Origin of the sequence: Anaerococcus sp. AH8042_DFU013_CI05, assembly GCF_047936775.1 — a bacterium.
GTDB lineage: Bacteria > Bacillota > Clostridia > Tissierellales > Peptoniphilaceae > Anaerococcus.
Genome location: NZ_CP175954.1, coordinates 1,281,029 through 1,511,714, shown reverse-complemented (window position 1 = coordinate 1,511,714; position 230,686 = coordinate 1,281,029). Strand labels below are relative to the sequence as shown.

The following is a 230,686-nucleotide window of genomic DNA, read 5'->3' as shown; positions in this document are numbered from 1 at the left end:
AAAAAGTCCCATATTTACTCCTCTTTTTAATCAAAAATAAATACTTGCTTGATATCTTTATCCAAAACTTTGCATATTTTGTAAGCTGTCTCTAAAGTTGGGCTTATAGTTTTATTTTCATAGGCCATAATCGATCTTCTTTTTAGACCAACAGCCTTGGCCAAGCTATGTTGAGATAGGCCTTTTTCCTTTCTAAATTCGGCAATTCTATTTTCTATTTTCTATTTTTACTTCAACTTGTTTTTGCAATACTAGCTCCATTATGGTTACATTTATAGTACTAAATTTGTTACATTTATAGTACCATTTTATATTTCTCTTGTCAAAAAAAGACTCCAACGTATATGGAGTCTTTGTCTTTATAAAAATATGGTCAGCATCAGCAAAGGACCTACTACCAAAAGTAACCCTGGTAAAAATACCTTCATTGCTGCTAGAAACATTGCTAATTTATCATCTTTTTCTAGATTATTTTCATCTAACAAGTTTTCTTTTTCATAGATTTCATCGGCGTTTTTGCCGCTAAATCTATCTATAGGCTTTTTCATAGAGCGCTCATTTCTTCTAGGTCGTGCTCTTCTTTATTTTTTAAAGCTTGATTTTTCTCATATGCTCTTTGTTTTTCTTCTTCGCTTACTTCCATCAAGTGACAAGCTACATAGTGGCCCTTGCCATAATCTTTTAGTTGTGGTTGGTAAGTTTTACATATATCCATAGCATATTGACATCTGGTGTGGAAACGGCATCCTGATGGTGGATTTACTGCTGAAGGAATGTCTCCCTCAATTGTTTGCAGTTCTTGACCTTGGTCCACATCTGTTCTAGGAATTGCTTGTAAAAGAGCTTTTGTATATGGATGCATTGGATTATCAAATATTTGCTCTGTGTTTGCAAGTTCTACCAAAACTCCTAGATACATTACCCCGATACGGTCAGAAATGTATTTTACAACTGAAAGGTCGTGGGTTATAAATAGGTAGGTCAAATTGTTTTGATCTTTTAAGTCTTGAAGTAGGTTTATAATTTGTGATTGGATTGAAACGTCAAGGGCAGATACTGCCTCATCGCAAACTATAAAGCTTGGTTTTAGGGCTAGGGCTCTTGCAATACCGATTCTTTGTCTTTGTCCACCTGAAAATTGGTGAGGATATCTGTGTAAGAAATATGGTGCAAGTCCACATTTTTCCATAGTTTCTTGGATGTATTCGTTATATCCTTCATCTTTTCTTGATTTGAATAAATCATGGCCTAGGACACCTTCACCTATGATATTTCCAACTGTCATCTTTGTATCTAGCGATCCATAGGGGTCTTGGAAAATCATTTGTAGGTCTTTTCTCATCTCACGCATTTCTTCATCGTTTAGCTTTGAAAGATCGATACCATTGTCTTTTTGGCTTTCAAGCTCTTCAAAGCCTTCTTTGCCTTTTAGGGTATCTCTATATGCTTCGATATTATTATATTTTTCACCAACTACTTTTGATAATTCAGATCTTTTTGCAATTAACTCTTTATATCTTGGGTCATTATCACGTTTATTGTAATATTCGTCCCATTCTCTAGATCTCATTTGGAGTTTTTGCTCAAATACATCTATATCAGCAATAATTTTTGCACGTTCACGAAGGCTTGTGTAGTAGTCATTTAACAGACTTTGGACCTTATCTAGGTCATCGGATACTAAAAGTCCACCAGCAATTCTTATCATATTTAGATATTTTTCTTCGATATCGCGGCGTTTAAACATTGCCTTTTCATTGGCTGCTGCACGAGCTTCATCGTCAGCTGCATTTTCAAGCTCAGCATAGATATCATTTAGCTCATCATTTGCATTTTTGTAGCTTGGAAACTGGCTAGATATATTTTTTATCATGGTGCCCATATATTCTGGGGCAACATCTTCTAAAGTTTTTCCGTAATATAGGGTTGTTCCCTCTGTTTGGTCATAAATTTGTAAAAGTGTTCTACCAAATGTTGATTTACCACATCCGGATTCTCCTACTAGACCTAATGTTTCACCTTCATAGATGTCAATAGAAATTGATTCATTGGCATGAACATAGGAACTAGGTCCTTTGTTAAATAGACCTTTTTTCTTAAGAGGGAAATATTTTTTAAGATGTCTTATCTTAAATAGGACCTTTTTTTCGTTAGTATTTTCCATCTTCTCTTTCCTTTCTATTTGGATAGTGACATCTGATTCTTTGGTGTTCATTAACTGCGACTAATTCTGGCATTTGGTTTACACATTTTTCTGTGGCATATTTACATCTATCTGCAAATTTGCAACCCTTTGGTAGATTTAATGGGTGTGGCACAGATCCAGGAATTATATCTAATCTTTGATTTTTATCACTTGTAATTGATGGAATAGAATTTAGTAATGCTACTGTGTAAGGATGGTTGTAGTCTGTAATATCTCTTTTAAAAATATATTCTACTGGAGATTGTTCTACAATTTGTCCTGAGTACATTACCGCAACTTCATCTGCCATTTGGTTAATAACACCAAGGTCGTGGGTGATAAATAGGATTGATGTATTAAGTCTGTGTTTTAAATCATTCATCAATCTTAAAATTTGCGCTTGGATAGTTACATCTAGGGCTGTTGTTGGCTCATCTGCGATTAATAATTTTGGCTCGCAAGCTAGCGCCATAGCGATCATTACCCTTTGGTTCATCCCACCTGAAAGTTCAAATGGATATTGTTTTGCTACTATGTGTGGGTTTGGGATTTTTACAGAAGCTAGTAGTTCTTCACATCTTTTAGCTGCTTGATGTTTATTCATATTTCTATGAAGCATAAGGACTTCTGAAATTTGTCTTTCTACTGTAAATACAGGATTTAGGGAGCTCATTGGCTCTTGGAAAATCATTGAGATTTCATTTCCCCTGATTTTTTCCATTTGGCTTGTCTTATATTTTACTAAATCTTCACCCTTATATATTATTTCACCATCATATATTTTTTGGTTTGGTTCAAATAATTGCAAAATACTCATAGCAGTTTGGCTTTTACCAGAACCAGACTCACCTACAAGTCCTAAAGTTTTACCCTCATCAACTGTAAATGATACACCATTTACAGCTTTGATAAGGCCTTTTCTTGTAGAAAAATATGTGTGAAGCTTGTTAATTTCTAATAAACTCATTCTTTTCCTCTATCTCTCATTTGCTCTAGGGTCTATTGCATCACGAATTGCATCCCCCATTAAGTTTACAGAAAATGATACTAAAAATACTGCAAGTGCTGGGAATACCCATCTCCACCAGTAAGTATTTAATACTTCTGAACTTTGGGCAGCAGATAGCATATTCCCCCATGATGGTGTTGGCTCTTGTACACCAAAACCTAAAAATGACAAACCTGATTCTGTTAGTAAGTTGCCTGCATAACCTAAGGTTGCGTTTACAATTACTATAGAAAGGATATTTGGCAAGATATGCTTAATCATTATTTGAGAATTTTTTACACCAAGTGCACGGGCAGCAGTGATGTAATCACGCTCACGTTCTGCAAGGATTTGTCCACGTACTAGACGAGCTAGTCCTGTCCAGCCTAGTAAACCTAAAAGCACCATCACCATAGTAATTCTTTGAGTTTGGCTTGCTCCTGGTGGCAATAATGCTGATAGTGAGATAAGCATTGGATAAAATGGGAATGATGAAATAATTTCAGATACCCTCATTAAAATATTATCCACACGACCACCTGCAAAACCTGCAATCATACCTATTATTACACCAAGTACAACTTGGATTACAGTTGAGATTAGGGAAATAAGCATGGTCATGCGACCACCATGAATTAATCTTGTAAAGATATCACGGCCTTGATCATCAGAACCAAATCTAAATCCATTTAGTCCCCAAGTTTTGATATTTCCTTCCTTATCTACTGCATATTGGTTAAAGTATGATGCATATATTTGGTCAAAATCTCCCTCTGGAGCATTTAGCTCACCGTAATTATCTTTTCCCCAAGTATAAAGTTTGCCGTTTTCATCTAAGGCAGTAAAAGTTGTATCTCCACCTTGGATATCTACAATTGGCGCTTCAAAATCTGGGACTTTGTCTCCAGAAATACCATCTCTGCTTGGACCCCAAACATAAAGTTTTCCTTTATCATCAAGAGCTGCTGCAGATGAGCTAGTAAGGGCAACTTTTTTTACAAACACAGATCCATCAGTAAGTTCTTTTGGCATAGTTGTTTGGTTTTCTGCACCAAGCACACCGATAAGTTGAACTGTACCGTCAGTTTTGGCTACTAAAATATTGATTGGAGATGTATCAAAATCCTCTACCTTACCTTGTATATCAGATGGGATTAAGTTTAATCGACTGGCCATTGTTGATCCCCAAACCACAAGATTTTTTGCTTTTGTTTGGACAACAGAGTATTGAACACCTGCACCAAGTTTTTGGATGCCTTCAGTTTTAATTTGATTTTCTTGCATTGGGGGCATTTTTGTTTGTTCAAAGGAATTATTTCCCCAGCCATAAATTTCGTTATCATCAGTTGCAAGTAGGATATGTCTATCACCTGCTGCAACATCAGTTACTTTTTTGCCTTTGATAGATTCTTTTACACTATCTGGAATAGATAGTACATGATCTTCGTTATCAGATCCCCAAACATAGACATTATCTTCATTTGTAAGACCTACTGCAAATGTGTTACCAATCGAAATTCTTCTTGTACCTTCTTTTTCCATTTCTTTTGGAAAATTCATGTATGCCCCACCAGGTGCTACATTTGTAAGGTTACCTTGAGAATAATATTGGTTAAATGGTAGAATCGCGCTACCTACAAAAACCACTAGGATAATTGCAATAAACATTACAAGTCCTAGGACTCCAAGTGGATTTCTAAAGAAGTTTCTTACAGCAACTTTTCCTGGAGAAAGGATTGCTTCTTCTTTTAAATCCTTGTTTTCGCTTGAAGGATCTGGCCCTTGACCAAAATTTGAATTTGGATTGTTAAGATTTTCTCTTATATTTTCATCTAATCTTTCATCCTCTGGAATTCTTGTTTCATTTTCTATATCTGGCGCATCATTTGCAAAGGTAAAAGCAGAACGGAAATAAGATTTTAAGAATCTTCCATAAGACTTTAATGATTTATTAAAAGTTTTATTCATGATTTCACCTCTTAAGCTTCTAATTTAACTCTTGGATCAACTAGGGCATAAGCTATATCCATTATCAAGTTGCCTAAAAGGGTCAGTATGGCATAAAACATTGATAAAGCTAAAATTACGTTATAATCTTGGGCAATAACTGCAGTTATAAGCTCATTTCCTATTCCCCTGTATGCAAATATACGTTCTGTAATAGCAGATCCAGAAAACATACCAAGTACAGCCCAAGTAAGAGCAGTAACTACTGGGATAAGGGCATTTCTAAAAGCGTGTGAGTATATAACTGTTTTTTCTTTAAGTCCCTTAGATCTTGCAGTTCTAATATAATCTTGATTGAGGGCATCAAGCATAGAGTTTCTTACATATCTAGATAAAGATGCAAGAGATCCTACAGTTAGGGCAATGGTTGGTAATGTCAAATATCTTACCCATTGGCCAAATGTGTTTTCCCTAGGCATACCATTTGGAGGCAACCATCCTAATTTAAATGCAAAGAAATAAATCAAAAGTAAGCCTATAAAGAATATAGGAATGGACATACCTATTAAAGTAAGGGTCTGGAAAGTCTTATCAAAGACCCCACCCCTATGGGTGGCCGACCTTATACCTATCAAAATAGATAATACAAATGAAATAATTGTAGATCCAATATTTAGATAAATAGTATTTTTAAGTGGTTCTCTTAAGTGGTCTTTTACTGGTTTTTTTACTCTAAGTGATTCTCCAAAATCTCCCTGTAAGGTTCTGCCTAGCCATCTTACATATTGCTCAGAATAGGATTTATCAAAACCATAACGTTCTTTTAAATTTTTATACATTTGAGCTTCCTGCTCTTTTGTCATAGCAGTACCTTGTGGCATCATAGCTTGGATAGGGTCCCCAGGCATGGCTTTAGAAAAAGCAAAAAGCATTATAGAAATGATTAAAGCTGTTGGAATCATGCTTAAAATTCTTTTTACTATATAACGAAACATAACTTTCCTTTCTATATTGTTACATAAAGAAATTTTTAAATAATTTTACATAATTTTTATTAATAATTCCTTAATAAATTCATATTTTAGGATTTTATTAAAAAGTTTGAAACTTCCAAAATAACAATTTTTATAAATAATATATTAATATAATCGCTAATTTTTGTCAACTTAAAAACACCTGTATTATCAGTAAAAATTGCCATTTTAGAGATAAAAATAATAAGTTTTTAGACTATATATTTATACAAACAAATTAATAATAATTTCAATTAAAAGATAATATTTATTTATAAATACTAAAAAAGCCCACTAGATGTGAGCTCATTTAGTTTTATAATTTATTTGACTATTTTAATTTAACAGCGTTAATTTGATCTTCGATACCCCATGATGGTGTATTTAGTTCAAATCCTTCTACCCTTGGTGTGTATCCTGTGTGGAACAAGTTTGAGTAAAGTGGGATTTGTGGTAGGTAATCATTGTACCAAAGTTGGAATTCTTCCCAGTTATCTAGGTATTGTTCTCTATCATCTGGTGGAGTTTGACGTAGTTTTACTGTCAATTCATCAGCTTTAGGGTCGTTTGTTCTAGATTTGTTGTCGTTACCTTTTGAGTTATATTGTGCCCATGGGTCATATACTTCATCGAATGTTTGTGCCATTGAGAATGCTGTGTATTCCGCATCTTCTTCTGGGAATACATAGTACTCTTGAAGTGTTGGGAATGATCCAGCTGTGATGTTATATTCCATACCTGCTTGTTTTGCATTTACTGGAAGTTGGCTATTCATTAAGCTTGTGATTGGTGATTCTTCAGAACCATATTGGTTTACTACAAGTTTTTCACCTTTGTCATTGTATCTATAGTAGTCAAAATTATCAGCGTCTTTGTTAAATGATTCATCAGCTTTTGCACGATCCCAAGGTGTTGTTCCATCTGCTTCAAATTTGTATGGTGAATTGTCAAGTAATTCGTTAGCTGTATCAATGTTTAATTGATAGTTTGTAAACTTTCCTTCTAGGTCAGCTCCTCGTTCTTGGTACATCCATTGGCTAAGACCATATGCACCATTTGTTACTACCCCATATCCACCTGCAAATGATTGAACAAATGTGTTTCTATCCATTAGATGAGCAATTGCTTGGCGTACTTCTTTGTATTGAGTTGTTCCTCTATCTGTTAAGAAGTTAAGTGAACCGTAACCATTTCTTTCAAATGAGTTTAATTTGATTTTGCCAGCTTCTTCTGCTGCCTTCATTTTATCGATTTTGCCGCCGTCAGCTTCTTGTTGCCATACGTCGATGTCCCCATTTTCTAGTAGGTCTATAGATATATTATCATTTACGTATTGAACGATGATGTGTGGAATTGTAGCTTTATCTCCTTTGAAGTTACCTTGATATTCAGGGTTTAGAGAAAGTTTAACCATATTGTTGTTATATTCATCAAATTTGTATGGTCCTGGAACTACACTTGGTGCTGTTCTGTATTCGTTATATACATTTAGCATAGCTTGTTCGATAAGTTGTTCTGTTGGGTCAACATCACCGTCAAGTTTTTCTTGAAGACCTGCTATTTGTTTTTCATGAGCAGCTTTTTCTTCTTCTGATGCTTTATCCTCTACTTCTTTGAACTCTTCGTTTGCTCTATTGATTTGTTCTTGAACTGAGTCTTTGTATTTTTTAACTTCTTCTTCACTTGGTTGATAGCCATCTTTAGCAATTAATTTTTTACCATCTTCGCTTAATGCTAGGTTTTCAGAAACTGCATGCATTGGAAAAGCTGGTCTAGCTGCTAGGTATTTTTCGTAGTAGTAAGGGAGTTGTGATGCATCAATTGTGTACTTGAAAGTATGATCATCAACTTTTTCTACTGCTTCAAATGTATCAGATTCACCTGAGTGGTAAGCTTCATTGCCCTTACCAAATAGGTCCCCTGGATTTATTGATCCTGTAAGTGGCATAAATTCTGGGTGAGTAAATAATAATGAATAGAAGATATAATCATCAGATGTTAACTCTTTACCATCTGACCATTTTAGACCTGGTTTGATTTTGAAAATATAGGTTCTTGAACCATCTTCATTATCTTTTGCTTCAGGTTCACCTTCTAGTACTGCTGAGTTTTCAATCCATTCACCATTTTCATCGATAATCATTGTGGTAAAACTGTTTGATCCTTCGATACCTAGTAATTTTCTGATTTTAACGTCATATGCTGAATTTTGCCAACCTTCAAAAAAGTCACCGGAAAATTCTGGACTACCGATAACAAGAGTGTCATCACTTGTTTGTGTTTCGAAGTTTTTTAAATCTTCTGCACTTTCTTCATCTAATTCTTCTTCAGCATTGTCTGCTGTTTTGTCATCATCTTTTTTATCTTCACTTGAGTCTTGGCCGTCTTTATTTTCTTCAGCATTTTCTTCTGCTGCTTTATCTTCTGTTTTAGCTTCGTTATCTGTAGAAGTGGTTGCTGAATCTGTACTTCCTCCACAAGCTGTTAGGGTTGTTGCTAGTCCTAAAGCCATTAGGGAAGAGAAAACTTTTTTCATTTTCACTTTGCTTTCCTCCATTAAATTGTGATATGAGTTATTTTATGCCAAAAAAATATATTTGTCAACACTCTTATTATTTTTTATTAATCATCATGTATTTTTATACATACAAAACATTGAAAAAACTAAGCCTAAATATTGCCTATGTAAATATTTCCATATTTCTTTATCTTGATAAAGCATAAAATGTTTTGAAATTTCAATCTTTGTTAAATTTATTAACTATTGCTATATCATAGAAAGAGATAGAGTCTGTCTTATAAAATTTTTAGGAAAATATAAATTTTTTATTATAAATTTTATCTCTGAAATTTCTTATAAAATGCTTTTACATAAGAGTATAAAGGCAAAATTAAATTTTATAAGGATCTTTTATTATTCTTGCCCACAAAAAAACAGCCTAAGTTTGTCTTAGACTGTTAAAATATTTTTCTTATTTTCTATTTAGATACATACCCTTAGAGTTAGCTCCTACTAGTCTGAAGTATTTTACTGGTAGGCCTCTGCTATCTCCCATGTATCCTTTTCTAGGTGTTACAGCAACACCGTTTTTGCCGTAAGTCATGTGGATGATTGTATCGTCTTTTGGATTTAGGATAAATCCTGTATGTCCTGCGGCTCCTATAGATCCACCTGGTGTACCTGCTACGAAAATATCTCCGTATTGAAGTTCATTTTCTTTTACTTCATACATTACTTTTCCTTTTGCACCCATTTGGAAAAGAGTTTCTGTATTTCCAACCCATGTTCCCTTATTTAAGAAACCACCATGGATTAGTGATCTATAAACTGCTGATGAGCAGTCAGCTTGGCTGATGGAGTTTCTTCCAGCACCCATATTATATGTCATTTTTTTATCTCTTGCGTTAAACATCCATTCCATTACCTTATCAATACTTTTCTCTCCTGGAATGTTGTTATCTTCTTTTGTTGCCACACCGTTTGCATCAACTGTGTAAACTACACCTTTTTGAGTAATAGTTTGGTTTGGTGTAAGTCCATTTTTTGTGAAATAATAATAATTTCCATCAATTTTCCAAACACCTTCTTTTACATAACCAGCCCCATTTGTGTGGTATTTTTTGCCATTTAGATTTACCCATGAGTTTTTAACAACTGTTGCTAGACCTTTGGCATTTGATTTGTAATATTTTCCAGCATAAATAGATGCTTTATTTAGGTTAAGTTTTCCGCTACCATCAAATACGTAAAGATTGTTGTTGATAGTTTGAGCACCTTTTACGATTTTTCCATTGTTATCTGATCTATATGTATTTCCAGCGATAGTAAACCATTTGTTTTTCTTATTTGTAGCTACACCATTTCTGTCAACTTCATAGTATCTTTCAGATGTAACTAGTTTTTTATTTGTTGTAAGTGTTCCCTTATTATCAAAATAGTATGATTTGTCGCCAATTTTAGCAATACCTTTTAAAAGTTTGCCGTTATTGTCATTGTAGTATTTGTTTTTGTTGATTGTAACCCAGCTATTTCTAGGCGCAGTCAAAGAACCATCATTAGCAAGTTCGTAATAAGATTGACCTGTTACAATTTTTTTGTTTCTTTGAAGTTGTCCTTCTTTGTTAAAGTAGTATTTTTTATCTTTGATTTGGGCAATACCTTTTGTTAGCTTACCCTCTTCATTCATGTAATAGATATTATTGCCAATACGTCCCCAAAGAGTTTTTGGGTTTGTAGCTTTACCTTCTTTGTCGATTTCGTAAAATTTATCTTTTACTATTACATTTGTGCCTTTTACTAGCTTATTATCTTCGTAATATTTTGTAGAATCTCCATCATGAACAAAATATCCTGTTCCCTTTGGAGCATAGTAGTTTTTTTGGTCAAGATTTGATTCTTCTTCGTCTGGGTTTGCTTGTTCTTGTTCTTGTTCTTTTTCTTTTTCTTGATTTTGAGTATCTTCTGCTTGTGCTTGACTTTGTTCTTTTTGAGCGTTTTGATCGTTTTGATCGTTTTGTTTTTCTTCTTTTACTTCAGTATTAGATGTGTTAGTTATATCTTGAGATTTTTCTTCGTTGTACTCAGTATTTAGTGCTTCATCTAAGTTTGAATCATCATAGTAGATAACTTCTTTTACATCTGCACTAGATGGGGTTTGTACTGGAGCTTCTTGTTCTACATTCTCTTCTTCATTTTTTTCAACGCTAAAATCAGCTTCTGTAATTTTAGAATCTGTATCTTGTAAGTCTGTAGTATTTTCTTGTGGTGTAAGGCTTTGGGATTGATCGATAGATTCATCAGTAGTTAAAGCTTGATTGTCGTAGTTGATAGTTTCGTTTGAATTAATTTCAGGATTTTCGTTTGTTGCTTCTAAATTTACGTCTGTTTCGGTTTCGTAATTATCTAAATTAGTCGACTTGCTCGGTTCAACATTTAGGTCATACCCCTCATCAGCATATGATTTATCGGCTGTGCTAACAGCAGTGGATACAAATAATGTTGAGGCAAGTAACAATGTTTTGTTTAATTTTTTCATTATTCTTCCTCACTCTATATTACAATATTATTACAATTTCTATTGCTATTTTTAATCACTGACCTTATTATAAACTATTTTTTCAGCAATTGCAACAAAAAGGTTACAAATTTTGTAATATTTTTAAGATTTTTCAGGATAAAAAGTTAAAAATTAGTTACAATTGTCCCTACATCTACTAAAATATAGCTATATCTGGTAAAATATAGATTGATTAGGAGGCCCTTATGAAAAATAAAAAACTTATAATTGCACTTGGACTTGTCCTTACACTTACAGCTTGTAAACAAAATGCAAGCAAAGAAAATGCAGTTTCAGAAGAAACTATCTCCCAAGCCCTAGATGGACCTGTGGAAAATCAAGACATAGCTGGCGAAGATAAAGCAGAAAATGAAAACAAAGAAGAAAAACAAACAACAGAAGAAAACTCAAATGACGCCACAGATTTAAACAAATGGCGCGATATGATTATAAATGTCGGAGAATTCTCATCAACTCTTGTAAAAAATCTAACCGATGAACAATTACAAGAACTAATCGATCAGGCAAATGAACTAAGCGAAGAAACAGGATATTGGGATGCCAAAGACTTCCTTTTCCAAGAACTTGCAAAAATGTATCCAGAATTATCAAACAAATTCCCATTAGACTCCATAGAAAATAGATACAATCAACAAGCCGCAGAAAAAGGCGATTATAAAGGAATGTTTGATCACGAAAGACAATTAATGATTGATATGGGATACCCATCATATGATGTATGGGCAGTAGATGACAAAACAGTCCAAGACGCATTTCATAAAGCCTATGAAGATGACATAGACCTATATTACGATGATTATATAGAAAATGCAGCAAAAATATTATTTGGCGAAGATGAAGAAGAAAGCCAAGAGCAAACACAGGACAGCAAAGATAATCAAGAAACAGAAAAAACAACAAACAAAAATAAAATCAGAAAATACGGATCAAACCAAACAGACTACGATGCAATCAAAACATCATTAGTCCAATACTATGAATTTAGCCCATCAAGTGTCAATCAAATGACAAATAAAGATATAGACATAGCCTACACAAGAGCAATGGCAAGACTAGAAGAAACAGGCACAGGAGATATAGGACTAATATTTGAAGAACTAGGAAAAATGTATCCAGGCTCAAGCAAAATGTATCCAGGAACAGAAACAGAAGAAAACTAGGAAAAAACCATAATCCTCTCTATATATAAATAGAGGGGATATTTTTATGGGTTAAATTAAAAAATAGTTGTAATAAAATACTCTTTATATGACGATAAAAAAAGATATCTCCATACCAAATCCAATAATCCTTCCAGATAAAATAAAAATCCAATAAATAATACAAATATAAAGGTATAGTAAAAACCAAAGCTAAATAAAGATTAAAAATTAAAATAAAAAGGATTTTTGAAATTCCAAACTTTCCCTCTTAGAACGGATAATGTGAAGCAATTCCTACTAAAACACCCCACACAGGGACCGTTTAGGGGAAAACAAGCTCGTTCGGTTAGTGGAGTGACTTCCAAAATCAAAATAGTAATTAAGCTACTGCACAAATTTAATTACTAAAATCTTTTAAACTAATGATTAAAGATTTGTTTCGGTAATCAAATGAATTATTAATTTAATTTATCACTCCGAATTCCAGGGAGCAGGGCCGTAGGGGCAGTTAGCCCGTCCGGCTTATAAAGGACAGGCCCCTTTGGACCACGAAAACTTGCTTTCTAAAAGCTTTTAATGCTATCGCATTTAGTTTTCGGCATAAAAGCCCAAAATCAATGGGCTTTTATGTCCCCGGACCCCCGACCCATTTCACCCCCTCTGCTCCTGCGGAGAGCAATGATCAGTAGAAGTTCGCTCCGCGAATTCTTTTTTATTATTTTGTAGGCTTTTTAAAAAAGCCTATATTTTCCTCTACAAACGGATATCGCAAAGCGATTCCTACCAAAAAACGCACCCCGCGCAGGGGCCGTTTAGGGGTGAAGTTTGCGGGGTGGCTTGGAGGGTGCTTTGGAGGGGGTATCGGAACCCCCTTAAAGCGGCCCTCCAATAAACGAAGTAATAAAGTAAATTATTAAATAACATTTAATTACCAAACAGAAATTGATTACCAAAATAAAATTTTAATCGATAAATATTTAGCAAAATATTTAAACCAAGGAGACCTATGACAGTGATTGTATTAGCAGGCATGATAGGAGCTGGCAAGTCCACAGTATCAGCAAAACTTGCCCAAGAATTAGGCACAGACCTTATGATAGAGCCAGTAGATGAAAATCCCATCCTACCCCTCTATTACGACAATAAAGAAAAATACGCATTTTTGCTTCAAATATATTTTTTAAACGAAAGATTCAAATTAATAAAACAAGCTCTAAAAAATAATAAAAACGTCCTAGACCGCAGCATCTACGAAGATGAATTATTTACCAGGATAAATCTAATGGAGAATAATATCACCCAGGTAGAATACGATGTTTACAAAGACCTTTTAGACAATATGCTAGAAGAAATCGAAGACATGCCCAAAAAAGCCCCAGACTTGCTGGTTTATCTAGATATAACATTTGAAAAGTTTTTATCAAATCTAGCCAAACGCGGCCGTAGTTTTGAGCAAATAGATGAAAATACAGAAAAAGGCAAAAAAGACCTAGCCTACTTTAAGATCCTCCACACAGAATATGCCAAATGGTACGAAGAGTACAACTATTCCCCAAAAATCAAAATCGATATGAACAAATACGATGTAAACAAAAAAGAAGATTGGGATGAGGTTTTCAAATTAATAATGGATGCCTTTGATGAGAGTGTTACAAAAGAACTAGTATAGTAAATAAAGTTCAAAACTTATTTATTTGATTTTTACTAACTGCGCTTATTTCTTCTTTCAAGTCACTTAAAAAAAATAAAACCCAAAAGTTGTAGCTTTTGGGTTTTATTTTACAGTCCTTGGCCTGACTTATAGGCTTGGTCGACAGATTTTTTAAGTTCTGCCTCATCATAGAGCCTTCTTTCATAAAATGTCTGGCTAAAGGTAACTAGCTTCTCTTTGCCTGCGAATTTTATATTATCATAGATTGGAAATGATATACCATCTATGCTATCCATAAATGGAATTTGCTTATCTAGTAATGTTTGCTCCAAGTCCTTATAATTTTTTTCGTTTATTTCTATGTCTTTATTTTTTACAGAGAATGGAATGTCTGGCAAAAATCCTATAGAATTTACCATATATCCCATATCTGGATTTGTTATCCAATCAGCAGGTGGATTTGAATTTTGATCTTGATGCTTAAACTCTACCAAACAATTTTTATCCCCAGCCTTTAAGACATTGTAGGCTAGGTATCTAACATTATTTATATCTATAGAGTCAGCAAAATCTGTAAAATTTTCTTCACTAATAGGTTCAAATTCTCCACCCAATTTTTCCTTAAGTTCGCCCAGGGTCATTGGAAAAGTTAGTTCGTTGCCGTCGATTTCAAAGCTTCCTTCTTCTCTTTTTTGGTCTTTATCAATATAAACTTGGGTTAAAATCTGTTGGCTAAAGGGATTAGTATCAGGAATCTTGCCAATGCTAAAGTGGCTAAGCTTACCATCATCTCCAAAGTTTAGCTCAAAAGAAGTTTTACCTGCAGCAAATTCTAAATGGCTGCCAAATTCACTAGGTGCAGTGATTTCTGCTCCATCAATTAGTTTTTTGCGTGCTGATTCAATTTTATCATCCATATCAATATCATATGGCAATTTTATATCAACATTATCAAGTGGGTCGATTATAGTAGATATGCCATCACCGCTAGTACCAATACTTATAACTTTGCCAGCTGGAGTTTTATAATCGGATACATCCCCTACTATTCCAGTACTTGCTATTTTTTCTAGTTTAAAGGTATTTTCTAGCTCATCCATACTACTAGGAGCTGGTCCAGAATTATCTTCTATTGTTATATCATCCTTGATTTCACTTATTTTCGCCTCGTATTGGCTGGCAATTTTTTCATTTTTAGCAAGTCTATCCAAATCTCCGGTCTGTATGCTAGGAAGGCCCATAGATTTTGGGTCAAAGTTACTTTGATTTTGGAAATTTTCCATCATTTTTTCTGGATTTTCGAAATCTTCAAGGCTCATGCCAGTATTTTCTAATTCTTTTTCAAAAGCAGCACGTTCTTCCTCAGTCATATTTGCCATCATATCTTCTAGGGCTCTTTTATTTTCAGCCAGTGCTTTTTCTGCCTCTTGCTGGTATTCTTTTAATTGCTGATCATTCATCTGGCTAGGGTCAAAATTATTTTCAATCTGACTAGTATTTGCAGTCTGCTTGTCATTGTCAGTATTTTTTGCTGGTTGATTAGAACATGCCACCATAAAAATCAACAAAGCAAGCAATAAAACTTTCCCTTTCATAATGTCCTCCCAAATATATTTGTTAGCATATTACCCCAAAATATTTGGAAAAAAACAGGAAGATCACATATTATTACTTTGTGATAAATCATTGAAGAATTTCATAAGTGATTCTATACTTTTCACTTAATTATCCTATGACTGTCAAGTGATATACTTTTATTAATCTAATCAAACAGAGATTGATTTAAGATAATTAAGTAAATCATTTTTTGATAAGGGTTCTGTATGACCTAAAATGCAAGTTTTACAATCTATCTTTTCAATAGTATCTATCAATGAATTTAATTTATCTATATCCATATAGTTGTTATTAAAGAAATCTTCACTTGTAGAATCTCCTAAAAACAAGATTTTTTCTTCATGAATATAAACTAAAACTGTATCTTCAGAATGAGGTGCTTGTGTGTGGAAGATTTCTGCTCTAAGACCTCCAAGATTAATTACAAGTTCATCTTCAAATTCAATATCAGATAAAGTGACAATAATATCCTTATTATTTGCATATTCTCTAGCAAGATAAATATTCTCTTTTTTTAAATTATCTAAATAAGAAGAATCTCTAAGTCTATTCTTTTCTTCTTTTAAAAATTCATTGGTTTTCTTATGGGCAATTGATAATCCATTAATATTGTGCATGCCAAAAGTATGATCCCAGTGCCAATGAGTAATCACTGTCAAGTCAGGTTTTTTTAAAGATTCTGATTCTAAAGCTTTATAAAAGTCATCCACATGGTCAGCAGAATTTCCTGCATCTATGGCAAGGGAAAATTCGTCTCCTTTTATATAAGTTAGAAGCGGTCTATCTGTATTAGGTTCATGTGGTAGATAAAATATTCTATTGTTAAATTTTATTAGTCCCATTTTCTATTCCAACTTTCTGCTAGTAAATCTTTAAATAACACTTATATTTATTATAGCATAGGTGAAAAGTCTCTCAATGCTAGTTTTAGGACTATAAGTAGGTATAATATATCCTAAATAAGGAGGCTCATGATGAAGATAGATACAAAAACTATGGTTTCTATTACAGAAGCAAACCAAAATTTTTCTAAAGTTGCTAGATTAGTAGATGAGATGGGATCTGCTGTTATTATGAAAAATAATGCTCCAAAGTATGTCTTAATAGAATATGAGGAAAATGATGATTTAGCTACCGATGATTTGAGTGAAGCTGATGATGAATTATTAAAAGAAATTTCTGATATGTTACTTAAGAAAAATGCAAAAGCTTATAAGAAGTTAGCTGAATGATTAGACTAAATAAAAGACAAATATTATGTTTGCATTCCCAACAAATTAATTTATTTGGAGGAAGTGATGGAGTCAGGGATGAAAATTTATTGGATTTATCTATAAATTCTGCCTATCAAACTTTTGATGGTAAATACTTGTATGACAATTCAATAAAGCAATCTGTTCATTTAGGATTTTCTTTAATTATGAACCACCCATTTTTAGATGGTAATAAAAGAATAGGGGCTCATGCTATGCTTACAAGTCTTTTTTTAAACGGATTTGAAATAGATTATAGGCAAGATGAGCTAATAGATGTAATAATGGGCATTGCAAGTTCTAATTTGACTGAAAATGACTTATTAGAATGGGTAGAAGATCATATAAAAAAATCAGACCTCAATTGATCTGAACCCCAAAATCCGGAATATGGATTGAGGGGTTTTTTTCATGCCAAAATATACAAAAGAATTTAAAATTAAATTAGTTCTGGAGTACTTATCAGGTCAAATAGGTGGACGACCTGAAGTAGCAAATAAATACAATATACCTGATAGCACTCTAGAAAATTGGATTAACAAATATAACTCAGGAGGCTTTGGTAACTTAGCTAAAAAACAAACTAAGAATAAATTCACTAGTGAATTTAAACTATCTGTAATACAATATAGACAAATCAATAATATCTCATACAGGCAAACCGCAGAGCACTTTGATATCACTAATGGATCAGTAATATGTAACCGGGAGAAAGCATATCGAGAACGTGGTTTATCTGGATTAGAAGATAACAGAGGAAGGCCTAAGAAAGATATGTCTAAATCAGAAAAGAAATCAAAGAACGAAAAAACAATAGTTGAGTCTGAAAGAGAAGAACTAATAAGACTTAGAGAAGAAAATAAATATCTAAAGATGCAAATACTATTCGAAAAAAAGTTTCAAGCCTTGCTACTAGAAGAGGAAGCAGAAGCAAGGAAAAAACAAAGATAATACTTCATCTTCTTAAAGAACATCCTGAAACAAAAGCAAGTGAATGGATAAAAGTAGCTAAGCTTGCTAAATCTTCATACTATGAGTGGAAAATTAAATTAGAAAATCCAGAAGACAAAGATAAAGAAATCAGAGAAGAAATTAAATTAGTAGTTAAAAAAACTAAAGGTAGGTATGGCTACAGAAGAGTAAGTACAGTTCTAAGAAACAAAGGCTTAATAGTAAATCATAAAAGAGTTCTTAGAATCATGAAACAAGAAGGACTCTTATGCACTAAATTTAAAACTAGGTCAAGAAAATACTCATCATACAAGGGTCAAGTAGGTAAAATAGCTTCTAACGTAGTTAATCGTAACTTTAAAGCCAGTAGACCTAATAGGCTATGGTTAACAGATATAACTGAATTTAGAATTAAAGGTCATGAAGATAGACTCTACCTATCACCAATACTAGATGCATACAACAGCGAGATAATTAGCTATACACTAAGTCATCACCCAACAATTAAACTGACCAACTCAATGTTAGACAAAGCAATAAAAGGTATTAGTTCTAAAGACAATTTAGCAATACACTCAGACCAAGGATTCCATTACCAACATAGTTCATGGTCTAGTAAACTAAGAAAACTAAATATAATACAAAGTATGTCAAGAAAAGGGAATTGTCTAGACAATTCTCCGATGGAAAACTTCTTTGGTATACTAAAACAAGAAATGTACTATGGTGTAGAATTTACAAGTTATGATCAATTAAGAAAAGAAATAGAATTATATATCAAATGGTACAACGAAGACAGAATAAAGACAAAATTAAACGGAATGTCACCTGTTGATTACAGATTACATTCCGCTTAAAATATTATTAAGTTATTCCGTGTTTATGGGTTCAGCTCACAATTGAGATCTGATTTTTTTTATTCATTTTCCTAAAACATACCCATTTTATCTTGTGAGCCATCGATTATAATGTTTTTAACTTGTGTGTATGCATCTAGGGCAAGTTTGTCTGTTTCACGGCCGATACCTGATTCTTTGTAGCCACCGAATGATGATCCTGCTGGGAATTGGTTGTAGGTATTTACCCAAACTCTTCCTGTTCTTACTCCATTTGCTACTTTCATGATTCTATAGATATCATTTGAGTAAATACCGCCTGCTAGACCATATCTAGAGTCATTTGCTTTTTTGATTACATCTTCTTCGTCTTTGAATTTTTCTACTACTACTACTGGTCCAAAAATTTCTTCTTGTACTGCATCATTATCTTCTGGCACGTTTGCAAGAATTGTTGGTGCAAAGAAGGCTCCTTTATCTAAGCCATTTTCTGTTAATGGTTGCCCCCCTGTTAGGACTTCACCACCTGCTGCTTTTGCTTTTTCGATAAATTCTTCTAATACTTCAAATCTTTGCTTATCTCTTAAAGCTCCCATTTGTGTTTCTGGGTCTAGTGGATCTCCTACTTTTACATTTTCAAAGGCTTTTACTAGTTTTTCTACAAATTCATCATAGATTGTTTCTTGAACAAATAATCTAGATCCTGCTGAGCAAACTTCTCCTTGGTTAAATAGGATACCTAATTGTGCTCCCTCAATTGCCTTATCCATATCGCAATCATCAAAGATTACGTGAGCTGATTTACCACCTAGCTCAAGGGTAACTGGGATTAGGGCTTCAGCTGCTGATACTGCTATGTGACGACCTACTGCTGTTGATCCTGTAAATGCAAGTTTGTCAAAGCCTGGGTGGTGTTGTAGGTATTCTCCTGTTACTGATCCTTTTCCTGTTACTAGGTTTATAACTCCTTTTGGCAATACATCTTCGATTATTCTCATTAATTCTAAGATAGAAAGTGATGTATGGCTTGATGGAGAAATTACTACTGTGTTTCCTCCTGCTATAGCTGGTGCTAGTTTCCAAGCTGCCATTAGTAGAGGGAAGTTCCAAGGAATCATTTGTCCAACAACTCCGTATGGCTCACGTTTTCTAACTGAGATAAATCTTCCGTCTAATTTACTAATTTCATCTTCATCAGCTCTTAGTACTGCTGCGAAATATTTAAAGTGATCAGAAACTAGAGGGATATCTCCATTTAGTGTTTCACGGATTGGTTTACCATTATCCATTGATTCTAGTTTTGCAAGATATTCTGTATTTTCATCAATTTTTGCTGCAATATCTAAAAGTAATTGTACTCTTTGTTCTTTGCTCCAAGAACCGTATTCTCCCTCAAAGGCTGCTCTTGCAGCATCTACTGCCTTGTCTACATCAGCATCATTTGCTGCTGCAAACTCACCAAGTTTTTCTCCTGTTGATGGACTGATGATGTCTATATATTGGCCGCTTTCTGGCTTAATCCATTCGCCATTTATAAATAGCTCATATCTTTCTAGTCTTTCCATATTTCCTCCTATATATATTTGGTCTTTTAGCTCTGATATTCATTATCAATTTTACCCCTAAAAAACATTTAATAAACGATAGTTAAATATTTGATAAGAAAATGAACATAAAAAAATCCACAGCTAGGCTATGGATTTTTAAAATTATTTTAAAAGGATGTTTTTATTAATATTTTAGGGCTTCCATTGTTTGGATTAGACCGTTTACATTCATTTTTGATGGACGAGTGTATCCTAACTCTTCTTTTGCTCTATCAATTGCTTCTGCAACTTCTCTTCTGCTATCGCCACGTCTTTTTGCTTTTTTAAGGTCAGCTAAAAGTGCTTTTAATTGGTCAATTTCGTATGGCATAGCTTTTTCATCTTCATTGCTTAAGGCTACTGCTACTGCTTGGTCTAATCTATCTGATAGTTGATAAATCTCTAAAACTGTAGCTTGTGGACGTAGTCTGCCATTTGTGATTTCTGCTACTTCTTTGTCTAATTCTTTGATAATATAAGTAGGTTTGTTTTTTAATTCATTGTATTTCATGAATCTTGCTTTGTGTAATTTAACATCTAAATCAGCTCTTACATACATGTTCGCTGTATCATTTAGGCCCATTTCTGGGTATGATAAAAGTTTTGCTTTTAACACTTCAAATTTTGCCATATAAGCTTTCATATCGTCTACTGTGTGGAATGGTGAAGCTGCTATTACTAGTCCTTCAAATACGTATTCCGCGATTTCTGCGTGAGCATCATCAACTTTGTATCTTAGTTGAGTTGTTGCAAATCTTATTGCCCTACCAACTCTACCTAAAACTAAAAGTCTTTGTGGGATAGATGATAAATCGTATACATCTGCTACTCCAAAGCCTTGGGCAGATTTGTCGATGTTTTCTTCAATTTCTAGGGAAGATTTGTTAAATTCATCTATCATTTCTTGGTCTTGATCATCTGTGATATCTATTGAGTTAACCTCATCTCTCATAGATCTGATTTGTTGTTTGTAAACTTCTGCCTCATCCATGCTTAGGCTGGTTGTTTCTTCTGGTGTGTCAACTTCAATACTTGTTGCAAAAGTTGGGGCTACATGTCCAAATGTTAATGTTACAGCTAAAACTGAAGCGAAAATTTTGTTAAGTTTCATTTATTTCTCCTTTAATTAAATGTTATTTCGATTTCTTGGCTAATATCTTTTATACTTACTGTGGCTAATGCTTGTTCTTGCCAGGTTGGTATATCAAATCCTGTGTATTTTTGAACTGCTTTACCATGTTTTAAGTAAATTCTCTTGCTTATAGTTTTGTCTCCATAAGAAAGTTTAATATCACATGGACCATTATAAGCTTTATCATTTTCTGTAGCCTCTACTCCAATAGTAAATACTCCTGCATTTCTTGGTGAAATTTCTACATTTGTGATAGCATAAGTTTTTTCTACTGGCTTGTCAGCTACATTTACTTTTATAGTTTTTTTGATACCGTTTGCGCTTGTTACACTTACTTCAGTATTACCAGGATTTAGGGCTGTTATATTTCCATTTTCATCGATACTTGCAATTTCTGGATTAGCTACTTGGTAAGTAAGACTTTTATCTACAGCTCTTTCTGGGAATACTAAAATTTTTTGGCCTAGTGGATAAGTTTCGTCTAATTTCATTTCTACAGATTTAACAGAAAAAGTTATATCTTTTACTTCATCGGAAACATTTTGAACTGGATTAGCTGGTGTAACTGGATTTGCTTTTTCACCTAGATATTGATCATTTGCTCCAGTTGGTTCTAGCATTGGTAGACTAGATGATTCGCCTGGATTTAGGATTTGTAGTTCAAAATCTTTGGTAATTCCATTATCTAAAGCCATAACAGTGATTATTACATTACCAGTTTTTAGAGGAATGATTTCATTTCCAATAACGCGAGCTACATATGGATTTGATGAGTAAATTAAGAAATCTTTATTTTTTACTTCTACTGGAAGTATTACAGGTCTAATTTTGGTTTTATTGTCTATATTGATAGCCCCAGCTTCACCTTCCATAAATTCGATTTTTTCTGCTCTTATTTTTGGACCAGCTACTTTTTCTATAGCGGCGATTAGTTTTTCTTCCTCAGCATCAAGCTCTCCACAAGTAACTGTGATTCTCCACCATAGGCTTGCTGCTTTTGAGATTTCTTTATCTAATACTTTTGCTTGGAACTTTCTACCAGTTCTGTTTGCTTCATTTCTTACTTTACGAGCCTCTCTTATTGTCCTATGATAAGCAGCCTTTTTGTAAATGGTTGCTATATCTTCTGGTGATAGGTCTGGATAAGCTAAGAGTTCTTGCTCTAGAGCCTCAAATCTATCGATATAATCCATAATTTGGCCTTCATTTGCAAATGGGTTTGCAGCGTATAAGATACCTGTTAAAATATATTCGGTTAATTTTGTATGTGCTGCTACAACCTTATTTGATAACTCAGTACTACCAAATCTTATGGCTCTACCTATCCTTATTAAAAGTTGGACTCTAACTGGAATTGTTGTTAGATCATAAATGCTACCACCAGCTACTCCTTTTTGTTGGGATAAGGACCCATTTTGTACACTTTGTTCGTAATCATCTATTTCTAGACTTACTGTTCTTACTGCCTCATCAAATTGTTTTAAGCATTCTTCATACTTTTCATCGGCAGCTTCTACTCCTTCAACTGACTTTTGTGCCTTGGTTAGTTCTCCTCTAACTTCTGCAATTTCTAGTTTTTGTTGGTCAGCGCTGACGTTTTCATCTATTTCGATATCTGGTTTTTTTTCTTTTATCAATGTATCTTCATTGACTTCAAGACCACTAGCATATGCAATAGAGTTTACGCCAGGAGCTACAGCCAAACTTGCCATCAAAATTGCAAGACTTAGGGCAAGTCTTTTGGTTCTTTTCATATTTCCCCCTTTAAATTTATTTATATTTAGTTTTACTAAATACCACAATCATTATTTGCTCATACCATAGGACACACTTGTTTCTGTGTTAATAACCTTTAGGGTAGTCGCAAAATCTTTTTTCCAGACTCCGAAATCTCCTCCAGAATATCTGATACTAGCTTGACCATCTATGAAATTAACTGTATTTATTCTTGTTGTCCCTTCAGAAGTAGTTTCTACGATACCCATACCAGTGTAAGGATTGCCATCTTCAAAGGCTTCAAAGGAAAGGGTAAAATATCCATTTTCTCTTTTGCCTACTTTTATGTCGCCTAGGTCATATTGTTTTGGATTTAGGTCTTTTACTTGGCTTGGATATTTTCTGATAAAGGCTTCTGACTTACTGTCTTTGGAAAATTCGTAGGCTATGCTATCTTCTATATCACGGAGTTTAAGATCAGTTTCAAAGTTTGTTCTCCAAACAGCAAATTCTCCGCCGTTATAGGTAATACTTGCTTCACCATTTTTAAAGTAAATGGTTGATTTTTTTTCAACTATGCCATTCTCTTCATTGCCTGCTCTAGTTGTAAGAGTTGCTGGCCCATTGTAGCCTGCTCCATTTTGGCTTGCTTTTAGATTTATAGTGAAATATCCACTTTCTCTTTGAGATACATCAAAGTTATCTAGCTCTACTGGATAATTTTCAAAATTTGGTAGGACTCTTATGTCGATAGATTTTTTTATATCGTTGGTTGTTTTTACCGTTAAAGTTGTTTTTCCTGCAGCATGGGCAGTCACGATTCCGTTTTCGTCTATACTTGCTACTTCAGGATTTTTTGACTCAAAGGTAAATTCTCTTTTGGCTGTATCTGGATATACACTTATTTTTTCATCTAAGTTTAAAGTCTCTCCCTCTTTTAAACTTGCTTGAGGAATTTTTATGGCTATATTTCTAATTGCAAATGGATCTTCATATGGTTTTGGAGGGTCTGGGAATTTTTCTCCTTCATCAGTTTCTCCATTTTCATATAATTCATTGTCCCCTACTACTGGTATTTCCTTTGATTTTTCATAACGCAAATCTGCTGGGATTATATCAAGGCTAAATCTTGTCCTTAAAATGCCTCGTGAAACCCTTGTTTCTACTAAAATATTAGCTGTTCCAGTTTTTTTAGGGGTGATAATTCCATCAGAACTTACATCCACAATATCAGTATCTAGGGTGTAGATTTTAATAGCTACATCTTTTATATCTGCTGGCTCTATTACTGGAGTTAGTTTTCCTTTTTTATTTATTCTTAAGTGTCCACCAGCCCCTTCAGCTACAGAAATATTTTTTACTTCTTTAACTGGTTCTGGTAGGTTTGGATCTTCTGGCATTTCATCGTCAGATAAAACTTCGCCTGTTGTAGTAATTGCCTTTAAGCAGACATTGGCTCCCTTTAATTCACTTGATAAATCAGACCATTTTTTACCATCACTTGATACAAAAGATTGGCCAGGTTCAGAATCTGCCTTAGATGAGAAATTATTTATTTTTGCTTCAACTGCTAGAGGATATCTGTAATTTGCCTTTGATGAGTCCAGGTAAGCCATAACTGCAAATTGTTCGCCCTCTTCTAAATCTATATGTGAAATATCAATTGTATAATATCCTGGGTATTGCAATGTACCTGAAGCTACTTCTATTTTTTCAGTGTCTAATTGGCTGGTTTTTTCTATATTTCTTACAACATATAGTTTGTAGTCGGTAAACATACTTACATTGAAAATCCCTATTTCATGGAGGGTTTCTTTGCCCTCAGCCTTAAAGATGTTTGTCATATAACCTTGCTTGTTATAACCTACAGATCTGGTTGCTCCAAGTGGGTCGTATTGGTAGATGCGGCCATTTGGATCTTTTTTCTTAGGTATAAAGCATGCATTTGATTTACCTGCGTAAACATCTTCATAGGATACATAGTAATATCCATTTTCCATGTAAGAAGATCCCCAAGAGTTTTTACAAATCCATGCCCCATCTGCCTTTGGTTTTATAGAAAATAATTCTTTTGGGAAAGTATCATCCCAACCAACTATGGTAACAGCATGGTCATCTGTTCCCCCACCTGGGTTATAGTAGGATTTGTTTTGTGCATTTTCATAATATTTGGAACTATTTATAGTTGTATAAACACCACCATATTTCATAACAGCTTGTTTAATATCTGTTGTATCTACAAAGTTATAAACATCTGGCAAATACAAAACTTTATCAATATCTAAAACCCTATCTACATCTGTTGGTGAAACAGATATTACAGGATCATACATATCATCTCTTTCATCGACAGGGCCTGACCATCTTGCCATGTAGGCTGCGGCAATATCTCTATTTCCACCATCATTTGGACCCCAATCAAAGCCGTGGGTATTTCTAAGGTGTTTTTCAGAAAAATCAAATTTACCGTATTTACTTAAAACTGATTCCATAGACCCGTATGTTGCAAAGGCCCAGCAGGACCCATTTTTACCTTGATTTTTAACAGGAGATACTCTGTTATAGTCTCTTAGGTCATATTGCTTAGGTAAATTTTGAGATTTTGATCTAGTTCTAGTTTTTATATAATCAAAATTGATATCTAAGGGCGATACCTTATTTCCAGATTTTTGTGCTGACTTAAAGTCTTTTGACAAAGGACTTATTTCTAAGTTTTGATTTTCATTAGCTGAGTCTTCATAAATATCTGTAGGGTCTGGAGCTATTTCTAATTGAGGAATTAGCTCTGCTTGTTGAGTTTCTTCGGCTGATGAGATATTTGTATCATTTTGCTCGCTAGCTAAAGCTAAATCTCCCGGAAAAATCATAGACCCGGTTATAATTAGGGCTAATAAATTTTTTATGTGTTTTTTTTTCAAATCTTCCTTCTTTCAATTAACTGTTAGGGGCTGCTAGGAGACACAGCCCACTCGTATTATTTACTTACTTTAAAGGTGTATTCCTCGTTTATGGACTTGTAGGAATCTCTACTTACACTTACTTTTAGTTTATAATCGCCTTCATTTAGCACTGATCCAGTAAAAGTTAATTTTCCTGTATAGGTTGTGGTAGCTGAACTCCTGCTTAAAACTTTTCCATTACTATCTTCTAGGCTAAAGTTAACTTTGGCATATCTTAGGTTTAAATTTTTCTCATCCTTGATATGGGCCGTAAAAGTTGGCCTAGTGCGTGCCTTGTAATTATCTTTTAAATCTATAATTTCAAGACTAAGTGGCCTATTATTTGGATCTATAAAGTCAAGATCAAATTTAGCATCAACTTTGCCAGATGATTCATCCATGGCTTTTACTTCTACTGTATAAAGACCTGGCTTCATTGTAGAATCTGGTTGTATATACATGCTGGCATTACCCTTATAATCGGTGATTTTTTCTATACCATAGACAAAATCATTTGGCCCAGTCACCCTTATATCAAGTTTTTGATTGCTCATTAAGCGGTAATCGGCATCTTTTAATGTAAATCTTATACTTGCCCTATCGCCATAGTAGTAAACTTGCCTATCAGGTGTATAGGATAGCTTTAGGCTATTGTCTTTTTCCTTAACTACAAAGCTAGTTTCTTCGCTTGTTTTGTAATTACCATTGCTAGCGCTAACTTTTACCTTGTACTCCCCTGCTGGTGCCTTGGTATCTGGTGAATAATTGTAGGTGGTAATACCGTTATATTTAGTCGTTCCAGAATTTTTATGAACTATCCCATCTGGTGTAGTAATTTCTACATCGACCCTAATATTGCCAATAGGTTCTTTATTTAAGCTTGTTATGATTTTTATAGGAATTCTCTCACCTATTTCGTATTCTTCCTTTTTAAGGATAAGTCTTAAGGCAAAATCACCCTTATCATTTTTAACATCTTCATCTGTAATTTCTACATCATAGGAACTAGTAAAATCTTCAAAGCTATCGCCCGTAACCCTTACATTTAGCTTATAGATTCCAGGGTCTTTTATATGATCTGTTGCTAGGTCTACCTTAAAATTACCATTTTGGTCTGTGTAGGCTTCTTTGCTAGATCCACCTGCAAGATCTACCTTTACCAAGGCATTTTTGAGATTTCTTTGGTATTTATCTCGTACATTCACTGTTAGTGGCAGATTTTGAGTAAGTTTTATATTTTCTTTGGGTAAACTTACATTTACATTGAAAATATTGCCTGGAATATTGTCTGCCTTGGTTACTTTTACATTGACACTTGCACTGACTCCTGACCCATCTGTTGCTGAAACGGTAATGGTAGCTGTTCCTTCTCTTAATGCTCTTACTTCACCATCTGGACTTACACTTACTATATAGCTATTAGATGAAGCGTAGGTTAAGTTTTTATTTGTAGCATCCTTTGGTAAGACATTGGATTTGATGTATTCTTTGCCTCCGATAGTAAGATTTATATAATCTTGACTAAGGTTTATATTTTGGACTTTTTTATCATTATTTATCGGTTTTTCATCTATATAAGATGATCCGCTTGCTTTTGTAAATGCCTTTACACAAACATTTGTGTTATACATTTGATTAGTAATATCTGACCAGTTGTAACCATCATAGGAAATATAAGATTGGCCGCTTGATGCAGTTGCCCTTGAAGAATAACCCCAAATTGGTTTTTCTACTGGGATTGGATAAGGATAGCCTGGAGTTGTAAATTTAATTATCGGCGCAAAATATGCTCCTCTTGGGATTTGCTGAGGTCTAAATTTTATGGTTTGATAGCCTGCAAAGTCTAAAGTTCCACTAGCAACTTTTACTCTATTATTAAAACCACTATTGCCCCCAATATTTGTATTTACATATACTTCATAGGATACATTGTTAGTTGGTACAAAAACTCCAACTTCTGAAATTTCAAGATTTTGATTGGCTGGGCCAAAAACATTTGAAAACCAACCAATATTTCCTCGTCCAATATTTGAAGTCATTCCCAGATAATCGTGGTACCAAATAGATTTATTGGCTTCTTTATTTTTTAGAACAAAGATACAATTATTTTTTCCTATATGGGCATCATAATAGGATACATAATAATATCCACCTTGGCTTCCCCAGTAAGTTCCCCAGGAGTTTTTAACTATCCAAGCTCCATTGCCTGGCGCTCCCCATTTAAAATTTGATGCGCTATAATTATCATCCCAACCTACTATAGTGACAGCATGATTAGCCCAGCCATCTCCTGGATTGTAATGACCCATGGTGTACATATTTGTATAATATTCGCTACCATTGACACTAGTATAGGCAGCACCATAATCCATTATTGCTTCTTTTAGAACTCTTTGGTCATTTATGTTTCTTACATCTGGTATGTACATTGCCTTTTCAAGTTCTTTTGCTGGTCTTAGGCCGTTTGGTGAATAAAAATCGTAGGGATGATATGGCTCATCTCTTTCAGTTATAGGACCAGACCATCTGGATAAATAAGCTGCTGATATTTGACAAGTCCCTCCATCTTTTGGACCCCAATCATAGCCGTGGGTATTTCTTAAATTTTTCTCAGAAAAATCTGTATTCTCGCGTGGTAATAAAACTGATTCGGCTGATCCATAAGAGGCAAAGGCCCAGCAAGAGCCATTTGGTCCTTGGTCTCTCATAGGAGTTACTCTTCCTTCATTACGTAAGTCGTAATAAGCTGGAATAAACGAAGCCTTTTGCCTATTTGGTAGCTGATTATTTAAAGATTCGTAATCAGTATAGATTTTTAAAGGGTCTACATTTAAACCAAATTTTTCTGCTTCTTCTTTAGTTTCTTGCCTGTTAAATTCTGGATTAATTGGTGCTTGGTCAATTTCTAAATCATCTACAAGCTGGTCCTCATCTAGGGCGAAACCGCTAGGAGAGATTTCAAGATTGCTCTGCTCACTACCAGCATCATTTTTAATAGCGAAGGCAGTAGGGCCTAAATTTACAGTCACTAGGCTAATGGCTAGGGCAAAGGATAAGATGTATTTTTTAAAATTTTTCATAGATTCCTCATCATTAGGTATATAAAAGCCTATTTATTAGAAATAATGATATAAAAATAATTTTGAAGTAAGGAGACAAATTCCTAGTAAAATAGTCTGGTATTTTCCCAAAAAGAGATAAAGACCAAAGTCTTTATCTATATAATGGCTAATTTTGTTATAAAGTTAATAAATTGAAATAGGTTCGATTTGAGAACCTGAGTTGCAAGCTGTGATTAATTCATGTGTTGGAGCCTTGCTATAAATTGAAATAGGCTCAATTTGTGGTTTGCTTGCAAAAACATCTAAATTAGCTTGGTTTGGAAATCTTACCTTTGAAAAAACAGCAATACCAAAAACTAATATGGTACAAATTTTTCTTATATTTTTTCTTTTCATATTTAACTTCCTTTCAACTACATTATATAAAAGATCCATATAAAAGTAACCCCACAGTTTTGTGGGGTTACTTTTTCTGCTAGGATACTACTTACACTTTGATTAATAATTATTTTCAATTCTGGTTTTTTTAGTAAATCACATAGGATGAGGGATTTTTCTATGTCTTCTTTGTAGGATTTTTTATTAAACTTAAACTTGCTGATACCTAGTAAATAGTAAATTAAAATTATTCTCTTATAGTTATTTGTCTTAGAGCTTAGATCTATTGCCTTTTGGCAAGTTTCTATGGCTTCATTGTAAGATTTTTGCATATAATTATACTTTGCAAGGTTATATAGGATATCTATGTAGTTATTATCATTGACATCGACATTTTCTAATAGGTAGGTTAAAATTGCCCTAGAATTTTCCTTAGCATTGCTGTAATAATAATATTCTGATAATTTTATTAAGATACGTTTTTCTATATCACAATATGTATTATTAATGTCTTCATTAAGAGACTTGCCATTAATTTCTAGGGCCTTTAATAGACAATCTCTAAATTTTAAGTAATCTTTATTGATATCTTTTTCGTAGATGCCTTGATAATAGAGGATATATTGCATGAGTTTTGTTTGATAGGATGCTGAGGTAAAGTCTTTTAAGCTTTCAAGCCTTTCGATATTAGTATGTAAATTGCTTAAGGATAAGTTTTCTAAATCATTGTCTATAGCCTTTATTTGTTCATTGATTAGATGCCAAGAAGACCCACAATCATCCATTAGGATGATTTCAAAATCTATACCTAAAACTTCTAGAATTTGCAAAAAATTATCCATCCTTGGGTTATTATGGTTATTTTCTATCCTACGCAAGCTCTCCTCAGATATGCCCACCATATTAGCCAAATCTTTTTGAGAAATATTCCTATTTTTTCTTATCCTTCTTATTTCGCTGCCTATGAAGCTGTAGTCATAAGACATGGGTCCTCCTCCTAATTTTTACAATCTAATGTCTTATATTATCCTTCTTACAATATTTAAATTATTTCACTAATAATATATCAAACTTTTTGATAAATTGTAATCCTTCGTTAATTTTTTACAATTTAAATCGTTATTTTTTAATTATTAAATATAGAGATAATATTTACCTAGGTTTAAATTTGTTTCACGTGAAACAATTTCCTTAAAAACCAGTCTAATATATTTTTAAACAAACAAAAACCACACCGTAGTATGGTGTGGTCTTACATATTTTCCATTTTTTCTAATTCTAGTGTGAATTTTTGGAGTATTTTCTTTTCTATCCTTGATACAGTCATTTGGCTGATATCTAAAGTTTCTGCAATATCTATTTGGGTGCGTCCCTCATAGTATCTTAATTGCAAAATATCTTTTTCTAAATCATTTAATCTCGCAGTTGATTTTTCTATCAAATCTGTTAGCTCTACTGAATCAAAGTTTCTATCTTCTTCGCCTATCATATCAGCAAGGTCGATAGAGTTTTCTCCTTTTTGTACTTGATATTTCATATCAAGACTTTGTGGAGAATACACCTTACTTGCTTCCATAGTCTCAAGTATTGTCTCTTCATCTTCTCCCAAATAATCTGCAATGTCTTTTACAGTTGGAGTTCTTTGAAGTTCTTGAGGTAGGGTTTTTTTGGCGTTATTTATTTTTTTATAAAGGTTTTGGATACGTCTTGGGACTCTTATAACCCAACCCTTATCTCTAAAGTAACGTTTTAGCTCTCCCATAATTGTTGGAGTTGCAAAGGAAGAAAATTCATAACCCTTTGATGGGTCAAATCTATCTACCGCATAGATAAGGCCAAGGCTTGCTACTTGATAGAGATCTTCTTTTTCTATACCCTTTCCTACGTATTTGTTTGAAAGGATATCTACTATATACATATGCTCTTCGATTAGTTCATCGCGCAGTTTTTTATCGCGAGTTTTAGCATACTCTTCAAATTTGCTTTTGATTTCTTCTTTGTATTCTTGATCATTTTTATCTGGCTGATTTTTATCTGTCATTATTACTTAGCCCTTTGTATGATTTTAATTTCTCCATCGTTTATATAAACTTCATCTGCTAGTTCTTTTAAAATCAAATCACGCATTTTTAGTGCACGTTCATCTAGAGATTTATCATTGCCTAGGACACGGATTTCAAGATTTTTTTCTGCTGGAATAAATTCGATTGTTACATCCGTATCTGATAGTTTGTAGTTTATTGCCTCACTTACAACTACTCTTAGGTCTTCTACTTCTTCAATATTAAAACCTAGGTCACTTGCAAGAGATGCTGTAAATAGTCTGATTGATTTTATATAAAGTTTTTTTGGGGGAATTGTTATGCTGATTTTCTCCATTTTCTACTCCATATCAAATAGATCTGTTAAATCAGTAATCTTAAATAGTTTTTGGATATTGTCTTTGGCATTGATGATTTTGATTTCTTTGCCATTGTCATTTACCATTTTGTAGATATTCATAAACATACCAAGACCTGTTGAATCTAGGTAGTCTAATTCATTTAAATCGATTGTTACATCTTTGTTTGGATCGATTTTTTCATCTATAAATGATTTGAATTCATCTTCTGAATATACATCTAGGTCGCCGATTAATTTTATGGTTTGAATGTCATCTATTGTTTCTAATTTTTTATCAAACATTTTCTTCCTCTACTTCTACTCCAAGACTAGCATCATATTTAGCAACTGATACGATTTTATCTGATTCATCTTTTAGATTTTTTAATGTAACTCCCATGGTATTTCTACCTGTGGTTGAAATATCTTTTGCAGTTATTCTAATCATATCACCATTTAGGGATACCATCAATACATCATCATCAAGGTCTACTGGAAGAGTATCTACTACGCAACCTGTTTTTTCTGTAACCTTATGGCATCTGATTCCTTTTCCACCTCTGTTTTGATTGTTGAAGTTATTAAAGGATGTTTTCTTACCAAAACCATTTTCTGTTACAACAAGTAGGTAGGTTTCATCACCCTTGATATTCATAGCTACTACTTCATCATCTTTGTTTAGCCTTATTGCACGAACACCACGAGCTTGACGGCCCATGCTTCTTACATCTTCTGTATTAAATTGGATAGTCATACCATTTTTTGTTGAAATTATTAATTCTTCTTCCTTGGCAATGTGGCGGGCAGATATTAGCTTATCTCCCTCTTCTAGGCCTATGGCTATGATTCCATTTCTTTGGATGGATGTAAAGTTATTTGCATCTGTCTTCTTAATTTTACCATATTTTGTTTGAAGTACTATTTGATCATCATCTTCTAGGTCAGAAAGTGGCATAATTTCTGTAATTTTTTCCCCTGAATTTAGGGATAAGATATTTATTATGGCTTGACCACGGCTAGTACGGCTTCCTTCTGGGATTTGGTATCCTTTTAGGCTATAAACCCTACCAAATGAAGTGAAAAATAGTAAATCTTCGTGGGTATTTGTAGTCATGATGCGTTTGATAAAGTCATCTTCTTTTGTGTTTGCAGCTGAGATTCCCTTGCCACCACGATTTTGCACCTTGTAGGTATCTACTGGTAGACGTTTGATGTAACCATCATTTGTAAGAGTAATTAGGATATCTTCTTCCTCAATTAATTCTTCAAGGTCGATTTCTCCCTCATCAGCTACAAGCTTAGTACGACGCTTATCACCGTATTTATCCTTAATTTCATTTAGTTCTTCTTCGATTAGTTCGATAAGTTTTTCTTCTGAGTCCAAAATACCCATCAAATAAGAAATAGTTTTTTCAAGTTCTTTGTTTTCGGCATTTAGCTTTTCAATTTCCAAACCTGATAGACGTTTTAATCTCATATCTAGGATTGCCTGAGATTGTAAGTCTGTTAGTCCAAATCTTTCTAGGAATATCCCCTTAATTTGATTATCATCATATGAAGAACGGATAATTTTAATTATTTCATCGATATTATCAATGGCAATTATCAAACCTTCTACAATATGCTTACGTGCTTTGGCACGGTCTAGGTCAAATTGGGTTCTTCTTGTAACAACTTCTTTTTGGTGGTCTATATAGTATTTAATTAATTCTTTAAGAGTTAAAATTTTTGGAATACCATCTACTAGGGCCAGGTTTATAATACCAAAAGTTGTTTCAAGTTGGGTGTATTTGTAAAGATTATTTAAAACAATATTTGCATTTGAATCGCGTTTGATTTCAATTACGATTCGCATACCCTTACGGTCTGATTCATCACGGATATCAGAAATACCATCGATTCTTTTTTCCTTTACCAAATCAGCAATTTTTTCAATTAATCTTGCCTTATTTACTTGGTAAGGAATTTCTGAGACTATAATTCTCTCACGATTTTTCTTAAATGGTTCTATTTCTGCTATACCGCGTAGTTTTACTTTTCCACGGCCTGTTTCATAGGCATCTTTGATACCTTTTTTTCCTAAAATTTTCGCACCAGTTGGAAAATCTGGTCCTTTTATGATTTGATTTAGTTCTCCAATAGAGATTTCTGGATTTTTCATGTAGGCAATGGAAGCATCTATGGCTTCACTTAAATTGTGGGGAGCCATATTTGTTGCCATACCTACAGCAATACCGCTAGATCCATTTACCAAAAGATTTGGAAATCTAGATGGCAAGATGGTTGGTTCTAGTTCTTCTTCATCGAAGTTTGGCATAAAATCTACGGTGTTTTTGTTAATATCGCGTAGCATTTCCTTGGCAATCTTACTCATACGTACTTCTGTATAACGCATTGCCGCTGGATCATCACCATCTATTGAACCAAAGTTACCTTGTCCTTGGGCAAGAGGATATCTAGTTGAAAAATCTTGAGCAAGTCTTACTAGGGCATCATAAAGGGCTGTGTCACCGTGAGGGTGATATTTACCCATTACTTCCCCAACAACTCTGGCTGATTTTCTAGTTGGTTTGTTAGGATCAAGTCCCAGACCTTCCATACCATATAGAATTCTTCTATGAACTGGTTTTAGTCCATCGCGTACATCTGGAAGAGCACGAGATACTATAACTGACATAGAATAATCTAGGTAGGCATCCTTCATCTTATCTTCTAGATTAACATTTATAATATTATTATCATTTTTAATTTCTGTCATTTTGCCTCCTATACGTCAATATTTGTTACGTATTTGGCGTTTTCTTCGATAAATTCGCGACGTGGTTCTACCTTTTCTCCCATTAGTAGGGCAAAAGTATCATCAGTGGTTGTTGATTCGACATCTTCCACAACGCGCAATAAAATCCTGTTATCTGGATTCATTGTTGTATCCCAAAGTTGTTCGGCATTCATCTCACCAAGACCCTTATATCTTTGGATTTTGTAAGATTCTCCGCCTATTTCTTTTAAGACCTTATCACGTTCTGCATCTGTATATACATAGCGTTCGCTACGGCCTTGGGAAATTTTATAAAGTGGTGGTTGGGCAACATATACGTGACCATCATCGATTAAATCCTTCATGTATCTATAAAGGAAAGTTAAAAGTAGGGTACGGATGTGGGCACCATCGACATCGGCATCTGTCATGATAATGATTTTGCCGTATCTTAGTTTTGAAATATCAAAATCTTTGCCTATCCCTGTACCAAAGGCTGTAATCATGGCCTTTATTTCCTCTGAATTTAGGATTCTATCAAGTTTTGCCTTTTCTACGTTTAAGATTTTTCCACGCAATGGCAGGATGGCTTGTGTTTTATTGTCACGTCCACCTTTTGCTGAACCACCAGCAGAGTTACCTTCGACGATAAAGATTTCATTTTCGCCAATATCTGTTGATTGGCAATCAGCAAGTTTACCTGGAAGGGTTGCGCTATCTAAAATTGATCTTTTACGGGTTAAATCTCTTGCTTTTCTTGCAGCTTCACGCGCTCTTCTTGAAGATAGGGCCTTATCTAGGATAGTTGCTGCAATTTTTGGATTTTCTTCTAAAAATGATTCTAATTTGTTAGAGAAAAATGTGTCAACAGCCCCTCTTACTTCTGAGTTACCAAGTTTGGCTTTTGTTTGCCCTTCAAATTGTGGTTCAGAAATTTTTACAGAAACTATAGCTGTCATTCCCTCGCGTACATCCTCACCTTGGAGATTGTCTTCATTTTCCTTAATGATTTTATATTTACGAGCATAATCATTTACTCCACGAGTTAGGGCTGACCTAAATCCTGATAAATGTGTACCACCTTCTGGTGTGTAAATATTATTTGCAAAGGTTAGGATATTTTCACTATATGAATCTGTATATTGGAAGGCAATTTCAATTTCAGTGTCCTCTTGGCTACCTACAAAATGGGGAATAGTTTCCATTATGGCATCTTTGCTGCGGTTTAGGTATTCTACAAATTCGCTAACTCCGCCGTCATATTTAAATGTTTGAGTGGATTCATCACGTTCATCTTCAAAAATAATTTGTACACCAGAGTTTAAAAATGCCATTTCACGGAATCTACGTTCTAAGGTTTTTTTATCAAATTCTGTTGTTTCAAATATTTCTGCATCTGGTTTGAAGGTGATAGTTGTACCAGTTTCTGATGTTTCTCCTAAAACTTCAAGATCACTTGTAGCTACGCCACGTTCAAAACTCATTCTGTAGTGGTGGCCATCTCTTTTTACATCAGCGATTAGGTATTCTGATAGGGCATTTACTACTGAAACCCCTACACCGTGAAGACCTCCTGAAAATTGGTAGGCAGATGAGTCAAATTTACCACCAGCGTGAAGCACAGTTAAAACTGTTTCTAGAGTTGATTTTTTTGTTTGTGGGTGTTCCTTTACTGGGATACCTGATCCATCGTCTTCTACACTTATAATATTATCTTCTGATACAGTTACTTTTATGTAATCACAACGACCTGCTAGGGCTTCATCTATGGAGTTGTCTACAACTTCGTAAACCAAATGGTGAAGTCCTTTTTCGCTTGTCGAACCGATATACATACCAGGTCTTAGACGGACAGGTTCAAGCCCCTCTAAAACCTTAATATTACCGGCATCATAATTAGTTTCTGTCATATTTTTCCTTTCTCATTCAAACATTTAAAATCTTGCCTGCAGCAATTTTTTTGATGTTTGACTTATCTACCATATCCAAAGACTTGGTGTTGGTAGCTGTAATAATTGTCTGATAGCCCGCTAGATTTTCCAAAAGAAAATGAGATCTTTTTTCATCTAGTTCTGAGAAAACATCATCAAACAAAATGACAGATTTTTCACCTGTCACTTCCATAATTAGTTTTACTTGGGCAAGTTTTATATTTAAAATTGCTGACCTTTGCTGGCCTTGGGAGCCAAAATTTTTGATGAGTCTATCATTGATACTAATATCAATCTCATCCTTATGGACTCCCCTTTGGGTAGTCATATATCTTAGGTCATCACTTCTTGCACTTATGAATTTTTGATAATAATCTTCCAAAGAATCAGCATTTATATCTGGATTATAGCTAAGCCTTAAATCTTCCTTAGCCGCTGAAAGTTTGCTGTGATAGTTATTTGCAAATTGGTCGATTATTTTTATAAATTTGGCCCTACGTTTATAAATCCTAAAGCCATATTTAACAATCCCCTTATCAAAGGCATCTAACTGCTGGTTAAAATAAGGAGATTTTTGGTTTTTCAAAAGTTTATTTCTTTGATAAATTAATTTTTCGTACTCTTTTTTGCTAGTTTTGTAGGCAAAATCAATAGAGATTATGATTTCATCTATCAAATCACGTCTAAGATTCGGTCCTTCTTTTATAATTAGCAAATCTTCTGGAGTAAATAAAACCAAAGAAAAAAGTGCCTTTAAATCTTTGTTCCTTTCATATTTTACTCCATTTACACAAATTTTCTTTTCCCCATCCTCAATATCGATAGAAACCTTTTTAAAATACCTACCTTTTCTGATTAAGCCATTTAAATTCATATGCTCTTTGCTAAAGCTTATGATGTCTTTATCTCTAATTTTTTTAAAGGATGTGGCGTTTGCTAGATAGTATAAGGATTCTAAGAGATTAGTTTTGCCCTGGGCATTGTCTCCTAAAAAAATATTTATACCATCATTAAAATTTACCTTATCATTTTGGTAATTTCTAAAATTTTTAAGTTCTATTTCACTTATCCACATTATATAATTGTTATGCTGATATCATCAAAGATAACCCTATCGCCTTTGTATAATTTTTTGCCAGGGATAAAGCAAGGCTTATCATTAAGAAGAACTCCTTCTTCTTTTATGATTAGCTTTGCAAGGCCTCCTGAAGGGATTATTTGACTTGCTTTTAGCAAATCTTTTAGGGTTATCATTTCTGCTTCAAATTCTAAATTTTCCATAAAATTTCTTTCTTTTTTTAGTTTGCTAGTCTAACTGGTAATACAAGGTAGGTGAATTCTTCATCTTCATATTTGCTATCTACAGGATAGATGAGACAAGGATTGAGTGAAGATTTGAAAGTTAATTTTATCTTATCAGATTCATTGGCCTTTACACCCTCTTGCATGTAGCGAGCATTAAAAGCTATGTCTAGGTCTTCACCATTTTGTTCAGTTTCTACAACTTCTTTTACATCTCCTACTTCTGAATTTGATTTGATAATCATGTGATTTTCAGCAATTTCTATCCTAATTAGATTTGCCTTACCAGGATCAGAAAGTACTTGGGCGCGGTCTAGGGCACGAGCAAGACTATCTCTACTTAAAATAACAGATGTATCCGAAATATCATTTATAATATTTCTGTAATCTATAAAGTTTTTATCTATTACTCTGCAATACATAGTAGTGGATTCGCTTTTAAATACTATGTCATTTTCATTTTTATAAATATATGTTGTATTGTCATCTGAAATTATCCTTGACCACTCCATAAGAGATCTTTTTGGTATGATAAACTCGCTATCTTCAAAGGCTGATGGATAGTCAATCTTATTTTTCTTAAGGGCAACCCTATAACCATCTAAGGCTACCATATTTAGATAATTTTCTTTTAATTCAAAAAGGATTCCTGTTAGGGCAAGCTTTGTTTCATCAAGGCTTGTTGCAAATTCTGTTTGTAGGATAGATCTTTTTAATTTGTCATTGGCAATTTCTAGAGGCTCAGAGTCTGGCAATGACAAATCTTGTTTTTCAAAATATTCAAAGGCTATTAGATTAAAGTTTGAGTTTTGGCTTTTGATATTTATCTTGCCATATTTGATTTCAATTTTTACAGTATCATTTGGAAGTTTTCTAATAATTCCTGAAAATAGATTTGCCTTTACTGCCATCTCACCCTCTTCTTTTACTAGGGCTGGGATAGAAGTTAAAATTGTTATCTCCCCATCAAAAGCAGTCAGTAAGAGTCTATCTTCTTTTGCCTCAAAGTATATTAATTCATGAATTTGAATATTGGTATTTTTGCTTACTGCCTTGCTTGCTATATTAATAGCATTCATTAGCTCATTTTGTTTTACTTCAATTTTCATAAAGTGCTCCTCATATAACTATATATATTTAGTAGTATTAGTAGTAGGGGGTGTACATATGTGGATAAGTAAACTTATTGTTTAAAATAGGCCAATTATTTTCCAAAATCGCCTAAGGATAAGTCTTGGATAACTTTAGGCTTTATCCACATATCCTTTTTAGAAGTGTTAAAAAATAAAAATTTTGACTTATCCACAATAATATCCACCAAGTTATACACATTTTACTCTGTAATTGCTTTTTTTAGAGTTTCTATCTCATCCTTAAAATCAGGATCTAGGGTCATTTCATCTTTTACTTTATCTATCCCATGCATAACTGTGGTATGATCACGTTCAAAGGCATTGGATATTGTAACTAAGCTATCATCTAGGATGTCACGGGCCAGATACATTGAAATATGTCTTGGACGGACCAAGTCTTTTTTTCTGGATTTTCCCTTTATATCAGAAACTTTTACATTGTATCTCTCGCCTACAAATCTTTGTATATCCTCTATACTAACGTGTTTTTTCTTATGGAGACTTCTGGTATTTACACCTTTTTTGGCATCATCCATATTTATGGTATTTCTATTATCACCCTTTGCATAGGCAATTGCTGTTGATAAGGCTCCTTCTAAGTCTCTGATATTTGTATCAATATTTTCTGCTATATAAGTTAAGATTTCATTATCTATATAGGCTCCTAATTCATCGGATTTTTTTTGGAGAATTGCTACACGGGTTTCAAAATCTGGTTTGCCAATATCTACGGTAATCCCCCAAGAAAATCTGGATAATAATCTATCTTCCAGGTCTTTTATTTCAAGTGGTGGACGATCAGATGATAGGACGATTTGCTTATCAGCATAATAAAGGTCATTAAAGGTGTGGAATAATTCTGTTTGTGTACCTTCCTTATTAGATAAGAATTGGATATCATCTATTAGTAATATGTCAGCTGATCTATATTTATTTCTAAATTCTTGATTTAGGTTTTGGTTTTTATTTTTGCTTGATGGTTGGATACTGGCAATTAGCTCATTTGTAAAGCGTTCACTAGAAATATACATAACATATAAGTCATCACGCTCTTCTAAAATCTTATGAGCAATGGCTTGCATCAAGTGAGTTTTCCCAAGTCCTGATTCCCCATATATAAATAGAGGGTTATAAATTTTAGTTGGATTGTCATTTATAATATTTTGAGTAACTGCACTTGCAATAGCATGGGCATATTGGTTTGACTTACCTTGGACAAAATTTTCAAAGGTATAGTTGCGATCAAGAATTGGTTTTGGAAACTTATTTACTTCCTTTAAACGCATTTGGCCATTGGCCTCATAATTCTTGCCCATTTCCATTACCCTATTGTAGCTATCACTATCTTTTGCAATAACTACAACCCTAAGATTAGAGTCATTTTCTTTATTTATCTTATCTAGGGCCTCTTGGAGGGAAGGTGTCCAAATCTTTTCGTAAACAAACATCATTTCTGACTTTGGAATCTCCAAATAAAGCGTGTTTTCATAAAGATTTAAGGGTTTTAGTATATCTATCCATGTATCATATTGCGATTGATCGGCAATATTCATTTTCATTTCATTTTTTAATTCATCTGTAATGTATTCTAAACTAATCATTACCGTGCCTTTCATAAGAAAATCTATCCACATAGTTAAAAGCCTATATTTCATGTCTTAGATAGGATTTTGATACTTATCCACCGCTGTGGATTAAATTGTGGATAAGTCTATGTTTATAACAATTTTCCTTACAATTTGGGGATTTTTCCTAAAAATATGCTCAAAAAATTTAATTATTTGAAACTTTTCCACAAATAAATTTATGGTGAAAAGAAATTTTTAGCTTTTCCCCTGGGTTTTACACCTCAAATTATACTACAAATTAGAGGGTTTGACAACTTATCCACATTCTCTTGATAAGTTTTGGGAAAACTTATAAGATATTAAAAAAGAATTCTATAAATTTTGTGCATATGTGGATAAGTCTGTGTATTTATAAAATTTACTTATATTTTTTTATGGATTATCCCTATATTTTGGGATAAGTATTTTTTAACAATCACTTTTACTAATATTTATCCAAGGATAACTAATGTTTAAAAGCTGTGCATAAAAATTATTCTTAAAAACTTATCCACAGTGTAAGTTTATTAGTTAACCAGGGGTGTTTTTGCATATTTATTAATTTTTATATACAAGACTTATTCATTCGTCTATTTTTCTATATAAAAAGACTAATTATTCTTGACAGAATGGCTCTTTATCCATATAATAGTATGAGTCTAAAATTATAAGTAGGAGGTGGAAGTATGAAAAGAACCTATCAACCAAATAGAAGAAAAAGAGCTAAAGATCACGGTTTTAGAAAAAGAATGTCTTCTCCAGGTGGAAGAAGAGTACTAAAAGCTCGCCGCAAAAAAAATAGAAAAAGATTATCTGCTTAATATAGTAGCTAGTAATCCTAGCTTTTTAAGCATACGTTATTAGAAATTTAGGACGTAGATGGAAAAGCGACTTAGTTTAAGAAAAGATACTGACTTTCAAAGAGTTTACAGAAAAAGTGATGCTTTTTATAACAGAGACTTTACTATATTAATAAAAAAAAATGGCTTAGACCATCCCAGATTTGGCTTTTCTATTAGCAAAAAAATTGGCAAGGCCAACCAACGCAATGCCTTAAAAAGAAAATTGCGTGATATAGTTAGGATCAATTACAAAAACCTCAATGGGGTTGATATTGTGATTATCCCTAAAAAACATCTTACATCTTATGACTATATAACCTTAAAAAAGACTTTTGGTCATGTTATGAGCATTGCTTTTAAAAAGAATAAGATTTTTTATGTTAAATAAAATTTTTATAAAAATTATAAATTTTTACAAGACTTACATTTCTCCACAATTAGGCTTTGGAAAATGCAAATATTATCCTTCTTGCTCAACATATGCAGTTGAGTGTTTTACAAAATATGGATTTTTTAAAGCATTTTTTATGTCTTTGTGGAGAATTTTAAGATGTAATCCTTTTTCCAAGGGTGGCTATGACCCTGTAATATAACCCAATTAGTCCTACACAAGAAATTATTAGAAAAATGGAGAATATATGTTAAACTTTTTAGCTTCTTTATTAGGCCAACTCATGAGATGGATATATGATTCTTTGGCAGCTAGCCAAGTTGAACCTAGTAATATTAGTTTTTATGCAATTTCAATTATCCTTATGACCCTGCTTGTCAACCTTCTTATTATCCCTGTTACAGTTTCCCAACAAAAGACAGCAGAAAAAACCCAAAAGATTAAACCTAAAATTGATGAAATAAAGAAAAAATATTCTTATGATCCTCAAATCATGCAACAAAAAATGCAAGAGCTAAATAAAGAGGAAAATTTAAATCCAGGTCTTTCATCATGCCTTATGATGATTTTTCAAGTTTTAATCATCTTTGCCCTATTTAGAGTGATGCAAGATACTACAAAGTACGTATTTCCTGAAGGCATTGAAGGAATTAGAAAAGACTTTTATTGGATCAGCGATCTAACCCAAAAAGATCCATATTGGTTTGGTTTACCACTAGCAACAAGTGTTTCTCAAATTTTAGTGCAATTATTTTCAATGAAAACCAATCCACAAATGAGTGAAGGCCCTATGGCAAGCATGAATAAAACATTTTTAATGATGCCAATTCTTTATTTCTTTATGTTTAGAGGCTTACCAGCAGGTCTACCACTTTATTACACAATGAGTTCTGTAATTAGACTTTTAATTATGGTTATCATGCATTTTACTATTAAAAAACCTAACCAAGTTCAAAGACAAACATATGAGGTAAAAAATGAGAAAGTCAATAATAAAACAAGCAAAAACAAAAGATGAGGCTATAAGAAAAGGCCTTTTAGAAATTGGCAAAAATAGATCTGATGTTGATATAGAAGTTATAGAAGAAGGTTCAGCTGGATTTCTAGGACTTGGAGCTAAGGATGCAGTTGTTCGTATTAGCTTTGATGAAGATATCAATGAAGCTATGATTGACTTAGAAAATGAAATCAGATACGATTCCCTACAATCAGGCGAATTTGACAAAGAATATAATATAAATGATCGCAGCAAATACTACGCAGATGAAGCTCGTGCAAATTATCAAAGTGATAATAAGGATCTATTAGAAGATGATTCTCATGAACTTATTGAAAAAGAAGGCAGAGACTTTGAAGAAAGCATCCATCAAATAACTGATGATGACGAAAATCACGGTGAATACGAAAGACTTCAAAAAATAAATTCTTATGAAGAAAATTCTAAAGGATACAAAAGCGAAAATGTAGATTTAACTAAGGAATTAGATGAAAGAATAAGTCAAATTGACTCAACTGAACATCTAGAAACAAAAGTAGTAGATCCTTGGGAAGAAAATAGCACTAAAGAAAATAGCAATAAAAAAGAAGAAATCCCTACAAAAAGATTTGAAAATGTAGAATTTGCCAAAGAAGAAAGTCATGAAGACAATACTGAAGCTAACAACTACAAGGTAATTAGTAGATCCTCAAAAATGACTTTTGAATCTACTCCAGCAGAAAATATTGAAAATCCAACAAAAGATATCGAAAATCAAGATCTTACCCAAGGCAAAGAAGAAACTAATAGTGCAGAAAACTTCAAAGTAGAAGCAAAAGCAAATATTGCCCAAGAAAAACAACAAACAGACATAGAAAAATTCTACAAGGCCAAAGAATTTTTAGAAAATATCCTAAAAGAAATGCACTTTGAAAACCCAAGTGTCTATGGCAACCTAGAAGGTTCTATTATAAAACTTGATGCAAAAGTGGCTGAAGAAGATACAGGAATAGCAATCGGTAAAGGTGGAGCAACCCTAGATGCAATCGAGCTTTTAGTTAGAAAATCTATCGATTCAAGAGCAAATAACCTAAGAGTAAATGTAGATATCAACAACTACAAAAAACGCAGGGACGAAAAAATTGTAGAACTTGCAGCAGATACAGCAAGAAAAGTTCAAAGAAGCAAAAAACCTTGGAACTTAAAATACATGAACTCATACGAAAGAAGATTAGCCCACGAAGAAATCAGCAAATATCCAAACATAACAAGCCACTCAGAAGGCATGGAACCAAAAAGATATGTAGTAGTTTCCTATGTTGGAGATGAAGAAGAATAAATTTAAAAGGAGCTGTTGATAAGATTGAAACAGCTCCTTTTTTTAATTTATAAACTTTTTTCTAGTTCTTTTATAGTTTCTTCTGCTTGTTTTTGATATTTGCTTGATTCATTAATTAATTTTTTGAGTTTATCCTTAACGCTTTTTACTGTTTTTGTTTTGGTTATTTATCTAATAACAATTTTGCAGCTTCGCATTTAACTTTGTTTTCATCTGAAGATGATTTTAAATCCTCTATAATTTTTTTGTATTTGCTTTTTTATAGTCTTTAATATCAGTTTCACTAGGTGTTCTGCCATTTACTGTATAGTCAATGAAATTAGCGCTTGCTATATCATCTATTACTTGATCTAATTCTGGATTAGTTTTTTCTTCGTGGTTTGCAAGATTAAGGTAGATATCTAAAATCTTCTCTCTATAGTTTTGGTAAGGCTCACCTAATATATTTAAATCTTTATCCATCATATAAATTTCGTAAAAACGATAGCTTGGGTCGTAATTTCCATTCTTCTCATTTATATATTTGTTGATTTCATCAGTTTGACCAAAAACTGTCCACTGTGGACCTTTAGAACCGTATAAATTTTTGATGTCATCTTTGGTGAAATTTTCGTAATCTGTAACAAGTCCAATTACACCTACATCGTAATTTTCTTGTTTCTTCAAGTATTCAACATATTTTTCCATAGCTAAAATTTTATAGTTATTAACTGATGGATTTTCTGTTTTAATAGCTTTGTATGGAAAAATGACTGTATAATCGTGCTTTTGCACTTCTTTTTTAAATTCGTCAAAGCTTGGACTAGCTATATCACTCTTATCAGAATTTAAGACAAAAACCATATTTTCATAGGTTTGATAATTATTTTCCAAAGAATAAGCTCTAAAACCTAATTTATGAACAAAATCTAGTAAATCGATGAATTTCTTTCCATCGTGTGTTTGTTTTCCTATTTTGTATGAATTTGTATCACTTGAATTCGTCTTTTTTATTTCAATTTCGTTTTCATCTTCTCCGATGATTTCAAAGCCAAAATTAGTAGCCTTAGCGGCATCTTCGAATTCATCTAGATTTACTAGGTGATAGTCATATCCAGATCCAGGAATAAGATCTGCTATTATTGTATCTAGTGTACAATCTTTTCCATCTAATTTATAAGCTATTTTATAGTTTGTATACTTCCAGTCTCTTTTACCTACATTTATTGGTTCTTCTGTTTCTGTTTTTTCTTCATTGTCGGCTTTTTCACTTTGGTCGGCAAATGAGTTGTTTATGGAAAAAAATATTCCTGCTGCTAATGCTATAGCTAGAGCTTTCTTTAAATTATTTTTCATATAAACCTCCTATTTATCCGCTCTTTTCATATAAAATTATACCCACTAATTTTAATTTGAACTTTTTTTATTAAGATTTATACTTAGTAATAATATTTGCATCATAAAAGAACTGATTAGCGGAAAGTTAGCATAAGGCCCTTTAATTATTATTCTCTTTTAGTTTTTTTAGAACAGCTCTTGCAATGGCTTCTGATACACTTGCTACTCCTTTTTTGGGGTTTTAGTAATGTTTTTCTTTGGAGTTTTTTGCTTTAACTTCATTTTTCTGGTCTTTTTTATCCTAACTAGTCATGAAAAGTTCACGATATTTTTTCTAGTAATATTAGAATTCTTCCTCGACTTTATTGCTATTTTGATTTACCCAATATCAAAAGCCCTACAAACATTGACATTTAAAGATTTTCGCTTATAATCTTTATGTTACAAACCACTAGTCAAAGTAGTGGATACAATCGTACTATGAAAGGAAAATATTATGAGTGATGCTACAATCGCAGCTATTTCCACTCCAACAGGTACTGGTGGTATATCCATTGTTAGGATGAGTGGGGATAAAGCTAAAGAAATAATTGATCAAATATTTGAGCCTATAAATGGTGGTTCAATTGATCGCAAAAAAGATAACCGTAGGATGCGTTATGGAAATATAGTCGATAATGGGGAAATTATCGATGAAGTTATGGTAAATTTTATGGCAGGTCCTGGGACTTATACTAGAGAAGATATAGTAGAGGTTAATTGCCACGGGTCTTTTATATCTGTAAAAAAGATTTTAAATCTTCTTTTAGATAAGGGAGCAATTTTGGCTGAGCCTGGAGAATTTACCAAGCGTGCTTTTTTAAATGGCCGTATAGATTTGTCTCAAGCGGAGGCTGTTTTAGATATTATTAATTCTACAAATGATCTTTCCCAAGCCCAAGGAATTAACCAATTAAATGGGTCTTTGAGAAATGAAATCGAAACAATTCGTAAATCTCTACTAGAAGCCCTATCTCGTGTGGAATATTCTATAAACTTCACAGAAGATGGCGAAGACCTATCCCCTGATGAAATTATAAAATATATGGACCAAGCTAAGGCTAGAATTGATAAACTACTTAATACTTCAAATAAAGGGAAAATTATCAGAGAAGGCATAAATACAACTATTTTGGGAAAACCAAATGTTGGTAAGTCTTCCCTACTTAATGCCCTTTTAAAAGAAAATCGCGCCATTGTTACAGACATTCCTGGTACAACTCGTGATTTGATTAGTGAATATATAAATTTAGGGTCTTTTACCCTTAAAATAAATGATACAGCGGGGATCCGCGATACTGATGATATTGTTGAAAAAATCGGTGTGGATAAGTCAATAGAAATTTCAAAATCTTCTGATTTAATCATTGCCTTATTTGATACGTCAAGAGAATTTGATAAGGAAGATCAAAAAATCCTTGACCTAATCGAGGGCAAAAATTCTATCATTATCTTAAATAAAACTGACCTAGACCAAAAATTTGATAGGGCAATATTTGATAATATTGCCCTACCTATCATAGAAACATCTATGACAGAAAATATTGGTATCGATAAATTAGAAGAAACAATTACAGAAATTTTTGATACAAGCGAAATTAATCGTGAATCCATTTTAATTACAAATACCCGCCATGAAAGATTATTAAATCAAGCTGGTAAAAAACTAGATAATTCACTTACTGATATTAAAATGGGTATCCCTCTAGATGCAGTAGAAGTAGACTTGCGTGGGTCCTATGACGATTTGGGACTTATCATTGGTGAGTCAGTTTCAGATGAAATAATGGATAAGGTCTTTAAGGAGTTTTGCGTTGGAAAATAATAAATATATACAAGATACTTATGATGTCGTAGTAATCGGTGCAGGCCATGCTGGTTGTGAAGCTGGACTTGCTGCAGCAAGACTTGGCATGAAAACTTTAATACTAACTACATCCTTGGAATCAATTGCAGATATGCCTTGCAATCCAAATATTGGTGGAACAGGAAAAGGCCACTTGGTGCGTGAATTAGATGCCTTGGGAGGAGAAATGGCAAAGGTTATTGATAAAACCTTTATCCAATCCCGTATGTTAAATACTTCCAAAGGACCAGCAGTACACTCACTTCGTGTTCAAGCGGATAAAAGAAAATACCACGAAGAAATGAAAAAAGTTTTGGAAAATGAACCAAATCTTGATATCTTTGAACAAGAAGTAGATAAGATAAATTATAAAGACGGTAAAATTGTTTCATGTGAAACAATCGAGGGAGCAATTTTTCCTTGCAAGGCTCTTATAGTTTGTACAGGTACTTACCTAAACGGAAAAATACTTATGGGAGATTTTGAAAAAAGTTCTGGTCCTCATGGTTTATCAGCAGCAACTTACCTTTCTGATTGTTTAGAAGAAATGGGATTTTTCTTACGCCGTTTCAAAACTGGTACACCTGCAAGAATTGACCGTAAGACTATTGATTTTGAAAAAACTGAAGTTCAAGCTGGGGATGCAGAAATAGTACCATTTTCTTTTGAAAACGAGGGCAAAGATTTTTCCGATCACAAGCAATATGATTGCTATCTAACTTACACCACTCTTGCAACAAAAGAAATCATAATGGCAAATATTAACCGCTCCCCTATTTATGGTGGAAAAGTTGATGGTGTCGGTCCAAGATATTGTCCATCAATTGAGGATAAGATGATTCGTTTTGAAGACCGCAATATTCACCAAGTTTTCCTAGAACCAGAATCCCTATCTACTGATGAGATTTATGTTCAAGGTGTTTCCTCTTCTCTACCTCAAGAAGTGCAAATGGATTTTTATAAGACTATTAAGGGTCTGGAAAATGTAAAAATTATGCGCCCAGCCTACGCTATTGAATACGATATGATTGATACTAGGGAATTAAATTTAACTCTAGAATCTAAAGCATATTCGGGTCTTTATTTTGCGGGACAAATAAATGGATCATCTGGCTATGAAGAGGCAGCTGGCCAAGGGCTTATAGCAGGCATAAATGCAGCCTTAAAAATAAAAGGAGAAGATCCATTTATCCTAGATAGATCTGATGCATACATTGGTGTATTGATTGATGACCTTGTTACAAAAGGTACAAATGAACCTTACAGAATGATGACTTCTAGATGTGAGTATAGACTTACAATGCGCCAAGATAATGCTGACCAAAGATTAACTGAAAAGTCCTATAAAATTGGTTTGGCAAGTGAAGAAAGATATCAAAAAATGGTTGAAAAATATAAGGCCATAACTGCTGAAAAAGAGAGACTTAAAAATATTATTCTAACCCCAACCGATGAAACCAATCAAAAGCTTTCATCAATTGGCACAAATCCTATTTTAACAGGTGTTAGTCTTTATAGCCTTATCAAGCGCCCTGAGCTTGACTATGCATCAGTAGCAATTTTTGATAAAGATAGACCAAAACTTCCAAAATTTCAACAAATACAAGTACAAACTGAAATCAAATATGAAGGATATATTGCAAAACAAATGGCTGACATTGACAAGTTTAAAAAACTTGAAAATAAAAAATTACCGGCTGATTTTGACTACAATAAAATAGAAGGTCTTAAAAAAGAAGCGGCTTCAAAGCTTAACGATATAAAACCATCTTCAGTTGGTCAAGCAAGCAGGATTTCTGGGGTTACACCAGCTGATATAAACGTACTTTTAATAAGACTAAAGACAGGAGAAGTAAGTGGACAAAAATAAAATGTATGAAGTTTATAGCGATTATCTAATCGAGATAAATTCTCACACAAATCTAACAACTATCACAGATCCAGCAGAAATAAAAATAAAACACTTCGAAGATTCACTTTCAGTTCTTCCCTATATAAAAAAAGGAAATAAGGTCTTGGATATAGGAGCAGGTGCAGGATTTCCTGGTATCCCCCTTCGTATCGAAAAAAACTTTGACCTAACCCTAGTCGATAGTGTAAATAAAAAAGTGAATTTTATGAATGAAGTTATAGAAAAATTAGAACTAGAAAATGCTCGTGCTATCCATACTAGGGCAGAAGACTTTGCCAAAGAAAATAGGGAAAGTTTTGATGTAGTAGTAAGCCGTGCCGTGGCAAACATGTCTACCCTATCTGAATTGTGTTTACCATTTTTAAAAGTAGGTGGGATATTTATAGCTCTTAAGGGGCCAAAGGCTGATGAAGAATTAGAAGTGGCAAAAAATGCCATTAATATCTTAGGTGGCCAAGTCAAAGAAATTGAAAGATTTAAAATCGATGATAATGATAGAGTAAATATTATTGTAGAAAAAGTCCACCCAACTAAAAAAATATATCCAAGGGGCAAAAATCAACCAAAAAAGAATCCACTTTAGGATTCTTTTTTTATAATGAAAATTAATATTCTACAAAATAAAAGTAATCTATGATAAAATATTTCTATAAAGATTTGTTTCACATGAAACACAGGAAGGAAAATTAATGAAAAAAGTTTTGAAATTCGTAGGTATTAGCATACTAGTTATGCTATTTATTTTTGCAACAGAAATTGCCTCTAGCACTGTGCTATTTGCAATCATGTCAAAATCAAATCCAAATGGATCCCAAGCAAGCCTATTAACAGATGTAGTTAAATATCAGATAGTTGTAGGCCAGTTACTAAGATTAATTTTACTGTGGATCTTCTTCTTAATAATGAAAAAGGCCCAGCCAAATAAATTTAAAAATCCAATTAAAAATCGAGGATTTTTGTCAGATTCTTGGAAAATGATAATTATAGGTTTAGGTGTGGCTGCTTTTGGAAATATTGTTATATCTCTAATATTGACTCTAATGGGTGATTCTCCATTGGTTTCTGATGTATTGGATCAATTTAGTCAAGCTTTCCAAGTGACATCTAGCCTTGATATTATCATAATGATAATTGGTATAGTAATTTTAGCGCCTATTTGCGAGGAGTTAATTTTTAGGGGTATTGTTTTTGAAAAATTTACCACAATCTACTCTATAAAAACTGCAATTATCCTAAATGGAATATTATTTGGAATTTATCATATGAATTTGCTTCAAGGAATTAATACATTTTTTATGGGTATGGTTTTAGCTTATGTTTATTATTATAGAAGAAATATCACCGATGCAATCCTCATCCATATGGTAAACAATTCGATTGCCATTTTGATAGAATTAAATGAAAATTTGTCTGGCATAATTATGATTGTATCTGTAATCGCTATGTTAATCAGTATTAAATTATTAATAGATTTTAGAAAAGAAAGAAATATTTTATAAAAAAAGTTTAAAATAAGTTATATACAGAAGGGTTTTATGAACGCACAAATATTTTCAATAGGAACTGAAATATTACTTGGCAATATTGTCGATACCAATTCCCAATTTATTGCACAAAGATTAATGGAATTTGGGATTGATTTATTTAAAATGGAAACAATAGGGGACAATCCAAAAAGATTATATGATGCCTTTAAAGCTTGTGATGGAAAAGTGGATTATGTTATAACAAGTGGTGGGCTTGGACCGACGCCAGATGATCTTTCAAAAGAAGTAGCAATCGAAGTCTGCGAACTTGAAAGTGAAGTTGAAGTTGATCAAAAATCATATGAAGCCTTAATTTCTTTTTTTAATGGAGATGAAGAGTCGGCAAAAGCAAATATAAAACAAGCCAAATTTCCAAAATCTGCAATCATTTTAGAAAATCCAATAGGTACCGCACCAGGATGTATATTAACTAGTAAAAAAGGGACAAAATATATTTTAATGCCTGGTCCACCAAATGAAATGAAAACAATGCTTGATAATGAAGTTGTTAAATATTTATCAAGAGATGCTATCATTAAATCTAAAATAGCTAAAATCGGATTGCTTGGTGAATGGGATATGGCTAGGAGAATAGACCTAGATAGGACTAAGCCTACCATAAGTCCGTATATAACTGATGAGGGCCCAATACTTAGAATAACTGCTAAGGCAGATAATGAAGTTGAAGTTGATAGACAATTAGAATACGGTGTAGATTTGGTTAATAAATATTTAAGTCCCTTTGTAATAACAACAGAAGATATTCGTAAGGAAGAAGTACTTATTAATATTCTTAAAGAAAGAAATGAAAAAGTAACAACTGCCGAATCTATAACTGGTGGATTAATTGCTTCCTCTATAATTGATATACCGGGTGCATCGGATGTAATCTCAGAAGCCTATGTAACTTATGCAGATGAAGTTAAAGAAAATATATTAAATGTTTCACGTGAAACAATTAAAGAGTACAGTGTAGTAAGTGAAGAAGTCTTAAATGAAATGTTAGATGGTTTGTATTCAAGGACAAAAGCAAATTTATGTCTAGCTACTACTGGATATGCCCATACTGGAGAAGTTTGGATGGGTGTACTTTATAATGGTCAAAAGTTTAAAAAACACTTGCAATTAAATGGAGATAGAAACAGAGTAAGGCTTCGTACAAAAATGAAAATCATAGATACAGCTATACTTGCAATGAGAGGTGAATATGAGAGTAATATCAGTTTTTAATCAAAAAGGGGGAGTTGGCAAAACTACTACTGTAGTAAATCTAGCTGTCGCTTTAAATTACCTTGATAAAAAAGTTTTGGTAATAGATATAGACCCACAATCAAATACTACAACTGGCTTAGGTTTAGATAAGTATAAAATAGATAATTCTTTATATGAATTATTTTATGCTAATGAAGAAAATCCAGAATTAGTTCAAGAAGCATTATCAGATGATGAAGAAAATAAAGAAGTTATAGATGAAAAGTCTAAGATAGATGATGAAAACACAGATGAAAGCTTAGATAAAGAAAATGGGGAAGAATCTTCTACGGATGAAGCTTCAAATGATGAAGTTCATTCTGAGCCTATTAATATAGAAGATTTTATAACAAAAACAAAATCTGGAGTAGACTTAATTCCTTCAGAATCTGCACTTTCAGGACTAGAAGTAGAATTAGTTGAACTAGATGCTCTAGAACGTACTCAACAATTGAAAAATATTATGGGACAAATCGATCCTGATAAATATGATTTTGTATTAATAGATTGTCCACCATCTTTGGGTTTATTGTCAATAAATGCCTTAGTTGCAAGTAACTCAATGATCATTCCTATACAAACTGAATACTATGCCTTAGAAGGTGTAAGCGAGCTTATGAATACATATAATATGGTCAAAAAGCAACTAAACACAGATTTAGAAATTGAAGGGGTACTTTTGTCGATGTTTGATAAAAGAGCTGTCCTATCATATGAGGTAGTAGAAGAAGTAAAATCATATTTTAAAACAAATGTATTTAAAGTTATGATTCCAAGAAATCCACGTCTAGCAGAAGCACCAAGCCATGGATTATCTACTATTGAATATGATTCCAAATCGCAAGGTTCAGTTGCATATATTGCCCTTGCAAATGAAATTATAAATAATACAGAAAATAGAAAGGGAGAGTAGATGTCAAATAAAAGAACCCTAGGACGCGGTTTAAATTCGCTAATTCCAGAAGTGAATGATAATGAGAAGAAAATTCAAAAAGCAAATTCAACTTTCAATTACAACAAAGCTTATGACAATGATATCAAAAAAGAAATCGAAAATATAGATAAAGTGAAAGTCGGCGAGAAACTAGAAAAAATTTCTTTAGATAAAATCAAGGCTCGTTCTAACCAACCTAGAAAACATTTTGATCAAGAAGCAATAAATGATCTAGCTGCTTCAATAAAAGAATATGGTCTACTAAATCCAATTGTCCTTACAAAGGTAAATGATGGGTATGAAATAATAGCTGGAGAACGTAGATTTAGAGCTAGTAAGTTAGCAGGCCTAAAAGAAATTGATGCGATTGTTCGTGATTATGAAAAGAAAGATGTAGAAATCTTATCTTTAATAGAAAATGTACAAAGAGAAGACTTAAAGGCTCTAGAAGAGGCAAGAGCATATAAAAAACTATCCGATGATCACAATATGACCCAAGAACAAATAGCAAAAACTATGGGTAAATCAAGATCATATATAGCAAATACTTTAAGACTTTTAAATCTAACTGAAGTAGAAAAAAAGGCATTAGATGATGGTAAGATTTCTCCAAGCCAAGCAAGATCACTTTTATCAATCACAGATAATAATGAAAGAAGCTTAACACTAAATGACTTTATAAATGGCAAAACAAATATCCGTAAGGTAGAAAAGAAAACTACTAAGAAAAAAATCTATGACTCAAAAGAAGAAGCTAGTAAAAAAACTTATGGGCCAAATATAGATCAAATATTAGTAGAAGATCTAGAAGAAAAATTTATGGACGAAGTTGGATCAAAAGTAGCTATCAATAAAGATGGTAAATCATACAAAGTAACTTTTGATTGCTTCTCAATAGAAGATATAGAAAGTCTATATAATAGGATAAAAAATGAAACTAATTGATATGGATTTATCTACCCTTATAAATCAAACTAGAAAGCCTGAGGCCAACCCAGGTGGAGGAGCGGTTTTAATCCTATCATCTAATCTTGCTATAAATTTATGTCTGATGATGGATAAAGAAAACTTTGTTGGTGAATTAGAAAATAAAGCTAGCGTTTCACATGAAACATTATTAAAAATATCCGAGTCTTATAAAACTACTATGCAAGAAGATGTAGATAATTTTAATACATTGATGGATAAAATTAAATCTAAAAATGAATCAGAAAATGATTATAAAATCGCAGCCCAGCCCTTACTAGACATGGTGGAAAATAATCTAAAAGCTCTAAATGAAATAAGTTTTTTTCTAGAAAATGGAAAAAAATCTACACTTACAGATGGACAGATAGCTAATGATATGCTTTACAATGCAATCATATCATCTTTTCCTACTATAAAAATTAATTTAGATAAAACTAATGTAAAGTATGATTATGAGGATAAAAGCGAAAGAGCTAAATCACTATATCAAAAAAACCTAGATATTATCGAAAGAAGGAATAAATGACAGTAGTTTATGTATTATTAGGAATTTTGGCAATTCTTGTTGTAGTGGAATTCGCCATGATTCAATCAATGAACAATAGAATAAGAAGACAAAAACACCGCTATGATCATCTTTTAAGGGGAACTAGCGAAGAGGTCAACCTAGAAGAATTACTTTTAAAACTTAATGATCAAATAGAAACATCAAATCAACAATTAAAATCAGTAGACCAAAGATCTCTAGAAGCCAAGGATACAACTATGGGTGCTATAAGCAATATGTCAGTTGTACATTTTAATGCCTTTGATGGGGATACAAATGAACTTTCATTTTGTCTTTGCATGTTGGATAATTTTCATAACGGAATTATTTTAACAAGCATATACGGTAAAGATGGATCAACAATTTATTTAAAAGAAATTTCAAACGGACAAACTCGAGGAGAAATTTCCCAACAAGAGGATGCAGCATTACAAAAAGCTCGTAATTAAATTTTTTGATGCAAATATCAATTTTTTTTAAAATAAATGATATTTGCATCTTTTTTTGGGTATAAATTAATAAAAGACAATTGAATCAATTAGGAGGAATAATGAGCTCAACAATTTTAGAACAAGCTAGAAAAGCAGTTGAAGGTAAAAATTTAACAATAGTATTTCCAGAAGGGACTGATAAAAGAATATTAGAAGCAGCTACTCGTCACCAAGAAGAAGGATTAATAAAACCTATCGTTCTAGGTAATAAAGAAGAAATTCAAAAAACAGCTGATGAAAATGGACTTACACTTGGAGATTTAGAAATCATAGATCCATCAAATGATGAACACTTTGATGAGTTTGTAGAAAAATTTGTAGAACTTAGAAAAGGTAAAAACACAAAAGAAGATGCAGAAAAAATGCTTCAAGATACAAACTACTATGGTGTTATGATGGTAAAAACTGGTCTTGCAAATGGTATGGTATCAGGTGCTGTTGGTACAACAGGTGATACAATCAGACCAGCTCTACAACTTATAAAAACAAAACCAGGTGTATCAAGAGTATCAGGTGTGATGATTATGGTAGGACCAAATGGAGAACAATATGTATTCTCTGATGTAGCTGTAAATATTACTCTTGAAGCTCAAGAAATGGCTGAAGTTGCAGTAGAATCAGCAAACACAGCAAAACTATTTGGCATCGATCCAAAAGTAGCTCTACTATCTTTCTCAACAAAAGGATCTGCAAAACACGAACTAGTTGATAAAGTGGCTGAAGCGGCAAAAATTGCTAACGAACTTGCTCCAGACCTAGCAATCGATGGTGAATTACAATTTGATGCTGCAATTGATGAAACAACAGCTAGCAAAAAAGCTCCTGATTCAAATGTAGCAGGAAAAGCAAATGTATTTATTTTCCCAGACCTACAAGCAGGAAATATTGGATATAAAATTGCACAAAGACTTGGTGGATATAAAGCAATAGGACCTATCCTTCAAGGATTAAATGCTCCTGTAAATGACCTATCTCGTGGATGTTCAGCAGATGATGCATACGAAACAGCAATCATTACAGCAAGTCAAGCAGCTGCAGAATAAGACAAGACGAAACTAAACAATTATGTTAAAAGAGACAATCGCAAGATTGCCTTTTTTAACACAATATAAGGAGGCGCCTATATTTCTAGATTATATTAAAGAAAACACTAAGGCAGTTTTGCCTATAGTTTTCTTGGTATTTATCCTCAATTTTTTTGTGGGACTTGCAAGTGATTTGCTAATAAAATTTGTCCTAGGAGCTTTTGGAGTCATAGTAGGTCTATCTGTATTTTTATCTGGAATTGACCTTTCTATTTCAAAAATTGGAAGCATGATGGGAGATTTTTTAGGAAGATTTGATAAAATTATAAAAGTAATTTTATTTGGTATTTTTATTGGCTTTGTAATTTCTATGGCAGAACCTGATCTATTAATTTTGGCCAATCAAATTACCCATGCCATAGGTCTTTCCCCATGGCTTATAGTTGCTGTTATTTCTCTTGGTGTTGGACTTATGATTGCAATGGGTCTATTTAGAATTTTTAATGAGATTTCCATTTCTAAACTCATGTGGATTCTTTATATTATCATTTTTGCTTTGATGTTTATATCAAATGATACAGGCCATGCAATTGCCTTTGATGCATCAGGAGCTACAACTGGAGCAATGACAACTCCATTTATTATTGCTCTTGGTCTTGGTGTTGCAAATTTAAAAGGTGATTACAGTGAAGATAACTCTTTTGGCTTGGTAGGAATTGCCTCAGCAGGTCCTATTATTGCAGGATTATTGATGAGCTTATCGGTTGGAGAAAATACTTTTGAAATCGAATCAGCAGCCCACACATCGGCTATACTTAGTGGAATTAAAAATGCAAGTTTTGCTATAATTCCAATAGCTCTTGTATTTTTATTAATGAATGCCAAGTATTTTAAAACTCCAAAAGATGAATTAACAGAAATTTTACTTGGATTGTTGTATACTTATCTGGGTTTAATTATATTTTTAAGCTCAGTTGAAGCAGGATTTATGGAACTTGCCCGTGTTTTGGGTGAAGGACTTAGAGAATCTAAATTACTACCACTAATTGGATTTGTAATGGGACTGCTTGTAGTCCTAGCAGAACCAGCCGTCGCAGTACTTGCCGAGCAGGTTGAAGATGTAACTGGTGGTTCTATAAAAAGAAAAAGTATTTTAAGAGCCTTATCAATTGGAGTTGCAAGTGCAGTTATGCTTGCAATTATCAGAATAAATTCAGAAAATTTTGCCCTTTGGATGGTTATTGTCCCAGGATTTTTGCTTTCATTATTGCTATCACTTAAAATTCCGCAAATTTTTGTAGGAATTGCCTTTGACTCAGGAGGAGTTGCTTCAGGACCGATGACTGCGACATTTATATTGGCCTTTTGCCAGGGAGTGGCAGGCAATGTAGCAGATGGATTTGGGGTAATTTCTTTTGTAGCTATGATGCCAGTTCTTACAATAATGATCTTGGGCTACCTTTATAAGAAAGGAAGTAGATAATGCAGTTTTTAAGAGTAATTTTGCCAAGGGGCCTTGGCAGCGATTTTATGAAAGTTTTAAAAGATGATGGGGCAAAGGCAATTTCATGTATGTATGGCTATGGTTCAGCCCCTGATGCTATTTCAAATTTACTCCATGTAGATAAAGTAAAAAAAGAAATTGTAATGGCCATTTTGGATGATGAGAGTGTTAAAAAAATACTTGATGATTTAAGTGAAAAGTTGGATAAAACCAATACAGGTATAGCATTTACATCATCACTTGATTATAAAGGAGAAGATGATTTGAATTTTGATATAGATTATGTAGCCCTATATGTAATTGTAGACCGCCATGAAGGACAAAAAGCAGTACACATTGCCCAAGAAAATGGTGCAAGGGGTGCTACACTTGTTCACGGACGTGGTTCTGCAAAAGAAGTAAAATCGATATTATTAAATATGAACATAGAGCCAGAAAAGGATATCGTAATAATGCTGGTTAAAAAAGACCTAGTAGAAAAAATCCGAGATGCTATATATGAACAGATGAATTTAATAGAAGAAAATAAGGGTATAATATACTCACTACCGGTTATGGAAGTGAGAGGTTTAGTCGAACAAAACTAGCCTTTGTTAATTATTAGCAGGAAAAATTCAATATAAAATTTCCTGTATATACATAACAAAAATAAAGGAGAAAAAAATGCGTGAATTAGACACATTAGGATTTAGAGATGAAGTTGAAGCTGGCAAAGGACTTTGCCTAGTAGATTTTAATGCAACATGGTGTGGACCTTGCAAAATGCAAGCACCAGTATTAGAAGAATTATCAAATGAAGTAGACTATCCAATCTATGGAGTAGATGTAGATGAGGCAGAAGAAATAGCAAGCGAATATAATGTAAATGCTGTTCCAAGCCTTATGATTTTTAAAGATGGTAAGTTACAAGAAACTCTTGTAGGCTTTCAATCAAAAGATGTCCTAGAAGAAGCAATGGGAAAATATTTATAATGAGATATAATTTAGCAGTAATCGGCGCAGGTCCAGCAGGACTTAGCGCCGCTGTTAATGCAAGCATAAGAAATAAAAGTGTTATAGTATTTGGAAGCGATTCCCCAGCAATTTCAAAAACCGAAGGTGTAAAAAATTATCTTGGTTTTGGGACAATAAGCGGAGCAGAATTAAATAAAAACTTCAAAAAAACTCTTGAAGGCCATGATATAGAAAGATCAAATGAAAAAGTCCAACAAATATATGCCATGGGAGATTATTTTGCAATTATCCTAAAGGGGGACAAAATGATTGAAGCTACATCTGTGATTGTAGCAACAGGCATAGAACTGAAAAAAGATTTGATTGGAGAAGATAGATTTTTTGGTAAGGGCGTTTCATATTGTGCTACCTGCGATGCAAGTTTTTATAAAGGCAAAAAAGTTGTCTTAATCGGCTACAATGAAGAATCAGTTGAAGAAGCAAATTACACTTCAGAAGTAGTGGATGAACTTATCTATGTAAATATGTATAGGGAAAATCCAGAATTAAATGAAGATATTGAAGTAATAAATGGAGAAGTCCCAGTAGAATTTGTTGGAGAAAAAAATCCTACAAAGCTTAAATTTAAATCTGGTAAAGAGATAGAAGCGGATGGATTTTTTATTATCCGTGATTCAGCAAAACCAGAAAGATTAGTTCCATCTATAAAAACAGATAATGAACACATCATTATTGATAAAAATTGCCGCACAAACATCCGTGGTCTTTATGCTGCAGGAGATGTAGCAGGTAGACCATATCAAATAAATAAGGCGGCAGGAGAGGGTCAAGTTGCAGCATTAGATGCAGCAAAATACATAAGTTTAATTGAAAGTGGGAAATTTTCCAAAGACTTGTGGTAAATAAGATATATAAAAATAAAAAAAATATTATTTTCAATTAAAAGAATATAAAAAATAGTATTTTTTTGATTGAAAATCCTAAAATTATATGTAAAATAAATAAAAAGATAAAAAATCCAGGAGGAGTTATGGCAACGGAACATATTGATTTTTTTGAATTCAATAATTCAATTTTCTCTATGATTAGAGAAATTTCACATAAAATTGATATATTATTGCAAGATACAGCTCAAGAATTGGGCATTACTACCTTGCAATTAAAAATGCTAATTACCCTTTATGCTAATAAGGATGCTGTTTCTATAGGAAACTTAGGAAAAGCAATTGGGGTAACAGGCGGTAATATTTCAAACATTTGTAAAAAATTAGAAAAACAAGGGTTTGTAACTAGAATAAGATCTGATGAAGATGAAAGAGTAGTAAATGTAGAACTAACTGAAAAAGGGAGCAAAGCAGCTGATAAGGTTGGAACATATTTTGACAAAATCAGAACAGACATCCCAACAGATGAGATAGATGTTAATTTACAAACAATAATTGATGAACTAGGAGCCCTTGATGTACTTTTAGATAATTATATCTCAAGGAGCGGACTATAAAGATGAGCGATAAAAAAAACAAATCTAATAGACCTCTTTTGTATTATTGGATAATTGCAATCATACTTTATATTGTAATTAGATTTGCAGTTAACCCAGTTATCAACCAAGACGCTGCAAAAGAGGTAAGCTATAGCCAATTTGTTACTATGATTGAAAAAGATCAAGTAACAGAAGTTTTCAAAGACGAAACAAAATATACTTTCAAAGCAGTAGTAGAGGGCAAAGAGCAAACTTATGAAACAGGTTTGTGGGCTGATACTGATCTAACAGATAGACTTTTAGAGGCTAAGAAAAATAACGATAAGCTAACATTTAGTAGAAAAATAGAAACAACTATGAATCCATGGTTGACTATCTTCCTAACATCAATCTTGCCTTTATTATTCCTATATGCAATATTTATTTTTGCGTCAAGATCTCTTACAAAAACCATGGGAGGCCGTGGTGGAGCAGATTTTATGAACTTTGGAAAATCAAATGCTAAAGTTTATGTGGAAAATAAAACAGGAAAGACTTTTAAGGATGTAGCTGGTCAAGAAGAAGCAAAAGATTCTTTATTTGAAATCGTAGACTTCCTTCACAATCCAGGAAAATACAAAGAAATTGGTGCTAAAGTACCAAAAGGTGTACTTTTAGTAGGACCTCCAGGAACTGGTAAGACACTTTTAGCAAAAGCAGTTGCTGGTGAAGCAAGTGTGCCATTTTTTACAATTTCTGGATCAGAATTCGTAGAAATGTTTGTAGGTCTTGGTGCAAGTAAGGTACGTGATTTATTTAAGCAAGCCAAAGAAAAAGCTCCATGTATTGTATTTATCGATGAGATTGATGCTATTGGTAAAAAACGTGATACAGGTGGTTTTTCTGGAAATGATGAACGTGAACAAACACTAAATCAATTATTAAACGAAATGGATGGTTTTGATGCAACTGAGGGGGTAGTACTTTTAGCTGCAACAAACAGACCAGAAATCTTAGACCCAGCCCTTACACGACCAGGACGTTTTGATAGACAAGTTGAAGTAGAACTTCCTGACAAACAAGGTCGTGAAGATATTTTAAAAGTACACGCTAAAAATATTAAACGCGAAGATAATATCGACTATGAAGAAATAGCAAGAAGAACAGCAGGAACATCTGGTGCAGATCTTGCAAATATCGTAAATGAAGGTGCCTTGCGAGCAGTGCGTGAAGGCCGCAAAAAATTAACCCAAGAGGACCTTGAAGAATCAATCGAAGTTGTAATTGCAGGTCAACAAAAGAAAAATGCAGTAATTTCTGATGACCAAAAGAAAATTATTGCCTATCACGAAGTTGGCCACGCCCTAGTAGCAGCAATTCAAACCCACAAGACCCCAGTTACAAAAATTACAATTGTACCAAGAACTGGTGGAGCATTGGGTTACACAATGACAGTTGATAAAGACGAAAAATATATTATGACCAAGCAAGAGCTATTTGATGAAATTTGTACTTTTGCCGGTGGTCGTTCTGCAGAAGAGTTAGTATTTAATACAAAAACTACTGGTGCAAGCAATGATATAGAACGTGCAACAGCCATGGCAAGATCTATGGTTACTATATACGGTATGGATGAAGACTTTGACTTTATGCAACTAGAACAAATCCAAGGAAAATACCTAGGTGGAGAAAGAGGACTAATTGTATCAAGTGGAACAGGAAATAAAATTGATGAAAAAGTTCAATCAATTATAAACCAAGCCCACATGAGAGCAATTGAAATCTTAAAAGAAAATATGGATAAGCTTCATGAAATTTCTGACTTCTTATTAAAAGAAGAAACTATAACAGGTGAAGAATTTATGGAAATATTAAACCGTAAAGAAGTAGATTCTATAGATAAGGAAGAAATCAGACAAAACACTGATGTCGACCTAAATGACTTAGATGATGAAGATACAGAAATAAATGATTTGCCACCAATAAATGAAAATCTAGATGATATGCCAAAGGATAATACTGAGGGCAATCAAGAAGATGAATAATAAAAAAACTGCCCAAAATAATGGGCAGTTTTTTATTTGGATATAATATTACATATGATATGTAAAATAGGCCGTGAGGCCTATACATTACAATTATTCTTAGTGTTAACGATAACTGTCATGCAATATAATTATACTTAAAATAAAAAATAAAACAATACATTGCAATCTATGTTATAATTATGACATAAATTGTTATAAGAAATAAAAGGAGGAAAAATGGAGACCAGTAACAAAAAAAGATGGTTAGCAGGAGGCCTTGCCCTCATAGTATTTTTGCTTTCACTTTTCACAGGAGAAAGCAAAGTAAAAGATTTTAATGAGGCAAATGTTTATGAAGAAGCCCGTCAAAGATTTATGGGGGCTGAAGATGAAGTCCTATATGGATCAAACCCTAATCAAAGAATTATGGTTCTTGATGTAGATGGAATGATAGCAAAAGATGATGCAAATGACTTTTTAGCAGAAAAACTTGATGAAGTCCTAGATGATGCTACAATCAGGGCAGTAATCTTGCATGTAAATTCTCCAGGTGGATCGGTTTATGCTAGTGAACGTATAGCAAAAAAAGTTGAGAAGATACAAGAAAAAAATATCCCAGTTTATTCAGTTATGCAAGAAGTAGCCGCTAGTGGTGGATATTACATATCTGCTCCATGTGATAAAATATACGCTTCAAATGAAACCTTTACAGGATCTATTGGGGTTATTATGCAATCTTATTCCCTAGAAGGTTTATTTGAAGAACATGGTATCAAAGAACAAAATGTTACAACTGGTAAAATGAAAGATGCAGGTACATTTGGCCGTGATATGAATAAGGAAGAAAAAGAATATCTTCAAGCCTTAGTAGACAGTGCCTTTGGTAGGTTTGTAAAAGTAGTAGCAGATGGTCGTGACATGAGTGAGTCAGAAGTTAGAAAACTTGCTGATGGAAGAATTTATGATGGTAGCCAAGCTGTAGAAAATGGTTTGGTAGATGAAATAGGTGATTTGGATGATGCAGTTGCAGATATCAGCGAAAAATATGAACTTACAGATCCAGTGGTATTTGAGAAAAATGAATTTGCAAGTGCTTTTGCAAAATACTTACCATACTTTAAATCAAATACTGATAATCCAAAATCAGACCTACAAATTTTAAAAGAGCTTATGGAAAGCGAAAAAAATAAACCTATGTACCTTTACGGGGGCTACTATGAGTGAGATTCAAGTAGTAGATAGGAAAGAAGTTCGAACTGATTTTTACTATGCAGGTTTTTTTATTAGACTTTTAGCCTTTGCTATTGATATGATAGTTGTCAATGCTATAGCTAGCATTATAAAAGGCATAATTGGAAGTGATGTAGATATTTTTAACAGTATCACATTATTTACTATTATAAGCTGGCTGATTACTCTAGCATACTTTACTCTCATGACTTATTTTAATAATGGTCAGACATTAGGAAAGATGATTACAAATATAAGAGTGATTCCTACAAGAGGAGATAAATTAACTTTAGGTCAAGTTGTTTCACGTGAAACATTCGGCAGATATGTACAAAACAAATATATGATTTTATATCTACTAATAGCTTTTGTTCCAAAAAAGCAATCGCTAATTGATTTGTTGTGTGACACTGTCGTAGTTAAGAATCGTGAGTATGAATATTATTTAAACACAAGAGAAATTTTATAAATATATATAAATATATCTAAAACATTGTAAAATCTAGCCTATATTTTGCTTAAAGCGCAGAATATAGGCTTTGTTAAATTTATGTATTTCTTTTCAAATAAATACTATATATGGTATCATAATTATCAGTTGATATAAATATACACAAGATATAGTATTAGAAAAATAGAGGAAATTATGGAAATTATTAAAAGAGATGGGACCCGTGTTCCATTTGAAAAATCAAAAATTGAAATAGCTATTTCAAAAGCCTTCGCCTCAGTAGATAGTTTAGTATCTGATGAAAAACTATCTGAAATGAGCGATAAGATTGCAGCTACTATCAATGAAAAATACCCAAAAGATCACACTGTGACAGTTGAGGAAGTGCAAGATTTAGTAGAATTAACCCTAATAGATGAAAACTATTATAGGGAAGTAAAATCATTTATACTTTACCGTGCAAAACACAATATGGATCGCAAGGTAATGACTGATTTTGAACAATATATCAGTGACAAAGAAATTTTAGATATTATTTCAAAAGTTCAAAATGAATTTGATAACCAAAGATATCCAATCGATTCACTTTATTTAAAATTTGAGTCATTTACCAAAGCAAATATGACTGACGATGAGCTTTTAAAAGCCTTAACTCGTGCAGCTAGTGAGCTTACCAGCAAGGAAACTCCAGATTGGGAAATCATTGCAGCAAGATTTTTAATGTATGAAATCGACCGTGAAATAAAGAGAAATGAAGAAAGATACGACATTGTAGATTTTAAATCAAAAATCGACTACCTAACTAATGCTGGCCTTTATGGAGCATATATCAAAGAAAACTACTCGCCAGAAGATTTTGATGAGCTAGAAAGCTATCTTAAAAAAGAACGTGATGATTTATTTACCTATTCTGGTTTAGATTTGGTTAAAAAACGCTATTTAATCCGTACATTTACAGGTGATATCATCGAAAGTGTCCAAGAAATGTTTATGGGCATTGCCATGCACTTAGCAATTCCAGAAAAAGATAGTGTTGCCTTTGCAAAAAGACTTTATGACATTCTTTCAACATTAAAAGCAACTATGGCGACCCCTACCATGACAAATGCTAGAAAGCCATTCAACCAACTTTCATCATGCTTTATAGATACAGTTCCAGATACTTTAAAAGGAATTTATCGTTCAATAACAAATTTTGCTGAAGTTTCTAAGCACGGCGGCGGCATGGGTTTATATTTTGGAAAAGTCCGTGCAAATGGATCTGACATTCGAGGTTTTGAAGGAGTTGCAGGTGGAGTTATCCGCTGGATAAGACTTGCAAACGACACTGCAGTTGCAGTTGACCAACTAGGTGTCCGCCAAGGAGCAGTTGCTTGTTACCTAGATATTTGGCATAAAGATATGCCAGAATTTTTGGGACTTAAAACAAATAACGGCGATGATAGGATGAAAGCCCATGATATTTTCCCTGGAGTTTGTGTTCCAGATTATTTCTGGGAATTGACCCGTGATGATATAAATGCAACTTGGTATATGTTTGACCCACATGAAATTGTAAAAAAATATGGCAAATCATTAGAAGACACCTATGGAGATGAGTGGAAAGAATTTTATTTAAAACTCATTGAGGATAAAGAAATCTCAAGAAGAACAATGCCAGTAAAAGAAATGGTGCGTTTATTAATCAAATCCTGGACAGAAACAGGAACACCATTTGTATTTAATAGAGATGCTGTAAATAAATTTAATCCAAATAAACACAAGGGAATGATTTACTCATCAAATTTATGTACAGAAATTGCCCAAAATATGAGTTCATCAGAAACAATTTCAACAGAAATAGTTGATGAAAACGGCGATACAATCATAGTTAACAAAACAAAACCGGGTGACTTTGTAGAATGTAACCTAGCAAGTCTAACCCTTGGTAAATTTGATGTAACCGATCAAGCAGTCCTAGAAGAAACTGTAAGAACAATAGTTAGAGCCTTAGATAATGTAATCGACCTAAACTACTATCCAACCCCATATGCAGAGGTTACAAACAAAAAATACCGTGCAATTGGGCTTGGAACAAGCGGTTACCATCATATGCTAGTTAAAAATGACATCAAATGGACAAATCGTGAGGCCCACGCAGAATTCGTAGACAAGGTTTATGAAGATATAAACTACTATGCAATTCTAGAATCAATGGAAATTGCCAAAGAAAAAGGTGCTTACAAAGAGTTTGAAGGATCAGACTGGCAAACAGGCGATTATTTTGCTTTAAGAGATTACAATAGCGAGCGTTGGGAAGAATTAAAAAATCAAGTAGCTAAAAACGGTCTAAGAAATGGTTATCTAATGGCAATCGCTCCAACGGGCTCTACATCAATTATCTCAGGAACATCTGCAGGAGTTGATCCAATTATGAGCAGATACTTCCTGGAAGAGAAAAAAGGAGCCATAGTACCAAGAGTAGCCCCAGGACTAACCACAAAAACATTCTGGCTTTACGAAAACGCCCACGACATTGACCAAAATATCTCAATGGAAATGGCAGGAGTAAGACAAAGACACATAGACCAAGCCCAATCAATAAATATCTACATCACCAACGAATACACCATGCGCCAAATATTAAACGTATATATTAAAGCATGGGAATCAGGAGTAAAAAGTATTTACTACGTAAGAGGCAAGAGCCTTGAAGTAGAAGATTGCGATTCTTGTGCAAGCTAGTTAAGATTTAAATAAAATATTCGACTCATAAAAAATTTTTAAAAATCAAAGACAAAAGCCTCTGTAAAATTCAGAGGTTTTTTTAGTTTGTAAAAAATAGACTTAGGCAAAACTATATACTTTTTATTTATAGTGGTACAGTTAAATTAAGAAGTAGTAATAATAAAGGAGCGAAAAATGGAAGATAGCAAAAAAAAAGAAGTTGAAAAACGTGGAATTTTCAATGAAGATGGAGATGTAGATCTTGCTAAGAGAAAAATTATCCAAGGAAATACCACAAATCTAAATGATTTTAACAACTTAAAATACACCTGGACCAGTGATTGGTACCGCCAAGCTATGAATAACTTCTGGATACCAGAAGAAATTAACCTAAATCAAGATATAAAAGATTATAGAAATCTTGATGAGCACGAAAAATTTGCCTTTGATAGGATAATTTCATTTTTAACATATCTTGACTCAATCCAAACTGCAAATCTCCCAAATTTGCAAACCTATGTTACAGCAAATGAAATCAACCTTTGCCTGTCAATTCAAACCTACCAAGAGTCCATCCACTCGCAATCATATTCATATATCCTAGATACAATTTGTTCACCAGAAGAACGTACAAATATCCTTTATATGTGGAAGGATGACGAACATTTACTTCACAGAAATGAATACATCGGTGAGCAATACAATGATTTCTTAGAAAAAGATGACGAATTTAACTTTATGAAAGCCCTGATTGCAAATTATATTCTAGAAGGTATTTATTTCTACTCAGGATTTTCATTTTTCTATAATCTAGGACGTAACGGCAAAATGCCAGGAACTGTTCAAGAAATCAGATACATCAACCGTGACGAAAATACCCACCTATGGTTATTTAGGTCTCTTATAAATGATCTTAAAAAGGAAAGACCAGATTTATTTACCCAAGAGCACATCAAATACTACACAGAAATGCTAAAAGAAGGTGTAGAGCAAGAAATTGCTTGGGGAAAATATGCTATTGGTGATAATATTTCAGGACTAAATGGCAAAATGATAGAAGATTATATCAAGTATTTAGGAAACCTAAGAGCGAAAGGTCTTGGATTTGGAAATCTATATGAAGGCTATAACGAAGTGCCAGATTCTATGAAATGGGTTGAAGAATACGCTGACCCTAACCAAGTAAAAACAGACTTTTTTGAGGCAAAAGTTTCTGCATACTCCAAATCTTCAATTATCGAAGACGATTTATAAAATTAGAACCCTTAGGGGTTCTTTTCTTGTGCCTAAATTTCAATAATTTTTACTAATTGATAAAATTTTTTAAAAATAGTTGAACATTGTTCATTTGAGTGTAGAATATAAACTGTAACAACAAATGAACGATGTTCATTTTTATATAGGAGGTTTTATGGCATCGGATAGATTAGGTGGGAAAAAAGCAAAAATTATGGAAGCGGCTCTTAAAGTTTTTAAGAAAAAGGGTCCTGATAAGGCTTCTGTACGTGAAATCATGGCTGAGTCTGGTTTTGGACTTGGAACTTTTTATCTATATTACACTGATAAAAATGATTTGAAGGAAAAAATCGTCCTTGATAAGGCCATGGATATCATAATAAAAGCTGAGGAAAACTGTAAGGGTGAAGATCCAGTTGAAAGATATATTTCTTTTGTGGATTACATAATAGATTATTTAATTGCCAATCCATTTGAGCTTGACCTTTTAAGTAACAATATTACTTGGGCCCTATATACAAAAATCGAACATGATGAAAGACTGACTGAAGCTGACTCGACTTTGCAATTTATTCTAAGTAGGTATGAAAATTTATTTTCCAAATCTTACAGCCAGTCTCAACAACTTTATATCCTTGCAATGACATTTGATATTATGATGTCCACTTGTAAGAGTGCTCTTATGGAAGATTCGACTTTATCTATTGATGAAATGAAACCAGTTTTATTTGCTGTTATAGGAAAAATTTTTAATGGAACAGGAGAAATTAAATGAAAAAAATATCAAAATTTATTTCATACCATCCAAAATTAGTCTTACTTATTATGACCTTATTATTAATACCATCTTGGATTGGCTATGAAAAAACTGATGTAAATTATGACATTCTCTCCTACTTACCTGCTGACCTTGAGTCTACCCAAGGCCAAGAAATTCTAGATAAGGATTTTAAAAATGCTGCAACTGGCATGCTGATTTTAAAGGGAGATGACCATGATGCAGATGAACTTAAAAAGCAGATTCTAGAAGTTGATGGTGTAGAAGATGTTATTTCAAAATCTTCTATTGTGGGAGATACAGTACCAAATGAATTTTTGCCAGATGAGATAAGAAATGCTTTTTATGCAGAAGATTCTACTCTTTTAATGGTTAAATTTAGCGAATCATCCTCCTCATTTAGGACTATGGAGGCCATTGATCAGATAAAAGCAATTGAGTCTAAGGAAAAATTCCTATCAGGTATTTCTTCTTTAGTAAAAGATACCAAGGATCTAATAGATCATGAAACACCAATATATGTGGCACTGGCAGTTATACTTGCCCTTATAGTTTTAAGTTTGGCCAATGAATCAACTATCATACCATTTTTGTTTATGCTAAATATTGGTTATGCAATTTTATATAACTTTGGTACAAATATTTTCTTAGGGGAGATTTCATATATTACCAAGGCAATTGCAGCAGTACTCCAACTAGCTGTAACAACAGATTATTCAATTTTCTTATATCACAGATATGTAGAGAAAAAACAAACAAATGAAGATAATCGTGAAGCAATGTCAAAGGCAATTACAAGTACAGTTGCATCTATATTTGCATCATCACTTACTACCTTTGCAGGATTTTTAGTATTGATTTTAATGAGACTAGGTCTTGGTAAAGATATCGGACTTGTAATGAGTAAGGGTGTGCTTTTAGGATTAATCTCAACAGTAGTTGTTCTTCCACCTATGCTATTGCTTACAGAAAAATGGGTTAATAAATATAATCACAAAGTACTATTACCATCATTTGAAAAAACTGCAGATTTCACTTTAAAATACAGAAAAGCTTTATTTATTGTATTTTTAGCCCTATTTATCCCAGCAGTTTATGGATCAAATAATACTGAGCTTTATTACAACCTAGATAGGTCCTTACCACAAGACCTTGACTCAATAGTTGCCCTAAATAAAATGAAAAAAGATTATGACATGGCATCTACTGACTTTATAGTGGTAAAAGATGATTTGAGTAAGCAATCTATAAATGGCATGATAGATGAGCTTGAAAAAGTAGATGGTGTAAACAATGTCCTAAGCGTAAATTCTATGACCGGACTTACCTTGCCATCTAGTGTTTTACCAGATAAATTAAAAGATAATTTTGTAAAAAATGGTTACCAAATGATTATGCTAAATTCAAAATACCAAACCGCATCACCAGAAGTTAATAAACAAATTGAAGAAATAAATAAGATTGTAAAAGCCCACGACCCAGATGGCTACTTAACAGGTGAAGCAGTCCTTACTGATGACCTAACAGAAATATCTGATAGGGACTTCCAAATGGTAAATATAGCCTCTATTGTCGTTGTATTTTTAATTATAGCAGTGGTATTTAAATCTTTTGCACTTCCAGTTGTACTAATTGCAGCAATAGAACTAGCCATTTTTATAAATATGGGAATTCCATTTTACATGGGCCAAACCATACCATTTATCACATCAATAATTATTGGTGTAGTCCAATTAGGATCAACAATTGACTACTCAATCCTAATGACAGATAGGTTTTTATATGAATATAAGCAAACAAAAGACAAAGATGAGGCCTTAATGGTAGCTACAAAAGAAACTGCAAAATCAATCGTAACATCAGCCCTATCATTTTTTGCAGCAACAATCGGTGTAGGTATCTACTCAAAAATGGAGATTGTATCTACCATATGTATATTTTTGGCAAGAGGAGCAATAATTTCTATGCTAGTAATTATTATCTTCCTACCTGCAATAATTAGTGTGACATTCCCATTCATAAAGAAAACAACAAAAGGATTAAACTAGGAGGATTTTATGAATAAAAAATTTGTAAAAGTTCTTGCAGCAGTAACTGTAAGCTCAGTGCTAGGAGCAAATATATCATATGCAGCTACAGAACCTGTAAGAAAAAGCGAAACCATTTATGTAACCAAAGAAGATAATAAAATCGTAGATGAAACAGCATCTATATGGCTAAATGGAGATGAAAATATAAAAACAAAAGATAAAACAAACTTAAAAGACATTAAAAATCTAGAAACAGATGAAGCCATTGATGCAAATAATGGATATATAGACTGGAAGACAGAAGAAAAAGACATTTATTACCAAGGAAAAACAAACGGTGAACTACCAATAGATGTGTCTGTAAAATATTTTCTAGATGGTAAGGAAGTAAAAGCAAGTGAACTAGAAGGAAAATCTGGCCACTTAAAAATAGTAGCAGAATCTACAAACAAAAAATCAACATCAGCAAAAATTGATGGCAAAGAAACAAATATTTTCTCCCCATATGCAGTAGCAACAGCAATGATTTTTGATGGAGACAAGGTTTCAAATATCACAAGTGATAGCGGAAAAATCGTAAAAGACGGTAAAAACCAAGTTGTAACTGGACTTTTGACACCAGGATTAAAAGAAAACTTTGCTGATGTTCTTGATGCTGACAAGCTTGATAAATTTAAAGACAAAATCGAAGTAGAGATGGATGTCACTGACTACAAACAAAGTGAAATTTATACCCTAATTACAAATGAATTTTTCCAAGAAGATACAAATTTAGCTTCCCTAGATGATTTAAATGAAGGTATCGATAAACTAGAAAATAATATGACAAAACTTGTAGATGCATCAGATGAATTAGAAAATGGTGGCAAACAAATTAACGATGGTATCAGCCAATTAAACGCTGGTGCTGGCAAATTATCAGATGGATCAGCAAAAATTTTGGCAAACTTTGAAAAACTTGGAGATGCCTTTGCAGATTTACCAGGCCAAGTTTCAGTAATGACTAATGCAGTAAATCAACTTAGCGATGGATCAAATAATTTAAATGCTGGTATCAATAAATACACAGCAGGTGTTAGCCAAGTAAATCAAAATATGCCAGCCCTAAATCAAGGTGCAAAAGAATTACAAAACGGTGCAACAGAACTAGATAACGGTATTGCCCAATTAAATCAAGCAACAAGTGAATTAAAAGAAAAAACTGCTATGAGTTCAAAAGCGGGAGATCAAAAAACATCTTCGCTTACAGATTCTCTAGGCCAATTACAAAAAGGACTTGATGACTTTGGGCAAAACATTACTCCACTTGCAAATAGTGTCGATGAGTTAAATGGAGGTCTTACAAAACTTTCTGATGCGTCAGCAAATATGACTTCAAACATAGAAAAATTAAGTGAAAGTGCAAATGGTATAAATGTCGAAACAAGTCTTGAAAATATTTATTCTCAAGCAAATGCAATAGATAACGTAATTGCAAATTTAGAAGGAAATAACGAAGATGGCACACTAAGTGAGCAAATTGAAAATCTAGCTGCAATTAAAAATGGACTTTATGGCGAAGCTGAAAATCTTAAAGCTAGTGCACAAATTAGCACAGGAGTAAAAGCAGGACTTAATGAGTTAAATCAAGCATCTGGAGAACTAACAGCAGGTATAAATCAAGCCAATGCTGGCTCAAAAGAAATTTCTACAAAAGTATCAGCTTCAAAAGATGAATTAGCAAAAGCATCAACTAGCCTATCAGCTGGTGTAGAAAAAATTAATAAGGGATTCTCAGAATCAAATCTTGCAAAACTACAAGAATCAATTGCTATGCTTGACGGGGCAACAAGCAAAATTAAAGCTGGATCAAGCAAACTAAAAGAAGGAGCCATCCAAAATACAGCAGGTGTTGAAAAATTATCAGGTGCTATAAATGAACTTGACCAAAACTCTGCACAACTAGCTAATGGTTCACAAAAACTTTCAAATGGCTTAGAAGAATTTAAAAATAAATCACAATCACTAAATCAACTATCTAACATCAATGAAACAGCAATTAACCCATTAGCAGATGCACTTAGACAATTAAATACAGGATTAAACGAACTTAATCAATCAACAGGCAAATTAAAAGAAGGAAGCGATAAATATGAAGCTGGCTACCACGAATTTGCCCAAGGATTAAAAGATTATAAATCTCAAGGTATTGATGAATTAACAAATAAAACAGGCGATGTTCAAAAAGTAAGTGATATCCTAGATCAAATGTCAAAACTTGCCAAAGAAAATAATTCAATATCTGGAAGCACAGATGACTTTGAAACAAGATCAAGAATTATAGAAAAAATCAAATAATACAGATAGCAAGTGGACCTAAATATTTTTAATTTGGTCCACTTATATTTTATAAAAAAATTTAAAAATATGTTCTAAGTATTTTTTTATATTGGGTATTAAAAAAATATGTATGAAAAACATGCAAATTAATTTCAAAATTATACTATAAAGTTCCAAAAAAATTTGATAAAATTTTAATTATTCCTATTTTCTGGGCTTATTTTGTGGTATAATTTAATTAATGTTATTTAGGGGGTGAAAAATGGCAGATGATATTTTACTAAAAATCAAAGAGGCTGAAGAAGCTGCTTCAAAAAGTGTCAGTGATGCAAAAATAAAATCACAAGACATTTTATCAGAAGCTAAGTCTAATGCTGAAAGTGAGTATAAGAGAATAATCTCTGATGCAAACCAAAAAGCAAAAGGTCTCATTGATGAAGCAAATCGCAAGGCTCAAAGCAGTAAAGAACCTATTTTGCAAAAGGCACGCGAGGCTTCAAATAATATTTTAAACACCGATAACAAAAATGTTAAAACTATTATCGATGCTTTAACAGAAAGGATTGTAAGAGATGGCAATAGTTAAAATGGATAAGTTTAACTTGCTAAGTTTCGACTCTGATAGAGAAAATCTTCTTAATAGCTTACAAAGTTTTAACTATGTACATTTTAACGATTTGGTAAAAGAAAATGATGAAAATTATATAAGTGAAGTACGCGAGACTGAAAGGCTTGCTCATATTGATGAATCACTTAATAAGGTAAATTATGCGATAGATGTCATAAGAGACTACACAAAAGATTTACCAGAAGAACTTGATGAGAAAGTAAGTGACTTATCTTTAGAAGAGGTCAACAGACGTGGATCAAACTTCATTTTGATTTAATTTATGAGAAATTAAGAGATCTTATAACCAAACGTGAAAAACTTGTACAAAGTAGGGATGGCCTAAACCAAAAACAAAGCGACTTATCTCCATGGCAAGATATAGATGTCAACATGGATCAGCTTTATAGGTCAGATAGATTTTTTATGGAAACTGGAACTATTTCAAGCAGATTCTATGAAGATTTGCAAAAGGCTCTAGTAGAAAGAAATCTAGATGGAACCTTGGTTTATAAGCTAAGCGAAAGAGAGGGCAATTATTATGTTGTAGCCCTTTCAACAAATAAAGAAGCAGAAAAATTCTCCGAAATACTTAGAGAATTTGGATTTACCAGAGTAAAAATAGCTGCAGATAGTGAGGTTAATAATTACTTAATTGACCTAGGTGAACAAAAAGATGAGGTAAATAAGCAAATCCAAGCAGTAGACAATGAAATAATTGACTTTAAAAAATATTTGGAAGACTTATATATCTATCAAGCCTATATCATCAACTGCAGGAAAAAAGAAGCTTCAAGTGAGAACTTCCTAAAAACTCGTCAAATGAATATCGTAGAAGGCTATGTGCCAAGCGATAAAAGTGAAGAATTTAAGGCAGATTTAAATCAAATATTGGGAGATAAATACATACTTGATGTAATACCAGCCCAAAAAGATGACCCAAATGTGCCAATTATTCTAAAAAACAACAAATTAGTTGAACCTTACGAAAATGTTGTTGAAACTTATGCGCTACCAAAATATAGCGAACTAGATCCAACCAGTATTGTTGCTCCATTTTATACAATCTTTACAGGATTTATGATTGGGGACTTAGGTTATGGACTTCTTGGAGTTATTGCAATATTACTTGCCCTAAAACTAAAAGATTTCCCTAAAGATACTCAAAAAACTCTAAAACTTTTCCTAAGAATTTCCATATCAGCATGTGTATTTGGATTTATCTTTGGATCAGTATTTGGAGGTATAATCGATGTGCCATTTGGCTGGATTGATACAACTACTGATATCAATGAGCTTATTGTAATGAGTCTGGTAATCGGTGGTGTTAGCTTATTCTTTGCTCTTGGAGTAAAAGGATATATGGCAATCCGTGATGGTCGCTTTGATGGAGTAATCTTTGATGTACTTAGCTGGTATATGGCAGTAGGTGGAGCAATTGCTCTAGTCCTTACAAAAAATCCAATTGCAAAATACATCATGATTGCTGGAATGATAATGATTGTATTATTTGCAGGACGTGCTATAAAATCATGGCCTGGTAGACTTGCAAGTGGTGCTTATGAATTATATGGAATCACATCTTGGATTGGAGATTTCGTATCATTCTTAAGACTTATGGCCCTTGTACTTTCAGGTGGATTCGTAGCTTATTCTGTAAACTTAATTGTAAAAATGATGGCAGGCAGTGGCATAGGCGGCCTAATAGGTGGCATAATCATATTTGTAGTTTTCCAATTATTTAATATGTTCTTATCCTACCTATCAGCATATGTACACTCACTAAGGTTAATTTATGTAGAAATGTTTAACAAATTCTACGAAGGTGGCGGTATCAAATTCCGCGAAATGACAGAAGATACTAATAATATAAATATCATTAGAAGAGGAGAAAAATAATGAGCGATTTTTTTATTGAAAACGGTGGAACAGTTTTAGCAGTTTTAGCAGCAGCAATAGCAACACTACTATCAGGTATTGGTTCAGCTAAGGGTGTAGGTATGGCAGGTGAAGCAACAGCAGCACTAACAGTAGATCAACCAGAAAAATTTGGTAAATCACTTATCCTACAACTACTTCCAGGTACACAAGGACTTTACGGATTCGTAATCGGATTCTTTATCCTACAACAAATCACAGGTGGAGATCAAATCACATTTGAAAAAGGTCTATACTTACTAATGGCAGCTCTTCCAGTAGCAATCGTTGGTTATGCTTCAGCACAAAGACAAGCTAGAGTAGCTATTGCCGGTGTAAATATCCTTGCTAAAAACGAAGATGAATTCGTAAAAGGTGTTGTTTACTCAGTAATGGTTGAGTTATACGCAATCTTAGGCTTTGTAATCTCTCTACTACTAGTACTAAACGCATAATATTAGGAAAAGATTATGAATAATCTTGAAGTAATATTAGAATCAATAATTAACGAAGGAAATACTGAAAGTCAAAATATAATAAACGATGCTACAGATAAAGCCAACAAAATAGTTAGCGAGAAAAAAACTGAAGCAGAAAAAAGAGCACAAGAAATAATTGAAAGTGCAAAAAAAGAAGCCGAAACAATCGAAAAAAACGAAACGGTATCTACACAAAGACAATCACGTGATATAGAGATCAATGCAAAAAATAAAGTAATCGATGGAGTAGTAGAAAAACTTCTAGAAAACTTAAAAAATCTAGACGAAAACTCATACAAAGCCTACATTGAAAACACTTTAAATAAATCAAATATCACAAACGGCGAGATTTTACTAGCAGAAAACTTCAAAAATACTATTAAGGACAATGAATTTAATGGTATAAAAGTAGCTGATGAAACAGTAGAAGATGGTTTTGTAGTAAGATCTGGCAAAATCGAATACGACAACAGATTTTCTTCAATATTAAAATACAACATTGATGATATAAGAAAAGAAATTTCAGATGAAATCTTTAAATAAGGAGGGCTTATGAATAGAGATAACTATATAGGTGGATCTATCTCAACTAGAATACGCGAAAATAACCTCCTTACTAGCAATGACCTAGAAAGATTAAATGATTATAATTCAGTAGAAGATGTGCTAAACGCTTTAAGTGACTCATCATATAGGGATGCTATTCAAAATCTAAATCGTCCTGAAGAATACGAAAAAATATTAGATGAGGAACTTAAAAATTCCTATGATCTTATAGAAAATACAGCAGGTGATGACAATATTCTTCAATACTTTAGAGAAAGATATAATTTTCACAATCTAAAAGTATTAGTAAGAGAAATTGCCCAAGACGAATCTTATGCAAATTTGTATAACGACATAGGAAATATAGACCTAGCTTACATCAAAAGACACTTATCAAGCGATAATATCGAAGTTGGATTTTTAGAAGGCCTAGAAATCGAAGGCTATGAACCATTTAACAAGTCAGTAAATGAAAATGACACTTATGTTGAATATGGCAAAAAAGCCCTTGCAAAATTTAGAGAAACTAACAATCCAAAAGACATAGATATCACTCTTGATAAGGCATATTACGAAAAACTTTTAATAGATGCTAAGGAAATAGATCTAGAAGAGCTTACAAAATATACAAAAGAACGTATTGACCTAATCAATATCAAAACTCTTCTGCGTATCAAAGCTCAAGGAAATGAAGCAAGTGATTTATCTGAGGCACTAATCGATGGCGGATATATTGAACCAGAAAGATTAGTAGAACTTGCCCCAGCAGATATAAATCACATTGTGGTTAAGCTTTCCAATGAAAATATCAACAAGTATATAGTAAGGGCTTTGGATGATGAAAAAACTCTTGACCAAAACCTACTAGACCTTGAAAAAGCAATTGATGATCACCAAATGGATTATTCAAGACTTGCAAAATCTATGACCTATGGCCCTGAAGTTTTGATGAATTATATAATCTCCAAAGAAGCTGAGATTAAAAACCTAAGGATCATTCTAGTATCAAAACTAAATTCATTACCAAAAGAATTTACATTAGAAAGGTTGCGTGAAACTTATGCATAGAGTAGCAGTAATCGGAGATAAGGACAGTGTTCTTGCCTTTAAGGCACTCGGTGTAGAAGTATATACAGTTATAGATGGCGAAGAAGCAGCAAATACTATAAATAGCCTTGCCAAAGAAGAAGTTGGCGTAATATTTATAACAGAAAAATTTGCAAAAGAAATCCCATCTACAATTGATAAATATAGAGACCAAATGACTCCAGCTATCATTTTAATCCCTGGAAATAAGGGATCAATGGGCATAGGCCTTGCTGACATTAACAAATCAGTAGAAAAGGCTGTTGGAGCCAATATTCTAAATTAAAGGAGCTTAATTTGAAACAAGGTAAAATTACTAAAGTATCAGGGCCATTGATAGAAGCTAGCGGATTATCTGATGCTAACATCTATGACGTGGTTGAGGTATCAAAAGATAAGCTCATCGGCGAAATAATTGAGATGAGAGGAGATGTTGCAAGTATTCAGGTTTATGAAGAAACAACAGGTATCGGACCTGGAGACCCAGTAGTTTCTACAGGACATCCCCTATCAGTTGAACTTGGACCTGGTATGCTTCGTCACATGTATGACGGTATCCAAAGACCTCTAGAAAAACTTGAAGACCTTGCAGGATCATTTTTAACTAGAGGAGTTACAGCACCACCACTAAATCGTGAAACAAAATGGGAATTTGTTCCAACAAAAAATGCAGGCGATGAAGTAGTGGCAGGTGATGTTATTGGTACAGTTGAAGAAACAAATGTACTTACACACAAAATCATGGTACCATACGGAATCAGCGGTAGACTTAAAGATATAAAATCTGGAGAATTTACAGTAGATAGCACAATTGCTGTTATTGAAACTGAAAATGGCGATAAAGAAGTCAATATGATTCAAAAATGGCCAGTAAGACAAGCACGTCCATCAAGAAGAAAACTTGATCCAAACGAACCACTTGTTACAGGCCAAAGAGTTATCGATACATTCTTCCCAGTTGCAAAAGGTGGTACATCTGCAATCCCTGGACCATTTGGATCTGGTAAAACAGTAGTACAACACCAAATTGCAAAATTTGCCGATGCAGACATGGTAGTTTATGTAGGTTGTGGTGAACGTGGTAACGAAATGACTGACGTACTTAACGAATTCCCAGAACTGATCGACCCAAAAACAGGCGAATCAATAATGGAGAGAACAATCCTTATTGCAAATACATCCAACATGCCAGTAGCAGCTCGTGAGGCAAGTATCTATACAGGAATTACTCTTGGAGAATACTTCCGCGATATGGGCTATAACGTAGCTATGATGGCTGACTCAACAAGCCGTTGGGCAGAGGCCCTTCGTGAAATGTCTGGTCGTCTAGAAGAGATGCCAGGGGATGAAGGTTTCCCAGCATATCTTGCATCTAGAATCGCAGATTTCTACGAAAGAAGTGGTAAAGTTGAAGTTTTAGGAAATAGAGATGAAATAGGATCACTTACAGTAATCGGTGCTGTATCTCCTCCAGGTGGGGACCTTTCAGAACCAGTTACCCAAGCTACATTACGTATAGTAAAAGTATTCTGGGGACTAGATTACGATTTATCTTACCAACGTCACTTCCCAGCTATCAACTGGTTAAACTCATATTCTCTATACCAAGACAAAATGGATAGATATATTGATAATAACTTTGATGAAAGTTTCTCAACTATGAGAAAACGTGCCATGAGTCTATTACAACAAGAATCTTCACTAGTAGAAGTTGTAAGACTAGTTGGTCGTGATGCCCTAAGTGATGATGATAAATTAAAACTAAATGTAACAAAATCTATCAGAGAAGACTACTTACAACAAAACGCCTTCCATGATGTAGATACTTATTGTTCACTTAAAAAACAAAACATCATGCTTGATTTAATACTTCATAATTACGATAGATCACTAGAAGCTTTATCAAATGGTGTTGAGCTTGAAAAACTAGAAAATCTTCCAGTTCACGAAAAAATTACAAGAGCAAAATTCGTTCACGAAGATGAAATAGGCAAACTAACCGACATCAAAAATGAAATTGACCAAGAAATTGGACAATTAACAAGGGAGGCATAATGTTAAAAGAATATAAAACAGTAACCGAAGTTGTTGGGCCTCTAATGCTTGTTGAAGGTGTTGAAGGTGTAAGCTTCGATGAACTAGTAGATATAGAAATGCAATCTGGCGAACGCCGCCGTGGTCGTGTTATAGAAATCGAAGAAGGCCGTGCTATGGTTCAACTTTTCGAAGGATCAACAGGTATTAACCTTGAATCTACTTCTGTAAGATTTTTAGGCCGTCCACTAGAACTTGGCGTTTCTGAAGATATGGTTGGTCGTGCATTTAACGGTCTTGGCGAACCAATCGATGATGGCCCAGCTATCATTCCAGAAGAAAAACGTGATGTAAACGGTACTGCAATAAACCCAGTAAGCCGTGACTATCCATCAGAATTTATCCAAACAGGTATTTCTACAATTGACGGACTAAATACCCTTGTACGTGGGCAAAAACTTCCTATTTTCTCAGGAAACGGTCTGCCACATAACCAAGTAGCAGCACAAATTGCCCGTCAAGCTCGTGTATTAAACGATGATGAAGGATTTGCGGTAGTATTTGCAGCTATCGGTATAACCTTTGAAGAAGCACAATTTTTCCTAGAAGACTTTAGAAAAACTGGGGCCCTTGACCGTTCAGTATTATTTATGAACCTTGCAGATGACCCAGCTATCGAACGTCTATCTACACCAAAAATGGCTTTAACTTGTGCAGAATACCTAGCATATGAAAAAGATATGCAAGTACTTGTAATCATGACAGATATGACTAACTACGCAGAAGCGTTACGTGAAGTATCAGCTGCTCGTAAGGAAGTACCAGGTCGTCGTGGTTACCCAGGATATCTATATACAGACCTTTCTACAATTTATGAAAGAGCTGGTAAACTTCGTGGCAAACCAGGAACTATTACACAAATTCCTATCCTTTCAATGCCAGAAGATGATATTACTCACCCAATCCCAGACCTTACAGGATATATCACAGAAGGACAAATTATCCTAAACCGTGAATTATATAACCAAGGTGTAGAACCACCAGTTTCAATATTACCATCTCTTTCTCGTCTAAAAGATAAGGGTATAGGTAAGGGCAAAACTCGTGAAGACCATGCTGGTACTATGAACCAAATTTATGCAGCATACGCATCAGGGGTTGATGCTCGTGAGCTACAAAAAATCTTAGGGGATTCAGCACTTTCAGATGCAGACCTTGCTTTTGCTGAATTTGCTAAACAATTTGAAGAAAAATATATCAACCAAGGATATTACACAAATAGAACTATCGAGGAAACTTTAAATCTAGGTTGGGAATTATTAAAACTAATTCCAAAATCAGAACTTAAGAGAATTGATGATAACCTTATTGAAAAATATATGGGTTAGGTGATAAAGATGGCAAGACTAAAAGTAACGCCAACTAGGATGAATCTTAACACCTTAAAAGAAAGGCTTGGCACAAGCAAACGTGGTTATAAATTATTAAAAGATAAGCAAGATGAGCTTATGCGTCAATTTATGATTTTAATCCGTGAAAATAAAACTTTAAGAGAAGAAGTAGAAAAAGAACTTTCTGATTCTTTTTCTGATTTTCTTATTGCAAGTGCCTTTATGAGCCCAGAGTCAATGGAAGCAGCAGTTAGCTTTCCTACTCAAAAAGTTGGTGTTGATATAGGTGTTAAAAATGTCATGAGTGTTAGAATTCCACAAATGGAATTTAAGGTAGATCAAAATGAGGATGCAAGCATGTATTCTTATGGTTATGCAGAAACATCAGCAGGCCTTGACCAAGCAATCGCAGGGCTAAATGATGTTATGGAAAAACTTTTAAAACTTGCAGAGCTAGAAAAAACTACCCAGCTAATGGCAGATGAAATTGAATCTACACGTAGACGTGTAAATGCTCTAGAATACCGTACTATTCCAGACTTGGAAGAAACAATTAAGTATATTAGAGCAAAACTAGAAGAAAACGAAAGAGCAACTATCGCAAGACTGATGAAAGTAAAAGATATTATCTCAGATCCTGATGTTACAGATACTTTAGATGAACCAGGATTTAGAGAAGGTCAAGATCCAATTGGTCCAAAAGGCGATAGCAGGCCCACTCTATCTAAGGAGTAATAAGCCTATATAGTATAAAAAATGTAATTACGGTAGCCATTTTAAAAGTATCAATACTATCGTAGTTGCTATATAAACTGGACTTATTTCCCTTAATACAAAATTCAAAATTAATGAGAGGTTGTTGCAAATCAATGGATTTCTATCCTTCCATCATTGGGGTGCCTAATGATATTGGAATGATTTATCTATTTTGCAACAGCCTCTTTTTGTCTATACAATTTCACTCTAATAATTTAAATAGAATCACTATTTTAAATACTACAAGTAAAAATTTCTTCTAACATATAAGAAAAAATATAATTATTATAAATTCTAAATAAAAATTGAAAAAAAGATAGTCAAGTCCATAATCTTGTGTAAATATATCTAGTAAAATATTCACCATACAATTCATTTATATCAATAAATCTTGAACTCAATCAGATAATAGGTTTTAATCATTCGTATGACTGAATCATAATTATAAGATATCTCGTATCTTTTACTTTTTCATTTAATTTTTCCAAAAAGCTTAAATAATTACATAGAGAAATTACAGTCAAGAGTTCCAAGTACTTTTAGGGTTAGAGTACCTATTTCATGGTGTAGTCACATTGATAGTATCCGTTGTTTCTTTAATAACGTTTGTATAGTTTTATTATCTAAATATTATTTTTCCATAAGTTCATTAAATTCTTTAATTAAAATAGATTTAGCAACTTTATTGACTACTGATTCGTTAATTAAATTTTGTACTTTGTCATCAATTGCAAACTATATTATATTATTCGATTCCTCTTAGTTTCGTTTGCTCATTAAAACATTGTATTAGTTAAGTTTTCAAATAACCTTTTTAATTTTATAGAATTACACATATACTATCAATTTTTTATAAACTAGATGTTTTAAAAAAAATTTTGTGGGTACATTGTATAATACAAGAGTACTTTTGAATGTTGAAAATTATGTGTTAATATATTAACCTTATAGTTTGTCAATTTTGTGTAATGGAATATAAAAAATCAAATAAAAATTTATAAAAGAAAAAGAGATTAATATGAATAAGACTTCAAAGAAGATAATATCAATGTTTTTAACACTCGCATTATGCTTGCCAATTTTTTCGAACGTAGCTTATGCATCTGAATCTAAAGAGGTCAAAAATGAAGTTGTATTACATAAAGAAACTTACTTATCAGAATTAACAAATGAGAGTGATTTTTTAAATAATAAAATTAAAGAGTTGGAGAAAAATGATTTTATTATAGATCCGAATGTAAGATCAATAAAAGATTTAGATTTCATTTATTATCATAATAAAGATGAATCTACTACAGGATTAATTCAAGTAAATAAAAATCTTAATTCTGAGATTAGAGTGCATTCAATAAATAATAATCCAGAAACTATAGAATTTATTAAAGAAAACGGTTCTAAAATGATTGTAGGCAAAGATAATAACGGTGAATTTAATAAAATTTTATATGTATCTCCAAATATCAGTACTTATAAAACTGATGCCGCCTCTTGGTGTCCTTATGTAGTTGGTTTAGTAGGACATAGTATAGGTAGTTTATACGCGGCAATTGCCGGAATGGTAGGCGGTCCTCTTGCAGCCTTTATAGTAGGTGGTGTAAATACTGTAGGCTGGACTTGGGTAAGTGAACAGTGTGGTAAATAATTATGAAAAAGCCAAAAAATGTATCAATATCACAACTTTATATTTACAACTTAATATTATTTATTTGTTATGTTATCTCAATAAATTTACTACAGGCCTCTTTAAATATTTGGTATATTCTTGCGATATCGTTGGGAATATCTGCTATTGAGACTATAATCTTTTATAAAAAGAGTAATAATAGCTTTAAACCAATAACATATGAAGATGGCTTGGAAACTGTTATCTTATCTGTAGGTATAACTTTAGTATTAGGTGGTATTATTTTGTTCATTCTTTATATAATAAAATAACATTACAAAACTAATCTATACTTTCAAAAGTCAAGTCCATAATATTGTGCTAGTTATTTTTACACAATATTATGGACTTGACTCTTTCTCTCTGTAGTAATAAATAATTTATAATAAAGGTCATAAATGTAATTATTTTACATTATTTATAACGAAGAGACTTAAATCTCTTAGCTATTAGATCAATATAACCAATAAATATTTTAAGATTTTTTGCTTTTATATATCTTAAGCTTCTGTTGGTGAATAAAAGGATTTTCATATATGAAAAAAATAAGTATAATGTAAGACATACGTCAAAATATTTGAGTTTAATTATATAAAGTACAGACTTATAAATATTTAAAACTCATAGAGAGGTTTTTTATGGATACCAAAAAGTTAAAACCAGCCCTTGGGGTCGCGCTTCTATCCTTAGGGCTTGCTATATATATTGCAATAACAGGAGAGGCTACTGAGGCTAGTGCTTGGTCACTTTTTCCACCTTTAGTAGCTATTTTTGTGGCATTATTTACCAAAGAGGTGTTTTCATCTTTGTTTTTAGGGATTACTACAGGTGCTATTTTAGCATCAGGAGGATCATTTGGAGTTTTTCTAAATAATTTAGTGCAAGAAGGATTTATTACTTCTATTTCAGGAAGTTCAGGGATATTTATATTCTTAGTAGTTCTTGGAATAATGGTTGTGCTTATAAATTATTCAGGAGGATCAAAAGCTTTTGGAGATTGGGCAAGTTCAAAAATAAAGACTAGGAGAGGCTCGCAACTTGCTACATTTTGTATGTGTATAATGCTATTTATTGACGATTATTTTAATTGTTTAACAAGTGGATCTGTTATGAAACCTATAACTGATTCCCACAAAGTATCAAGAGCAAAACTTGCTTATATAATAGATGCAACGGCAGCTCCTGTTTGCATGATAGCACCTATATCTTCATGGGCTGCTGCTGTTTCAGGATATGCCGAAAGTAGCCATATGTCAGGCATAGAGTTATTTGTAAGAGCCATTCCCTTTAATTTTTATTCTCTTTTGACTTTGGTTTTTGTAATAAATATTATAGCCTTTGATAATGATTTTGGGCCAATGAAAAAATATGAGCAAAGGGCTATGAATGAGGGATATCTAGGTATTAGGAAAGATGCTTCTACTTATGATTCAGATCAAAATTCAAATGGGTCTGTAATTGACTTGGTTTTTCCTGTATTGGTTTTGATTATCTCTTGTGTTACTAGCTTAATTAATGTAGGCGGATTTTTTGATTTACAAAGTCCTTTTTATCACGATTTTGTAAATGCTTTTGCCAACACCGATTCATCAATAGCTCTTGCCATGGGTTCTATTATTGCCCTAGTAATCACTATAATATTTTTTGTAGCAAAAAAGGCCTTAACATTTGAAAAATCAATGGATGCTATTTCTGAAGGATTTTCTTCAATGGTAGCAGCTATTTTGATTTTGACAATGGCTACCAGCCTAAAAAATATATCAAACGACCTATTGGGATCGACACAATATGTAGGTGGACTTATGGAAAATGTAGCAGGAAGTTTAAATTCATTTTTACCAGTTGTAATTTTTATAGTTGCAATATTTCTTGCCTTTGCTACAGGAACAAGCTGGGGAACTTTTGGAATTTTGATACCAATTGTAGTATCTATGTTTGAACCGACAGATCCATTATTCTTTATAGGCATATCAGCTACTCTTTCGGGAGCAGTTTGTGGAGACCATCTATCTCCAATATCTGATACAACTATAATGTCATCTACAGGTGCAGGCTGTATTCATATTGATCATGTCAAAACTCAATTACCATATGGTATGTGTGTTGCAGCTATATCTTCAATAGCATATATCATAGCAGGATTTACTCATTCCGCAATTATTTCTTTAACTTTTGGGGTGATAGTAATTTTTGCCTTGATGTATGTATTAAAATTAAAAAATAAAAAAGAGTTCAGCTCATAATGGGAGTTGACTCTTTTTTTGTACATAATTGCTTTGACAATAGCTAAAATAATGTATATAGTCATTTTAAGATAAAGAAAGAACGGAGAGAATATAAATGGACCAAGGCCCCTATTTTAGTGTACAAAATGTAATTACAACAGCAATATTAATAACCCTAAATGCTGTCTTAATTGCAATTCATACTGGACTTATTTCCCTCAATATTGAAAAGCTTAAGGAATTAGAAGAAGAGGGAGACAGTAAAGCTAAATCACTTTTAAAAATAATAAGCGATCAGGATAGGCTAAATCAATCCTTTGAAATGATAGACTTATTTTTGACTTTGCTAATAGTTACTTTTTTTGTAAGACGCATCAGAATTGCGGTAAGTGATGCCACAATATTTGGTCAAAACTTTAGCACAAACACCTATATATTTCTATCACTCATATTATTTGTCATAATAAAAATAATTTTTATAGACAAAATTCCAAAAAGAATTGGAGTTAGAAATCCAATGGACCTTGCAATGAATACGATATTTGTATCACATATTATCCTTGCTATAACTAATCCATTTGTAAAATTCACACGATTTGTAACAAATTTATTTATGAAAATCTTTGGCATAGAAGCCAAGGGCATCGAAAAAGCAGTTACTAGCGAGCAAATCAAATCTATAGTTCAAGTTGGAGAAAATCAAGGAATCATTCGCCCTATGGAATCAAAAATGATCCACTCTATTATGGGATTTGATGACTTGATTGCTGAAGAAATAATGACAGCTAGAACTGATGTTTTTATGATAGACATAAATGATGAAGATAGGACTTGGTTAGATGAATTTACAAAGATAAAACACTCCCGTATCCCAGTTTATGAAGACGAAGTGGATAATATATTAGGTATTCTTTATACCAAGGACTATCTACTAGAAGCAACTAGGGTTGGGATAAAAAATGTCCATGTCAAAAGCCTGATAAAACCTGCTTACTACGCACCAGATAAAATTGAAACGGACAAATTATTTGCAGATATGCAGATAAAACACATTCATATGGCAGTTTTGATTGACGAATATGGCGGATTTGCAGGAGTAGTAACAATCGATGACCTCCTAGAAGAAATTGTAGGAGATTTAGATGAAGGAGCTAATCTTTCAAGCGAATTTAGAGAAAATCGCAAGGGAGTTTATGTTGTAAAAGCTTCGATGAATATCAAAGACCTAAACGAAAAAATCCCTATTGAAATAGATGAGGATAACGAAAATTTTGATTCGCTGGGTGGATTTATAATAGATAAACTAGGCTACATCCCAGAAGAAGGAGCAAACGAAACAATAATCTATAACGGCTACGAAATAAAAATCCTCTACATTGAGGATAATAGGATAAAGGCTTGCAGGATTAGAAAACTAAAAGATCAAGTGAATGCCAATGACAATGAAGTAATAATTGGCGAAGATTCTGATGAAAATTAAAATCACCCGATGTAAGGTGACCCCAAAAAGTTGGACTTAACATCAGGCATAGATTTATATCTGTGTCTGATGTTTTTGTTTGTACTTTCCCCTAGGGGAAAGTCTATTTTTCAAGCAGCATTCCTTCTTCTATATTCTACCGGTGATAAGTATCCTAATTTCTCTTTTATTCTTTCTTCATTATAGTATTCGATATACATTTCTATGGATTGTTTTAGTTGTTCATAGGATTTGTAAGTTTGACCATAATACATTTCTTGTTTTAGTATTCCAAAGAAGTTTTCCATTGGAGCATTATCTAAGCAATTACCTTTCCTTGACATACTTTGAGTTATTCCATATTCTTTAAGTCTTTTTGTGTACTGATTTATCTGATATCCCCATCCTTGATCTGAATGAATTATTCTTCTTTCTTTGCAGTCACTTGTTATATTGATGGCTTCTTCTAGTGGGGTTAAGATTGCTTTTATTGTTGGCCTTTTACTTATGGAATATGATATTATCTCACTATTATACATATCTAGAAATGCATTTAAGTACAGTTTACCTATTCTAGTATTACCTTTATCATCAGTGGCGTAATATTTAAATTCTGATGTATCTGTTGTTATCTTTTGATGAGCTAGTTCTGATTTAAAATTACGATTTATTAGGTTGTCTGATAACTTTCCTATATGCCCTTTGTATGATGAATACTTAGATTTTCTTCCAAAGCTTGTAACTTGTAGTTTTAGTTTTTGGACTAATCTTTGTACTTTCTTTTTGTTTATTAGTATTCCTTGATTTCTTAAATGTCCATATATTCTACGATATCCATAGTTTTTATGATTAGCTCTAATATTTAATATTTTTTCTTCTAAATCAGCATCTTTGTTAGTTCTACCGAATCTTTTTTGCCAATACATATATGTTGATTTTGGAAAGTTTAATTTATTTAGTAAATCTTTCAATTTGTATGTTTCTCTAAGTTCGTGTATTATCCTAGCTATTTCTTCTTTTTGAGTTTGTCCCTTTGTCTGAATTCCCTCTTTTTTTTTAAGAAATCTACTTCCATTTGTAGCCAATATACTTGATCTTCAAGTTCTTTGATTCTATCTTTTTCTTCTTGAGTATATTGTTTATCTGTTGATTTACTAACTTTTTTATCTTCTTTAGTCATACTTGAAGGCCTTCCTCGTTTTTTAGCTTCCAGTCCCTTAATTCCATATTTTCTATATTTGCCAATCCATGTACATATCATAGATGGATTTGATATATTTAAATTATTGGCTAGGTCTAGATAGGACATTTCACTTGTTAAATACAACTTTACTACTTTTAATTTATATTCTGTAGAGTAATCCTTCTTATTTCTAGATCTTTTTAATCCTTCATAACCTAGTGTTTGATATGCGTTCACCCATACTCTTAGTTGATATTTATCAGGAATATTGAATGATTTAGCTAAAGATTCATAACTTTCGTCACCTTCTAAATATCTTTTAACTAGTTTATATTTGAATTCTGTTCTATATTTTGCCATAAAAAACTGACCTCCTTAAGTTGATTAGGTCCAACTTTAAGGGGTCAGTTCAATGAGGGTGATTTTTTATATCAATATAAAATTACAAAAAGCTAAACTGACTCCAAAAATTGATAAATTCATAATTTCAAAATTCTAAAAATTGCAAACTCGCTTACGCTCAAACAGTGCAATTTTTAAGCGAATTTCTTCAATTAGAATTTATGGCAATTTTTTACGAACAGAAGGCTTTTTAAAATTTTATTTTCTCTTACCTACTCTTACTCATCACAAAGCATGCCAAGTTTGAAATATTCATCATACTTTCTAAAGTAAAGCAAGCCACCATCTAGCATATAGACATTTTCAAATCCTAGATTATTTAGCATTTTTATCATATTTGAGCTTTGGATTCCGGTTTCATCGTAAAATAAAACTTTTTTGTCTTTTGGGATTTTTTTGTAGTCTTCTCTTAATTTTTTGCCCTCAATTAGCCTTGCTCCCTTGATGTGGCATTCGTTAAAGGCAGCTTTATTGCGGATATCTACTATGTCATACTCATCTTTTGTATTGCAAAAATCAGAAAATTTTACATGTGGGAGGCGGCCTTTGCAAATATTAATGGCTTGGCTTGCTATTACGTTATTTATATCCTCAGTTGTGGAATAATAAGGTTGGTAGCCTAGTTCTAGATTGTACAAATCAGAAATTGTTCCGCCCATTTTTATAAGTGTGCCGATAACATCTATTCTTTTATCCACTACACCCTTTCCTAGGGCTTGGGCACCATATATTTTGCCGCTTTTCTTTTCAAAAAGTAATTTCATATAGACCATTTCGGAGCTTGGCATTATGCCGACCTTATCGGAGTGGGAAATGAGCGTTACATCGTAATCATAATTAAGTTTTTTAAGAGTATCTTCATTTAAGCCAGTCATGCCAATGTTTAAATCAAAAGATTTTATCAAAAATGTGCCTATATATTTGAGCGGCTCGTCATCATTTCCTAGCAAATGATTAGCTAAGAATTTCGCTTGCCTATGGGCTGGCCATGCTAGTTTTAGATTTTGTTTCTCATTTGTTATAAAATTTGTAATATCAATGGCATCACCAATGGCATAAATATTTGGATCTGTGGTCTGATAGTTGTCATTAGTTACAATAGAGCCTTTTTCTGTGATTTCCAAACCCGCTTCTACTGCTAATTTGTTATTTGCAGTCATGCCAAGGGCAAGGATTATCATATCTGCTTTTACTTTTTTGCCAGATGCAAAAACTACTTCATCATCGCAGATCTCAACTAATTCCTTCTCGCGGATAATATTTACGTCATTTTCCCTGATATTTTCATCAATGAAAGCTGTCAGCTCATCATCTACCATAGATAAAATTTTGCTGCGGGCAAAGATAGAAACATTGGTATCTTCTAGTTCGTTTAAAGCATGGGCTGCTTCTACTGCTATAAATCCGCCACCTGCTACCAAAATATTTTTTGCCCTTGTCTTTTCATAATAGGCTCTGATATTTTCTACATCCATGACATTACGGATGGTAAAAACAAGGTCTTTGTCAGTTCCTTTTATGGATTTTGGAATGTTTGGATGGGCGCCAGGGGCTAGAACGAGGTAATCGTATGTCTCGTTAAATTCTTCACCACATCCCTTATCCAAAACTGTGACGTATTTTTCCTCGCGGTTGATGGCTATTACTTCGTGGTAGTTGTAGGCATCGATATTGTAGCCTTTTTTAAACTTTTCGCTGTCTCTGTGGACTAAAAGAGTGCTATCTTTTATTTCGTAGGACAAATAATAGGGAAGTTCGCAGTTACCAAAACTCATGTCCCTATCTTTTTCAAACATTACTATTTCAATATTTTCATCTAAGCGACGCAAGGACGCTGCCAAAGTGGCACCAGCCGCCACCGCTCCTACTATTACTACTTTCATATGTATATCCTTTGCTATTTTCTCAACGTTTTTTTAATATTTACCCAAATTCCATTTGCAAAAATAACTTATCGTGGTAAACTAAAAATATAAATATTAACTATGACAGGAAAAGTAGTAATTATAAGTATCCACAGAGAGAGGCCGGTGCTGAGATGGTCTTATATGAGTTTTTATGAAAAACCACCCTGGAGTTTTTTAAGAGATTAAAACGTTGGTCGCGTTAAGACTTTAATGAGCACAAATTTTAGGTGGAACCACGGATATAACCCGTCCTTTTATCGGTAACGATAAGGGCGGTTTTTTTGTGGAATAAAAAAGGAGAATTTATGATAAAAATTACATTACCAGATAATTCGGTAAAAGAATATGAAGCTGGCGTAAGTGTTGGCCAAGTTACAAAAGATATTTCTGAGGGACTATATAGACAAGCCCTAGGAGCGGTTGTAAATGGTGTAACACGCGGATATATGGAGCCAATCAATGAAGATAGTGACTTTAGAGTTGTAAAATTTGATGATCCAGAAGGAAAAGAAATATTCTGGCATACATCAAGCCACGTTATGGCTGCAGCAATACAAGCTTTATGGCCAGATACAAAATTTGCCATAGGACCTGCAATTAATGATGGTTTCTACTATGATATGGAACTAGACCACAGATTTGTCCCAGAAGATTTTGCAAAAATTGAGAAAAAAATGCTAGAGATAGCTAAAGCTGACCACAAAATGGAAAGAATCGAAATCTCTCGTGCAGAAGCTTTAAAAATGTTTGAAGAAATGGGTCAAGATTACAAAATCGAACTAATCAACGACCTACCAGAAGATGAGCTAATCACTCTTTACAAAATGGGAGATGCCTTTGTAGACCTATGCCGTGGACCACACCTTGAGTCTACAAAAAAAATTAAGGCAGTAAAACTAAAAACTATAGCAGGTGCCTACTGGAGAGGTGATTCTGACCGTCAAATGCTTCAAAGACTATATGGAATTTCTTTTGAAAAAGCAAAACAACTTGCTGAATGGGAAGAACTACAAAAAGAAATCGAACGCCGTGACCACAGAAAGATCGGTAAAGAAATGGATTTATTTGCTTTCCATGAAGAAGGACCAGGATTCCCATTCTTCCATCCAAACGGCATGGTTTTAATGAACGAACTTCTTGACTGGTGGAGATCAGTTTTAGAAGAACGTGGTTATGGAGAAATCAAAACTCCTTTAATCATGAACGAAGAACTATGGCATAGATCAGGCCACTGGGACCACTACAAAGAAAATATGTACTTTACAAAAATAGATGAAGAAGACTATGCTATAAAACCAATGAACTGCCCAGGATCAGTACTAACATATGCATCAAACCAACATTCATACAGAGATTTACCAATTAGACTTGCAGAATTTGGTCAAGTACACAGACACGAACTATCAGGTACACTTCACGGATTATTTAGAGTAAGAACATTTACCCAAGATGATGCTCACGTTTACTGCTTACCAAGCCAAATCAAAGATGAAGTTTACAAAATGATAGACTTAGCTGACCTATTATACTCAACATTTGGTTTTAAATATTCACTAGAATTATCAACAAGACCAGATGATTTTATGGGAGATATCAAGGATTGGGACTTTGCAGAAGAACAATTAAAAGCAGCTCTAGAAGAACGTGGCATGGACTATGAGTTAAACCCAGGTGATGGTGCATTTTACGGTCCAAAAATCGACTTCCACTTAGAAGATGCAGCAAAAAGAACATGGCAATGTGGTACTATCCAACTAGACTTCCAACTACCACAAAACTTTGATTTAACATACATTGATGAAAATGGTGAAAAACAAAGACCAGTTATGCTTCACAGAGCATTATTAGGATCAGTAGAAAGATTTATCGGTGTACTAACAGAACACTTTGCAGGTAGATTCCCACTATGGATTAACCCAGAACAAGTAGTAATCATCCCAGTATCAGATAAATTCCTAGATACAGCAGAAGGTTTAGAAAAACAAATTAAAGAAGCTGGATTTAGAGTATCTGTAGATAAAAGAAGCGAGGGAGTAGGCTATAAAATCAGACAAGCCCAGCTAATGCGTGCAAATTACATGCTAGTAGTAGGGGAAAAAGAAGAAGAATCAAAACTACTTACAGTTAGAAACAGAGATGGTGAAGAAACACCAGAAGTTTCATTAGAAAACTTAATCGAAAAATTAAGTGAAGAAAGAGATAGCAAATCAGTAAATCCTGCTTTCTAAGCAAAAAATTATGAAAAAAAGCCTGGGAAAACATTCCTAGGCTTTTTTACTTTACCTAGCCACTATTGACATAAATTTGCAAGTCGGGTTTACTGTATAAGCTTAAATATAATCTATAATTATTTTTTAGGGAGATTTTATGGAAGAAATACAGATAACAGAAAATAAACTAGGAACATTACCAATTGATAGACTATTGCTAGAAATGGCAATACCAATGGTTATTTCAATGCTAGTTCAATCAATCTATAATATAGTAGACTCTATGTTTGTAGCAAGGATATCAGAAGATGCACTAACGGCAGTTTCACTTGCCTTTCCAGTGCAAAATATCCTAATTGCTTTTGCAGTAGGTATAGGAGTAGGGGCTTCAGCATTATTATCTAGGTTTTTGGGAGAAAATAATAGAGATAGGGTAGGGTCAGTAGCTATCCACGGAGTAGTAATATCTGCCATCACATATGTAATATTTGCCTTGGTTGGTATATTATTTACAAACTCATTTGCCAACGCCCAAGGACAAAATGCAGCGGTTACAACCTACACTAAAGAATATATGTATATTGTAACTATCTTTAGTATGGGGATATTTTTCCAAGTGCTTGCAGAAAAGTTACTCCAAGCAACATCTCTTACTACTTACTCAATGATTACCCAAATATCAGGAGCAGTCATAAATCTAATACTTGACCCAATATTAATTTTTGGGCTCTTTGGATTTCCAAGGCTTGAAGTAAAAGGAGCTGCCATTGCAACAGTGATTGGCCAAATAGGTGGGACCTTGATAGGTTTTTACTTTAACAAAACTAAAAACCACGATATAAAATTTACATCAAAAAAGTTTAAATTTCATGGGGATATAGTAAAACAAATCTTTTGGATAGGGTTTCCTACTACAGTAATGAATACCATAGGTTCAGTAGTAGTATTTGTCTTAAACCTAATCCTAAGAGACTTTGGAGCAAGTGCTATAGCAGCTTTTGGTGTAATGTTTAAATTTCAGTCCTTTGCATTTTTGCCAGTATTTGGTATATCAAATGCACTAACAACTATAGTTTCCTATAATTATGGAGCAAGAAAAAAAGAAAGAATAAAAGGGTCTATTGGTTTAGCTATAAAAAGCTCTTTTGTTCTAATGACAATATCAGTACTAATAATGTGGATATTCCCAAAACAATTATTAGGATTTTTTAATGCAACAGAATCCATGATAGAAATAGGGGTGCCAATGATGAGAATAGTTTCCCTATCCTACATCACAGCAGTCCCATCTATAGTAGCAGTAGGAGGAGTTTTCCAATCTCTAGGAAACTGGCAAATAGCTATCTTCCAATCATTCTTAAGACAATTAATAATCCTAATTCCAATATTCTACGCCCTAAGCCGTACAGGCAACCTAAATATAGCATGGTGGGCTTTTGTAATAGCAGAATCATTAAATACAGTTTTATGTACATGGATGCTAAGAAAAGAAGTTAGAAATAAGATAGACACCCTAGAACCAGCAAAGACAGTAGCATAAACTACTGTCTTTTTTTTTTTCGGAATAATGCTTAGATTTTTCTATACATAAGTAACAGTTTATAATATTACTTATTTCTAATTATTGAAGAACTCATCTGATAAATTTGCCACCTTACTCCTCTAATAGCTACTCCCATAGTATAAATATTTTCTGGCAAGGATATGCCATTCATAGCATCTCCTATGTGTTGGAGGTGGGCGCCGTTTGCTTTTGCTGCTAAGGCTATTTGTCTGATGGTGTCTTTGTCGGCGGTTTCTTGGCTGGTGCCTATGGCTGACATTATTAGGACTTTTCGGTCTATTTCTTTATCTTTGTTGTAGGATCTGATATAGTCTGCTATTTTCCTTAAATCATTTTCGTTAAAGTGTGGGATGGTGTATGGGGCTGGGACTAGGAGTATGTCGCATCCAGCATGTACAAAATTTTTGGCAATTTCTAAGTCCATTACTGGCCCATCTGTGCCTGCGGCGTGCATTTTGCCGGCTATGATTAGACCATTAAAGTTTTCTTTTGCTTCTTTAATTGCTTTTAATATTGTTTCATTGGTCACTCCTGTGGCAGGATTTCCTGTTAGGCAAATTAAATCTAGGTCGTAGTCATTGGCTTTCTTGTAGTTTTCTATGGTGGCTTTGCGACCTTTTGCTATTTCTTCCTTGCCTTGGGTCATAGGTGCATTTTCATCTACTGGCTCTAGATTTACTCCAAGTGGTCTTGATGTAGCTTTTTTAAGCCAAGCTATGGGGTTTGTTTCTGATTCTGGCACTCCTTCTATTTTTGGATTATCTAAGTCTAGAACATTTAATAGTAAAATATCAGCCCCAAAGGCCTTTTCTATTTCTGCATTTGTTAGTCCATTTACATAAGGCTCAAATGTGACAACTGATTCTGAAACTATGACCCTGCCTTCACTAGCTAGGATTGCTTGTTTTAATTCTAGGGGACTTGCATTTAAAAAGTCTGCCCCTTGAAAATTTAATAGTCTTTTCATTTTTTACTCCTTTGAGTGTTTTTTACCCATATTTGCAAGATGATTATTATTGAAAAACCACTAATAGTGGTATATAGTAAAGGTAAGAGAAGCTACCTCTATCAAAGCCCTTGGCAACAAGGAAAAACTGATGGTAACGGAGTAGTATTACTCGCTAAAAAAGACAGTAGCGGCGAACTACTGTCTTTTTCTTTGCTAGTTTAGTTTTCTGAGTCTATATACTTTGATATTATCAAAAGTATAAGTCCGACTAGCAAGGGGAAAATAAAATTTTCCATTACTGATGGTAACATTTCATATCACCCCCTCTCACCACTTAGTTAAGTGGTTATTTAATTATAGCATAACTTTCCACAAAAAAAATCAGCAAGCCACCCCTGCTGATTTATATTTTTTATTCGTTTATCTACCTAATAGTTTTACAAATTCATCGTGTATTGCTTGAACTTGTGGGCCTATTATAACTTGAACTGCTTTTGGACCTGGTTTGATTAGTCCTGCTACTCCAGCTGCTTTGATTTTTTCTTCATCTACCTTTGCTGGGTCTTTTACTGTTAGACGTAGTCTTGTTGTACAATAGCTGCTTGTATCAACATTTTCTGGGCCGCCTAGTCCTTCTAATATTGTTTTTGCTGTATCGGCGTATGAGCCTTTTACACTTGCGTTTTGTTCTGCACGCTCTTCGTCTGCTGATTTATCAGCTGTTGAGACTCTGCCCTTATCTTCTGTTTTTATTACTGTTGTGTCATTTTTTCTAGCTGATTTTGATGTTCTACCTGGGGTAGCTATATCCCATTTATCAATTAATGTTCTAAAAATTAGATAGTATAGGGCAAAGAATACGACTCCCATTATAATTAAAATCCACATATTTTGTCTCATAGGGTTTTGTGATGATAGGAAGAAGTCTATCAGACCTGCTGAGAATCCAAATCCTGCAAATGCTTGTAATTTTGCTGCTAGGAATACTGAAATACCTGTAAGCACTGCGTGTACAAAGTATAGCTGTGGAGCTGCAAACATAAATGCAAATTCTAGTGGTTCTGTAACTCCTGTAAGGAATGAAGCGAGGGCACCTGCTATCATAAGAGCCTTAATAGTTTTTCTATTTTTTTCATCTGCTCTTTGAGCCATAGCTAGGGCTGCTCCTGGCAGACCAAACATCATAATTGGGAAGAATCCTGCTTGATACATACCTGGATGGTATGTTGCTGTGATTGTGTCTTTAGCATTGTTTAGGAAGTTTGGAATGTCATTTACACCAACAAGGTCAAACCAAAATACTTGGTTTAAAGCATGGTGGAGTCCTGTTGGGATTAATAGTCTATTTGCAAAACCATAAATACCTGCACCTGCTGCCCCAAGACCTAGTAAAAATTCTCCAAATGTAGCTAGAGTTGAGTAAATAACTGGCCATAGGAACATTAAAATAAGTGAGCAAACTAAGGCATAAACGGAAGCCATAATTGGCACAAGTCTTCTACCTGAGAAAAAGGCTAGGAAATCTGGCAAGCGAGTTCCGTGGAATCTATCATAAGCCTTTCCACCTAAAATACCTGATAAGATACCGATTAATACGTTGCCGTTTCCAATTTTATCAAAAGCTGAAAATTGGAAAGGATCAGCTGCTTGCCAAGCTTCCAAATCTATACTTCTAAGCTGGGCAACTGTAGCAGGTGATAACATTTTTGAAAGGGTCAAAAATGCAACTAAACCCGCAAGAGCACTTGCTCCGTGATTTTCTTTGGCAATACCAAATGCAACACCTACTGCAAATAAAATGCCTAGGTTATCTAAGATTGCCCCACCAGCAGAAATTAAAAATGCTGCTATAGGTGATGATGCACCCCATCCATCTGGGTCAATTAAGTAACCAATTCCTAGTAGCAAGGCTGCCAAAGGCATAACCGCAACCGGTTGCATTAGGGATTGACCTAATCTTTGTAGTTTTTCTTTCATAAACTACCCTCCTTAATATTAAATGATACATAAATTGATAAACAAAATCATTTATATCCTTAATATTATCACAAATTGGGGCATATGAAAATGATTTTTGTAGGTGATTAGTGAATTCCTATAAAAAAGTAGTCCATAAACTTAGCTCTGATTTTATACAAAAGCTCAGCCAATATAAATACAGAAAGTACTCCTATAATAGTAATCACTAGAGGACTAGCATCTATCACACTTTTTAGTAAAACATAGATCACTTTATAAGGGTAGAGATAGGCAAAAAATAAATATCTTTGTTTGTTTGTAGCTTGGACATCTGGGCTTTGCTTTAAGATTAAATAGGTAAGTATTATCATTGAGATATAAAAACCCGGATAGTATTTTAGATAATAGTATAAGTAAATCTCTCCTGCAAAGAGTAAAACAGCTAAAACAAAGAGAAAATTATTAAATTTTATCGCTTGTTTGAGTCTAGCACCCATAACAAAAAAGAAAAAATATACTAAAAGATCCTTGTAATAAAAATCAAAAGGCAAAACATTAGTATTATGCATTACATAGTAGAGGATAAGGGCAAATATCCCAAAACCAATAGTCCCTCTGGCCCCAACTATGCGGGATAAAATGAGGTCTATAATAAAAAAGCTAAAAACTACAAATATGACATCATATAAATTTGTAATTACATAAAGTAAGTCCTCAAGTCTTTGTTTTTCAAAAGTTAGCTTAAAGCCACGCATAAAAAATATTAAAAATCCGCTATATAAAATTAGGGGTATGGCCATAAAAAAGACTTTTTTGCTTTCCATAAAGGAAATCAAATATGACAAGTATCCTATCAAATAGCAATTGATAAGCATAAGTAAAACATTGTTACTTATCCCTATATTTGCACCTATAAAGGGTAGGAAAAATGAGAAAATTAGTAATATTAAAGCTGTTAAATCCATTAAATTAATCTTAAAACTTTTCATAATCCTATCTTATCATATTTATTAAAATTGTATAATAGATGGTATAATTAAGATTAAAGAGGAAATTATGGCAAAAACAGCAAAAAAAACAAGAAGAAATATACATAGAAAACCAAATAAACGCAGTCTTTTCATATTCCCTTATGTAATTATGGCTCTTTTGATAATAGGAATTCCCTTTGGTATCTACCAATTTTATATATCAAATGTAAATAGAACTGTAGATGGTCTGGAAAAAGCTATAAAAACTTACGATACAGAATATATGGAAAACAATACTGAAAGACTTCCTATAATATTGGAAGTTTTAAGAACATCATATTCTGATGATGGGGCCAAGCAGGAAGATTTTTACAATAACAATTTCGAAAACCTAGATATAGAAGTCGAAAGTGTTGAAAAACAAAGCCGAGGCAAGGAAGTAAAATTAAAGATATCAAATGTAAATTACATAGATGTCTATGAAAAGATAGAAGATAGTGAGGATGATGAGAAGACCCATGGCGATTATATGGTAGCCTTATCTGATCCAAACCAAGAGCTAAACACAAGAGAAGCAACCATTTTCTTAAATCGAAAGATAAATGGATACGAAATCAACGAATCCCGAGATTTCATAAATGCAATCTTGGGTGGGGCCTTAGAATATGCGCAAGGGTCTGAAAAAACAAGTGACTCTGATAAATCAAGCTCACCTGAAGCAACTGATAGCATAGATGATGCAATAAATAATGATTAACACGGAAAATTCCGTGTTTTTTATTGGCATAAAAATAAAATATAGTTATAATTAATGTATAAAATATAACGGAGCGAGTAATGTTTGAAGATAATTTAACGATTAGGGAAACTAAGAGAGTTCAAAAACATAGGAGTGCAGTCATCCTTGTAGTAGTTTTGATAATGCTTACAACATTGCCAAAACTAGCCTTGGGAGCTGTATTTTTTCCTAGTCTTTTAAATAACGTAGATGTTTATAAAACTCTTATGCCAGCAGATAAGATGATTTTGGGCCTACTATACGGGACGGTTTTAGCCACTGTTTTAATTTACATATTTGCAAAAAAATACCTAAATTATAATGATTTTTCTATGGGTTTAAAAAACCCAGACAGGGTCAAAAATTATTTGAAGGGGGCATTATTTGGTTTTGCTCTAATTACAGGAGTTTTTTTGCAGCTTAAAATCCGCAATTTAGCAGAAATTAACCCAAATTATCAAAATATAAATCCAGGGATTTTTCTTGTTTTTTTTATTGGCTGGGTTTTTCAAGGTTTTAGCGAAGAATTGATGGCAAGATCTGTGCTTATGAATTATTTTGCAGCAGAAAATGGAGTGAAACTAGCAATTATATCTAATAGCCTTATTTTTTCTATAATGCACCTTGGAAATGATGGTTTTGGAGTATTTCCCTTTATAAATATTTTCCTAATGGGAGTCATATTTTCCTTAATGTTTTATGTTTCGGATGACATATTTTTCCCAGCAGCAGCCCATACTTTTTGGAACTTTGCCCAAGGAAATATATACGGCATAAACGTATCAGGCATCAGCCAATCAAATATAAGCCTAATAAAAACCCAACTTGTTGGCAATCCATTCCTAACAGGAGGAGCCTTTGGAGTAGAAGGCGGATTTTTGACATTTTGGATTGAAGTTTTGGCAATTATGCTTTTACTGGTAGCCGTTAATAATAAAAATAAAAGTACAAGTAAAGAATATAAAAGATCTTTCTAAAGAAAAAACTGCTTTGTAGAAATTAGTCTATAAAGCAGTTTTTAATATAAAATAAATAAAGATAGGCTTTTTTAAAAAGCCTACCTTATATAACGCTCCCCGCGTAGGGGCCGTTTAGGGGTGAAGTTTGCGGGTGGTTTGAAACTAGCCCGTCCGGCTAATGGAGGACCCTCCATGGAATGGTCTTGCGAAGCAAGATGCTTTGGAGGGGGTATCGGAACCCCCTTAAAGTGGCCCTCCAAGTGAGCGAAGTAGTAAATCTAGAATCATATGCTACTATGTTATCTGCCTTAAAAAATGAGTAGAATTTTATTCCAGATTAGAAAGCCCAGCTTTCTTAATAAAATAAATAATCAATGACAAAATAACCGCAACCAGAGAAGAAAGCACCATTCCACTTAATTCTATAGATCCAAATTGAATAGAAAGGCCGCTTAGTCCAGCAATAAATATTACAGAAGTCAGTATCAAATTATCACTTTTTGAATAGTCAACATTTTGGTCAACCAAAAGTCTTATACCGCTGGTACCAATCATGCCATAAAGCAAGAATGTAACCCCACCTATAACATTGCCTGGGATTGTAGAAATAAGAGCAGATAGTGGTCCTATAAAGGCCATTAGGATTGAAATCACTGCAGCTGTTGCAATAACTTTTACAGAATAAACTCCAGTGATAGCCATAACTCCGATATTTTCCCCATAAGTTGTAGTTGGTACACCACCTACAAAACCAGAAATAGCTGTAGAAAAGTTATCTGCAAAAATTGATCTGTGAAGACCTGGATCCTTTATCAAATCTTGACCAATAATGTTGCTGGTTACCACTTGATGGCTTATATGCTCCGCTGCAATAACCAAAATAACTGGCAACATAGCAAAGATTGCTTCTGGTGAAAATTTTGCTAATTGAAAATGAGGGATAGTGAAAAAACTAGCTTCACGAACTGGAGTAAGGTCTACTTGACCATTAAAATAAGCTACAATATATCCTACAATAATTGCAATCAAAATTGGAATCGTAGACATAAAACCTTTAAACATTATTGAACCTAAAATAGCAGTCATAAGAGTTACTAGAAATACTATCCAGTCAGATGAAGAAACGGTATCAGTCATAAGATTTGCCCCAATTGTTCCACCAGATACTGTATTTGCTGCAAGCTCAAAACCAATCAGTGCGACAACCGCACCCATAGCAGCAGGTGGGAGAACAACATCTATCCAAGAAGTGCCAAATTTATAAATTATATAAGAAAGTACACAACCCAAAAGGCCAACCACTACAAATGCACCTTGGGCATATTCAAATCCTTGAGACTCTATAATGGCAATACCCGGTGCAAGAAAAGCAAAAGAAGAACCCAAATAAGCCGGAGCCTTGCCCTTAGTTATTAAAATAAAAAGCAAAGTCCCAATCCCATTCATCAAAAGCACAATACCAGGATTGATACCAAATAATATTGGCACTAAAACAGATGCCCCAAACATGGCAAATGTGTGCTGCAATCCAAGAGGGATAAGTAGCTTTCTAGGGACATCATCATTTACATTATAAATTTTCTTATTATCTTCCATCAAAACCTCCTTATTATTTTTCTCCAAATCTTCAATATTTTAAATGAAATAAATAAAATTGTCAAATAAAGTTTTAATTAAACGGACTTTGTAAATTTATATGGATGTATTAATTTTTAAAATTGCACATTTAAATGAAGATATTTCAAATTATTAAAAAAAATATTCTGATATAATATCCTTAAGAAGGAGGGATTATGGATAGAAAAAACGTTATCACAAATCTGGATTTAAAAACTAAGGAAGAAGTATTAGATTTTTTATCTAAAAAAGCATGTGAGTTAAGTATCGCAGGAGATTCTCGAGTGATTAAAGAAGATTTAATTAATAGAGAAGAAGAAATGAGTACCGCTTTAGTAGAGCCTTTAGCAATACCTCATGCAAAAAGTAAAAATGTTTTCAAGAATACAATTATTTTTTTAAGATTAAATAATATGATAGATTGGTCTGAAACAAAAGTAAAAATTATAATAGGAATTTTTAGTAAAAAGGAGGGAGGAGATCACATTGATACTTTGGCTAATCTTTCAAGAAAGTTAATTGATAGAGAATTTATTGAATTTTTGGAAACAGCAAATGTAGAAGAAATATATGAACAACTAAAGGAAGTAGGAGAATAATATGAAAAAATTTGTAGGTTTATGTGCTTGTACAATGGGACTTGCCCATACATTTATGGCTGCAGAATCAATGGAGAATGAAGCAAAAAAAAGAGGATACGAAACAAAAGTTGAAACACAAGGTTCAGATGGTATACAAAATGAATTAACTGCAGAAGATATTGCTAACGCTGATATTATTTTACTCTCAACTGCTATTACACCTCAGAACATGGAAAGGTTTGAGGGATATGAAATTTATGAAGTTTCTTTAGCAGAGGCTATTAAAGATATAGAAACTGTATTTAATGATATTGAAGAGGATTTAGGTATAAACTAGGAGGAAATTATGCCTGTAACAAAAAGAAAAGTTGGAGATGTTGACAAAAATGTAAAAAAAACCACTGTAACAACACAATCATCTAATTCAAAATTTGATGAATTTCAAAAGCATCTTATGACAGGTATTAGTTACATGATTCCTGTTTTAATTATGGGTGGATTATTGGGAGCTTTATCACAATTAATACCATATGTTTTTATGGGAATTGACCCATCTATGTCTATAGTAGATGCTATAAACACAGGTTCTTATTCTGCTAGTTCAGAAAATATATTGAAATTTGCTTATATACTACAAACATTTGGATTTAAATTATTTGGATTTGCTATACCTATTTTTGCTGCTTTTGCTGCACAATCAATTGGTGGAAAAACAGCTCTTATTTGTGGATTTATCGGTGGTTTTGTTGCTAATAACCCAATAGAAACTTTAAATATAGTAGATGGATCTTATCAACCAGTAGCGCCAGCACCTTCAGGATTTTTTGGAGGCTTATTGATAGCGTTTTTGATAGGCTATTTTGTTAGATTTTTAAATAATCATATCAAAGTTAGTCATAACTGGATGGCATTTAAAACTACATTTTTAATACCACTAATTTCAGTATTAACAACTATGATATTGATGATTTATGTAATAACTCCAATAGGAGCCTTTCTTAATGAATCTGTTAAAAATTTATTAACAAGTGCGGGAAAAAGTGGTGGAATAGTATATGCAATTTTACTATCCTTAACTACTGCATTTGATTTAGGAGGAGCAGTTAATAAAGCAGCAGGCTTTGTTGCTACAGGACTTGCAGTTGATAAAATTATGCCTTTAACAGCTAGGGTTATTGCAATTGTTACACCATCAATTGGACTTGGTTTAAGTGCTCTTTTAGATAAATACATTGTAAAAAGAAGAGTTTACGATAGGCAATTGCGTGAAGCAGCAAAAACTTCTATTTTTTTAGCTTTCATGGGAATAAGTGAAGGTGCAATTCCTTTTGCGTTAGAAAATCCAGCATTTACTATTCCATTATATATGATTGGTGCTTTAATAGGTGCTTTAATTGGTGTTGGATTTGGTGCTGTGCAATGGTTCCCAGAATCTGCAATATGGGCATGGCCACTTGTAGAAAATATAGTTCCTTATATCTGTGGAATATTAGTTGGATCTTTGTTTATTGCTATTGTTAATATATTATATAGAAATAACCAAATAAAAAAGGGTAAATTGGTGGTTCAAGAATGAGTGATATAAAAGTTATTGCCCATACTCATTGGGATAAAGAATGGTATTTTACAGACAATAGATCAATGATTTATTCTTTGATTGATTTTGATGAAATAATCGATTATCTAAATAAAAACGATGATATAAAATCTTTTTTACTTGATGGCCAAACGTCTATAATAGATGATTATTTAAAATACAGACCAGAAAATAAAGAAAAATTATATAATTTAATCTCTGCTGGAAAAATTATAACTGGTCCTTGGTATACTCAAAGTGATACATTAGTTATATCAGGAGAAAGTCTTATAAGAAATCTTCAGATTGGTATCGAAGAAGCTTATAATATGGGGGTTTGTCAATCAATAGGTTATCTTCCAGATAGTTTTGGAATGAGTGAACAGATGCCACTAATATATTCTCAAATGGGATTAAAGTATGCTTTTTTTAGAAGGGGAATAGCTGATCATCTTATTAAAGATAGAGAATTTAATTGGGTTAGTCCAAGTGGGGAAAGCATAAAAACATTTAACTTGTATCATTATGGAATTATGGCCTATCCACCTAACGAAGATGATGGATCATATATAGATAATTTAGTAGAAAAATTGAAAAATTTTGGCAATAGAAAACCATATATTTTATTCAATGGTGAGGACCAAAAACCAATTAGAAAAAATATATCACAAATAATAAAAAATACAGACTATGATATAGAAATTTGCTCTCTTGAAGAATCGCTAGATGAAGTTTTTGGGAATATAGATCAATTAAAGGAATACACTGGGGAATTTACTTTTGGGCAGCATTCAAGAACACATAAAAGCATTTTCTCTACTAGAGCAGATTTGAAAAATAGACATAATAGGCTGGAAAGATATCTATCTGAGTTTGTGGAACCACTTAGTTCTATTAGTTATAAGCTGGGATTAAGGTATGAAAGAGAAATCATTGAAGAATGTTTTAAATTAATGTTGCTAAACTCTGCTCATGACAGTATAGGTATGTGTAATTCAGATAAAACAAATAAATTTATAGAAAATAGATATGAAAAAGTAGAGGATATCACTACAAATCTTACCGATTCCATAATGAGAAGAATTGGTGATGGTATAAAAGCATCTGAATTTAATTTTCAAATATATAATACATTACCATACTCTAGAGAAGAATATGTAATATGTGATATATTAACTCCTTTCAAGGATTTTAAAATTATAAGAAATGAAAACGAGATACAATATAATTTAATTAGCATTGATAAAGATAATGCTAACTTAGAAAAATCAATTAAAGAAATAGGTGTTAATAACGAAATTACAAGTAAGCTAAGATCATATGAGGAAATATACAGAGCAAAAATTATAATTTTAGATCAGTTTGCTTCAATGGGATATCAAACTTATGAAATTAAGAAAAGTACTAATAAAAAATTAGCAACTTTTATAACTGATGATAAATTTATTGAAAATGACTTTTATAAAATTAGTATTGATGAAAAAGGACAAATAGTTGTCGAGGGAGATACTAATATAAATAAAATTTATTTGGAAAATAGTGGTGACGAAGGGGATAGTTATGATTATTCATCACCTACTAATGATTTATATTTATCGGAGGGAGAAGTTTTTGATTTAAAAGTAAATAAAGATAAATTATATCAAAAGCTAAGATATAAATTATTAAGAAGTGTACCATCTACTTTAGAAAATAGGGCAAAACATAACCTAGATGAAAAACTTATAACAGATGTTTCTATCACGCTTTATAAAACTAAAAAATATATAGAATTAACTTGTAAAACAGTAAATAATATAATTGAGCATAGGGATAGAATAGTTATTGATACTGATTTAAAGACAAATAACTCTATCGCTGATCAACAATTTGGAACTATTATTAGAGAAGTTGATTATAATAAATATAATAATTGGAAAAATGATAACTGGGATGAAAAACCTAGAGGCATTGAACCTATGGTTTCATTTGCGGCACTTGATGCAGGAAATTCTGTATGTGGGGTTTCTGATGGAGTTAGAGAGTATGAAGTTTTAGATAATAATAAGTTAGCTTTTACTATGTTTAGATCAATTCCTTACTTGGGAAAACCAAATTTAAATGACAGACCTGGAAGAGCCTCCGGGGTATATGAAGTTCAAATGGATCATGCTTTACTTAATAAAGAGATAGAAACAACTGTTTATATTACTGATGTTGAAGATGATTATAGACTTATGCATAAGTTTTCAAAAGAAGTTTTAAATAAGCCGATTAGCTATCAATCAGGTGAAATTTACGATAATACGGATCATTTTGTTATAAGTAAAAATAAATGCTATCCATACGAGTATTCATTACTAGAGGTAGATAAAGCTATATTTTCTACACTAAAACAATCTCAGGATAATAATAATCTTATTTTAAGATTGTATAACCCTTATAGAGATAAGGATATCAATTTTAGAACAACTATTGAAAATGTAAATTATGTAAAAGCTGATGAAATTACAAATGATGTGCATGATAATTTAATTAAACCATGTGGAATAAAGACAATTAGATTTTAATGAGGTAAATATATGAATGACCTAGATGAAAAACTACTTCAATTGCTTATAGAGCAAAGTAACTATATATCTATTGACGAGTTATCAATTCTGCTAGGTTGTTCACGTAGAACTGTATATAATGCCCTTAGTAGAATTGAAAGCTATTTAAAAGAAAATCATATTGAGTATACTTTAGATAAAAAATATGCTAAAGGAATCTTTCTTTGTGTAAACAAAAACAATATTACAATTAAAAATAATGAGTATGACATAATTATTGATATATTTTCAAAAAATAACATTACATTAAAATATTTGATGGAAAAATATTATTTAAGTTATGAAAAATTATCAAAGATTATATTTAAAATCAATGATGAAATTCAGTTATACAAATTAAACATTAATATAAAGCAAAATATAGGTCTGGAATTAAAAGGTAAAGATGATGATAAATTTCTATATATGAGAGATTTATTATTAAAAGTAGAAAATGGATACGAGTCTTTTTCTTTATTATATGATGATAGTACTAATAATCTCGCAATTAGATTAACCAACATTTTTATTGATCAAATGCAGCTGGTTAATGAAATTAGAGAAGCTTTATATGTTCATATTCTTTATCTTTTAAGTGTAGAAAATCCTGATAGTAATGATTATATAATAAATAAGAATTCCTTATATTATAGCCTTGCTAAAGAATCTGCTAAAATATTTGAACAATCCAATTCAACTATTAATAAAGAAGGATTAATAAAATATTTCTATGAATTATATGATAAAATAAATATTTAGATATCAACAATTTTGTAAATATCAAGTCATTAGAAATAATTAATGATTTAAAGAAACATTTTTTTAAAATTGATGATCCTATTTTAGTTGAAAAAAATAATATTTTAAGTCTCAAAAAACACTTAGAGCTAACTTTAGCAAAGCTTAATAAGGGTGAAGATATATTAAATCCATTGCATGATACAATAAAAAATAATTATTCATACTATTACAACGAAGTATTATATGTAATTGATCAATTTAATACTAAAAATAATCTAAAAATCCCTCCTGAGGAAGCTGCATATATAGTAATATATATTATAACTTTGAATCGAACTAAAGAAAGAAAAATAAAAGGAATCATAGTATGCAATTACGGTGTGGGTATTTCCCAATATTTGCACTCCATACTTGAAGACAATTTAGATTGGATAGAATTTGATAATCCGGTTGATATTAATAATTTCCATAAAAATAATTATAATGACTATATTGTGTTTTCAACACTCGATTTAAGTATATCAAATTATATTAAAATACCTATCGATCTTAGTAAATTAGATATAGACTCAATTTCAACTCAGATAAATAAAAAAGACTACTTGAAACTCTTTAAATCTGAATTATTTTATATTAGTAAAGAATTTACTAGAAAAGATGAAGTGATTGAATTTTTAGGTAATAAACTAGAGAAAAAACAATATGTAGAATTTGGGTATAAAGATAGCATTTTTCATAGAGAAGAAATAGCGAGTACAGAAGTTGGAAATGGTATGGTTTTATTACATGGTAACCCAAGTTATATTTTAAAGTCCTCTATCTCTTATATAAAGTTGAATAATGAAATCTTTTGGGATAGTGAAAATGTAAATGTAATTATTTTACTTTCGATATTACCCACGGAATATGAAAGATATAATATTAAGGATTTTTTCAGAAAACTTCATATGATTAAACAATTAAAATCATTTAATAAAATAAATAATTTAGAAGAATTAAAGAGTCTATTTTATAATTAAAAACTTACCATTTAAATATCAATTCATGGTATTAGATGGTAAGTTTTATTTTTATAAAAATTATACTCAAGCTTTACAAAAGGGGGGTAGGTAGAGTAATATATATATAATTTGAAAAAAATTTGAAAAGATAAGGAGAATTATATGGAAACTGCACCTCGTAAAAAGTCACACCTGACTCGCAATATTTTTATTGCTCTTGTACTAGCAATTGTTCTTGGTTTACTTTTGCAAAGTCAAGCAGAGTTTTTAAACTCTTATATTAAACCAATTGGAGATATCTTCCTAAACTTACTTAAATTTATTGTCACACCTATCGTTTTATTTTCTATTATGGGCGGCATCATCTCCATGAGAGATATTAAAAAGGTTGGAGAAGTTGGTGTTTTCACTATCATTTATTACTTTTTCACAACTGCTTTTGCTATTTTAATTGGTCTTGTATTTGCAAATATTGCAAAGAGATTTTTCCCACTTATAGCTACCAAAAATCTTGAATACTCTGTTGAAAATCAAGTTTCACTTGTCGATACTTTAGTAAATATCTTCCCAAAAAACTTCTTAGCACCTATTGTTGAAGCAAATATGCTACAAATTATTGTTATGGCTATTATTATTGGTTTTTCTATACTTTTAATCGATAAAGAAAAACAAGCTAAGGCTATAGAAGCTATTGAAATTGTAAATGACATAAATATGAAGGCTATGGAGCTTATTTTAAAATTATCTCCACTGGGAGTGCTTTGCTTGCTAATGCCAGTTATTGCAGAAAATGGTCCTATGATTATCGGATCTCTTGCTAGTGTACTTTTAGTTGCATATCTAGCTTATGCTTTTCATGCACTTATTGTTTACTCATTTACAGTTAAAACTATGGCAGGGATTAACCCAGTTGAGTTTTATAAGGGTATAGCACCTGCTATGATGTTTGCTTTTTCTTCTGCATCTAGTATGGGTACTCTTCCTATAAACTTAAAATGTTGTGAAGAACTGGGAGCTGATCATGATGTAACGAGCTTTGTATTGCCACTTGGAGCGACTATAAATATGGATGGTACTTCTATTTATCAAGGAGTTTGTGCTGTATTTATAGCTTCTTGCTATGGTATTGACCTAACTTTAGGCCAAATTGTAACAATCGTACTAACTGCTACTCTAGCATCTATTGGTACTGCTGGTGTCCCAGGATCTGGTATGATTATGCTTGCTATGGTACTTCAATCTGTTGGTCTACCAGTAGAGGGAATTGCTCTTGTTGCAGGTATTGATAGAATTTTTGATATGGGTAGAACTACTTTAAATATCACAGGAGATGCTACTGCAGCTCTTGTCAATTCAGCAAGACTTAGAAGAAAAGGTAAAATTGCATAAATTTAGATAAAAAAACAAGCCGTTTTGGCTTGTTTTTTTATTCTGGTCTTATATTTTTAATTGTTTCTACTGAGTGATCCCATTTTTTAGTTTCTTCTTCGTTAAGCTCTAAGTGATATTCTCGGATGATTCCTTGCTTGCCAACTACACATGGGTGACCAATATAGCAAGCTGCTTCTGATGAGTATGAAGAAACTGGAAGGATTGTTTTTGCATCATTAAATATTGTTTCAACAATGATTGCAGCTGAATTTGCAATGCCGTAGGAAGTGTAACCCTTGCCTTTTATAATTTCAAATCCCTTCATCCTAGATGCTTCTTCAATTTGATTTAAGGTATTTTCATCAAGGATTTGCCCAATTGGTTTTGCAGCTATAAAAACTTTTGACCAAGCTACAAATTGACTGTTTCCATGTTCTCCGATTACATATCCGTTTACAGAATCTGGATCAATTCCTAGATACTTTGCAACTGCGTTTTTCATTCTTGCAGAATCCAGGATGGTACCAGCACCAATTACTCTTTCTTTTGGAAGTCCAGTTAGTTTTTGCATATATTCTGCAATCACATCACATGGATTTGTAATTGATACAATAATGCCGTCAAACCCTGATTCTTTTATAATAGGTGCCCATTCTTCTACACATTTTTTGGTGTATTTAAATTCTTCTAGGCGGTCGCTATTATTTTGTAAGATTGTGATATCCCCTGGGGCAAAAATTATGATGTCACTGTCTTTTAAATCTGATTTGCTTCCTGCAACTAAGTTTACATTGCCATTTCTTCTGACAAGAGAGTCTCTGAAGTCATTGATTTCTGCATTTATCAAATCTTCCTTTTTGTCAAAAAGGGCAATTTCATCGCACAATCTTCTTTCAACTAAGGTGTGGGTGGTAGTTGACCCTACATTTCCTAAACCAATTATTGATATTTTTTTCATTTTTCCTTCTTTCTTAATAATTTACGCTATAACTTAATTATAAGATATTTTAGATATATTGTACAAGAAAAGAACCCTGAGGGTTCTTTAAAGATTTATTTATTATCGTAGCCTGGTTTTCCTAATAGTTTAAACATTTGTGTCTTATATTCTTCTACACCTGGTTGGTTAAATGGATTGATGCCCATCATATAGCCACTTACACCAACTGTTATTTCAAAAAAGTAGAATAGTTCTGCAAGTGTTTTTGCACTTACATTTTCAATTTTGATACGTATATTTGGTACATTTCCTTTTACATGGGCGATAGTTGTTCCTTCCATGGCTTGGGTATTTACATAATTCATTGATTTGCCAGCTAGGTAATTTAGACCATCTAGGTTATCAGAATCTTCTTTTATTTCTATATCACGATCGTAATTTTCTATTTCTAGGACTGTTTCAAATAGATTTCTTTTTCCATCTTGGATCATTTGTCCTAGGGAGTGGAGGTCTGTTGAGTTATTTACTGAAACTGGGAATAAGCCTTGACTGTCTTTTCCTTCTGATTCTGCAAATAATTGTTTCCACCATTCTGCAATGTATTGGAGTTTTGGCTCATAGTTTACTAGAACTTCTATTGCTTTGTCATTTTCATAAAGCATATTTCTGATTGCTGCGTATTTTATAGCATCGTTATTTTCAAAATCGCGTACTGTATATTTTTCGCGACCTGCTTTAAAACCTGCCATAAATTCGTCTATATCAACTCCACTTGCTGCAAGTGGTAAAAGTCCTACTGCAGAAATAACTGAAAATCTACCGCCAATATCATCTGGCACTACAAAAGTTTCATAGCCTTCTTTTGTTGCAAGATCTTTTAATGCACCTTTTTGCCTATCAGTTGTGGCATAGATACGGCCTTTAGCTTCTTCTTTGCCATATTTTTCCTCTAAGGCCTCTTTTAAAAATCTAAAGGCAATCGCAGGCTCTGTGGTTGTTCCTGATTTTGAAATTACATTTAATGAGTAATCCTTATCTTTTAGGTAATCCAAAAGTTCTGCCATATATTGACCGGATATTTGGTTGCCGGCATAGATTAATTTTACTTTTTTGTTTGACTTAAAATAATTATCTAGGGCAAAATCAATAGCTTTTATACCGAGATATGAGCCACCAATACCGATAGATACTAAAACTTCGCTGTCAGATTGAATTTTTTCTGCTGCTTTTTTTATTCTTTCAAATTCTTCTTTGTCATAGTCAACTGGTCTGTCTATCCAGCCTAAAAAGTCAGATCCTTCACCAGTTCCATCCAAAAGTGTGTCAAATGATTTAAGCGCTTTTTCTTCGTATTTTTCAAGGTTTTCTAAGTTTATGTTTGTGTAATCTACTCTCATTATTTCCTCCATAAAAACTTTATTCTTCGTTATTATATACCCAGATTTTTATTTGTTAATTTATTTTTAAACAAATATTGTGTACTAATTTGTGAAAAGGTTTTTGACTTTATTGACATATATTTTGATAATACCTATAATAGTTGTAAGTTAGGCAAATATTGCAAAAAATGGGAAGGTTTTATGAAAAAACGCGTTTTATTAACTGGAGGAGCAGGATATATCGGCAGCCACACGGCAGTGGAGCTATTAGATGGCGGCTATGAGGTTATAATTTATGACAATTTGTCCAATTCTTCAAAGATAGCCATCGAAAGAGTCGAAAAAATCACTGGTAAAAATATCAAATTTTATAAGGCTGATATCCTTGACACAGAGTTTTTAAAAAAAGTTTTAATAGATGAAAAAATTGATGTTGTAATTCACTTTGCAGCCTTAAAAGCTGTAGGCGAATCAGTAAAAAATCCACTAAAATACTACCACAACAACCTTACAGGTACTTTGAGTTTGCTAAAAGCAATGGAAGATGTGGGATGAAAACATTATTTTTAGCTCATCTGCCACAGTTTATGGCGATCCGGAAGTGACACCAATTACAGAAGATGTGCCTAAGGGCTTTTGCACAAATCCATATGGATGGTCCAAGTCTTTTATGGAGCAAATAATGACAGACCTACATACAGCTAATCCAGATTTCAAAGTGGTTTTGCTCCGCTATTTTAACCCAATTGGTGCCCACAAATCAGGATTAATAGGTGAAGACCCACAAGGAATTCCAAGTAATTTGTTGCCTTACATTTCCCAAGTTGCAGTAGGCGAACTAGAATATGTTCATATTTTTGGAGATGACTATAAAACTCACGATGGGACTGGAGTTCGTGACTATATCCACGTTGTGGATTTGGCGCGTGGTCATGTAAAAGCTGTAGAAAATTTGAAGAAATTAAATGGAGTTGAGATTATAAATCTTGCAACTGGCAAGGGATACTCAGTCCTTGATGTTATAAAATCTTTTGAAGAAGTAATTGGCAAAAAAATCCCATACAAAATTGAAAAAAGAAGAGCAGGAGACATCGACAAATCATTTGCTGATGCAAGTAAGGCCAAAAAAGTTTTGGATTGGCAGGCTCAGTACGACATAAAAGATATGTGCGAAGATGCATGGAGATGGCAAAAAATGAATCCTCGCGGATATGAAAGAGAGGAAAAAATATGAAAACCACTTTAGTGGTCATGGCAGCAGGGATAGGATCCCGTTATGGTGCAGGAATTAAACAACTTGCAAAAATGGATGATAATGGATACACAATTATCGATTATTCTATTTTTGATGCAAAAAAAGCAGGTTTTGACAAGGTTGTTTTTATAATTAGACGTGATATAGAAGAAGATTTTAAAGAGGTAATAGGCGATAGGATTTCAAAAATAATTGATGTAGAATACGCCTACCAATCTTTAGAATTGCCAGCAGCTTATGAAGTTCCACAAAATCGTACGAAGCCATGGGGAACAGTCCATGCAGTTTTAGCAGCAAAAGACTTAGTAAATGAGCCGTTTTTAGTAATAAATGCAGATGATTATTATGGCAAAAATGTATTTAAAGACTTCCATGAATTTTTAGATGATGCAAATAATCAAGATGCATCCAAATTACAAATTGCAATGGCAGGTTATAAATTAAAAAATACTCTTTCTGACAACGGAACAGTAACCCGCGGGGTTTCTGTAGGTGATTCAGACAATAAATTAGTAAAAATCATCGAGACTCATGAAATAGCCCTAGGAGAAGATGGCAAAATTACAAGTCGTGAAAACTTAGGCAGTGATTTATTAAATCTAGAATCCATTGTTTCTATGAACATGTGGGCTACATTCCCAAAATTTATCGACCTTTGTGAAGAGTATTTTGAAAAATATTTAGAAAAAAATAAAGATAATCTAGAAAAAGCAGAATATGTCTTGCCAGAAATGATAGGTGAGTTTTTAGAAGAAGATATAGCAGAAATTACAATCCTTCCAACAAATGACAAATGGATAGGAATTACCTACAAAGAAGACCTAGCTCCAGCCCAAGAAGAATTTAGAAAGATGCTAGAAAATAAAGATTATCCAGAAAATATTTGGCTATAATAAAAGTCTCCCCGCAGGGAGACTTTTATTATTTATTGGACAAAACTAATTAGTAATGATAATCATTATTCACTATACTAAAATATATAGAGCATAATTTGACAAAGTTTTATTCTAATTATATAATCATTATAGAAATTACATATAAAAAAAATTCCAGGAGGAGATACATATGACTTTAAAAGGTACAAAAACAGCTCAAAACTTAATAACTTCATTTGTTGGTGAAAGCCAAGCAAACATGAGATATACATTAGCAGCAAAAGTTGCTAAAGACGAAGGTTATGTTCAAATTTCAAGAATTTTTGAAGAAACAGCTATGAATGAAAGAGAACACGCTGCAAGATTTTTCAAATTCTTAAGAGAAGAATACAAACTAGAAGAAATCGAACTTAACGAAAATTACACAAAATGGCCAGTAGTATGGCATGATACTTTAACAAACTTACAAGGTGCAATCGATGGAGAAAACGACGAAGCAGAACATATGTATCCATCATTTGCAGATGTTGCTGAAGAAGAAGGATTCCCAGAAATCGCAAGAGCATTCAGAAATATCGCAAAAGTAGAAGAAGCTCACAGAGAAAGATATCAAGCATTAAAAGATAATATCGAAAATGATAGAGTATTCAAAAAAGACGAAGAAGTTATCTGGATGTGTGGTAACTGTGGATACCTATACGAAGGAAAAGAAGCACCAAAAATCTGCCCAGCATGTGCACACCCACAAGACTACTTCGAATTAGCTAGATTCAACTACTAAAATAAAATTTAAAAAGCAAACCCTTTTTTGAGCTGAACCCCAAAATCCGGAATATGGATTGAGGGGTTTTTTTCATGCCAAAATATACAAAAAAATTTAAAATTAAATTAGTTCTGGAGTACTTATCAGGTCAAACAGGTGGACGACCTGCAATAGCAAACAAATACAATATACCTGATAGCACTCTAGAAAATTGGATTAACAAATATAACTCAGGAGGGTTTTACGACTTAACTAAAAAGCAAAATAACAAGAAATACACTAGTGAATTTAAACTATCTGTAATACAATATAGACAAATCAATAATATCTCATACAGGCAAACCGCAGAGCACTTTGATATCACTAATGGATCAGTAATATGTAACCGGGAGAAAGCATATCGAGAACGTGGTTTATCTGGATTAGAAGATAACAGAGGAAGGCCTAAGAAAGATATGTCTAAATCAAAAAAGAAATCAAAGAACGAAAAACCAATAGTTGAGTCTGAAAGAGAAGAACTAATAAGACTTAGAGAAGAAAATAAATATCTAAAGATGCAAATACTATTCGAAAAAAAGTTTCAAGCCTTGCTACTAGAAGAGGAAGCAGAAGCAAGGAAAAAACAAAGATAATACTTCATCTTCTTAAAGAACATCCTGAAACAAAAGCAAGTGAATGGATAAAAGTAGCTAAGCTTGCTAAATCTTCATACTATGAGTGGAAAATTAAATTAGAAAATCCAGAAGACAAAGATAAAGAAGTAAAAGAAGAAATTAAATTAGTAGTTAAAAAAACTAAAGGTAGATATGGCTACAGAAGAGTAAGTACAGTTCTAAGAAACAAAGGCTTAATAGTAAATCATAAAAGAGTTCTTAGAATCATGAAACAAGAAGGGTTACTCTGTACTAAATTTAAAACTAGGTCAAGAAAATACTCATCATACAAGGGTCAAGTAGGTAAAATAGCTTCTAACGTAGTTAATCGTAACTTTAAAGCCAGTAGACCTAATAGGCTATGGTTAACAGATATAACTGAATTTAGAATTAAAGGTCATGAAGATAGACTCTACCTATCACCAATACTAGATGCATACAATAGCGAGATAATTAGCTATACACTAAGTCATCACCCAACAATTAAACTGACCAACTCAATGTTAGACAAAGCAATAAAAGGTATTAGTTCTAAAGACAATTTAGCAATACACTCAGACCAAGGATTCCATTACCAACATAGTTCATGGTCTAGTAAACTAAGAAAACTAAATATAATACAAAGTATGTCAAGAAAAGGGAATTGTCTAGACAATTCTCCGATGGAAAACTTCTTTGGTATACTAAAACAAGAAATGTACTATGGTGTAGAATTTACAAGTTATGATCAATTAAGAAAAGAAATAGAATTATATATCAAATGGTACAACGAAGACAGAATAAAGACAAAATTAAACGGAATGTCACCTGTTGATTACAGATTACATTCCGCTTAAAATATTATTAAGTTATTCCGTGTTTATGGGTTCAGCTCATTTGGGTTTGCTTTTTTTTGTAAGTCTATATTTAATTTTCAACACTTTCCAGAATATTTTTCATTTTAGTTTTGTTATTAAGGGCTATAAATTCGTCTACCTTTTCCTGTGTTTCAAATTCTGTTGCAAGTTTTGATAATATTTCTAAATGCTCATCACCCTTACCTGCAATACCAATTATTAATTTTACATCTTCATCATTCCATCTAACACCATTTTTGCAAACTAGGATTACAAGACCCGTTTTTAGGATCTCATCCTTATATTCAAAAGTTCCATGAGGAATAGCCAGTCCATTGCCTATGTTGGTATTAAATTCTTTTTCTTTCTTAACCATTGCCTCAAGATATTTTTCTGTAGTGTATCCACCGTCTACAAAATGCTTATTAATTAATCTAAGGGCCTCATCACGATTTTTAATATCATCTGTAATTACAATATTATCTAATTTTAATACTTCGTTTGAAGCGCTATTTGGTGTTTTGTTTTCTTTAGATGGTTCATAACTTGTTATTTTTTCTGAACTAGAAACCTTCATATCTTTATCGTTATTTTCCCTAACTACATTTACCACATCAGCAAATTCTGGTGGATTGATGTAGGAGGAGATAGACATATGATATTTTTCTGGTTTTGCTTTCATAGCAAGATTTGTAAGTTCTTTATGGGTTACTACAATGTCTGCATCATTTGGTATATTTTGTAGGGCTGTGTGTACAACTTCTATATTGTATCCAGCTTCTTTTAGTTTCTTTTTAAGGGAAGATGCACTCATAGCTGATGATCCCATGCCAGCATCGCAAGCTACAACTATTTTTTTAATTTGCCCATCAATAGTTCCGTTATTTTCTATATTATTAAAGCCTCTTACTAATCCATCAGTATTAGATCCTGGTGAGTCTTCTACATAGCCTCTGTAATATTTTTTTACAAAAATAGAAGCTACTAGGAATGTTACTAGGCAAGAAACTCCTACTGTTAGGATTGCTCCAAGATATTTTCCCCTTGGAGTAAGGGCAAGAACTGAGATAATGGATCCAGGTGATGGAGTATAAACTGGTCCATAATTTGTAATTTGCATAGTAATAATTGCAGCAATGCCACCTGCAATATCAGCTAGAATTAAAAGTGGATTTGCTAGTACATAAGGGAAGAAGATTTCATGTATTCCCCCAAAAAAGTGAATGATTACAGCTCCGGGTACTGCTTCTTTCATTTCACCTTTACCAAAAAACCAATAAGCAAGCAAAATTCCAAGTCCAATTCCGGGATTTGGGATAATCATAAATAATGGTGAAAAACCTTGGCTAGCTACTTGTTCAAGACCAATTGGTGCTAAAATTCCGTGATCAATTACGTTATTTAAAAACAATACTCTAGCTGGTTCTATAAATATTGCAGACAGTGGAAGCAACTTATGTTCCATAACCCAAACCACTCCGCTAGCTAGAGCATTAGTAATTCCCGCCATTATAGGTTCTACAAATAAAAATGATAGAATACAAAAAATCCCACCGATAATACCAAGGGAGAAGTTATCTACTATCATTTCAAAACCTTCTCTCACCTTGCCATCTATAGCTTGGTCAAATTTTTTGATGATCCAGCCACCAAAAGGCCCTACAATCATAGCTCCCAAAAACATCGCTACATCAGAACCTATTGTCAGACCAAAAGTAGCTAGGGCTCCTGCTACAGCTCCTCTTTTACCATAGACAAGCTCTCCACCAGAATATCCTATTAGGATTGGTAAAAGGCTTTTTAAAAGTGGGTCCTTTAATTTAATAATTGTTTCGTTTGGATACCAGCCAGTTTCTAAAAAAATTGCAGTGATAAGTCCAAAGGCTATAAAGGCACCGATGTTTGGTATTACCATCCTCGATAGATAACCCCCAATTTTTTGAAATCTAGCCTGGAAGCTAGAAGACTTTTTTGTATTTATTTGTGTATTTTCCATAGTTTTCCTCAATGTATTTAGTTATTAATATCTTCTTGATTAAATTTATCCCATGGAATGTTTAGCTTAGCACCATTGGCAATTATGTCATAGATATGCATTAAAAGTGGGAACTGGTCTTTTTCTACCTCTCCTTTATCAGCCAAAACTGTAATAGCTTCTCCCATTCTTTTGGCAATGACAACTGACTCTAAAGTTACTCCAGCTAATTCTTCCATAGCTTTTTCGTAAGTATAACCACGACCTAAGAGTGTACCAATTCTTCTAGTTCTTCCACCAAAGATTGTTACATATAAATCACCAACTCCTAGTTCTAATTGATTTTTATCTCCATTTACAAGTTCTAATAATCCACCCATTTCGCGAGTTGATTGGGCAAATAGAGCTGCTTGTGGATTGTAATGGTTTACTCCTTCTTTGCCTTCTTCACTTTCTGCAATACCGACTGCAAGAGAAACAGCTAGGGCGTAGGCGTTTTTAAGGGCAACAGAAAGTTCTACTGCACGTACATCATTACTGATTGAAACGTGATAATAATCATTTGCAAAAGTATCCCTAAAGAATTTAAGATCATTGATATTTTTTCCACAAAAACCCACTAGAGAATGGTGTCTATCTGCTAGCTCATAGGAAGTACATGGCCCACCTACTGCACAGATATCTCTTTTTATTCCTTTTTTAGAAAGTTCTTCTTCCCAATACTCTGGGTAGGATAAAAGAGAACCATCTTCTTTATTTATCATTCCTTTAGTAACTGATAGGACTGGTAGTTTTGGATCAAGTTTTGGGAATATTTCTTCTAAAAACCAATCTACACCAAAGGAAGAAACACCACAGATTATAGCATCTGCTCCTTCTAAACCTTTCTCTAATTCATCATAGTAATACCATTTAAATCCGTCTGGTAATTGTCTTTTCATATTTAGATGGTAACCATCTTCTTTAGCTCTTTTTACTATTTCATTATCAAGATGAGTTCCTACTATTCTTATTTCATGTCTATTATCATAAGCTGGGACAGCTAGGGCTGATGCCATCATTCCTGCACCTACAAAAGTTAAAGTTGTCATAATTCCTCCTAAAATTTGTTTTAAACAAAAAAGAGCCTATCACCATAGATTTGCTCTTTACTCATGCTTATAAACTTAAGATAATTATAACAAAATGTATTTGCTTGTGCAAACAATTTCACCACTATTTATTGTCTAGAATATATCTAAATTAGTTTATGTTTGCAAATATTTTAACCAATAAATATTCCTACTTAAAATCTAAAAATTAACAACTTAAACGGTATAATATAAATATAATAACTTTTAGAGGAGGATAAGATGACAGAGAAAAAATCTGTGAGATCTAGAGTCCAGAACTTTGGATCGTTTTTATCAAGCATGGTTATGCCTAACATTGCGGCATTTATAGCTTGGGGTTTTTTAACCGCATTTTTTATACCAGATGGATGGATTCCAAATGAAAAATTTGCAAGCCTTGTTGACCCTATAATAATATATGCTATACCAATGCTTATTGCCTATACAGGAGGAAATATCGTTAACCCACGTATGGGTGGAGTTGTTGGAGCTATTGCAACTATGGGAGCAATAGTTGGTAGTGAGCAAAAAATGCTTGTTGCTGCTATGGTTTTAGGGCCGCTTTCAGCATGGCTTCTTAAGAAAATTCAAAATGCCTATGATGGACATGTAAAAAGTGGTTTTGAAATGCTTGTAAACAACTTTATTGCAGGATTTCTAGCCCTTGGTCTATCACTATTTGCTTATGTAGCTATCGCTCCAATAATGGAAGTATTACTAAATATACTTTCCACTGGGGTAGATTGGTTAGTTCAAAGACATTTATTGCCGTTAGTTCATATATTTGTAGAACCTGCCAAAATTTTATTTTTAAATAATGCCATTAACCACGGTATTTTATCTCCAATAGGATTAGACCAAGTAGAAAAAGCTGGTAAGTCAATGCTATTTATGATTGAGTCAAATCCGGGACCTGGTTTTGGTATCTTACTAGCTTATATGATAGCTGGTAAGAAAAATGAAAAAGCATCAGCTCTTGGTGCATCAGTTATTCAAGTATTTGGAGGTATTCATGAAATATACTTCCCATATGTACTAATGAATCCAAAATTAATAATTGCAGCTATCGTTGGGGGTATGAGTTCAACTTTCTTACTACAAATGTTTAATGGTGGGCTTGTAGCTTCACCATCTCCAGGATCACTTATATCTTGGATATTTTTAACTCCTAAAGGTTCATATTTTCCAACAATAATTGCTTTTGCAGCTTCATCAGTAGTTTCAATGGTTGTTGCACTTCCTATAATCAGAAATGCCAAAGATAATGGTAAATCCTTAGATGAAGCAACAAATGACATGAAAAATACAAAAGCAAACAAAACGTTAGCAAAAAGACCAGAAAATACAAATCTAGCTGACACAAAGAAAATTATTTTTGCATGTGATGCAGGTATGGGATCATCTGCTATGGGAGCTAGCATCTTAAAGAAAAAAGTTAAAGAGGCAGGACTTGATGATATTGAAGTAAGGAATGTAGCTATCCCACAAATCCCAGATGATGCTGATGTAGTAATCACCCACCAAGACTTAACAGAACGTGCAATTCAAAAAAATAATGCTGCCTACCACGTATCAGTTAAAAACTTTATGCAAGCACCAGAATATGATCAGTTAATAGCTGATATTAAAGATGCAAGAGAAAATAATGGTCCAACTTCTCCACAAAAAGAAGAAACCATTAATCAAGCATCAAACAATGAAGAAATAGAAACTGTAGTTTATAGCTCAGATGGAGAAAAAATTACAGAAGATAAAAAAGAAACTAATGCTTCGTCAGTTCTTAAAAAGGAAAATATTCTTTTAAATCAAAAATTTGACTCAAAAGAAGAAGTTATAAAAGAAGTTGGAAGAATCATGGAATCCTCAGGATATGTAGACCATGAGTACACAAATGGTATGCTACAAAGAGAAAATGAAGCACCAACCCACTTTGGCATAGGTCTTGCTATCCCACATGGTACAAATAAAACAAAATCTTCAATTAAAAAATCAGGCCTAGTAGTACTTACAATTCCAGAAGGTGTGAAATGGGATGATGAAATTGTAAAATTAGTTATTGGTATTGCAGGTGTTGGAGATGAACATTTGGCCATCTTATCAAATGTAGCAACAAAAATCGATAATGAAGAAATAGTAAATGACATTGTAGAAAATAAATCTAAAGATGAAATTTATGAAATTTTAACAAGCGAGGTTTAAAATGAAATTAGCTATTCAATTTGGAGCAGGAGCAATCGGTAGGGGACTTTTAGGAAAAGTCCTCCACGATTCAGATTATCATGTACTTTTTGTAGATGTTTATCAACCAATAGTTGATAGAATAAACGAAGATGGCTACTACATGGTAGAACTATCAGACCACGACTTTGAAAGCCAAAAAATCGATAATGTATCAGCCCTTTGCTCAACAAATGAAGAAGATTTAGAAAAAATCTATGAAAAAATTACTCAAGCTGAAATAATTACAACATCAGTAAGGGTAGAAAACTTAGATTCAACATCAAAAATAATTGCAAAAGGTCTTGAGCAAAAATATCCAGATGATAAAAAAGTAAATATCATGGCCTTTGAAAATGCTTATAGGGCAAGTGATATATTAAAAGAAGATATTATAAAAAACTCTTCCCTAAGTGCTGAACAAATTGAAGAAATTGCAACATTTCCAAATACAGTAACAGATAGAATTGTTCAAAATAAAGAAGTAGATGGAAAACCAGTTGTAGAAATTTCTGATGATTTTGAAGCGGTAATAGAGCAACCAAAACTTGCTGATCCATCTTCAAAACCAGTAAAAGATGCAGAATACACAGATGACATAGACAAGATGCTAGAACGTAAACTATTTTTAGTAAATGGTGCCCACGCTGCAACCAGCTATTTTGGTTACAACAAAGGCTACAAAATGATGAATGAAGCCTTTGAAGATGAAAAAATCCTAGCAGATGTCCAAAACCTAATGACAGAATCAGGCAATGTTTTAATAAAAGAACATGGCCTAGATAAAGATGAACTAGAAAACTTTAAAGAAAGCAAATTAAATAGATTTTTAAAAACAGCTTCCCACGATACAATCGAGAGAGTAGGACGTGATCCAGTTAGAAAACTTGGAGAAAATGATAGACTAGTAGCGCCTGCTATCAAAGCTTTTGACAATGATATGCCTTTTGATAATCTTGCCAAAGCTATCGCCTATGCCTTTAAATACGATGAAGCAAGTGATGACAAAGCGCTTGAAATCAAAGATTTTGTAAGTCAAAACTCAATTGAAGATGCCATCGAAAAATATACGGGTATAAAAGAAAACGATAGAAAAGAATTATTTGACAAAATTGTATCAGAGTATCAAAATATTAATTAGAATTTAATATTGAGGGGGAAAAATGAGAGTAATAGTAAGCAAAGATTACGATGAAATGAGCAGAAAAGCAGCGGACTTAGTAATAAGCCTGATGAAAGATAAACCACAAATCAAATTTGGTTTAGCAACAGGATCAACACCAGAAGGACTTTATAAAAATCTAATCGAGGCTAATAAAGAAGGTGAAATTGGATTTAAATATGCAAGCTCAGTTAACCTTGATGAGTACGTTGGTATTGATAAAGAAAATGATCAATCATATCAATATTTTATGAACGATAGATTATTTAACCACGTAGACATAGACAAAAGCAAAACCCACCTACCATTTGCCCCAGAAGCAGATGAAAAATATGCAAAAGAATATGACCAATTGTTAGATGAATTTGGACCACGTGATATCCAAGTTTTAGGAATAGGACCAAACGGTCACCTAGCCTTTAACGAACCAGATCAAAAACTTAACCAAAGAACATCTATCATCAAACTAACAGATGAAACTATAAAAGCAAACGCAAGATTTTTTGATAGCGAAGATGACGTGCCAAAATACGCAGTATCAATGGGAATGTCAGATGCATTCAATGCTAAAACACTAGTAGTAATGGCAAGTGGAAAAAATAAACACGATGCAGTAAAAAGACTACTAGAAGAAGATAAAATCTACCCAGAATTCCCAGCAAGCTTCCTACACCTACATCCAAATGTTTACCTATTTGTAGACGAAGAAGCTTACAATGGCTAGAAAATAAATCCTACCAGTCCGCTACTTTTTGGGCTGGTATTTTTTTGCTAAAATGTAGGTGAAAAAATGTTTTGGAGGTTGATTGGTGGAAAGTCAGAGATTAAAATTATTTTTTGTTACTATTATTTTTATACTTTTAAGCTTTTTTGCTGTAAAATTTTTTGCTCCCTTATTTTTATTTCTAGGGATAATTATTGTCGCAATTTATTTATTGATCAAAAACAAGGAGAAACTCACAAAAAAAGATTTGATAGTGGCCACGATTATGTCATCCCTTGGATCACTTAACATCATTTTTATAGAAAAATCTTTTCTTGCCATTGCCTTATTTGCCATTATTTTTATTACATATTTAGGATCTGTTACAGTTTTTAAAAACTTTTTAGGTTGGGATAAGCTTTTAAGCAAAAATTGGCAAAAAAGTTTGATAATTGCAATCGCAGTCGGCCTTATTCTAGGATTTATTAATTTAGGAGGGGCGGAAATTAAAATAAAGGACCCAACAATCACTCCACTTCTTATTGGCCTACAAGCGGGAGTCATGGAAGAAATCAGCTTTAGATTTATTTTTTATGCACTTAGCATTTATATTTTAAGAGGCATGGAAAAAAATATTGTAGATAAAATTTTGATTTACGCAATAATGACCCTACCCCATGCAATAGCCCATGGATTTAATATAAGAGGCTTGATTGGAGCTTGGCTTGTTTTTGCAATGCCTCTGGCAATCCTTCAAAAAAAATTAGACCTAACAAGTTCAATTACAACACACTTCATAATCGATTTGATAAGATTTGCTTGTCTTGGGAGATAAAAAAGCAAGGAATAATTTTCCTTGCTTTTTCGTTAGTTAGTTTTTAATTTTAGTAACTCTTCTAATAGTTGATTATTATTTTCAAATTTTGATAAGTTAATATAAAACTTATATTTTTGATTATCAATAGTTTGAATCCACAAATAAGTTTCAACATCTATTGAATATTGTTTTAAATAGAATTTTTTTATATTTTTATACTCAAAACTAGTCATCTTATCTTTTGAATAAAATTCTATAGACTTATCATTAAAGCATATTTTATATGGATGTTTTTTTCCTATAATCCTATTATAAAAATTGTATATTGAAACAATAAATGCTAAAATTGCTAAAAATAAATATATACGATTGATAATTAAAAATGAAGATATTATAGCAAATCCCAGATAAAAATATCCCATTATATAAATATCAAAGTTATAATTTTTTGGATTATAAATAAAGCACATAGTTAGTTATTTTCAATTGTGTTAGCTTCTTTAATAATTCTTTTTCTGTTCCAAAGTGCAAGAATTATTGAAAGTACAGCAGAGACTACAATACCAATTATTCCAAATTTATTTATGTTAACTAGTAGCCATGATAGAGGACTTGCACCATCACTAATGCATGAAATCATATTAGCTCCTTCCGGCATTTGAAAACCGACATTCATAGCAGCTTGTGTGATAAGAGGAGCTAAATCTGTTGATATATATAATCCAAAAATCAAGAAAATTATACCAATTAATAAAGTTCTAAATCCGTTATTATTTACTATAGGAGCTATCAAAAGAATCATAAATGGTAGTACAGATAAGTCTGTAAATGGCATAACCTTATTTCCTGGTAAAGCTACTGCTAAAATAAGGGCAAGAGGCATCAATAAATAAGCTATAGTTAAAGTTACTGGATGACCTACGCCTATAGCTGAGTCAAGGCCAATGTACATTTTACCTCTGTTAGAGAAGCGTTTTTTAATAAATTCACCTGCAGCTTCACTTATTGGCTCTAAGCCTTCCATAAGCATTGCTGCCATTTTTGGGATAAGAACTAATACAGCACCCAGTGAAACGCCAAGGCCTAGTATACCCGCAACATCATAACCAGCTACAACACCTATAGCAAGACCAATAATAGTACCAATCATCATTGGTTCACCTAGTATACCAATTTTTTCTCTTATTCTATCAAAGTTAATATCTATATCTCTTAATCCAGGTATTCTATCTATTATCCAGTTAAACGCCATTGCGATAGGCGCATATGCAGTAGAAAAACCATGTGGTAATGACACTCCAGGTATTCCTAGTGATTCTTCAACCTTATCTGCAGTTATGTCTGCTAAAACCATTATAATAATCATATTTATAATGGCTGCAATCATACCTATTGCAAAACTTCCTGTATAAATAGCTGTTAATGCACCAGTAAATGCAAAGTGCCAGTAGTTCCAAATATCAACATTAAGTGTTTGAGTTGTATTTGTTAAAAGCATTATAAAATTAACTAGGACTCCAACAGGTATTATCAAAACCCCTATTTGAGAACCCAAGGCAATAGCTGCAGCAGCAGGCCAACCAACGTCAATAACAGATAATGCCAAATTATATTTTTCAACCATTGTTTGAACAGCTGGTGATAAAGAAGTTCCCAATAATTCATTAATCACTAGATTTAATCCCACAAAGCCAATACCTACTGTAAGCCCTGCTTTTAAACTTTTTGAAAAACCTAATCCAAATATAAGCCCTAAGACAAGTATTACCAGGGGCATAAATACTGACACGCCTAAACTTTGTAGCCAGTCAAAAAATCCAACTATATAGGTCATATTCTGTCCTTATTTTTCCATTAAGTCTAAAATTTCTTTTTCTACAGCTTCTTTTCCCATTCCCGTTAAAAATGGCACTCCTGATACAAAGTCACAATTTAAATTGCCCGGCTTAGCTGTAGTTGAAACTAAGAAATCAGCACTATCAGATAATCCTGTAGCTTCACTTACTTTAATTTGCTTAATTGTATATTGATTTTGATAACCATTTGAATCCAAGAGATTTTTAATTTTTAAGATTACAGTTGTTGATGTTGCAATTCCCGCTCCACAAGCCACTAAGATTTTTTTCATTTTACATACTCTCCTTTAAATAATTTTTAAATGTTTTCTCTATTATATCATTATTTTGACATTCTAATAATATGTTAACCTTTTCTTTATCTTGGAATATTTCTATAAGTGCTTGCAGGTATGGGACTTGCTTTTCTTTATTTTTTATAGCAAGCATAACAATTATATTTACATCGGTATGTAAACCTTCCGTTCCCATTTGACCAAATCTTACTGGCTTATCTAAAATGTTTATTACCATAGCTTCTGAATTTACGTGCTCTGAATCAGTATGGGGTATGGCTATTGCATAGTTTTCAAATTCTAAGCCAGTTGGAAAAGTTTTTTCTCTTTTCCTTATAGCTTTTATATAAGAATCTTTTACCAATCCCATATCTAGTAACAATTGAGCAATGGAATCCAAAGCTTCGTTAGTATCTTTGTATTTATTTTCAGTTCTTTGTCCTATTATTTTTATTTCGTTATTATTTAACAAAACATAACCCCCTTAAAACAAAATTCTATAAGTAAGTATAACAAATACGGAGATATATTCATAAAAAAATGGCTTAGAATAATCTAAACCATTTATATAAAAATTATTAAATTGCCCAGTTTCCATTTTCAAATATAGGAAACTCATCATCGTTTTTATATCCTGTTATTTTTAAATCGCTTGCTCCTACCATGAAGTCTTCATGGATTAAAGAGTCGTTTATTCCTCTTTCTTTTAGTTTGCTTTCTTCTAAGTCTGCTCCACCTACTACGTTTGTTGGATAGGCTTTTCCTAATGCGAAGTGGCAGGAGGCGTTTTCGTCAAATAATGTGTTGTAAAACAGGATATTTGAGTTGCTAATTGGGCTATCGTAAGGTACTAGGGCAATTTCACCTAAGTTTTTGCTGCCTTCATCACTATCTAACATTTTTGCTAGTGTATCTTTGCCTTTTTTGGCATCAAAGTCAATTACTTTTCCATTTTCAAATTTGAAATTAAATTCATCTATAACTACACCATTGTAAACTAAAGGTTTTGTGGCAAAAAGTGTACCATCTACGTCGTCATATTGTGGGGCTGTGAATACTTCTTCTGTTGGCATATTTGGGATAAATGGATCACCTTTTTCATTTTTGGATCCTGCTGATGCCCAAATATGATCTTTTGGAAGTTTTACCCAAAGGTCTGTGCCGTTTGATGATTGGTAATGTAATTTGTCAAATTGGTGGTCATTTAAATAAGTTGCTTTTTCATTTAGGGTTTCAATGTGTTTTGTCCAATTTGCTTTTGTTTCTTCCCAAGATTCTTCTACGCGGCTTACTTCTAGAATTGTTTCCCATAATTTTTCGTAAGCCTCATCTTCGTTTAGGTCTGGGAAGACTTTTGCCGCCCATTTTTTGGTTGGCACTGAGATTACTAGCCAGCTTACAATATCGTTCATTGAATATTTTACAAATTCTTTGGTTTTTTTGGAATTTTCCTTGATTGCTTCTGAAATTTTGGCTTCATCTAGGCCATTTAATAGGTCTGGGTCTTCGGCATATATTGAAATTCTGTTTGATTTTTTATTTGCTATTTGATATCTTAATTTTTCTATTTTCCAGTCTGGCACTTCATTTAGTGTTTCTTGGTCTTGATATTCATAAGTTAGTCTTGTAATGGCATCATCTCGCCAATCTATTGATACATTTCTAGCACCCTTTTCATAGGCTGCTTTGGTTATAAGTCTTGCTAAATCTGGGTTTTCTACTGGAGCATTGATTACTACATCTTCACAAGCTTTTACATTTACTCCAAATTCTACTGCAAGTTTTGCAAAGTTTTCTATTCTTTTATCCATAAATTCCTCCTTTTGTCATTATACCTTTAGGATTTTTAGGGTAAAATAAAATACATATAAATGTATAAATAATTATTTAAGGAAGGTTATCATGAAAAAAAGACATGAAGTTGATATAAATGAAACTTGGGCTATAGAAGAACTTTTCGAAAGCGATGAAGTTTTTTTAGCTAGCCTTAATGATCTTAAAAATCTTTCTGATGATTTTGCAAATAAATACAAATCTTTAGACTCATCAGAAGAAATTTTTGAAGCTTTAGAAGCTTATAGCGAAATTGCAGCCTTAACTGATAGACTAAGTACTTTTGCAAGTATCACAACAGAAGTTGATACATCTGATGCGAAAGTTATGAAAAGATTTGCAAATTTTGTAAATGAAATGAGTAAGATCGATGCAAATTTAAGTTTTTTTGAATCAATGCTTGCAAAAGCTGATACAAACTTACTAGAAGAAGCAAAGAAAAACCATTCGGAATATAAATATTACTTAGATAGGGTAATTGAAAACTCAAAATATTTATTATCTGATGAAACAGAAAAAGTTTTAGCAAATCTTGTACCAACCTTTGATGCACCATACAAATCTTATGCAGACATCCGTTATGGAGATATGGCCTTTGAAGATTTTGAATATGAAGGCGAAGAAATAATCTTAAATCACAACACATTTGAAGAATTTTTGGAAGGAGATCCTAGGGATGATTTGCGCCGTGATGCCTTTAAAAGATATCATGATGTATTAAGAAAATACCAAAACTCAGATGCATCTGTCTATGTAACTCATGTTGAAAATGAAAAGCGTCTTTCAGACATCAGAGGCTATGATTCAGTTTTTGACTATTTATTATCACGCCAAGATGTAGATAAAGAAATTTATGAAAACCACATCGATACAATCATGTCAGAACTTGCTCCTCATATGAGAAAATATGCGAAAATTATTCAAAAAATCTATGGCTTAGATGAAATGACATATGCAGATTTAAAACTTTCTATAGATCCAGATTATGAACCAGAAGTATCTATTGATCAAGCTCGTGCCTATATAGTAGAAGGACTTTCAAATCTAGGTGAAGAATATGTAGAAGTTTTAAACCGTGCTTTTGATGAAAGATGGATTGACTATGCTCAAAATATCGGAAAAAGAACAGGAGCCTTTGCAGCAGGACCTTATGGATCACATCCATTTATAATGACAACTTACAATAACAAAATGAGCCAAGTAATGACCTTAGCCCACGAGCTAGGCCATGCTGGTCAATTTTATTATTCAAACAACAATCAAAATGCCCTAAACAACGATATGTCCATGTACTTTGTAGAAGCACCATCAACTGCAAATGAAATCACTATGGAGAGATTTTTGTTAAATAAAGCAAAAGATGATCGCGAAAAACTATGGGTTTTATCAACAATGATTTCAAAAACCTACTACCATAACTTTGTAACCCATTTTATAGAAGCAGCCTTCCAAAGAGAAGTGTATAGAAAAGTAGAAGCTGGTGAAAATCTAAGCACAGATGACTTAAACCAATTATTTACAGAAAAACTAGAAGAATTTTGGGGGGATTCTGTAAAATTAGTAGATGGAGCAGAGCTAACTTGGATGCGCCAACCACACTACTACATGGGACTTTACCCATACACATACTCAGCAGGACTAACAGTAGGAACAATTATTTCTGATAAAATTGTAAATGGTACAGACAAAGACCGTGAAAACTGGATAGAAGTCCTAAAACTAGGTGGGTCAATGAGTCCAATCGAACTTGCAAATGCAGCAGGAGTTGATATGACAAATACAGAAGCAATTTCACAAACAGTTGCATTTATCGGTTCCCTTATCGATCAAATTGATGAACTTGCTCAAAAATTAGGAATGTATAAATAATGTATATCAAAAAAGCAGAAGAATTTTTTGGTTATACAGTAGATATCCGCAGAAAAATCCACGAAAACCCCGAATTATCAGGTTTAGAAGACCAAACAATAGGACTTGTAAAATCAGAACTAGAAAGAATGAATATCGAGCATGTTGAAGTAAAAAACGGGGGAGTCCTTGGATTTATCGAGGGAAATAAAAAAAGTGATAATCCAAAAACCATAATCCTAAGGGCAGACCTTGATGCTCTGCCTTTTGATGAAACAGAAAAAAATTTAAAAAATGATCGTCTAGTAAAAAGCAAAAATATTGGAGCTATGCACGCCTGTGGCCATGATGGACATACGGCAATGGTATTAACCGCTGCCAGAATTTTAAATGAAAATAGAGATGATTTTTCAGGCAAAGTTATTTTATGTTTTGAACGTGGCGAAGAAACAGGTATGAATTATAAATACTTGATGGCATACATGGGTAAAAATGAAATAGAAATTGACTCAAGTTTTGCTATCCATGTTTCCCCAGAATATGAATCTGGAGTTATGGCAATAAAATCTGGGGGGATAAATGCTGGATCAATGATGTTTGATATTACCATAAAAGGAGAAAGTGGCCATGGATCACGACCTTATATAGCAAATAATCCCCTTGATTGTTTTGTAGATATTTATAACGAATTAAAATCGTTACGCATGAATAAATTCTCACCATTTGAACCTATGACCTACTCAATAGGGGTAGTAGACATGGGCAGTCAATTTAATCAAATCCCTGATAAACTTAGATTTAAAGGTAGTGTTAGATTTTTTGATCGCAAAGAAGTTGGATATAAATTCTATAGAGAGTTCCAATCTCTTATAATCAATAAGGTAAAAAATCACAACTGCAGGGTAGTATTTAATACCTACATGAGACCACATTTTCCAATAATAAACGATGAAAAATTAGCAAATTTAGCTAAAAATGTAATGGTAGATGAGCTTGGCGAGGATTTTGTAGCAAAGGCAAATCCATCTATGGGTTCAGATTCTTTTGCAGTTTATACTGCTCAATGGCCGGGACTTTACCTAATGCTTGGAATAAAAAATGAAGAATTTGGTTCAGGAGCACCTCTTCATAGTAGTAAATTCGATTTGGATGAAAACTCACTTAAAAATGGGGTGGCAGCTACCGTAAGATATGTGGTAGAATATTTAAATAGTGATATTGAAGTGGGAGATGGTCCTTATAAAAACAATATCAAAGGTCTATTTATAGAGGAAAATAGGTCACAAGAAGAAATAGAGGAGATTTATGACGACATCGCGTAAACGCACTTATGACCATAAGACGATTATTTATGCAATAATGGCAGGGGTAATGGTTGGTTTTGGTGGAACAGTTTTACTTTCTGTAGACAACCCTTATCTAGGAGCTTTTTTATTTGCTGGAGCACTTTTTATAATATTGAGTTTACAATATAGCTTATTTACTGGTATGGTAGGATATCTTTTCTATAATGATAGAAAAGAATATATAAAAAAGCTTATAATAGTTTTAATAGGTAACTTAATAGGAACATTTGTAATAGCTATGCTCATGCGCCAAACAAGATTTGGTCCAGCTCTAATTAATCAAGCGCAGTTAAAAGCAGGTGTTAAACTAAATGATACTCCACAATCATTATTTATTTTGGCGTTTTTCTGCAATATGTTCGTTACAAATGCAGTTCACCAATTTAAGTACAACCGCTATCAGGTAGGTAAATATCTAGCAATATTTATTTCGATTATGACCTTTGTATTATCAGGTTTTGAACATAGTATTGCAGATAGCTTTTTCTTCTTTTTAGCAGGAGAATTCAATCTACTAGCCCTAAGAAATTTCTTTTTAATCTTAGTAGCAAATATTTTGGGAGGCCTTGTAATACCGACATTGTCATTAATGTATGATGACACATTTAGTATTGCTGGATAGAAATGAAAACTAAATAAAAATACAAAAAAACTCATAGGTATAGAATTTATGCTATGAGTTTTTATTTTTTAATAATACTTTATAATCGTTCTAAATAGTTTGAAACTAAAGCAAACTTTATTACGATAATTACAAAAAGTTTTGCTTGTAAATTATTTATAAATCCTGTTATAATATAAACTGATTATATTAAAACTATAGATAAGATTTAATAATAAATCACTAAATTAAAAATAGGAGATAACAATGGAAGCTTTTAAAAAGATAACTGAAATCCTAAGTGATGGGATTTATACATGGATGCTTATACCCTTGCTTTTGGGTATAGGATTATTTTATACTTTTAAACTCAAAGCTGGGCAAATAGCAAATATTAACCATGCTCTAAAATTAATTACTTCTAAGCCAAAGGATGAGAAATCAATATCTCCCTTTAAAGCGTTTACAATTTCTGCTGCAAGCCACATAGGAACAGGAAATGTGGTTGGAGTTGCAGCTGCAATTGCAGTTGGAGGTCCCGGAGCAGTATTTTGGATGTGGATTACCGCTTTAATCGGAGGAGCATCTTCTTTTGTAGAAAACACCTTAGGACAAGTTTTTAAGGAAAGAAATGAAGATGGGTCTTTTAAGGGTGGTCCTGCATTTTACATAGATAAAACAATGAAAAAACCAGGGCTAGCAAATTTATTTTCAATAATAATATGTATTGTATATGGATTTATGTTTAATGCCATGCAAGCAAATACTATAGCATCAGGTTTTTCAAATTCCTTTAACTCTACAGCTTGGATTGTAGGATTAATAGTTGTAATTATTTCAGGTTTTGTAATATTTGGTGGCTTAAAAAGAATTACTGATATTACTTCTCTACTAGTACCTATTATGGCCTTAGCATATATTGGCCTTGTAATTTTTATTTTAATAACAAATATTACAAAAGTTCCACATATGTTTGCCTTGATTTTTGAACAAGCCTTTAATATGAAAGCAGGACTTGGTGGACTTTTTGGGACTGCAATTTTAAATGGTGTAAAAAGAGGACTTTTTTCAAATGAAGCTGGTATGGGAGCTGTGCCAAATGCATCTTCGGTTGCAGATGTTTCTCATCCAGCTAAGCAAGGATTAATTCAAGCGCTTGGTGTATATTTAGATACAATTTTAGTTTGTTCTGCCACTGCCTTTGTTATTATCATTGGCGGAGAAGAAATTTATTTAAATCCAAATTTAAAGGGGCTTGATATTACTCAAGCAGCCCTTGCAACAGAAATAGGACCTTGGGTCCAACATTTTTTAACCATTTGTGTTTTAATGTTTGCCTTCTCTTCAATCATAGGAAACTATTATTATGGGGAAAATAATATTTTAGCAATGGGTCTTGGAAATACTGGTCTTGCAATTTACAGGATTTTGGTATTGATATTTGTATTTTTAGGGGCAATTGGAGATTTTTCTGTGGTTTGGAATACAGGCGATATTTTTATGGGGATAATGGCTATTATAAATCTAATAATTTTAATGATTATTGGAAAAGTAGCTGTTGCTTGTTATTATGATTATATGAAGCAATTAAAATCTGGCAAAGATCCTGTTTTTAATCCATCAGCTATCGAGGAACTTTCCCCATACTTGGATGAAATCACAGCTTGGGATAACACAGAAAATAAAATAGACAATAGAATATGAGTTAAATCAAAAAAACTTATTGACAAAGTTGATTTTTAGAGTATACCGTGTTATACTTAAATAAGTTAAGTAGGGAAGGGAGTGTTATGCACTCCCTTTCATTATCTAAAATATATAAGAAAAATTATAAATTTTGAGAAAAGAAGGAGTTAACATGAGTGATGTTAGAGTAAGATTTGCTCCATCTCCAACCGGTTATTTACACATCGGTGGACTTAGAACTGCATTATTTAACTATTTATATGCAAGACACACAGATGGAACAATGATTTTAAGAATAGAAGATACCGATAGAACTAGATTTGTAGAAGGAGCTTTAGAAAACTTACTTAAAGCCCTTGACTGGTCAGGTGTCGAAATCGATGAAGGTGTTATGCTTGATGAAAATGGCAAAGTTACTGAAAAAGGTGAATACGGCCCATACATCCAATCTGATAGGGTAAAAGCAGGCATCTATAACGAATATATCGATAAATTAATAGAAGAAGACAAGGCTTACTACTGCTTCTGCTCTCAAGAAAGAATAGATAAAGTACGTGACCAACAAAAAGCTGATGGTCTTACACCAAAATATGATGGACTTTGCAGATCTATTCCACTAGAAGAAGCAAAACAAAGAGTAGCAAATGGTGAAGAGTATACAGTAAGACTAAAGCTACCAAAAAATCGTGATATTTCCTTTGAAGATAGAATTAAAGGAAAAATTACATTTAATACTGACGATATGGATGACCAAGTCCTTATCAAACGTGATGGCTATCCAACATATCACTTTGCAGTAGTTGTAGATGATAATGCAATGAAAATCACTCACGTAGTACGTGGAGATGAATGGATCTCATCAACTCCAAAACACGTTTACCTATACGAAGCATTTGGTTGGGATGCACCAGAATACATCCACCTACCAACTGTATTAAACGAAGATCATAAAAAATACTCAAAACGTAATGGCGATGGAATGGTAGAAGACTTTATAGAAGAAGGATACACACCAGAAGGACTAATAAATTTCCTAAGCTTATTAGGTTGGTCACCAGATAGTGAAGAAGAAATCTTTACTATGGAAGAATTAGCAAAACAATTTGACTTTGATAGGGTAAATAAAACTGGTGCTGTTTTTGATAAAAGAAAACTAGACTGGGTAAATGGACACTATGTTCGTGACCTTTCAGTAGAAGAATTAGCTGAAAAAATCAAACCGTTTATGGAAAATTCTGGACTAATTGATGAAAATTACCCAGAAGAAAACTTAAAACTCCTTGCAGAAACATGGCAATCAGCAATTGATAAATTCTCTGATGCACCAAAATTATCACAAAATTATTTCCTAGCAGATAATGAAATGGATTGGCAAGAAGAAGCTATCGAAGTATTAAAAGAAGAAGATAGCAAAAAATTAGTAGATGCTTATTTAGAAAAATTAGCTGAAGTAGACGAAATTGACGCTGACTTTGCAAAATCAATTATGAAAACTCTACAAAAAGAAACAGGCATCAAGGGTAAAAACCTATGGTTCCCAATTAGAGCAGCTATCACAGGATCAGTACACGGCCCAGATTTATCAAATGTAATGATTTTAATGGGCAAAGAAAAAATAGCAGAAAGATTAAATTACGTAAAGGAAAATTTTTAAATGAAAATTCATAACACGCTCACAAGAAAAACAGAAGAATTTGTACCAATAGAAAAAAACAAAATCAAAATGTATGTCTGTGGGCCCACTGTTTATGATTATATGCATATTGGAAATGCAAGACCTTTAGTAGTATTTGATACCTTTAGAAGATATGTAAGATACCGCGGCTATGACATTACTTATGTAGTAAACTTTACAGATGTTGATGATAAAATTATCAAAAAATCAATCGAAGAAAATATTTCTACAAAAGAAGTTACAGATAGATATATAGCTGCATTTATGGAAGATGCCAATGATTTAAACTTAGATGAAGCAAACACAATTCACCCACGCGCTACAGAAGTGATGGATGATATAATCGAATTTGTAAGTGAACTTATCAAAAAAGGCGCGGCTTACGAAGCAGATGGAGATGTGTACTTTAGAGTAGAAAAAGCAAATAATTATGGCAAACTTTCTGGAAAAAATGTAGAAGACTTAGTTCACGGAGCAAGCAATAGATTAGATAATAAAGAAGCTAGCAAAAAAGAAAGTCCAGTAGACTTTGCCCTTTGGAAAAAAACAAAGATTGACGGCGAAGTTTCTTGGGACTCACCATGGGGAGCTGGTCGTCCAGGTTGGCATATAGAATGCTCAACTATGAATAAAAAAATATTGGGAGAAACAATCGACATTCATGCTGGTGGAGAAGACTTAGAATTTCCTCACCATGAAAATGAAATCGCCCAATCAGAAACATTAAACGAAAAAACTTTTGCAAATTATTGGATGCACAACGGCATGATCCAAGTAGACGGTACGAAAATGAGTAAGTCACTTGGAAACTTCTTTACCCTTCACGATATTAAAAAAGAATATGATCTAATGGTGATTCGTTTCTGGCTACTTACAACCAATTACCATCAACCAATCAATTTTACTCGTGAAATCATAGAAGGTGCCAAAAATTCCTTAGATAGAATAAATAATGCTGTCTTTAGACTAGAAGATTTAGTAGAAAATGTTAGTGAAAATGAATTGTTTGATGATGAGCAAAATCTATTAAATGAACTTATAGATTTTGAAAATAAATTTATTGAAGTAATGGATGATGACTTAAACACAGCAGATGCCATTACAGTTTTATTTGAATTAGTAAAATTTGCAAATACAAAAGTTTCATCTGAAAATAGCAAAAAATTAATAAAATCTGTATTAGATAAGATTTTAGAACTAGAAGAAGTCTTGGGTATAGAAAACCGCCAAAAGGTAAATGCAGAAGTAGATGAGACAAAAATTTTAGATCTTATTGAGCAAAGAAATGCTGCCAAAAAGGAAAAAGACTTCGCAAAAGCAGATGCCATCCGTGATCAATTAAAAGAAATGGGAGTAGCAATCAAAGATACCCGCGAGGGTGTAAAATGGGAGCTAATCTAATGGATAAGATTTATGGCAGAAAACCAGTTTTAGAAACAATTGATGCAGGACTTACAATTCATAAGGCCTACATCATGGATCAAAAAACTCCAATAGTAGGCAAAATTGTTGATAAGCTTTCTAAAAACAATGTGCCTATCAAATACGTTGACAAGACTTTTTTTGAAAATGTTGATATGAACCACCAAGGTGTCATGATCGAGGTGGATGAATATAAGTACGCGAGCCTAGAAGATTTAAATAATGCAAATAGACTCATACTTTTAGATAAAATCGAAGACCCACACAATCTGGGAGCTATAATTCGTTCTGCAGAAAGCTTTGGTTTTGATGGAGTTATTATCCCAGAACACCGCTCAGCTAAGGTAAATCCAACAGTTTATAAAACAAGTGCTGGTGCTATAAATAATATAAAAGTAGTCATGGTAACAAATTTAAACCAAACTATGATAAGCTTAAAAGAAAATGGATTTTGGATCTATGGACTAGCTGGTGAAGCTAAAGAAACCATTGCCGATACAAATCTATCTGGCAAAGTTGCCCTAGTTGTAGGCAATGAAGGAGATGGACTTAGCAGACTTGTAAGAGAAAATTGCGATCTCCTAGTAAAAATCCCTATGCTTGGAAAAGTAAATTCTCTAAATGCATCAGTAGCATCAGCTTTAAGCATGTATGAGGTTTTAAGGCAAAATGGCTTTAAATAGGAGAAATATCACCATAATTGATGGTTATAATGTAATAAATGCATGGCCAAATCTATCTGATATTTCAAAATCATCCCTAGAATCTGCCAGAGAAAAATTAATCGATGAGCTTGCCGAATATAAGTCAATGTCAGGCGAAGAAATTATAATCGTATTTGATGCCTACAATCTAGATAGGCCCAAAGAGACAATATCTGAAAAATTTGGTATGAAGATTGTCTATACAAAAAGATTTCAAACCGCAGATACCTATATTGAAAAGCAAATCCTAAAAATATCTCAAAAGCACAATCTAAAAGTTGTCACAGATGATGGGCAAATCCAAATCCTAGCATCAAACAAAGGTGCTGTTAGGATGACATCAACAGAGCTTAAGTCAGAAATATATAACAATAGACGAAAAATAAATCGAAGAAAAAAACAAGATTTTAATAGAAATTTCGATTCATTTCCCTTATCCAAAGAAATGATAGAAAAAATTGACCAGATAAAAAATAATCTGGATAAAAAATAAAAAAACAAGGTAAAATAAATTCAAAATAAGGGTGACATATGGATAAAATAAATTTAAAAGATGAAAGGGTAGTTGAAAGGATACGCTCTTACTTCAATTCCCAGGATATGGGCAAGGAAGAAATTGCAAATGTCCTAGAAGAACTAACCGATGAGGAAAAAGAAGAATTAATTGACTTCATCGAGGATGAAGAGATCTTAGAAGATGAAGACTATGAAGAAAAAGATGACATCGAAGAAATCGATGATATTGATGAAGATGATGATGAAGATGAGCCAAAAATAAAAAGAAGCGAGTCCACAGCTATCACACCAATTACTCGTAGCGATATGATGAAGATGTCAGACTTAACTAACGAAGAAATTGTAGAACAATTTCAAAAAGGCAATCAAATTGCACTTGCAGCCTTGGTAGAAAAAAACCAAGGTTTAGTAAGAAGCAGGGCCTCATATTTTTATAGGTCTCATGGAAATGACTTGGACTTAGAAGATTTAGTCCAATCAGGAATGCTTGGTATGATTCGTGCAGCAGAAAAATTTGACCTAACCCTAGGCTACAAATTTACAACCTATGCCTACAAATGGATTGATAAGGCCATAAGAAAAGCTATAAACAAAGAAGGGCACACAATCCGTATCCCAGCTGGAAAATATTTGAAACTTAACAAATTAAAACAAATTCTAAAGGCAAATCCAGAAGCAAGTGATGAAGAAATTTATAAAATTTTGGAAAAAGAAGGTATAGATAAAAAACAAGCAGATGATTTGTTTTTAATCAACCGAAACCAAGTAAATTCTACATCTCTTAATATAAATCTAGATAGCGAAGACTCCACAGGAGATGAGCTGATGGATATGGTGGGAGATGAATCAACACCAGTAGATATGCTTATTTTAGAGCGTGATATGGAAAATTTCCTCATGCAAGCCCTAGAACAGCTTACAGAACGCGAGAGACAAATAATCATCTACCGCTACGGCCTAGATAACGAAAAACCAAAAACCCTAGAGGAAATTGGATCTATCTATGACTTATCTAGAGAGCGTATAAGACAAATAGAAAACCAAGCCCTAGGAAAACTTAAAGAATATTCAGATGCTGAAAACTAAAAAAGATGCGAGTTGATTCGCATCTTTTTTTATAAGGAAAGGGTAAAAATGGATAAAAATCGTAAGATAATGTTGATAATTTCCTTAGTTTATCTAGCTATATATGTATCATTTGAATTCTTAGTAGAAGATTCATACAAGTACTATAGATACTTTATGCTAGGATTTGCCCTTATATATCTAATAGATATAATAGTAAGCTCTAAAAATGAAAGTAAATAGCACCACAGAAAATTTATCCTGTGGTGTTTTTTATGAGCTTATTTAGTCTTAGATATGTATTTATAAACATATATTGGAGCAATTATTGTTCCTATAATACTATTAAATCTAAACAAAATCCCACTTAAAGATCTTTTTTCCAAAGTGGATATATGCAAGGCTGGAAATACATAAGGAAGTACTATTATAGATAGTATCCTTAAAAATATTGTAATATATGTATTTAAGTTTAATCTGTCAAATAAGACATTAAATAATCCGATAAATACTATAACTATTATCCAAGAAAATACAGTTCTCACATAATCGGAAGTTTTTGTTGGCTTTTCTATATATTGCCACAAGGCAACCTTTAGCATTTGCATATATTCTCCTTTCTTATATTATGTAAATCTATCTTCTAAGTACTTTACCCGATTGGTTAAAAAATAAATAATATATAAAGAAAATGGTAAAATTTTTTGGGCTTAGTATAGTAGAAAAAAAGTGAGGAATTATGGAATACGAAAAACCTTTTTTATATATAGATACAAATTTTGCGAAAGATGAGGCTCTTATGACTTATATGGCCTTTCAATCTTTTGATTTTGAAATTCTTGGTATGTCTACAGCTGATGGTAATGGTGAGATGAACCCAGTGCTTGCAGCAGAAAATATTGTAGGACTTTCTACTGAACAAGGACTATTTTTGCCAGTTGCTGCTGGCAAGCCTTTTAGTGATTACCATCACTTGGATAAGGAAATTTTTTCTACAACTAAGGATTATATAGAAAAAATGCCAGCCTATGAAAATATCATTGATAAGGCAGAAGATTGTGGAAGACTTGATATAATTGCAACAAGTGGACTTACAAATATTGCTAGAGCCTTGGAGGAAGCTCCAGAGATAGAAGATTTTATTTCTCATATTTTTATCCTAGGTGGAGAAACAGATGGAGAAGTTTCAGGAACTTTTATCGAAGATCCTGAATCTGTTGATAAAATACTAAATACCAGCATAGATTTATTTTTATTGCCTTTAGGGATAACAAATGAGCTTCTTCTTTCAGATGAAATGATTGCTAAACTTTATGGTAGAGATAAAAATCTAGACACTATTTTAGATGAATTTAAGAACAAACCTTTAGAAAATAGACTTTTAAAAGCGCCACTGCTTTTATACCTAACCCAGGCTCCAGAAGCCTTCATCTTTGAAGAATCAGGTTTTGGTGTTATCACCAGCGACCTTGAAGGAGAAGTGGGTAGCCTTTATAGGAGTAATAGCAGAAAGAAAAATTATAGGGTAAGCAGGGTAAATGAAGAATCCTTTTATGATTTTCTTCTAGGCAGCCTATGAAAATAAAAGCTCCAGGACTTAGGATAATTAAAACTTTTTTTGCAGTGACCCTTGCTATGCTAATCTCTTCCTATAGACCAGGGGAGGGTTTGCCTTTTTATAGTGCAATTGCTGCAATTATTTGTTTAAAATCAGATGTAGAGGGAAGTAGAGATATAGGTAAAAATAGGATAATTGGAACCATGCTTGGAGGTCTTTGTGGACTGATCTACCTTTTGATAGTACCGGCAAATACTTTACCAAAGGCTTTTGAGCTGATTTTAATTAGTTTTTTATCATCAATAATAATTTGGATAATGTCTATGGCCAATAAGCCAAAAGCAATTTCTATAATGGCCATAGTATTTTTATCAATAACAATTAACCACGGTAAGGAAGCAAATTTACCTTTTCTTTTTGCTTTCAATAGGACTTTTGACACTATGATTGGAGTAATTTCTGCAATCTTGGTAAACTGGTCAGACTTTGCCTTTAGAGAAAAATACAAAAATAAGAATAATTTATAAATTTAACAAGCTCCCAGATTTGGGAGTTTTTTTATATAAAAATCGAATAAAATCACTTTCTTGGGGTATAAGGATAAAGAAGATGTTAGTAGTTTTAAGTAAAAATCGCCATAAAAGCAGCTATAATAAAGGAGAAAATCATGAAAAATATTAAAAAAATGGCAGCACTAACTCTTGCTTTATCATTTTCATTTTTAGGGCAAGCAAGCCTAGTCAATCCAGTAAATAGCTATGCAAAAGAAGAAAGCCAGGCTAGCCAAATCGCCGATTTGGGGGTTGATAAGGGCAAAGGTAAATACATCGAAGAAACTGTAAACTTAAAACAAAGCCAAGATGAAATTGAATATTTCCTTAATGAGATTAGAGATATCCGTTCTAAGCTTTGGGATTCAAACATCCCTTACGTTAGTGTAAGTCCAGATGGAACAAAAAGTGAAAGCAAAAATTTGAGAGAATCAGCAGAAAAATCTGGATATACAACAATGAAAGACTATGCATTTGGGCTAAAATGGAGAACTGATTTAGAAAAAATAGCAATTCAAAGGGCTTTTGAACAAAAATACAGTGATTCATCAGATACTAGACCAGATGGATCTAATTTTAAATCAGCAACAATAAATGGTATCCACTCAGATGTTGAGATTGTCTCTAAAACAAATCTTAATGGTAATAAGATGAAGGCTTCAAGTCAATGGTCATTTGCGAATGATCAAACAGGTCAAAGCCAATATGATAAATTACTTGCAGCAAATGGGAAATTAACTCCTGAAAGTTTTGAGTTACACACTCTACTAAATCCAGGAATAAAATACATTGGTTATGCTCAACTAGCAGATGAAGAAACAAACACCCTCTATGAAGTAGTGGAATTGTCTTATGATATGAATTCAAAGATGGATTCAAGCAGCAATCAAATTACAAATCTAGTAGGTCCATACACATTATCAATAGGTGATAAAAATTATAAAAATGATAAAGATAATTCACAAAAAGATATGCTAGAGAAATTGAAAATCTCGTATTTAAATGCTCAAGAAACAATAAAGGGTGCAGAAATACTCAAAGAAACTATGCCAAATCTTTCTAGTGAAAACAGCGTAAAAATTACTGAATTAGTCAAGAAACAAAAAGAAGTTATCAAAAAAGCTGAAGCTATTTTAAAAGGCAAAGGCCTGATTTAAAAGATTAAATAATAATTAAAAGCTCAGTCCAAATATGGACTGGGTTTTTAGTTGTAAATAAAAAATATATAAAGTATATTTTATTTGTTCGTTTCTGATATGATATACTCATTGAAACGGAGGTAGTAATGATTGAAGTAAAAGATTTTACAAAAAGATACAAAACTGGAAAAACTGCAGTAGATAATATTAATTTTGAAGTAAGGGATGGGGAAATATTTGGTTTTTTAGGACCAAATGGTGCAGGCAAATCATCAACCATCAAGGCCATAGTTGGTATAAATACTCCAACAAGTGGTGAAATTACTATAAATGGTATAGATATAAAAGATGACCAAATTGCCTACAAAAAACAATTTTCTTATGTTCCGGATAACCCTGAACTTTTTGAATCTTATTCGGGATATGAATACATAAATTTTCTGGCAGACATCTATGGGATAGATGAAGCTACTCGCAAGCAAAGACTTGATTATTATTTAGAATTTTTTGACATAAAGGATGCAATGTCCGATCAAATCGAAACTTATTCCCATGGTATGGCCCAAAGGCTAGCCCTAATTGGTGCTTTGATAAATGATCCAGAAGTTTTAATTTTAGATGAGCCAATGGTAGGTCTTGATGCAAAATCTGCTTACAATCTAAAACAAATTTTAAAACAACGTGCAGCAAATGGCAAGGCAGTATTTTTCTCAACTCACGTTATGAGTGTTGCCCAAGAACTTTGCGATAGGATTGCAATTATAAATAGGGGCAAGATTATTGCCATGGGTAGTTTTGATGAGATCAAATCTCAATCAAATCATAAGGAAAATCTAGAAGCAGTTTTCTTGGAGCTTACTGATGAATAATATCAAAACTATTGCAAAATACTCTCTTTGGGAAGCATTTTTCCCATATATGAAAAGAAAAAAAGCAGCAAACTTACCAGAGAATTATTTTTTAAGAATCATTTACTTCATCTTTACTTACATATTTTTATCCTACATGGTTTATATGATTATGAATATGGTGGGGATGACTTTTCTTGGAAGAGAAAATGGCGATGTGCATTATTTTACTTATTTTGGCATAATAATGAGTCTTATGATAGTGATATTTTATATACCAACTATCATTTCCAACTTTTTTTCAGATAAAAAAACAGAAGTTTATAAGACCATGCCCATTAGCCAGGGGGAACTTTTTATTGGAAAAATCATAGGCAATGTAATTTCCTATGTAGATTTTATATTATTTTTCATAATAAGTCTTGTAATTTACACAATACACAAGGGTTTTGATATAAGTGTATTGGTCTTTGGGTTAATAAATTTTATAAGCCTAATTTTGATAGTATATTCTTTAATTACATTTGTAATACTTTTGCTAATGCGTTTTACAAGCATAAATAGGCACAGAAAATTATTTAAAACCCTCGGATATATCCTACTTTTTTCAGTAATTGGCCTTGCCTATGCCCTGCCATTAATTAGGGAAGAAAATCAAATTGGCCAAAACCTGGGGCAAATTAATAAGATTTTTGAAAACTTTTTAGGACTTAAGGACGTATTTTTTAATGCCAAATTTTTTGGGCTTGCTGTAGGTGGTGATTTGAAAAACAAAGTGATTTTTAGCTTAGTTTTATTTGCTATTTCAGCTTTGATTTTATATTTATCCTACAAGTTTGCTGATAAAAATTATTATAAGAGCTTAGAAGAGAAAACCACCCAAAAAACTGATAAAAAACAAGCTAAGAAAAACATAAATTTCAATCAAAAATCCCAAGTTTGGGCTATATTTAAAAGAGATATAAAAAATCTATTTTCAAATGTAGTTTTTATAGCTGGCGGCATACCAATGCTAATTATATTTGGATTTATGGGAGCTAGGATGGGTAAACAACTAAGTGCTGATTTGGGTAGTATGGCTTTTTTTGATCCTGAAATTAGATTTTGGGTTTTAGTGATTGGATTTTTATTGGGCCTACTAATTTGGTGCAATTCAAATATTACATCCACCGCTCTCTCCCGTGAACATACAAGTTTTTACCTATTCCAAACCCTGCCGATTGACCCTAAAAAACATTATTTCGCAAGATTATTTGCAGGCTTTTTTGCCTTTAGTATTTTTAATATTTTGCTGAGCTTAATATTTCTATATTTTGTTAGATTTGGAATTTCAAATGCTATCCTGTTTTTCCTAGGACTTAGCCTAGGATCGGTTTTAGCAAGTGCTTTTGGTCTTAGCTTGGGTAGCAAAAAAATTATTACAAATTGGAATAAGCCTGAAGAGCTCAGCAAGGGCGGAGTGATAAATATACTATATTATTTTTTAAGCCTAATTATTGTAGCTCTAATGGTGGGTCTGGGGGTATTTTTGACCCAGATATTTGCCGCAAATATATTTATAGCCTATGCAATTATGATTATAATAATGCTTGCTATGACACTATTTGTAAACGCTAGAGCTCTTAATGCCTACAAAAAAGGATTTTATAATATTAATGATTAGTCCTTAAATAAAAATGAATTTTCATATAAATCTTGCAAAAAAATTAGTGTATAATGTATATGTAATATATTATATTAGGAGATAAATATGAAAAGTTATAAAAAATTAGCCCTTTCTCTTGCCCTATCATTTGTTATATTGGGTGCAAATCCTGCATTTGGAGCAGAATCAAGACTTGATCTTGGTGTAGATACTGGAAAAGTTGCTTTTAGTGAAGGAACATTTAGCCTAAAGCAAGATGAAGCTTTAAAAAATGAAGTTTTATCTGAAATACGTGCCATAAGATCCAGATTATGGGATGAAAATATTTTCTACACTCTAGAAGGATCAAATAAAAATGGTGAGCGTCTTCAAGATGTAGCAAAAGCAAATGGATTTTCTAGCAAAGAAGCCTATGTAAATGGACTTACTTGGTCAAATAATCTAGAAAGAATTGCTATACAAAGAGCTTACGAACAAACCATTACTGGACTTTCTCATAATAGACCAGACGGATCAGATAATAGCACCGCTATAACAAAAAGCGGAATCTATGCGAGTGCAGAAATCCTAGCTTCAAGTACCCAAAAAGAAGACCCAAAAAAATCTTTTGCCCAATGGGCATTTGAACCGTCAAAAAGAAAAAATAATAAATCAGAATACCAATTATTGAAAGAATCAAAAGGGGTATCAAATTCTGATAATGGACACTTACACATCATTCTAGACCCAGAATTAAAACACATTGGCTATGCGGCATTAAATACAAATAGCAAATGGAATTACGGGGTAGGAGTATTTGACTTTAATATTTCAAATGTAAATGAAAACTCAGTAAATATTGTAGGAAATTATAATATCTATGCTGGAGATATAGCAGATGCACCAAAAGTCGAAAACAAAACAGCAAATCCAGTAAGATTAGATGAACTTTCTCCAGAAAGCATCCAAAAATTAAGAAACACAGTTACAAACTCAAAAGAAACTATAGCTGGAGCAAAACTTTTAATGAGAACTATGCCTCAATTTGTCGAAAAAAATGGAGATAAACTTAATGCATTAATAGAAAGTTCTCAAAAATTGATTGATAGAGCAGAAAAAATATTAGCTAATTATAAATAAAAGCAAAGGACAGAAGAAATTCTGTCTTTTTTTGTAGATAAATTGTGTTTTTTATTAAATTATGAGAAAATATCTATTAAAGATAATAATTTTAAAGGAGTAATTATGAAATACAAAAAATTATTAGTATCAGCATTATCAGCCTCAATATTATTTGGAGGACTCGCAAGTTCCGCTTCTGCAGATAACATTAATACAAATTCAGGTTTTTATAGGTCAAGAAGAACAAGACAAGCTTACTTGAATCTATCAGCGGATCAAAGAAGCGAAATAGATACTATTAATACCAACAATAACACTCAAATAACTCTTAAAGAAGTAAAAGCCCACGGTAAATATAGATTACCAATTGTAAAGGGGCAAAATTATTTATATGCATTTATGGATGATAGAAACAATAATGGCATGGTAGGAGAAAATGATATTTCTGCAATAGGAACAAGCCCTGTAAAAGCAGTAGAAACTATCGAAGAAATAGATGAAGATATTTCAAACCGTGATCAAGAAATTAATGAAGCAGTAGAAGAAATTATTGAAACAACTACTGAAGTTGAAAAACCAGTAGAGGAAGAAATAGAAATACAAGATCCTATTTCTAATATTTCAGAACAACAGCTAGATAAACTACAAAATGCAATTGATCAAGCAGAGGAGACCATAGCTGGAGCAAAAATTTTAATGGACACTATGCCACAATTAGCTGAAAAAAATGGTCCTGCCTTAAATCAATTAATTGAAAAACAAAATACAATTATCAGCAGAGCCAATGCCATTTTAAAGGCAAATGGTAGATAAAATTATTAAAAGCGGGGAAAAATCCTCGCTTTTATTTTTTGTTTAATTTTATTCTGGTTTTAAGTATTTATCTATTTCTAGAGAATCTTTTGCATCTATTAGTACAGTGATTTTATCACCTAATAAAATTTTATCCTCTGCATTTGGAACAAATTCATGATTATCGCGTTCTATAGACATTATTAAGATATGTCTTGGGAATTTTATTTCTTTTAGCTTTTTATCTATTACTTCAAGGCCATCAACTATTGTGTACTCAAGGATTGAGTAATTAGATAAATCTCTTTCTTGGGCTACTAATAAGTTTTTATCTTTTAACTGCCTTTCAAAAAGTGTGTCATAAATTGGATCAATTTTTAATATTTCAGCTACATAGTAAGAAACAATAACAACTACAGCTATAGATAATAAATGCTCAAAGCTTGATATCATCTCAGAAACTAAGATTACAGATAAAATTGGACTTCTGACAACTGATGCTAAGATACCAGACATGCCCAATATTATAAAGTTTATATAATATTGGTCTAAATTTATACCATTTTCAAGCATTGAAAAAATTAAAGCACCACATGATCCTCCAATGACAAGTACTGGTAGGAAAATACCGCCTTGGACTCCTGAACCATAGCAAAAAGTTGTATAAAATAATTTTATTACGAGTATTGCCAATAAATATTTTATAGGAAATCTAGTGTAGGCCATTTCTTCTAAAAGAGCATGCCCGCCACCTGTTATTTCAAAAAATGAAAATCCAATTATAATTGTAACACCCATTAGTAGGGCATATTTTAAAATATCTGAATTAATTTTCTTAAATAAGTCTTGAAATTTTATTATCATCACATTATAAAATCCGCCAACTATTCCAGTTAGAATACCAACTAATATTGCAATCCATATAAGCTTCATTGGAAGAGATTTTATAATTGCAAAGCTAAAAGATGATTCAGGACCCATGATTACAAAAGAAATATAATTTGCAATGATAGATGCTATAAATGCTGGGAGAAGAACAAATTTTGAATATGATTTATGTAGCTCTTCTATAGCAAAAATACAACCTGCCATAGGTGCATTAAATGCTGCGGCAAGTCCAGCAGCTGCACCAGCTGTAATCATATATTTTATTTCATCTGGTGGTCTTTTTAAAATCTTGCCTACAAACTTTGCACTTGCTCCACCCATTTGTATAGAAGGACCCTCTCTACCAAGTGAAAATCCCATGAGATTTCCAAGGCTACCACCTACAATTTTTGATATCATAGTTGGCCACTCATTCATTTTAAATTTTCCTAAGATTTCTCCACGGATTTGAGGGATACCACTTCCCCCGGATAGAGGAGCCCATTTTAATAATCTGTTTATAATAAATGAAATTATTACAGCCATAATTATTAAAATAAGCAAAGATTTAAAATCAAAGTTACTATATAAAACTTTTCTGTAAGTATCCATCTTTGAAATTATAAATCTATAAAGTACTGAAAAAAGGCCAGCGAAAGCCCCCACAATTATAGAATCTGTCAGTATTCTGAATATTAATTTTTTCTTTTTGTTAAAATCATTTTTCATCTTGTACCGACAAATTAATTTTTAGGATAAATACGATAGTTTATGCCATTTACCATCTCTACATCATATGGGCTATCAGCAAAATATCCTTTTAAAAACTCATAACGATAATCATGATATGAAGAATTTTCGCTTTTTAAATTTATATCATCATTATTAGAAACTTCAAAGCTCTCGTGATGATCATGATCGTGGCCACCGGCACAAACATTGTTCTTTGAATCTTCTGGATTTATATCTTGGTTTTCATATTTGCTATGAAGATTATTATTTGTAATCAGATATAAATCTCCTTTTTCATCGATTTGAGCAGACATACCCCTATCACAAGGCATACCATCCAGTAAGAGCATATTTAAATCTGTAAATACTCCGTTAAAATCAGAAAAATCTTTGCCTTTTGCATTTTCCTTACCAAATGCATACATTTTTTCTTTTGTATTTTCACTATGATTTAAGGCGTAGTTTAGCCTATTTTCTACTACATCAATTTTTGAATCAAGCCATCCGTGGATGTTGTCTTGATCGATAAGTTCTTCTAGTGGCTCAGTTGATACTGGATTATTTATTTTATCAACCTCACTTGTATTGCCATCTAGTAAGTAATTTGTTATCTTATCTTGAAATTTTATTTTGTCATACATCATAAAATGTATTGGACCTAAATTTTTACTCATTATATCACCTCATTTTTATTTTACTTGATATATATATGATATACTATTTAATTAGGAGGATTTATGAAAAATTTAACAACAAAAAAACTTACATACGTAGGACTTTTTGCAGCACTTACTTTTGTTTCAAATTACTTACAAATCCCTTTTGTAACTCCATTTGGCAATACCCGTTTTCATCTAGGAAATGTTTTTTGCTTACTTTCTGGAATTATTTTAGGACCTCTTTATGGTGGACTTGCTGCAGGTATAGGTCCAACTTTGTTTGATCTTTTTGATCCAGTATATTTTACATCTGCACCAACAACTTTTATAAACAAATTTGCTATGGCAGCGGTGGCTGGATATATATTTAACAAAGGATTTGATAGGGAGAATAAGACAAGACTTATCCTTGCATCTATCTTGGGTCAACTAACCTATATTATCTTGTATCTAGGCAAAACTTTTATAAAAAATTATTATATATTGAATCTAACTTTTGAAGCATCTATGGTAGAATTTGCCCAAAAAGCTGGTGTATCTTTGCTCAATGGTCTTATATCAGTAATATTTGCATCCATAATTGCGATCCCTCTCTTAAAAGCAGTCAAATTTGAATAGTTAGCTCATTATTGGGTATCTATTTTCCTAAGAGGTGACTTTATGGATTATAAGAGATTTGATGACAAAATAGTACTTAGATTAAAAAAAGGTGATAAGATTATAGAATCACTTGAAAAACTAGCCAATGAAGAAGATATTACAGGAGCTCATTTTCAAGGTATAGGTGCAGTAAATGAATTAAAAATCGGAGTCTTGCACCCGGGAAAAGATGATTATGATTGGGATATCTATAATGAAGATCTAGAAATTACTTCCCTTATTGGTAATATTACAATATTTGATCAAAAACCAATTGTACACACCCACATTACTTGTGCAGGAGAAGGCTCAAAAGTAATTGGCGGTCATTTGGGAGAGGCCACTTGCTCTTTTACAGCAGAAATTTTTGTAGACTTAATAGATGGTAAATTAGAAAAACAAGCTAATTCTGAGCTTGGCATCAATATTATAGAATTTTAGGTGGATTATGCAAACTAGAGAAAAAATATTTGGAATAACTTGCCCGGCTTGTGGCCATTCTTTTGAAAACGAAATGAATACAGCAGTTTTTTCTGCAACAAGTGATAGAGAACTAATATTGGCAAATCAATTTGCTATCCAACATTGTCCAAATTGCAATCACGAGTTTATTTTAAATTACAGATTTGCTTATACTGATGATGAAATCAAATTTATGCTTGTAAATGACCCACAATTTGTGGATAAAAAAGCAAGACTTGCCTTTAAATCAAGTCTTAGCCTACTAGATAGATTTCACAAAGAAGAGCAAGAAAAGTATCTTACAAGGATGACAAGTGATATTGAAGAACTTCGCGAAAAAATTGTTATTTTTGAAAATTACTTGTCAGATAAGGCAGTAGAGATCATGAAATACATCTTACTAGAAAGCAATGAACTAGCATTTGACCATGATGATGTGATTTCATTTAGATTAGTAGATGGAAACACATATTTAATAAAAACCACTGATGGTAAGGAATATACCCTAAGTTTTGTAAGAGAAGTATATAATAAAATAATTAGCCAGTACGATGGATTATTTGATGCGGAAAATGCTGAAAAAGTAGATAAAAATTGGGCTTATGAATTTTTAAAATAAAAAACAAAGCTAGCCATTTTGGCTAGTTTTTTTATAACTTTTTCACTTTATCATGATACTGGTGATTGTTATTAGTTGACTTTTCTTTATTTATGGTATAAAGTATAAATATATTTTTATATAAATTCATTTAATTGGAGGTATTATGGAAGATAAAAATAAAAGATCTCAAGCTAAAGAATCGGGATTCTTAGCCTGGGTAGAAAGAGTAGGAAATTCCCTGCCGCACCCTGCTATGATTTTTGTAATTATGATTGCAATTTTGGCAGTTATTGCACAAGTTTGTTATATGAATGGCGTTTCTGTAGATTTTTTTGATGCAGGAGAGGGAAAAATTGTTAAAATTTCAGCAGTTCCTCTTTTAAATGCAAAAGGAATCAGACACATTTTTAGCACAGCTGTAACGAATTTCACTGGATTTGCTCCACTTGGTACAGTTTTAGTGGCAATGCTTGGTGTTGGCGTTGCTGAATATGCTGGATTTTTTGATGCAGGTCTTAAAAAACTTTTATCAAATGTCCCATCACTTGTTCTGACTGCAACAGTAGTTTTTGTTGGAATTATCTCAAATATTGCATCTGATGCGGGATATGTAGTTGTAATCCCACTTGGTGCTTTGATTTTCCTAACAGCTGGCAAACACCCAATTGCAGGACTCGCTGCAGCTTTTGCCGGAGTATCGGGAGGATTTTCTGCAAACTTACTATTTGGACCTACAGATGCATTATTATCAGGACTTACAAATGAGGCATTAAGAGCAGCAAGTATTGATGCGACAGTTGATGTTACAGGCAACTGGTATTTCTTAATTTCTTCAACAATTATTTTAACTTGTATAGGAACTTTGGTGACAGAACTTGTAGTTATTCCAAATTTAGGTGAGTACAAATTAGCTAGCCAACACGAAGTAAAATCAGATGTAACAGAAGTAGAGAAAAAGGGTCTAAGAAATGCACTTATTGCCTTAGTTATTTATATAATTATCCTTGGACTTTTAATGTTTCCTGAAAATGCTATCTTAAAAGAGCCAGACAAATATGGCAAAATAAATATCAACAATTTCTTGGCTCATGGATTAATCCCAGCCTTATTTTTACTCTTCCTAATTCCAGGATTTGTTTATGGTAAAAGCGTTGGAACTATCAAAGATACGAATGATTTAGTAAAAGCAATGTCAAAATCTATGGAGTCAATGGGTGGATACCTTGTATTAGCTTTTTTTGCATCTCAATTTGTGGCTTTATTTGGATACACCAACCTAGGAACAATTCTTTCTGTAAATGGTGCAAACTTCTTAAATAATATAGGACTAAAGGGCATCCCATTAATAATTATATTTATTTTATTAACATCTTTTTTAAACTTATTTATGGGATCAGCATCTGCAAAATGGGCAATTATGGCTCCAATATTTGTGCCAATGTTCTTTGAAATGGGACTTTCACCAGAGCTTACACAAATAGCATACAGGATTGCCGATTCATCAACAAATATTATTAGTCCACTTATGAGCTATTTTGCAATGATTGTAGTATTTATGCAAAAATATGACAAAGAAAGCGGGCTTGGTACGCTGATTTCTACTATGCTGCCATATTCAATTTCATTTTTAGTATTTTGGACAGTGTGGCTAATAGCTTGGATGCTATTAAAATTACCACTAGGACCTGGTGCTGGACTTTATGTTTAATAATCAAACAGGCTTTCAATTTTGAAGGCCTGTTTTTGCGTATACAAAAAAAGTATAATTATCCCATGAAAATTTACTTAAGTGATGAAAATAAAAGAAAAATTGTATATGATATTTTAAATATTTTTTATGATGACAGACAGATAATTTTTTCTGATGAGGGAGAAATTGAAATATTAGATGAGAAAATTATTTTTCAAGGTCAAACTTATCCTTATAAAGATAATTATGAGTTAAAAGCCACATTGTATAAGCTACTCGTAGATATAAATGATTACAAATCTCCCTGGGGGATGCTGACTGGATCAAAACCATCAAAGCTTTTACAAAAATATAGTTCAACTGAAATAAAAGAAAAATATCTTCTTTCAGATGAAAAAATTAATTTGCTAGTAGATATTAAAAACGAGCAAGAAAAATTAGATTTTGATAAAGATAGTTTTAATTTATACATTAATATTCCATTTTGCCCAACTAGGTGCGATTATTGTTCTTATCCTACAATAATTGGACCCCACCATGATAAAAGTGAATATATTTCATATTTAATAAAAGAAATTAATAATATAAATTTGCCAAAAAACTTAGACACAATTTATATAGGAGGTGGGACTCCTTCCTATATCAGCCATAAGGATTTGGAAAAATTATTGGTTACAATAAATAATAAATTTTCCTACCAAGAATTTACTTTCGAAGCAGGTCGTGAAGATACTTTGGATAAAGAAAAATTAGAAATTCTAAAGAAAAATGGGGTTGGGAGGATTTCCCTAAATCCGCAGACATTTAACCAAAAAATTATAAAATCTGTTGGTAGAAGTCAAGATATGGATCATTTTCTAAAAATGTATGAAAAGGCTCGTGAATTAGGATTTATAATTAATATGGATTTTATAGTTGGACTTGTTGGAGAAGACGCAGAAACTTTTACAAAAAACTTTGAAGTCCTAGAAAAACTTCAGCCAGACAATATTACTTTTCATGCTTTAGCTAGTAAGTCTGGCAGTAAGTATAGGGAAGAGAATAAAAAAGGCTCTATAAAAGATGCTTTAAAGATTAATGAGAATATAAAAAACTTTACTAAAGCTAACAATTATAAAGCCTATTATCTTTACCGCCAAAAAAATATTATCAGCAATTTAGAAAATGTTGGCTATCAAAAAAGAAATACAGCCCAAAGATACAATATAATTATCAATGAAGAAATAGAAAATGTGATAGGCTTGGGTATGAATGCTAATAGCAAGCTTATGGATGGCAAAAAATACAGGAACGCTCGCAATATGAAAGACTATAGGGAAAATATTGAGAAAATAATTAGGGATAAAAATCAAATTATAAATGAATATAAAAGGTAAAAGTGAACCTAAGATTGGGTTCACTTTTACTTTATCAGCCAAATTTTAGCGATTTGATTAGAAATCTCATCATAAGACCAAGATTTTTGACTCTTGCGTATACTGTTTGGGTCGTTTATGACAAACTTTCCATCCTTATATGAGTCTATGACCATAATATGACCAAAAAGGGTGAAATACCCGCCATTTACAGAGACGATCAGAGGTCCCTGGTCTAAGGCATAGATCAATTCATATTCATCTAGGGGGATTTCACTAATAGTATAACCATATCGCTTGGCCTCATCTGAGAAAAAATCCCAGGAAATTCCTCCGTAGGTCATGTAGGCTTCTGCATCTTTGGCAACTATATCTGGAGTTATGGAAATATCTCCATTTAACCTAGCCAGGACCATGGCCATAGCTGTAGGGCCACAACCATAAAAACCTATATTTTTATCATCTAAGGCATTATAAGCCCACCTATTGTCCCATTGTAAAAAGTAGGGAGTCTTACGATCTAGTAAAACTGACTCGCCAGGGAAAAACTCGAAATTAGTAATGCCGTTTTGATAATTGTAAACAAAATCAATTGTATCGGAGTCATTGCCAGCAAGATAAATCAAAGCATCATCTAAATTATCAAAATTATCTACAATCCAACTTGCTTTATCATTACCACTATTTGCTTCTTTTTTTAAATTATTTTTAAGAATTCTCTTATCATCTGTTTTATATCCATCTGGGTCAAATCCTAGACCAAAATTAAATATTTCGCTTATACCATCAATTGGAGAATCTGAGTAGTAAGAAACTTCATTGTATCTTGTTTTTAAGAAATTGAGAATAAATATTAAAAAAACTATTATTAATAGAGTGGGTAAGCAGCCGAATTTTTTTCTTTTATGTACTTTCATATCTACCTCTTGTACCTATATTTAAATATATTATATCATAATTCATATTAATAAACAATATTGGCTACAAAAATAAATATATATAACTAAGAAATTAAATTTATTAAATATTGACAGTTGTTATCCTTTGTCTATAAAATAGTAGTAATAATAAATTAAGGGCTAAGGCCTATTATTAAAATTAAAGCAAACCCTTTGCCCCTAGGTCAATCAAACTTGGGGTTAATATCCAAAAGTTTAAAATAAATTGGGTATTAAATAATATAGGACTTAGTTAAATAGAAAAAGGAGATATAAATGGAAATTAAAGATTTAAAACCTGAACTTGTGTGGAAATTTTTTAGCGAATTAAGTGAAATTCCAAGAGGTTCTGGGGATGAAAAGGCTGTTTCTGATTATTTGGTAAATTTTGCTAAGGAAAGAAACTTAGAAGTACGCCAAGATGAAGCTTTAAATGTCATTTTCAAAAAAGATGCAAGTGCTGGATACGAAGATAAGCCAACTATTGCCCTACAAGGCCACATGGATATGGTATGTGTAAAAGAAGATAGTTCTGATCACGACTTTAGCAAAGATCCTATAAAATTAATTGTTGATGGTGATTGGGTTAGAGCTGATGGAACAACTTTAGGTGCTGATGATGGCATGGGAGTTGCATTTATCCTTGCAATTTTTGATGACAAAGATATAGCACACGGCCCACTTGAAGCTATCATTACAACTGGAGAAGAAACTTCAATGGTAGGTGCAAATGCACTAGATGCCTCAGATATTAAAGCCCAATACTTAATCAATATCGATACAGAAGAGGATGGTATCCTTACAATCGGTTGTGCTGGTGGATGCGATTTAGAAATTAGCTTTAAAAAAGAAAAAGAAGCCGCAAAGGGAGATTTCTTAAAACTTGATCTAAGAGGATTTGAAGGTGGCCATTCAGGAATGGAAATTGATAGGGCACGTCTAAATACTATAAAAACAATAGGTAGACTTTTAACTGATATTGATAACATTCAAATAGCGTCAATCAATGGTGGGGTAAAAAGAAATGCTATCGCTTCAACAGCAGAAGTTGTATTTGCAGTAGCTAATAAAGAAGATGCTAAAAAAGAAATTGAATCAAGAATTGCTGATATCCTAAATGAATCAAAAGATACAGATCCAAAAGGACAAATCACACTTAGTGATGCAAGTTTTGATGAAGATGTACTTACAACAGAACTTTCAGCAAATATTATAAATACACTTTATGCACTACCAGATGGTTTAGTTAAAAAACATGAAGGCGAAATCATCACATCTTCAAACATAGGTATCCTAGAAGAAGATGAAAACGAAGTAAAAATAATATCTATGGTTAGATCACAAATTGACTCTGCCAAATTTAACCGTGCAGCAATTGCTAAAAAAATAGCAGAACAATTTGGTGCTCATTGTGAGGTAAACAACCCTTACACAGGATGGCAAAGAGAAGAAACAAAACTAATTGACATTGCAAATGATATTTGGAAAGAGCAAACTGGATCAGAAATGACAGTAGAAACAACTCACGGTGGTCTAGAATGTGGACTATTTAAAGGAGTTATGCCAAATGTAGAAATGCTATCATTTGGTCCAACTATCGAGGGAGCTCACTCACCAAGCGAGAGAGTAAGCATAGAATCAACTGAGAAAAATTACAAATTCTTAGTAGAATTACTAAAAAGAATCTAAGAAACTAAACCACCCAAGCCATGGGTGGTTTTTTATTTAGATATTTATATGTAGTTTATAAAATTATAGTGGAAAATGTTTGCATTTTCATAAAAAATATTGTAATATAATTACATAAGAAAATATATAAAAAAAGGAGGTACTATGTACGAGCAAAAAGTCACACTAACTAATGAGATTGGCTTGCATGCAAGGCCTGCATCGATTTTTATCCGCGCTGCAGTAAAGTTTCCTTGCGATATTACAGTTGAAAAAAATGGCAGAAGCTATAATGCAAAGTCAATAATGTCAGTTCTTAGCATGAGTGCTTCTAATGGAGATGAGTTAACTTTAAAAGCAGAAGGAGACAAGGAAGAAGAAGCCATAAAAAGCCTTGTTGAAGTCATAGAAAGTAAGATTAATAATCAATAATATATATTCGCGAGCTTCGGCTCGTTTTTTTATTGGTCAAAAAAGGTACAATGAGCAAAGGAGTATAATTGATAATTCCTAGTAAAGTAGTATATTTTAATTGAAAATTTATTACTAAATTTAAAAGAAGAGGTAAAAATGTCTGAGTTATTAAAAATAGAAAATCTACATGTATCAGTTGAAGATACCGAGATTTTAAAAGGTATAGATTTAACAGTAAACAAAGGTGAAGTCCACGTTGTAATGGGATCAAATGGATCTGGTAAGTCAACACTTATGAATACAATCATGGCAAATCCTGTTTATGAAGTAACAGATGGAAAAATTTATTTTGAAGGTGAAGATATCACAGAAGAATCTGTAGATAAACGTGCTCGCCGCGGAATATTTATGTCCTTCCAACACCCTGATGAAATTCCAGGAGTAAAATTAAATGATTTCCTAAGAATTTCTGAAGAACAAATTACAGGCGAAAAACCACAAATGCTTGCATTTACAAAACAACTTACAAAAGAAATGGATAGCCTAAACCTATCTGAAGATTACGCAGGAAGATATGTAAATGTTGGGTTTTCAGGTGGTGAACGTAAAAAATCTGAAATTTTACAAATGAAGATGCTAAATCCAAAACTTGCTATGTTAGATGAAACAGACTCAGGTCTTGACGTTGATGCTGTAAGAATAGTAAGTAAGGGAATCGAAGATTATCTTTCAGAAGATAATGCAGTAATTATCATAACTCACCATAGAGAATTGCTAGAAAATATCAAAGCTGATTATGTTCATGTTATAAAAGACGGAAAGATTGCTCACGAAGGTGATGCAAGCCTAATGGATGAAATCGAAAAACGCGGATACGAATGGGTGTAAAATATGCCAAGCAACAATATAGAAGAAAAATTAAAAGAGCTTGATCGTGGGTTCTATGATTTTATAGATGAATTTACCTACGATAAGATAACAGAAAAAGGTATCAATGCTGATATAGTAAACGAAATCTCTCGTGAAAAAGGCGAACCAGATTGGATGAGAATTAGAAGATTAAAATCTCTAGAACTCTTTAACAAAATGGAAAATCCAACTTGGGGACCAGATTTATCAGAACTTGATGTTAACGATATAACAGCATATGTAAAACCAAAAACAGATAAAAAATCAAATTGGGAAGCTCTTCCTGAAGAAATCAAAGCAACATTTGATAGACTAGGAATCCCACAAGCAGAACAAGAATCTTTAGCTGGCGTAGGTGCTCAATACGATAGTGAGGAAGTATATTTCTCAATCCAAAAACACTTAGAAGACCAAGGTGTTATCTTTATGGACTTTGCAACAGCCCTAAAAGAACACGAAGACCTAGTTAAAGAATATTTCCAAAGAGCAATCCCACCAACCCTTCACAAATACGCAGCCCTACACGGTGCAGTATGGTCAGGTGGATCATTAATCTATGTACCAGAGGGAGTAAAAGTAGATATTCCTCTACAATCATATTATAGATTAAATGCTCCAGGAGCAGGACAATTTGAACACACAATGATAATTGCAGAAGATAATGCAAAAGTACACTTTATCGAAGGATGCTCAGCACCTAGATATAACGTTGTTAATTTACATGCAGGTTCTGTAGAAATTTTCGTTGGTAAAAATGCAGAAGTAAGATTTTCTACAATAGAAAACTGGTCAAGAAATATGTATAACCTAAATACCAAACGTGCTATCGTTGATGAAGGCGGAAAAGTGATTTGGGTTTCAGGATCATTTGGATCAAAAGTTTCTATGCTTTACCCAACATCAGTTTTAGCTGGTGAAGGCGCAAGTGCAGAATACACAGGAATTACTTTTGCGGCTGATGGTCAATATATTGACAATGGTTGCTCAATGATCCACCTTGCTCCAAACACATATTCAACAGCTCTTACAAAATCAATTACAGCCGGTACTGGTAAATCAATGACTAGATCTCTAGTTCAAATGAAGAAAAATGCCAAAGGCAGTCGTTCTACAGTAGACTGTGAAAACCTAATGCTAGGTGAAAATGCTCAATCAGATACAATTCCAGTATTAGACATTCGAAACGATGATGTAGACTGTGGTCACGAAGCTAAAATTGGTTCACTAAACCAATCACAAATATTTTATCTAATGAGTCGTGGTATTCCAGAAGATGAAGCAAAATCAATGATTGTTCGTGGATTTGCAGAACCAGTTAGCCGCGAGCTACCATTAGAATATGCAGTTGAAATGAACCACCTAATAGATATGGAACTAGAAGGAGCAAATGGTTAATGAGTAGACTAAATGAAATGAGAATGTACACTTGGAATTCTCAAGGGCTAAACTACGTAGACGCAAATCTTGGCCTAAAAGAAAGACAAGAGTACTTTAAAAATAGCGAAGGCGAATCAATCAAAGACTTAGAAGATGCTTTTAAAGCTTATGAATACGGCCTTTCTGAAGATACAAAAAAAGAAAACCAAGAATTTAGAAACTTTAGCATATACCGTGATGTAGAGGGTAAAAAAGATTTTGAATCTATCGAGCTAAAACTAGACAGTGAAAATAATATTTTAGTAGCAGGAATTGATATAAATGCACGTGAAAATTCAGAATCGTCATTCCTAATATCAGCCCTAGGTGAGGGAGAAAATCTATATTTAAACTCACAAGTAAGGGTAAATGTAGAAAAAAATGCTAAAGTAAAATTAGTTGTGGTAACAAACTTTGGTAAAAATTCTACAAACCTACAATCTATAAATACAATTGTAGGAGAAGATGCACTTTTGGATATTTCCTATATTGAAATTGGGGCTGATTACTCAATTGTAAATATAAAAAATATCCTAGCAGGAGATAGGGCTCACGTAATCGAAGATGGAATTTACTTTAAAGAAAAAGAACAATTCCTAGATATACTTGCAAACAATGACCATTATGGAAATCAAACTGATTCTGATGCTATGTTTAATGGAGCATTAAAAGATAGTGCCCACAAAAACTGGAAGGGTGTAGTTGACTTAAAACACGGTTGCTTTGAAGCAGATGGTAAAATTGGCGATTACTCAATGATGTTTTCTGACACTGTAAAAAACAAAACTGCTCCAATCCTTCTTTGTGCAGAAAAAGAAGTAGCAGGTAACCACGCAGCAAGTGTGGGTCGATTAAATAAAGAAATGTTATTTTACATCATGAGCCGTGGTTTTGATAAAAAACAAGCAGAATCAATGATGCTAGAAGCAACATTCTCAAAAGCCCTTGATAAAATTGAAGAAGAATCTTTAAGAGATGAACTAAAACAAAGAGTTCGCCAAATGAATACAAGGAATTAAAATGGATATAGAAAAAATTAGAGCTGATTTTCCTTACCTAGATAGCAAAAATCTAGGTAGGGAGGTCATCTACCTTGATACAGCAGCGACAAGTCAAAAACCAAAACAGGTTATTGAAGCTGTGGATAATTATTATAAATATCAAAATGCAAATCCTCACAGAGGAGCTCATTATTTAAGCTATGTAGCAACACAAGCTTACGAAAATTCTCGTGATTACATCAAGGAATACATAGGGGCAGCCCACCGTGAAGAGGTAATATTTACAAGAAATGCAACAGAAGCGCTTAACCTAATTGCTTATTCCTATGCTATGAATAATCTAAAAGCTGGTGATGAGATTTTAATTACTATCTTAGAACACCATGCAAATTTAGTTCCATGGCAAATGGTGGCCAAAAAAATTGGAGCAAAACTAGTTTATGCCTACCTAAACGATGATTATTCCCTTGATTATGATGATTTAAAATCAAAAATTAATGAGAATACCAAAATAGTTTCCTTTACTGGAGCAAGCAATGTAAATAGTGAGATTATAGATGTCAAAAAAATTGTAAAATGGGCTCACGAAGCTGGAGCCATTGCAATAGTTGATGGTGCTCAATTAATCCCTCACTTAAAAACAGATGTAGCAGACTTAGATTGTGATTTTTTAGTATTTTCTGGACATAAACTTCTTGCACCAATGGGCATCGGTGTACTTTATGGTAAAAAAGAAATATTAGAAAAAATGGAACCATTCAATACCGGTGGGGACATGATAGAATATGTTTACGAACAAGATGTAACTTTTGCAGAGCTTCCTTATAAATTTGGAGCAGGAACTCAAGATGTTGGTGGAGTTGTAGGGCTTGCGGAAGCAATAAAATATATGGAAAATATCGGAGTAGAAGAAATCTACAACTACGAGTCAGAATTAACCCGCTATGCCTATAATTTGATCAAAGATATTCCAAATATTAAAATATTTTATCCGGAAAATGTAAAAACTGGAGCAGTTTTATCATTTACCTTTGAAGATATCCACCCACATGATATTGCCTCTATCCTTGATAGTAAGGGAGTTGCAGTAAGAAGTGGACACCATTGTGCAATGCCGCTTCATAAATACTTAGGAGTCAGTGCAACAGCGCGTGCAAGTTTTTCTTTTTATAACACCAAAGAAGAAGCGGAAATCTTTGCAAAAGAACTCTTAAATGTAAGAAAGGTAATGGGTTTATAATATGAATATGGAAGAAATTTATAGCCAAATAATCCTAGATCATTCTAGAAATCAAGCCAACAAACACGAACTAGAAGATGCTGACATCAAAGAACCAGGCCACAATCCATCTTGTGGAGACGAAATAGTTTTAGAATTAAAAACAGATGGAGAAAAAATTGTAGATGCAGCTTTTACTGGCGATGGTTGTGCCATAAGCCAAGCCGCGACAAGTGTAATGTGTGATACAATCATTGGCAAAAGTAAAGAAGAAGCCAAAGAAATGGCAGACATTTATATCCGAATGATAAAAAGAGAAGAAGTAAGCGATGAAGAACTAGAAAAATTGGGCGATGCAGTAGCATTTATCAATATTCAAAATATGCCACAAAGAGTAAAATGCGCCCTACTTTCTTGGAAAACTCTAGATCAAGTTATCTAAAATGAATAAAAATAACTTAGAACAAATGGAATTTTTGACAAGCGCAATTACAACCTTGTTACTTGCAGCCCTTACTTTTTTACAATATCAAAAAAACCGCCCATATTGGTGGTTAATCTTAATAGTAACCATACTTATGGGGGCAAATGCTTATACCAAGTATAAAAAAATGAATAAAATATGATAGATAAAAGAGATCTTAAAGTTAGAAAACTACAGATCTCTTTTTAAATTAATTATTACTTAATTTTTTTCTTTTTTAGAATTATCCATAAACATATTTTTAAAACCACTATAAATTCTGTGAATAGAATATATAATTAATAAAGGTCTTATGGCAAGTAGGGAGTAGAAGTCACCATCTAAACTAAAGTAACTTACATTATTTACTTTCATTATAATATCACTTATGTACGATGAATTTATAAAGAAAAATGCAATTAATAGTCCACTAACTCCAAATACAAAATCTAAGTGCATTAATTTCTTATAATCTTTATCATTTACTTTATGCTCTTTCATATATCCTCCTTGGAATATGTTTACCTATGTTTATTATATCAGTAGAAATAATTAGAGATCAAGTTTAATATTTCTATGATTTGCTTAATTTCTTGGAAAACTTATTTTATTAAAAAATGAAATATCAATATTGATAAAAATTAGACTAATTTTTTAGTTTTTATATCAAATTTGATATAAAAGAGTGGAAATCGTTTTTATTATATGTTATACTTAGCATAGGCAAAAGCCAATGACAATTTTTTTAGGAGGAGTGGTATTTATAGCTCAGATTTTTATAATATTCAAAATTATTTAATTGTAGCCTAAAATTACATATTGTTATGGCTTTTTATTTTTTTGAATACATATAGAAATGATTAAATGAAGCTATTAATTTTGGTTTTTGCAAAAAAACAATTCAATACCTGGGAAATATTTAACAAATGGGTAGATATAATAGGAGAAGGTAAGCTAATCTTAGAATTTACGCCAAATATTTTTCATGGCATCTGGAGGTAATTAACTTAATGGATATCAAAAAATACTCACAAGCATCGGTCGATGTTATAAATCATGCGAATAAAATTGCAATTAGATATAGCAATTCGGAAGTCTCCGACTTACATTTACTCTATGCAATTTTACAAAATCCTGATAATCAGATAGCAGAGTTTTTGAAGGAATCAGCAGTTAATTTTCAACAACTTAAGGATGACGTGGAAAATGCACTGACTAAACTTAGAAGTGCAAAGGGTGTAACAAACCTTTATGTCAGCAGATCTTATCAAAAAGTTTTGCTAGTAGCTGAAGAGCTTTCAAGAAATCTATTTGAAGAAAAAGTTAAATTAGAACATATTTTTTTGGCTTTATTAAAAGAAACTGAAACAACTAGCTCCAAAATTATGGGTCAGCATAAACTTGACTATGATAGTTTTATGCAGTTTGTTTCAAGGAAATTTAATGAACAATTTTTAAATGGTATAGCCAAAGAAACCATTGCAAATCTTGAAAAATATGGTCGAAATCTAACCAAAGAAGCAATCGAAGCCAAACTTGACCCTGTAATAGGCAGGGATGAGGAAACTCGTAGTGCCATCCGTGTTTTATCCCGTAGGATAAAAAACAATCCAATCTTAATTGGTGAGGCGGGTGTTGGTAAAACTGCTATTGTAGAAGGAATTGTCCAAAGGATTGTTCAAGGGGATGTGCCAGATAATCTAAAAAATAGGATAGTTTTTTCGCTAGATATGACATCACTTGTAGCAGGAACAAAATACAGGGGTGACTTTGAAGATAGATTAAAGAAAATTCTTGAAGTAGTAAGGGATTCTGAGGGTAAAATCATCCTATTTATCGATGAAATCCACAATATTATCGGGGCTGGAAATACATCTGGAACTATGGATACTGCAAATATCCTAAAACCAATGCTTGCTCGTGGTGAAATCCTAACAATAGGTGCAACAACTATCGAAGAGTACAAAAAGTATATCGAACAAGATGGAGCCCTTGATCGTAGATTTCAAAAAATAATGGTAAATGAACCAAGTGTTGAAACATCAATCGCCATCCTGAGAGGTGTGAAAGGCAAATATGAAAAACATCATATGGTAAAAATTTCGGATACTGCTTTAGTAGAAGCTGTAAAGCTTTCAAAAAGATTTTTATCCTACAGAAAACTACCAGATGTTGCCATAGATGTCATCGATGAGGCTGCGGCATTAACGCGAATGACCAAAGATCAAAAACCTGTCGAAATAGACAACTTAAACCGCGCGCTAATCCAAGCTGAAATGGAAAAAATAGCCTTAAAGGATGAAACAGACAATATATCACGTGATAGGATTGTCGAAAAAGAAACAGAGATAGAAAATTTAAAAAACTCTTTGGAAGAAAAAACCAAGTTATACGAGCTTGAAAAAGAAAGACAAGAGCAAATTTTACTTTACGAAAAAGAACTTGATGACATTTTAGCTGACATAGAAATAGCTCAAAATGAACACAACATTAGCGAATTAGACGAAAAAATGAAGTCTAAAAAATTGGTAGAAGGAAAACTTGATAAATTAAATGATCAAGAAGCCTACTATCCACTTTCAACTAGTGTGACAAGTTCTGAAGTAAAAGAGATTATTTCTAAATTATCAGGCATGCCAAAGGTAAAATTACAACTAAATAAAATCGAAAACCTTGATCAAATCAGGGCAAATATGAAAGAAGAATTTGTAGGCAATGACAAAATGATTGATAAAATCATAGATACCTACCTAATTTCTGAGGGAGGTTTGTTTGAAAGAAGCAAACCAATTGGTAGTTTCCTAATTGCTGGAAAAGGCGCTGGCAAAAGTTATATAGCAGAGCTAACTTCAAAATATCTTTTTGATGGAGAAACTAGTCTTTTAAGATTTGATATGGGTGAGTTTACAGAAAAATCAGCCGTTACAAAACTTATAGGAGCTCCTCCAGGATATGTTGGCTATGAAGTAGGAGGCATCCTAACAGAAGCTATAAGAACAAAACCATATAGTGTAGTAGTATTTAACAATATAGAAAAGGCAAATGTAGAAATCCAAAGTTTGGTCTCACAAATTTTAAGTGCTGGCAAGCTAAAAGACAACAAGGGCCGCAATATTGATTTAAAAAATACTATGATTTTCCTAACCACTTCGGAAAATATTGAAGATAATAATTTAGAAAATGATATCTCGGGTATAACTAATGTAGTGGATTATGTTTTTTATCTAAAAGAACTAGAAAAAGACTCAATCGATAAATTAATAAAAATCAATCTAAACAAATTAGAAGATGATTTGGAAGGTAACCGTATCAGTCTTAGCTATGATGATCAGTTTATAAAAAAATTATCAGCATATGCAGTTAAATTAGATATGGATATCAGAGATATAAAGAAATTTATCGAGCAAGAAGTTTATCTAGAAATTTCTAAGAAGATTTTAGAAACTAAGTCAGATAATCCATTGCAAATTAAATTAGCATTTGAAGATGAAAAACTAAATCTGACAGCAAAAGAAAAAAATTGGAGGTAAAAATGGCTTTTCAAGTACCAGAATATGTTTGTCCAAACTTTTCAGATGAAAAGTTTCAAAACGCACAAGATGTAAAACTAGGTAAAGTTGAAAAAGATGGTGTAGCACCAGATGACTTTTATCTAACAACTTACATGCCAACTTACTACAAAAAAGATGGCGAATGGATCCTACCAGAACACACATCACTAAACTGTGTAGCAGTTGTAGAAGGTGATGATGTAGTTATCAAAGAAATCAGAGATCTTAAAGCAGGCGATCAAGTAGTTTTAAGAGGCAATGATGATGCTGAAAGCGGAATTTATGTAAATGCAGAAGGATTCCCAGAAGAAGTTTACTCAAAAGCAGGCAAATCAGTAGAAACATCATTCTCAAATGACTATGACAAACTATTTGAATTAATGGAACATGAACGTGATAGCGAAGATGGATACATAGTTTGGGTTCTAGGACCAAGTGTAGTATTTGACTATGATACAAGAAATGCTTTAAACAAACTTGCAGAAAATGGATATATTGATTCCTTACTTGCAGGAAATGCTATGTGTACTCACGACCTTGAAGGTGGATTCCTACAAACAGCTTTAGGACAAAATATTTATACTCAAGTTAACCAACCAATGGGTCACTACAACCACTTAGACTTACTAAACGAAGTAAGAGATGCAGGATCTATCAAAGAATTCATCGCTGGTGGTAATGTAAAAGATGGTATTATCAAAACTCTTTCTGATATGGATGTTCCATTTGTACTATCAGGATCAATCAGAGATGACGGTCCACTTCCAGAAGTACACGGAGATACAGATGATGCATTAAATGCTACAAAAAAAGAACTTGATAAAGCAACAATGGTTATTTGTATAGCAACAATGCTTCACAGCTTATCAGTTGCAAACATAACATCAAGCTACAAAAAAAGAACAGACGGAACAGTTTCTCCAGTTTATATGTACTCAATCGACGTTACAGAAAACGTAGTACACAAAGTTGGTGCAGCTAGAGAATACATGGGATTTGTACCAATGGTAACAAACGTACAAGACTTTGTAGTTAACTGTGAAAAAGCATTAGTTTCTCCAGCTCAAGGAGTACTTTCTGAAGATATGGAAATTCCAGAAACTGAACATGTACAAATAACAGGTAACAAAGCACAAAGCAAGGAGGAATTATAAGATGAAATTTGAAATGCCACAATATCATCATCCTGATTTTGATCAAGAGTTCTTAAAAAATGCCCCAAATGTTAAACTTGAAGAAGTAACACAAGAGGGTATCAGCCCACGTAACTACCACGCATTATCAGTATTCCCAGAATACTTCAAAGTTAATGATAAATGGGTACTTGCTACAGAATCAAGAATGGATACTGTTTGTGTAGTAAATGATACTCCAGGTGAAGAAAGCGTTGATATCGTTGAATTTAGAAACCTAAAAGTAGGAGACAAAGTAGCTATAGGTCGTACAGAAGATGCATCAGAAGGTATCTATGTATGGACACAAGGATTCCTAGCAGAAGGAGCAGAAAAAGATACATTTGCTTTCCGTTCAGGTCGTTCAAGAGAAACAGCTTTCTCAATGGATTATGATAACCTATATGAAGTATTAAAACACGAAAAAGAAAACAACGGCTATGTAACAATGGTAGTTGGTTCTGCAATTGCACTTGATAGAGATGCTAGACTTGCTTTACAAAGATTAATCGAAAACGGATTTATCAATGCAATCTTCTGTGGTACAGAAACAGCAGCGTTTGACCTTGAACGTGGATTATATGGTACATCTTGGGGACAAGAACACTTTGAAAAAGAACAAAACTCTACAAGAAATCTATTTGAAACAATAAACTTAGCTCGTAAATACGGTTCTACAAAAGCATTAGTAGAATCAGGCCAAGTTAAAGATGGTTTCATCAAAGCTTGTATTGAAAATGATGTTGACTTTGTAATCGCTGGTACAATCCGTGATAGATTTGGTCTTCCAGAAACAATCAACAACGTTTATGAAGCACAAGATGCTATGAGAGCTCACTCAAGAAAAACATCTACAATCATCATGCTTTCAGCAATTCTATTTACAATTGCTACAGGTAATATGACTCCATCATACAATGAATTTGATGGCGAAATCAGACCAGTTTACATGTACACAGTAGATATCCAAGAATTCGCTGTAAACAAACTTTCTGATAGAGGTACTGTAACTGCTGTATCAATGGTAACAAACACACAAGACTTCATCAGAAACGTAGATAGAGCTTTAAATAACTAATAAAATAAAAAAGGGCAAAAACCCATAAAAACATAATATAAAAGTATTTTGTAAAAATACTTTATAAAAATGATTCTCATAATTAGGCTGATTTTTACACTTTTTTGTAGAATCAGCCTTTTTTACGATAAAAATCATTAAGGAAAAGTCCTTTTCTATTTATGGATAATTATTAGTTTTTAACTAGGGATTATGCAAAAAAAGCTCAATATGATAAAATAAACTTGTAAATAGTCGATTATGCTACATATTTATTTTTAGGATGTGGCTTTATTATAGAAAGGATTTTTTATGGAAAATACAGTAACAAGCATTAGTGCAGAAAAAAAAGAAAAGCTAAATAGCATTATAAAAGAATTGCTAAATGAAAAAATGGTTTTAGCTTTTTCAGGTGGTGTAGATAGTACTCTTATCTTAAAATTAGCTTCAGAGCTTAGAGAAAATCGTGATGATATAGTTGCAATGACTTTCGTAACAGAATTTTCTCCAAAAGATGAGCTTGAAGAATGTGTAAGACTAGCAGAAGAAATGGATGTAGAATTAACAGTTGCAAATGTAAGTATCATGGACAATGAAAAACTACTAAACAACGTAAACTACAGATGCTACCACTGCAAGGGTGGACTTTTTGAAAATTGCTTTAATTTAAAAGATGAACTTGGATATGGATTTGTAGTTGATGGTACAAACTTAGATGATTATCAAGTATTTAGACCAGGCATCAAAGCCCTAAAAGATCTAGGGGCAAGATCTCCACTATATGAAGCAGGTCTTAGTAAAGCAGAAGTACGTGCTTACTCAAAAGAACTGGGTATAGAAACACACAAAAAACCTTCAAAACCATGTATGGCAACAAGATTCCCATACAACACTAGAATTGATATCGACAAATTCCCAATGATTGAAGAAGCAGAAAATTACTTAGAAAGTTTAGGTTTTACCGTAAACAGAGTAAGAATTTACGGAGATAACACAAGAATTGAAGTAGAAAAAGAAAAACTAGGCCAAGTATTTGAACATGCTGATGAAATTGTTAAAAAATTCAAAGATTTAGGATTTAAATACGTAAATATCGACCTAGAAGGATACAGATCTGGTTCTATGGATGAAGTTGTTGATGACAATTTAAAAACAGAAGTAAATCCATGGTTAGCTAATGAACAATAAAGAATTTTTAGAAAAAATAAAAAACAACGAGATATCTATAAATGAAGGTCTAGACTACCTAAAAGATTTTAACTACAAGGATCTAGACTTTGCAAAATTAGATTTTCAAAGAAAAGAACGTCGCGGTTTTGGCGAGACAATTTTTTGCGAGGGTAAGGAAGACTTTGCCCTTGCAGAAATTTATAAGTCTTTTAGCCAACGTAAGGAATCAGTAATTGGTACTAGGGCAACTCCTAGTCAATACGAAAGAGTCCTTGAACTTGTACCTGAGGCAAAATATGACCCAACTGGCAGGATTATTTCTCTTGTTTATGAAGAGAGTCCCAAAATAGGAAATATTGCCATTTGTACAGGTGGTACTGCAGATTTAAAAGTAGCAGAGGAAGCTAGAATAACCGCTGAATTTTTTGGTGCAAATGTTACTAAATTTTACGATGTTGGAGTTTCAGGACTACACAGACTCACATCAAAAATTGATGAGATTGCAAAAGCAAATGTAATAATTGCAATTGCTGGCATGGAGGGAGCTCTTCCTACAGTTATAGGAGGCTTGGTAAATAAGCCTATTATTGCGGTACCAACATCTATTGGTTACGGAGCAAATTTCAATGGACTTTCAGCTTTACTTACAATGCTAAATACCTGTGCTGAGGGTGTCAATGTTGTAAATATAGACAATGGATACAGCGCAGCCTATAATGCTTGTCAGATTAATAAATTGATTGAGGAGAAGTAAATGGATTTATATTTTGAAATGAACTCTGGAATAGCTGGAGATATGACAATTGCAGCCCTTTTAGATCTTGGAGCAAGCAAGGAAAAACTAGTGAATGCTATTGAATCCTTAGGGATAGATGGTTATGAATTGGTTTTTGATAGGAAAATAAAAAATAATATAGATGCAAATAATTTTGATGTTATTTTAACAAATCAAGATCACGACCACCATCATGAACAAGTAAAGGATGATCATAATCATTCACATGAGCATAAGGATGAAGATGGTAAAACCTTTACCCAAACTCATGAACATGTGGATGAAAATGGCAATACTTACACACATTCGCATTCAGAAGATCATCATGGCCACAGACATCTAAAAGAAATTACTGAATTAATCAACAAAGCAAATATTTCCGAAAGAGCAAAAAAAGATGCACTCGGTATCTTTGATATTATTGCAGATGCTGAATCTATAGCCCATGGTATTGACAAATCAGCAGTCCATTTCCACGAAGTCGGAGCAGTTGATTCTATAATAGATATCATCGGAACAGCTGTCCTTATAGATGATTTAAATGTTGAAAATATTTATTTCTCAGATCTTAGCGAGGGATATGGATATCAATATTCATCACACGGACAAATGCCAATTCCGGTGCCTGCAGTAATAAATATCCTTGCAGGTTCTGATATAAATCTAAAACTTCTAGATGAAGAAGGCGAACACGTAACTCCAACTGGTGCTGCTATTGTAAGATATTATGACAAAGGCGAAAAAGTTGAAAGTTTTAAGGTAAAAAATGTAGGTCTTGGAGCAGGCAATAAAGATTTTGCAAAATACACCAATATCTTGCGAGTAATGGAAATTGAAACTAGTAAAAAAAAACTCTAGAAATTCTGGAAACTAATATAGATGATAGTACAGGTGAGGTCTTAGGTTTTATAGTAGATGAATGTATGAGATACGCATTAGATGTATTTTATACACCAATTTTTATGAAAAAAAACCGCCCAGCCTATAAGCTGTCAGTAATTTGTGATTTGGAAAATGAGCAAGTAATTGAAGATATAATTTTTAAACATACCACAAGCATTGGCATTAGAAAAATTCCAATAGAGAGGGATATCCTAGATCGCAAAAAAGAATCACTTACTTATGAGGATAGTGAGTATGATTTTAAAATTGTTAGTCACAATGGCGAAGATTATGTATATCCCGAATTTGAATCAGCTAAGGACCTAGCAATTAAATATGATATGGGTTTAAAATCTGCCTTTGACATATTAAAAAATTTATATGATAAAAAGGAAGAGATATGAAATATTTTAAAACATTATTGCTATCTTTAATTTTAATTTTAGCTGGATGTACAAACAATCAGGGAGCAGAAACAAGTAAAAATACATCAACTGAAACAAAAGTTGAAGAAAACCAAAATAAAAGTGAAAAAGAAGAAACTTCTGAAAAAGTAAAAGAAGAAGCAAGTAGTGAAGAAAAAACAGATGGCAAAATAGTCGTAACAGACCTAGATGGCAATGAAATTACTTTAGACAAACCACTTGAAAAAGTAATCATTCAAGGCTCATCATCTGGTGGTCCATTTATGACCATGATGTATTTAGATAAGGATAATTTCTTATCAAAAATTGCAGCTATGGATGATAGTGTAAAAATAGACCGTAATGACTTTTATACACGTTTAGAAAAAGTAATGCCAGAAATCGAAGATGTGCCACGTATTGCAAATTTTATGGATAACGATTTTTCGTATGAAACTATCCTAAATACAGACGCAGATGGCATAATAGCACCAATTGGATTTAAAACTCAAATTGAAGCAATCCAAGAAAAAATCGACATTCCTGTTTTTTATGTGGACTACCATTCACAAGATTTTGATAAGCACATTGCATCTACAAAACTTATAGCAAAAGTAACTGGCCTTGATAAAAATTTGGATGAGCTTATTGATTTTTACACATCAAAAGTAAGCCCAATTATAGATAAAAAATATGATGAGGGCGAGAAACCAAAAGTTTATGTAGAGCATGGTTACGAAGGTGAGAAAGAATACGGAAATTCATATGGATCTAACAAGATGTGGGGCAAGATTGTAGAAGATTGTGGCGGCCACAACATAGGATCAGATGCCTTGGGATCAGATGAAGCGATTCCCCTATCAAGTGAGTTTGTATTATCTGAAGATCCAGAAAAAATTATCTTAACAGGATCCCAATGGTTAGAAAAACCACATTCCATGAAAATGGGCTATGACACAAGTGCGGATCAAATAAAAGAAAAAATTGATCTTTACAAAACCCGCCCAGCTTGGTCAGATCTTAAAGCTATGAAAAATAAAGAAATTTATGTAATTAGCCAACAACTAGTGCGCGATATGAGTGACTTTTATTCATATGAATTCATAGCAAAAACTCTACATCCAGAGGAATACAAAGATTTAGATCCAGAAAAGGATTTTGAAGAGTTTTACCAAAAATTTATGCCAATTGGCTTAGAAGGAACTTGGTCATATAAATATGAATAGAAATAAAAAAATAATTATTTCTACAATTTTATTAATAATAGCAGCTACAATCGATTTGTTTATAGGTGATAGCAAGATTGCCCTTAGTGATTTATCAAATCTAAGTGAGATTCAAAAAACAATTATATTGGATATCCGCTTACCTGAAGTACTTACTGCAAGTATTGTTGGTTTATCTTTGGGACTTGGTGGGGCAATTATGCAAACAATTTTAAATAATCCCTTAGCAGATCCCTTTACCTTAGGAATTTCATCGGCAGCAGGATTTGGAGCAAGCCTATTTTTACTCTTAGGCTTATCCCTTTCATATGTAGCCTTTGGATCTATAATATTTTCCCTAGTATCCATGTTTTTTGTATTTTACATTTCAAAAAAGAAATCCATGAATACTGAAGATATGATTTTGGCAGGTATAGCTGTAAAATTCTTTTTTGACTCACTAACATCATTACTGCAATATATAGCAACAGATGAAGCCTTGGCTTCCATTGTATTTTGGCTATTTGGAAATGTTACTAAAACTACAACTGTAGAAATTTTGATAATCCTAGCAGTTTTTCTTATTATTGTAATATTTTCACTAAAAGATGCATGGAAACTTACAGCTATGCGTTTTGGCGAAGATCGAGCAAAGGCAATGGGTGTTGATACAAAAATTTTAAAATTAAAAACATTTATTTTAGTGTCTATCCTTGCAGCAGTTTCTGTTTCTTATGTTGGTATTATAGGTTTTATTGGAATCTTGGCCCCACATTTTGCAAGGCGAATGGTGGGAGAAGATCAAAGATACTATCTGATTTTATCAGCAATTATTGGTGGCATACTTTTAGTAATTTCATCTATGGTTACAAAAGTGATTAAAACTGGTGTTGTGGTTCCCATCGGTATTATCTCATCACTTATAGGCTTACCACTTATATTTGTAATGCTTTTTGGAGTCAAAAATGATTGATATAAAAAATCTTACAATAAATTATGACAAAAAAGTTATAGATGATATAAGTTTTGCGATAGAGCCAGGAAAAGTCCATGTTCTTATGGGCCGAAATGGAGCTGGAAAATCCTCAATTCTAAATGCAATTAGTGGTTTGATAAGCTATGATGGAAATATCAGAGCAGATGGTAAAATCTCTTATCTAAATCAAAATGTAAATACAAAAGTTAATTTTACTGTTTTTGAAACAATCATTTTGGGCAAGGTAAAGAGTCTTAATTTTAAGCTTAGTGATGAAGATATTAATGATACTTATGAGATCATGGATCTTTTAAAACTTAGAAAATTTGAAAATAAAAAAATCTCAAAAATGAGCGGGGGAGAAGTTCAAAAAGTGCTTATAGCCCAAGCCTTGATTAGCAAACCGGATATTTTATTATTGGATGAGCCAGTAAACGCCTTGGATTTGCACAACCAGTATGAAATACTTGCTATAATAAAAAAGCTTACCCAGAAGTTAAACCTAACTACCCTAATTACCCTTCACCAAATGGAACTGATTGAAAGATACGCAGATAATATTATTTTAATAAATAACAATAAAATTTATGAAGTAGGCGATAAATACCAAATATTCACAAAAAAAATGTTTGATGAAGTTTACAACATAGATGCAAACATAAGCAAGGTGGATGATAACTTGTTATTCTTATTTAATATGAATAACAAGCAACAAATTAATGAATTTTAGTTTATAATCCATATATTTTGGATATATAAAATAAAAGGAGGAAATATGACTGAAAAAAAACAAACTCGCGATAAAAGTAAACTCGCCAAACTGGGATTACTTATTACAGCCATTCTTTGGGGAAGCTCACTAACAGTAGTAAAGGGTGCAGCAGATACCTTTAACCCAAACTTTATTCTTATGGTTAGATTTGCTTTATCTGCAATAATACTAGCAATTATTTTTAACAAAAAAGTTAGATCAGCGACAAAAGATGACATAAAATCTGGATTAATAGTAGGATTTTTCTTATTTATTGCATATTCGTCACAAACACTCGGTGTTACATACGCAGATCCAGGTAGAAGTGCATTCCTTTCCGCTTCATATTGTGTAATTGTACCATTCTTATCATGGGCAGTTACAAGACATAGACCTGATAAATATAATATTTGGGCGGCAATTATTGCCATTATTGGTATTTATTTAATTTCAAAATCAGGTGTTGAAAAAGGAACCTCAATATTTAATGCAAGCAAAGAGATGCTATTAGGTGATGGTCTTGCCTTACTAAGTGGTTTTTTATTTGCAGCACACATTGTAGCAGTAAACCAATTTACAAAAGGAAAAGACCCAATCCTTATGACTATCTTCCAATTTGCTTCAGCAGCGGTTTTAGCGGCAATCGTAACATTAATATTTGAAGATAACTCAAATATGGTAGTAAATTCATCAAGACCAATCTTTGAATTACTTTACCTAGCTATATTCTGTACAACAGTAGCTCTATTACTACAAAATATTGGACAAAAATACACAGACGAATCCTCAGCAGCAATTATTCTAGGATTTGAGTCAGTATTTGGTATTCTAATCCCAGTTTTACTAGGAATAGAAAGCCTAACACCACTTTCAATAGCAGGATTTGTACTAATGTTTGTGGCAATAATGATTTCAGAAACAAAACTATCATTCTTGCACAAAGACAAAGTTAAAACAGCAGCATAAAATAAACCCCAAAATCTTTTGCGGATTTTGGGGTTATTTTTATATCTAAAATTCATTGACAATATTTATCAAAGATGTTATTATATAGTTGATTAAAACGTTTTAATGGTGATGAAATGACAAATATAAAAGATGTTGCAAAATTAGCGGGTGTATCAATTACAACTGTGTCAATGGTTTTGAATAATACTGAAAATAAAATATCTGAACCCACTAGAAAAAAAGTTTTGGAAGCTGCCCAAAGATTAAATTATAATGCAAATAGCTATGCTAAGGCTCTTGCTAGCAAAAAAAGCAATATAATCATGACTGTTGTTCCAGATCTTTCTAATCCATTTTTTTCTGAATTAGTAAAAGAACTAAGCCAATTTGCAGAAAAATCTTCATATTTTTTATATATACATAATACAAACAACAAAAAAATTGAAAGAGAAGAATTTTTAAGTTTGCTGACCAACAATTTTTTTGCAGCAAGCTTAGTGGTGGATAGAAATGTAAATACCTTAGATGAAAAAGATATAGAAAATCACAAAATTATATTTCTTGATGAAGTGGATTTTAACAATAGAAATACCCAAATTGTTACAGGAAATAATGAAATGGGTGGATATATTGGCATGGAATATTTGATTAAACGTGGATTTAGAAATATAGGAATTTTAATAGGACCAAGGTCAACTGCAAATTCATCTAGGAGACTTTCCGGTGCCATAAAAGCAGCTATGAACTATGATATTTATATTGATCAAAAAAATATTATCCATGGTGATTATTCTTACGAAGAAGGCTATAAGGCTGCAAAACTTTTTGCTAAAAGAAATGTAGATGCTATTTTTTCTTTTGCAGATATGTCATCTTATGGTCTTTTAAATTATTTTGCTGAATCAAATATTAAAATTCCGGAAGATATTTCTGTAATAAGCTATGATAACTTATTTTTAAATAAAATAGTCACACCTAAACTGACATCCATTGACCAAAACTTAAGACAAATAGCTGAAAAATCTATCGAGGTGGCAGATCAGTTGATTAAAAATAATAAAAGTCCTGAAAAAATATTGATCGAACCACGAATTATTGAAGCGGAAAGTGTAGGTTTTAAAAAATGAAAATAATTAATTTTGGATCACTAAATATAGATATCTTCTTTAGAGTAAATCATATTGTAAGACCTGGTGAAACAATAAGTGCTCAAAGCATAGAAAAAAGAGCTGGTGGAAAGGGTCTTAATCAATCAGTGGCTTTGGCAAAAGTTTTTGATAAGGTCTACCACGCAGGTAGTATTGGTATGGATGGAGCTTTTTTAAAAGATTACTTAACCAGAGAAGGGATTAATACCAGATTCATAAGAGAATCGGATATACCAACAGGAAATGCAATTATCCAAGTAGATGATAATGGAGAAAACTCTATTGTTTTATACAAGGGTGCAAATTTTGATAATGATAAAGAATATATCGATGAAGTTTTGTCAAATTTTGATAAAAACGATATTCTTATTTTGCAAAACGAAATAAACAATATGGATTACATAATTAAAAAAGGTTCTGAAAAAGAAATGAAATTAGTTTTAAATCCTTCTCCAATCACCGAAGAAATTAAGAATTTTGATTTTAATAAGATAGATTTACTTTTGGTAAACGAAACTGAGGCAAAAGAAATTTCTAACTGTGATGATGTAGAAAAGTGTATTGACTACTTTAGAGAAAATTATCCAAATTTAAAGATTGTTATAACTTTAGGTGAGCGCGGATCAATTTTTGTAAGCAAGGATAGTAAAGTTTGTCAAAACGCCTATAAGGTAGAGGCTGTGGATAGCACAGGAGCAGGTGATACATTTACTGGATTTTTTGTAGCAGAATTTTATCAAAACAATGATATTAAAAAATGCTTAGAATTTGCAACTAAAGCTTCTGCATTATCAGTAACTAAACAAGGTGCTAGCATTTCTATACCATCTATGAAAGAAGTAGAAAAGTTTAATGGAGATATATTATGAAAGAGAATGGCATATTAAATAGTGAAATTTCAAAGAGATTATCAGATTTGGGCCATACTGATTTAATTGCTATTGGCGATTGTGGTTTACCAATAGATTCAGAGAAAAAAATTGATATAGCCTTAAAACTTGGTCAACCAAAGTTTATTGACGTCCTAGAGGTCTTACTAGAAGATTTTGGATGCGAGCATTATATATTAGCAAGCGAAATAAAGGAAAAAAATCCAGACCAAGAAATCGATATAAAAAATCTTTTGGATGGTGTAAGCAGCGAATACATATCTCATGAAGATTTTAAGAAAAAACTAGACCAAGTAAAATTTGTAATAAGAACTGGAGAAAATACCCCATATTCTAATATAATCTTGCAGTCAAAAAACATTTTTTAGGAGTGATTATGAATATTGAAATGAAAGATATCTACAAGTCATTTGGGAAAAATGAAGTATTAAAGGGTGTAGATTTTAATCTTGGCCAGGGAGAAATTCACGCTTTGGTGGGTGAAAATGGGGCTGGAAAATCTACTTTAATGAATATTTTATCTGGAGTTTTAAATAAAGATTCTGGGAAAATTTTGATTGACGGCATGGAAGTAGATATAGCTAATACAAATATTGCCAAAGAATATGGTATAAGTTTTATCCACCAAGAACTAAGCGATTGGCCAGAACTAAGTGTTATGGACAATATTTTTATGAATAATGAAATCAACAATGGCTGGTTTTTAGATAGAAAATTCATGCGTCAAAAGTGTATGGATTTATTAAAAAGATTTGATTTAAATATTGATCCAGACACTAAGCTAGCAAAATTATCAGTTGGTCAAAGGCAAATGATAGAGATAGCCAAGGCAAATTTAGATAAGATAAATGTTTTGATTTTGGATGAGCCAACAAGTGCCTTGACTAATAATGAAATTGATAAATTGTTTTTACTTATTAAAAAATTAAAAACTGAAAATGTATCTATGATTTATATCTCCCACCGTATGGAGGAAATATTTTCCCTAACAGACAAGATTACAGTCATGCGTGATGGAAAGTCTGTTGCTGTGATAAATACTAGTCAAACTAACGAAAAAGAAGTGGTTTCTCATATGGTTGGTAGGGACATAGGAGATTTTTACCCAGAAATGGATGCTAAAGTTTCAGATGTTAAAATAGAGCTTAAAAACTTTTCAAAGGCTGATTTTTTTGAAAATATAAATATAAGTGCAAAAAAAGGTGAAGTTCTGGGCATATCTGGGCTTATGGGAGCAGGTAGATCAGAAATAATGCGCTCTCTTTTTGGATTAGATCCCAAAGATAGTGGGGAAATTTACATAGATGGCAAAAGGGTTGAAATTACAAAACCAATTGATGCCATTAACAATAAAATCGGATTTGTAACTGAAAATAGACAAGAAGAGGGCCTAGTCCTTGATGAATCCATCAGAGAAAATATTTCCTTACTAAATTTTAACAAATTTACAGAAAGAACATTTATAGACAAGAAAAAAGAAAAAGACTTATCAAACTCTCTGATCGATTCTTTTAGGGTCAAAAGCACATCTGCAGAAAATAAAGTTCGTGATTTATCAGGCGGAAATCAGCAAAAAGTTGTTTTTGCAAAATGGTATGCAATAGATCCAGAAATTTTAATCCTAGATGAACCTACAAAGGGTGTAGATGTTGGTGCAAAAAGAGAAATTTACGATTTAATAAAGCAATTGACCTACAAGGAAGTATGTATAATTTTAATTTCAAGCGATCTTCCTGAATTACTTTCTCTTTCAGACCGCATATATGTAATTCATGAAGGAAAAGTAAATGGAGAGCTATTAAGAGAAGAAGCTGACCAAGAAAAAGTAATGACTCTTGCCACTGGAGGAAAACTATGAGTAACTTTAAAACAAAAATAAAAGAAAACCAGAATCTGGGCACAATTCTTGCCCTAATTATCCTAATGGTTTTTGTAAGTATCCTAAATCCCGCATTTTTGCATGCAAATAACCTAATGAATCTGATGAGGCAGCTAATAATAAATGGATTTATTGCCCTAGGAATGACTTTTGTAATCCTAACTGGAGGCATTGACCTATCAGTAGGTTCTACTTTAGCAGTGACATCTGCAATTTTTGCAGGTCTCTTACAAAATGGTATGAATACAATCCTTGCAATTTTAATTACCCTAGGTCTTGGACTAATTTTGGGCTTGATAAATGGATTTTTAATTACCAAAGGCAAACTTGCGCCATTTATTGTAACCCTAGCCACAATGACTATTTTTAGAGGTTTGACCCTAGTTTATACAGATGGGAGACCTATAGCTGGGCCAAAAGATAATTTTGCTTTCAAGTTTTTAGGAAAGGGCCAATTTTTAGGTATTCCTTTCCAAGTAATCTTATTTTCCCTTGCATTTTTGATTTTATGGACTATTTTAAATAAAACTGCTCTGGGGCGCAAAATATACGCTGTTGGAGGCAATGAAAAAGCAAGCTTTATTTCAGGGATTAATATAGATAAGGTAAAAATCAGTGTCTATGTAATTTCATCACTTATGGCTGTATTGTCAGGTTTGGTTTTAACTTCTAGATTAAATTCTGCTCAACCCACAGCTGGATCTGCATACGAAATGGATGCTATCGCTGCAGTTGTACTTGGAGGGACGAGTATGACAGGAGGTAGCGGATCGCTTACTGGAACCCTAATCGGTATTTTGATTTTAGGTGTACTTAATAATGGTCTTAATTTATTGGGAGTATCAAGTTTTTATCAGCAAATCGTAAAGGGGATTGTAATTTTAATTGCAGTTCTAATTGACCGCAAAAGAAACAAATAGGAGAGTTTTATGAAAACAATTAAAAAATATTTATCACTAGCACTTGTTGCATTATTTGCATTTACTGCTTGTAGTCTAGAGGGAGAAAACAACAGTAAAGAAACAGAAAATAAAACACAAACAAGCGAAACAGCAGAGAATACAAAAACAGAAGGAAAAATGAAAGTGGGAGTTTCCCTTTCAACACTTAACAACCCATTTTTCGTATCAATTAGAGAGGGTATAGAAGAAGGTGCGGGGGAAGATGTAGAAACAATCATTTCCGATGCACAAAACGATTCTTCAACACAAAGTAACCAAGTAGAAGATTTAATAACTCAGGGTGTTGATTTAATAATAATTAATCCAGTAGACTCAACAGCAATTGCACCATCAGTAGAAAAAGCAAATGAAGCAAATATTCCGGTTATTTGTGTCGACAGAGGAACAGATTCAGGAGAAATCGTAAGCTTTATTGCAAGCAACAACATTGAAGGTGGTAAGATGGCAGGAGAATTTATCCTAGAAAAAGTTGGAGAAAATGCAGAAGTTATCCAATTAGAAGGAATACCTGGAGCAAGCTCAACTCGTGAAAGAGGAGAAGGATTTAAAGAAGCGACAGATGGTAAAATTAATCTTGTTGCAAGCCAAACAGCTAACTTTGATAGGGCAGAAGGACTAACAGTTATGGAAAACTTATTACAAGCTCATCCAGATGTAAAAGCAGTATTTTGTCAAAATGATGAAATGGCACTAGGAGCTAGTGAAGCTATAAAAACAAGTGGAAAAGATATTGTAATAGTTGGTTTTGACGGGAATGAAGATGCAATAAATGCAGTAAAAGATGGAACACTTTCAGCAACAGTTGCCCAACAACCAAAAGAAATGGGTAAACTAGCTATAAAAACAGCTATCAACCATCTAAAAGGTGAAACAATAGAAGAACAAGTAGATTCACCACTTGAACTAATTAAATAATTTAAAAGCAAAATCCCAATAAATCCCATAAAAAAGTTGCAGAGATCTTTCTGCAACTTTTCTTTTTATTCTTCAATAAGTTCTTGAACAAAGTCTACTTTCTCTCCATCTACAACCCTAGATGGGATTCCGATTCTAGATTCTTCTCTTACGTCTTTGTAACCATCTAGATTATCACGGTATTTTAACAATCTTTTTAGATTTGGCAAGCTTTCAGAAATATTAATTATTTCTATACCATCATATTTTTCTGGATTTGCTTCATAGTCTTTAAAAACTCTTTGGCAATGTGGGCATTTGTCGCTTACAAAAATTTCTGTTTTACTCACTATCTCCTCCTATAAGTTACATAAGAAAACTCAATTCCGTTTTCCTCATATATTTGAGATTCTTTTATAATCTCAAAATCTGGATCTTGGTCAAAATTGTGCAGATAGGTATCAGCATCTTTTTTTGCCTTTATTTTTGTAATGATAGCTTGATTGCAATAAGGCAAGAAAATTTCTACAATCTTTGCTCCGCCTATTACAAAAACTTCTTTTTTACTATCCTTTATATAATTTAAGACTTGATCTGGGTTTTGAAAAATTTTTGCATTTTCTGCCTTAAAATCCGGATTTTTTGATAAAATAATATTTTCCCTATCTGGTAAAGATTGACCCATTGATTCATAAGTATTTCTACCCATTATTACGATGTTTTTAGTAGTTATATCCTTAAAATGTTTTAAATCTTTTTTGATATGAAAAAGCATTTCATTATCTTTGCCAATGCCCCAATTTTCATCTACTGCTAAAATAATTTTCATATTTTCACCTCGTCTACTTATAATACCCATAAGAACTGGGTAAAATACTAGAAAAGGAGTGCAAATGTTTTATAAAGCAAATTATATTATTTTAGAAGATAAAGTTTTAGAAAATTATTATATGGAAGTAAAGAAAGGCAAAATAAAGTCGTTTTCTAAAGAAAAACCAGAAACTTATGAAGATTTAGGAGAAATTATTGCTCCAGGTTTGGTAGACACCCACATCCATGGCTATCATGGAGAAGATATCATGAATGCCAAAAAAGGTGCTTTGGAAATTATTTCCAAGGGACTTTTAGAAATGGGAGTAACAAGCTTTTTACCAACTACACTTACAGATTCGACAGAAAAATTAAATGAAGCCTGTCGAGTAGTAGGTGAAGAGTATAAAGATGTTAGCGGTGCAAAGGTGAGAGGAATCTTTTTAGAAGGCCCATTTTTCACAGAAAAATATAAGGGCGCACAAAATGAAAAATATATGTCAGATCCAGACATTGAAAAGCTTAGAAAATGGAAAGAATTATCAGATGGATTAGTAAATAAAATTGCAATTGCCCCAGAGCGAGAAGGAGTAGCGGATTTTATTCACAAGGCAAATGCAATGGGAGTTGCAGTAGCCCTTGGCCATTCAGACGCAAGTTATGAAGATGCAATGAGTGCAGTAAATGAAGGAGCAAATATTTTTGTCCATACCTATAACGGCATGAGCGGACTTCACCACAGAAATCCGGGCATGGTAGGTGCAGCAATGAATTCAAATGCCATTAGCGAATTAATTTGCGATGGTCATCACGTAAACCCAGCCAGTGCAAATGTTTTGATGAATGCAAAAGGTAGAGATAGAATTGCCCTAATAACAGACTGCATGTCAGCAGGAGGCATGGCAGATGGAGATTACAAACTAGGAGAATTTGATGTAATTGTAGAAAATGGCACCGCAAGACTAAAAGAAGGCGGTAACCTAGCAGGCTCAATTCTAAAACTAAAAGATGCAGTGAAAAATGTAGTAGACTGGCAAATAGCAGATGTTTTTGAAGCAATCCAAATGGCCAGCCTAATCCCAGCAAAATCTGTAGGTATAGATAATGTGTGCGGGAAATTGAAAGTGGGTTATGATGCTGATTTTATAGTTTTAGATGATGATTTGGATTTAAAAGCTACTTTCATAGATGGAGAAAAATTATTTGGATAAGAATAAAAAGCTGTTACAAAAAAGTAACAGCTTTTTTTATTTGCCATGATTTCTATCATAAAATTTAGAAGTAAGATGCTTATCAAAAAATGAAACAATAGGGCCCATTAAAAAAGCATTTATAACAGTACCTACACCAAGGACTGCTCTTCCTATATATCCCATAATTACAGAAATAACATCACATATTATTCTAGAATATTTATATTGTAGCGACTTGATTTTATTAGTCATTATTAATTGAATTGCATCATAAGCTCCACCAACTGCAATACCATCTATAATCACACCAAAAAGCCCCATTAATAGCATGGTGATAAATTTTTCTTTATTCCTCATAATTCCTTTTTATTAAAAATTTCACTAAATACTTATACCTGTTTAATACATAAGTGTAATCTTAAATGAATAATTATAATAAAAAGTGAATTTTAAAACACTATAATTATTAGAAAATCAATCATACAAGTTAATGACTTATTATATTTCTGCTATGGAGAAAAAGTTAATATTAATTTATGTGAATGATGCATCTATAATAATACTAGGAGGCAACAATGTGGGAGAGCTTAGATGATAGAAAAACTCTTATGCTGTCTGCTCTTGAGAAAAGCAATGTAAGCATAATTGACTTATCAAATGCGCTGTCGGTTTCGGAGAAAACTATAAAAAATGAAATACAAGTTCTTAATCATGAATTAAAAGACGGAGCCTATATTTATATAAAAAATGGAGTGATATCGTTATTTATCTATAATTTTGATATATATAACTCTATTAAAAAGAAAAATGTTGTTTCATCTACAGATTTTACTAATCTCAAAATTAGGATTTTATATATCGTAAAAAGACTTTTAAATGAAAAAAAATTACAGTTGGATCAATTAGCCGATGAAATGAATATATCTAAATCAACTCTAACAAAAGATATAAAATTGGCCAATGAAGGTCTATCTAGTTATCAATTAAATATATATGGAAAACCAAATGTTGGAATAAATTTAATAGGTGCTGAACTGGATAAACGTTATTTTATTCTAGAAAATGGCTATGATTATATGCTAGATAATTCAAAATTCGATGATCAATATAATGAATTTTTACAAAAATTATTAGTAAGCTTTTTCATAAATGAAGATACTTGTAAGGGTGTAACAAGATTTTTTCATACTACAATGTACAGAATCAGGAATGGTAATTTTCTTATAAAAGAATCAAAGGATTATTCTTTCTATGAGAATAAAGAATATATGGATATTTCATATCAAATAAAAGATTTTGTAATTAAATTAGAAGAAATTGAATTATCAGATACGGAGTTAAATTTCATATTAATCCCATTAATGGGAATGAGAACATCCTCTCATTTAAAAGATAGTTTTAATTCTGCTCAGTTAGATGAAATAAGAATATTAACAAATAAAATCTTTGAAAGAATAAAAACTCAGATGGATATCAATGTAGACTTGGGAGAAATAACCGAGAATTTTAATTATCATATTTATTATCTGTTAAATAGAATAAGTTTAAATTACAATATTAAAAATCCACTTAGTGAAAATATTAAAAATGAATATAAAGTTGCATATAAAATGAGTGATATAGCTTCGGATGTAATATTTGAACAAAAGAAAAAATTAATTAATGAATCTGAAAAAAGTTATCTAGCATCATATTTTCAAATATATCTATTCGATAAGTTAAATTCATCTCCAATAAATAAATTTAAAGTTGGTATTATAAATAAAAATAAGGATGAAGCTGTACAAATTATCCCTTTGGTACAAGAGAGGTTTTCAAATATTAACGCAATAGACTATTTTGAAGATACTAGTCAACTCAACTTAAAAGAGAATTACGATTTAATAATTAGCTCGCAAGCAGTTAATCTAGAAAATGCTTTATTCTTACCAGATGGTTTTAAAAATAAAAAGTTAATTCAAAAAGAATTGGATAATTTTTATTTTAAACAAAATATTTTTCGAAAAGAAAGAGCACTGAAATCGCTTATTTTTACCGAGCTAAGAGAAGAAACACTTTTTATTGGTAATTATAATGAATATGAAACAAACTTAGTTAAAATGCTAGAATATTTGGAAAATAAAAAAATTATTGATGTAGAGTTTACTAATTCAATATTATTAAGAGAAACTCAATCCTCAACGAAATTCTCCGACAAAGTAGCCTTTCCTCATATCAAGAATGAGAAATTTATTTTAAGCATGGGAATATTCCCTAATTCAGATATAAAGGTCATATTTATTGTAGGAGTGCCTAATGATGATGACACTTTAATTATTAATTTATATGATGAAATTGTGAGTGTATCATCAGATAGTGATTTCTTAAATCATGTTGAAAAGGTAGAAAATTACAGGGAACTAATGGAAGTAATAATTAAAGAAACTGAATTATTTAGATAGGAGCAAAAATGGAAAAGTCTTATATATTTATAATTTTATTTCTAGGAGCAATGTTTATTATTCAATATTTTCTAACATTTTTGCAAATGAACTCATTTAAAGAATATTTTAGAAAATTTATTAAAGAAGGCAAGGTTGCTATAGGAATAAAAAAAGGAGGATTTAGGTCTGGATCGATAGTTATGTTCTGTGTTGATGAAAACGGAATTATTAGAAATGCCGCTTTCATAAATGGGATAACAGTATTTGCCAGATTTAAAGAAAATTGTGACTTTAACAATATCAATATAAAAGATATTGATAAAGAAGTGTTGGCCGGAACAAAATTTCCTAAAAGTTTAAAGCAAGCTATATTAAATTCTAAAGAAAATTATCTAAGAGCAGAAAGAGGAGAAGAAATCCCAATGGCAAAATCTCCACTTCAAAAATTTAGCGGGCTGATAAGAAAAGAAGCAGCATAATTATAAGGAGAAATTATGGATTTTTTAGTTAATTTAGCACAAGGTTTTATCCATTTATTTGAATTGGGTGGAGAAACATTCGTAAGTTGGGTTGGAGGAATTATACCAAAAGTGCTTCTACTTTTAGTGTTTATGAACTCACTTATTGCAATCATTGGACCAGAAAAAATAAATAAATTTGGTAAGATAGCATCAAAAAATAAATTATTAGCATACGGAATACTACCATTTGTATCAGCTTTTATGCTTGGTAACCCAATGGCTCTTTCTATGGGTAAGTTTTTACCAGAATATCAAAAGCCATCTTATTACGCATCTGGAGCTTATCACTGCCATACCAACAATGGTATTTTCCCTCACATAAACCCTGGTGAATTATTCGTATGGCTAGGAATTGCACAAGGAGTTGAGGCGTTAGGTCTAGATACAACACCACTTGCAATTAGATACCTTTTAGTAGGTCTAGTTATGAACTTCTTTGCAGGATGGATAACTGACTTTACAACTGTATATGTTGAAAAACAGCAAAATAAAAAATTAAGTAGAACATTAAAAGTGGAGGCATAAAATGGCAAAAATAAAAGTAGTTAAAGGATCCGCTGGATATGGAGGCCCATTAGTTATAGGTCCTGAAGGTGACAAAAACGTTTTATTATATATCACAGGCGGTGGAGCAAAACCACCAGTTGTAGATACAATAAAAGAACTAACAGGATGTGAAATTGTAAATGGTTTTAAAACTTCTATTCCAGAAGAAAGAATTTTTGCGGTAGTGATTGACTGTGGTGGGACATTAAGATGTGGAATATATCCTAAAAAAGGAATTCCAACATTAAATATAAAACCAACTGGAAAATCCGGCCCACTTGCTCAGTATATAAATGAAACAATCTATGTATCAGATGTCGGTCCTAAACAAGTATCGCTTGTTGAAGGAGAAGCAGAATCTATAAATACATCTGCAAAAGAAAGTGATACAGAAAAAGTTTATGAAGCAAGTGAATCAACTGAAGCTAAAGAAGAAAAAATAACATATACAAAAGATAAAAAAGTTTCTCAAACACTTGCAGAACAAAGCAATAATACCTTTATCCAAAAAGTAGGTATGGGTGCAGGAAGAGTCATAGATATATTCTTCCAAGCGGGTAGAGATGCTGTTCAAACAATGATTAATACTATAATTCCATTTATGGCCTTTGTAGCAATGCTAATTGGTATTATTCAGGGATCAGGATTTGGTGATTGGTTTGCAAGACTTCTTATCCCACTTACAGGAAATGTAGTTGGTTTAGTAATTTTAGGATTTATTTGCTCTATTCCAGTTTTATCAGCACTTTTAGGACCTGGAGCTGTAATTGCTCAAGTAATAGGTACCTTAATTGGATCAGAAATTGCAAGAGGAAATATTGCTCCAAGCTTAGCGCTTCCAGCATTATTTGCAATTAACACTCAGAATGCTTGCGATTTTATACCAGTTGGTCTTGGACTTGCTGAAGCAGAAGCAGAGACTGTAGAAGTTGGTGTAGTATCAGTTATGTATTCAAGATTTTTAATTGGAGTACCAAGAGTATTAGTAGCTTATTTTGCAAGTATAGGGCTATATGCTTAGAAAAAAGGAAGGTTTAGTAATGAAAACAATTTATGAAAATACAGTAAATAATATTGGAAATTCAGTTGATGAATTTGGCAATGAGATAATAATTTTCTTTGGAGATAACGCACTAGAAGAACTAAGAGATTATTGCTATTCATTAGAATTAAAAGATGTCGATGGATATATAGAAGTTGGGGATTATGTAGATATTGACGGGGTAAAAGCTAAAATCCTAGCAGTAGGAGATGAAGCGCAAGCTAATTTAGAAGGATTGGCTCACTTAACTGTAAATTTAAGTGGAAATGTAGAAGATCTACTACCAGGGGCAGTTATAACAGAAAACGTAGAAATTCCTGAAATAAATGTGGGAACTGAATTCAAAATATTGGAGGCATAAAATGACATGGTTAGGATTAGAAGATAAGGTTGTTTTAGTAACAGGAGCTGCATCTGGTATTGGTAAATCAGTTGTTGAAGGATTGTTAGAAGCTGGGTCAAATGTTATTGCTACAGATATCAACGATAATAAACCAGAGTATAAAGATGAAAGCGCTGATAATTTATTGTATGTACACTTGGATGTAACTAATAAAGAAAACATCAAAACTGCAATCAATGAATCAGTTAAAAAATTTGGACACCTAGATGCTATTGTAAATAATGCAGGAATAAACATCCCAAGATTACTTGTTGACCCTAAAGACCCTTATGGAAAATACGAACTTGATGACAGAGTAATTGATTTAGTAACAGATATTAATTTCAAGGGCCTAATCTACTGTGCCCAAGAAGCAGCGAGAGTTTTTGTAGACCAAGGTCAAGGTGTTATCATAAATATGTCAAGTGAATCAGGATTAGAAGGTAGCGAAGGCCAATCAATATATGCCGCAACAAAAAATGCAGTAAACTCCTTAACTAGAAGTTGGGCAAAAGAACTTGGAAAACATAATGTAAGAGTTGTGGGTGTTGCTCCCGGAATTTTAGAAGCTACAGGTCTTAGAACTTTAGAATATGAAGAATCCTTATCTTACACAAGAGATATTACAGTCGAAAAACTTAGAGAAGGTTATGAAAGTACCAAAACTACTCCACTTGGTAGAAGTGGAAAACTTACAGAAGTAGCAAATTTGGTTTGCTTCTTAGTAAGTGATCGTTCATCATATATCCATGGTGTTACTATAAATGTAGCTGGTGGAAAAACTAGAGGTTAATATGAAATTATTAATAGATGATGCAAATATAAAGAATATAAAATATCTATACGAATATTTTCCAGTATCTGGGGTAACAACTAATCCCAGCATACTTTTTAAAAATAAAAAAGACCCTATAGAAACTTTAACAGAAATTAGAGAATTCATTGGGGATGATCAGCTCCATATTCAAGCTTTATCTGACAATGCTGATAATATTGTAAAAGAAGCTAGGCTTTTAAAAGAAAAGTTTGGGGAAAATACTTTTATCAAAGTACCTACAGATAAAGAAGGTTTAAAAGCTATGAGACTATTAAAAAATGAGAAAACTAAAATAACAGCAACAGCAATTTATAGTCCAACTCAAGCCTTTTTAGCTTCTTTAGCTGGTGCGGATTACCTAGCTCCATATGTAAATAGAATTGATAATTTAGGATATGATGGCATTGAAACAACGATAAAAATTCAAAATATCTTAGATGAGACTAATCCAAATACAAAAGTTCTTGCATCTAGTTTTAAAAGTACAAATCAAGTTTTAAAATTAGCGGAATATGGTATTGACACAGCAACATGTTCTTATGAAATATTTGAGAAATTTCTAGATGATAGTAATGTCAGAAAGGCTGTGGAAGTTTTTGTAAATGACTTCAAATCTATAAATGAAAGCAAAATCTCTTGGATTGACTATTTAAAATAAATTATTTACGTTTTCATATAATTCCTATCATGGTATAATAAATCTAGAATCTTTTTAAAGGAGTTTAACCATGAAATTTTTCTTAGATACTGCAAATATTGATGAGATTAAAAGAATTAATGACTTAGGGCTTGTTGATGGGGTTACTACTAATCCTTCTTTGATTAACAAAGAGGGGCGTGATTTTAAGGAAGTTATTTCTGAAATTTCTGATTTAATTGATGGGCCTGTTTCTGCTGAGGTTACTAGCTATGATTATGAGGGTATGGTTGAGCAAGCTCGTGATCTTGCTAAGTGGGCTGAGAACGTTGTCGTAAAAGTTCCTATGACTGAAGAGGGGCTTAAGGCTATACATACTTTGAGCAAGGAGGGAATTAAAACCAACTGCACATTGATTTTCTCTGTTTCTCAAGGAATTATGGCTATGAAGGCTGGAGCTACTTTTATTTCTCCATTTATGGGTAGAGTGGATGATATGGGTGAAGATGGAGCTAGATTAATTGCTGAACTTCGTGATGTTATTGATATTTACGGTTATGAATCAGAAATCATAGCTGCAAGTATCAGACACATCAACCACCTTGAAAAAGCTGCCCTAGCTGGTGCTCACATTGCGACTATCCCTGGTTCTCTTTTTGAAAAATTGTGGACACATCCTCTTACAACAGCTGGTATTGCAGCATTTGTTAAAGACTGGGATGCTTTTGAGGCTAGAAATAAATAATAAATTTTGGGTGGGTCCCTAGGCCCTCCCTATTTTTATTTAATTATGTTTTATGGTATTATTTTTATAGAAAGATAAGGAGTGATTATGTTTAACAAAAATGATGAACGTGCAATTAGTGCTATTCGTGCACTTTCTATTGCTCAAATTGAAGCTGCTAATAGTGGGCATCCTGGTCTTCCAATGGGAGCGGCTCCTATGGCTTATGTTTTGTGGAATAAGTATTTAAAGGCAAACCCTAAAAATGCTAACTGGTTTAACCGTGACAGATTTGTTTTATCAGCTGGCCATGGGTCTTCTATGCTTTATTCACTTTTACATCTAGCAGGTTATGATGTAAGTATTGATGATCTAAGAGATTTTAGACAACTCGGAGCAAAAACTGCAGGTCACCCTGAACGTGGCCACATTGAAGGTGTGGAAGTTACTACTGGACCTTTAGGTCAAGGTTTTGCCCAAGCTGTTGGGATTGCTATGGCAGAAAAACACCTTGCAGCTATCTATAACAAAGATGATGCACAAATTATTGATCACTACACTTACGTACTTTGTGGTGATGGCGACCTTATGGAAGGTATTTCCTATGAAGCTATGAGTCTAGCAGGACATTTAAACCTTTCAAAATTAATCGTTTTGTATGATTCAAATGACATTTGCTTAGATGGTGCGACTAATACAACTTTCTCAGAAGATATTAAAAAACGTGCTGAATCTTTAAATTGGAATTACATCAAAGTTAAAGATGGAAGAGATCTTGATCAAATTTATGAAGCAATTAATCATGCTAAGGGTAATTTCCACGGTCCAACTCTTATCGAAGTAAAAACAATTATAGGTTATGGATCAACTAACCAAGGAACAAACAAAGTTCACGGTGCCCCAATCGGAGCTGAAGAATTTATGAAAGCAAAAGAAATTTATGAATGGACTGAGGATGACTTTAATGTCCCAGATGATATTTACGAAACTTTTGCTGATGGAATCGGTAGAACAGGTGAGAAAGAAAACCAAAAATGGGATGAGCTTTTAAAAACCTATGAAGAAAAATACCCAGAAGATTACAAAAATCTTATGGCAGGTATAAACCGCGAATTACCAGAAAATTTTATGGATGAAGTTAAAAAATACACTGCAGATGATAAAGCAATAGCAACTCGTGCATCAAATGGAGAAATCATCCAAGATCTTGCAAAAAATAATCCAAACTTCTGGGGAGGATCTGCAGATTTATTCTCATCAAATAAAACAAATATTAAAGACACAGTTGCATTTACAGACAGAAGTCCAGAAGGACGCAATGTTTGGTATGGTGTACGTGAATTTTCAATGGCTGCAATAGGAAATGGTATCATTGCCCACGGCGGAACATGGCACCATGTTTCAACATTCTTTGTATTTACAGATTATCTAAAACCCGCTATTAGATTATCTGCATTATCAAAATTACCTTTAACATATGTAATGACTCATGATTCAATTGCAGTTGGTGAAGATGGTCCTACCCATGAACCAATTGAGCAGCTCGCAATGATAAGATCTATACCAGATACTATTATGTTAAGACCAGCTGATGCAAATGAAACAAGACTTGCTTGGAAACTTGCCCTTGAGTCAAAAGAAAAACCAGTTGTAATGGCTCTAACTCGTCAAAATGTAGGAAATCTTGCTGAAACAGAAAATATTAGCGATATCAATAAGGGTGCATATGTAATATCTGACAGTGAAGGAAAAACTGATGCAATAATTATTGCAACAGGTTCAGAAGTAGAACTTGCCCTAGAAACTAAGAAAATATTAGCAGAAAATGGCAAAAACATCCGTGTAGTTTCAATGCCATCTATGGAATTATTTAGAGATCAAGATGAAGCTTACAAAGAAGAAGTTTTACCAAAAGAAGTTACAAACAAAATCTCTCTTGAAATGGGATCTACTTTTGGATGGACAGAGTGGACTGGTACTGATGGATTAAATATCGGAATTGATAACTTTGGTCTATCTGGAAAAGGCGATGAAGTTACTGCTGAATACGGATTTACTCCAGAAAAAGTAGCTCAAAAAATCAATGAAAAATATTTTAACTAGAAATATTAATTAATAAACTATATCCTCAAATTAATGCAATTTGAGGATATTTTTTGTCTAATTTGAAAGTTTTTATGATATTATATTAATTAGATAAATAGAAATGAGGAATTGATGCAAAAAGAGAAAAACTTATGGGATTTGTTTAAGTCAACCCTTTACTTGTCAGCCTTTACCTTTGGTGGAGGATATGTGATTTTATCGCTGATGAAGGAAACATTTGTAGAAAAATTAGGATGGATTAGCAAGGAAGAGATGCTAGATATGACTGCAATTGCCCAATCAGCACCAGGAGCAGTTGCAGTAAATGCATCTGTAGTAGTGGGTTTTGAAACACTTGGTTTTCCGGGTATGCTTGTTGCAATCTTAGGAACAATTATCCCGCCACTTGTAATAATTTCTTTAATATCAATGGCCTATCAGGCTTTTATAACAAATCAATATATTGCTTTGTTTTTAAAGGGAATGCAAGCTGGAGTTGGGGCGTTGATTATAAAAGTTGTAATTGATATGGCCAAAGATTTGCTAAAGTCAAAGTCAAAAATCATCCCACTTATTATGATTTCAAGCTTTGTTTTAGGATTTTTCTTCGATATAAATGTTGTTTATATAATTGCAGCTCTTATTGTAATTGGTGTAATTTACACATTTGTGAAAAGGGGACAAGATGCTAATTAAATTGTTTATAAGTTTTTTAAAAATTGGACTTTTTTCCTTTGGTGGCGGATATGCGGCTCTACCTATTATTCAAGAAGAAGTTGTTGATTTAAATAATTGGTTAACTTTAAGTGAGTTTAATGATTTGATTACCATCTCCCAAATGACTCCGGGGCCTATTGCAATAAATTCTGCAACTTTTGTAGGAACACGATTAGCAGGATTTCCTGGGGCTTTGGCAGCAACATTAGGTTGTGTTTTGCCTTCAGCAATTATTGTCGGGTCTATTTCCTATTTTTATAAAAAATATAAAAATCTCGATGCCATGACAAATATCCTATATTTTTTAAGACCGGCAATCGTGTCAATGATTTTGATAGCAGGTGTGCAAATTTTAAGAACAGCGTTTTTTGATACAAATACCATTGCTATTTCAAATATAGATTATTTGATGGTAATAATTTTTGGTGCTGCACTTTTTGCAATGTTTAAATTTAAAACCGACCCGATAAAGATTATGCTAGCAAGTGGAGCGGTTTACTTACTCATTTCTCTAGTAATTTTTTAAGGAGATTTTATGCTAGAAATACTAAAAGATAAAAAAACTGCTATTATTTTTACACTTTTTGCTATGCTTTTGTGGGGATCAGCTGTACCAACTATCAAAACAACTTATGCTGAAATGAATGTGACAGCTGCTAATACAGGCGCACAAATATTACTTGCAGGAATCAGATTTTTTCTTGCAGGAGTATTAGCCTTTGTTTACTATCTGACATTTAACAAAAATAGAGTAAATAAAAAGTCAATCGACTGGAAATATATAATTGTCCTATCTCTAATTCAAACCATGGTCCAATACTTAATTTATTACATTGGAATGATAAATACAACTGGTATAAAAGCTTCTATAATTCAGGCTATGAATTCATTTATAGTTGTAATTCTTTCTGCTATAATGCTGCCAAAGGAAAAAATAAATAAAGCAACTATATTTGCAATAATTATTGGAACTTTTGGAATTGTTATAGCAAATGGTGGTTTTGGAAATGTAGGTACAGGATTTACCCTGCTTGGTGAAGGTTTTATCTTACTTGCAACAACATTTAATGCACTTTCTGCAGTTTATGTTAGAAAATACGGGGCAAATCAAAATGAATTTTTTGTAACTGCAGCCCAATTTGTAATTGGATCTATTCCGCTAATAATAATTGGTCTAATTATGAATAAGACAAAACTAACTTTTTCGCCCCTTGCAATAGTTTTGCTAATCTATGGGGCCTTTATCTCAGCAACTGCCTATATAACTTGGAATACAGTTTTAAAATATCACGCAGCGGGAGAAATGGGCATGTACAAATTATTTATCCCAATATTTGGATCCATGCTTTCAGTCCTAATTCTTAAAGAAAATTTCACAATTAACCTTTTAATAGGACTTATACTTGTAATTTTTGGTTCTATAATTTTAAAACTTAATAAGAGATATGTTAGAAGAAAAATTTAGAATAAAAAAGCTCTACTTTGCTAAACCAAGTAGAGCTTTACTTTTTATTTTATAAAATCATTTAGTTTTACAAAAACAGGCATGCCATTTTCATAATTTTGCTCAATACTACCTTCTATAAGGGGAAGGATGTAGGCGGTGATTTTTTCTTCTAAAGTTTTTTTATCAAATAGCCAATCTTTAGGGATTTTCATTTCCTTATTTGCTATTTCTTCTGGGCTTACAGATTCGTAGTAAACTTCATATCCATCAACATATTTTCTTTTTAATACAGGCACAAGATTTGTATTGTCAATGCCAAGTTTTGCTGCCTTATAGCCTAATTTATATGCTTCATTTGCATCAGTTTTGCTAATTAGATTGCTTGTTCTTTGTACGATAGAAAGTTCTACTGCACGTGATTTGATTTCAAGTTTATTTCTCACCAAATCTGCTAGCCTACTAGCAACTCCAGATACGATTTTGTGTCCAAAGGCATCATTTTGGTTAGAAAAACTTTCTTCATCTAATTTATTGTCTTTATCTCTAAAACCCTCTGCAAGGGCAACTATTAAATTGTTTTCGTACTTTAAAGCTTCTTTTATTTCCTCAAATACTTGTTCCAAGGATTTTTGATCCTCTGGTAGATAAACCAAATTTACTACTTCTTTGTCCATTCCATAATTTGCACTAAGTGCTGATGCAGCCAGCCAGCCAGCGTGTCTGCCCATAATTTCAACAAAGGTAACTGATTTTAAGTCATAAATATCAACATCGGTTCTAAGAGTTCTTAAGGTAGAAGCTATGTATTTTGCAGCAGATCCAAATCCTGGAGAATGATCCATTCCCATTAGGTCATTGTCTATAGTTTTTGGACAGCCAATGATATTTATATCATTAATATTATGTGATTTCATATACTCATTAAGCTTCATAACAGTATCCATAGAGTCATTTCCACCTATATAGACGAAAGTTGATATTTGATAAGCTTTTAAAGTTTCAAAAATTTTCTCATAAATTTCATCATCTAAAGATGCCGGTAGCTTAAAACGACATGAACCTAAGATAGAAGAAGGCCTAGCCATTAACTTTTCTTTTATATTTTTATTTATATACTTTTCCTTATCCACCTCAGCAATTTCATCATTTATTATCCCCTCAATGCCATGGAGGCTAAGATAAATTTTATCAAAATCATTTTCAATCCCAGCAGAAATCACTCCGGCAAGGGAAGAATTGATAACACTAGTAGGACCACCAGACTGCGCAACTATAATATTCATTAATTAATCTCCTTATATTCTACTACTAATACCTTACTATAATTCTTAGGTTTTATCTTACTATATAAGATAAATAAAAAAACTAGCTTGATGTAAAGCTAGTTTTTAAATATCACTTAAAAAATCAAATATCTTCCTGTAATAAATATCTGCATCATAAAGTTTGCTTTCGGCATGTCCTGCGCCTTTTGCTATATGTATATCCTTTTTCCCCTTGTGGGCAGTGTAGAGTTTTTTGCACATTTCTACTGGTACTAAGTGGTCTTTTGCACCATTTATAAATAGGGTGGGTATTTGGGTTTTTTGTATGGATTCTATGTTTGATTTAAATAAATCCGCGCCAATTACTGGCTTTATGAACAAATTGGCTAGAAGTCCTATTGGTTTAGCTAAAAATTTTAATCTTTTTGGGAATTGATTGGCATACATTTCAAAATAACTAGTGTATCCGCAATCTTCAACACATGCTATGACATCTTTTGGATTTTCTGCTATTAGAAACATTGCTGATGCAGCTCCTAATGATTCGCCTTGCAAAACTATCTTTGCATCTGGATAAGATTTTTTTATCCAATTTATCCGTGATTTTATATCTTCCTTTTCTTTTATACCGTATGTAGTAAAAATACCAGCACTGTTGCCATGGCCTCTTAAATTTGGAGCTAAAATTGAGAAACCTCTTTTGTAATATTCATCGGCAATGGTAAACATCGTTTTGTTTGTTGCAGTGTAGCCGTGGATTAATATTGCCCAAAGATCTGTATCTTCTCCTAAAAGATAGGAGCCGCCAAGACTGGTGTTATCATAAGAATTTATAAATATATCATCCATAATCTTAGCGTAATGGTTTACAGTTTTAAAAACTATATCTCTATCTTCAAAGTGATGCTCGCCGGCATGTTTGTCTATATTTTCTTTTATGTCAGGCCTATAATCCATGTTGCCCATTTTTGCATTTAGCCGAGTGTTTAACTTGGCAATGTGGCTTGTTGTTACAAAAATTGCTGAAACTACAATTATTGCAAGTAATATTTTTATTATTTTCATAAGCCTCTCCTAAAGACTTAATTTAGTACAAATTTCTCCAAATAAGCAGCTATCCCATCTTCATCATTTGATAATGTAACATAGTCTGCGATTTCTTTTATTTTTTCTACTGCATTGCCCATGGCTACACCAGTGCCAGCAATTTCAATCATAGTTTCATCGTTTAGCTCATCTCCAAAGGCAATTATATCTTTTTGGTCAATACCATAATATTTTGCTATTTCTAAAAGACTATTTCCTTTTGAAAGGCCTTTTGGCATGATTTCGTAATAAAATCTTTGGCTTCTGACTTGGGCTGTACTTTCTCCATAAGTATCAAATAAATAATCTAGATGTTCTTCAAGTATCTCAGGATCATTTGCAAAGATTATTTTGTTTGGGGCAAAGTCAATATTATCCCTAAGTCCTTCTATAGCTTCTACATCTATTTTTAGTAAATCTCTTTCAATATCCAGATATTTATTTTCTGAATCAGAAATAACTTTATCCCCACTTGGGATAAGTATTTCTAAGGGTAGGTCTTTTGTTTTAGCTAAGATTTCCTTGGCTAAATCTAAATCAAGTGTGTTATTTGAGATTACTTCGCCGGTTTTAAAATCGGTTATTGATCCACCGTTATAATTTGAAAGTAGTCCTCCATATTTTTCGAATTCCAATTCTTTTGCAAGATATCCTACCCCTGATGTTGGACGTCCAGTAACTATGGCAACTTTGTGGCCGGTCTCTCCTGCTCTGATTAAGGCATCTTTAGTTTTTGGGGAGATTTCATTTTTGCTATTTAAAAGAGTCCCGTCTACATCTACTGCAATTAATTTCATAATCTTGCCTTTATTTAGCCTCGATTAGCTCATCGCCATGATTCACATTGCCAGTTTTTAGGACAGAAATTTCATAATTATCTGGATTTGTAATAATAACTGGTGACTGGGTAGATTTTCCGCTTGATTTTATTTTTTCAATATCAAATTCTAAAAGTAAATCACCTTTTTTTATATCTTGGTCTTGGCTTGCTATTATATTAAATGGATCGCCATTGAGCTCTACTGTATCAAGACCGATATGGATTAATATTTCCAAACCATTTGTAGATGTAATGCCTACTGCATGTCCTGTATCAGCAATCATTGAAATTTTCCCATCTACTGGCGCATAAAGTTTTCCTTCACTTGGAATGATCATAGTACCCTTGCCCACAATCTCATCGGCAAAAACTGGGTCTTCACACTCTCCTATATTTTTAGCTTCACCAGTCATTGGTGCATAAATTATATTTGAATTTTCATTATTTTTTGTTTTAAATCTATCAAAAAATCCCATATTATCCTCCTAAATTTGTTAACTTTTTTATATTATACCCATAAATTTTTATACATTTATGGTAAAAAAAATCGTATTTGTAACATATGTTACCGATTTTTAATTTTACATGTCCTATAATAAGACCATAAGAGATATTTAACATTTGAATTTACAAAAGGAGTAATATATGTTTTGTTATCAATGTCAAGAAACTGCTAAAAACGAAGGATGTACTATCCAAGGTGTTTGTGGTAAAAAAGAAGATACTGCAAATAGCCAAGATTTATTAATATATGTAACAAAAGGACTTGCTGAAGTTGCTAATAAACTAGGCGAGGATAATGAAAAAGTTTATGAAAAAATTTCAAAAAACTTATTCGTAACTATTACAAATGCAAACTTTGATACAGAAGCTATCTTTAAAATAGTTAAAGAAACTATCAAAATGAAAGATGAGCTATTAGAAAAAATTGAAGATAAAGAAGGTCTATCAGACTTTGCTCTTTTCTCAACAATGGATGATAGCGAATTAGAAAAAAAAGCTATTGAAGTTGGCGTTTTAAATATCTTAAATGAAGACGAAAGAAGTCTTACAGAACTTACTACATACGGTCTAAAAGGAATGGCTGCTTATAACCACCACGCAAATGTATTAGGTTATAGGGATGTGGAAGTTGATAGATTTATCGCTAAAGCACTTGAAGAAACAACAAAATCTGACAAAGAAATACCAAATCTAATTGATCTTGTAATGGCAACTGGTGAACACGGTGTAAAAGCTATGGCTCTTTTAGATAAAGCAAATACAACAAGCTACGGTAACCCAGAAATTACAGAAGTAGACTATTCTGCAGGTAACAAACCAGGAATTCTTATTTCAGGCCACGACCTACACGATATGAAAATGCTACTTGAACAAAGTAAAGACAGCGGAGTAGAAATTTATACTCACTCAGAAATGCTACCTGCAAACTACTATCCAGAATTTAAACAATACGACCACTTCCACGGAAATTATGGTTCTAGTTGGTGGCACCAAAATGAAGAATTTGAAGCTTTCAATGGTCCAATCTTAATGACAACTAACTGTATTGTACCAATGAAAAAAGACAATACTTACCAAGATAAGATGTTTACATCTGGCCAAGCAGGATATCCAGGTTGCAAACACATTGAAGCTGATGAAAATGGCTACAAAGACTTCTCTGAAATCATTGAATTAGCTAAAACTTGTGAAGCTCCAACAAATCTTGAAGATTTAAAAGTAGTAGGTGGTTTTGCTCACAATCAAGTTATCCAATTAGCTGATAAAGTTGTAGAAGAAGTTAAAGCTGGAAATATCAAAAAATTCGTAGTAATGGGTGGATGTGACGGTAGATTTAAAGAAAGAAATTACTATTCAGAATTTGCCCAAGGACTTCCAGAAGATCACGTAATCCTAACAGCAGGTTGTGCAAAATATAGATACAACAAATTAGGACTTGGAGATATAAATGGTATCCCAAGAGTACTAGATGCTGGTCAATGTAACGACTCATACTCATTAGTACAAATTGCACTAGCATTAAAAGATGCTTTTGGATTAGATGATATAAATGATTTACCAATTGAATATAACATAGCTTGGTATGAACAAAAAGCAGTAATAGTTTTACTATCTTTACTAAGCCTAGGAGTAAAAAATATTCACCTAGGACCAACACTACCAGCATTCCTATCTCCTACAGTTGTAGACTTCTTAGTAGAAAACTTTGGCATTGCTCCAATCTCAACAGTAGAAGAAGATTTAGCAACAATGACAGCTTAATAAATATTTACAAATCAGGTCCTCAAAGGGGCCTGATTTTTTTATACAAAAAGATTTTCTATAATATAGCTTAAAATTATATGAAAACCTTTGCCAATTATAAAAAATTTTAATATAATTATGGTGAAAGGGGATATTTTATGGATGATGTTCAAAGAGAATTGATAAACATAGTTGGGGAAGACTCTACAAAAGCTATTGGATGCACAGAGCCAGTAGCTGTTGCCTATGCGGCAAATATTGCTAGTAACTATTTAAATAAAGATGAAATTACAAAAATAAATTTAAAAGTAAGTAATAATATATATAAAAATGGTAAATCTGTAAAAATCCCCAAGACTGGAGATCATGGCTTAGAACTTGCGGCAAGTTTGGGTGCATTTACCAAAAAAACTGATAAAGCATTTTTGATTTTTTCAAATCTTAGTGATGATGAAATAAAAAAAGCTAGAGAATTTGTTAGTAATAATTTAGTTGTAAATATTAGAGATTTATCTAATGAATATTTCAATGAAGATTTACCAGATATATACATAGAAGTTACCTTGATGACGAAAAAAGATATGGTAACAACAATTATCTCACATTCTCACTCCCATATAAGCAAAATCATAAAAAATGGCCATGTTATTTTGGATAATCCATTTGTAAAAAAAGACAAGTCAGACTTTGATATAAAAGAAATGGATTTTGCAGATTTAGAAAAAATTGTAAGATCGATGGATATTAAAGATATAAATTTTGTCCTAGAAGGAGTGGATGTAAACCTAAAGGCAGCTGAAGAAGGCCTAAAAGGCTATGGTATGGGTCTTGGTAAAAAATTAAATGAGCTTAAGGAAAATAAAATTTTGCCGGATAATTTTATAAGTCAAACTAGGATTTTAACCGCAGCTGCAGCTGATATGCGTATGGGTGGTGGACCATTACCAGTTATGACATCAGGTGGCAGCGGCAATCAAGGTGTAGGAATTATTTTGCCAGTATATATGGTAGCTAAACATGAAAAATTGGATGATGAAATTTTAGCTCGTGCTTTATTTTTTGCTCATATAATCAATCGTTATGTAAAAGAATACGCTGGAAAACTTTGCGGAATCTGTGGTTGTGCTATCGGGGCAGCTATTGGATCAACAGCAGCTATAGCCTTTATGCTTGGAGGTAGTCAAAAAGAAATTGCAGGGGCTTGTACAAATGTTTTTGCAAATCTTACTGGTATGCTTTGTGATGGAGCCAAAGAATCCTGCTCTATGAAACTTTCTACCAGTGCCGAGGAAGCAATAATTGCAGCCTACCTTTCATTAAATGGTATTGTAAGCGAAGCAAATGTTGGTGTAGTAGGAGAAAATATTGAACAAACTATTGCAAATGTTGGTAAACTTTCCCACCAAGGCTTTAAGTCAGCAGATAAGACAATACTTGAGATAATAGAAAAATAAAACATAAGACGCATTGAAAAATATTGCGTCTTTTTTTATACTTAAATTGAGGTGAAATATGAATTTAAGAGAAATTTCTATTTTTAAAGACTTATCTGATGAAGATTTAAAAATATTGACCCAAAAAACAAAATTTGAAGAAAAAATCTATCCTAAGAATTCACAAATATTTACAGTTGGCGAGGTAACAGGAGCAATGTATTACCTAGTAGAAGGTAGTATTTTAGTTTATAAAATCGATCCAAATGGCAAAAGATTTATAATTAGAAAATTTAATAAGCCAGCTATATTTGGAGAAGTTTACTCCTATTTAGACGAACCCTTTGATTTTTCTGCCCAAGCAGAAACTGATTCAAAAGTCCTGTTAATCCATGATTTTAAAAAACTTTTTGCGACTGATACACCTAAGGATTTTTTAATTGCTTACACAAAATTAGTCTCTAAAAAATGCTTGCAATTAAGCAGATCCAATCAAATTACATCCCAGCCAACCTTAAGGCAAAAAATAGCAAAATATTTGATAATAAATGAAGAAAATGGAGTGGTAAAAACTAATTTATCTCGCGAAGAGTGGGCGGATATTTTGGCAACAACAAGACCCTCCCTTTCACGTGAGCTTTCAAATATGGTAGATGATGGGTTGATTGAAATAAAGAATAAAACAATAAAAATAAAAAATCGAGCTCTTATAGCAGATATCATTTAGAAAAAATTGGGGTATCAAAGCATTAAGGAGAATAATATGGATTTAAATAAGAATTATCAAGCAAATTTTGATGATATAAGCAAATCAGATTTAAAGACAAGACTTGCAAGACTTTCAAGGATTTGTGAAAACTTGGAAATACCTGTACTTGTTATGATAGATGGTTTTGAGTCCTCAGGCAAGGGTTATGTAATCAATAATTTAGCTGAAGAGCTCAATCCAAAATACTTTGATGTTGAAGTTTTTGAAAAAGATGAGGAATATGACAAAAAATATCATTTTACAAAAAGATTTTTTGACAATATCCCCAAAAAAGGTCACATAAAAATTTTTGACAGGTCATTTTATTACAAATTATTTGATGATGTAAATATAGGCGATAAAGAACTAGAAAATAAGATAGAGTCTTTAGAAAAAGTTGAAAAAATCCTCTATGATGATCAGACAATAATTATAAAACTTTTTTTAAATGTAAGTGAAGATGAGCAGAAAAAACGAATTAAAGAATTAGAAAATAGCAATCAAAAAAGTTTTTATTTAACCCAATCTGATAAAGATCAAAATAAAAACTATAAAAAGTATCAAAGTCACTTTGAAAATATTTTAGAAAAAACAAATTTTGATTTTAGTCCTTGGACAATTATTGAAAGCGACAATTTGAAAAAAGCATCCAAACAAGCCCTTTATCAAATGTTAGAAGAACTTACAATAGGACTAGAGCGCGTATCAACTCAAAGAATTGATAGCAAAAATGAAGTAAGATCTTATAGCAATCCAGTTCAAGTAATTGAAAATTTAGACCTAAACAAAAATATTTCAGATGAAGAATATGAAGAGAAAAAAGAAAGCCTAGAAAAAGAAATCAAAGATGTTCTTTTTGAGTTTTATGAAAGAGATATATCGACCGTTTTAGTATTTGAAGGTGTAGATGCGGCTGGAAAAGATGGGGCTATTGAACGTTTGATAAAAAAAGTTGACCCAAGACTTTATACTGTTCATGCTATCTCAGCACCAAGCAAAGAAGAAAATGAATATAATTATCTATGGAGATTTTATAATAAATTACCAGAAGATGGTTATATAGGGATTTTCTCTAGATCATGGTATGGAAGAGTGATGGTTGAAAGAGTAGAAGGATTTGCGAGTACAAATGAATGGGCTAGAGCCTATGATGAAATTCTAGGGTTTGAAAAACAAATTGCTGAGCATGGATCATTAATTTTGAAATTTTTTGTAGTAATAGATAAAGATACCCAATATCAAAGATTTATGGATCGAGAGAACAATCCTGATAAAAACTACAAAATTACAGATGAAGATTGGCGCAATCGTGATAAATGGAGTGAATATATAAATGCTATGGATGAGATGTTATATCGAACAAATGTCGACTATGCTCCATGGATAATTGTGGAAGGTAATCAGAAACATTATGCACGAATTAAAGTAATGGAAGAGTTTTTATTAAGGGCTAAAGCTCATTTAAAAGAATATGATAAGAACAATAATAAATAAATTTTTATTTTTAAAAATAATAGTATAATTATCCTTGTATCAAAAAGGGGAGAGGTTATGAAAAATAAAAAATATTTATCACTAGCTTTGATTTTAGCTTTATTAACACCACTTATAGCTTGTGGCAATACAAGGCCAGCGGAAGAAAAACCGGCTAATGAAGTTAGCGAAGAAGTAAAAGAAGCTGAAAAAACAGAAGATGTAGCAGTAGAACCAGATCCTGCAAGTGAAGTAGAAAACAAAGACTCTGGAGAAAAAGGAATCTATGATCTAGAATTCGGATATCTACCAGAAAAATTTGTAGAAAATTTTAAAGATGAAAAAAAGGATTTGAGAACTGTAGAATATATGGCAGAAAATAATCCTGCTAAAAAAATTACAATTCAAATCACACCAAAAGATGAAAGATTAGAAGAAATTGTAACAATTCCAGATGATGTAGAGGAAATCACAATTGGCGAAAATTCAGGCAAATTCTGGGATGATGGATCATTTAATTATATCGTAATCAAAGATGGCCAAAATCATATCTACACAAGAAGTACTCTTGAAAAAGAAGAAGCTGTAAAAGTTATTGAAGAAATAAAATAAATTTGTAAAATTACTCTTAAGAAGCAATTCTTAGGAGTTTTTTATTAGGAGTTAATATGTTAAATGCTTATTATATAATTTATTTTTTTATATATGCAATAATTGGTTGGGCCATGGAAGTTACATATAATGGCATTCGTCAGGGAAAATATATCAACTGTGGAGTTTTAAATGGCCCTTGGTGTCCCATATATGGATTTGCAGCCATTTCTATCTTATTTATGTTGGGAAAAGTAAATACATATAGCAAATTGTTTTTATTTTTTGCATCCATGCTTGTGGCCTCAGTTATTGAACTAGTTACAGGATTTATATTAGAGAAAGTTTTTCACAAAAAATGGTGGGATTACACAGACAAAAAGTTTAATATAGGTGGATATATTTGTGCAGAATATTCACTAATTTGGGGAGCCCTTTGCTTTATCCTCTATGAAGCAATCCACCCGATGATAGTAAAATTTGTATCAGCCTTTCCAGTGAAGATATTAATAATTGTAAATATTATTATTGCTATAATTTTCCTTATAGACCTAATAGCAACAGTAAATACTATCTTAGGCATCAATAAGAAATTTAGGGAGATTGAAAAATCAAAACAAAAACTAGGAGAAGTTACAACAGATATTGGAGAAAAAATTGCTCAAAGAGGCATAGAAAGAGCAGAAAAAACCAGTGAAAAACGCAAAGAATTTGATGAACGTAGTCAAGAATTTAAAGATAACTTCCAAGAATACGGAGAAAAACGTCTGCTAAAGGCCTTTCCTAACCTAATCCATGATCTGGAAGATAGGGGATATGATTTTGAAAATTTGAAAAACAAAATAAGTAAGAAATAATAAGCCGTCCTTGGGGCGGTTTTATTTTTTGATTTTTAACTTATAATTATAGTTAAGAAAGCAGGTAATTATGGATCCTATAAAAGTATATATAGTTGAAGATGATGACGTTATTTTAAAGGCCTTAAAAAAGTTTTTGCAAAACTGGTCCTATGAAGTTCATACTCCTGACGACTTTTCCACAGTCTATGAAAAATTTGAAAAAGTAAATCCAGACTTGGTTTTGCTTGATGTTTCCTTGCCTTTTTTTAATGGTTATTATTGGTGTGAGCAGATTCGAAAATCTTCAAATGTTCCCATTATTTTTATCTCTTCTGCAGATGAAAATCTAAATAAAATTATGGCCATGAATATGGGAGCGGATGATTATATTACAAAACCCTTTGATTTGGAACTGCTCCTTGCAAAGATAAAGGCAATTTTAAGACGTACTTTTGAATATAGTGAGTCTACTAATAATATTTCCTACAAGGATGTAATTATTGACAGGGATAGGATGGTTTTAAAATTTGCTAATGAGGAAATATCTTTATCAAAAAATGAGTATTTGATTTTGGAAATGATGTTTGAATACCCGGAAAAAGTTTTTAGGCGTGAAGAATTTATGGATAAAATTTGGCAGACTGATGAGTTTATCGATGATAATACTCTCACTGTAAATATTATGAGACTAAGAAAAAAACTAGAAGATATAGGCCTTAAGGATTTGATAAAAACAAAGAAAAAGGTGGGTTATTATATTGAAAGAGATGTCTAAATTTATAAAAATCAAAGGCCATAGTCTGATATTATTTGTAATTTTCATCCTTGCCTTACTAGCAAGCATTACTTTTGGTTTCGACAAAAATTACATATCATATATTTGCCTTATATCGGTATTTTTATTTTTAATTGACCTTGTAATCTCTTATAGAAATTTTAAGAGATTTTCAAATGAAATTACATATTGGACAAATGATTTTGAATCCAAAGCTCCATTTTTAATAGAAAATACCAAGGCTTTTGAAAATATTAATAATATTTACAAGTCGAATAAGCAAATGGAAAATTTTTTTGAAATAAAAATGGCAGAATTCAAAGAATATGTAAGTATGTGGACCCACCAGGTAAAAACTCCACTTTTTTCCTTAAATCTAATCCTCAAAGACCACCCTGTAGATGATCATGCAGCAAAAGCCGAGGTGTTTGAGATAGAAGAATACATCGAAACCCTCTTATCCTATATGAGATTGGAATCACTATCTACTGACTTTGTATTTGAACAAGCAGACCTTGATGAGCTTATAAGTTCATCTATCAAAAAATATTCAAAAGTATTTATTAAAAAGAAAAACAAGGTTAATTTTGTTCCTACTAATCTAAAGCTAACTACAGATAGAAAGTGGTTTGCTCTTATTCTCGACCAAATTTTATCAAACTCCAACAAATATACCCAAGAAGGAGAAATTTCTTTTTATATAGATGATAAAAATCTTATCATCGAAGATACTGGAATCGGTATTAGAAAAGAAGATTTGCCTAGGGTTTTTGATAAGTCCTATACGGGATATAACGGGCGCATTTACAAAAAATCTACTGGTATTGGTTTAAATTTAGTCAAAACTGCAGCAGAAAATTTGTCCATAGATGTTAGCATAGAATCAAAAGTAGATGTAGGAACAAAAGTAATATTAAATCTTAGTCGAGTTTTAAAATAACAAATTGTCACTTTAAGGAAAAAATTGTTATTTTAATCGAGGGATTTTTATTTTTTTATCTTGTAATATATAGACAAAGATAAGAAAGGAAAGTGATAATATGTTATTAGAAGTATCAAATTTAGAAAAAATATATAAGTCAAGATTATCAACAAACCAAGTTCACGCCTTAAACAATGTGAATTTTTCGGTAGAAGAAGGAGAATACATAGCTATAATGGGGGAATCTGGTTCCGGAAAAACTACCTTGCTTAACCTATTAGCTCTCTTAGATAAGCCTAGTAAAGGGAATATAGTTTTAGAAGGTAAAGACTTATCGACCATAAGTGATTCTGAGATTTCAAAATTTAGACGTGACCACCTAGGATTTGTATTCCAAGATTTTAACTTACTCGATACCCTTACTTTAAAAGAAAATATTTTGCTACCACTTATATTAGCAGAAGATGACCCCAAAAATTTTGATAAAAAACTCTTGCAAGTGGCTAAGCCACTAAGGATAGATGAGATTTTAAACAAATATCCTTATGAAGTATCTGGAGGGCAAAAACAACGCTGCGCAGTAGCAAGAGCCCTTATTACAAATCCAAAATTACTTCTAGCAGATGAACCAACAGGCGCTTTGGATTCGAATTCATCAAGGGAATTGATGGAAGTTTTCAAATACTTAAATGAAAATGGACAAACTGTAATAATGGTAACCCATTCCATCCAGGCAGCCTCTGAAGCAAAGAGAGTATTGTTTATCAAAGACGGCAAAATCTTCCACCAGCTTTATAATTCTGGTTTTTCAAAATATGAAATGGGCGAAAAGATTGCTGATACTATGCAAATGCTTCAAAGGGGTGAGATCAGATGAAATCACTCTACCACAGACTAGCCATAGATGGGATCAAAAGACATAAAAGGCTCTATATACCATTTATAGGTACAACAGTATTTTTCATAGTTTTAATAAATATATGCTTATCAATAAGCGCAGATCCATTGACAAAAAACTTTTTCGGACAAACAACCATAAGAACTTTGATGAATTTGGGTTCTATAATATTGTTGATATTTGCACTATTAACAATTTTGACCAACTATAATTTTATACAGAAAAATAAAGCGGAAGAATCTGCCCTATATTTGACTTTGGGTATGGAAAAAAAGCATTTGGTAAAAATCTATATCTATGAGTTAATCAACCTATATATAAAGTCAATAATTATTGGAACTATAATTTCAGCTATTATATATAAACTAGTTTTTGCCGGATTTTTGCAAATTCTAGATACAGATATGAATGTTCTAGAAACTGGTATATTTCCTACAATCCAGCCCCTCTTACTCACAGCCCTTATATTTTTTATAATATTTGCCTTATTATTAGCTAGGCAAATATTTAAAAGTAGGAACTTTAGCCCTATGTCTTTCAGATACCAAGCAAAGGCTGGGCAAAAAACTCCAAAATATCCAATAGCTACAGGTATATTTGGAATTTTGTGCATTGGGGCAGGATATTATATTAGCCTTACAACACAAAATCCCATGGATGCTTTCAAACTATTTTTCCTTGCCGTAATGCTAGTAATTGTAGGAACCTACGCAGCATTTTCAGTTATAGTATCAGGTGTACTAAAACTCCTCCAACAAAAGAAGAACTTTTATTATAAAAAATCAAATTTTACAGCAGTTTCTGGGCTTATCTATAGGGTAAAAAATAGTGCAAAAACCCTTGCTAGTATTGCCATACTATCTACTATGGTAATCATAGTCTTAACTTCTGGTTTTTCCCTCTACTTTGCAACAAGTGAAGTCCAAGAACAAATGTTTGCAACTGACTATAAGTTATCATTTCCAAATACCAATGACATTGATTTGTTCAGAGATGAAGTAGATAGGATTTTAAAAGAAAACAATAAAACAGGATACATTTGGACCTACGAGAGTGCAGTACTTCCAGTCGATAGAGATGGAACTATTTTAAAAAAGAAAATTACAGATGACCAATCTATGGATGGCAGTCAGATTGATATGGTATTTTTTGTCCTAGATCACGATTCTGCTTATGACTTTAAAGACAATGATGTTATCTTTTTACAAAGTAATGACAAAAGGCAAATAGAAAAAATAGAGGGTATGGATTTAAAGATAAAAAAAGAATTGGCAGAAAATTATCCTACTCCTATATCCATAGCTGATATATCTATCAATGACAAAGACCAGCTTATCTTTAAAGATGCTCAAATCTTTGAAAAAGTTGTACGTGGCTTCACCCCTGAATGGTATGGTGGTGGCTATGAGACTGTAAATAATGTGAACTTTGATGTAGATGGAAATTATGATCCGGATTTAAGAGATAAATTATGGGATGAACTAAAAGACAATATGGATAATGATTGGTTTTCCTTACAAGATAGCCAAGTTGATAGAAATGACCTTCTAGCAGTATATGCCGGCATATTCTTTGTGGGTATTATCCTAGGCCTAGGATTTTTGGTATCCACAGTTCTTGCCATATATTATAAGCAACTTTCAGAAGGTATGGAAGATAAGGCTAGATTTAAAACCATGCGACAACTTGGGATGACAGATAGGGAAGCTAAAAAGTCAATTTCAAAGCAAATGGGACTAGTATTTTTCTTACCCCTGATATTTGCCTTCGCCCATTCATTATTTGCTATCCCTATCATAACTAAGTTTTTACAAATACTAAGTTTAAATAATGTTAGATTATATCTAATGTGTTTAATTTCTGTATTTATAGCCTATATCATTTTTTACCTACTAACATTTAAATCGACAGAAAAAACTTATAATGAGATAGTTTTAGAATAAAAAACTGCAGGACTAACTTTCCTGCAGTTTTTCTTATATTGAATTTAAAATTAAAACCATAAGTGGCATTAAAATAACTGTCACAATTCCAGCTACGGCTATGGATAAGCCTGCCATGGCTCCTTGAACATTACCCATATCGCGGGCTTTTGTTGTACCTAGGGCGTGGGCAGCTGTTCCAAGGCCTATACCTTGGGCAACTGGATTATAAATTTTAAACACTTTTATAATTATAGGTGCGATTATTATGCCAATAATTCCGCGAATAATTACTGCGATTGCAGCAAGAGCAGCGATACCACCGTATTCTTCAGCAAGACCTACGGCTATGGCAGTTGTTACTGATTCAGGAAGCATGGTGATAATCATCATATCATCAACACCCATAACTTTTGAAAGTAGGGCGGTAACAAGCATTGAAACAAAGCTTCCAACAAAAATACCAATCATAATCGCAGCAAAATTTTTCTTTAATATATGTATGTTATCATAAAGACTTACCATTAAGGCTACTGTTGCAGGGCCTATAAAAAATGATATTAGTGACCCTCCTAAGTTATAATCTTGATAAGAAATACCAGCGACAGATAGGATAATGGATATTACAATTATTGAAATTAAAAGTGGATTTAGGATAGATCTTAGAATACCGTTATGTATTTTGTTTGTTAATTTTTTTGATAATTGGAATATAACAAATGATAAGACAATACCAAAATATGCATTACTAAACATGTTTGCTCCTTTTTTGTACAAATTCAACTACAATCATAGTTACTGCCATTGCAACAGTACAAGCTATTATGGTAACTACAAACATAGCAACAAAATTTTGGGTAAATAAATCAAAGTTTTCGATGATACCAACCCCAACAGGTACAAATAAAAAGCTCATATTATCTAAAATTACATTTGAAGCTCTTCTTACATCATCAGTTTTTATTTTCTTTGTGATAAATAAAATAAATAGTATCGCCATACCGTAGATTGTATCAGGAATAGGTAATGGGATAAGATACTTTAGAATGCTGCCAATGAGTAAACAAGCGCATAGGATTACAAATTCTTTTAAGATTTTCATTCTTCTCCTCATATTCTTTCTATATATTATATAGTTTCTATTATAATTTAAATAAAATATTTTACAAATTTTCATTTGACATAGGCTAATTAGCCGGTATATTAATGAAACGTTGCAAAAGAAATGCTGGAAAACTCAGGTTTATAGAAGCTATTTAGCAATATTTATAAATTTATATAAAATATTGTAAAATGTTTACTTTACACTTGATTTTATGGTGTTTTTATTGTATTATTATATGGTGCTTTGAAGCAAGATGTTGCTTGTGACTTAGGCCAAAATCACAAGGGAACTTTTGCCTAGCAAGTTTAGAAATCATTCTAAGCGGTTTCCACACATATCAAACGCCCGGAGGCGTGGTAAAGAAAGAGAGAGGAAAAATGGCTAATCAACAAAAAATCAGAATTAGATTAAGAGCTTACGATCATGAAGTAATCGATAGCTCAGCAGAAAAAATCGTAGAAGCGGTTAAAAGAAGCGGAGCAGAAGTATCTGGACCAATTCCACTTCCAACAGAAGTAGAAAAAATTACAATTTTAAGAGCGGTTCACAAATACAAAGACTCTAGAGAACAGTTTGAACAAAGAACACACAAAAGATTAATCGATATCTTAGGCCCAAATGCTAAAACACTAGATGCACTTAAGAAATTAAACTTACCTGCAGGTGTTGATATCGAAATTAAGTTATAATAACTGTAATTAGAATGATTGGATAATCAATCCGCTGTAATTAAGGAGGTACTCATGAAGAGTATATTTACAACAAAAGTAGGCATGACTCAAGTCATCGATGAAGATGGAGTTATCACTCCAGTTACTGTTCTAAAAGCTGATGAAAATGTAGTTGTACAAATTAAAACAGACGAAACAGACGGTTACAACGCAGTACAAATCGGTTATATGGACAAAAAAGAAAAAAATGTTAAAAAACCTATCAAAGGACATTTTGACAAAGCAGGCGCATCTTACAAAAGATATTTAAAAGAAGTTAACTACGGAAATGACCCAATCGACCTAGTAGTTGGTGATAAAGTAGCAGTAGACATCTTTGAAGAAGGCGAAATCGTAGACGTTGTTGCAACAAGCAAGGGTAAAGGTACCCAAGGTGCTATCAAAAGATGGAACTATGGTAGAGGTCCACAATCTCACGGTTCTAAATCTCACAGAGTAGCAGGTGCTCGTGCAGCAGGTTCAGATCCAGCAAGAGTATTCAAAGGTAGAAAAGGCTCAGGAAAAATGGGAAATGAAAGAGTTACAATCCAAAATTTACAAGTAGTTAAAGTAAATACAGAAGACTCTTACATCCTAGTTAAAGGTGCGGTTCCAGGACCTAAAGGCGGACTTGTTCAAATTAAACAAGCAGTCAAAGGCCAAAACTAAGGAGGAGTTAGATGCCTAAAGTTAATGTTTTAAACATAAAAGGAGAAAATGTTGGAGAATTAGAGTTAAACGAAACTCTATTTAACACTGAAATTAGCGAACACGCTGTGTACGAAGTAGTTAAAAACCAACTTGCAAATAAAAGACAAGGTACACAATCTGCTAGAACACGTGCTGAAGTACGTGGAGGTGGACGTAAACCATTTAGACAAAAAGGAACAGGTAGAGCTCGTCAAGGTTCAATTAGAGCACCACACTATACAGGCGGTGGAGTTGTATTTGCACCAAAACCAAGAGACTACAGCTATCAAGTTCCTAAAAAACTAAGAAGAAAAGCACTTTACTCAGTTCTTACTTCAAAAGTAAACGAAAATGAATTAATCGTTTTAGATAGCCTATCATTTGAAGCTCCTAAAACAAAAGAAGCAGCAAACATCTTAAATGCAATCGAAGCTGGTAAAAAAGCTTATGTAGTAACAGCAGAAAATGATAACTTAGTTTATAGATCATTTAGAAATATCGAAGGTGTAGATGTATCAGCTGCAAACCTAATCAATGTTTATGACTTAGTAAGACACAACAAGCTAGTAATTACAAAAGATGCAATTGCTAAACTTGAGGAGGTATTTATATAATGAAATCACCTTATGAAATAATTAAAAGACCAATTATTACAGAAAAATCAATGAGCTTACTTGATGAAAACAAATACACTTTTGAAGTAGACAAAAATGCAAATAAACCAGAAATCAAAGCTGCAATCGAACAAATCTTTGATGGCGTAAAAGTTCAAAAAGTTAGAACAATGAATTACGAAGGTAAAAAAGTAAGAACACGTCATGGTATCGGTAAAAAAGCTGACTGGAAAAAAGCTGTAGTTACTTTAACAGCAGACAGTGCAGAAATTGAATACTTCGAAGGTTTATAAGGAGGATTTAAATGCCTATTAGAAAATTAAAACCAACCTCAAACGGCCATAGAAATATGTCTGTTTCAACATTCGAAGAAATCACAACAAATAAACCTGAAAAATCACTTTTAACAGACCTAAAAAGCAAAGGTGGACGTAACAATACAGGTAGAACAACTGTTCGCTTTAGAGGCGGCGGAGTAAAAAGAAAATACAGAATCATCGACTTTAAAAGAAACAAAGACGATATCCCAGCAACAGTAAAAACTATCGAATACGATCCAAACAGATCAGCAAATATCGCTCTACTTGCATATGCAGATGGAGAAAAAAGATATATCCTAGCACCAAGAGGACTTAAAGTTAACGATAAAGTTATCTCAGGAGAAAATGCAGATATCAAACCAGGTAATGCATTAGAACTTAAAGATATCCCAGTAGGTACAACAGTTCACAATATCGAAATGAGACCAGGACAAGGTGGTGTCCTTGTAAGATCAGCAGGAACTGGTGCACAACTAATGGCTAAAGAAGGTAACTTTGCAACATTAAGACTACCAAGTGGTGAAGTTAGACTTATCCACTTAAACTGTAAAGCAACAATAGGTGTTGTAGGAAACCAAGAACACGAATTAATCAGACTAGGAAAAGCTGGTAAATCTAGATATCTAGGACGTAGACCACACGTAAGAGGTTCTGTAATGAACCCAGTAGATCACCCACACGGTGGTGGTGAAGGTAGAACACCAATCGGTCGTCCATCACCAATGACACCATGGGGTAAAAAAGCTATCGGTGTTAAAACACGTAATAAGAAAAAAGCTTCTACACAATACATTGTAAGAAGAAGAGACGAAAAATAGGGGGATATAATGGCTAGATCACTTAAAAAAGGACCATTTGTCGATGATCATTTAATGAAAAAAATTGACGAATTAAATGAAAAAAATGAGAAAAAAGTTGTAAAAACTTGGTCAAGACGTTCTACAATATTCCCTGAATTTGTAGAACATACAATAGCAGTTCACGATGGTAGAAAACACGTGCCAATCTATATCACAGAAGATATGGTAGGACACAAAATAGGTGAATTTGTACCAACAAGAACTTTCAGAGGCCATGCTAAAAAAGCTACTGAAATGAAATCAAAAATGCGTTAGGAGATGACAATGGAAGTAAAAGCAACAGCTAAATATCAAAGAATATCTCCTCTTAAAGTAAACTATATTTGCAAAGAAATTAGAGGTAAACAAGTAGACGAAGCACTAAATATTTTAAGATTTACAAACAAAAAAGGTGCAAGATTACTTGAAGATGTACTAAAAAGCGCTATCGCAAATGCAGAAAACAACAACGGACTTGACAGAGAAGACTTGTTTGTTAAAAACGCATTTGCTAATGATGCCCCAACAATGAAAAGATGGCATCCAAAAGCTAAAGGTGCAGCATACCCAATACTAAAAAGAAGCAGCCACATCGGTGTTGTTCTTGAAAATATAGAGGCATAGGAGGAAAAGATGGGCCAAAAAGTAAACCCAAAAGGATTTAGAGTTGGTGTTATTAAAGATTGGGATTCAAAATGGTTTGCAGACAAAGAAGAATTCTCAGATCTTTTAGTAGAAGACTATAACATCAGAAAAGTAATAAAAAAAGAAGTTTATGATGCAGGTATTGCAGATATCGAAATCGAAAGAGCTGTAAACAACCTTAAAATCACCATCTATGCTGGAAAACCAGGAATGGTAATCGGTAAAGGTGGAGCTGGTATTGAAGAACTTAAGAAAAAAATCGAAAAAGTTGCACCAGGTAAAAGAACAATCATAAACGTTGAAGAAATCAAATACCAAGACCTAAATGCACAACTAGTAGCAGAAAATATTGCATCAGCACTAGAAAATAGGGTTGCATTTAGACGTGCTATGAAACAACCAATCCAAAGAACAATGAGAGCTGGAGCAAAAGGTATCAAAACTATGGTATCAGGTAGACTTGGTGGAGCTGATATGGCAAGAAGCGAAGGATATTCAGAAGGAACAATTCCACTTCAAACACTAAGAGCAGACATTGACTACGGATTTGCAGAAGCAGATACAGAATACGGTAAAATTGGTTGTAAAGTTTGGATCTACAAAGGCGAAATCCTACCAGGAGAAAAGGCAGTTCGCGAACCAAAAATGAAACAAAGACCAAACAACAGAAACAACAAAAAAAGAAGAAACAATAACAGACGTCCTAACAGAAACGCAAACGAAAATACTAACAAATAGTATTTGAATAAGGAGAAAAACTTATGTTAATGCCTAAAAGAGTTAAATATCGTAGACAACATAGGGGCAGAATGAAAGGTGAAGCTCAAAGAGGAAACCAACTAGCTTACGGTGAATACGGTTTACAAGCCCTTGAAGCTACTTGGATGACAGCTAACCAAATCGAGGCTGCTCGTCGTGCGATGACAAGATATATCAAAAGAGGTGGTCAAATCTGGATTAAAGTATTCCCAGATAAACCAGTATCTAAAAAACCTGCAGAAGTAAGAATGGGTTCTGGTAAAGGTGCTCCAGAATATTGGGTAGCAGTAATCAAACCAGGCCGTGTACTATTTGAAATGAGTGGGGTTAGCGAAGAAGTTGCAAGAGAAGCAATGAGACTTGCTGCAAACAAACTTCCAGTAAAAACCAAATTCATACAAAGACTTGAAGTTACAGGTACGGAGGAATAATAATGAAAGCAAAAGAAATCAGAAATTTATCAGACCATGATTTAGATAAACAATTATATGATTTACAAAGTGAGCTTTTTAATCTTCGTTTCAGACTTGCAACTGGACAATTAGAAAATCCATCAGCAATTGGAAATGTCAAAAAAGACATCGCAAGAGTTAAAACAATTCAAACTGAAAGAAAGCTTAATATAAATAGGGAGGCTTAAATTTCATGGAAAGAAACAGTAGAAGAGTAGAACGTGGTGTTGTAGTATCTGATGCGATGGATAAAACAATTACAGTTTTAGTTGAAGAAAAAATTTCACACCCAGTTTACAAAAAAAGAATCAACAGAAGTAAAAAATATAAAGCTCATGATGAAAAAAATGAAGCTAAAGTAGGCGATACAGTAGTAATTATGGAAACTCGTCCTCTATCAAAAACAAAAAGATGGAGACTTGTAAGAGTAGCCGAAGCTGCTGAAATTGTTTAATAAGTTAAGGAGATATTCATGATACAACAAGAAACTCGCATGAGAGTTGCAGATAACTCCGGAGCACGTGAATTATTAGTAATCAAAGTTCTAGGCGGAACTGGAAGTAGATATGCAAACATCGGTGATGTTGTTACTTGTTCAGTAAAAAGTGCAACACCCGGCGGAGCGGTAAAAAAAGGTGACGTTGTAAAAGCTGTAATCGTTAGAAGCAAAAGAGGATTAAAAAGAGCTGACGGATCAAAAATCAACTTTGACGAAAACGCAGCAGTAATCATTAAAGAAGACAAATCACCAGTAGGAACTCGTATATTTGGACCAGTAACTAGAGAATTAAGAGGGGAAGGATTCATGAGAATTATATCCCTAGCTCCAGAAGTATTATAGGAGGAAGTTATGCACGTTAAAAAAGGCGATAAAGTTCAAATTATATCAGGCTCATACAAGGGTCATGTTGGAGAAGTAATCGAAGCTTATCCAAGAGAAAATAAAGTAGTAGTTCAAGGTGCTAATGTAAGAATCAAACACCAAAAAGCAACACAAATGGGCGAAGAAAGCGGAAGAATCGAAAAAGAATGCCCAATTGATGCTTCAAAAGTACTTTTATACTCAGAAGAACTTAAAAAAGGTGTAAGAACAAGCAAAGTACTTGAAGATGGCAGAAAAATCAGAGTAAGCCATAAAACAAACGAAAAATTCGATTGAGTTTAAGGAGAAATTATGGCAAACAGCAGACTAAGAGAAAAATACGAAAATGAAGTAGTAAAAGCATTAATAGATAAATTTGGCTATGAAAATGTAATGCAAGTACCAAAACTTGAAAAAATCGTAATTAACGTTGGTCTTGGAGAAGCAAAAGATAACCAAAATCTATTAAACGCAGTTAAAAATGAACTTGCATTAATTACAGGTCAACAACCTATTGAAGCAAAAGCTAAAAAATCAGTAGCTAACTTCAAACTTAGAGAAGGCCAAGCAATTGGTGCAAAAGTAACATTAAGACGTGAAAAAATGTATGATTTCCTAGATAAACTAATCTCAATTTCACTACCACGTGTTAGAGACTTTAGAGGAATTAATCCAAACTCATTTGATGGACGTGGAAACTATTCACTAGGAATTAAAGAACAATTAATTTTCCCAGAAATCAAATACGATGATGTAGATTTCCTACACGGAATGGATATAACAATAGTTACTACAGCAAACACAGATGAAGAAGCTAAAGCATTCTTACAATTAATGGGAATGCCATTTACAAAATAAAGGAGCGCTTAATGGCTAGAAAGTCAATGATAGCTAAACAAAAAAGACATCACAAATATTCAACACAAGAATATAGCAGATGTAAAATTTGTGGTAGACCACACGGCTACCTTAGAAAATATGGAATTTGCCGTATTTGCTTTAGAGAATTAGCAAATGAAGGAAAAATTCCAGGAGTTAGAAAATCAAGCTGGTAATTAGGGAGGATATTAATTATGATGACAGATCCAATAGCGGATATGCTAACAAGAATTAGAAATGCAGTAAAAGCTAACCACAAATCAGTAAGCTTACCATCTTCTAATGAAAAAAAAGCTATTGCACAAATTCTTCTTGATGAAGGCTTCATAAACGGATTTAATGTTGAAGAAGACAACAAACAAGGAATTCTTACAATAGACTTAAAATATACTGAAAACGGTGAGAGAGTAATCTCAGGACTAAGAAGAATAAGTAAACCAGGCCTAAGAGTTTATGTAAAATCAAACGAAGTACCAAAAGTACTAAACGGTCTAGGAACAGCAATTATTTCAACATCAAAAGGACTTTTAACTGACAAAGCTGCAAGAACAGAAAATGTAGGTGGCGAAGTTATTTGTTACGTATGGTAAGGAGAAATATATGTCAAGAATAGGTAAACAACCAATTGAAATACCAAACGGAGTTTCAGTTGTTATTGATGGACAAAATATCAGAGTAGAAGGCCCAAAAGGTAACCTAACTCAAGATTTTCCAAAAACAATTGAAGTAGTTGAAGAAGATAATCAAATCCTAATCAACATTCCAGAAAATTATACAAAACAACAAAACATCGACCACGGTTTATTTAGATCACTTATTGCAAATATGGTAGCAGGTGTAACTGAAGGATTTAGCAAAACACTTCAAATCGAAGGTACAGGTTACAGAGCAAGCAAACAAGGGAATAACTTAGTTATGAACCTAGGCTTCTCACACCAAGTAACTATGGAAGATCCTGAAGGTATCGAAACTGAAGTACCAAATGATAGAACAATAATCGTAAAAGGTATCGATAAACAATTAGTAGGCTTACACGCAGCTAATATCAGAAAATGGAGAAAACCAGAACCTTACAAAGGTAAAGGTATCAGATATGAAGGCGAATATGTAAGACGTAAAGTTGGTAAGACAGGTAAGTAGGAGATATAAATGGCTAAAGATAATAAAAAACAAAGACTTCAAACTCGTAAAAGAAGAGTTAGAGCAAAAATCAGCGGTACTCCTGAAAGACCAAGACTTTCCGTATACAAATCAAATGCTAACATTTACGCTCAAATTATTGATGATGTAAATGGTCTAACACTAGCAAGTGCAAACACACTACAAAGTGATATAGCAGACGGACTAGAAAGCAAATCAAATATCGATGCAGCAAGCAAAGTTGGCGAAGCTATTGCAAAAAGAGCGATCGATGCTGGTATAACAGAAGTTGCCTTTGATAGAAATGGTAACCTATACCACGGAAAAGTTAAAGCTTTAGCAGAGGCAGCAAGAGAAGCTGGTCTTAAGTTTTAATAGGAGGTATTAGATGAATTATTTATTAAGAAGTGAAGTAGAAAAACTAAACCTCGAAGATAGAGTAGTTGCTATTAACAGAGTTGCTAAAACTGTAAAAGGTGGACGTAACATGAGATTTGCAGCACTTGTAGTAGTTGGTGATTCTAACGGAGTAGTTGGAGTTGGAACAGGAAAAGCTACAGAAGTACCAGAAGCAATCAGAAAAGCAACAGAAGATGCAAAAAAACACATGATCCACGTTCCACTAGTAGGAACAACAATTCCTCACAGAGTTCAAGGACAAAAAGGAGCAGGTCATGTATTACTAATGCCTGCAGTAGAAGGTACAGGAGTTATCGCTGGAGGTCCAGTACGTGCTATCTGTGAACTTGCAGGGTATAAAGACATTAGAGCTAAAAACCTAGGTTCAAGTAACCCTAGAAATATCATCAATGCATGTCTAGATGCATTTTCTAACATGAAAACTGTAGAAGAAGTTGCTAAACTTCGTGGTAAATCGGTAGAAGAATTCGATTATTAAGGAGAGAGTATGGCACAATTAGAAATCAAACTTAAAAGATCTTTTATCGGTAGAAAAGATGATCAAATTGCAACAGCAAAAGCCCTTGGACTTAAAAAAATCGGCCAAAGCGTTGTAAAAGAAGATAATCCAGCAGTAAGAGGAATGATCAATAAAATTCCATTTATGCTAGAAGTAAAAGAATTAAACTAGGAGTGTAAGATGAAATTACATGAATTACAACCTAATCAACCTCTAAAAAAGAGAAAAAGAAAAGGTAGAGGTCCAGGTTCAGGAAATGGTACTCGCGCAGGTCGTGGTCAAGATGGTCAAAACTCAAGAAGCGGCGGTGGCGTAAGACCAGGTTTTGAAGGTGGACAAATGCCACTATACAGACGTCTTCCAAAAAGAGGATTTAAAAATATCAACAAAAAACAATACGAAGTTATCAATGTTGAAACATTAAATGCTTTTGAAGATGGTACAGAAGTAACACCAGAATTACTATTTGAAAACGGAATATTAAATAAAAATAAAGCAAAAGATGGAGTTAAAATCCTTGGTGATGGAGAACTTACATCAAAACTAACGGTTAAAGCTCACAAATTCACAGCAAGTGCAAAAGAAAAAATTGAGGCTGCTGGTGGATCAGTAGAAGAAATTGAAGTTAAAAAATGGGTAAAACCATCTAAGAAAGAAACTACACAAGAAAATTAAGAAGGTGAGCAATGCTAGAAACAATAAAAAAAGCATCTAAAGAGCCAGAGATTAGGAAGAGATTTTGGTTTACTATCCTAATGCTAGTTATCTATAGACTTGGAAATAATATTCCAATACCATTTATAGATCAAGAAACTCTTAGAAATGCTTACTCATCTGTTGAAGGAACCCTAGTTGACTACCTAAATATGCTAACAGGTGGTGGACTATCAACCCTTTCAATATTTGCCCTAGGAGTACAACCTTACATTACATCTAGTATCGTAATGCAGCTTTTAACAGTTGTAATACCAAGACTGGAAGAGTTAACCCGTGAAGGTGAGCAAGGACGTAAACAAATCCAAAAATACACTAGATATGTAACAATCATTCTTGCAATATTCCAAGCAGTAGCAGTAACAAACGGTTTATACGGAGCAGCACTTGCAAATGCAACAGGATTTCAAAAACTTGCAATGAATGTCATACTAATCGGCGGAACAATGTTTGTAACTTGGATGGGTGAAACCATAACAGAAAAAGGACTGGGAAATGGAACAAGTCTTTTAATATTTATGGGTATTATAGCATCCTTCCCAAGAACAATTGCAAGATGGGGTGATCAAGTTCACTATGGATTAGTAAACTACCTACCAATTATCATCATGGTTATACTAATAATCTTAATTGTAATGGCAGTAGTACTAATCTCAGAAGGTGAACGTAAAATTCCAATCCAATATGCAAAAAGAGTTGTAGGACGCAAAATGTATGGTGGCCAATCAACTCACATCCCAGTTAAAGTAAACATGGGTGGAGTAATGCCAATAGTATTTGCATCAGCAGTACTTGCAATACCATCAACAATTGGACTTTTCTTTGGAAACGGTGGAAAAAGTGGGATAACAGATTTCTTCCAAAATACAACTGGAGGATTTATCCTATACTTAATTATCCAATCAGCGTTAATCTTAATATTTGCATATTTTTATAACCAAATCCAATTTAATACTGTAGAATACGCTAAGCAATTACAACAAAATGGTGGATTTATCCCAGGCATTAGACCAGGAAAACCAACTAGTGAGTATTTGGCAAAAGTTGCAACAAGAATAACCTTTATAGGATCAATTGCACTAGCTCTACTAACAATCATTCCAGCAATTGCATCAAAATTATTAGGATTATCCCTATCATTTGGTGGTTCATCAGTAATCATCGTAGTAGGAGTAATAATCGAGACAATTAAACAATTAGAAGCAATGATGACAATGAAGCAATACAAAGGGTTTTTAAATAGGTAAAAGATGAATATTATATTGTTAGGACCCCCAGGAGCAGGTAAGGGTACACTTTCAAAAAAAATTATAGAAAACTTAAATGCAGTTCAAATTTCCACAGGAGACATTTTTAGATACAATATCAAAAATGAAACTCCTCTAGGACTTAAAGCAAAAGGATATATGGACAAGGGTGATCTTGTTCCAGATGAAGTAACCATCGACCTACTTTGGGATTATTTTGATAAATTAGAAAATAACGAAGATAGCGAACTAATCGTATTATTTGATGGATTCCCAAGAACAATCAATCAAGCAAAATCGCTTGATAGCGGAATGGATCAAAGAAATCAAAAAATAGATGGCGTAATCTACTTTGATGTTGACTATGATACACTTATCAAAAGAACAACAGGTAGACGTGTATGCCCAAACTGTGGAGCAACATATCATATAGAAAATCATCCACCAAAAGTGGAAGGCATCTGTGATAAATGCGATACAGAATTAATTCAAAGAAAAGACGATAAACTAGAAACAGTAAAAAACAGAATCGATGTTTACAACGAACAAACCGCAGTACTTATTGATTATTACACCCAAAAAGGTATATTAAAGAGTATTGACGGCACAAAATCTGTTGATGAAATATTTGATGAATTTAACAATAAATTAGGAGAATTTAACTAATTTATGGTTAAAAAAAGAGAAAATAAAGAATCTCTTTAGGCCAATATGTCTTAAAAAAGAGATGAACGTTGCTAAACAAGACATATTAGATAAGATAAGGAGGTTCTATATATGTCAAAAAAAGATGCTATAGAAGTTACAGGAGTAGTAAAAGAAGCACTCCCAAATGCAATATTTAAAGTAGAACTAGAAAATGGACACGAAATCCAAGCCCATATCTCAGGAAAACTACGCATGAACAGCATAAGAATATTAGAAGGAGATAAAGTAACAGTAGAACTATCTCCATATGACCTTACACAGGGAAGAATTACTTGGCGACGCAAGTAGACAAGGAGAAATAAATGAAAGTTAGAGCATCAGTAAAAAAAATGTGCGATAAATGCAAAATTATCAAAAGAAACGGAAAAGTTATGGTAATTTGCGAAAATCCAAAACATAAACAAAGACAAGGTTAGGAGGGTTTAATGCCAAGATTAGCTGGTATAGATTTACCTAGAGAAAAAAGAGCAGAAATAGGCCTTACTTATATTTACGGAATCGGCCGTGCAACTGCTAATGAAATATTAAAAAACACAGGAATCAATCCTGATACAAAAATGAAAGATCTTACTGAAGAAGAATTAGGTCAAATTCGTGAACAACTAAATCAATATACAATCGAAGGTGATTTACGTCGTGAAACATCAATGAATATTAGAGCTCTTCGCGAAATTAACTCATACAGAGGAAACAGACACAAAGCAGGCCTTCCAGTAAGAGGACAAAATACTAAAAACAACGCAAGAACAAGAAAAGGAAGAAAGGGTTAAGGAGAATAAATGGCACCAAGAGGCAAACAAACTTCTAGAAGAAGAAGAGTTAAGAAAAATGTTGAACGTGGCCAAGCTCACATTAACTCAACATTCAATAACACAATGGTGACAATTACTGATATGCAAGGTAATGCATTATCATGGGCTTCAGCAGGTCAATTAGGATTTAGAGGAAGCAGAAAATCTACACCATTTGCAGCTCAAGAAGCAGCAGAAACAGCAGCTAAAAAAGCAATCGATCATGGTTTAAAAACTGTAGAAGTTTACGTAAAAGGACCAGGTAGCGGACGTGAATCAGCTATCAGAAGCTTACAAGCTGCAGGACTTGAAGTAACAATGATTAAAGATGTTACACCAATTCCTCACAATGGATGTAGACCACCAAAAAGAAGAAGAGTTTAATAAGGAGAAATTATGGCAGTATCAAAAGATCCAGTTTATAAAAGAGCAAGAGCTTTAGGAATTTCTCCAGCATACCTAGGTTACACAGGTGAATCAAAAAGACAATTACCACAAAGACGTGGAAAAATGTCAGATTACGGTATGCAACAAAGAGAAAAACAAAAAGCTAAATTCATCTATGGCGTAAGCGAAAAACAATTTAGAGGCTACTATGAAAAAGCTACTAAAATTGAAGGTCAAACAGGTGAACAATTAATCGTTCTTTGCGAAAGAAGACTTGATAACATAGCATTTAGATCAGGCCTTGCAAGAACAAGAAGAGAAGCAAGACAAATTGTAACTCACGGACACTTATTAGTAAATGGTAAACAAGTAGACATCCCATCATACCTAGTAGAAGTTGGCGATGTTATCGAAGTACGTGAAAAATCTAGAAATAAAGCTTTATTTAAAACTATCAAAGAAACAAATGCTACATTTGGAGTAGTTGAATGGATGAGCTCAGATCTAGAAAACCTAAAAGTAACTATTGATAGACTTCCAACAAGAGAAGAAATTGATATCCCAGTAGAAGAACGTATGATCGTAGAGTTCTACTCTAAATAATTAAGAACTAAAAAGTTAGAACTAAGGAGTTACCATGATCGAAAAATTAGATACAAATATAGAAATACTCGATATAAACGAAGGCGATCATTATGGCAAATTTGCCCTATATCCACTCGAACGAGGCTATGGTACAACCATAGGAAACAGTATTAGAAGGGTGCTTTTATCATCCTTACCTGGTTCTAGCGTCTCAAAAATTCTAATTGAAGGAGTCCTTCATGAATTTTCCACTATAGATGGAGTAGTAGAAGACGTTCCTGAAATAATTTTAAACTTAAAAGGCCTTGACATCAAAAAACATGGTGATGAAGATGTTACCCTATTTTTAGATATTCAAGGACCAAAAATTGTAACAGCAAAAGATATTAGCAAAGATAGCTCTATCGAAATTGCAAACCCAGATCATTACATTGCAACAGTAAATGATAAAGCAAATCTATTTATCTCTCTTGAAGTTACAAATGGTAAGGGATACCAATTATCAGACCAAAACAAATCTGAATCAGATCCAATAGGTACTATTGCTATAGATTCATCATTTACACCAGTAGAAAAAGTAAACTACTTTGTAGAAAATACTAGAGTAGGTGAGGCTACTGACTATGATAAATTAATCATAGAAGTGTGGACAAATGGAACTATATCACCACAAGAAGCTCTTTCTGAAGGAGCAAATATCTTAATTAATGACTTTAAATACTTTAGAGACCTTCCAAATGTGTCATTCGTAGAAGAAGAAGTTAAAGAAGAAAACGAAGAAGTTGTTGTTGAAGATAATACAGACCAACAACTAGAAAAAACAATCGAAGAAATGGACCTATCCCTACGTTCATTTAACTGTCTAAAAAGAGCAGGATTCGATACAGTAAGTGATATAGTAGAAAAATCTGAATCAGAATTAAAATCAATTAAAAACTTTGGTAAAAAATCACTAGAAGAAGTAAAAGACAAAGTTCATGAAATGGGACTAAGTCTTAAAGATGAATAGGAGGTAAAAATGGCTAATAAAAGAAAACTTGGCAGAAGAACTGACCATAGAAATGCCATGCTTAGAAATCAAGTGACTTCTTTATTCGAAAACGGTAGAATTGAAACTACAGTTACAAGAGCTAAAGAAACACAAAAAATGGCTGAAAAAATGATCACTCTTGGCAAAGATGGCTCACTTCATGCAAGAAGACAAGCTGCAAGCTACATTTACAAACCATCTACAGTTCAAAAATTATTTGATGAAATAGCACCAGAATATGAAGAACGTAACGGTGGTTACACAAGAGTACTAAAAATGGGACCAAGAAGAGGCGACGGCTCAGAAAGAGCTATACTTGAACTTGTTTAATAACAAGGATAATAAAAAACTTATGTGTAGATTATCTAGAGTACCCACAGTAAATTTTAGCTCTAAAAACTAAATTCACAACAGGTATTACCCTGTGAAAGGATCACTTTCAGGTAAAACACAGAGAGAATCAATATAGCATATAAGTTAAAAAATCCAACCCATAATAAAATCAATTAATAAATTAATAATAAAACTTCTAGCATCTTTGAGCGTGTACAAAGGTGCTTTTTTGTTTGCCAAAAATAGGGTAAGAAAGCATAGAAATATAAAGGAGTAGATTATGTCTTATAAATTAGTAATATTTGATATGGATGGACTGATGTTAGATACAGAAAAATTTTATTATGAGTCATGGTTTAAGTTTAGTGAAGAATATGGCTTTGAATATAATAATGAAAAGAGAAAGCAACTTGCAGGCATGAACGGTAAGAAAATAAAAGAAATTATTGCAAAAGAAATTGGTAGCAAGCAAAAAGCAAGCGAATTAAGAAATAAATTAACAGAATATCGCAATGAATATTTTTTAAATTATAAGGGTGATATGAAAAAAGAGGGACTAGTTAATTTATTAGAATTTTTAAAAGAAAATAATATTAAAGCTTGTGTAGCCTCATCAAGTTCTAGAGAAAAAATCTCATATTTGCTCAAGAATCAAGATATAGATCACTACTTTGATTTTTATGTGTCCGGTCATGAACTAGAAAATGGAAAACCACATCCGGATATATTTTTAAAGGCTTTAGAAGAATCTGGACTAAAAAAAGATGGAGCTCTTATATTAGAAGATTCATTTAACGGCTATAAGGCGGCCAAGGCAAGTGGTATTGATTATTTAATAATTCATGATAATAGTTTTAAAAAAGATTTTGATGCTGATAAAGAAGCTAGTAATCTAAATGAAGTAATTTCATATTTGAATAATAAAATAAATATTTACTAAATCAAAATAATGATTGAAATATTTATTTATAATGATATAATAGTTTTAAGAAAAGCTTTTCACAAAAGAGGTGTTTATGGATTATTTAATAAAAATAAATCAAAGAAAGTCTGAATTTACACCATCTGACAGAAAAATTTCGGATTTTATGGTTGATAATCCTAGATTGGTTTTAAATAGCAATACTCAGCAATTAGCTAGTTTGATTGAAACAAGCCAATCAGCCATTATTAGATTTGTAAAAAAAATAGGTTATAGGGGATATGTTGATTTGAAAGTTGATATTGCCAAATCCCTTGAAACAGATACTAATCAGCTTAAAGATGAGGTTATTAGAGGTGGTGAACCTACTCCAAGCATTGTTTCTAAAAGCAAAAACAATGTCTTATCAGCTGTAGAAAAGACCTTTGCTTTGTTAGATGACGAAATTATAGAAAAATCAACAAAATATTTAGTAGAAGCAAATGATATATACCTAGCAGGAGTAGGAAGCTCTGGACTGGTATGCGAAGATTTTTTATATAAACTTCAAAGAGCTGGGCAAAAAGCTTATTATCAAAGAGATGCCCATACTAATTTGGCCTTGATTGCAAATATAAAAAAAGATGATGTTTTGGTATGTATAAGCTATTCTGGAAATACTAAGGAAGTAATAATTGCAGCAGACTTTGCTAAAAGTATTAGTGCAAAAGTTATAACTATAACTAAGGGTGCAAATACTAGCTTATCCAAGCTTTCAGATGAGGTTTTGTTAATACCTGAAATTGAAAAAGAAATGAGATTTGGGGCTGTATCATCTAGATTATCATCACAAATAGTAACTGATATCTTATATTATGGATATTTGGCTGAAAACATGGATGCTGTTACTGATAATTTAAAAATTTCTAAGCAGTTAACCAATAATTTAAAGGATAAATAAAATGTTAGGTTTTTCCATTTACTTTGAGAAAGATATTGATATAGAAAAAGAAATAGAAAAAAATAAGGATTTTGACTTAGTATTTACTTCCCTTCACTATCCGACCAGTGATGAAAGTTATAGGCAATTCTTAGAATTATATAATTTGTGCAAAGATTATAGTATTAGGATTTGTGTAGATATCAATAATGAAACTTTAAACAATCATCCAGAACTTATTGATATGGATTTGATTTTAAGGCTTGATTTTGGCTTTACTTATGAAGAGATATCTAAGCTTTCACATAAAAAATCTTTAGCTATTAATGCATCCACTGTTAATAATGACTTTTTATCTAAGCTTAAATTAGCAAATACAAAAATGGATAATATAATTGCTATTCATAATTTTTATCCCTTAGAATATAGTGGACTATCTGAAGATTATTTTATTAAGCAAAACAGTCTTATAAAATCTTATGGATTAAACTTAGGAGGATTTATTCCTGGAAATGGAAATTTAAGAGGTCCAGTCTATAAGGGACTTCCTACTTTGGAAAATGATAGATACAAAAATCCTTATAGTACTTTTATAAAATTTGAAAGAAAATATAAACTAGATTTAATAGTCTTATCAGAAGATGTAAAAACTTTGGATAAGGAATATATTTCTAAATTTAACAATGAAAAGATTGTGACCTTACCAGTTTCATTTTTAGAGGATTCTAAATATATAGAAAAAATAAAAGTAAGAGCTGACATAAGTGACTATTTAATTAGAAATGAAAGGGAAAAGAGAGATGTAGATCCTCAAAATCCTACATTTATTAAACGCGGCGATATAGTTATGTTAAATAATTTATCTGGTCGTTATAGAGGTGAAATTGAGATTATTAAAAAAGATTTAGGAGTAAGTCCAGAAAGAAACGTGATTGGTAGAGTAAAAGATGATTATCTAGAAATTGTAGATTATATAAAAGGAGGCGATTTAGTTGAGTTCAACAGAAGATAGAAATCCTAGAAGCTATGATTTGGATATAAAATCGACTAGAGAAATACTAGAGATTATAAACCAAGAAGACCAAACTATAGCAAAAAAAGTATATGAAGCTATGGATCAAATAGAGCCTCTTGTAGATAAAGTTATCGAAACTTTTACAAATGGGGGCAGATTATTTTATCTAGGAGCAGGTACCAGTGGTAGGCTTGGAGTATTAGATGCATCAGAGACAGTCCCAACATTTTCAGTAGATCCTAAAATGGTAACAGGACTTATAGCAGGCGGAGATGATGCTCTAAGAAATCCTATTGAAAACGCAGAAGACTCTAAGGAAGCTGCCAAAGAAGATTTACAAAAAGAAAATCTTACAGAAAATGATTTTGTAATAGGAATTGCTGCCAGTGGTCGTACGCCATATTCTATAGGAGCAGTAGAATATGCTAAAGAATTAGGAGCTAGCACAGGATCTATTGCTTGTAATAAAAATGCAAAAATTTCTTCATATGTAGATTTTCCAATCGAGATTGAAACAGGTGCAGAAGTTTTAAGTGGTTCAACTCGCATGAAAGCAGGAACAGCCACAAAGCTCGTTTTAAATATGATTACTACTACTGCCATGATTAAGATAGGAAAAGTTTATGACAATCTGATGGTAGATGTTAGACCTACAAATGAAAAATTGGTAGATAGGGCTACAAAAATTATTAGCGAAATAAGTGGTTGTGATTATGATAGATCAAATAAACTACTAAAAGAAGCTAATAACAATGTAAAGGCAGCTATAATAATGGCTATAAAAGATGTGGATTATGAAAAAGCAAGTGAAATCTTGGAAAAAAATAAAGGCTTTATAAGAGAGGAAATATAAATGGATAATAATCAATTAGCTAAAATTTTAATTGATGACTTTGGAGGTAGCTCTAACCTTAATGAAGTTATTAATTGTATGACAAGGGTCAGGGTAAAAGTAAAAGATGATAGCAAAGTTAACTATGATGCTATAAAATCTCGTGAAGGAGTAATGGGAGTAGTTGAAGGCGATCAAATCCAAGTAGTCTTAGGACCAGGTAAAAGCGAAAAGGTAGCAAAGGCTATGGCAGAAATTTCTAATACAAAATTATCTGAAGAAGTAGGAGCAACAAAAAGCCAAGAAACAGATAAAGAAAGACTAGAAAGAAGGACAAAAGAAAATAAAGAAGCTTACAAATCTAAACAAAAACAAAGTGGATTTAAGAAATTTACAGTATCTATAGCCTCAATATTTGTCCCATTAATTCCTGCTTTCGTAGGTGCAGGTCTTATAGGTGGTATAGCTTCAGTCCTTTCAAATATGGCAACAGCAGGAACTCTTACTGGTGATAATATAAATAATTTCATTCAAATTTTAAATGTAATGAAAAGTGGACTTTATGCTTATCTAAACATCTTTATAGGAATCAATGCAGCCAAAGTATTTGGTGCAAATGAAGGACTCGGTGGAGTTGTAGGTGGCATGGTTTATCTAACAGGAATGAATCCAGATATGCCAATTAATAATATATTCTTAGGATCACCACTTGCGGCAGGACAAGGTGGAGTAATAGGTGTACTATTATCAGTTTATATTCTCTCAAAAATAGAAAACGCCCTTCATAGAGTAATACCAGATTCTTTAGATATTATTTTAGTACCAATGCTATCATTACTTGCAGTAGGTATATTGACAATGTTTATCATAATGCCTTTTGCCGGGGTAATTTCTAATGGATTAATTGGATTTATAAATGCTGTAATAAATATGGGTGGAGCAGTTTCTGGATTTATCCTAGGCGCAGTATTTTTACCAATGGTAATGCTAGGACTTCATCAGATATTAACACCAATCCATGTAGCGATGATCGAGCAACAAGGTGCAACATATTTACTTCCAATTCTTGCTATGGCAGGAGCTGGCCAAGTTGGTGCAGCTTTAGCAATCCTTGTTAAATGTAGAAAAAATAAACAAATCACAACTATAGCAAAAGGTGGACTTCCAGTAGGATTTTTAGGTATTGGAGAACCATTAATTTACGCTTTAACCTTACCGATGGGTAAAGCCTTTATAACAGCTTGCCTAGGTGGAGGTATCGGTGGTGCAGTGATTGGTTTATTTGGAGGTATTGGTGCAACTGCAATTGGACCTTCAGGTATAGCCTTAATCCCACTTATTTATAAAAGTAGATGGATAGGATATCTAGCAGGTCTAATTGCTGGATATATCGGTGGCTTTGTATTAACATATTTCTTTGGCGTAGATGAAAAATATGTAAATGGAGCAGAACTAGATAATTCAAATAAATTTGAATTTAGATAGCAGAAAGTAAATTTAAAAATAAAAATTAAAAGGCCAAAACATATTTTATATGTGGGCCTTTTATTTATTAAAGCAAAAAATATAAAAATGTTTAAATTTTAAAGTTAAGGGAACGTCCTTCTCTTTTTTTGTTTCCTAATTTAAAATATATTGTTAATAAACGTTAAAATTTCAAGCTTTAGTACATTCGGATTTATTTGCCAATTAAATAATTAAATGATATAGTTATAAGAAAGAAAGTTTAGCTTATTAAACAAAAAGGGATGGATTTTATGGGAAAAACACTCGTAGATAGACTGCAAGAAACAAATTTTGCAGTATTAAATTCAATGGATGATTGGGTTCGTATTGTCGATCCTAGCGGTGCGACCATTTTTATTAATCAATCCTTAGCTGAAGCAAAAAACAATTCTAAGGACTTAGAAATATATTTAAATGAAAATCTTCCCCTTAATTTATCTTCCGAAAATGAAGCCATTAGAGATACGACAGTTGTCGAAGAAAAACTTATTTCCAATAGATATTACAGTATCAAGGCTTCTCCTATTTTTATGAACAATACTTATACTGGCATAGTTGAAGTTTTCCGTGATATTACCCGTGAGACGATGATGAAAATCGAACTTTTTGATGCAAATAGATCTATGCTTGATGATGTAAGATTTGTAAGAAAAGTGCAAACATCAATCCTACCTAAGGATAAAGTATACGGAAATATTGATCTTTCGGGTATTTATACTCCAAGTGCAAATGTCTCTGGTGACCTTTATGATATAGTAAAAATCGATGATGACAAATATGCTTTTTACATAGCAGATGTGATGGGCCATGGTGTTAAAGCATCTATTATGACTATGTTTATAAAAGTTTCTGTATTTTCTATTTTTGATAAACGTCCAGATTTTACACCCTCTGAGGCTCTTTTAAAACTTCGTGAGAGATTTTATGAGCTAGAAATGGATTCTTCGCAGTATTTTACAGCTTGGCTGGGTATATTTGATTTTAAGGAAAATACACTAACTTATTCAAATGCAGGTCATAATTGCCCGCCTATGATTTATAAAAATCACAGTGGAGAGTGCGCGTATTTGCATGGTAACGGCAGGATGATTTCAAATATAATCGAGCCTGATGTCTATAATGAAATAAACATAAAATTAAAGAGTGACGATAAGATTTTATTTTTCACAGATGGAGCTATAGAAGCAACCAATGAAGATAAAAGGGAATATGGACTTGCTAGACTTGAAGAATCTTTTTGTAAGCACAGGGACTTAGAAAAAGTTTACAAGGAAATTAATGATTACAGCTGGGGTGAGCAACAAGATGATATCACTCTAGCTATGATTTCATATAAGGAGAATTAAATGCAATTAAACAGACTA

At 32.7% G+C, this 230,686-nt stretch carries 231 protein-coding genes and 1 pseudogene (2 of these 232 cut by a window edge); 175 read left to right on the top strand and 57 right to left on the bottom strand.

Going from position 1 to position 230,686, the window contains the following annotated elements:
- From ACKRLN_RS07750 to ACKRLN_RS07710, 9 genes are all read right to left on the bottom strand, one after another.
- Positions 1-12, bottom strand: partial view of a histidine kinase gene (locus tag ACKRLN_RS07750; RefSeq protein WP_416334780.1) — the 5' end (the start) only. Its footprint begins 411 nt before the window's first position; the window shows 12 of its 423 coding nt (coding positions 1-12); it begins with the start codon at positions 10-12; the stop codon falls past the left edge of the window.
- A 14-nt stretch (positions 13-26) separates the two neighbouring features.
- On the bottom strand, positions 27-218 hold the full coding sequence (locus ACKRLN_RS07745; RefSeq protein WP_416335391.1) for a helix-turn-helix transcriptional regulator: 192 nt from the start codon (positions 216-218) through the stop codon (positions 27-29).
- A 141-nt stretch (positions 219-359) separates the two neighbouring features.
- Positions 360-548 carry a hypothetical protein gene (locus tag ACKRLN_RS07740; protein ID WP_203127137.1) on the bottom strand — a complete coding sequence of 63 codons (189 nt, stop codon included), beginning with the start codon at positions 546-548 and terminating at the stop codon, positions 360-362.
- A complete protein-coding gene (locus ACKRLN_RS07735) occupies positions 545-2,164 on the bottom strand; it encodes an oligopeptide/dipeptide ABC transporter ATP-binding protein (protein WP_416334779.1) in 1,620 nt (539 codons plus the stop codon). Before ACKRLN_RS07735 ends, ACKRLN_RS07740 begins: the two co-directional genes overlap by 4 nt.
- Complete coding sequence (locus ACKRLN_RS07730) at positions 2,151-3,152, bottom strand: ABC transporter ATP-binding protein (protein ID WP_203127139.1); 1,002 nt, start codon at positions 3,150-3,152, stop codon at positions 2,151-2,153. The genes ACKRLN_RS07735 and ACKRLN_RS07730 overlap by 14 nt, the downstream gene beginning before the upstream one ends.
- Positions 3,153-3,161: 9 nt before the next feature.
- Positions 3,162-5,141: an ABC transporter permease subunit gene (locus tag ACKRLN_RS07725; RefSeq protein WP_416334778.1), complete on the bottom strand. Its 1,980-nt coding sequence runs from the start codon at positions 5,139-5,141 to the stop codon at positions 3,162-3,164.
- A gap of 11 nt (positions 5,142-5,152) precedes the next feature.
- A complete protein-coding gene (locus ACKRLN_RS07720) occupies positions 5,153-6,115 on the bottom strand; it encodes an ABC transporter permease (protein WP_296143296.1) in 963 nt (320 codons plus the stop codon).
- Between the two features lie 349 nt (positions 6,116-6,464).
- On the bottom strand, positions 6,465-8,669 hold the full coding sequence (locus tag ACKRLN_RS07715) for an ABC transporter substrate-binding protein (RefSeq protein ID WP_416334777.1): 2,205 nt from the start codon (positions 8,667-8,669) through the stop codon (positions 6,465-6,467).
- A gap of 436 nt (positions 8,670-9,105) precedes the next feature.
- On the bottom strand, positions 9,106-11,169 hold the full coding sequence (locus ACKRLN_RS07710) for a peptidoglycan amidohydrolase family protein (protein WP_416334776.1): 2,064 nt from the start codon (positions 11,167-11,169) through the stop codon (positions 9,106-9,108).
- Positions 11,170-11,396: 227 nt separating this feature from the next.
- Here ACKRLN_RS07710 and ACKRLN_RS07705 point away from each other — a divergent pair, with 227 nt between their 5' ends.
- Entirely contained in the window at positions 11,397-12,371 is a 975-nt protein-coding gene (locus ACKRLN_RS07705; protein WP_416334775.1) for a hypothetical protein, read from the top strand.
- Positions 12,372-13,359: 988 nt separating this feature from the next.
- Positions 13,360-14,022: a deoxynucleoside kinase gene (locus ACKRLN_RS07700; protein WP_416334774.1), complete on the top strand. Its 663-nt coding sequence runs from the start codon at positions 13,360-13,362 to the stop codon at positions 14,020-14,022.
- A 110-nt stretch (positions 14,023-14,132) separates the two neighbouring features.
- Here the strand turns inward: ACKRLN_RS07700 and ACKRLN_RS07695 are convergent, their stop codons facing one another.
- Positions 14,133-15,599 (bottom strand): hypothetical protein, encoded by a 1,467-nt coding sequence (locus ACKRLN_RS07695; protein WP_416334773.1) that lies wholly within the window; start codon positions 15,597-15,599, stop codon positions 14,133-14,135.
- Between the two features lie 171 nt (positions 15,600-15,770).
- Positions 15,771-16,463, bottom strand: a complete 693-nt coding sequence (locus ACKRLN_RS07690) for an MBL fold metallo-hydrolase (protein WP_416334772.1) — start codon at positions 16,461-16,463, stop codon at positions 15,771-15,773.
- 132 nt (positions 16,464-16,595) lie between these two features.
- On the opposite strand from ACKRLN_RS07690, the gene ACKRLN_RS07685 reads away from it, so the two are divergent.
- From ACKRLN_RS07685 to ACKRLN_RS07670, 4 genes are read left to right on the top strand one after another with little or no spacing between them, the layout of a single operon-like run.
- On the top strand, positions 16,596-16,853 hold the full coding sequence (locus ACKRLN_RS07685) for a type II toxin-antitoxin system Phd/YefM family antitoxin (protein ID WP_203127148.1): 258 nt from the start codon (positions 16,596-16,598) through the stop codon (positions 16,851-16,853).
- Positions 16,850-17,242, top strand: coding sequence for a type II toxin-antitoxin system death-on-curing family toxin (locus tag ACKRLN_RS07680; protein WP_295884233.1), 393 nt, complete (start codon positions 16,850-16,852; stop codon positions 17,240-17,242). Before ACKRLN_RS07685 ends, ACKRLN_RS07680 begins: the two co-directional genes overlap by 4 nt.
- A gap of 43 nt (positions 17,243-17,285) precedes the next feature.
- Positions 17,286-17,825 (top strand): helix-turn-helix domain-containing protein, encoded by a 540-nt coding sequence (locus tag ACKRLN_RS07675; RefSeq protein WP_416334771.1) that lies wholly within the window; start codon positions 17,286-17,288, stop codon positions 17,823-17,825.
- Positions 17,738-18,682, top strand: a complete 945-nt coding sequence (locus ACKRLN_RS07670; RefSeq protein ID WP_416335390.1) for an IS3 family transposase — start codon at positions 17,738-17,740, stop codon at positions 18,680-18,682. Before ACKRLN_RS07675 ends, ACKRLN_RS07670 begins: the two co-directional genes overlap by 88 nt.
- A 71-nt stretch (positions 18,683-18,753) precedes the next feature.
- Here ACKRLN_RS07670 and ACKRLN_RS07665 read toward each other — a convergent pair whose 3' ends face one another.
- The 16 genes from ACKRLN_RS07665 to dnaA form a co-directional block, all read right to left on the bottom strand.
- Positions 18,754-20,226, bottom strand: a complete 1,473-nt coding sequence (locus tag ACKRLN_RS07665; RefSeq protein ID WP_416334770.1) for an aldehyde dehydrogenase family protein — start codon at positions 20,224-20,226, stop codon at positions 18,754-18,756.
- Between the two features lie 166 nt (positions 20,227-20,392).
- Positions 20,393-21,358, bottom strand: a complete 966-nt coding sequence (locus tag ACKRLN_RS07660; RefSeq protein WP_295884225.1) for a CAMP factor family pore-forming toxin — start codon at positions 21,356-21,358, stop codon at positions 20,393-20,395.
- A gap of 11 nt (positions 21,359-21,369) precedes the next feature.
- A complete protein-coding gene (locus ACKRLN_RS07655; protein WP_416334769.1) occupies positions 21,370-23,133 on the bottom strand; it encodes a CAMP factor family pore-forming toxin in 1,764 nt (587 codons plus the stop codon).
- 51 nt (positions 23,134-23,184) lie between these two features.
- Entirely contained in the window at positions 23,185-25,962 is a 2,778-nt protein-coding gene (locus ACKRLN_RS07650; RefSeq protein WP_416334768.1) for a lectin like domain-containing protein, read from the bottom strand.
- Between the two features lie 107 nt (positions 25,963-26,069).
- The gene (locus ACKRLN_RS07645; RefSeq protein ID WP_416334767.1) at positions 26,070-29,114 is read right to left on the bottom strand and encodes a lectin like domain-containing protein; all 3,045 of its coding nucleotides are present in this window, start codon (positions 29,112-29,114) and stop codon (positions 26,070-26,072) included.
- Between the two features lie 165 nt (positions 29,115-29,279).
- Positions 29,280-29,492, bottom strand: a complete 213-nt coding sequence (locus tag ACKRLN_RS07640; RefSeq protein ID WP_295884214.1) for a hypothetical protein — start codon at positions 29,490-29,492, stop codon at positions 29,280-29,282.
- Between the two features lie 17 nt (positions 29,493-29,509).
- Positions 29,510-30,460 (bottom strand): helix-turn-helix domain-containing protein, encoded by a 951-nt coding sequence (locus ACKRLN_RS07635; protein ID WP_416334766.1) that lies wholly within the window; start codon positions 30,458-30,460, stop codon positions 29,510-29,512.
- A gap of 266 nt (positions 30,461-30,726) precedes the next feature.
- Positions 30,727-31,515, bottom strand: a complete 789-nt coding sequence (locus ACKRLN_RS07630) for a SigB/SigF/SigG family RNA polymerase sigma factor (protein WP_416334765.1) — start codon at positions 31,513-31,515, stop codon at positions 30,727-30,729.
- 2 nt (positions 31,516-31,517) lie between these two features.
- Positions 31,518-31,853, bottom strand: a complete 336-nt coding sequence (locus ACKRLN_RS07625) for an anti-sigma regulatory factor (protein ID WP_295884205.1) — start codon at positions 31,851-31,853, stop codon at positions 31,518-31,520.
- Between the two features lie 3 nt (positions 31,854-31,856).
- On the bottom strand, positions 31,857-32,159 hold the full coding sequence (locus tag ACKRLN_RS07620; protein ID WP_416334764.1) for an STAS domain-containing protein: 303 nt from the start codon (positions 32,157-32,159) through the stop codon (positions 31,857-31,859).
- Positions 32,152-34,614 (bottom strand): DNA gyrase subunit A, encoded by a 2,463-nt coding sequence (gene gyrA / locus ACKRLN_RS07615; RefSeq protein ID WP_416334763.1) that lies wholly within the window; start codon positions 34,612-34,614, stop codon positions 32,152-32,154. The genes ACKRLN_RS07620 and gyrA overlap by 8 nt, the downstream gene beginning before the upstream one ends.
- Positions 34,615-34,622: 8 nt before the next feature.
- A complete protein-coding gene (gene gyrB / locus ACKRLN_RS07610) occupies positions 34,623-36,524 on the bottom strand; it encodes a DNA topoisomerase (ATP-hydrolyzing) subunit B (RefSeq protein WP_203127169.1) in 1,902 nt (633 codons plus the stop codon).
- A gap of 16 nt (positions 36,525-36,540) precedes the next feature.
- Entirely contained in the window at positions 36,541-37,620 is a 1,080-nt protein-coding gene (gene recF / locus ACKRLN_RS07605) for a DNA replication/repair protein RecF (RefSeq protein WP_203127170.1), read from the bottom strand.
- On the bottom strand, positions 37,620-37,826 hold the full coding sequence (locus tag ACKRLN_RS07600; RefSeq protein ID WP_203127171.1) for an RNA-binding S4 domain-containing protein: 207 nt from the start codon (positions 37,824-37,826) through the stop codon (positions 37,620-37,622). The genes recF and ACKRLN_RS07600 overlap by 1 nt, the downstream gene beginning before the upstream one ends.
- Before the next feature lie 17 nt (positions 37,827-37,843).
- The gene (gene dnaN, locus ACKRLN_RS07595) at positions 37,844-38,956 is read right to left on the bottom strand and encodes a DNA polymerase III subunit beta (protein WP_416334762.1); all 1,113 of its coding nucleotides are present in this window, start codon (positions 38,954-38,956) and stop codon (positions 37,844-37,846) included.
- A gap of 224 nt (positions 38,957-39,180) precedes the next feature.
- Positions 39,181-40,581, bottom strand: coding sequence for a chromosomal replication initiator protein DnaA (gene dnaA / locus ACKRLN_RS07590; RefSeq protein WP_416334761.1), 1,401 nt, complete (start codon positions 40,579-40,581; stop codon positions 39,181-39,183).
- A 692-nt stretch (positions 40,582-41,273) separates the two neighbouring features.
- On the opposite strand from dnaA, the gene rpmH reads away from it, so the two are divergent.
- The 5 genes from rpmH to jag are packed head-to-tail and all read left to right on the top strand — an operon-like array spanning position 41,274 to position 44,135.
- Positions 41,274-41,408 (top strand): 50S ribosomal protein L34, encoded by a 135-nt coding sequence (gene rpmH, locus ACKRLN_RS07585; protein ID WP_019191371.1) that lies wholly within the window; start codon positions 41,274-41,276, stop codon positions 41,406-41,408.
- A 58-nt stretch (positions 41,409-41,466) separates the two neighbouring features.
- The gene (gene rnpA, locus ACKRLN_RS07580; RefSeq protein ID WP_416334760.1) at positions 41,467-41,817 is read left to right on the top strand and encodes a ribonuclease P protein component; all 351 of its coding nucleotides are present in this window, start codon (positions 41,467-41,469) and stop codon (positions 41,815-41,817) included.
- Positions 41,807-42,022, top strand: a complete 216-nt coding sequence (gene yidD / locus ACKRLN_RS07575; RefSeq protein WP_416334759.1) for a membrane protein insertion efficiency factor YidD — start codon at positions 41,807-41,809, stop codon at positions 42,020-42,022. The genes rnpA and yidD overlap by 11 nt, the downstream gene beginning before the upstream one ends.
- A 45-nt stretch (positions 42,023-42,067) precedes the next feature.
- The gene (locus ACKRLN_RS07570) at positions 42,068-42,838 is read left to right on the top strand and encodes a YidC/Oxa1 family membrane protein insertase (RefSeq protein WP_203127176.1); all 771 of its coding nucleotides are present in this window, start codon (positions 42,068-42,070) and stop codon (positions 42,836-42,838) included.
- Positions 42,798-44,135: an RNA-binding cell elongation regulator Jag/EloR gene (gene jag / locus ACKRLN_RS07565; RefSeq protein WP_416334758.1), complete on the top strand. Its 1,338-nt coding sequence runs from the start codon at positions 42,798-42,800 to the stop codon at positions 44,133-44,135. Before ACKRLN_RS07570 ends, jag begins: the two co-directional genes overlap by 41 nt.
- Positions 44,136-44,369: 234 nt before the next feature.
- On the opposite strand, the gene ACKRLN_RS07560 is transcribed toward jag, so the two are convergent.
- On the bottom strand, positions 44,370-45,470 hold the full coding sequence (locus ACKRLN_RS07560) for a hypothetical protein (protein ID WP_416334757.1): 1,101 nt from the start codon (positions 45,468-45,470) through the stop codon (positions 44,370-44,372).
- Between the two features lie 478 nt (positions 45,471-45,948).
- Between ACKRLN_RS07560 and mnmE the strand changes: the two genes are divergently transcribed.
- The 36 genes from mnmE to ACKRLN_RS07380 all read left to right on the top strand — a co-directional run bounded on the left by mnmE (position 45,949) and on the right by ACKRLN_RS07380 (position 86,873).
- Positions 45,949-47,316 (top strand): tRNA uridine-5-carboxymethylaminomethyl(34) synthesis GTPase MnmE, encoded by a 1,368-nt coding sequence (gene mnmE, locus ACKRLN_RS07555; protein ID WP_416334756.1) that lies wholly within the window; start codon positions 45,949-45,951, stop codon positions 47,314-47,316.
- A complete protein-coding gene (gene mnmG / locus ACKRLN_RS07550; protein ID WP_416334755.1) occupies positions 47,306-49,207 on the top strand; it encodes a tRNA uridine-5-carboxymethylaminomethyl(34) synthesis enzyme MnmG in 1,902 nt (633 codons plus the stop codon). Before mnmE ends, mnmG begins: the two co-directional genes overlap by 11 nt.
- Position 49,208: 1 nt before the next feature.
- Positions 49,209-49,832: a 16S rRNA (guanine(527)-N(7))-methyltransferase RsmG gene (gene rsmG, locus ACKRLN_RS07545; protein WP_416335389.1), complete on the top strand. Its 624-nt coding sequence runs from the start codon at positions 49,209-49,211 to the stop codon at positions 49,830-49,832.
- Positions 49,833-49,938: 106 nt separating this feature from the next.
- Positions 49,939-50,748 carry a type II CAAX prenyl endopeptidase Rce1 family protein gene (locus ACKRLN_RS07540; protein WP_416334754.1) on the top strand — a complete coding sequence of 270 codons (810 nt, stop codon included), beginning with the start codon at positions 49,939-49,941 and terminating at the stop codon, positions 50,746-50,748.
- A gap of 36 nt (positions 50,749-50,784) precedes the next feature.
- The gene (locus tag ACKRLN_RS07535; RefSeq protein WP_416334753.1) at positions 50,785-52,005 is read left to right on the top strand and encodes a nicotinamide-nucleotide amidohydrolase family protein; all 1,221 of its coding nucleotides are present in this window, start codon (positions 50,785-50,787) and stop codon (positions 52,003-52,005) included.
- The gene (locus ACKRLN_RS07530) at positions 51,983-52,939 is read left to right on the top strand and encodes a ParA family protein (protein ID WP_416334752.1); all 957 of its coding nucleotides are present in this window, start codon (positions 51,983-51,985) and stop codon (positions 52,937-52,939) included. The genes ACKRLN_RS07535 and ACKRLN_RS07530 overlap by 23 nt, the downstream gene beginning before the upstream one ends.
- Positions 52,940-53,905: a ParB/RepB/Spo0J family partition protein gene (locus ACKRLN_RS07525; RefSeq protein WP_416334751.1), complete on the top strand. Its 966-nt coding sequence runs from the start codon at positions 52,940-52,942 to the stop codon at positions 53,903-53,905.
- Positions 53,892-54,455, top strand: a complete 564-nt coding sequence (locus tag ACKRLN_RS07520) for a cyclodeaminase/cyclohydrolase family protein (protein WP_416334750.1) — start codon at positions 53,892-53,894, stop codon at positions 54,453-54,455. The genes ACKRLN_RS07525 and ACKRLN_RS07520 overlap by 14 nt, the downstream gene beginning before the upstream one ends.
- The gene (locus ACKRLN_RS07515) at positions 54,452-54,925 is read left to right on the top strand and encodes a DUF4446 family protein (protein ID WP_203127185.1); all 474 of its coding nucleotides are present in this window, start codon (positions 54,452-54,454) and stop codon (positions 54,923-54,925) included. The genes ACKRLN_RS07520 and ACKRLN_RS07515 overlap by 4 nt, the downstream gene beginning before the upstream one ends.
- Positions 54,926-55,026: 101 nt before the next feature.
- A complete protein-coding gene (gene pta / locus ACKRLN_RS07510) occupies positions 55,027-56,010 on the top strand; it encodes a phosphate acetyltransferase (RefSeq protein ID WP_203127186.1) in 984 nt (327 codons plus the stop codon).
- Between the two features lie 22 nt (positions 56,011-56,032).
- Complete coding sequence (locus ACKRLN_RS07505; RefSeq protein WP_416334749.1) at positions 56,033-57,475, top strand: DUF1538 domain-containing protein; 1,443 nt, start codon at positions 56,033-56,035, stop codon at positions 57,473-57,475.
- Complete coding sequence (locus ACKRLN_RS07500; RefSeq protein WP_296142207.1) at positions 57,475-58,083, top strand: transcriptional regulator; 609 nt, start codon at positions 57,475-57,477, stop codon at positions 58,081-58,083. The genes ACKRLN_RS07505 and ACKRLN_RS07500 overlap by 1 nt, the downstream gene beginning before the upstream one ends.
- A 76-nt stretch (positions 58,084-58,159) precedes the next feature.
- On the top strand, positions 58,160-58,468 hold the full coding sequence (gene trxA, locus ACKRLN_RS07495) for a thioredoxin (RefSeq protein WP_296142205.1): 309 nt from the start codon (positions 58,160-58,162) through the stop codon (positions 58,466-58,468).
- A complete protein-coding gene (locus tag ACKRLN_RS07490) occupies positions 58,468-59,352 on the top strand; it encodes an NAD(P)/FAD-dependent oxidoreductase (protein WP_416334748.1) in 885 nt (294 codons plus the stop codon). Before trxA ends, ACKRLN_RS07490 begins: the two co-directional genes overlap by 1 nt.
- Positions 59,353-59,480: 128 nt before the next feature.
- Entirely contained in the window at positions 59,481-59,951 is a 471-nt protein-coding gene (locus ACKRLN_RS07485) for a MarR family winged helix-turn-helix transcriptional regulator (RefSeq protein ID WP_203127191.1), read from the top strand.
- A gap of 2 nt (positions 59,952-59,953) precedes the next feature.
- Complete coding sequence (gene ftsH, locus ACKRLN_RS07480) at positions 59,954-61,957, top strand: ATP-dependent zinc metalloprotease FtsH (protein ID WP_295883727.1); 2,004 nt, start codon at positions 59,954-59,956, stop codon at positions 61,955-61,957.
- 219 nt (positions 61,958-62,176) lie between these two features.
- The gene (gene sppA / locus ACKRLN_RS07475) at positions 62,177-63,163 is read left to right on the top strand and encodes a signal peptide peptidase SppA (protein WP_203127193.1); all 987 of its coding nucleotides are present in this window, start codon (positions 62,177-62,179) and stop codon (positions 63,161-63,163) included.
- Entirely contained in the window at positions 63,156-63,638 is a 483-nt protein-coding gene (locus ACKRLN_RS07470; RefSeq protein WP_295883731.1) for an RDD family protein, read from the top strand. Before sppA ends, ACKRLN_RS07470 begins: the two co-directional genes overlap by 8 nt.
- 177 nt (positions 63,639-63,815) lie before the next feature.
- Complete coding sequence (locus tag ACKRLN_RS07465) at positions 63,816-66,344, top strand: ribonucleoside-diphosphate reductase subunit alpha (RefSeq protein ID WP_416334747.1); 2,529 nt, start codon at positions 63,816-63,818, stop codon at positions 66,342-66,344.
- A 177-nt stretch (positions 66,345-66,521) separates the two neighbouring features.
- Positions 66,522-67,580, top strand: coding sequence for a ribonucleotide-diphosphate reductase subunit beta (locus ACKRLN_RS07460; RefSeq protein WP_203127197.1), 1,059 nt, complete (start codon positions 66,522-66,524; stop codon positions 67,578-67,580).
- 157 nt (positions 67,581-67,737) lie between these two features.
- Complete coding sequence (locus ACKRLN_RS07455; RefSeq protein WP_203127198.1) at positions 67,738-68,337, top strand: TetR/AcrR family transcriptional regulator; 600 nt, start codon at positions 67,738-67,740, stop codon at positions 68,335-68,337.
- Positions 68,334-70,388, top strand: a complete 2,055-nt coding sequence (locus ACKRLN_RS07450) for an efflux RND transporter permease subunit (RefSeq protein ID WP_416334746.1) — start codon at positions 68,334-68,336, stop codon at positions 70,386-70,388. The genes ACKRLN_RS07455 and ACKRLN_RS07450 overlap by 4 nt, the downstream gene beginning before the upstream one ends.
- A gap of 9 nt (positions 70,389-70,397) precedes the next feature.
- A complete protein-coding gene (locus ACKRLN_RS07445) occupies positions 70,398-72,707 on the top strand; it encodes a hypothetical protein (protein ID WP_416334745.1) in 2,310 nt (769 codons plus the stop codon).
- Positions 72,708-72,951: 244 nt separating this feature from the next.
- Positions 72,952-73,275 carry an ATPase V gene (locus tag ACKRLN_RS07440; RefSeq protein WP_295883757.1) on the top strand — a complete coding sequence of 108 codons (324 nt, stop codon included), beginning with the start codon at positions 72,952-72,954 and terminating at the stop codon, positions 73,273-73,275.
- Positions 73,262-73,576 (top strand): hypothetical protein, encoded by a 315-nt coding sequence (locus ACKRLN_RS07435; protein WP_416334744.1) that lies wholly within the window; start codon positions 73,262-73,264, stop codon positions 73,574-73,576. The genes ACKRLN_RS07440 and ACKRLN_RS07435 overlap by 14 nt, the downstream gene beginning before the upstream one ends.
- A 113-nt stretch (positions 73,577-73,689) precedes the next feature.
- The gene (locus ACKRLN_RS07430) at positions 73,690-75,195 is read left to right on the top strand and encodes a V-type ATP synthase subunit I (RefSeq protein ID WP_416334743.1); all 1,506 of its coding nucleotides are present in this window, start codon (positions 73,690-73,692) and stop codon (positions 75,193-75,195) included.
- On the top strand, positions 75,195-75,668 hold the full coding sequence (locus tag ACKRLN_RS07425) for a V-type ATP synthase subunit K (protein WP_203127203.1): 474 nt from the start codon (positions 75,195-75,197) through the stop codon (positions 75,666-75,668). The genes ACKRLN_RS07430 and ACKRLN_RS07425 overlap by 1 nt, the downstream gene beginning before the upstream one ends.
- 15 nt (positions 75,669-75,683) lie before the next feature.
- Positions 75,684-76,235 carry a V-type ATP synthase subunit E gene (locus ACKRLN_RS07420; protein WP_296142175.1) on the top strand — a complete coding sequence of 184 codons (552 nt, stop codon included), beginning with the start codon at positions 75,684-75,686 and terminating at the stop codon, positions 76,233-76,235.
- A gap of 9 nt (positions 76,236-76,244) precedes the next feature.
- Positions 76,245-77,306 carry a V-type ATPase subunit gene (locus ACKRLN_RS07415; protein ID WP_416334742.1) on the top strand — a complete coding sequence of 354 codons (1,062 nt, stop codon included), beginning with the start codon at positions 76,245-76,247 and terminating at the stop codon, positions 77,304-77,306.
- Positions 77,299-77,610: a V-type ATP synthase subunit F gene (locus tag ACKRLN_RS07410; protein WP_203127206.1), complete on the top strand. Its 312-nt coding sequence runs from the start codon at positions 77,299-77,301 to the stop codon at positions 77,608-77,610. The genes ACKRLN_RS07415 and ACKRLN_RS07410 overlap by 8 nt, the downstream gene beginning before the upstream one ends.
- A gap of 11 nt (positions 77,611-77,621) precedes the next feature.
- A complete protein-coding gene (locus tag ACKRLN_RS07405) occupies positions 77,622-79,379 on the top strand; it encodes a V-type ATP synthase subunit A (protein WP_203127207.1) in 1,758 nt (585 codons plus the stop codon).
- A complete protein-coding gene (locus ACKRLN_RS07400; RefSeq protein WP_296142168.1) occupies positions 79,379-80,746 on the top strand; it encodes a V-type ATP synthase subunit B in 1,368 nt (455 codons plus the stop codon). The genes ACKRLN_RS07405 and ACKRLN_RS07400 overlap by 1 nt, the downstream gene beginning before the upstream one ends.
- A gap of 9 nt (positions 80,747-80,755) precedes the next feature.
- Entirely contained in the window at positions 80,756-81,484 is a 729-nt protein-coding gene (locus ACKRLN_RS07395) for a V-type ATP synthase subunit D (RefSeq protein ID WP_203127209.1), read from the top strand.
- A 1,039-nt stretch (positions 81,485-82,523) separates the two neighbouring features.
- Positions 82,524-83,147: a hypothetical protein gene (locus ACKRLN_RS07390; RefSeq protein ID WP_203127210.1), complete on the top strand. Its 624-nt coding sequence runs from the start codon at positions 82,524-82,526 to the stop codon at positions 83,145-83,147.
- Positions 83,148-83,806: 659 nt separating this feature from the next.
- On the top strand, positions 83,807-85,411 hold the full coding sequence (locus tag ACKRLN_RS07385; protein WP_416334741.1) for a Na+/H+ antiporter NhaC family protein: 1,605 nt from the start codon (positions 83,807-83,809) through the stop codon (positions 85,409-85,411).
- 97 nt (positions 85,412-85,508) lie between these two features.
- On the top strand, positions 85,509-86,873 hold the full coding sequence (locus tag ACKRLN_RS07380) for a hemolysin family protein (RefSeq protein ID WP_416334740.1): 1,365 nt from the start codon (positions 85,509-85,511) through the stop codon (positions 86,871-86,873).
- Positions 86,874-86,983: 110 nt separating this feature from the next.
- On the opposite strand, the gene ACKRLN_RS07375 is transcribed toward ACKRLN_RS07380, so the two are convergent.
- A protein-coding gene (locus ACKRLN_RS07375) for an IS3 family transposase (protein ID WP_416334739.1) occupies positions 86,984-88,395 on the bottom strand; the annotation gives its coding sequence in 2 pieces (ribosomal slippage) (positions 86,984-87,886 and positions 87,889-88,395; 1,410 coding nt in all).
- A gap of 260 nt (positions 88,396-88,655) precedes the next feature.
- Positions 88,656-90,320 (bottom strand): FAD-dependent oxidoreductase, encoded by a 1,665-nt coding sequence (locus ACKRLN_RS07370; protein WP_416334738.1) that lies wholly within the window; start codon positions 90,318-90,320, stop codon positions 88,656-88,658.
- Between the two features lie 329 nt (positions 90,321-90,649).
- Here ACKRLN_RS07370 and thrS point away from each other — a divergent pair, with 329 nt between their 5' ends.
- Both thrS and ACKRLN_RS07360 read left to right on the top strand, forming a co-directional pair.
- Positions 90,650-92,572, top strand: coding sequence for a threonine--tRNA ligase (thrS, locus tag ACKRLN_RS07365; RefSeq protein WP_296142162.1), 1,923 nt, complete (start codon positions 90,650-90,652; stop codon positions 92,570-92,572).
- Positions 92,573-92,711: 139 nt separating this feature from the next.
- Positions 92,712-94,094, top strand: coding sequence for an MATE family efflux transporter (locus ACKRLN_RS07360; RefSeq protein WP_203128031.1), 1,383 nt, complete (start codon positions 92,712-92,714; stop codon positions 94,092-94,094).
- 67 nt (positions 94,095-94,161) lie between these two features.
- On the opposite strand, the gene ACKRLN_RS07355 is transcribed toward ACKRLN_RS07360, so the two are convergent.
- A complete protein-coding gene (locus ACKRLN_RS07355) occupies positions 94,162-95,085 on the bottom strand; it encodes a haloacid dehalogenase-like hydrolase (protein ID WP_416334737.1) in 924 nt (307 codons plus the stop codon).
- A 39-nt stretch (positions 95,086-95,124) separates the two neighbouring features.
- Here ACKRLN_RS07355 and ACKRLN_RS07350 point away from each other — a divergent pair, with 39 nt between their 5' ends.
- A complete protein-coding gene (locus ACKRLN_RS07350) occupies positions 95,125-95,289 on the top strand; it encodes a hypothetical protein (RefSeq protein WP_416334736.1) in 165 nt (54 codons plus the stop codon).
- Between the two features lie 198 nt (positions 95,290-95,487).
- Here ACKRLN_RS07350 and nagE read toward each other — a convergent pair whose 3' ends face one another.
- A complete protein-coding gene (gene nagE / locus ACKRLN_RS07345; protein WP_416334735.1) occupies positions 95,488-97,044 on the bottom strand; it encodes an N-acetylglucosamine-specific PTS transporter subunit IIBC in 1,557 nt (518 codons plus the stop codon).
- Positions 97,045-97,151: 107 nt separating this feature from the next.
- Positions 97,152-98,015: a hypothetical protein gene (locus ACKRLN_RS07340; RefSeq protein ID WP_416334734.1), complete on the bottom strand. Its 864-nt coding sequence runs from the start codon at positions 98,013-98,015 to the stop codon at positions 97,152-97,154.
- Positions 98,016-98,082: 67 nt separating this feature from the next.
- Between ACKRLN_RS07340 and ACKRLN_RS07335 the strand changes: the two genes are divergently transcribed.
- Together ACKRLN_RS07335 and ACKRLN_RS07330 are read left to right on the top strand one after the other, a co-directional pair.
- Complete coding sequence (locus ACKRLN_RS07335) at positions 98,083-98,754, top strand: hypothetical protein (RefSeq protein ID WP_296142154.1); 672 nt, start codon at positions 98,083-98,085, stop codon at positions 98,752-98,754.
- Between the two features lie 80 nt (positions 98,755-98,834).
- Complete coding sequence (locus ACKRLN_RS07330) at positions 98,835-99,752, top strand: CPBP family intramembrane glutamic endopeptidase (protein ID WP_416334733.1); 918 nt, start codon at positions 98,835-98,837, stop codon at positions 99,750-99,752.
- A 309-nt stretch (positions 99,753-100,061) separates the two neighbouring features.
- Here the strand turns inward: ACKRLN_RS07330 and uraA are convergent, their stop codons facing one another.
- On the bottom strand, positions 100,062-101,330 hold the full coding sequence (gene uraA, locus ACKRLN_RS07325; RefSeq protein ID WP_295883801.1) for a uracil permease: 1,269 nt from the start codon (positions 101,328-101,330) through the stop codon (positions 100,062-100,064).
- A gap of 197 nt (positions 101,331-101,527) precedes the next feature.
- Here uraA and ACKRLN_RS07320 point away from each other — a divergent pair, with 197 nt between their 5' ends.
- From ACKRLN_RS07320 to ACKRLN_RS07290, 7 genes are all read left to right on the top strand, one after another.
- Entirely contained in the window at positions 101,528-101,950 is a 423-nt protein-coding gene (locus tag ACKRLN_RS07320; protein WP_295883804.1) for a PTS sugar transporter subunit IIA, read from the top strand.
- Between the two features lies 1 nt (position 101,951).
- Positions 101,952-102,269: a PTS fructose transporter subunit IIB gene (locus ACKRLN_RS07315; protein WP_203128010.1), complete on the top strand. Its 318-nt coding sequence runs from the start codon at positions 101,952-101,954 to the stop codon at positions 102,267-102,269.
- A gap of 9 nt (positions 102,270-102,278) precedes the next feature.
- The gene (locus ACKRLN_RS07310) at positions 102,279-103,508 is read left to right on the top strand and encodes a PTS fructose transporter subunit IIC (protein ID WP_295883809.1); all 1,230 of its coding nucleotides are present in this window, start codon (positions 102,279-102,281) and stop codon (positions 103,506-103,508) included.
- Complete coding sequence (locus ACKRLN_RS07305) at positions 103,505-106,057, top strand: glycoside hydrolase family 38 C-terminal domain-containing protein (protein WP_416334732.1); 2,553 nt, start codon at positions 103,505-103,507, stop codon at positions 106,055-106,057. Before ACKRLN_RS07310 ends, ACKRLN_RS07305 begins: the two co-directional genes overlap by 4 nt.
- 12 nt (positions 106,058-106,069) lie before the next feature.
- A complete protein-coding gene (locus ACKRLN_RS07300) occupies positions 106,070-106,837 on the top strand; it encodes a helix-turn-helix domain-containing protein (protein WP_416334731.1) in 768 nt (255 codons plus the stop codon).
- A 2-nt stretch (positions 106,838-106,839) separates the two neighbouring features.
- Positions 106,840-107,838, top strand: a complete 999-nt coding sequence (locus ACKRLN_RS07295; protein WP_416335388.1) for a PTS sugar transporter subunit IIA — start codon at positions 106,840-106,842, stop codon at positions 107,836-107,838.
- A 144-nt stretch (positions 107,839-107,982) separates the two neighbouring features.
- The gene (locus ACKRLN_RS07290; protein ID WP_416334730.1) at positions 107,983-109,209 is read left to right on the top strand and encodes a dicarboxylate/amino acid:cation symporter; all 1,227 of its coding nucleotides are present in this window, start codon (positions 107,983-107,985) and stop codon (positions 109,207-109,209) included.
- Positions 109,210-109,246: 37 nt separating this feature from the next.
- Here ACKRLN_RS07290 and ACKRLN_RS07285 read toward each other — a convergent pair whose 3' ends face one another.
- Both ACKRLN_RS07285 and ACKRLN_RS07280 read right to left on the bottom strand, forming a co-directional pair.
- Positions 109,247-110,149 (bottom strand): L-lactate dehydrogenase, encoded by a 903-nt coding sequence (locus tag ACKRLN_RS07285; protein ID WP_203128000.1) that lies wholly within the window; start codon positions 110,147-110,149, stop codon positions 109,247-109,249.
- 95 nt (positions 110,150-110,244) lie between these two features.
- Positions 110,245-111,528, bottom strand: coding sequence for a glucose-6-phosphate isomerase (locus ACKRLN_RS07280; protein WP_416334729.1), 1,284 nt, complete (start codon positions 111,526-111,528; stop codon positions 110,245-110,247).
- 183 nt (positions 111,529-111,711) lie between these two features.
- On the opposite strand from ACKRLN_RS07280, the pseudogene galE reads away from it, so the two are divergent.
- From galE to ACKRLN_RS07255, 5 genes and pseudogenes are all read left to right on the top strand, one after another.
- Positions 111,712-112,744: pseudogene (galE, locus tag ACKRLN_RS07275) on the top strand (UDP-glucose 4-epimerase GalE).
- Positions 112,741-113,658 carry a sugar phosphate nucleotidyltransferase gene (locus ACKRLN_RS07270; protein ID WP_416334728.1) on the top strand — a complete coding sequence of 306 codons (918 nt, stop codon included), beginning with the start codon at positions 112,741-112,743 and terminating at the stop codon, positions 113,656-113,658. The pseudogene galE and the gene ACKRLN_RS07270 overlap by 4 nt, the downstream one beginning before the upstream one ends.
- A gap of 172 nt (positions 113,659-113,830) precedes the next feature.
- Positions 113,831-114,421, top strand: a complete 591-nt coding sequence (rbr, locus tag ACKRLN_RS07265; RefSeq protein ID WP_416334727.1) for a rubrerythrin — start codon at positions 113,831-113,833, stop codon at positions 114,419-114,421.
- A 74-nt stretch (positions 114,422-114,495) separates the two neighbouring features.
- On the top strand, positions 114,496-115,035 hold the full coding sequence (locus tag ACKRLN_RS07260) for a helix-turn-helix domain-containing protein (protein WP_416334726.1): 540 nt from the start codon (positions 114,496-114,498) through the stop codon (positions 115,033-115,035).
- Entirely contained in the window at positions 114,948-115,892 is a 945-nt protein-coding gene (locus tag ACKRLN_RS07255; RefSeq protein WP_416335384.1) for an IS3 family transposase, read from the top strand. The genes ACKRLN_RS07260 and ACKRLN_RS07255 overlap by 88 nt, the downstream gene beginning before the upstream one ends.
- 70 nt (positions 115,893-115,962) lie before the next feature.
- Here ACKRLN_RS07255 and ACKRLN_RS07250 read toward each other — a convergent pair whose 3' ends face one another.
- A complete protein-coding gene (locus ACKRLN_RS07250) occupies positions 115,963-117,888 on the bottom strand; it encodes a PTS mannitol transporter subunit IICBA (RefSeq protein ID WP_416334725.1) in 1,926 nt (641 codons plus the stop codon).
- Between the two features lie 17 nt (positions 117,889-117,905).
- Positions 117,906-118,958 carry a glycerol-3-phosphate dehydrogenase gene (locus ACKRLN_RS07245; RefSeq protein ID WP_295883057.1) on the bottom strand — a complete coding sequence of 351 codons (1,053 nt, stop codon included), beginning with the start codon at positions 118,956-118,958 and terminating at the stop codon, positions 117,906-117,908.
- Positions 118,959-119,219: 261 nt separating this feature from the next.
- Between ACKRLN_RS07245 and ACKRLN_RS07240 the strand changes: the two genes are divergently transcribed.
- The 4 genes from ACKRLN_RS07240 to ACKRLN_RS07225 all read left to right on the top strand — a co-directional run bounded on the left by ACKRLN_RS07240 (position 119,220) and on the right by ACKRLN_RS07225 (position 123,896).
- Positions 119,220-121,178, top strand: coding sequence for a PTS mannitol transporter subunit IICBA (locus ACKRLN_RS07240; RefSeq protein ID WP_416334724.1), 1,959 nt, complete (start codon positions 119,220-119,222; stop codon positions 121,176-121,178).
- Between the two features lies 1 nt (position 121,179).
- Positions 121,180-122,337: an aspartate carbamoyltransferase gene (locus ACKRLN_RS07235; protein WP_416334723.1), complete on the top strand. Its 1,158-nt coding sequence runs from the start codon at positions 121,180-121,182 to the stop codon at positions 122,335-122,337.
- 22 nt (positions 122,338-122,359) lie between these two features.
- Positions 122,360-123,082 (top strand): glucosamine-6-phosphate deaminase, encoded by a 723-nt coding sequence (gene nagB, locus ACKRLN_RS07230; RefSeq protein ID WP_416334722.1) that lies wholly within the window; start codon positions 122,360-122,362, stop codon positions 123,080-123,082.
- A 265-nt stretch (positions 123,083-123,347) separates the two neighbouring features.
- Positions 123,348-123,896, top strand: coding sequence for a type II CAAX prenyl endopeptidase Rce1 family protein (locus ACKRLN_RS07225; RefSeq protein ID WP_416334721.1), 549 nt, complete (start codon positions 123,348-123,350; stop codon positions 123,894-123,896).
- A 32-nt stretch (positions 123,897-123,928) separates the two neighbouring features.
- On the opposite strand, the gene ACKRLN_RS07220 is transcribed toward ACKRLN_RS07225, so the two are convergent.
- The 5 genes from ACKRLN_RS07220 to ACKRLN_RS07200 all read right to left on the bottom strand — a co-directional run bounded on the left by ACKRLN_RS07220 (position 123,929) and on the right by ACKRLN_RS07200 (position 127,820).
- Positions 123,929-124,300 carry a hypothetical protein gene (locus tag ACKRLN_RS07220; protein WP_416334720.1) on the bottom strand — a complete coding sequence of 124 codons (372 nt, stop codon included), beginning with the start codon at positions 124,298-124,300 and terminating at the stop codon, positions 123,929-123,931.
- Positions 124,301-124,350: 50 nt separating this feature from the next.
- Positions 124,351-125,712: a PTS galactitol transporter subunit IIC gene (locus ACKRLN_RS07215; RefSeq protein ID WP_416334719.1), complete on the bottom strand. Its 1,362-nt coding sequence runs from the start codon at positions 125,710-125,712 to the stop codon at positions 124,351-124,353.
- A gap of 9 nt (positions 125,713-125,721) precedes the next feature.
- Positions 125,722-126,006 (bottom strand): PTS sugar transporter subunit IIB, encoded by a 285-nt coding sequence (locus ACKRLN_RS07210; protein WP_416334718.1) that lies wholly within the window; start codon positions 126,004-126,006, stop codon positions 125,722-125,724.
- A gap of 1 nt (position 126,007) precedes the next feature.
- Positions 126,008-126,481 carry a PTS sugar transporter subunit IIA gene (locus ACKRLN_RS07205; protein ID WP_416334717.1) on the bottom strand — a complete coding sequence of 158 codons (474 nt, stop codon included), beginning with the start codon at positions 126,479-126,481 and terminating at the stop codon, positions 126,008-126,010.
- A 106-nt stretch (positions 126,482-126,587) separates the two neighbouring features.
- Positions 126,588-127,820: an aminopeptidase gene (locus tag ACKRLN_RS07200; RefSeq protein ID WP_416334716.1), complete on the bottom strand. Its 1,233-nt coding sequence runs from the start codon at positions 127,818-127,820 to the stop codon at positions 126,588-126,590.
- 91 nt (positions 127,821-127,911) lie between these two features.
- Between ACKRLN_RS07200 and pepF the strand changes: the two genes are divergently transcribed.
- From pepF to ACKRLN_RS07150, 10 genes are all read left to right on the top strand, one after another.
- The gene (gene pepF, locus ACKRLN_RS07195; RefSeq protein ID WP_296140924.1) at positions 127,912-129,711 is read left to right on the top strand and encodes an oligoendopeptidase F; all 1,800 of its coding nucleotides are present in this window, start codon (positions 127,912-127,914) and stop codon (positions 129,709-129,711) included.
- On the top strand, positions 129,711-131,012 hold the full coding sequence (locus ACKRLN_RS07190) for a M20 metallopeptidase family protein (RefSeq protein WP_203127902.1): 1,302 nt from the start codon (positions 129,711-129,713) through the stop codon (positions 131,010-131,012). The genes pepF and ACKRLN_RS07190 overlap by 1 nt, the downstream gene beginning before the upstream one ends.
- Positions 130,996-131,658: a formate/nitrite transporter family protein gene (locus ACKRLN_RS07185; RefSeq protein WP_203127900.1), complete on the top strand. Its 663-nt coding sequence runs from the start codon at positions 130,996-130,998 to the stop codon at positions 131,656-131,658. Before ACKRLN_RS07190 ends, ACKRLN_RS07185 begins: the two co-directional genes overlap by 17 nt.
- A 246-nt stretch (positions 131,659-131,904) precedes the next feature.
- Entirely contained in the window at positions 131,905-133,341 is a 1,437-nt protein-coding gene (locus ACKRLN_RS07180; RefSeq protein WP_296140921.1) for an alanine/glycine:cation symporter family protein, read from the top strand.
- Between the two features lie 154 nt (positions 133,342-133,495).
- Entirely contained in the window at positions 133,496-134,977 is a 1,482-nt protein-coding gene (gene gltX / locus ACKRLN_RS07175) for a glutamate--tRNA ligase (RefSeq protein WP_203127896.1), read from the top strand.
- Positions 134,978-136,399, top strand: coding sequence for a cysteine--tRNA ligase (cysS, locus tag ACKRLN_RS07170; RefSeq protein ID WP_416334715.1), 1,422 nt, complete (start codon positions 134,978-134,980; stop codon positions 136,397-136,399).
- Positions 136,399-137,103 carry a 23S rRNA (guanosine(2251)-2'-O)-methyltransferase RlmB gene (gene rlmB / locus ACKRLN_RS07165; protein WP_416334714.1) on the top strand — a complete coding sequence of 235 codons (705 nt, stop codon included), beginning with the start codon at positions 136,399-136,401 and terminating at the stop codon, positions 137,101-137,103. Before cysS ends, rlmB begins: the two co-directional genes overlap by 1 nt.
- On the top strand, positions 137,090-137,617 hold the full coding sequence (locus ACKRLN_RS07160) for an NYN domain-containing protein (protein ID WP_203127890.1): 528 nt from the start codon (positions 137,090-137,092) through the stop codon (positions 137,615-137,617). Before rlmB ends, ACKRLN_RS07160 begins: the two co-directional genes overlap by 14 nt.
- A 38-nt stretch (positions 137,618-137,655) precedes the next feature.
- Complete coding sequence (locus tag ACKRLN_RS07155) at positions 137,656-138,726, top strand: RNA polymerase sigma factor RpoD/SigA (protein WP_416334713.1); 1,071 nt, start codon at positions 137,656-137,658, stop codon at positions 138,724-138,726.
- Between the two features lie 48 nt (positions 138,727-138,774).
- On the top strand, positions 138,775-138,948 hold the full coding sequence (locus ACKRLN_RS07150) for a hypothetical protein (RefSeq protein WP_295883108.1): 174 nt from the start codon (positions 138,775-138,777) through the stop codon (positions 138,946-138,948).
- A gap of 38 nt (positions 138,949-138,986) precedes the next feature.
- Here the strand turns inward: ACKRLN_RS07150 and ACKRLN_RS07145 are convergent, their stop codons facing one another.
- Complete coding sequence (locus tag ACKRLN_RS07145; protein WP_295883112.1) at positions 138,987-139,313, bottom strand: hypothetical protein; 327 nt, start codon at positions 139,311-139,313, stop codon at positions 138,987-138,989.
- A 131-nt stretch (positions 139,314-139,444) separates the two neighbouring features.
- Between ACKRLN_RS07145 and ACKRLN_RS07140 the strand changes: the two genes are divergently transcribed.
- The 7 genes from ACKRLN_RS07140 (at position 139,445) to ACKRLN_RS07110 (ending at position 146,360) form a co-directional block, all read left to right on the top strand.
- A complete protein-coding gene (locus tag ACKRLN_RS07140; protein WP_416334712.1) occupies positions 139,445-140,284 on the top strand; it encodes a nucleoside hydrolase in 840 nt (279 codons plus the stop codon).
- Positions 140,281-140,790, top strand: coding sequence for an FUSC family protein (locus ACKRLN_RS07135; RefSeq protein ID WP_203127880.1), 510 nt, complete (start codon positions 140,281-140,283; stop codon positions 140,788-140,790). Before ACKRLN_RS07140 ends, ACKRLN_RS07135 begins: the two co-directional genes overlap by 4 nt.
- Positions 140,791-140,930: 140 nt before the next feature.
- Complete coding sequence (locus tag ACKRLN_RS07130; protein ID WP_416334711.1) at positions 140,931-141,971, top strand: hypothetical protein; 1,041 nt, start codon at positions 140,931-140,933, stop codon at positions 141,969-141,971.
- 128 nt (positions 141,972-142,099) lie between these two features.
- Entirely contained in the window at positions 142,100-142,822 is a 723-nt protein-coding gene (locus ACKRLN_RS07125; protein ID WP_203127876.1) for an ABC transporter ATP-binding protein, read from the top strand.
- On the top strand, positions 142,815-144,464 hold the full coding sequence (locus ACKRLN_RS07120) for a hypothetical protein (RefSeq protein ID WP_296140899.1): 1,650 nt from the start codon (positions 142,815-142,817) through the stop codon (positions 144,462-144,464). The genes ACKRLN_RS07125 and ACKRLN_RS07120 overlap by 8 nt, the downstream gene beginning before the upstream one ends.
- 87 nt (positions 144,465-144,551) lie before the next feature.
- On the top strand, positions 144,552-145,565 hold the full coding sequence (locus ACKRLN_RS07115; RefSeq protein WP_295883126.1) for a CAP domain-containing protein: 1,014 nt from the start codon (positions 144,552-144,554) through the stop codon (positions 145,563-145,565).
- A gap of 105 nt (positions 145,566-145,670) precedes the next feature.
- A complete protein-coding gene (locus tag ACKRLN_RS07110) occupies positions 145,671-146,360 on the top strand; it encodes a hypothetical protein (protein WP_203127870.1) in 690 nt (229 codons plus the stop codon).
- 48 nt (positions 146,361-146,408) lie between these two features.
- Here the strand turns inward: ACKRLN_RS07110 and ACKRLN_RS07105 are convergent, their stop codons facing one another.
- Entirely contained in the window at positions 146,409-147,935 is a 1,527-nt protein-coding gene (locus ACKRLN_RS07105) for a ClC family H(+)/Cl(-) exchange transporter (RefSeq protein ID WP_416334710.1), read from the bottom strand.
- Between the two features lie 14 nt (positions 147,936-147,949).
- Positions 147,950-148,612 carry a hypothetical protein gene (locus ACKRLN_RS07100; protein ID WP_416334709.1) on the bottom strand — a complete coding sequence of 221 codons (663 nt, stop codon included), beginning with the start codon at positions 148,610-148,612 and terminating at the stop codon, positions 147,950-147,952.
- A 63-nt stretch (positions 148,613-148,675) separates the two neighbouring features.
- Between ACKRLN_RS07100 and ACKRLN_RS07095 the strand changes: the two genes are divergently transcribed.
- From ACKRLN_RS07095 to hemZ, 5 genes are all read left to right on the top strand, one after another.
- Positions 148,676-149,215: an ECF transporter S component gene (locus tag ACKRLN_RS07095; RefSeq protein WP_416334708.1), complete on the top strand. Its 540-nt coding sequence runs from the start codon at positions 148,676-148,678 to the stop codon at positions 149,213-149,215.
- A 42-nt stretch (positions 149,216-149,257) separates the two neighbouring features.
- The gene (locus tag ACKRLN_RS07090) at positions 149,258-149,677 is read left to right on the top strand and encodes a PPC domain-containing DNA-binding protein (protein ID WP_416334707.1); all 420 of its coding nucleotides are present in this window, start codon (positions 149,258-149,260) and stop codon (positions 149,675-149,677) included.
- A gap of 7 nt (positions 149,678-149,684) precedes the next feature.
- Positions 149,685-150,317, top strand: coding sequence for a CpXC domain-containing protein (locus ACKRLN_RS07085; RefSeq protein WP_416334706.1), 633 nt, complete (start codon positions 149,685-149,687; stop codon positions 150,315-150,317).
- A 145-nt stretch (positions 150,318-150,462) separates the two neighbouring features.
- On the top strand, positions 150,463-152,007 hold the full coding sequence (locus tag ACKRLN_RS07080; protein ID WP_416334705.1) for an AbgT family transporter: 1,545 nt from the start codon (positions 150,463-150,465) through the stop codon (positions 152,005-152,007).
- A gap of 65 nt (positions 152,008-152,072) precedes the next feature.
- Positions 152,073-153,365 (top strand): coproporphyrinogen dehydrogenase HemZ, encoded by a 1,293-nt coding sequence (hemZ, locus tag ACKRLN_RS07075; protein WP_416334704.1) that lies wholly within the window; start codon positions 152,073-152,075, stop codon positions 153,363-153,365.
- Positions 153,366-153,391: 26 nt separating this feature from the next.
- Here the strand turns inward: hemZ and ACKRLN_RS07070 are convergent, their stop codons facing one another.
- Positions 153,392-154,261: a C39 family peptidase gene (locus tag ACKRLN_RS07070; protein ID WP_416334703.1), complete on the bottom strand. Its 870-nt coding sequence runs from the start codon at positions 154,259-154,261 to the stop codon at positions 153,392-153,394.
- Between the two features lie 297 nt (positions 154,262-154,558).
- Here ACKRLN_RS07070 and ACKRLN_RS07065 point away from each other — a divergent pair, with 297 nt between their 5' ends.
- The 8 genes from ACKRLN_RS07065 (at position 154,559) to ACKRLN_RS07030 (ending at position 161,535) form a co-directional block, all read left to right on the top strand.
- The gene (locus tag ACKRLN_RS07065; RefSeq protein ID WP_416334702.1) at positions 154,559-155,971 is read left to right on the top strand and encodes an aminoacyl-histidine dipeptidase; all 1,413 of its coding nucleotides are present in this window, start codon (positions 154,559-154,561) and stop codon (positions 155,969-155,971) included.
- A gap of 144 nt (positions 155,972-156,115) precedes the next feature.
- Positions 156,116-156,382: an HPr family phosphocarrier protein gene (locus tag ACKRLN_RS07060; protein WP_203127700.1), complete on the top strand. Its 267-nt coding sequence runs from the start codon at positions 156,116-156,118 to the stop codon at positions 156,380-156,382.
- 138 nt (positions 156,383-156,520) lie between these two features.
- On the top strand, positions 156,521-157,252 hold the full coding sequence (gene sufC, locus ACKRLN_RS07055) for a Fe-S cluster assembly ATPase SufC (protein ID WP_295883156.1): 732 nt from the start codon (positions 156,521-156,523) through the stop codon (positions 157,250-157,252).
- Positions 157,253-157,255: 3 nt separating this feature from the next.
- The gene (gene sufB / locus ACKRLN_RS07050; protein ID WP_203127698.1) at positions 157,256-158,668 is read left to right on the top strand and encodes a Fe-S cluster assembly protein SufB; all 1,413 of its coding nucleotides are present in this window, start codon (positions 157,256-157,258) and stop codon (positions 158,666-158,668) included.
- Positions 158,668-159,708: a SufD family Fe-S cluster assembly protein gene (locus ACKRLN_RS07045; RefSeq protein ID WP_416334701.1), complete on the top strand. Its 1,041-nt coding sequence runs from the start codon at positions 158,668-158,670 to the stop codon at positions 159,706-159,708. Before sufB ends, ACKRLN_RS07045 begins: the two co-directional genes overlap by 1 nt.
- A gap of 1 nt (position 159,709) precedes the next feature.
- The gene (locus tag ACKRLN_RS07040) at positions 159,710-160,930 is read left to right on the top strand and encodes an aminotransferase class V-fold PLP-dependent enzyme (protein ID WP_416334700.1); all 1,221 of its coding nucleotides are present in this window, start codon (positions 159,710-159,712) and stop codon (positions 160,928-160,930) included.
- Position 160,931: 1 nt separating this feature from the next.
- Positions 160,932-161,351 (top strand): Fe-S cluster assembly sulfur transfer protein SufU, encoded by a 420-nt coding sequence (gene sufU, locus ACKRLN_RS07035; RefSeq protein WP_203127695.1) that lies wholly within the window; start codon positions 160,932-160,934, stop codon positions 161,349-161,351.
- Between the two features lies 1 nt (position 161,352).
- Positions 161,353-161,535, top strand: coding sequence for a hypothetical protein (locus ACKRLN_RS07030; protein WP_203127694.1), 183 nt, complete (start codon positions 161,353-161,355; stop codon positions 161,533-161,535).
- 59 nt (positions 161,536-161,594) lie between these two features.
- Here ACKRLN_RS07030 and ACKRLN_RS07025 read toward each other — a convergent pair whose 3' ends face one another.
- Complete coding sequence (locus ACKRLN_RS07025) at positions 161,595-161,873, bottom strand: hypothetical protein (RefSeq protein WP_416334699.1); 279 nt, start codon at positions 161,871-161,873, stop codon at positions 161,595-161,597.
- A 509-nt stretch (positions 161,874-162,382) separates the two neighbouring features.
- On the opposite strand from ACKRLN_RS07025, the gene ACKRLN_RS07020 reads away from it, so the two are divergent.
- From ACKRLN_RS07020 to ACKRLN_RS06940, 17 genes are all read left to right on the top strand, one after another.
- Positions 162,383-164,902 carry an ATP-dependent Clp protease ATP-binding subunit gene (locus ACKRLN_RS07020; RefSeq protein ID WP_416334698.1) on the top strand — a complete coding sequence of 840 codons (2,520 nt, stop codon included), beginning with the start codon at positions 162,383-162,385 and terminating at the stop codon, positions 164,900-164,902.
- 2 nt (positions 164,903-164,904) lie between these two features.
- Entirely contained in the window at positions 164,905-166,077 is a 1,173-nt protein-coding gene (locus tag ACKRLN_RS07015) for a hypothetical protein (protein ID WP_296140859.1), read from the top strand.
- Position 166,078: 1 nt separating this feature from the next.
- Positions 166,079-167,173: a hypothetical protein gene (locus ACKRLN_RS07010; RefSeq protein WP_295883180.1), complete on the top strand. Its 1,095-nt coding sequence runs from the start codon at positions 166,079-166,081 to the stop codon at positions 167,171-167,173.
- A 291-nt stretch (positions 167,174-167,464) separates the two neighbouring features.
- The gene (gene larE / locus ACKRLN_RS07005; RefSeq protein WP_296140855.1) at positions 167,465-168,340 is read left to right on the top strand and encodes an ATP-dependent sacrificial sulfur transferase LarE; all 876 of its coding nucleotides are present in this window, start codon (positions 167,465-167,467) and stop codon (positions 168,338-168,340) included.
- Positions 168,330-169,076 (top strand): nickel pincer cofactor biosynthesis protein LarB, encoded by a 747-nt coding sequence (gene larB, locus ACKRLN_RS07000; RefSeq protein WP_203127688.1) that lies wholly within the window; start codon positions 168,330-168,332, stop codon positions 169,074-169,076. Before larE ends, larB begins: the two co-directional genes overlap by 11 nt.
- Entirely contained in the window at positions 169,077-169,955 is an 879-nt protein-coding gene (locus ACKRLN_RS06995) for a LarC family nickel insertion protein (RefSeq protein ID WP_416334697.1), read from the top strand. It begins immediately after the preceding gene.
- 2 nt (positions 169,956-169,957) lie between these two features.
- On the top strand, positions 169,958-170,383 hold the full coding sequence (gene larC, locus ACKRLN_RS06990) for a nickel insertion protein (RefSeq protein ID WP_338014984.1): 426 nt from the start codon (positions 169,958-169,960) through the stop codon (positions 170,381-170,383).
- A complete protein-coding gene (locus tag ACKRLN_RS06985; RefSeq protein ID WP_416334696.1) occupies positions 170,380-171,609 on the top strand; it encodes an ABC transporter substrate-binding protein in 1,230 nt (409 codons plus the stop codon). The genes larC and ACKRLN_RS06985 overlap by 4 nt, the downstream gene beginning before the upstream one ends.
- Positions 171,602-172,561, top strand: coding sequence for a FecCD family ABC transporter permease (locus tag ACKRLN_RS06980; RefSeq protein WP_416334695.1), 960 nt, complete (start codon positions 171,602-171,604; stop codon positions 172,559-172,561). The genes ACKRLN_RS06985 and ACKRLN_RS06980 overlap by 8 nt, the downstream gene beginning before the upstream one ends.
- Positions 172,554-173,294 carry an ABC transporter ATP-binding protein gene (locus ACKRLN_RS06975; protein ID WP_416334694.1) on the top strand — a complete coding sequence of 247 codons (741 nt, stop codon included), beginning with the start codon at positions 172,554-172,556 and terminating at the stop codon, positions 173,292-173,294. Before ACKRLN_RS06980 ends, ACKRLN_RS06975 begins: the two co-directional genes overlap by 8 nt.
- Positions 173,295-173,339: 45 nt before the next feature.
- Positions 173,340-174,281 carry a DMT family transporter gene (locus tag ACKRLN_RS06970; protein ID WP_416334693.1) on the top strand — a complete coding sequence of 314 codons (942 nt, stop codon included), beginning with the start codon at positions 173,340-173,342 and terminating at the stop codon, positions 174,279-174,281.
- 116 nt (positions 174,282-174,397) lie between these two features.
- Positions 174,398-175,390 (top strand): LacI family DNA-binding transcriptional regulator, encoded by a 993-nt coding sequence (locus ACKRLN_RS06965; RefSeq protein ID WP_416334692.1) that lies wholly within the window; start codon positions 174,398-174,400, stop codon positions 175,388-175,390.
- A complete protein-coding gene (locus ACKRLN_RS06960; RefSeq protein ID WP_416334691.1) occupies positions 175,387-176,280 on the top strand; it encodes a ribokinase in 894 nt (297 codons plus the stop codon). Before ACKRLN_RS06965 ends, ACKRLN_RS06960 begins: the two co-directional genes overlap by 4 nt.
- On the top strand, positions 176,277-176,669 hold the full coding sequence (gene rbsD, locus ACKRLN_RS06955) for a D-ribose pyranase (protein ID WP_295883210.1): 393 nt from the start codon (positions 176,277-176,279) through the stop codon (positions 176,667-176,669). Before ACKRLN_RS06960 ends, rbsD begins: the two co-directional genes overlap by 4 nt.
- An 8-nt stretch (positions 176,670-176,677) precedes the next feature.
- Entirely contained in the window at positions 176,678-178,159 is a 1,482-nt protein-coding gene (locus tag ACKRLN_RS06950) for a sugar ABC transporter ATP-binding protein (protein WP_416334690.1), read from the top strand.
- On the top strand, positions 178,156-179,100 hold the full coding sequence (locus ACKRLN_RS06945) for an ABC transporter permease subunit (protein ID WP_416334689.1): 945 nt from the start codon (positions 178,156-178,158) through the stop codon (positions 179,098-179,100). The genes ACKRLN_RS06950 and ACKRLN_RS06945 overlap by 4 nt, the downstream gene beginning before the upstream one ends.
- Before the next feature lie 9 nt (positions 179,101-179,109).
- Positions 179,110-180,057, top strand: coding sequence for a D-ribose ABC transporter substrate-binding protein (locus ACKRLN_RS06940; protein WP_295883218.1), 948 nt, complete (start codon positions 179,110-179,112; stop codon positions 180,055-180,057).
- Positions 180,058-180,122: 65 nt separating this feature from the next.
- On the opposite strand, the gene ACKRLN_RS06935 is transcribed toward ACKRLN_RS06940, so the two are convergent.
- Entirely contained in the window at positions 180,123-180,386 is a 264-nt protein-coding gene (locus tag ACKRLN_RS06935; protein ID WP_203127676.1) for a hypothetical protein, read from the bottom strand.
- Entirely contained in the window at positions 180,386-180,865 is a 480-nt protein-coding gene (locus tag ACKRLN_RS06930; RefSeq protein WP_203127675.1) for a dihydrofolate reductase, read from the bottom strand. The genes ACKRLN_RS06935 and ACKRLN_RS06930 overlap by 1 nt, the downstream gene beginning before the upstream one ends.
- Positions 180,866-180,929: 64 nt before the next feature.
- On the opposite strand from ACKRLN_RS06930, the gene nagA reads away from it, so the two are divergent.
- On the top strand, positions 180,930-182,057 hold the full coding sequence (gene nagA / locus ACKRLN_RS06925) for an N-acetylglucosamine-6-phosphate deacetylase (protein WP_416334688.1): 1,128 nt from the start codon (positions 180,930-180,932) through the stop codon (positions 182,055-182,057).
- Between the two features lie 36 nt (positions 182,058-182,093).
- Here nagA and ACKRLN_RS06920 read toward each other — a convergent pair whose 3' ends face one another.
- Entirely contained in the window at positions 182,094-182,396 is a 303-nt protein-coding gene (locus tag ACKRLN_RS06920) for a hypothetical protein (protein ID WP_416334687.1), read from the bottom strand.
- Positions 182,397-182,614: 218 nt separating this feature from the next.
- Here ACKRLN_RS06920 and ACKRLN_RS06915 point away from each other — a divergent pair, with 218 nt between their 5' ends.
- From ACKRLN_RS06915 to ACKRLN_RS06860, 12 genes are all read left to right on the top strand, one after another.
- On the top strand, positions 182,615-184,480 hold the full coding sequence (locus tag ACKRLN_RS06915) for a BglG family transcription antiterminator (RefSeq protein ID WP_416334686.1): 1,866 nt from the start codon (positions 182,615-182,617) through the stop codon (positions 184,478-184,480).
- A gap of 8 nt (positions 184,481-184,488) precedes the next feature.
- Positions 184,489-184,941 carry a transcriptional regulator GutM gene (locus ACKRLN_RS06910; protein WP_416334685.1) on the top strand — a complete coding sequence of 151 codons (453 nt, stop codon included), beginning with the start codon at positions 184,489-184,491 and terminating at the stop codon, positions 184,939-184,941.
- 15 nt (positions 184,942-184,956) lie between these two features.
- The gene (locus tag ACKRLN_RS06905; RefSeq protein ID WP_416334684.1) at positions 184,957-185,508 is read left to right on the top strand and encodes a PTS glucitol/sorbitol transporter subunit IIC; all 552 of its coding nucleotides are present in this window, start codon (positions 184,957-184,959) and stop codon (positions 185,506-185,508) included.
- Between the two features lies 1 nt (position 185,509).
- Positions 185,510-186,550, top strand: coding sequence for a PTS glucitol/sorbitol transporter subunit IIB (locus tag ACKRLN_RS06900; protein WP_416334683.1), 1,041 nt, complete (start codon positions 185,510-185,512; stop codon positions 186,548-186,550).
- A gap of 19 nt (positions 186,551-186,569) precedes the next feature.
- Positions 186,570-186,932 carry a PTS glucitol/sorbitol transporter subunit IIA gene (locus tag ACKRLN_RS06895; protein ID WP_416334682.1) on the top strand — a complete coding sequence of 121 codons (363 nt, stop codon included), beginning with the start codon at positions 186,570-186,572 and terminating at the stop codon, positions 186,930-186,932.
- 1 nt (position 186,933) lies between these two features.
- Positions 186,934-187,746, top strand: a complete 813-nt coding sequence (locus tag ACKRLN_RS06890; RefSeq protein WP_416334681.1) for an SDR family oxidoreductase — start codon at positions 186,934-186,936, stop codon at positions 187,744-187,746.
- A gap of 1 nt (position 187,747) precedes the next feature.
- Positions 187,748-188,428: a transaldolase family protein gene (locus ACKRLN_RS06885; RefSeq protein ID WP_416334680.1), complete on the top strand. Its 681-nt coding sequence runs from the start codon at positions 187,748-187,750 to the stop codon at positions 188,426-188,428.
- A 70-nt stretch (positions 188,429-188,498) separates the two neighbouring features.
- Positions 188,499-189,152, top strand: coding sequence for a fructose-6-phosphate aldolase (gene fsa, locus ACKRLN_RS06880; RefSeq protein WP_203126054.1), 654 nt, complete (start codon positions 188,499-188,501; stop codon positions 189,150-189,152).
- 87 nt (positions 189,153-189,239) lie between these two features.
- On the top strand, positions 189,240-191,234 hold the full coding sequence (gene tkt, locus ACKRLN_RS06875) for a transketolase (RefSeq protein ID WP_416334679.1): 1,995 nt from the start codon (positions 189,240-189,242) through the stop codon (positions 191,232-191,234).
- A 114-nt stretch (positions 191,235-191,348) separates the two neighbouring features.
- Positions 191,349-191,912, top strand: a complete 564-nt coding sequence (locus ACKRLN_RS06870; protein ID WP_416334678.1) for a chromate transporter — start codon at positions 191,349-191,351, stop codon at positions 191,910-191,912.
- A complete protein-coding gene (locus tag ACKRLN_RS06865; protein ID WP_416334677.1) occupies positions 191,902-192,459 on the top strand; it encodes a chromate transporter in 558 nt (185 codons plus the stop codon). Before ACKRLN_RS06870 ends, ACKRLN_RS06865 begins: the two co-directional genes overlap by 11 nt.
- 9 nt (positions 192,460-192,468) lie before the next feature.
- Positions 192,469-193,398: a DMT family transporter gene (locus ACKRLN_RS06860; RefSeq protein WP_416334676.1), complete on the top strand. Its 930-nt coding sequence runs from the start codon at positions 192,469-192,471 to the stop codon at positions 193,396-193,398.
- Between the two features lie 44 nt (positions 193,399-193,442).
- On the opposite strand, the gene ACKRLN_RS06855 is transcribed toward ACKRLN_RS06860, so the two are convergent.
- The 4 genes from ACKRLN_RS06855 to ACKRLN_RS06840 all read right to left on the bottom strand — a co-directional run bounded on the left by ACKRLN_RS06855 (position 193,443) and on the right by ACKRLN_RS06840 (position 197,027).
- Positions 193,443-194,663 (bottom strand): diphosphate--fructose-6-phosphate 1-phosphotransferase, encoded by a 1,221-nt coding sequence (locus ACKRLN_RS06855; protein ID WP_203126059.1) that lies wholly within the window; start codon positions 194,661-194,663, stop codon positions 193,443-193,445.
- Between the two features lie 105 nt (positions 194,664-194,768).
- The gene (locus ACKRLN_RS06850) at positions 194,769-195,710 is read right to left on the bottom strand and encodes an alpha/beta hydrolase (RefSeq protein ID WP_416334675.1); all 942 of its coding nucleotides are present in this window, start codon (positions 195,708-195,710) and stop codon (positions 194,769-194,771) included.
- A gap of 17 nt (positions 195,711-195,727) precedes the next feature.
- Complete coding sequence (locus tag ACKRLN_RS06845) at positions 195,728-196,528, bottom strand: Cof-type HAD-IIB family hydrolase (protein WP_416334674.1); 801 nt, start codon at positions 196,526-196,528, stop codon at positions 195,728-195,730.
- A 10-nt stretch (positions 196,529-196,538) separates the two neighbouring features.
- Entirely contained in the window at positions 196,539-197,027 is a 489-nt protein-coding gene (locus ACKRLN_RS06840) for a PTS sugar transporter subunit IIA (protein WP_296140782.1), read from the bottom strand.
- A gap of 169 nt (positions 197,028-197,196) precedes the next feature.
- Between ACKRLN_RS06840 and hcp the strand changes: the two genes are divergently transcribed.
- From hcp to ACKRLN_RS06790, 10 genes are all read left to right on the top strand, one after another.
- On the top strand, positions 197,197-198,816 hold the full coding sequence (gene hcp, locus ACKRLN_RS06835; RefSeq protein ID WP_296140778.1) for a hydroxylamine reductase: 1,620 nt from the start codon (positions 197,197-197,199) through the stop codon (positions 198,814-198,816).
- Between the two features lie 140 nt (positions 198,817-198,956).
- Complete coding sequence (locus ACKRLN_RS06830; protein WP_296140775.1) at positions 198,957-200,252, top strand: serine dehydratase subunit alpha family protein; 1,296 nt, start codon at positions 198,957-198,959, stop codon at positions 200,250-200,252.
- A 58-nt stretch (positions 200,253-200,310) separates the two neighbouring features.
- A complete protein-coding gene (locus ACKRLN_RS06825; RefSeq protein WP_295883308.1) occupies positions 200,311-200,958 on the top strand; it encodes a Crp/Fnr family transcriptional regulator in 648 nt (215 codons plus the stop codon).
- A gap of 36 nt (positions 200,959-200,994) precedes the next feature.
- Complete coding sequence (locus tag ACKRLN_RS06820) at positions 200,995-202,473, top strand: hypothetical protein (RefSeq protein WP_416334673.1); 1,479 nt, start codon at positions 200,995-200,997, stop codon at positions 202,471-202,473.
- 57 nt (positions 202,474-202,530) lie between these two features.
- Positions 202,531-203,064, top strand: a complete 534-nt coding sequence (locus tag ACKRLN_RS06815) for a DUF4367 domain-containing protein (RefSeq protein ID WP_296140769.1) — start codon at positions 202,531-202,533, stop codon at positions 203,062-203,064.
- A gap of 56 nt (positions 203,065-203,120) precedes the next feature.
- Complete coding sequence (locus ACKRLN_RS06810; protein WP_416334672.1) at positions 203,121-203,900, top strand: putative ABC transporter permease; 780 nt, start codon at positions 203,121-203,123, stop codon at positions 203,898-203,900.
- A gap of 70 nt (positions 203,901-203,970) precedes the next feature.
- Entirely contained in the window at positions 203,971-204,657 is a 687-nt protein-coding gene (locus tag ACKRLN_RS06805) for a response regulator transcription factor (protein WP_296140764.1), read from the top strand.
- Positions 204,650-205,597, top strand: coding sequence for a sensor histidine kinase (locus tag ACKRLN_RS06800; protein ID WP_416334671.1), 948 nt, complete (start codon positions 204,650-204,652; stop codon positions 205,595-205,597). Before ACKRLN_RS06805 ends, ACKRLN_RS06800 begins: the two co-directional genes overlap by 8 nt.
- A gap of 100 nt (positions 205,598-205,697) precedes the next feature.
- Positions 205,698-206,456 (top strand): ABC transporter ATP-binding protein, encoded by a 759-nt coding sequence (locus ACKRLN_RS06795; RefSeq protein WP_296140761.1) that lies wholly within the window; start codon positions 205,698-205,700, stop codon positions 206,454-206,456.
- Positions 206,453-208,420, top strand: coding sequence for an ABC transporter permease (locus tag ACKRLN_RS06790; RefSeq protein ID WP_296140758.1), 1,968 nt, complete (start codon positions 206,453-206,455; stop codon positions 208,418-208,420). Before ACKRLN_RS06795 ends, ACKRLN_RS06790 begins: the two co-directional genes overlap by 4 nt.
- Positions 208,421-208,453: 33 nt before the next feature.
- Here ACKRLN_RS06790 and ACKRLN_RS06785 read toward each other — a convergent pair whose 3' ends face one another.
- Together ACKRLN_RS06785 and ACKRLN_RS06780 are read right to left on the bottom strand one after the other, a co-directional pair.
- Complete coding sequence (locus ACKRLN_RS06785) at positions 208,454-209,155, bottom strand: LrgB family protein (RefSeq protein ID WP_296140755.1); 702 nt, start codon at positions 209,153-209,155, stop codon at positions 208,454-208,456.
- Positions 209,148-209,501, bottom strand: a complete 354-nt coding sequence (locus tag ACKRLN_RS06780) for a CidA/LrgA family protein (protein WP_296140752.1) — start codon at positions 209,499-209,501, stop codon at positions 209,148-209,150. Before ACKRLN_RS06780 ends, ACKRLN_RS06785 begins: the two co-directional genes overlap by 8 nt.
- A 380-nt stretch (positions 209,502-209,881) precedes the next feature.
- Between ACKRLN_RS06780 and rpsJ the strand changes: the two genes are divergently transcribed.
- The 37 genes from rpsJ to deoC form a co-directional block, all read left to right on the top strand.
- Positions 209,882-210,193, top strand: a complete 312-nt coding sequence (gene rpsJ, locus ACKRLN_RS06775) for a 30S ribosomal protein S10 (RefSeq protein ID WP_203126077.1) — start codon at positions 209,882-209,884, stop codon at positions 210,191-210,193.
- Between the two features lie 54 nt (positions 210,194-210,247).
- Positions 210,248-210,883, top strand: a complete 636-nt coding sequence (gene rplC, locus ACKRLN_RS06770) for a 50S ribosomal protein L3 (protein WP_203126079.1) — start codon at positions 210,248-210,250, stop codon at positions 210,881-210,883.
- Between the two features lie 11 nt (positions 210,884-210,894).
- A complete protein-coding gene (gene rplD, locus ACKRLN_RS06765; protein ID WP_416334670.1) occupies positions 210,895-211,518 on the top strand; it encodes a 50S ribosomal protein L4 in 624 nt (207 codons plus the stop codon).
- A complete protein-coding gene (rplW, locus tag ACKRLN_RS06760) occupies positions 211,518-211,811 on the top strand; it encodes a 50S ribosomal protein L23 (RefSeq protein ID WP_203126082.1) in 294 nt (97 codons plus the stop codon). The genes rplD and rplW overlap by 1 nt, the downstream gene beginning before the upstream one ends.
- A gap of 11 nt (positions 211,812-211,822) precedes the next feature.
- Positions 211,823-212,656 (top strand): 50S ribosomal protein L2, encoded by an 834-nt coding sequence (gene rplB / locus ACKRLN_RS06755; RefSeq protein ID WP_203126084.1) that lies wholly within the window; start codon positions 211,823-211,825, stop codon positions 212,654-212,656.
- A 9-nt stretch (positions 212,657-212,665) separates the two neighbouring features.
- On the top strand, positions 212,666-212,953 hold the full coding sequence (gene rpsS / locus ACKRLN_RS06750; protein ID WP_416334669.1) for a 30S ribosomal protein S19: 288 nt from the start codon (positions 212,666-212,668) through the stop codon (positions 212,951-212,953).
- Between the two features lie 9 nt (positions 212,954-212,962).
- Positions 212,963-213,301, top strand: a complete 339-nt coding sequence (rplV, locus tag ACKRLN_RS06745; protein ID WP_203126089.1) for a 50S ribosomal protein L22 — start codon at positions 212,963-212,965, stop codon at positions 213,299-213,301.
- A gap of 9 nt (positions 213,302-213,310) precedes the next feature.
- The gene (gene rpsC / locus ACKRLN_RS06740; RefSeq protein WP_203126090.1) at positions 213,311-214,060 is read left to right on the top strand and encodes a 30S ribosomal protein S3; all 750 of its coding nucleotides are present in this window, start codon (positions 213,311-213,313) and stop codon (positions 214,058-214,060) included.
- A gap of 23 nt (positions 214,061-214,083) precedes the next feature.
- Positions 214,084-214,512, top strand: a complete 429-nt coding sequence (rplP, locus tag ACKRLN_RS06735; protein ID WP_203126091.1) for a 50S ribosomal protein L16 — start codon at positions 214,084-214,086, stop codon at positions 214,510-214,512.
- Positions 214,513-214,514: 2 nt separating this feature from the next.
- Positions 214,515-214,721 carry a 50S ribosomal protein L29 gene (gene rpmC / locus ACKRLN_RS06730; RefSeq protein ID WP_101539544.1) on the top strand — a complete coding sequence of 69 codons (207 nt, stop codon included), beginning with the start codon at positions 214,515-214,517 and terminating at the stop codon, positions 214,719-214,721.
- Positions 214,722-214,726: 5 nt separating this feature from the next.
- The gene (gene rpsQ, locus ACKRLN_RS06725) at positions 214,727-214,987 is read left to right on the top strand and encodes a 30S ribosomal protein S17 (RefSeq protein ID WP_203126092.1); all 261 of its coding nucleotides are present in this window, start codon (positions 214,727-214,729) and stop codon (positions 214,985-214,987) included.
- Between the two features lie 18 nt (positions 214,988-215,005).
- Positions 215,006-215,374: a 50S ribosomal protein L14 gene (gene rplN, locus ACKRLN_RS06720; RefSeq protein WP_203126094.1), complete on the top strand. Its 369-nt coding sequence runs from the start codon at positions 215,006-215,008 to the stop codon at positions 215,372-215,374.
- Positions 215,375-215,383: 9 nt separating this feature from the next.
- Entirely contained in the window at positions 215,384-215,692 is a 309-nt protein-coding gene (gene rplX / locus ACKRLN_RS06715) for a 50S ribosomal protein L24 (RefSeq protein ID WP_203126096.1), read from the top strand.
- A gap of 15 nt (positions 215,693-215,707) precedes the next feature.
- Positions 215,708-216,253, top strand: a complete 546-nt coding sequence (rplE, locus tag ACKRLN_RS06710; RefSeq protein ID WP_416334668.1) for a 50S ribosomal protein L5 — start codon at positions 215,708-215,710, stop codon at positions 216,251-216,253.
- A gap of 11 nt (positions 216,254-216,264) precedes the next feature.
- On the top strand, positions 216,265-216,450 hold the full coding sequence (locus ACKRLN_RS06705; RefSeq protein WP_295884154.1) for a type Z 30S ribosomal protein S14: 186 nt from the start codon (positions 216,265-216,267) through the stop codon (positions 216,448-216,450).
- A gap of 18 nt (positions 216,451-216,468) precedes the next feature.
- Complete coding sequence (rpsH, locus tag ACKRLN_RS06700) at positions 216,469-216,864, top strand: 30S ribosomal protein S8 (RefSeq protein WP_203126105.1); 396 nt, start codon at positions 216,469-216,471, stop codon at positions 216,862-216,864.
- Between the two features lie 10 nt (positions 216,865-216,874).
- Positions 216,875-217,414: a 50S ribosomal protein L6 gene (gene rplF / locus ACKRLN_RS06695; protein ID WP_295884150.1), complete on the top strand. Its 540-nt coding sequence runs from the start codon at positions 216,875-216,877 to the stop codon at positions 217,412-217,414.
- Positions 217,415-217,423: 9 nt separating this feature from the next.
- A complete protein-coding gene (gene rplR, locus ACKRLN_RS06690; RefSeq protein ID WP_203126107.1) occupies positions 217,424-217,789 on the top strand; it encodes a 50S ribosomal protein L18 in 366 nt (121 codons plus the stop codon).
- A gap of 13 nt (positions 217,790-217,802) precedes the next feature.
- Positions 217,803-218,312, top strand: a complete 510-nt coding sequence (rpsE, locus tag ACKRLN_RS06685) for a 30S ribosomal protein S5 (protein WP_203126108.1) — start codon at positions 217,803-217,805, stop codon at positions 218,310-218,312.
- A 9-nt stretch (positions 218,313-218,321) separates the two neighbouring features.
- A complete protein-coding gene (gene rpmD / locus ACKRLN_RS06680; RefSeq protein ID WP_203126109.1) occupies positions 218,322-218,504 on the top strand; it encodes a 50S ribosomal protein L30 in 183 nt (60 codons plus the stop codon).
- A gap of 9 nt (positions 218,505-218,513) precedes the next feature.
- A complete protein-coding gene (gene rplO / locus ACKRLN_RS06675) occupies positions 218,514-219,008 on the top strand; it encodes a 50S ribosomal protein L15 (RefSeq protein WP_203126110.1) in 495 nt (164 codons plus the stop codon).
- 11 nt (positions 219,009-219,019) lie between these two features.
- A complete protein-coding gene (gene secY / locus ACKRLN_RS06670) occupies positions 219,020-220,294 on the top strand; it encodes a preprotein translocase subunit SecY (protein WP_203126112.1) in 1,275 nt (424 codons plus the stop codon).
- 3 nt (positions 220,295-220,297) lie between these two features.
- Positions 220,298-220,960 carry an adenylate kinase gene (locus ACKRLN_RS06665; RefSeq protein WP_203126114.1) on the top strand — a complete coding sequence of 221 codons (663 nt, stop codon included), beginning with the start codon at positions 220,298-220,300 and terminating at the stop codon, positions 220,958-220,960.
- 111 nt (positions 220,961-221,071) lie between these two features.
- Positions 221,072-221,290 (top strand): translation initiation factor IF-1, encoded by a 219-nt coding sequence (infA, locus tag ACKRLN_RS06660; protein ID WP_203126116.1) that lies wholly within the window; start codon positions 221,072-221,074, stop codon positions 221,288-221,290.
- Positions 221,291-221,304: 14 nt separating this feature from the next.
- Positions 221,305-221,418, top strand: a complete 114-nt coding sequence (gene rpmJ, locus ACKRLN_RS06655) for a 50S ribosomal protein L36 (protein ID WP_004818043.1) — start codon at positions 221,305-221,307, stop codon at positions 221,416-221,418.
- A gap of 9 nt (positions 221,419-221,427) precedes the next feature.
- Positions 221,428-221,772 (top strand): 30S ribosomal protein S13, encoded by a 345-nt coding sequence (gene rpsM, locus ACKRLN_RS06650; RefSeq protein WP_203126118.1) that lies wholly within the window; start codon positions 221,428-221,430, stop codon positions 221,770-221,772.
- A 9-nt stretch (positions 221,773-221,781) separates the two neighbouring features.
- Entirely contained in the window at positions 221,782-222,177 is a 396-nt protein-coding gene (gene rpsK, locus ACKRLN_RS06645) for a 30S ribosomal protein S11 (protein ID WP_203126125.1), read from the top strand.
- Between the two features lie 12 nt (positions 222,178-222,189).
- Positions 222,190-222,783: a 30S ribosomal protein S4 gene (gene rpsD / locus ACKRLN_RS06640; RefSeq protein WP_203126135.1), complete on the top strand. Its 594-nt coding sequence runs from the start codon at positions 222,190-222,192 to the stop codon at positions 222,781-222,783.
- A 34-nt stretch (positions 222,784-222,817) separates the two neighbouring features.
- Positions 222,818-223,774, top strand: a complete 957-nt coding sequence (locus ACKRLN_RS06635) for a DNA-directed RNA polymerase subunit alpha (RefSeq protein WP_416334667.1) — start codon at positions 222,818-222,820, stop codon at positions 223,772-223,774.
- A gap of 9 nt (positions 223,775-223,783) precedes the next feature.
- On the top strand, positions 223,784-224,125 hold the full coding sequence (gene rplQ, locus ACKRLN_RS06630; RefSeq protein ID WP_203126138.1) for a 50S ribosomal protein L17: 342 nt from the start codon (positions 223,784-223,786) through the stop codon (positions 224,123-224,125).
- A 283-nt stretch (positions 224,126-224,408) separates the two neighbouring features.
- A complete protein-coding gene (locus ACKRLN_RS06625) occupies positions 224,409-225,068 on the top strand; it encodes an HAD family hydrolase (protein ID WP_416334666.1) in 660 nt (219 codons plus the stop codon).
- A 76-nt stretch (positions 225,069-225,144) separates the two neighbouring features.
- Positions 225,145-225,990 carry a MurR/RpiR family transcriptional regulator gene (locus ACKRLN_RS06620; RefSeq protein WP_416334665.1) on the top strand — a complete coding sequence of 282 codons (846 nt, stop codon included), beginning with the start codon at positions 225,145-225,147 and terminating at the stop codon, positions 225,988-225,990.
- A 1-nt stretch (position 225,991) separates the two neighbouring features.
- Positions 225,992-226,981 carry a MupG family TIM beta-alpha barrel fold protein gene (locus tag ACKRLN_RS06615; protein ID WP_416334664.1) on the top strand — a complete coding sequence of 330 codons (990 nt, stop codon included), beginning with the start codon at positions 225,992-225,994 and terminating at the stop codon, positions 226,979-226,981.
- Positions 226,962-227,837 (top strand): N-acetylmuramic acid 6-phosphate etherase, encoded by an 876-nt coding sequence (gene murQ, locus ACKRLN_RS06610; protein ID WP_296140710.1) that lies wholly within the window; start codon positions 226,962-226,964, stop codon positions 227,835-227,837. The genes ACKRLN_RS06615 and murQ overlap by 20 nt, the downstream gene beginning before the upstream one ends.
- Positions 227,838-229,301 carry a PTS transporter subunit EIIC gene (locus ACKRLN_RS06605; RefSeq protein WP_416334663.1) on the top strand — a complete coding sequence of 488 codons (1,464 nt, stop codon included), beginning with the start codon at positions 227,838-227,840 and terminating at the stop codon, positions 229,299-229,301.
- A 272-nt stretch (positions 229,302-229,573) separates the two neighbouring features.
- A complete protein-coding gene (locus tag ACKRLN_RS06600; RefSeq protein ID WP_416334662.1) occupies positions 229,574-230,668 on the top strand; it encodes a SpoIIE family protein phosphatase in 1,095 nt (364 codons plus the stop codon).
- A protein-coding gene (gene deoC / locus ACKRLN_RS06595) for a deoxyribose-phosphate aldolase (protein WP_416334661.1) crosses the window boundary here: on the top strand, positions 230,669-230,686 show its beginning. It continues 615 nt past the right edge of the window; the window shows 18 of its 633 coding nt (coding positions 1-18); it begins with the start codon at positions 230,669-230,671; its stop codon lies beyond the right edge, outside the window.

Bases quoted from the DNA above. Each gene is read 5' to 3' on its own strand.
- ACKRLN_RS07740 (WP_203127137.1), bottom strand. From the start codon at position 548: ATGAAAAAGCCTATAGATAGATTTAGCGGCAAAAACGCCGATGAAATC.
- ACKRLN_RS07735 (WP_416334779.1), bottom strand. From the start codon at position 2,164: ATGGAAAATACTAACGAAAAAAAGGTCCTATTTAAGATAAGACATCTT.
- ACKRLN_RS07730 (WP_203127139.1), bottom strand. From the start codon at position 3,152: ATGAGTTTATTAGAAATTAACAAGCTTCACACATATTTTTCTACAAGA.
- ACKRLN_RS07725 (WP_416334778.1), bottom strand. From the start codon at position 5,141: ATGAATAAAACTTTTAATAAATCATTAAAGTCTTATGGAAGATTCTTA.
- ACKRLN_RS07720 (WP_296143296.1), bottom strand. From the start codon at position 6,115: ATGTTTCGTTATATAGTAAAAAGAATTTTAAGCATGATTCCAACAGCT.
- ACKRLN_RS07715 (WP_416334777.1), bottom strand. From the start codon at position 8,669: ATGAAAAAAGTTTTCTCTTCCCTAATGGCTTTAGGACTAGCAACAACC.
- ACKRLN_RS07710 (WP_416334776.1), bottom strand. From the start codon at position 11,169: ATGAAAAAATTAAACAAAACATTGTTACTTGCCTCAACATTATTTGTA.
- ACKRLN_RS07705 (WP_416334775.1), top strand. From the start codon at position 11,397: ATGAAAAATAAAAAACTTATAATTGCACTTGGACTTGTCCTTACACTT.
- ACKRLN_RS07700 (WP_416334774.1), top strand. From the start codon at position 13,360: ATGACAGTGATTGTATTAGCAGGCATGATAGGAGCTGGCAAGTCCACA.
- ACKRLN_RS07695 (WP_416334773.1), bottom strand. From the start codon at position 15,599: ATGAAAGGGAAAGTTTTATTGCTTGCTTTGTTGATTTTTATGGTGGCA.
- ACKRLN_RS07690 (WP_416334772.1), bottom strand. From the start codon at position 16,463: ATGGGACTAATAAAATTTAACAATAGAATATTTTATCTACCACATGAA.
- ACKRLN_RS07685 (WP_203127148.1), top strand. From the start codon at position 16,596: ATGAAGATAGATACAAAAACTATGGTTTCTATTACAGAAGCAAACCAA.
- ACKRLN_RS07680 (WP_295884233.1), top strand. From the start codon at position 16,850: ATGATTAGACTAAATAAAAGACAAATATTATGTTTGCATTCCCAACAA.
- ACKRLN_RS07675 (WP_416334771.1), top strand. From the start codon at position 17,286: ATGCCAAAATATACAAAAGAATTTAAAATTAAATTAGTTCTGGAGTAC.
- ACKRLN_RS07665 (WP_416334770.1), bottom strand. From the start codon at position 20,226: ATGGAAAGACTAGAAAGATATGAGCTATTTATAAATGGCGAATGGATT.
- ACKRLN_RS07660 (WP_295884225.1), bottom strand. From the start codon at position 21,358: ATGAAACTTAACAAAATTTTCGCTTCAGTTTTAGCTGTAACATTAACA.
- ACKRLN_RS07655 (WP_416334769.1), bottom strand. From the start codon at position 23,133: ATGAAAAGAACCAAAAGACTTGCCCTAAGTCTTGCAATTTTGATGGCA.
- ACKRLN_RS07650 (WP_416334768.1), bottom strand. From the start codon at position 25,962: ATGATTTTTCCGGGAGATTTAGCTTTAGCTAGCGAGCAAAATGATACA.
- ACKRLN_RS07645 (WP_416334767.1), bottom strand. From the start codon at position 29,114: ATGAAAAATTTTAAAAAATACATCTTATCCTTTGCCCTAGCCATTAGC.
- ACKRLN_RS07640 (WP_295884214.1), bottom strand. From the start codon at position 29,492: ATGAAAAGAAAAAATATAAGAAAAATTTGTACCATATTAGTTTTTGGT.
- ACKRLN_RS07635 (WP_416334766.1), bottom strand. From the start codon at position 30,460: ATGTCTTATGACTACAGCTTCATAGGCAGCGAAATAAGAAGGATAAGA.
- ACKRLN_RS07630 (WP_416334765.1), bottom strand. From the start codon at position 31,515: ATGACAGATAAAAATCAGCCAGATAAAAATGATCAAGAATACAAAGAA.
- ACKRLN_RS07625 (WP_295884205.1), bottom strand. From the start codon at position 31,853: ATGGAGAAAATCAGCATAACAATTCCCCCAAAAAAACTTTATATAAAA.
- ACKRLN_RS07620 (WP_416334764.1), bottom strand. From the start codon at position 32,159: ATGTTTGATAAAAAATTAGAAACAATAGATGACATTCAAACCATAAAA.
- gyrA (WP_416334763.1), bottom strand. From the start codon at position 34,614: ATGACAGAAATTAAAAATGATAATAATATTATAAATGTTAATCTAGAA.
- gyrB (WP_203127169.1), bottom strand. From the start codon at position 36,524: ATGACAGAAACTAATTATGATGCCGGTAATATTAAGGTTTTAGAGGGG.
- recF (WP_203127170.1), bottom strand. From the start codon at position 37,620: ATGTGGATAAGTGAAATAGAACTTAAAAATTTTAGAAATTACCAAAAT.
- ACKRLN_RS07600 (WP_203127171.1), bottom strand. From the start codon at position 37,826: ATGGAAAATTTAGAATTTGAAGCAGAAATGATAACCCTAAAAGATTTG.
- dnaN (WP_416334762.1), bottom strand. From the start codon at position 38,956: ATGAAAATTGAAGTAAAACAAAATGAGCTAATGAATGCTATTAATATA.
- dnaA (WP_416334761.1), bottom strand. From the start codon at position 40,581: ATGATTAGTTTAGAATACATTACAGATGAATTAAAAAATGAAATGAAA.
- rpmH (WP_019191371.1), top strand. From the start codon at position 41,274: ATGAAAAGAACCTATCAACCAAATAGAAGAAAAAGAGCTAAAGATCAC.
- rnpA (WP_416334760.1), top strand. From the start codon at position 41,467: ATGGAAAAGCGACTTAGTTTAAGAAAAGATACTGACTTTCAAAGAGTT.
- yidD (WP_416334759.1), top strand. From the start codon at position 41,807: ATGTTAAATAAAATTTTTATAAAAATTATAAATTTTTACAAGACTTAC.
- ACKRLN_RS07570 (WP_203127176.1), top strand. From the start codon at position 42,068: ATGTTAAACTTTTTAGCTTCTTTATTAGGCCAACTCATGAGATGGATA.
- jag (WP_416334758.1), top strand. From the start codon at position 42,798: ATGAGAAAGTCAATAATAAAACAAGCAAAAACAAAAGATGAGGCTATA.
- ACKRLN_RS07560 (WP_416334757.1), bottom strand. From the start codon at position 45,470: ATGAAAAATAATTTAAAGAAAGCTCTAGCTATAGCATTAGCAGCAGGA.
- mnmE (WP_416334756.1), top strand. From the start codon at position 45,949: ATGAGTGATGCTACAATCGCAGCTATTTCCACTCCAACAGGTACTGGT.
- rsmG (WP_416335389.1), top strand. From the start codon at position 49,209: ATGTATGAAGTTTATAGCGATTATCTAATCGAGATAAATTCTCACACA.
- ACKRLN_RS07540 (WP_416334754.1), top strand. From the start codon at position 49,939: ATGAAAAAAGTTTTGAAATTCGTAGGTATTAGCATACTAGTTATGCTA.
- ACKRLN_RS07535 (WP_416334753.1), top strand. From the start codon at position 50,785: ATGAACGCACAAATATTTTCAATAGGAACTGAAATATTACTTGGCAAT.
- ACKRLN_RS07530 (WP_416334752.1), top strand. From the start codon at position 51,983: ATGAGAGTAATATCAGTTTTTAATCAAAAAGGGGGAGTTGGCAAAACT.
- ACKRLN_RS07525 (WP_416334751.1), top strand. From the start codon at position 52,940: ATGTCAAATAAAAGAACCCTAGGACGCGGTTTAAATTCGCTAATTCCA.
- ACKRLN_RS07520 (WP_416334750.1), top strand. From the start codon at position 53,892: ATGAAACTAATTGATATGGATTTATCTACCCTTATAAATCAAACTAGA.
- ACKRLN_RS07515 (WP_203127185.1), top strand. From the start codon at position 54,452: ATGACAGTAGTTTATGTATTATTAGGAATTTTGGCAATTCTTGTTGTA.
- pta (WP_203127186.1), top strand. From the start codon at position 55,027: ATGAGCTCAACAATTTTAGAACAAGCTAGAAAAGCAGTTGAAGGTAAA.
- ACKRLN_RS07505 (WP_416334749.1), top strand. From the start codon at position 56,033: ATGTTAAAAGAGACAATCGCAAGATTGCCTTTTTTAACACAATATAAG.
- ACKRLN_RS07500 (WP_296142207.1), top strand. From the start codon at position 57,475: ATGCAGTTTTTAAGAGTAATTTTGCCAAGGGGCCTTGGCAGCGATTTT.
- trxA (WP_296142205.1), top strand. From the start codon at position 58,160: ATGCGTGAATTAGACACATTAGGATTTAGAGATGAAGTTGAAGCTGGC.
- ACKRLN_RS07490 (WP_416334748.1), top strand. From the start codon at position 58,468: ATGAGATATAATTTAGCAGTAATCGGCGCAGGTCCAGCAGGACTTAGC.
- ACKRLN_RS07485 (WP_203127191.1), top strand. From the start codon at position 59,481: ATGGCAACGGAACATATTGATTTTTTTGAATTCAATAATTCAATTTTC.
- ftsH (WP_295883727.1), top strand. From the start codon at position 59,954: ATGAGCGATAAAAAAAACAAATCTAATAGACCTCTTTTGTATTATTGG.
- sppA (WP_203127193.1), top strand. From the start codon at position 62,177: ATGGAGACCAGTAACAAAAAAAGATGGTTAGCAGGAGGCCTTGCCCTC.
- ACKRLN_RS07470 (WP_295883731.1), top strand. From the start codon at position 63,156: ATGAGTGAGATTCAAGTAGTAGATAGGAAAGAAGTTCGAACTGATTTT.
- ACKRLN_RS07465 (WP_416334747.1), top strand. From the start codon at position 63,816: ATGGAAATTATTAAAAGAGATGGGACCCGTGTTCCATTTGAAAAATCA.
- ACKRLN_RS07460 (WP_203127197.1), top strand. From the start codon at position 66,522: ATGGAAGATAGCAAAAAAAAAGAAGTTGAAAAACGTGGAATTTTCAAT.
- ACKRLN_RS07455 (WP_203127198.1), top strand. From the start codon at position 67,738: ATGGCATCGGATAGATTAGGTGGGAAAAAAGCAAAAATTATGGAAGCG.
- ACKRLN_RS07450 (WP_416334746.1), top strand. From the start codon at position 68,334: ATGAAAAAAATATCAAAATTTATTTCATACCATCCAAAATTAGTCTTA.
- ACKRLN_RS07445 (WP_416334745.1), top strand. From the start codon at position 70,398: ATGAATAAAAAATTTGTAAAAGTTCTTGCAGCAGTAACTGTAAGCTCA.
- ACKRLN_RS07440 (WP_295883757.1), top strand. From the start codon at position 72,952: ATGGCAGATGATATTTTACTAAAAATCAAAGAGGCTGAAGAAGCTGCT.
- ACKRLN_RS07435 (WP_416334744.1), top strand. From the start codon at position 73,262: ATGGCAATAGTTAAAATGGATAAGTTTAACTTGCTAAGTTTCGACTCT.
- ACKRLN_RS07430 (WP_416334743.1), top strand. From the start codon at position 73,690: ATGGATCAGCTTTATAGGTCAGATAGATTTTTTATGGAAACTGGAACT.
- ACKRLN_RS07425 (WP_203127203.1), top strand. From the start codon at position 75,195: ATGAGCGATTTTTTTATTGAAAACGGTGGAACAGTTTTAGCAGTTTTA.
- ACKRLN_RS07420 (WP_296142175.1), top strand. From the start codon at position 75,684: ATGAATAATCTTGAAGTAATATTAGAATCAATAATTAACGAAGGAAAT.
- ACKRLN_RS07415 (WP_416334742.1), top strand. From the start codon at position 76,245: ATGAATAGAGATAACTATATAGGTGGATCTATCTCAACTAGAATACGC.
- ACKRLN_RS07410 (WP_203127206.1), top strand. From the start codon at position 77,299: ATGCATAGAGTAGCAGTAATCGGAGATAAGGACAGTGTTCTTGCCTTT.
- ACKRLN_RS07400 (WP_296142168.1), top strand. From the start codon at position 79,379: ATGTTAAAAGAATATAAAACAGTAACCGAAGTTGTTGGGCCTCTAATG.
- ACKRLN_RS07395 (WP_203127209.1), top strand. From the start codon at position 80,756: ATGGCAAGACTAAAAGTAACGCCAACTAGGATGAATCTTAACACCTTA.
- ACKRLN_RS07390 (WP_203127210.1), top strand. From the start codon at position 82,524: ATGAATAAGACTTCAAAGAAGATAATATCAATGTTTTTAACACTCGCA.
- ACKRLN_RS07385 (WP_416334741.1), top strand. From the start codon at position 83,807: ATGGATACCAAAAAGTTAAAACCAGCCCTTGGGGTCGCGCTTCTATCC.
- ACKRLN_RS07380 (WP_416334740.1), top strand. From the start codon at position 85,509: ATGGACCAAGGCCCCTATTTTAGTGTACAAAATGTAATTACAACAGCA.
- ACKRLN_RS07370 (WP_416334738.1), bottom strand. From the start codon at position 90,320: ATGAAAGTAGTAATAGTAGGAGCGGTGGCGGCTGGTGCCACTTTGGCA.
- thrS (WP_296142162.1), top strand. From the start codon at position 90,650: ATGATAAAAATTACATTACCAGATAATTCGGTAAAAGAATATGAAGCT.
- ACKRLN_RS07360 (WP_203128031.1), top strand. From the start codon at position 92,712: ATGGAAGAAATACAGATAACAGAAAATAAACTAGGAACATTACCAATT.
- ACKRLN_RS07355 (WP_416334737.1), bottom strand. From the start codon at position 95,085: ATGAAAAGACTATTAAATTTTCAAGGGGCAGACTTTTTAAATGCAAGT.
- ACKRLN_RS07350 (WP_416334736.1), top strand. From the start codon at position 95,125: ATGATTATTATTGAAAAACCACTAATAGTGGTATATAGTAAAGGTAAG.
- nagE (WP_416334735.1), bottom strand. From the start codon at position 97,044: ATGAAAGAAAAACTACAAAGATTAGGTCAATCCCTAATGCAACCGGTT.
- ACKRLN_RS07340 (WP_416334734.1), bottom strand. From the start codon at position 98,015: ATGAAAAGTTTTAAGATTAATTTAATGGATTTAACAGCTTTAATATTA.
- ACKRLN_RS07335 (WP_296142154.1), top strand. From the start codon at position 98,083: ATGGCAAAAACAGCAAAAAAAACAAGAAGAAATATACATAGAAAACCA.
- ACKRLN_RS07330 (WP_416334733.1), top strand. From the start codon at position 98,835: ATGTTTGAAGATAATTTAACGATTAGGGAAACTAAGAGAGTTCAAAAA.
- uraA (WP_295883801.1), bottom strand. From the start codon at position 101,330: ATGGAAGATAATAAGAAAATTTATAATGTAAATGATGATGTCCCTAGA.
- ACKRLN_RS07320 (WP_295883804.1), top strand. From the start codon at position 101,528: ATGGATAGAAAAAACGTTATCACAAATCTGGATTTAAAAACTAAGGAA.
- ACKRLN_RS07315 (WP_203128010.1), top strand. From the start codon at position 101,952: ATGAAAAAATTTGTAGGTTTATGTGCTTGTACAATGGGACTTGCCCAT.
- ACKRLN_RS07310 (WP_295883809.1), top strand. From the start codon at position 102,279: ATGCCTGTAACAAAAAGAAAAGTTGGAGATGTTGACAAAAATGTAAAA.
- ACKRLN_RS07305 (WP_416334732.1), top strand. From the start codon at position 103,505: ATGAGTGATATAAAAGTTATTGCCCATACTCATTGGGATAAAGAATGG.
- ACKRLN_RS07300 (WP_416334731.1), top strand. From the start codon at position 106,070: ATGAATGACCTAGATGAAAAACTACTTCAATTGCTTATAGAGCAAAGT.
- ACKRLN_RS07290 (WP_416334730.1), top strand. From the start codon at position 107,983: ATGGAAACTGCACCTCGTAAAAAGTCACACCTGACTCGCAATATTTTT.
- ACKRLN_RS07285 (WP_203128000.1), bottom strand. From the start codon at position 110,149: ATGAAAAAAATATCAATAATTGGTTTAGGAAATGTAGGGTCAACTACC.
- ACKRLN_RS07280 (WP_416334729.1), bottom strand. From the start codon at position 111,528: ATGAGAGTAGATTACACAAACATAAACTTAGAAAACCTTGAAAAATAC.
- ACKRLN_RS07270 (WP_416334728.1), top strand. From the start codon at position 112,741: ATGAAAACCACTTTAGTGGTCATGGCAGCAGGGATAGGATCCCGTTAT.
- rbr (WP_416334727.1), top strand. From the start codon at position 113,831: ATGACTTTAAAAGGTACAAAAACAGCTCAAAACTTAATAACTTCATTT.
- ACKRLN_RS07260 (WP_416334726.1), top strand. From the start codon at position 114,496: ATGCCAAAATATACAAAAAAATTTAAAATTAAATTAGTTCTGGAGTAC.
- ACKRLN_RS07250 (WP_416334725.1), bottom strand. From the start codon at position 117,888: ATGGAAAATACACAAATAAATACAAAAAAGTCTTCTAGCTTCCAGGCT.
- ACKRLN_RS07245 (WP_295883057.1), bottom strand. From the start codon at position 118,958: ATGACAACTTTAACTTTTGTAGGTGCAGGAATGATGGCATCAGCCCTA.
- ACKRLN_RS07240 (WP_416334724.1), top strand. From the start codon at position 119,220: ATGACAGAGAAAAAATCTGTGAGATCTAGAGTCCAGAACTTTGGATCG.
- ACKRLN_RS07235 (WP_416334723.1), top strand. From the start codon at position 121,180: ATGAAATTAGCTATTCAATTTGGAGCAGGAGCAATCGGTAGGGGACTT.
- nagB (WP_416334722.1), top strand. From the start codon at position 122,360: ATGAGAGTAATAGTAAGCAAAGATTACGATGAAATGAGCAGAAAAGCA.
- ACKRLN_RS07225 (WP_416334721.1), top strand. From the start codon at position 123,348: ATGTCATCCCTTGGATCACTTAACATCATTTTTATAGAAAAATCTTTT.
- ACKRLN_RS07220 (WP_416334720.1), bottom strand. From the start codon at position 124,300: ATGGGATATTTTTATCTGGGATTTGCTATAATATCTTCATTTTTAATT.
- ACKRLN_RS07215 (WP_416334719.1), bottom strand. From the start codon at position 125,712: ATGACCTATATAGTTGGATTTTTTGACTGGCTACAAAGTTTAGGCGTG.
- ACKRLN_RS07210 (WP_416334718.1), bottom strand. From the start codon at position 126,006: ATGAAAAAAATCTTAGTGGCTTGTGGAGCGGGAATTGCAACATCAACA.
- ACKRLN_RS07200 (WP_416334716.1), bottom strand. From the start codon at position 127,820: ATGGATAAAAGAATAGAAAACTTTGCAAAACTTGCAGTAGAATTTGGA.
- pepF (WP_296140924.1), top strand. From the start codon at position 127,912: ATGAAAAAAAGACATGAAGTTGATATAAATGAAACTTGGGCTATAGAA.
- ACKRLN_RS07190 (WP_203127902.1), top strand. From the start codon at position 129,711: ATGTATATCAAAAAAGCAGAAGAATTTTTTGGTTATACAGTAGATATC.
- ACKRLN_RS07185 (WP_203127900.1), top strand. From the start codon at position 130,996: ATGACGACATCGCGTAAACGCACTTATGACCATAAGACGATTATTTAT.
- ACKRLN_RS07180 (WP_296140921.1), top strand. From the start codon at position 131,905: ATGGAAGCTTTTAAAAAGATAACTGAAATCCTAAGTGATGGGATTTAT.
- gltX (WP_203127896.1), top strand. From the start codon at position 133,496: ATGAGTGATGTTAGAGTAAGATTTGCTCCATCTCCAACCGGTTATTTA.
- cysS (WP_416334715.1), top strand. From the start codon at position 134,978: ATGAAAATTCATAACACGCTCACAAGAAAAACAGAAGAATTTGTACCA.
- rlmB (WP_416334714.1), top strand. From the start codon at position 136,399: ATGGATAAGATTTATGGCAGAAAACCAGTTTTAGAAACAATTGATGCA.
- ACKRLN_RS07160 (WP_203127890.1), top strand. From the start codon at position 137,090: ATGGCTTTAAATAGGAGAAATATCACCATAATTGATGGTTATAATGTA.
- ACKRLN_RS07155 (WP_416334713.1), top strand. From the start codon at position 137,656: ATGGATAAAATAAATTTAAAAGATGAAAGGGTAGTTGAAAGGATACGC.
- ACKRLN_RS07150 (WP_295883108.1), top strand. From the start codon at position 138,775: ATGGATAAAAATCGTAAGATAATGTTGATAATTTCCTTAGTTTATCTA.
- ACKRLN_RS07145 (WP_295883112.1), bottom strand. From the start codon at position 139,313: ATGCAAATGCTAAAGGTTGCCTTGTGGCAATATATAGAAAAGCCAACA.
- ACKRLN_RS07140 (WP_416334712.1), top strand. From the start codon at position 139,445: ATGGAATACGAAAAACCTTTTTTATATATAGATACAAATTTTGCGAAA.
- ACKRLN_RS07135 (WP_203127880.1), top strand. From the start codon at position 140,281: ATGAAAATAAAAGCTCCAGGACTTAGGATAATTAAAACTTTTTTTGCA.
- ACKRLN_RS07130 (WP_416334711.1), top strand. From the start codon at position 140,931: ATGAAAAATATTAAAAAAATGGCAGCACTAACTCTTGCTTTATCATTT.
- ACKRLN_RS07125 (WP_203127876.1), top strand. From the start codon at position 142,100: ATGATTGAAGTAAAAGATTTTACAAAAAGATACAAAACTGGAAAAACT.
- ACKRLN_RS07120 (WP_296140899.1), top strand. From the start codon at position 142,815: ATGAATAATATCAAAACTATTGCAAAATACTCTCTTTGGGAAGCATTT.
- ACKRLN_RS07115 (WP_295883126.1), top strand. From the start codon at position 144,552: ATGAAAAGTTATAAAAAATTAGCCCTTTCTCTTGCCCTATCATTTGTT.
- ACKRLN_RS07110 (WP_203127870.1), top strand. From the start codon at position 145,671: ATGAAATACAAAAAATTATTAGTATCAGCATTATCAGCCTCAATATTA.
- ACKRLN_RS07105 (WP_416334710.1), bottom strand. From the start codon at position 147,935: ATGAAAAATGATTTTAACAAAAAGAAAAAATTAATATTCAGAATACTG.
- ACKRLN_RS07100 (WP_416334709.1), bottom strand. From the start codon at position 148,612: ATGAGTAAAAATTTAGGTCCAATACATTTTATGATGTATGACAAAATA.
- ACKRLN_RS07095 (WP_416334708.1), top strand. From the start codon at position 148,676: ATGAAAAATTTAACAACAAAAAAACTTACATACGTAGGACTTTTTGCA.
- ACKRLN_RS07090 (WP_416334707.1), top strand. From the start codon at position 149,258: ATGGATTATAAGAGATTTGATGACAAAATAGTACTTAGATTAAAAAAA.
- ACKRLN_RS07085 (WP_416334706.1), top strand. From the start codon at position 149,685: ATGCAAACTAGAGAAAAAATATTTGGAATAACTTGCCCGGCTTGTGGC.
- ACKRLN_RS07080 (WP_416334705.1), top strand. From the start codon at position 150,463: ATGGAAGATAAAAATAAAAGATCTCAAGCTAAAGAATCGGGATTCTTA.
- hemZ (WP_416334704.1), top strand. From the start codon at position 152,073: ATGAAAATTTACTTAAGTGATGAAAATAAAAGAAAAATTGTATATGAT.
- ACKRLN_RS07070 (WP_416334703.1), bottom strand. From the start codon at position 154,261: ATGAAAGTACATAAAAGAAAAAAATTCGGCTGCTTACCCACTCTATTA.
- ACKRLN_RS07065 (WP_416334702.1), top strand. From the start codon at position 154,559: ATGGAAATTAAAGATTTAAAACCTGAACTTGTGTGGAAATTTTTTAGC.
- ACKRLN_RS07060 (WP_203127700.1), top strand. From the start codon at position 156,116: ATGTACGAGCAAAAAGTCACACTAACTAATGAGATTGGCTTGCATGCA.
- sufC (WP_295883156.1), top strand. From the start codon at position 156,521: ATGTCTGAGTTATTAAAAATAGAAAATCTACATGTATCAGTTGAAGAT.
- sufB (WP_203127698.1), top strand. From the start codon at position 157,256: ATGCCAAGCAACAATATAGAAGAAAAATTAAAAGAGCTTGATCGTGGG.
- ACKRLN_RS07045 (WP_416334701.1), top strand. From the start codon at position 158,668: ATGAGTAGACTAAATGAAATGAGAATGTACACTTGGAATTCTCAAGGG.
- ACKRLN_RS07040 (WP_416334700.1), top strand. From the start codon at position 159,710: ATGGATATAGAAAAAATTAGAGCTGATTTTCCTTACCTAGATAGCAAA.
- sufU (WP_203127695.1), top strand. From the start codon at position 160,932: ATGAATATGGAAGAAATTTATAGCCAAATAATCCTAGATCATTCTAGA.
- ACKRLN_RS07030 (WP_203127694.1), top strand. From the start codon at position 161,353: ATGAATAAAAATAACTTAGAACAAATGGAATTTTTGACAAGCGCAATT.
- ACKRLN_RS07025 (WP_416334699.1), bottom strand. From the start codon at position 161,873: ATGAAAGAGCATAAAGTAAATGATAAAGATTATAAGAAATTAATGCAC.
- ACKRLN_RS07020 (WP_416334698.1), top strand. From the start codon at position 162,383: ATGGATATCAAAAAATACTCACAAGCATCGGTCGATGTTATAAATCAT.
- ACKRLN_RS07015 (WP_296140859.1), top strand. From the start codon at position 164,905: ATGGCTTTTCAAGTACCAGAATATGTTTGTCCAAACTTTTCAGATGAA.
- ACKRLN_RS07010 (WP_295883180.1), top strand. From the start codon at position 166,079: ATGAAATTTGAAATGCCACAATATCATCATCCTGATTTTGATCAAGAG.
- larE (WP_296140855.1), top strand. From the start codon at position 167,465: ATGGAAAATACAGTAACAAGCATTAGTGCAGAAAAAAAAGAAAAGCTA.
- larB (WP_203127688.1), top strand. From the start codon at position 168,330: ATGAACAATAAAGAATTTTTAGAAAAAATAAAAAACAACGAGATATCT.
- ACKRLN_RS06995 (WP_416334697.1), top strand. From the start codon at position 169,077: ATGGATTTATATTTTGAAATGAACTCTGGAATAGCTGGAGATATGACA.
- ACKRLN_RS06985 (WP_416334696.1), top strand. From the start codon at position 170,380: ATGAAATATTTTAAAACATTATTGCTATCTTTAATTTTAATTTTAGCT.
- ACKRLN_RS06980 (WP_416334695.1), top strand. From the start codon at position 171,602: ATGAATAGAAATAAAAAAATAATTATTTCTACAATTTTATTAATAATA.
- ACKRLN_RS06975 (WP_416334694.1), top strand. From the start codon at position 172,554: ATGATTGATATAAAAAATCTTACAATAAATTATGACAAAAAAGTTATA.
- ACKRLN_RS06970 (WP_416334693.1), top strand. From the start codon at position 173,340: ATGACTGAAAAAAAACAAACTCGCGATAAAAGTAAACTCGCCAAACTG.
- ACKRLN_RS06965 (WP_416334692.1), top strand. From the start codon at position 174,398: ATGACAAATATAAAAGATGTTGCAAAATTAGCGGGTGTATCAATTACA.
- ACKRLN_RS06960 (WP_416334691.1), top strand. From the start codon at position 175,387: ATGAAAATAATTAATTTTGGATCACTAAATATAGATATCTTCTTTAGA.
- rbsD (WP_295883210.1), top strand. From the start codon at position 176,277: ATGAAAGAGAATGGCATATTAAATAGTGAAATTTCAAAGAGATTATCA.
- ACKRLN_RS06950 (WP_416334690.1), top strand. From the start codon at position 176,678: ATGAATATTGAAATGAAAGATATCTACAAGTCATTTGGGAAAAATGAA.
- ACKRLN_RS06945 (WP_416334689.1), top strand. From the start codon at position 178,156: ATGAGTAACTTTAAAACAAAAATAAAAGAAAACCAGAATCTGGGCACA.
- ACKRLN_RS06940 (WP_295883218.1), top strand. From the start codon at position 179,110: ATGAAAACAATTAAAAAATATTTATCACTAGCACTTGTTGCATTATTT.
- ACKRLN_RS06930 (WP_203127675.1), bottom strand. From the start codon at position 180,865: ATGAAAATTATTTTAGCAGTAGATGAAAATTGGGGCATTGGCAAAGAT.
- nagA (WP_416334688.1), top strand. From the start codon at position 180,930: ATGTTTTATAAAGCAAATTATATTATTTTAGAAGATAAAGTTTTAGAA.
- ACKRLN_RS06920 (WP_416334687.1), bottom strand. From the start codon at position 182,396: ATGAGGAATAAAGAAAAATTTATCACCATGCTATTAATGGGGCTTTTT.
- ACKRLN_RS06915 (WP_416334686.1), top strand. From the start codon at position 182,615: ATGTGGGAGAGCTTAGATGATAGAAAAACTCTTATGCTGTCTGCTCTT.
- ACKRLN_RS06910 (WP_416334685.1), top strand. From the start codon at position 184,489: ATGGAAAAGTCTTATATATTTATAATTTTATTTCTAGGAGCAATGTTT.
- ACKRLN_RS06905 (WP_416334684.1), top strand. From the start codon at position 184,957: ATGGATTTTTTAGTTAATTTAGCACAAGGTTTTATCCATTTATTTGAA.
- ACKRLN_RS06900 (WP_416334683.1), top strand. From the start codon at position 185,510: ATGGCAAAAATAAAAGTAGTTAAAGGATCCGCTGGATATGGAGGCCCA.
- ACKRLN_RS06895 (WP_416334682.1), top strand. From the start codon at position 186,570: ATGAAAACAATTTATGAAAATACAGTAAATAATATTGGAAATTCAGTT.
- ACKRLN_RS06890 (WP_416334681.1), top strand. From the start codon at position 186,934: ATGACATGGTTAGGATTAGAAGATAAGGTTGTTTTAGTAACAGGAGCT.
- ACKRLN_RS06885 (WP_416334680.1), top strand. From the start codon at position 187,748: ATGAAATTATTAATAGATGATGCAAATATAAAGAATATAAAATATCTA.
- fsa (WP_203126054.1), top strand. From the start codon at position 188,499: ATGAAATTTTTCTTAGATACTGCAAATATTGATGAGATTAAAAGAATT.
- tkt (WP_416334679.1), top strand. From the start codon at position 189,240: ATGTTTAACAAAAATGATGAACGTGCAATTAGTGCTATTCGTGCACTT.
- ACKRLN_RS06870 (WP_416334678.1), top strand. From the start codon at position 191,349: ATGCAAAAAGAGAAAAACTTATGGGATTTGTTTAAGTCAACCCTTTAC.
- ACKRLN_RS06865 (WP_416334677.1), top strand. From the start codon at position 191,902: ATGCTAATTAAATTGTTTATAAGTTTTTTAAAAATTGGACTTTTTTCC.
- ACKRLN_RS06860 (WP_416334676.1), top strand. From the start codon at position 192,469: ATGCTAGAAATACTAAAAGATAAAAAAACTGCTATTATTTTTACACTT.
- ACKRLN_RS06855 (WP_203126059.1), bottom strand. From the start codon at position 194,663: ATGAATATTATAGTTGCGCAGTCTGGTGGTCCTACTAGTGTTATCAAT.
- ACKRLN_RS06850 (WP_416334675.1), bottom strand. From the start codon at position 195,710: ATGAAAATAATAAAAATATTACTTGCAATAATTGTAGTTTCAGCAATT.
- ACKRLN_RS06845 (WP_416334674.1), bottom strand. From the start codon at position 196,528: ATGAAATTAATTGCAGTAGATGTAGACGGGACTCTTTTAAATAGCAAA.
- ACKRLN_RS06840 (WP_296140782.1), bottom strand. From the start codon at position 197,027: ATGGGATTTTTTGATAGATTTAAAACAAAAAATAATGAAAATTCAAAT.
- hcp (WP_296140778.1), top strand. From the start codon at position 197,197: ATGTTTTGTTATCAATGTCAAGAAACTGCTAAAAACGAAGGATGTACT.
- ACKRLN_RS06830 (WP_296140775.1), top strand. From the start codon at position 198,957: ATGGATGATGTTCAAAGAGAATTGATAAACATAGTTGGGGAAGACTCT.
- ACKRLN_RS06825 (WP_295883308.1), top strand. From the start codon at position 200,311: ATGAATTTAAGAGAAATTTCTATTTTTAAAGACTTATCTGATGAAGAT.
- ACKRLN_RS06820 (WP_416334673.1), top strand. From the start codon at position 200,995: ATGGATTTAAATAAGAATTATCAAGCAAATTTTGATGATATAAGCAAA.
- ACKRLN_RS06815 (WP_296140769.1), top strand. From the start codon at position 202,531: ATGAAAAATAAAAAATATTTATCACTAGCTTTGATTTTAGCTTTATTA.
- ACKRLN_RS06810 (WP_416334672.1), top strand. From the start codon at position 203,121: ATGTTAAATGCTTATTATATAATTTATTTTTTTATATATGCAATAATT.
- ACKRLN_RS06805 (WP_296140764.1), top strand. From the start codon at position 203,971: ATGGATCCTATAAAAGTATATATAGTTGAAGATGATGACGTTATTTTA.
- ACKRLN_RS06800 (WP_416334671.1), top strand. From the start codon at position 204,650: ATGTCTAAATTTATAAAAATCAAAGGCCATAGTCTGATATTATTTGTA.
- ACKRLN_RS06795 (WP_296140761.1), top strand. From the start codon at position 205,698: ATGTTATTAGAAGTATCAAATTTAGAAAAAATATATAAGTCAAGATTA.
- ACKRLN_RS06790 (WP_296140758.1), top strand. From the start codon at position 206,453: ATGAAATCACTCTACCACAGACTAGCCATAGATGGGATCAAAAGACAT.
- ACKRLN_RS06785 (WP_296140755.1), bottom strand. From the start codon at position 209,155: ATGTTTAGTAATGCATATTTTGGTATTGTCTTATCATTTGTTATATTC.
- ACKRLN_RS06780 (WP_296140752.1), bottom strand. From the start codon at position 209,501: ATGAAAATCTTAAAAGAATTTGTAATCCTATGCGCTTGTTTACTCATT.
- rpsJ (WP_203126077.1), top strand. From the start codon at position 209,882: ATGGCTAATCAACAAAAAATCAGAATTAGATTAAGAGCTTACGATCAT.
- rplC (WP_203126079.1), top strand. From the start codon at position 210,248: ATGAAGAGTATATTTACAACAAAAGTAGGCATGACTCAAGTCATCGAT.
- rplD (WP_416334670.1), top strand. From the start codon at position 210,895: ATGCCTAAAGTTAATGTTTTAAACATAAAAGGAGAAAATGTTGGAGAA.
- rplW (WP_203126082.1), top strand. From the start codon at position 211,518: ATGAAATCACCTTATGAAATAATTAAAAGACCAATTATTACAGAAAAA.
- rplB (WP_203126084.1), top strand. From the start codon at position 211,823: ATGCCTATTAGAAAATTAAAACCAACCTCAAACGGCCATAGAAATATG.
- rpsS (WP_416334669.1), top strand. From the start codon at position 212,666: ATGGCTAGATCACTTAAAAAAGGACCATTTGTCGATGATCATTTAATG.
- rplV (WP_203126089.1), top strand. From the start codon at position 212,963: ATGGAAGTAAAAGCAACAGCTAAATATCAAAGAATATCTCCTCTTAAA.
- rpsC (WP_203126090.1), top strand. From the start codon at position 213,311: ATGGGCCAAAAAGTAAACCCAAAAGGATTTAGAGTTGGTGTTATTAAA.
- rplP (WP_203126091.1), top strand. From the start codon at position 214,084: ATGTTAATGCCTAAAAGAGTTAAATATCGTAGACAACATAGGGGCAGA.
- rpmC (WP_101539544.1), top strand. From the start codon at position 214,515: ATGAAAGCAAAAGAAATCAGAAATTTATCAGACCATGATTTAGATAAA.
- rpsQ (WP_203126092.1), top strand. From the start codon at position 214,727: ATGGAAAGAAACAGTAGAAGAGTAGAACGTGGTGTTGTAGTATCTGAT.
- rplN (WP_203126094.1), top strand. From the start codon at position 215,006: ATGATACAACAAGAAACTCGCATGAGAGTTGCAGATAACTCCGGAGCA.
- rplX (WP_203126096.1), top strand. From the start codon at position 215,384: ATGCACGTTAAAAAAGGCGATAAAGTTCAAATTATATCAGGCTCATAC.
- rplE (WP_416334668.1), top strand. From the start codon at position 215,708: ATGGCAAACAGCAGACTAAGAGAAAAATACGAAAATGAAGTAGTAAAA.
- ACKRLN_RS06705 (WP_295884154.1), top strand. From the start codon at position 216,265: ATGGCTAGAAAGTCAATGATAGCTAAACAAAAAAGACATCACAAATAT.
- rpsH (WP_203126105.1), top strand. From the start codon at position 216,469: ATGATGACAGATCCAATAGCGGATATGCTAACAAGAATTAGAAATGCA.
- rplF (WP_295884150.1), top strand. From the start codon at position 216,875: ATGTCAAGAATAGGTAAACAACCAATTGAAATACCAAACGGAGTTTCA.
- rplR (WP_203126107.1), top strand. From the start codon at position 217,424: ATGGCTAAAGATAATAAAAAACAAAGACTTCAAACTCGTAAAAGAAGA.
- rpsE (WP_203126108.1), top strand. From the start codon at position 217,803: ATGAATTATTTATTAAGAAGTGAAGTAGAAAAACTAAACCTCGAAGAT.
- rpmD (WP_203126109.1), top strand. From the start codon at position 218,322: ATGGCACAATTAGAAATCAAACTTAAAAGATCTTTTATCGGTAGAAAA.
- rplO (WP_203126110.1), top strand. From the start codon at position 218,514: ATGAAATTACATGAATTACAACCTAATCAACCTCTAAAAAAGAGAAAA.
- secY (WP_203126112.1), top strand. From the start codon at position 219,020: ATGCTAGAAACAATAAAAAAAGCATCTAAAGAGCCAGAGATTAGGAAG.
- ACKRLN_RS06665 (WP_203126114.1), top strand. From the start codon at position 220,298: ATGAATATTATATTGTTAGGACCCCCAGGAGCAGGTAAGGGTACACTT.
- infA (WP_203126116.1), top strand. From the start codon at position 221,072: ATGTCAAAAAAAGATGCTATAGAAGTTACAGGAGTAGTAAAAGAAGCA.
- rpmJ (WP_004818043.1), top strand. From the start codon at position 221,305: ATGAAAGTTAGAGCATCAGTAAAAAAAATGTGCGATAAATGCAAAATT.
- rpsM (WP_203126118.1), top strand. From the start codon at position 221,428: ATGCCAAGATTAGCTGGTATAGATTTACCTAGAGAAAAAAGAGCAGAA.
- rpsK (WP_203126125.1), top strand. From the start codon at position 221,782: ATGGCACCAAGAGGCAAACAAACTTCTAGAAGAAGAAGAGTTAAGAAA.
- rpsD (WP_203126135.1), top strand. From the start codon at position 222,190: ATGGCAGTATCAAAAGATCCAGTTTATAAAAGAGCAAGAGCTTTAGGA.
- ACKRLN_RS06635 (WP_416334667.1), top strand. From the start codon at position 222,818: ATGATCGAAAAATTAGATACAAATATAGAAATACTCGATATAAACGAA.
- rplQ (WP_203126138.1), top strand. From the start codon at position 223,784: ATGGCTAATAAAAGAAAACTTGGCAGAAGAACTGACCATAGAAATGCC.
- ACKRLN_RS06625 (WP_416334666.1), top strand. From the start codon at position 224,409: ATGTCTTATAAATTAGTAATATTTGATATGGATGGACTGATGTTAGAT.
- ACKRLN_RS06620 (WP_416334665.1), top strand. From the start codon at position 225,145: ATGGATTATTTAATAAAAATAAATCAAAGAAAGTCTGAATTTACACCA.
- ACKRLN_RS06615 (WP_416334664.1), top strand. From the start codon at position 225,992: ATGTTAGGTTTTTCCATTTACTTTGAGAAAGATATTGATATAGAAAAA.
- ACKRLN_RS06605 (WP_416334663.1), top strand. From the start codon at position 227,838: ATGGATAATAATCAATTAGCTAAAATTTTAATTGATGACTTTGGAGGT.
- ACKRLN_RS06600 (WP_416334662.1), top strand. From the start codon at position 229,574: ATGGGAAAAACACTCGTAGATAGACTGCAAGAAACAAATTTTGCAGTA.